The organism is Roseiflexus sp. RS-1 (assembly GCF_000016665.1).
Classification (GTDB): Bacteria; Chloroflexota; Chloroflexia; order Chloroflexales; family Roseiflexaceae; genus Roseiflexus.
The window spans coordinates 807,228-1,037,913 of record NC_009523.1 but is presented as its reverse complement, the minus strand read 5'-3'; the positions used below and the strand labels follow the sequence as shown (position 1 = coordinate 1,037,913).

The window sequence follows — 230,686 nt, the reverse complement described above, 5'->3', positions numbered from 1 at the left end:
ACCTGAACCAACCTTCCATCTTCTTCCAAATCGTGATGGAGAGTGGTTTACTTTCTTTCAACGTCAATTTGAAATAATGTGGAATGCCAGTAAGCAGTGGAAACCTGAGAAAAACGCCGCCTAACACGCGCTTGCACCTGACGCCGCTCCGCTGCGCTTCGCGGCGCAGGTGAAGCGCAGGCCGTTGGGCGGCACGGTCGCAGTAGGCGTGCCGGAGGCAACTTAACGATCTTTCACAGGAAGGAGAAGATCGATTTTGGAAAACATGATGGCATATATAAACATTGGAACTTCTGTTATGCTTTCCGTAATACTCTTCATGGCTGGCGTGGCTAAGATATCTGACCTTGTTTATACTGAACAGATTATCAGGAAGTTCGCTTTTCTGCCAAAAGAGATTGCGCCTCTCATCAAGGTTTCATTGCCAGTGGTGGAGATAACCATTGCGATAGCATTGCTTTTCCCTTTCAGCGCGGCTTATGCCACCCTCGCGTCGGCTACACTTTTTGCGATGTTCGTAATTGTGCTAACTATTGCTTTTTTCCAAGACAAAGATACTCCATGTGGTTGCTTTGGAGCATCTAGCCAAGAAAGGATCACTGGGCTAACTATTGGTCGCGCAGGATTGCTTTTTTCGGCATCGATACTTTTGCATCTAAGTTACCTTGATCCTTTATCGTGGGTAACCATTGGCAGCTTCTTGTTTGCTCTTTTGGGTTGCTGCCTCATATTATGGACGTTACTCATCTCCTCCAAAACAAATGCTATCAACACTGATACTGTTGCTAGAGGTCGCCAATTTCTGAGCAGGCGTGATGCCATCAAGATAATCGTAGCCATCATTGCAGGGGTTCTATTGCAATCTACCAAAAGCGTCAGCGCTCTTGCCTGTTGCCGATGCGAATATCAACGACATTATGATCCACCTACCAACTGCTGCACATCGAACCCGCCAAACTACACTCATAAGCATCATTACTGGCGGCGATGCTACAACATTTGTACGGGTCAAAGGGGAGGTTGGCACAAGATCCAACCCGACTCTTGCCAATGCGAGTGCGGGACTTGCTCAGATAGCACATGGGTTCAGAACGAGTGTTGTTTTGCATCTGAGTGTTGCTGCAATATGGGCATCTGTGAGTGTGGATGTCCGTGCTGAAATAGGAGGTTCTGACAAATGCGATGGAATCTTTACACAGCCCTCTATGTCCTTCTACTAGTTGGGTGCACCATAACCCCGCCAGCAACGATTTTATCTCCTAATGCCACCAGCTCTCCGCCATTGATACAGAGAGCAAGCGGCATTGCTGAATTGACGCCGACTGTTAGCGACTAGACTTCATCAAGATTCGTTTTGATTTTTGGACTGCTTTTTGCGTTTCAGCCAAATTCGGAAGTTATGCAGCCCGCAACATGTTTCCATGACCATATCCCGAAATTCGGAACAACTGAAGCGGATAATGTCGTGAATGATTCGATACCGCTTGATATCGCCGATAACATGTTCAATACGAACGCGAACGGATGAGATACGCCGGTTTTCCTCCTTTTCCTGCGGCGTGAGGGTTCCATTGCGCGGCTTCTTCTTTGGCTGCATAATCTGGACGCCAGGCAGGGTAAATCCTTGAAATCCGGCGTCTTGATAGAGAATGCTCGCGTTTGGAAGGGTGTATCCCGCTTCATCCGCAATACATTTATCGTGGACCCTTCCTTCGTAGGTGTCACTCAAAAAGTGAATAGAGCCAAACTCATCAATGATGAGAACGTTCTTAAGCGTATGTCGTTTCTTCTTACCGCTGTAATACAACTCCCGGTCGACTTTGTCGCTTGGACGGCGAATGGGACGTTCTACGCCGTCATGGATAAAAAGGGGGGCGCTTTTGTCGCATGCGACGGTTCTTCACACGACGGTTCTTCACACGACGGTTCTTCACACGACGGTTCTTCACACGACGGTTCTTCACACGACGGTTCTTCACACGACGGTTCTTCACACGACGGTTCTTCCTGCAATCGCCTCGCCAGGTCGTCGGCAGTGCGCGCAGGCAGGAGATTTTGCTGTGAAAGCGCATAGTTCAGCGCTCCGTGCAAAAGATGCACCCATTTGCTTACGTTTGATTGGCTCATTTGAAAGAGGTGTCCGTGCATCACTTGCGTTGGGTTTTGTTTTAAGTAGGTCAAAATAAAGAGCAATTTATCTTCTGTTGTCGGAAGCGGCGAGTTTGCATACGAGACGTAGCGACGACAATATCGGACGCGGCCATCAATCGTGCGACGTTTCATATACGCTTCAAATGCGGCGTGGAAGATCGGAACCAGCGCGTGGAACTCTTCAACGGTCAGTCCGGTCATAGAGCGTAATTTCTCCGGATTTTCGATAATGGATCGATACTTACACATCGTTTTTCTCCATTTTCAGATTGTACAAAAATAGTATATCACTAAATCTTGATGATGTCTACTCATCACCACAAATTACTTCAGATGAAGGAGGCAAAATGGCAGGGCAGTTTCTTTATTATGAATATGAATACTTTCAACTTGAGGGTATTCCGCCATATCCAAGTCCGTACCTGACGATCGACAGCATTGACAGGTACTGGGTTGATGTGAATGACCCCAATCGGTTCAGATACGAGCGTTACTACCGCACACGCGAAACCGAACCCAAAGAGGGCGTCGAAGTGAGCCGAGTTGGAACAGGTTTTGGTGGGGTAGTGGAAGAGTGTCAACGCTATGAGGAGAAAGTGGAATGTACTCAGCAAGCCATCACCACCACGTTAACTCACGACGAGTGGCTCAATAATACCACTCACTTGAGTCGCAAATTTCTCAACAACATCAATTCCCCGGCTACAATTGGGGGTTATGAATATAGGGGTATCGAGAGCGACGAGCTGTGGGGTGACGTTCATGTATTCGAAAGACGCGGGACGTTATCTGCTAGCGACATCTACCCCAACTTCCCGATAGTCGAAACGCTGAAATTCGATGTAGCTCTCGGTAGGACTGTTGAATGGCGACGCATCGTGATCGATGGAGACAAATCCGTTATCCACGCTATCTCTCGTCTTGTGAAATGGGAACTGCTTGATGCTTCTGCGGTATCCGCAGACTTATTCTTAACAAGAGAAGCAGCAGAAAAGTGATAGGAAAACAAAGGCCAGACCCGCGCCGTTCCGCTTCCACTGAACGCGCCGCCCAACATGCGCTTCCAGCCGACCGCTTCGCTCGCTGCGCTCGCTTCGCGGCGGCTGAAGCCCACCGTTAGCACGCTGCCCGGCAGTTTCAGATTGGTACTTCTGCACATCTTACCACTGATTCAGTTGAAAAAGACATCGGGCTGTGATACGCTATACGCAACAGTGTAGTGGATTAGGCAGGCGCATGGATTTGCAGTTTGAATGGGACGATGCGAAGGCTGCTGCGAATGTGCGCAAGCATGGTGTCAGCTTCGAAGAAGCTATCACCGTCTTCGGAGACCCCAACGCCATCACAATCTTCGACGTTGAGCATTCAGAGACAGAAGACCGCTTCATTGACATTGGGCTATCTGCAGGCGGGCGGGTTCTTGTGGTCGTCTACACAGAACGAGGCCCGCGTATTCGTATCATCAGTTGCCGGAGAGCAACCTCGGCTGAACGGAGACAGTATGAACAGGGAGTTCAAGCAACAGGCTACTGATAACGACGAGATGTTGCCTGAATACGACTTTTCTGGTGGCGTGCGTGGCAAGCACTATCAGGCGTACCGGCGGGGTTATCAGGTTATCGTTCACAAGATGGATGGGACGACTGAAGTGCGGGATTTTGCCCTGCCGGAAGGAGTCGTCATTCTCGACCCAGATGTTCGCGTGTATTTCCCGGACTCAGAGGCCGTCAATCGCACATTACGGGGGCTCATTGGCCTCATGCCACAACAGCATACACCTGGTGAAGCACCCTCGTAGGAGTGGCATTTTAGTCAAGGCAGCGTGCTAACCCGCGCACCAGCCGACCCGCTTCGCTCGCGCTTCGCGCTTGCTTCGCGGGCGGCTGGTGCGCAACTCGTTGGGCGGCAGGAAGCCCATGCACACAAGAAAGGAGCACGAGAATGTTGGAAACAGAAATCACAATCGAACGCCCTCTTGCCACCGTGTGGAAGTACTTTACAGAATGCAAGACCTGGGAAAGGTGGTGGGGTGGTGGGATGAAATCGGCGCAGTGGCACAAAGGAGGCAAACTAGTCTAGACCCTGGGTGGCTCGTCCGAAATTCTCGACATAACTCCAGGGCAAGTAGTTATCATCCGTGGCAGTTGGATAGATACCCGTTGGGAATTTGAGGCCGTTGGCCCCACAAGCACCAGGGTAAGAACAGCGAGCGCCCCGCGCGGAGGCACCTCTTTCTCTGACGGCGGAGCATCACATTTGGCTGAGATGAGAAACTCTTTGAGACGGTTAAAGCAATGCGTGGAAACCGAGACCGCTGATAGAGATCCGATTCCGTCAGATGACAAAGGAGTTTCCGCTCAAAAGAGATGGTGGGAATTCTGGAAGTAGTCTTGCCTAGAGAAACTTTGTTAGCCCGCCCAACACGCGCTTCCAGCCGACCGCTTCGCTCGCTGCGCGGCGCAGGTGAAGCGCAGGCCGTTGGGCGCAGACAGAGATAGGGGTTGGCTATGAACGTACGCGAAATCTCCCTCCAAGATGTCGATATATCTGAATTCAATACGCGCAAGAACCTCGCAGATGGTCAGTATGACAGCACCATCGAAGACCTCGCGAAAAGCATCGAAAAGCAAGGGCTTCTCAGCCCCATCACCGTGTTTCAGAAGCCAGATGGCCGTTACGCGCTTGTCGCTGGTCAACGTCGTCTGCTTGCATGCAAGCAAATCGGATGGTCAATGATTCCTGCCATCGTGCGCGACAGTATGACTGACGCTGATGCCACAGCCATATCATTAGTCGAGAACGTACACCGCGCCGATATGAACCCACGCGACAAGGCCGTTGCCTTCAAGGCCCTCCTCGATAGGTTTGGAAATTTTCAGACCGTCAGTCGCGAAACAGGGGTAGGTGTCTCCACGATACGTAAATACGTCCAACTATTGGATCTCGCTCCCCAACTCCAGGAACAATTGGTAGCGGGAGAAGCAAGAAACACAGAAGCCCTCGCCCGACTCGCCCAAAGATTTGATGCTGATAAACAGGTGGAAGTTTGGAACAAGATCAGGGGTTTCACCCAAGATGTGCAACAGGAAATCATCAAGCGTGCTGACCCTGGTCTCGAAAACCTTGATACCCTGGTAGATCAAGCTGCCGAAGGCGCTTTCAACTATTATGTGGTACGGAACTGTCCTTTCGATTGTCCCACTATCCCTGAGTCACTGAAGAAACAGGTAGCCGAGATGGTCGAAGCCTTCAAAGCACAGGGCGTCAAGCAAGAAGTTCAGAAACAATTGCGCAAGACCTCAGGCAAGCGTTCAACCAATTAAGCCACTGCGCCTAACCTGCGCTTCCAGCCGACGCCGCCTATCGGCAGCGCGGCTGAGCTCGATGCCGTTGGGCGACTTCTTCCAGGAGACAGACGTTGGGCAAAACCACGAACAGGTTACTCAAATTTGCTGGCTACATACTTGATTATGCGCCCATCATCGCCACAGTCTTGTGGTGACCCTGGCATCTCTTTCAGCCGTGCGAAAAGGAAACCATACGAACTGAACACGATGTCGAACGTCTCGCCGCGCTGAACCGCATCGTCGAGCCAGTCGTAGAGATCGGCGCGATGAAATGTCGCCGGAATGCCAGACTCAGCAGAGAGCCGACAGGCGAACGCAATCGCCTCATCACTGATATCGACGCCGGTGACCGACGCGCCGAGCCGCGCCAGGCTGAGCGTATCCTGACCGGCGTTGCATTGCAGGTGCAGCAATCGTTTGCCGCGCACCGCTCCAGGCAACTCCAGTTCCTCGGGAAAGAGCGTGCTGCCGCCCTCGCGCAGAAATCGTGCCTGATCGGCTTTGTGACTATTGTGCGCTCTTGTCGCCTCTTTCCAGGCGCGACGGTTGATTTCGTGCAGATCTTTGCGCATAGGAGCGCCTCCCTGTCCATTGTAAAACTCTCCGCGAACGGCGCCCGGCTGACCCATGCTATAATCGCGCAGTGAACAGCACAACGACACCTTCCAGAGCAATCGAGCGCGGTCACTCCGCACCTTTGCTGCGCTCGCGGTTCAAAGGAGAACATGATATGGCTACCCCTCCAGTGTACCAGAATCTGATCGGCGGGAAATTTGTCGACTCGGCGAGTGGGCGCACATTCGAGAATCGCAACCCGGCTGACACCCGTGACATCATCGGGATTTTTCAGGATAGCGACGAACGTGACGTCCAGGCGGCGGTTGAGGCGGCGAAGCGGGCATACCGTCACTGGCGGCTGGTTCCTGCACCAAAACGCGGCGAGATTCTCTTCAAAGCGGCGCAGTTGCTCGTCGAGCGCAAAGAGCAGTATGCGCGCGATATGACCCGTGAGATGGGCAAAGTGCTCAAAGAAACGCGCGGCGATGTGCAGGAAGCCATCGACATGTGCTTCTTCATGGCGGGTGAAGGGCGCCGCCTCTACGGACAAACGACCCCGTCCGAAATGCCCAACAAGTTCCAGATGTCGGTGCGCCAGCCGCTTGGCGTCTGCGGACTGATCACGCCGTGGAACTTCCCGATGGCGATCCCTTCGTGGAAGATTCTGCCAGCGCTGATCGTTGGGAACACGGTCGTTATCAAGCCCGCCTCCGACACGCCGCTCTCAGTGTACAACCTGGTGCAGTGCCTGCTCGACGCCGGCATCCCCGATGGCGTGGTCAACATCGTCACCGGCAGCGGCAGTCGGGTCGGCGAGCCACTCATCCGCCATCCCGATGTCCAGGTCATCTCGTTCACCGGTTCAACGGAAATTGGCAGCAAGGTTGCGCGGGTCGGCGCCGAGGGAATGAAGCACGTCTCACTGGAGATGGGCGGCAAAAACCCGATGATCGTGATGGACGACGCCAACCTGGATCTGGTGGTGGATGGCGCGATCTGGGGCGCATTCGGCACGACGGGGCAGCGGTGCACTGCCACGTCACGGTTGATCGCCCATCGCGCGATCGTCGGTGAACTGACCGAGCGCCTGGCAGATCGCGCTGAACGGCTGAAGATCGGCAATGGTCTTGATGAAACCGTTGAGATGGGACCGGCGATCAACCGGAGTCAACTCGAGACGGTGCAGCGATACGTCGAGATTGGGAAGAGCGAGGGGGCGCGACTAATCGTCGGCGGGCAGGCGCTGCGCGATGGCGATTATGCCTATGGGTTCTTTCACCAGCCAACGATCTTTGCCGATGTGCAGCGCACCATGCGCATTGCCCAGGAAGAGATTTTCGGTCCGGTGCTGTCGATCATCACTGTCGATAGCCTGGAAGAGGCGATCGACGTCGCCAACGACGTGCCCTACGGTCTATCATCGGCGATCTACACCCGCGACGTCAACGCTGCTTTCCGTGCCATGCGCGATCTCTACACCGGCATTGTGTATGTGAATGCGCCGACGATTGGCGCGGAGATCCATCTGCCGTTCGGCGGCACAAAGGGTACCGGCAACGGTCACCGCGAAGGCGGCATTCAGGTGCTCGACGTTTTCAGCGAGTGGAAATCGATCTACATCGATTTTTCGGGAACGCTTCAGCGGGCGCAGATCGACACCTACCAGGTGGGAATGGAGGGATGACGGCGGCGGGGTGTGACGATCCAACGCGCTCACACCCCTCATTCCTCCGGACACCCTCTCTCAACGGTGGAGTTCCTGGGAGAGATGCGCGGTTTTCTACATTCCCGTGCGCTTTTGCCCCTCATCCCCCCAACACCTTTCTCCCAGAGGGGAGAAGCTCTCAAGGGTAGATCGCTTGGGAAAGATGAGTGATTTTCTGCATTCCCGCTTTTGCCCCTCATCCCCTTGCCCCCTTCTCCCACAAGGGGAGAAGGGGGATTTTGGGTGTCCTGATGCCTGAAACGAAAGATGGCACGCAGGGGCTTCCCACAAAATCTATGTAAGGGGGAGAAGGGGGGGTGTAGTCGTGCTGAAGCCCAGAACGAGAGAAGGAACGCAGACGCCTTCTAAAAAAACCTATCCCGTAAGATTACTCCCTTCTCCTACAAGGGGAGAAGTGATGTTTTGATGACCAAATCTGGGAGGTGGAACGCAGGGGAACAGCGCTGCTGTACCCCTGCACGTCCTCGCTGCATGCGTTACGTAAGGACCCTGTCAGTTCAGCGGGGATAAGCGCAGCGACGCTGCGCTTCTACGTCAGAACGGAATATCGTCTTCCTCGATCGGTTGCGGCGTATTGCGCGCCGGAGCACGGGTTGCGCTGGCGCGTGCGGGACCGTTTGACACCGGCGCTGGCATATCAGGCGCCGAAGGGGCTGGAGCGCGACGAGGAGCGCTTCCTACCTCGCGAACGTCCGTCTCTTCCGTATCGACAGCTGGCATACGATCACCCTTTGGCGTCAGGATGATCATATCCTGCGCAACGACTTCGGTGATGTAGCGTTTCTCACCGGTGTTGCGATCATCCCAGCTGCGGGTTTGCAGGCGCCCCTCGATGTAGACGCGCGTTCCCTTCTTCAGATACTCGTTGCAGATTTCCGCCAGTTTGTCCCAGGCGACAATGCGGAACCATTCGGTGTCATCGTGTTGAACGCCATCGCCTGATTTCCAGGAACGATTGGATGCAACACGGAATGTCGTTACTGCGCTACCCTGTGGGGTGAACCTCATCTCCGGGTCCGCTCCCAGATGACCGGTCAGCATGACCTTGTTCAGATCCCGGGCCATGTTAAGCCTCCTCTTCCCGACTGTACCGATTTCGTCCCACCAGGACCTTCGTCTGACCGAAGCGCCCCGGATACCGGCGCGTTGCCGATGGGTTGAGTGTAGCATGCATGTTCCATTCTGTCAAGCACAAAATTTCTGTTTACTATCGGGGCTGGAATGTATGCGTATGTCTGGAGTGTGATAAAATGGTTTAAATCTCGTCCTTCCAGGTGCAACGCGGCACAGCGTTGCACGTCATTGTGGCATGATGCTCACCAGAGAATCGGCGTCCTGGCATCAACCCACTGCCTGGGAGCGAAGCGAAGGTTCGCCCGCTCCATTCGGTCCGACGTGGGTTCCTGCGGCTCAGGGGTACAATTTCGCGCTCTTCTCGCGGCACGCGACGAGTGTAACGCTGCTGATCTATAGCGCCGACGACGTTGTGACGCCGATCTATCGTCATCACCTCGATCCGCGTCGCAACAAAACCCAGCATGTCTGGCACTGCTGGGTTCCGGCTTCCGCCATTCCAGGCGGGCGCTACTATGCGTATCGTGTTGATGGACCGCGCGCACCCGAAGAGGGGCACCGCTTCGATCCGACGAAGATTGTCCTCGATCCATACGCACCAGAGGTCTTCTTTCCGCCGAACTACAGTCGCGAGGCGGCGATGCGTCCGGGTCCGAACGACGGGCGCGCGCCGCTCGGCGTGCTGCCCCGCCACGAAGCGCCCTACGACTGGAGCGGCGATGTGCGCCCGAATCACACCCACGATTTGATCGTCTATGAACTGCATGTGCGCGGCTTTACCGCGCGCGCCAATTCGGGGGTTACACCGGAAGAGCGCGGTACATTCATCGGCTTGACCCGGAAGATTCCTTATCTGCTGGAATTGGGGGTGACGGCAATCGAACTCTTGCCGGTTCATCAGTTCGATCCCCAGGAAGGGAACTACTGGGGGTATATGACCCTCAACTTCTTCTCACCACACAGCGACTACGCTATCGAGGATCCGCACCGCGAGTTCTGCGAGATGGTCAGAGCCATGCATGCAGCCGGTATCGAAGTCTGGCTGGATGTGGTCTACAACCATACGAGCGAGGGCGATGAGCGCGGACCGACGTACTCCTACCGGGCGATTGACAACCGGAGTTATTACCTGCTGACGCCCGACCGTCGCCAGTACATTAACACCAGCGGTTGCGGCAATACGCTGCGCTGCGCCAATCCGGTCGTGCGCACCCTGATCATCGATAGCCTCGATACCTGGATCCGGTCGATGCGCATCGATGGCTTTCGCTTCGATCTTGCATCGATCCTGGCGCGCAATAACGACGGGTCGCTTAATCACGAAGATCCGGCGCTGATCCACGAGATCAGCATGCTCGGTCAGCGCCACGGCGTGCGCCTGATCGCCGAAGCGTGGGATATCAGCGCCTACCTGCTCGGACGCGCCTTTCCGGGGATGACGTGGCGCCAGTGGAATGGCAAGTTCCGCGACGATGTGCGCGCCTTTGTGCGCGGCGATCCCGGCAAAGTCGGCGACGTGATGTGTCGCCTGTATGGCAGCGATGATCTGTTCCCCGATACGCTGGCCGACTCGTATCGCCCGACGCAGAGCGTCAATTTTGTGACCTCGCACGACGGATTTTGCCTGTACGATCTGGTGTCCTACAATCAGAAGCATAATTGGGCGAATGGACATCAGAACACCGACGGAACCGATCAGAACTTTAGCTGGAACTGCGGTTGGGAGGGAGATGAAGGGGCGCCGCCGGAGGTGCTGGCGTTGCGTCGTCGTCAGGCGCGGAATTTCTTCACGCTGCTCATGCTGGCGAACGGCACGCCGATGTTCTGCGCCGGCGATGAGTTCCTCAATACCCAACGCGGCAACAACAATCCGTACAACCAGGACAATGAGACCACCTGGCTCGACTGGGATTTGCTGGAGCGCAATCGTGATATGTTTCGCTTTGTCAAGACGCTGATCGCGTTCCGCAAAGCGCACCCTTCAATCCACCGCAGCCGTTTCTGGCGCGATGACGTGCGCTGGTACGGCGTCAATGGTCCCCCCGACACATCGTATGAGTCGCATGCGTTCGCCTACTGCCTGCACGGAGCGTCGGTCGGCGATTGCGATCTCTATGTGATGATCAACGCCTTTTGGGAAGACCTGATCTTTGCCATCCAGGAACATCCGCCAGGCGGGTGGTGGCGGGTCATCGATACAGCACGCCCTTCTCCCGATGATATTTACGAGGCAGGGCATGAGGCTCCGGTCTGTCAACCGTTCTATACGGTCGGCGCACGTTCGGTTGTGGTGTTGCGCTCGCGCACAGCGCAGGAACTCCTGCGCGCGCAGACTTTCGATGAGAAGCGGTAGGACGATCGATCTACCTTGACAACCCGCCCCTGGCGTGCTACCATTTTACACGCTCCTGGTGTCGTGCCGGTGTAGCTCAGTGGTTAGAGCGAACGACTCATAATCGTTAGGTCACTGGTTCGATCCCAGTCACCGGCACCACCTCTTTTCCCCTTCTCACCGTTCCAGCAACCCGCCATGCCCCAGATCGATAATGTCGCGTCGGGTGATGCGCTCGCCGCTCAGCAATCGCGGCAGCAACAGATCAACGATGTTGGTCGCGCGGGAGCGGACGCAGCCAGGCGCGCCGAGGATCGGTATCCCCTGCGGGGTTCCGTCGTCCAGGTATGCCAGTAAGAGCAGGTTCCCCGGTTCGACCGGCGCACCGTAGTGCTCGATATGTCCACCAGCCATCCGAATACCCTGCGGTGTTACATCATCGCGATCCATGATCGATGTTTCACCGGCAGTAATCAGCAGATCGGCGCCAGCGGCGTGGAGTGCAGCAATCCCTTCCGCCACTTCGTGCTCGTCCAGTGCAGCGTAACGTACCGCGCCCACTGTCGAGCCGAGTTCTGTCACACGGGCTTCGATGGCGGGAAGCACCAGTCGCGTGATGCGCTCGCGCGCTTCGGGGCTGACGACCAGCAGCACGCCAACCTGTCGTTGCTGCAATGGTCGTACTCCTACGACGCCGCCTGCATCGACGCCAATCCGCTCCGCCTGTTGAACCAGCGCTTCGGGCAGCGCAAATGGAATGATCTTGATCGTTGCGACGCGCCTGCGCCGACGGACCAGCGCATGGTTCGGCAGCGTGGCAATGGTCAGTCCGTCGATCGCATTGATTGCCAGGAGCGCTGCTTTTTCCACCACGACCACCCCATCCGCCTCTGCAAGCAGATTCACCCGGCTATGCACGGCGTCGGTCGCCGTCACACCCGGACGGCAGACAACCGCAGCAAGACGCCTGGCGGCTGCGTCCTCATGAACATCACCCGGCTCCAGCACTGCCACGCGCACCGAAGCAATTCCCAGCGCGCGCAGGCGCGTCACATCATCATCGGTCAGGCGCTTTCCCTTCGGCAGCGCCTTATGTCCGGCGGCATCGGCGATATTATGACGTAGAATATGACCGACCGCCTGGTCGATGGGGAGCGTCGCAAGAAACATAGCGCAACCTCATTTATACGTCGAGCAAACGGCGGGCGCGCGTATAAGCTTCAGGCGTATCGATGTCGAGCAACGGGCGCTCATCATCGAAATGGATGAGATGCACCCGCGTCGGATCGCGGGCAATCACCCCACGCGCGCCCTGATCCCCTTCGATGGTCAACAATTCTCCAAACATCGCCCGATCGAACAGCACCGGATTGCCACGCACGCCGGCGAACACCGGCGCAACGACCGGTACGCGCCGGTCGCGCCAGGCATCGATCAGCGCATTGATGATTGCAGCAGTCACGAACGGTTGATCGCCGAGCAGGATGAGCGCTGCCTCGACACCGGCGGAGAGTGCAGCAATACCGGCGCACAGCGAGGTGCTCTGACCCTCCGCTGCGCGCGGGTTGGGCACGATCCGGATCGGCAGGTCGGCGAGCGCCGCTGCAACCGCTGCATCGGCGTCGGCAGTGACGACGATGACCTCATCGAGCGCGGCGGCGAGCGCGGTTGCGGCGATCACGCGCACAAGCGGACGACCGCCCCAATCGAGGAGTTGCTTGGGCTGCCCCATGCGCGATGACGACCCGGCTGCCAGGATGATTCCTGCAATCATAATCAGCGAATGCGCGGTTGTTCGTACAATTCCATGAGCGGCACGCCATACCGTTCAATACGCACGATCGGCTGGCGACCCGCCATCCAGCGTTCGATCTTGGGATGTGCTGCAAATCCGGTCTGCCGGTAGGTAACAATCACATAATCGGCATCCGAGATGTCAGCTGGCGTACCTTCCAGCCCATACCGACTGAACAGCGACCCGGCGCCGGGTGCGAGCGCGACGCGCACATCAGGACGCAGCCGACCGATGAACTGGTAGGTGAGCAGCACATCGTGGCTCCAGTCCTCTGTCCAGACGACGGCGCCCGGCGACGCGTGGGCATTGATGTACGGCAGCGCCTGCGCATAGGTTTCGCACCAGTAGGTCGTTTCCAGCCCCAGGCGCGTCGCTCCGCGCAAGCCTCCCACCGTTTCCGAGTAGTAGGAGAGCAGGTGCGGATACATATGTGCGGCAATCGTCAGGTGTGGTGCGAACAGCACAGCGCACCCAAGCACAACCGCTGGCGTCGTGAAGCGCGCCAGCGCGCGCCGTTCGAGGGCACGGCGCAACGCACGCCCAAATCCGTCGAGCCCAATGCCAGCCAGGGCGGCAACGAAGAGAAATGACGGCATGAACAAACGCTCATTGTCATACACCATCGTGCGCCCCGTCGTCAGCGCCAGCAGCGGCACGAGTACGCCGAGCGACCAGAGCGCAATCTGTGACCCCTGATCACGCTCCGTTTGCCTGGAAGAACGGAGGGCGACAACACCGCGGATCATGCCAGCGAACGCCAGAATCAAGATTGCCAGCGGCGTCACAGCAACCAGCATTACAAACGGGAAGTGCCACGGAGGAGGCATATACGCCTCACCGAAGTACCACTGCCCAATCTCCCAGTGATCCACGGTAATGAAGCGGATGTACGCGATCAACCGTGCCACGGTGTCGTGGTACAGCCAGGGCCAGAACCCGACAAACGTCGGCAGACCGATGATCCCCGCGATGAACATGCGCCGCACCAGAAACGCCTGACGGGCGAACGCCAGCGTCCAGAGAAAGATCATCGGCAGGACGAACAATGCATTGATTTTCGTTGCCAGCGCCGCGCCCCAGGCGACGCCGAGCGCTACATCCCAGGCGACGCTGCTGCGGTGACGGGTATGCCAGAAGAGCATCGTCGCCAGGAAGAACGCGACCGCTGCCGGAACGTCGAGCGCCGCCAGATGCGCATGGAAGAAGAAACGCGGCAGACTGATCAGTGCAACCGCCGACGCAATTCCTGCCCATACGCCAAAACTGCTCGCCACAGCAGTGTACAGCGCACCGACTGCGATGGCGACCAGGATCATATTTCCCAACCGCTGGGCTGGCAGGTCATCGAGAAACTGGCGCGCCATCATCCACACCATTCCCGACCAGATTTTGTCGAGCGGGGGATGTTCGTGGTTTATTTCCCAAAAGCGCTTGATCGTCCCCGGTTGAAGCGCATCGCCGGGATCCGTCGCCAGATGCTCGAACCAGGCTGCATACGACCTCGCTGCCATCAGGTACACCGGCTCGTCCCACGTCAATCCGATCTGCGGTTCGGTGATAAGCAACAGAACGACTGTCAGTACTGCCAGGAAGAGCGCGCTCACGCCGTGTTGCACGGCGAATCGCCTGTGCGCATGGTCATCCTGATACAACCGGGGAAAAGCGGAAGGAGTGGTCGTCATACAATACATCGCAGACCACAGTCTGCGTTCCTGTCACACAAGGGCGCCATCGTCCCTGAGCAGCACTGTGCAGGGCGTTGTTCTGGATGATAGCACGCAGTGTGCGTCAGCGCAACGCGCGATGCGCAGGCGCTCAGAGAAGAACTGCGTATGCTATAATGCACCACCGATGGGCGCATGATCGTCTTTCCGCGCATACCGCTTCGGCGCACGTATGCGACAGGCATGTTCGCGTATGGGTGCACCGGACAAAGCGCCAGATTCACAGGCACACGACGCATTTCCACACGTTGCTGTGAAGCCGTTTCGCAACAGCACATTCCATCCGCAAAACGCGGAGGAGATCCAATGAAAGCATTTTTCGAGAAACTACTCGGCTTTGGTCCGGATCGCGCAATCAAGCAGATCGAACCGATCGTGCGGCGGATCAACAGCCTCGAACCATCGGTCGAGGCGCTCTCCAACGCTGAACTGCGTGCCAAAACCGACGAGTTCAAGCAGCGTCTCGCCGATGGCGAAACGCTTGACGATCTGCTTCCCGAAGCGTTTGCCGTCGTGCGGGAGGCGGCGCGCCGCACGATTGGTCAGCGCCACTACGACGTGCAGTTGATAGGCGGCATTGTGCTGCACCAGGGCAAGATCGCCGAGATGAAGACCGGCGAAGGGAAAACGCTGGTGGCGACCCTGCCGCTCTATCTGAATGCGCTGACCGGCAGGGGATGCCATCTGGTCACGGTCAACGACTATCTGGCGAAAGTCGGAGCAGGATGGATGGGACCGATCTACCATCTGCTTGGGCTGAGCGTCGCCACAATTTCGCATGAATATTCGGCGATCTACGATCCGGATTATGTCGATCCAAAGGCGAACCCCGACGATCGACGTCTGGTTCACTGGCGTCCCTGTTCGCGGCGCGAAGCCTACCTTGCGGATATTACCTATGGAACGAACAACGAGTTCGGGTTCGACTACCTGCGCGACAATATGGCGTGGGATCTTGCGCAACTGGTGCAGCGTGAACTGCACTATGCGATTGTCGATGAGGTGGACAATATTCTGATCGACGAGGCGCGCACGCCGTTGATCATTTCCGGTCCGGCGCAGGAGAGCGGCGATGAATATCGCCGGTTTGCCACGCTGGTGCGCCATCTCAAACCCAGCCCCTACACGCCCGACCAGATCAAGAAGCAGATGATCGAGGATCCGGAGGGCGATTTCGTCATCGAACCGCGCTCGAAGAGTATTCAGTTGACCGATCAGGGTGTGGCGAAGATCGAGCGATTGCTGAAGATTCCTGAAGGGGAATCGCTCTATGACCCGAAATACTACCGCCTGACCCACTATCTGGACAATGCGCTGCGGGCCGAGTTCATCTACCAGCGCGACCGGGATTACATTGTCGAACATGGCGAGGTCATCATCGTCGATGAGTTCACCGGTCGCAAGATGCCAGGGCGCCGCTGGTCCGACGGTCTGCACCAGGCGGTGGAGGCGAAGGAGGGCGTGAAGCCGCGCCAGGAGAATGTTACCCTGGCGACGATCACGTTCCAGAACTACTTCCGCATGTACCAGAAACTTGCCGGTATGACCGGTACTGCCTACACCGAACGTGAGGAGTTCGCCAAGATCTACAATCTGGAAGTCGTCGTCATTCCGACGCACCGCCCGATGATCCGCAAGGATTATGATGACCAGATCTACCGGTCTGAGAAGGCGAAGTTCGAGGCGGTGATCCGGGAGATCGAGGAAATGCACGCCATCGGGCGACCGGTGCTGGTCGGCACCACGTCGGTCGAGACTTCTGAGCGGTTGAGCGAAATGCTGAAACGGCGCGGCATCAAGCATGAAGTGCTGAACGCCAAGTACCACGAGCGCGAAGCGCGGATCGTGGCGCAGGCGGGGCGCAAGGGCGCAGTGACCATTGCCACGAATATGGCGGGGCGCGGCACCGACATTCTGCTCGGCGGCAACCCGGATGGTCTGATTGAAGAGATTCTTGCGCAACGCGGCATTAAGATCGAGCAGGCGACGCCGGAACAGATCCGGGCAGCGCAGGAAGAAGCACGGCGCATCACTGAAGCTGAGGGTAAAGAGGTGCGTGAACTGGGCGGGTTGCACATCATCGGCACCGAACGCCACGAATCGCGGCGTATCGACAACCAGCTGCGCGGGCGCGCCGGTCGTCAGGGTGATCCCGGTTCTTCGCGCTTCTATCTGTCGCTCGAAGATGACCTGCTGCGGCGCTTCGGTCCGATGGACCGTGTCAAGGGGCTGATGGAGCGGCTCGGCGTCGATGACAGCCTGCCGATCGAAGCCGGGTTGATCAATCGTACCATCGAAAGCGCTCAAACGCGCGTTGAGGGATACAACTTCGATATTCGCAAACATACCGTCGAGTTCGACGATGTGATGAACAAGCAACGCACGGTCATCTACGCCGACCGGCGCAGGATTCTGGAAGGCGAGAACATGCGCGAGCGGGTGCTCGACATGATCGCCGATGAGGTGCATGCCCTGGTTGAACGCTACCTGCCAGAAACGAAGGGGCGCGCCGACGACTTCGAGGAGTGGGATATCGAAGGATTGGTGCGCGCAGTGCGCACAATCGACCCGTTGCTCGACGAAACGAAACTGTCGCCGGAGCAGCTTGAACATCTCTCGCGCCAGGAGATCGAAGATGCGATCATGCAGGCAATCGAGGACGACTACCAGGAGCGCGAGAAAGCCATCGGCGAAGAGAACATGCGCCTCGTCGAACGGCGCATGATGCTCAGCGCTATCGACCGTCAATGGATCGATTACCTGACCGGCATGGAGGATCTGCGTCAGGAGATCGGGTTGCAGGCTGTCGCGCAGCGCGATCCGCTCATCGAGTATCAGCGGAATGCCTACGCGATGTTCGAAGAACTGAAAGCCAATATCCAGCGCGACATCGTCTACCAGATTATTCCGGTTTCCTTCCAGTACGAGCAGCATCTGCGCCAGGTGGAAGCCGAGCAGCAGCGACGCCTGCTTGCTGCGCAACAGGCGGGCGCTGCCGATGGCAATGCAAAGGGAGCGCGGACGGTTCGCCACAGTGTGCGTCTCCCCGGTCGCAACGAACCCTGCCCGTGCGGGAGCGGGAAGAAGTTCAAGGTCTGCCACTGGGGTCGTGAGGAAGAACTGATCGCTCTGCTGCAACAGCGCCAGACGGATCAGCACGCGGCGGTTGCTGCGGATACGCCAGCGCAACCGGCGCCACAAGCAACGGCAACCAGACCGCCGACGTCACAGGTTCCGCGTGGACGCGCCGCTCCGCCACCCGCGAACCCACAACCACGCAGCGGCAAATCGCCTGCCCAGGCGCCGCGCGGCAAGGGTGCATCCGCCCGAAAGAAGTGAATCGAAAGGTGAGAGACCTATGACTACCATTTCGCGACCGCGACCGGTTCTGCTGGTCATCCGCGACGGGTGGGGCGAACGTGATGAGATCGAGGGGAACGGGGTCAAACTGGCGCGCACGCCATACGATGACCGCTGGCGCGCCGAATGCCCGTTTACGCTGGTGCGCGCTGCCGGAAAGGACGTCGGCTTGCCGACCGGTCAGATGGGCAATTCTGAAGTGGGGCATCTGAACCTGGGCGCCGGGTTCATTGTGCGCCAGGATATTACGGTGATCGACGACTCGATCGCTGATGGAACGTTTTTCACCAATCCGGTGCTCTGCACCGCTTTCCGCACTGTCAGAGACCGCGGCACGGCGCTGCATCTGATGGGACTGCTCGGTCCAGGCGGTGTGCACAGTCACGTTAACCATACCAAAGCGCTGCTCGAACTGGCGAAACGCGAAGGTCTGGAGCGCGTCTATGTGCATCTCTTCACCGATGGGCGCGATACCATGCCGCAGAGCGGGATTGAATTTGCGCGTGATCTGCTCGCATTTATGGCGGAACGCCAGATCGGTCGAGTCGCTTCGGTGGTGGGGCGCTACTATGCGATGGATCGCGACAAACGCTGGGATCGCACAAAGCAGGCGTATGATCTGCTGACGAAGGGCGTCGGGCGTCCCGCCCCCGACGCGCTGACGGCGATCCAGCGCTCGTATGACGAAGGTGTGACCGATGAGTTCATCAAGCCGGCGGTGATCGTGGATGAAGCCGGTCAACCGGTGGCGACCATCGGCGATGGCGATGCGGTCGTCTGTTTCAACTTCCGCGCCGACCGGGTGCGACAGATCAGTCGCGCCTTCACCCTGCCCGACTTCGATGGCTTCGAGCGTGAGATGTTGCGCGACCTGATCTATATTGCAATGACCGAGTACGAGAAGAACATGCCGTACCAGGTCGCGTTCCAGAACGATGATGTGGCTGTGCCGCTGGCAAAAGTGATCAGCGACGCCGGGCTGCGGCAGTTCCATGCAGCGGAAACCGAGAAATATCCGCATGTCACCTTCTTCTTCAACGGCGGGCGCGAGCAACCCTTCCCCGGTGAGGACTGGCAGATCGTGCCTTCGCCGAAGGACGTGCCAACCTACGACCTCAAACCGGAAATGAGCGCCTACGGCGTGCGTGATGTCGTGCTGCACGCGATCGCGTCCGATCAGTATGATTTCATTCTGGTCAACTACGCGAACCCGGACATGGTCGGGCACACCGGCGTGATCCCGGCGGTGGTGAAAGCATGCGAAGTTGTCGATGAATGCACCGGCGCAATCGTCGATGCGGTGGTTGCACGTGGCGGCGTGGCGCTTGTCATGGCAGACCACGGCAACGCCGAACTCATGATCGACCCGGAGACCGGTGGACCGCACACCGCCCACACGACTAACCCGGTACCCACGTATCTGATCGCCGCTCCAGGTTTAGGGCTGGACAAAGGGCAGGTGGCGTTGCGCGACGGCGGACGGCTCGCCGATGTGGCGCCGACGATCCTCGACCTCCTGGGTCTCGATCCGGCGCCGCAGATGACCGGCAAGAGCCTGATCGTGCGGTGAACCGTCGCCCTCCACAGGAACAGAAGCCGGCAGGCGAAGGCAGCGCCTTTGCCTGCCAGTGTGACTGTCATACTCCTTGAGATCTTCGTCCGTGCCTGCCGTGTCGCGCGAGAGGCGCCCGCTTCCGGCGACGAGTGCAACTCCGTCTGACCAGCCTTGTGAGCGCTGCGTTCCCGCTCTCCGCGCCTTCGCGCCTAGTATAATCTAACGGGACACGGTATACCGTTCTGCGCCAGGTTCACGAGATCGCCGCGGAGTGTTGGGTAGCCGTGTCCTTCAACGCGACCAAGCCGAACAGTTATCTGGGCCCTCAAACCCGCATATGCTAGCAAGGCTGGCGCCGTTTTCCTCAGGAGGTTCTGTGTATGGCTTCCCGTGAGTCGCTCTTTATCGGCATTGATGTCTCCAAACAGACGCTGGATGTGGCGTTTGGCGCCGACCCGCACGCGCCACGCGAGACGATACCGTCTACCGACGAAGGTGTCCAGCTCCTGGTCACGCGACTCCAGCGCCTGCAGCCGACCCTGATTGTGCTGGAGGCGACCGGCGGGCTGGAGCGCATGGTGTTCGCCCAACTGCTCCAGGCTGGCTTGCCGACGGCGCGGGTGCAGCCACGCCGCGTGCGCGCCCTGGCGCACGCGGAAGGACGCCAGGCGAAGACCGACCGCCTGGATGCCCGGTTGCTCGCCCGCTTTGCCGAACGGGTGCGCCCGCCGCACCACCAAGCGACGGACGAGCAGCGCGCATCCTTGCGCGACCTGCTGGTCCGGCGGGAGCAGGTGATTCAGATGCGGACGGCTGAGATCAATCGGTTGACGGCTGCCGCGCCGAACCTCCGCCCGGGCATCCAGCAGCATATTGATTGGCTGGATCAGGAGATCCGTGCGCTTGAGCAGGAACGCGACAACGAGGCGGAGCGCACCGACGAGGTGCGCCGGAAACGGGAGCTGCGCGAAAGCGTGCCCGGCATCGGCGCGATCACCGCACTGAACCTGCTGCTCCGCCTGCCCGAACTGGGGACCATCAATCGCAAGGAAGCGGCGGCCGTTGTGGGCGTTGCGCCGTATGCCAATCAGAGCGGCGCACAGCACAAACCCCGGCATATCTCCGGCGGCAGGAGGGATGTGCGCAGCGTGTTGTACATGGCGACCCTGGCGGCCACGCGGCGCCGTCTGGTCAGGCGCGCCTTCGATCAGCGCCTGTGTCAAGCTGGCAAGCCGCGCAAGGTCGCCATCGTCGCTGCGATGCGCAAGCTGCTGACTATTCTCGGCGCAATATTGCGTCAGCAAAAGCCCTGGGATCCGGCTGTGCATACGAGCGCCCCTTGACAAGCAACACAGTTACTCCGCGTGAGCCGGTCCGATGCACACAGAGACGCGGAGCACGCGGAGAGATGTCGCGCGAGGCGTCCGCTTTCCGGCGGAGCGTTCGACCTCCTGTGAGACCTGCGATGTGCCGAAATACATTTCGGCGTACTTCTCTCGTAGACCGAAATTATGAAGATTGAGAATTTATTCCGCTATCCCGCGCTAGCCGTGGGGCTGAAGCCCTCGGCTATGCAAGGCAAAGCCCGCCTGCGCAGGCGCGACGTTGCGCGTGCGGGCTGATGGAGATTGAGAAATAAATCCGCTATCCCGCGCTAGCCGTCGGGCTAAAGCCCTCGGCTATCGAAGGCGAAGCCCGCCTGCGCGGGCGCGATGTTGCGCGTGTGGGCTGATGGAGATTGAGAAATAAATCCGGTATGCGCCTTTTGCCGTCGGGCTAAAGCCCTCGGCTATATAATGCGAAGCCCGCCTGCGCGGGCTATAGCGGATTATTTACTCAAAGACCATAAGCCCTCCCTGAGCGCGTGGAAGCCCCTGCGGGGCTGGCGTGTCGGTTATCCTTGCCATATGCCGGAGGAACCTGGATTGATCCAGCCCGTAGGGCTTGCCCGACCTCAGCCAGGGCTTCAGCCCGCCAGCGGCGAAGATGGAACGCCCCAGAAATCCGGTCAAGGGTCAACATATCTCCAGAACTGCTATAAATCCGCTATACTGCGCTAGCCGTGGGGCTAATGGAGATTGAGAAATAAATCCGGTATGCGCCCTTGCCGTGGGGCTGAAGCTCTCAGCTCAGCAACTTCCGGGTAGTCGGGGGATTCCTGTCCACTATGATCAGATGGAGTATGAAAAGGACGTTCAGACGCTGAAAGAGTCTGGTCGGCTATCACCATCACCATGATTGTTGTCTGCGATGCTTCAGCGCTGATTATAGTAGTTGTCACAAAGATTGAACCTGTTGAACGAGGTTGAACGCTCCTGGGAATTGCGCGCCCCACGCGGTGACCGAAATAAATTTCGGTCTACACTCCGCTGGACGCGGGCGTCTCGCGCGACACGGCAGACCTGGACAAGGGTCAACGTATCTGAGAACTGCTATAACCTGGTGCGCATTGGCGAACTGGATTTGCTGCAGTACGCCTGTTGAACCGCTCCGACGCCCTGTATTCACTCTGCTTGCAACCTATGCGAACATATGTTACTGTGATACTGTCTGATTTCGGATCGGCGCCAGAGCGACGATTATGGCTCGCGCAAAGCAATCATCATCAGGGCGCAAATCGGCAGGTGCGCGGCGGAAACGCACCAGTGCGGCATCGCCCCCTGCGCTGCGTCCCGAGCATCAGCGCGAATTGTTCGCGCTTGGTCTTATTGCAGTCGCAGCAGTAACGGTCGTTTTCTATGTGACTGGCACGGCTGGCGTGATCGGCGCCTCATGGGTCGAACTGACCCGCCGCCTGCTGGGGTGGGGCGCGCTGGTGGTTCCGTTGTCGCTTGGGTTGTTGGGGCTGGCAATCCTCCTCCAGGAACAGTATGAGGATGTACGTCTGACCGGCGCGACGGTGATCGGCACGGCACTGGTGCTGATGGCACTGCTGGTGCTGCTGGAGTTTTCGATCGGCGTGCGCGAGGGTCTCGATGCGCGCGTCGGCGAAGGGGGCGGCATCGCCGGATATGCCGTGCTGGCGCTTCTCTCACAGGCAATCGGACGACCGGCGGCATTTGTGGTTGTATGTCTGACAGGGCTGGCAGGTATCTTACTGACCTTCGACATTACCCTGCACGAGTTGTTCTCGTCGCTGCGCGATGGTGGTGCGCGTTTCTGGGCAACGGTATGGAATCCGGGTCGAAAACACGCTGCTGAGCCGTCTGTGCTGGCGACGCGCCAGCCGGCGCCTGACAAAAACGCAGCGACGAACGATGTTCCATCGCCGCAGTCCGGCAGCGACGATATTGTGCCCACGCCGATTGCTGAACGTCCAACGCGCGCCAGTCTGTTTCAGCGCCCTGAAACGCGCGCACGTCGCACACCGGCGCAACAACCAACCGCTGAGCCTGCACCCAAAGCCGATCCGGGAAACGCCACCCCCGGCAATACGACGCTGCTCACCAGTCTGCTGACAACACCGACGCCAGGTGCGCCTTCAGAAGTCGTGCAAAAAGCGCTCGAAGGTTTTGAGATTTCGCCGGTGCACCGCGCCTGGCCCCTGCCGTCGCTCGACGTGCTGGAACGTTACCCGGAAGGCACGATCACCGATGAAGAGAAGCGGCTGCGGTCGCGCCTGATCGAAGAGACGCTGGCGAGTTTCAAAGTCGAGGCGCAGGTCGTCGGGGTGAACACCGGTCCTGCCGTAACGCAGTTCGAGCTGCAGCCGGCGGTCGGCGTCAAGGTTTCCAAAATCACTACCCTGGAGAAAGACCTGGCGCTGGCGCTGGCGGCAACGTCCATCCGCATCGAAGCGCCCATTCCTGGCAAGAACGTGATCGGCATCGAGATCCCCAACTCCGCGATTTCAATCGTCGGTATGCGCGAAGTGATCGAGAGCGAAGAGTTCGAGCGCACAAAAGGGCGGCTGAAATGGCCCCTCGGCAAGGATGTCTCTGGAACGCCGGTGATTGCCGCGCTCGACCGGATGCCGCACGCACTGATGGCTGGTGCGACTGGCACCGGCAAGAGTGCGGGCATTAATGCGCTGGTCTGCTCGTTGCTGCTCAAACATACCCCTGACGAATTGAAGTTCATCATGGTCGACCCGAAGATGGTCGAGTTGATCGTCTACAACCGGATTCCGCATATGCTCTCGCCGGTTGTGACGGAACTCGAACGGGTGGTGCCGACGTTGAAGTGGGCGACGCGCGAGATGGAGCGCCGGTACAAAGTGTTCGCGCGGTATGGTTTTCGCAATATCGAAGGGTATAACAGCGCTGCGCGTCGCCGCGCCGATCTCGAACCGCTCCCCTACATTGTTATCATTATCGACGAACTGGCGGACCTGATGATGATGGCGCCGGACGAGGTCGAGACGTTGATCTGCCGCCTGGCGCAGATGGCGCGCGCAACCGGCATCCACCTCGTTATCGCCACACAGCGCCCATCGGTGGACGTGGTGACCGGGTTGATCAAGGCGAACTTCCCGACCCGGATCGCTTTTGCCGTCACCTCGCAGACCGACTCGCGCGTCATTCTCGATATGAACGGCGCCGAACAGTTGCTTGGGCGCGGTGATATGCTCTATATGGCGGCGGACGCGGCGCGCCCGATCCGCCTGCAGGGCACCTGGGTCTCAGAAGCGGAAGTGGAGCGGATCGTGCAGTTCTGGCGCAATGCCACGCCGCCGGAAACGGGTGATGATCAGAAGAAAACTGGCGCAGCGACGAAGGAACAGCCCGACGAACAGAGCGGCATGCAACCGCCTGGCGAGTTCCTCAGCGCAGCCGAACAGGACGAACTGCTGCCACAGGCGATCAAACTGGTGCAACAGCACTCGCGCGCATCGGCGTCGCTGCTGCAACGCCGGCTGCGTATCGGCTACAGCAAAGCGGCGCAACTCATCGATCTGCTCGAACAACAGGGGATTGTCGGTCCGGCGGAAGATGGACGCAGTCGAGAGGTGTTGAAGCGATCCGAACACGGTGATGAAGCGTAACCGTTGGGTCAACCGCCATTGCCCGATCCTGCTCCGTGTCGCTTCTGCCAGACAGTCAGACGATCTCTACATCACGCCCATACGCCTTGCGGAACAACCGCGCTCCACGGTTCGCGTCCCAGATCTCCACGGTTGCATCACCGACCGTGCGCGCCGTCATCCGGATCGTATCGCCAATCTCGACGGTAATATCCTGCACCACCTGACACTTCCGACGCTCCAGATATTCGGCGATCCGGAGCAGCGCCGCCAGTCGGGAAACGCGCGGCTCATCGTCGGGATGCAGCAGTTCGCGCAACGCCCCGAGCGACACATCTCCCTTGCGGTGGAACTGAACCAGGAGCGCGATCAGCGCAATCTCGCGGTGGGTGAACCCCTGCAACGCGCTGTTCAGCACCAGATACGCCCCGTGTTTATGATGGTCGTAATAGTTGACCGCCAATCCAATATCGTGCAGGGTTGCCGCGTAAGCGAGGAGCGTGCGTTCCCACTCGCCATAATTGTGCAGCGGGCGAAGCTGGTCGAACATCGACAATGCCAGATCGCGCACCTTGGCGGCATGCAACACCTCGTAGTTGTAGATGCGCGCCAGGTTCTGCACGCTGAAACTGCGCATATCGGCGAATAACGGCGGTTGCTCGCCAACCAGGAAGTGCTCGTAAAAAATCCCTTCGCGCAACCCCTGACCACCGACGGTCAGCGCCTCGAACCCGCCACGTCGCATCAGGTGCGCCAGGATGACAGCGCCGGGAAGGATGAGATCGGCGCGATCACGCCGCAGACCGGGAACTTCCTCACGCTGGCGCTGGTTCATGCCGCGCAGGCGTTCGATCAGCGCCTCGAGACGATCGCGTGTCAGTACGTATCCGTGAATGCGATCAAGGGGATAGGTGTGTACTTTTTGATCGATCTCCGCCAGCGTGCGGATGGTGCCGCCAATGCCGACCAGCATCGGACCCTGATCGACGCTCAACCAATCGAGCGGGGCAAAATAGTCGGCGATGCCCGCTTCGAGCGCGCGAAAATCCTTGGGGCTGATCGGGTCGGAGTGAACGAACCGTTCCATTGCGCGCAACGCACCGATAGGCTGACTGAACCAGCGCAGGAAGCCGCGCCCGCGCACCTGCGACACCTGCGTGCTACCGCCGCCAATATCGATGACGAACCCATCGCGCAGGTCGATCGAATTGACGACGCCGAGGTAACCGTAGTATGCCTCCTCGCGCGCGCTGAGCACCCGCATCGACAGACCCGCTTCGGCGGCAAGACGGGCAATGAATTCCGCCTGATTGGTCGCCTCGCGGACGGCGCTCGTCGCAACCGGAACGATCGTCTGCACATGCTCCGAGTGACTCAGCGTATGGAACAAACGCATCGTCGCAACCGCCCGATCCATCGCTGCCGGTTTCAGTCGACCGTCGGGACCGATGCCCTCCGCCAGGCGCACGCTTTCGCGCACTTCGTCGAGCAGGCGGAAGGAGTGATGTGGCGTGTACCCCATCACGATCATGCGCGTGGTGTTCGATCCCAGATCGATAATGCCGATGCGTTTTTGCATAGGCGCCGCTCCATTGCTTTTTCGCTCTGCACGTGTCTGTGGAGTTACAACGAGAGCGTCCGGCTCAATTCGTGCAGGCGCCGCTCCATCCGCACAGCTGCTTCACGGTACATCGCGCGGTGTTTTCGCACTGTCGCAAGTTCACGTTGCAATGCGAGCGTCCAGATGGCGATACCGGCGATAATGACGAGCCAGAAAATCGTGCGCATAGCAGTGTCCTCAGAGGTGCAATTGCGGAACTCTCTTCCCTCTACCATTCTACCCGATCCCAACCGGAGAAACAACCGGCAGACGACACCAGCCCATCGTGTGAGGGGAATACGAGGACCGGGAGTATGTGGTCATCAGATCGATTGCCTCGTGGTAAGATAGCCGGGATGTCGTTCGCACCCGGCGCAGCGGCAATCCGTTCGCGGGTTGAGCCTGCGCCGCATCTGACAACAGGAAGGAACACGTATGTCCACCCCTCTTCGCATTGGCGTCGTCGGCGCCGGCGCGGTCGTTGTTCACGGTCATGTTCCCTCACTCCAGGCGATACCCGGCGTCCAGGTGACGGCGATCTGCGACACGAACCTGGCGCGTGCGCAGGAGGTCGCCGCAAAGTTCCACATCCCTCACGTTTTTGCCGACTACCGTGATCTGATTGCGCTGGACGAGGTTGATGCGATCACGATTGCGGTTCCGAACGTGTTTCATGCGCCCGTCGCAATTGCGGCATTGGAAGCAGGGAAGCACGTGCTATGTGAGAAACCGCTGGCAACCAGTGTCGAGGACGGTGAGGCAATGGTTGCTGCTGCCGAAAAAGCCGGCAGGATACTCGCCGTCAACATGAGTAACCGTCCGCGACCTGAAATCCTGATGCTCCGCCAGATGGCGCAGGCAGGACGGTTTGGCAACATCACCTATGCGCTGGGGCGCATGCTGCGGCGCAACGGCATTCCCGGCTACGGCTCGTGGTTTACGCGCAAAGAACTTGCTGGCGGCGGCGCAACGATGGATATTGGCGTGCACATGCTCGACATGGTGTACTGGATCCTGGGGTTCCCGCCGGTCAGCGCAGTGCGCGGCGAGATCCAGGCAGTCCACGGACCCTACGAGCGCGGACTCGGCGGATGGGGCGCCGACCGCGTGCCGGGCGGAATATTCGATGTGGACGACCTGGCGGCGATCCATCTGCGCCTGGCAAATGGCGGGTTGGTGACGATTGAGGTCACCTGGGCGATCCACGCGCGCAACGAAGAGCGTATTCAGATTGCTGGCGATCTGGCGGGTGCGGATTACTTCCCCGATCTGTACGGCAGGGACCATCCGTTGCGGATCTACCGCGCCGAAGATGGCGTGCCAGTTGAGATCATGCCCGATATACCGAAGAAAGAATGGGCGTGGGCGGAAGGGTTCCGCCACTTTGTCGCCGCCTGTCGCGGCGAAGGCGCACCGCTCGCAACGGGCGCCGAGGGGCTGACAGTGCTGCGCCTGCTCGACGCTGCCTATCGCTCGGCAGCCGCAGGGAAAGAGGTGAAGATGGACGGTTGAACGCGACCGTAATGGTTTTCCCCTGAACCTCCATCGCAGTGCAGCCATCCTGCCCGGCACGACCGTTGAGGTCGCCACCTCGTCTGGTTGAACGTGACCTCAACGGTCCTCCACGCCCCATCGTGGTACAGTTCTTCTGACGATTGTTGAGGTCGCCAGTTCAGGTGGGCGTGTATCAGCGCCAGAAAAGGAGTGAGCGCTGTAGTTTTGGAAGATTTATGGGTATTGCCAGATTACATCGGTAAAGATATTGGCAGAAAACTATTCGAGCATGCAATCAAACAGGCACAACTATCCGGCGCTGATCATCTCGAACTGGATGCTGACCCAAACGCAACACCTTTTTATACGCGAATGGGTTGTCACGTCGTCGGAGAACGTATATCAGAATGGGTGCGGGCTGTTCCGTATATGGTCTGCGATCGTAACTGCTCAGGCATGCGGTTGAAACCGCGCCTGAGAGGACGCTTCGCGCCGGGCGACCGCCTATGCGGTCGCCGTGGCAGCGTCCACGCAGGTGGACGCCCGGCTAAAAGCCTTCCAGAGGCGATTTCAATCGCTGAACGCAAGTCAGCCTGAGTAGTTACCTGCGATCTACGAAATTCAGAAAACGACGTTTGATCGATGAACAAAGCGACCTCAACGCTGAGCGGTTGCACATCGACATTGAGCATTAAATCCGGTATACCAGACTGGCCGTGGGACTAATGAAGATTGAGCATTAAACCGGTATTCGTCCTTGCCGTGGGGTTGATGAAGATTGAGCATTAAATCCGGTATTCGTCCTTGCCGTGGGGCTGATGGAGATTGATCATTTATTCCGCTATACCGCGCTAGCCGTCGGGCTAAAGCCCTCGGCTATGCAGGGCAAAGCCCGCCTGCGCGGGCTATACCGAATTATTTCTTCAAAGACCATAAGCCCTCGGCTATGGAATGCGAAGTCCGCCTGCGCGGGTTAGCGCGGATTATTTCTTCAAAGACCATAATTTCGGTCTACACTTCACCAGAAGCGAGCGCCTTGCACGCCATGGCAGACCCAGACAACGGTCAACATATCTGAGAACTGCTACATATTCCTGATCTTCACAGCGTAGCACTCCGTCGCCTGCGCACCACCCCGCCAACGCACGATCTCCTGCAAGCCCCGTTTCCTTACCGGATTCTTACAATGCTCTTCAACAATCCTTACGCTGGCGGCATACACTGGTGTTGCAAGATTCTTTGTGAATATCGGTGCGAGGTTTTAACTATGACCGTACCAGAAACCCAAACCCAAACGCCAGTAATGACCGCCGCCACACTCTACGATGCACTTTTGCGCAATACCGCGCCATATATTCTCGACGTGCGCAACCCGGACGACTTCGCGCGCTGGCGGATCGAAGGACGCGCCGGATTGACGGTTGAGAACATTCCATACTACAACTTCATTGAAGATGAAGATGGCGCTGTTGCTCGCGTTCCTGCCGACCGCGAGGTGCTGGTGGTTTGCGCAAAGGAAGGTTCATCGCAGTTCGTCGCCGATCTGCTGCGCGCACGGGGCGTCAATGCCTCGTATCTGGCGGGCGGCATTCTGAGTTGGGGGCATCTCTACGATACGCGCGATATTGTCGTCGCTCCCTGGGGTCGAATCGTTCAGGTGGCGCGCCCGGCGCGCGGCGATGTCAGTTTTATCGTCATCAGCGACGGCGCTGCGGCAGTGATCGATCCGCTACGCCATACGGCGCCCTACCTGGAGGCGATTGCGGCGCACGGCGCGCGTCTGACGCATATCTTCGATACCCACGTGCACGCCGACCATATCAGCGGCGGACCGGCGTTGAACCGCGAGACCGGCGCGCCGTACTATGTCCACCCCTACGATGCGATCCATCCGATCGATATGCTGCCGGCGGTCATCCCATACACGGCGCTCGACGATGGACAGGTATTCCAGATCGGGCGCGTTGAACTGCGGATGATCTGGTATCCGGGGCATACACTGGGGCAGGTGAACATTCTGGCGGTTGCGCCTGATGGTTTCCGCGGCTTGTTCACCGGCGACGGCATCTTCCTGCGCTCGTTTGGTCGCCCTGATCTCGGTGGCAAGGGTGAAGCCTGGACGCCGCTCCTGTACGAGAGCATGACGCGCCGCCTGCCGCCGTATCTCGATGATGCAACCCTGATCCTGCCGGCGCACTTCTCGACACTCGATGAAGCCGACGAAGCGGGGCGGGTAGCAGCGCCGTGGGGTGTCGTCCGGCAAACGAACACATCCCTGTTGCACCTGGCGTCGGAGGAGGAGTTTCGTTCGTTTGTTCTCGGCAATTTACCAGAATTTCCGCCGCAGTATGTCGAGATCAAGCGCGTGAACATCGGTTTGCGCATCCCGTCCGAGGCGGAGGCGGAAGAACTGGAACTGGGCAAGAATGTGTGCGCGCTCGCAAAGTAGCGCCAATATATCACTGGAAAGGAGCATAATCTTGTGGAACTGACATATCATCAGACGCTCGATGTCAAGGGTGCAAAATGCCCGATGCCACTCGTCAAGAGCCGCAAGGCGATGACCGAACTGCCGGTCGGGCAGGTGCTGCGCGTCATTGCCACCGACCGCGGCTCGGTCGCCGACTTTCAGGGCTGGGTCAAAGCCGCGAAGAATATCGAACTCATCGCCCAGGAAGTCATTCACGAAGGCGGGCAGGAACTCTACGTCCACTACCTGCGGCGCACCGCTTGAGGAGAATACTGAGAACCGGTTCGTTATCATCACAGAGGGGGATGAGTATGACCGTCACAGAGACAACGACTGGACGTGAGAGTGAGACCGTTGCGCTGCTCGAACGAATCGCCGCGCTCGAGGCGCGCGTCGCCGCGCTCGAAGCGCATCCTGCACAGAGCATCGAGGATCGCCTGGCGATGGTCGTCTTTTCCGGCGACCTGGATAAAGCGATTGCCGCGCTGATCATTGCCACCGGCGCCGCTTCGGTGGGACTGGAGACGTCGATGTTCTTCACCTTCTGGGGTTTGAATGCGGTGAAGAAGCAGAAGGTGTTCGCCGGGAAGAACCTGCTGGAGCAGGGATTTGCCGCCATGCTGCCGGCGGGTCTGGGGCAGATGGGATTGTCGCAGATGAACTTCTTCGGCGCAGGCGCGCAGATCATCCGCAAATTGATGCACGATCATGGCGTGATGTCGGTTGAGGAGTTGTTCAACCTGGCAAGGGAACTGGGGGTGCGGATGGTCGTGTGCGATATGTCGCGCGAACTGCTCGGCGTGCGCGACGAGGAACTGGTCGATGGTCTGGAGCACGGCGGCGTGGCGACATTCCTGGGTGATGCGACCCGCGCCAAAGTGACGCTCTTTATCTGATAGCATTGCAGGACGACGAATTCATATGCCAAAGTGTATCAATGAGGCGGAATTGATCGCGGCGCAAAAGGCTGCGCTCATTCGCTTCGATATAGATGAACGCCTGACGCTTGCCGGACAACCGCAACCGGATGATTGGGCGGCGCTGGCGGCGGAAGGGTTTCAGGTGGTGGTCAATATGCGTTCCGACCCGGAGCGCGCCGCAGTTCAGCAGCGCAATGCCGAGGCGGTCGGGTTGCAGTATATCCATCTGCCCTTGCCGGTCTACGAGTTGGAACCGGATCATCTGGAACAGTATCACCAGGTGATGCAGTCGGTGCAGGGGCGCGTGTTTTTGCACTGCCGTTCGGCGACGCGCGTCGCTCTTATGTGGATGCTTGATCGCATCGTCTACGACGGATGGCGCCGCGAAGAAGCGGAATCTGCGCTGCGCGCAGCCGGCTATGACGATGAGGCGATGGAAACGTTCGCTTTTTGTGCCGACGATTATTTTGAGCGCGTTGCTGCCGAATCCGGTCGGTAACGCGCAATAACGGAACCAGTATGGCTGTTTCGCCGTCGCTCAAAACGCCGCTGACCGGTTCTGGTCTGCGGCGTTATCTTCCGTTTCTCAACTGGCTGCTGCATTACCGGCGCGATGACCTGCCCAGCGATCTGGTCGCCGGTCTGGTGACGGCAATCATGCTCATTCCGCAGAGCATGGCGTATGCGCAGCTCGCCGGTCTGCCGCCGCAGATCGGGTTGTACGCTTCCGTTGCGCCGCTGGCGGTCTATGCGCTGCTCGGCACCTCCGGGCAACTATCGGTCGGTCCAGTCGCCATCACATCGCTGGCGGTCTTTGCCGGCGTCAGTGCGCTCGCTGAGCCGGGCAGTCCGCGCTACCTGGAACTGGTGCTGCTGCTGGCATTCATCGTCGGGATGGTCAAACTGCTGCTGGGGGTGTTGCGTCTCGGCTTTCTGATGAACTTCGTGTCGCACCCGGTGCTGGCGGGGTTCACCTCGGCGTCGGCATTGATCATCGCTGCCGGGCAGTTGAAGTATCTCCTCGGCTACCGGATCGAGGGTGAACGCTTTCACGAGGTGGTTCTGAGCGCCATCACCGGCGCAAGCCAGACCAATCCGGCGACGCTGGCTGTCGGGTTGGGCAGTATGATCCTGCTGCTGCTGTTCCGATCATGGCTGAAGCCATTCCTGCAACAGCGCACACGCCTGCCGTCCGCCGCCGTGACCCTGATCGTCAGCGGCGCGCCGCTGCTGACCGTGGTGCTCGGCATTCTGGCGGCGTGGCTCTGGCGACTGAACGAGACTGCCGGGGTGCGGGTGGTTGGCGCGATCCCGCAGGGGTTTGCACCATTCACGCTGCCGTCGCTCAGCATCGCCGATGCGCAGGCGCTGATGCCGACTGCGCTGACGATTGTGTTCATCAGCGTCGTCGAATCGATTGCAGTCGCCAGGGCGCTGGCAAGTAAGCGGCGCAAGGCGATCGATCCGGATCAGGAACTGGTGGCGCTCGGCGCTGCGAATGTGACGGCCAGCATCACCGGCGGCTATCTGGTCACCGGCGGATTTGCCCGCTCGGTGGTGAACGACCAGGCGGGCGCCGTCACCGGTCTGGCGTCGCTGGTGACGGCAGCCAGTATCGGCGTGATCGTTCTCTGGTTCACGCCGCTGTTCTACTACCTGCCGCAGGCGGTGCTGGCGGCAACCGTCATTGTCGCGGTGCTGAGCCTGTTCAAGCCGGGCGAAGCGCTGCGCATCTGGCGCATGAACCGCACCGATGCGCTGACGTGGGGCGTAACATTCGCCGTTGTGCTCCTGTCCGGCATCGAAGCCGGCATCCTGACGGGGGTCGCGTTGTCGCTGCTTCTCTTCCTCTGGCGCACCAGTCGCCCGCACATCGCAATCGTCGGACGGGTCGGTCAGAGCGAACACTTCCGCAATGTGTTGCGACATCAGGTGCAGACCTGCCCGCACGTCGTGGCAGTGCGGGTCGATGAAAGCCTCTACTTCGCCAATACGCGCTACCTGGAAGACACATTGCTGCGGATCGTCGCCGAACGACCGGAAGTGAAGCATCTGGTGCTGATCGGTTCGGCGATCAACTTCATCGACGCCAGCGCGATGGAGACGCTGGAATCGCTGCTCCACGAGTTGCGCGCCGCCGGGGTCGAGCTGCACCTGGCGGATATCAAAGGACCGGTGATGGATCAACTGCAACGCGCCGGATTTATCGAGCACCTCGGTGCGGAACGGGTCTATCTGAGCACGCATCAGGCGATGCAGGCGCTCGGCTGCGTGTAGCGCCGCCCTGCACCCCTGGGAGCGCGAGCGTCGCGCTTGCGTGCAGCCCTGGGAGCGCGAGCGTCGCGCCCTCGAATCACGGGAGCGCGGGCGTCGCGCCCGCGTGCAGCGCATTCCTGCACCCTCTGGGGGCTTTGCCCCTCATCCCCCCAACCCCCTTCTCCCACAAGGGGAGAAGGGGGTGTTTGGGCATCCTGATGCCTGAAACAGGAGATGGCACGCAGGGGATTCCCCAAAAACCCGCACCTGTCAGGTCTCCGCCCCTGCTCCGCGCCTGCACGTTGACCGAAATTTATTTCAGTCCTGCGCTCATCAGTTTGCCATTGAGCAAGCAGTACCGATTACAATGCACAAGCTCTTGGAGAGGCTCAAGCCGCGAAACTCATCAGTTTGCCATTGAGCAAGCAGTACCGATTACAATTGCCCCAGCATCCCGCGAATGATCACGTCTACCGCCGTATCTTCGTCGAGACCACGCGCCATCAGGGTTTCGAGTTCCTTCTGGTTGACCGATCCGATTGCCGCTTCGTGGGTGACGTGCGCGCCATCGTTGCGAACAATCACCGTCGGCACATTCTTCGCCACGGCGTTGCCCCGAACGATCTCGGCGCAGTCCATATGCCCGCGTGTGCCGGGCGCATTGCCTTCGGCTGTGGTGAAGACCCGACTGTGCGCCTGGTCGCGCACGGCAATGCGCGTCTTCGCCAGTCCGCGCGCCCCGCGTCCGTTGAGACGCACCGCTTCGCGCACCTCGATATCGTCGTTCCCCGTGCCATACACCATCGACGCGAGATCGACCACGCCCGAATCATCCACATCGGCGGTATAGTCGATCAGCAATCGACCAACGCGCCCGTGGGTCAGGCTGAATGTACTGAAGTATCGCCCACCGGCAGCGACGGCGACGTCGGCGCATGCTTCAACCACCACCCCGCCATACGGTCCGTGGTAGTGCGCTTCGGTGTACCGCAGGCATGCGCCTTCACCAACGTGCACCTGCGCTTCCATCGTGTGTTGCAGATCACGCGCATTGGGGAAGGTGCAGTGCGCCAGAAACTCGACCTGCGCTCCCGCGCCGATCTCATACTCGGCAATGATCCGCTGCGTGCCGGTTTCCGGAAGCATGCCGAAGCAGAGATGCACAGGGCGGTCCAGACACGCCCCCGGCGCTGCAACAATCCGCATCTGCACGCCGTCCGACAACGGTTCGGCATCGATGGTCACTCCCGGCACGTTGATGATGCCAAGCACGCGGTTCGCATTGACGACCAGCGCCGCCACCCGACCGGCGCGCAACACGGCGGGTGATCCGCCAGCCTGTTCGTATGCTCGCAGGATCGCCTGATATTCGCGCGTCCAATCTATCGAATCACGCCCGACAGCAGCATCGAGCGGTTGTTGCATCTCCATTGTCGTCTCCTCTCCAGGCAGCGCGATTGTCCAGACCCTGCGCAGCAGCGCCTGGACTCGCGCGGTTATGGATAAGCCAGTCGCGCTTCTTCAGGGGCGCCGGTCATGACGATCTGACCGGCATGCATCACCGATGCGCGATCAGCAATTGTCGCCATCTCGTTGCGGTGCGTAATTAACAGCACGGCGCATCCCATGCGCGCCATGCGCCGCACCAGGTGCTGCACATCGCCAAAACTCAACACATCGACCCCCGAATCCGGTTCATCAAAAATCGCAAGTCGCGGACGCATGGCGTACACTGCCGCCAGTTCGATCCGTTTGCGTTCACCGCCGCTCAGGGTTCGATCCAGCGCACGCGGCAGATACGCTTCCGGCGCCAGCGCTACCGCGTGCAGCGCCTCCCACAATTCCTCACGTGTCATCGTCGGGCGTCCGAGCGTCAGGTAATCACCGATCGGCAGACCGTCGAAGCGCGCCGGTTCCTGCCAGGCAAGCGTCAGACCGAGGCGAGCGCGCTCGTAGATTGGCAGATCGTTGACAACCCGCCCGGCAAACACGATCCGTCCTGTATCGGGACGGTACTCCGCGCACCCCATGATTGCGTATGCCAGGCTCGATTTCCCGCTGCCGTTGACGCCTAACAGGGCATGGATCTCTCCCGCCAGCACCTGGAGATCGACATCGCGCAGGATGGTTCGTCCCTCACGGACGAGCGTCACCCCCTGGACATCGAGCAGAACGTCGTTGTCGTTCATATCACCCCTCTCCCCGCCGCTCCTCAGGGTGGCATCGTCTCATCGAGCCAGCGTCGCCAGGGAGCGGCGGCAGGCGGTTTCCACGGTCCATCAACCAGGCGTACCTCAGCATCCCGGATGCCGGGAACGTCGAGCGCTGCGGCGCGAACCATATGCTCCATCACGTCAACAAGCGGGCAGAACGGCGTTGTCAGCGCCAGTTCGATGATCGCGCGCCCGTCCGTGACCGCCACCGATTGCACCAGACCGAGATCGAGCAGGCTGATGCCGGGTTCTGGATCGATCACGTGCTGGAGCGCCTCCCATACTGCGATCTCCAGCGCAACATCGTGTGGACGGTCAACGCTCATGAGGCAGCCACCCCCTTTCATGGCGCGGGAGCAGCCGGGGCGTAGAAGGCATCGGCAGCGCACCAGAATTGTGAACCGTAACGTTCAATCAGCCGGGCTGCACCACTCGCTTCGAGTGTGCGCAGCGCCTCATGCACCTGATCCGGCGCCCAGCGCGTCAGTGCGCGTTCCAGTTCCGTGACACGCATCGGGTGGCGCGCGATGATGGCGAGGATCGCTTCAACCGGCGTGGCATATCCGCGCAGGTCAAAACTTCCTTCCGCCGGGTGGACCACGTGCGCGGCTGCACCGAGTATCGCCGTCGCGCGCATCAACCCGCCAGCATCGGGCGGTTCGACCCATGGTTCAGCCGGAGGACGCTCTGGCAGCGTGATGTCGATCCGGTCGGGCTGAATACGCTGCAACGCCGACGCCAGATCGCGCAACGCTGCTTCGGAGTCGTTCACCCCGCGCACCAGCATCACCTCGACCCACAATTTCCCGCGGTATTCAGCGCGGAATGCGATCAACCCTTCCAGCAGGCGCTCGAACGTCGTCTCTGGATGGGGGCGGTGCAGCGCACGATAGACCGATGCCGAGCCAGCGGACAACGTCGGCATCACCGCATCGGCGGCGCAGAGGTCTGCACGCACGTCGGGCAGGTAGAGCAGCGCGCCGTTGGTAATGACAGCGAGCGGCAACGTGGTCAGGCGCTTGATCGCGCGGATCAGTTCCCCAATCTCGCTGTGCAGCGTCGGCTCGCCCGATCCAACGATCGTGACCCAGTCGATCTCATCAGGAGCGCGGTTCGCCAGCGCCTGTTCGAGTTCGTTTAGAATGACCGGCAGCGGAACATACACGCGACGCTCGTTGGTCAGCGGGCGTGTTCGCCCCAACTGACAGTAGACGCAGTTCCAGTTGCAGGTTTTCAGCGGCACAGGATCGACCCCCAGTGAACGTCCAAGCCGCCGTGAAGGGATGGGACCGAAAACGCACGCCATCCTGCACTCCTCCGTCTGCGGAGCATCCGCTATACTGTGATGGTGTCGGTAGCATTTCCACCATCATGCCATGGTACCTTACCAGGTGGCGCATCCGAGGAGAGACTTTTACAGTAGAGGGTTGCATCCCGACAACAAAAGTGCAGCGTTAACTACTGAACGTCGGGATCGCCGGGCGAAAACACCTGAAATAATGTATCTGAGAAATGCTATAAATGCTCAATCGCCATAATCGCAGCACGACTGATGGGCACGGTTCGACGACGGCGGCAGGTCGATAGTGAACCGTTGTTTCTTCTCGTCGTTCATCACGGTCGCTCAACAATGAGAGGAGGAAGAGCACAGCCGACGTGTGGACATGACGCTAATATGCTAGCATGCTAGCACACCTCAAACCGGCGATGCTCTCCCCGCTCTTCACCCTGGCATCCTGGCACCCTCCCAGGCGGCGCGCTTATTTATAGCAGTTCTCACAAAGATTGGCCTGGTTGGACAGGGTTGCACATGCCATCGAAAGCAGACGCCTCGTGCGCCATCGCTCCGCGTGCTCCGCGTCTCCGCGTGCATCGGACCGGCTCACGCGAGGCGCGAAGGCGCGGAGAGCGGGAGCGCAGCGCTCACAAAGGCCGGTTGGACGGGGCTGCACCCGTCGCTGCAAGCGAGCGCCTCGCACTATGCGGCAGATCCGGACAAGGGTCAACGTATCTGAGAACTGCTATGATTCCGGTATGCGCCTTGCGCCATCGGGCTGATGGAGATTGAGCATTTAATCCGGTATACGCCTCGTGCCGTCGGGCTGAAGCCCTCGGCTATCAGGGCGAAGCCCGCCTGCGCGGGCTGTAGCGGATTCTTTCTTCCAAGACCATCAGCCCCCGGCTATCCAGGGCGAAGCCTGCCTGCACGGGCTATGACAGAATAATTCCTCAAAGACCATACGCCCTGGCTGAGGTCGGGCAAGCCCTGTGGGCTGGATCAACCCGGCGCCCCCCAGCATAGGGAACGGTGACGGACACGCCAGCCCCGCAGGGGCTTCCACGCGCTCAGGGAGGGCTTTAGCCCGCACGATGCGAGGCGAAGCCTCCCTGTGCGGGCAAGAGCAGAGAATTGTCCAAAGATCTGCAATGCATTTTTGCAATGAAGTCGTATCATGGCTCAAACGGCGGCATAACCGTACAACGCACACGAGTATGCTCGATCATTTCGACATTCTGGCGCCGGTGTACGACCGGCTGATCGGTTCACCCGATCCGGCGCGCCTGATAGCGCTCTTGCGTCTCCCAACCGATGGGTGGCTGCTCGATGCTGGCGGCGGCACGGGGCGCGTCGCTGCCGGATTGCGCCCATTTGTCGGCGGTCTGATCATCAGCGATCAGTCGCGTCAGATGCTGCGACGCGCCCGCGAAAAATCGACGTTGCATCCGGTGCAGGCGCAGGTGCAACGGCTCCCTTTTCGCGACGGATTCTTCGACCGCATTCTGGTCGTCGATGCGCTGCATCACTTTTTCGACCAGCAGGCGGCGGTGCGCGAACTGGCGCGTGTGCTTGCGCCTGGCGGGAGGCTGGTTATTGAAGAGCCGGACATTCATCGCCCGGCGGTTAAACTGGTCGCGCTGGCGGAACGTATGGCGCTGATGGGAAGCACATTCCTGGCGCCGGAAATCGTGCGTGACCTGCTGGCAGCGCAGGAACTGCACGCGCAGGTGGCGGAGCGCGACCGCTTTTCCGCCTGGATCGTCGCGGACAAGCCGTCTGGAGGAACCCGATGAACCGCACGACGACCTTTCCTCGCCGTTTCTATACCGGTCTGCATCCGTTTCTGGCGGATGTCGCCTGGTTGTTCCGGCATCGCGCGCAGTTGCGGCTGGCGCGCACCCTGCTCTCACCGACATTCCGCGAGCGTCTGATGCTGGCGGTCACTGCGGTCAACCGCTGCCGCTACTGCTCGTTCGCCCACACCCGGATGGCGCTGGCGGCTGGCGTATCGAACGCCGAGATCGCCCGGATTCTGAATCAGACCCTGGACGACTGCCCGCCCGACGAAGCGCCGGCGCTGGCATATGCGTACCACTGGGCGGAGACTGATGCAATGCCAGAAGCGACGGCGCGTGAACGCCTGATCTGTGAGTACGGCGTTCTCCGCGCCGGGGCAATCGAGGCAGTGTTACGGATGATCCGGGTGGGAAACCTGATGGGCAATACGTTCGACTACCTGCTCTTTCGTATTTCGGGAGGACGGCTCGGAGCGACCGCTGACGACAGACATGAACGCAACAATCCTGATCATTGAGGACGAAGCCAGCATCCGCACCGTCGCGCGCGCCTATCTCGAACAGGCGGGTTTTCGCGTGCTGCTGGCGGATAACGGACCGGAGGGGGTGGAACTGGCGCGTCGCGAGCGTCCCGATCTGGTCATTCTCGATCTCAACCTGCCGGGGATGGACGGGATGGAAGTGGCTGCACGCCTCCGTCAGGAATCGGACGTCTTCATCATCATGCTCACAGCGCGGAGCGAAGAGAGCGACCGGGTTGCAGGATTGCGCATTGGCGCCGATGATTACGTCATCAAGCCATTCAGCCCGCGCGAACTGGTTGCGCGCATCGAAGCCATTCTGCGTCGTCGTCGCTCTGCATCGCCAGTGATCGACGCCACCCTGCGCTTTGCGCACCTGCGGATCGACCCGGAGCGGCGTGAAGTCTATGTGGGCGATCAGGCAATCGACCTGACCACCACCGAGTTTGACGTATTGCTGGCGCTGGCGCGACGCCACGGCAGGGTGTTGAGTCGCGAGCAGATCCTCGATCTGGTGTGGGGCGACAACTTCTACGGCACTGATCGCGTGGTGGACGTGTATGTCGGTCAGGTGCGGCGGAAACTGGAAGCGGTCGCCGGTGTGCCGCTCATTCAGACCGTGCGTGGCGTCGGGTACAAGTTCATTGATGCTGCGGTGTAGTATGGGACTGTGGCGCCAACTCCGCTGGCGGATCATCGCAGCGCACATGCTCGTCGTGATTGTCGGCGTCCTTACCCTGATCGTGACGGCGGAAACGCTGGCGGCTCGTTCAGTTGACCCCGCATTGTTGCCGGTCTTCCAGTCGGCAGTGATCCAGGCGCTGGTTGTGGCGGCGCTGGCGGCGACGATCGCCGGTCTGGCGACGAGCATCCTGCTGGTGCGCGAAATCCTGCGACCGTTGCGACAACTGGCAGCCAGCAGTCGCCGGATCGCTGGCGGGAACTACGATGAGCGGGTAACGGCGCCGCTGACCGACGAACTCCGTGAAGTTGCGCAGAGTTTCAATCAGATGGCGGAGACGCTGGCGCAGGTCGAGCGCCAGCGGATCACCCTGATCGGCAATGTGGCGCACGAACTGCGCACGCCGCTCGCCGGTCTGGAAGGGTACCTGGAAGGATTGCTCGACGGCGTGCTGCCAGGCGACCCTGAGACGATCCATGCCATGCAACACGAAGTGCGGCGCCTCCGTAAACTGGTCGATGATCTTCAGCACCTCTCGCGTGTGGAAGCAGGGCAGGTTGCAATCCAGCCGCAACGCTTCGATGTCGTGGCGCTGGTGCACCGTATCGTTGCGCACCTTCGACCGCAACTGATCGAACAGTGCCTGCAGATTGCGATCGAAGCGCCGGAGAAAGAAGCGCTGGCATACGCCGATCCGGATCGGACGGCGCAGGTGCTGATCAACCTGATCGGCAACGCCATCCGATACACGCCGGAAGATGGATGTATCACGATCCGCGTGCGCTGCGACCCAACCCATGTGCAGGTGATCGTTGAGGACACCGGCATCGGCATCCCCGCTGAAGCGTTGCCCTATCTGTTCGAGCGTTTCTACCGCGTCGATCCGTCACGGAGTCGGGCAAGCGGCGGCAGCGGGATCGGTCTGACAATCGCGCGTCACCTGGCGCGGGCAATGGGCGGCGAGATCACCGCTGCCAGCCCCGGGATCGGCAAAGGAAGCGTGTTTACGCTCATTCTGCCGCGCGGAGAAATTGCTTCCTGATCGCAGCAAAATTTGTGCTATACTCATTCCATCCACTCTCTAAACCGCGTAAGGGAGGTGCATGCTCGGTTCGGTTGAGCACCGACGATGTTGATGGATCATTCTCCGCGTGACCATCGTTCCATCTGAAAGGCAGGGAAGCTATGCTTCCAACGAAGTGGTTGAAACTCATCAGCGCATTTGCGATCGTTACACTCGCGCTGGCAGCCTGTGGCGCGCCGTCCACCGCGCAACCGACTGCTGCCCCCGCACAGCCGACGACTGCCCCCGCGCAGACCGGCGGCGGGAAACTCGAAATCTTCAGCTGGTGGACGAACGGCGGTGAAGCGGATGGGCTGAATGCGATGTTCAGCATCTATCAGCAGAAGAATCCCGGTGTCGAAATTGTGAATGCCACGGTCGCCGGCGGCGCCGGCACGAACGCCAAGACGGTGCTGAAGACGCGCCTCCAGGGTGGTCAACCGCCGGATAGCTGGCAGGTGCACGCCGGTAAAGAACTGACCGCATATGTAGATGCCGGTCAGATGGAGCCGCTGACCCAGTTCTTCAAAGAGCAGGGTTTCGACAAGGTGATGCCGCCGAAACTGCTCGAACAGATCACCTACAACGGCGAAATCTGGTCGGTTCCGGTCAACATTCACCGCTCGAACGTGCTCTGGTACAACATCAAAATCTTCCAGGAGAATGGTCTGACCCCGCCCAAGACCATCGACGACTTCTTCATGGTCGCCGAGGCGCTCAAGGCAAAGGGGATCATCCCCCTGGCAGTCGGCGGCAAGGACAAGTTTGAGACGCCGCACCTGTTCGAGAGCGTGTTGCTGGCAGTTTTCGGACCGGACGACTACCCCAAACTGTTCCAGCCCGGCGCAGACTGGAGCGATCTGCGGGTGCGCCAGGCTGCCGAGATCGCCAAACGCATGCTGGAATACTCCAACAGTGATCGCTCCTCCCTCGGTTGGGCTGACGCAGCGCAACTGGTGCTCGACGGCAAGGCGGGCATGACGATCATGGGCGACTGGGCGCACGGCTACTTCATCAGCAAGGGCGCGAAAGTCGGCGTGGATTACGGCTATGCCGCAGCCCCCGGCAACGACGGCGTCTTTATGTGGCTGTCGGACAGTTTCGGGCTGGCGAAGGGTGCGCCGAACCCGGAGCAGGCAAAGGCATGGCTGGCGCTCTGCGGTTCGCGTGAGGGGCAGGATGCCTTCAACCCGAAGAAGGGTTCGATCCCGGCGCGCACTGACGCCGATGTGAGCCTGTATGATGAATATCTGAAGTACTCGATCAAAGCCTTCGGCAGCGAGAAACTGGTTCCCAGCGTCGTGCATGGCGCTGCCGCTCCCGAAGCGTATATGACCGAGTACGGCAATGCGCTGAATGTCTTCGCCGGCGATCTCGATGTTGATGCCGTCGTGCAGGCATTGCAGGACGCCGCGAAAGACCTGAAGTAGTCCGAGGCGCCACAAAGCGCTTGCTTCGCGCAGGGGCGACCGAATCCGGCGCGCCCCTGCGTATAGCAGGCATCAACTGCACACCGATCACCTGAAAAAGGGGCGCGGGTGATTGCCTGGATTGTCACGTCACCCGTCCCATCGCAAACGATTATCTGGAAACCTGGAAGAACTCATCTCCGCCGGGCATCTCCAGGTTGAGCGCGTGAACGCTGCACGCAGGGGATATACACCGAAATACCGTCGCCATCCTCATCAATGAGAGGCACGAATGCGACAAGCCAAAACGCTCAGTGCGCATCCCGCCCGCCGGGTGCGCTGGATGAACCGTGATCGGGCGATTGCGCTCCTCATGATCGCCCCGTCGGCGCTGGCAATCGCCGTGTTCGTTTATGGATTCATCGGCTGGACCGCCTACATCTCGATGACCGACTGGCGGGGACTGGCGATGACCACGTCGTTCGTCGGGTTCGACAATTATCTGACGATCTTCAACACCGGTCGCTTCCAGACGAATATTCGGAACCTGATTGTTTTTACAATCTTCTTTCTGGCAGCCTGTCTGATCATCGGTTTGCTGCTCGCCGTGCTGATCGACTCGCGGGTGCGCTTCGAGGGATTCTTCCGCTCGGTGTACATTTTCCCGATGGCGCTCTCGTTCATCGTCACCGGCGTGGTCTGGCAGTGGTTGTTCGCACCCGGCAACTGGCCCAACGATCCGACCGGCATCAACCTGTTGTTCAAGCAATCGGGGTTGGATTTTCTCCAGGCAGCCTGGACAACGGATACCAGTGTTGTGCCGGGATGGCGCATCGAAGGATTGCGCACCCGGATAGGGATCCCCATGGCGATGATCCCGGTGGTTGTCGCGGCGGTCTGGCAGATGTCGGGGTTTGTGATGGCAATGTATCTGGCAGGGTTGCGCGGCATTCCAGAGGAGATCAAAGAAGCGGCGCGCGTTGATGGCGCAACCGAGTGGCAGGTGTTCCGTACTATCACCCTGCCGATGCTCCAACCGATCACGCTGAGCGCTGTGATCATTCTGGGGCATATTTCGCTGAAAATCTTCGACCTGATTGTGACGATGACCGGCGGTGCGCCCGGCAACAATACTGAAGTACCGGGATTGTATATGTATGAGATCACATTCAAAGCCAACAAGTTCGCCGAGGGAGCGGCGGTTGCGATGGTGATGCTGGTGGTCGTGGCGTTGCTGGTGGTGCCGTACCTGATCTACAACCGTCGGACAGAGGTGGAGCGATGAGCAGTGTTGCCATGCCCGCGCCGAAACGGCACCACATTCACTGGTCGCGGATGGTCGTCTACGGCGTGATGATTATCTTCCTGTTGTTCTTCCTGTTGCCGGTCTATCTGCTGCTGATTACCAGTTTCAAAAGTTTCGACCAGGTCAGCCTCAGTCGCATGTGGGAGTTGCCGACCGGCTTCTCGCTGGAGAGTTTCGACCGCGCCTGGAACGGCGGCGAGGGTGTGATTGGGATGCGCGGGAGTTTCTGGAACAGTGTGCAGCTGGTGGTTCCGGCGACGGTCATCTCGTGCATCCTGGGGTCGCTCAATGGGTATGTCCTGTCGAAATGGCGCTTTCCCGGTTCGGAAACCCTGTTTACGCTGATCCTCTTCGGCATGTTCATCCCCTACCAGAGCGTGCTGGTGCCGCTGGTCGAGGTGTTGCGCGAGATCCGGCTGTATGCCACCATTCCCGGTCTGATCCTGGTGCACGTGGTCTACGGCATTCCGATCACGACGCTGATCTTCCGGAATTACTATGCGACGGTGCCGAACGAACTTGTGGAAGCCGGGAAGATCGACGGCGCCGATTTCTTCCATATCTACCGCCACGTGATGCTGCCGCTCTCCGCACCGGGGTTCGTGGTGGTGGCGATCTGGCAGTTCACCTCGATCTGGAATGAGTTCCTGTTCGGTCTGATCATCACCAACGATCCGCAACTGCGCCCGGTGACCGTTGCGCTGCAAAATCTGTCCGGCAGTCAGTTCACGCAGTGGAATGTGCAGATGGCCGGGGCGTTGATGGTTGCGTTGCCGCCGCTGCTGGTCTACATTTTCCTTGGAAAGTACTTCCTGCGCGGCTTGCTGGCGGGGTCGTTGAAGGGGTAATATCGATATGAGCGCTCATACCTTAATACCCCGTGACAGACGACGCATCCTCCAGGTGACCCATCACCGTCTGATACACCGTCGTCAGCGGCACGCCACGTTCGCGCGCGATTCGGGCGCAATCTTCGTACTCCGGCGCTGCCCCACGACGCAACCCGTTTGAGCGACCGCCTGGTCGTGCTGGTGCTCCGGATTCCCGTGCGCTTTTGCCCCTCATCCCCCCCTGCCCTCTTCTCCCACACGGGGAGCAGGGGAAGGTTGGGCGTCCTGATGCCTGAAACGGGAGATGGCACGCAGGGGCTTCCCAAAAACCCACCCCTGTGAGGAAGCCTGGATGGGGTGTGCACTCCTAAGCCTGGACGTGCGCTTCGAGGAACCAGAGGTTCTTGTCGAGCATGCGCGACACTTCGGTGAAGAGGTCAGCAGTGTCGGCATCACCCGCTTCGGCGGCGGTATCAATGGCGCTTCGCACCATCCCCGCCAGGCGCCCGAACCGTTCTGCCAGCGCTTCGATATGCTGCGGTCCGTCTGTGATGTCGAGCGGGTATTCCGCGATGCTGGACGATGCCGCCACGATTCGTACCGTTCCCAGCGCAGTACCGCCAAGCGCCGTCACCCGTTCCGCCATGTCGTCGATGGCTTCCTCCAGGTCTTCCGCCAGTTTGTCGAAGAGTTCGTGGAGCGCGATGAACTGTAACCCTTTGACATTCCAGTGTGCCTGTTTTGTCTGGCTATACAGGTCGAACGCATCGGCGAGATGCTGGTTGAGCAGATTGATCATGCGACGCCGCGTTTCCGCAGGGATGCCAACGCGCGTCGGAAATGTCCGTGCTTCAGGCATACGGGTCCTCCTTTTTTGGGTGCGCTGAAAGCCACGGTGTCATTATACCATTCACAGGGTGATAATGCCCTGGCGCGCGCCGCGGTTGACCGCTTCGGTGCGGCTCGAAACACCGAGTTTGGCGAAGAGTGACGAAAGGTGAAACTTGACGGTGTGTTCGCTGATCTGCAATTTCTGTGCGATCTGTTTGTTCGATAACCCCTGACTCACCAGTTCGAGCACGTCGCGTTCACGCGCGGTCAACGGCTCGCCGACCGGTTCTGCTACCGATAACGGGCGACGGTGCAGCAGGCGCAACGCCAGTTCCGACGCGAAGACAATCAACCCTTGTGCGACTGCCTGGATCGCAGCGGCTAACTCCGCTGCACCTGCGTCGTGCGATAGCAGCCCCCACGCGGTCAGCGGCAGGCGGCGCAATACATCCGCCTGCCGCTCGTCGTCGCTCAGCAACAGCACTGCGTACCGTGGCTCCTCTCCCAGCGCCCGATCCGCCTCGGTCAGCACACTGTCATCTGCCGCCAGGATGACATCCGTATCGGGTGGAATGCTGGCGGGTGTGGTGAGCGATACGGTTTCGCCGACGATCTCGACGTTCGCTTCGGCGACCAGGGCGCGCAACCCGGCGCGCAACGCTGGCGTTGGGGCGACGATCAGGACGCGAATCATGGTGAAAAGCCTCCGGCGGGCTGATGAAGATTGAGAAATAAATCCGCTATTCCGCGCTAGCCGTCGGGCTGATGGAGATTGAGAAATAAATCCGCTATCCCGCGCTAGCCGTCGGGCTGAAGCCCTCGGCTATCCAGGGCGAAGCCCGCCTGCGCGGGCTAGACCGGATTATTTCTTCAACGACCATAAGCCCTGGCTAAGGTCGGGCAAGCCCTGCGGGCTGGATCAACCCCGCTTCTCCCGGCATATGGCAAGGATAGCTGAAACGCCAGCCCCGCAGGGGCTTCCATGCGCTCAGGGAGGGCTTGAGCCTGCACCCGCTGAGGAGGTTCAACCTCTATGAGAAATGCTATAATCTAAAGCGCTTTCGCGCACTATGATCCCGCGCCGGGCGTCACATCGATCACGCGAATGTCGCCAGCGCGCAGCAACCGGAGACGGAGCGTTCCATCCGTGTGCTGAAGCGCTCTGTGCAGGTCCTCCGGCTGCTCCAATGATACCGTATCGGCATGGAGCAGCAGGTCGCCCACCAGAATCCCCGCCTGCTCCGCCGGACTGCCTGGCTCGAGACTGACTACCAGCAAGCCTCTCGATCGTCCGTTCAGCACGCCTTCCGGTAATGGCAGTGATTGCACACCGACGCCAAGACGTGCGCGTCGCCCCTGGCTATCGTTCAACCACCGTTCGACGACGTGACTGGCGATGGCAACCGCCAGATCGCCGCCAAACACCATTGCGTTGATCCCGATCACCCTGCCGCGTGCGTCGAGCAGCGGTCCGCCCGAGTTGCCGGGCGCGAGCCGTACATCGGAACGGATGAACGCGACACGCTGTCCGTTGCGCGTCTCCGCCTCCCCCAGCCCACTGACGATACCGGCAGTCACCACCCATGGCTGTCCCCACGGATGACCAATCGCAAAGACCAGTTCACCAACCCGCAAACGCGACGAATCGCCAACCGATGCCGGTGGAAGGTCGTCTGCCGACGTGTGGAGCAGCGCCAGGTCGAGGTCCGGGTTACGCGCTGCAACCCTCACCGGCAGATCGCGCCCATCGAGCGTTTGCATGCGCAACCTGCCGCCCGTACCAGCAACGACGTGGTCGTTGGTCAGAACAACGCCGCCAGATTGCCAGACCACGCCGGTACCAACGCCTCTGCCTGCTCCGTGCAGATGCACGACGCTCCGCCGCGCGCGTTCGGCACGATCAGCGAAACCGGCAACAATATCCGGTGCACGATAGAACACCTGAGTCATGGAAGTCATGCGCCTTTCTGGTTTTCCCTATCAAGTAAAGACGCGAATGGGAAGGACATTCCCGGCTTCGCGTCTTCCGGATGTGACGATAGATCGCACAACGCTGCGACGTCTCGGAAATCCGGTCTACGACCCTTTGCGTTGTCCGATGGTCACCGTCAGCGTCATCAGCGCTCCGCCGCGAATAATCTCCGCCGGGACAGTCGCGCCGACGCGATCGCCGCTCAAAACTGCCTGCAAATCGTCGGTATCGTTCAGAACCACGCCATCGATCCCAACCAGAATGTCGCCGATGAGCAGTCCAGCCCGACTCGCCGGGCTGTCCGGCTCGACGCGCACGATCAGCAGCCCGCGTTCCTGGTTGCGCCCGGCGCGCTGCCCCGCCGGAATCGTAACCGGTTGGCTGCTGATGCCGAGAAAGCCACGGCGAACATGCCCCTGACTCGCCAGGGTGTGGGCGATGCGCCAGGCGAGCGGCGCGGGGAGCGCCAGCGCCACGCCGCCGATCAGCCCGGTTGTGAACAGCCCCAGCACCGCCCCGGTCGCATCGATCAGGGCGCCGCCCGAAAAACCGGGGTATGGTGTGGCATCGGTCTGGATCACCTGCTCGACCATGCCTCGTCGGGTGCGTAATGGACCGCCGACCGCGCTGACAATGCCCAGGCTCGCCATTGGTCCGCCCGGAGAGGGGCGCCCGACGGCGAGCACGAACTGACCGACGCGCGCCGGATCGAGCGCCTGCGCTGCGATCTCGCCGACCAGTGCATCGACCCGCAACAGCGCCAGGTCGCTGGTCTGGTCGCGACCGACCAGGCGCGCCGCCAGGGTGCGTCCATCATCGGTCTGGATCGTCAGGTCATCGTCGCGCTCCAGGACGTGGTCCGCCGTCAGAACCTGGTCGGCGGCAATAATGATACCGCTGGCAGGCTGGCGTTGTCTGCCGTTCACCATCACCAGCGAGCGACGGATACGTTCGACGGCGTCCGCCATCTGGTGTGAAAGTGCGCTGATTGGATCGGCGCCGGATGATGCAGTCATGGTATCCTCCTTCTGTAGCCTTGCGTGAATGATACCAGTGCGCGCGCCGCGCGGCATCGCCGGAATGCGCAGGATGCCACCTGGAAAAATGGGCAGGTGTCGGCGCTATAATTGCACTATTGTTCTTGCAGATAAGGAGGGTTGCATGGCGTTCTTCGATCTCTCGTTCGATGAGTTACAACGGTACCTTCCCCCGCGCGAGGAACCGCCCGATTTCGATGCATTCTGGCAGGCGACGCTCGAAGAAGCGCGCATGTATCCGCTCGATGTGCGTTTTGAGCCATACGATGCGGGGCTTACGACGGTTGAGACGTTCGATGTGACCTTTCGCGGCTACGGCGGACAGCCGATCAAGGGATGGCTGTTGCTGCCGCGCCACGCCTCTCATCCGCTTCCTGCCGTCGTCGAGTACATCGGGTACGGCGGCGGACGCGGCTTCCCGACCGACTGGTTGCTCTGGAGCGCGGCAGGATATGCGCACCTGGTGATGGACACCCGCGGTCAGGGAAGCGCCTGGCTCAAAGGCGATACGCCCGACCCGGAACCGGAAGGATCAAATCCCCATCACCCCGGCTTCATGACGCGCGGTATCACCAGCCCATACACCTACTACTACCGCCGGGTCTTCACCGACGCAGTGCGTGCCATCGAGGCAGCCCGCGCCCATCCTGCAATCGACGCCGGGCGCATTGCTGTGACCGGCGGCAGCCAGGGGGGTGGAATCGCGCTGGCGGTCGCCGGACTGGTGCACGACATCAGGGCGACGATGCCCGACGTACCATTCCTGTGTCACTACCGTCGCGCTACCGAGATCACCGATGCCAATCCGTACTACGAAATTGCGCGCTACTGTAAGGTGCACCGTGATCGGGTCGAGGCGGTGTTCCAGACGTTGAGTTACTTCGACGGGGTCAACTTCGCCGCACGCGCCCAGGCGCCGGCGCTCTTCTCGGTGGGGTTGATGGACGATGTGTGCCCGCCATCGACGGTCTATGCCGCATACAACCACTACGATGGACCGAAGCAGATTCGCGTCTACCGGTACAACCAGCACGAAGGGGGCGGCACGTTCCAGAACCAGGAGAAGATCAGGTTTCTGCGCACAGTGCTGGGAGGGTGACGGCTTGCCCCAGGCGGAGCGGTGTGAACGAAGGAGGAAGGTTGAACTTCGACGCAGGGCGCGGGGAGAGGGCGGTGAAGCGTGATTAGAGCAGGTCTCAGATACGTTGACCCTTGTCCAGGTCTGCCGTGTCGCGCGAGACGCCTGCCGCTGGCGGAGTGTAGACCGAAATTCATTTCGGTCGCCACGTGGGGAGCGCGCTTCCGGGGATGTTCAAACCCGTCCATTGGGTTCAACCTCTATGAGAACTGCTATAATCCGGTATACCGAATGAGCCGTGGGGCTAATGGAGATTGAGAATTAAATCCGCTCTACCGCACGAGCCGTCGGGCTAATGGAGATTGAGAATTTATTCCGCTCTACCGCGCTAGCCGTGGGGCTGAAGCCCTCGGCTAGCCAAGGCGAAGCCCGCCTGCGCGGGCTGTAGCGGATTATTTACTCAAAGACCATAAGCCCTCGGCTATGCGCGGCAAAGCCCGCCTGCGCGGGCTATGGCAGAATAATTACTCAAAGACCATAAGCCCCTGGCTCTCCAGGGCAAAGCCCGCCTGCGCGGAACGCGAACTCTAACGGTGACTCTATCGACTATCGGCTATCAGCTACGATAAGCCCCCGGCTCTCCAGGGCAAAGCCCGCCTGCGCGGGCGAGAATCGTGCGCTCTACTCCAGGAGCAGGAGAGACGCCACCTCAGGTGCGCGCGCCTCCGGCGCGCACCCCGGCAGAGACGCTCCAGCCCCGCAGGGGCTTCCATGCGCTCAGGGAGGGCTTTAGCCCGCACGAGCGGAGGCGCGCCTGACGATGGACGATGGCGGATGGCTTCTCTCTGACCGCCACGCAAGGCGGTCGCCGCACGAGGAGCGTGAGCGTGACTGCGTTCGTCCGAGGAGGTTCAATCTCTATAAGAACTGCTATAATTCTCAATCTTCATCAGCCCCACAGCGGGAACGTTCGGCATACCGGACTTAACGCTCCCGTAACAGGTCACACCGCTGCATGCGGGCGAGACGCCCGCGCACCCAGGCAATGCGAGAACGCGCACCATTCCAGAGCGTCAGGAACATTGCAAAACGATCATTAGCCTGCTTCTCCGCTTTTCAGGTCGCTGTTGCGCCACGCTCACACGGAAACGCGACCGCTTCGCCCTGCACCCTGACGACAACCCGCACGCCGGGAGCAATGTCGGTCCGCGGACCGGTGCGCGCCTGGATGAGCGAACCATCGCACATGCGAATGCCGATGAGTTGATCGTGCCCGAAGAAAACGATCTCTTCGATGAGTCCGCAGCCGGTCGCATCGGGATGCAGATCGAGCGCTTCAGGGCGCACCATGACTTCCACCGGTCCATCACGCGGAGCGGCAAGCGGGACTCTGCCGAGCACACATTCGGCACACCGACCAGAAGCGCGCGCCGGAACAAAATTCGCCTCACCAACGAACATCGCCACGGCGCGCGTCGCCGGACGCAGGTAAATGTCATGCGGCACGCCGATCTGCTCAATCCTGCCCTGCCGCATCACGGCAACCATATCGGCGATACTGAACGCCTCTTCCTGATCGTGGGTGACGAACACGGCAGTCGCCCCCGACTGCCGCAGAATGCGGCGTACCTCCTCGCGCGTCGCTTTGCGCAGCACGGCGTCGAGATTGGAAAATGGCTCATCGAGCAGAATCACCTGCGGTGCGGGCGCCAGGGCGCGCGCCAGCGCGACGCGCTGCTGCTGTCCCCCTGATAACTGATGCGGATAACGATCGGCGAGATCTTCAAGACCTGCCAGCGCTAGCAGTTCGGCGACCCGCATTGCGCGCTCACGCGGCGGACGTCCGTTCAAACCAAACGCGATATTCTCACGCACTGAGAGATGCGGAAAGAGCGCATAATCCTGAAAGACCATGCCGACCCGCCGCCGCTCCGGCGGCGCCCAATCCCCACCCCCGGCGACACGCCTGCCGTCCAGGTAGATCTCGCCGGTGTCTGGCGCTTCGAGACCGGCGATCAGGCGGAGCGTGGTTGTCTTGCCGCACCCGCTCGGTCCAAGCAATGCCAGCAGCGTGCCGCGCGGCGCCCGCAGCGATACCTGCTGAACCGCCGGTGTCTCGCGGTTGAACCACTTGCTGACTGCGCGTAACTCGATGGCGTCTTCATGGATACTCATAACATGAATAAGCGTACTCTTATATTCACATTTTGTCAAGAAAAAACCGTGAAAATAAGCGAAGCCTGTTCTTATCCGCCATATCCCAATTCCGCCAGCGCGCGTCGCGCCTCCGCCGCTTCATCCCAGGGAACCGGCGTTGTCCCGTAGATGATGCTTCCCTCGTGACCCTTGCCGAGGAGCAGCACAATATCGCCAGGGCGTGCATACGCAAATGCAGTACGAATTGCCAGGGCGCGATCCGGAATACACAGACAGGTTTCGCCGATCCGTTTACCGACAGCTTCGGCGCCAGCGGCGATTTCGGCGATGATCGCGGCACGATCCTCCAGGCGAGGATCTTCGTCGGTCACAATGACCAGGTCGCAAAAGCGTCCTGCAATCTCCCCCTGCAACGGGCGTTTGGCGCGGTCGCGTTCTCCGGCGCTGCCAAAGACCGCAATCACCTGTCCTTCGGTGAGTGGACGCACAATGCGGAACAGTTTCTCGAATGCGCCGGGGGTGTGCGCATAATCAACCAGCACGGTGAACGGCTGTCCTGCCTCGATCCGTTCCATACGTCCCCGCACGCCGGGCACGCGCTCCAGCGCCGCAAGGCAGCGCTCAAGCGGCACACCCTCGGCGCAGGCGACAGTCAATGCTGCCAGTGCATTCCAGACATTGAAGTCGCCGGTGAGGCGCAATCGTGCATCCGCAGCGCCCCATGGCGTCGTCACCCGAAAGCGCAGCCCGTCGCGGGTCGAACGGACATCTTCTGCGCGCACGTCGGCATGCGCGTGAACCGCATAGGTCAGACGTTCCGCAGATACCGGCGCCGCGTCGAGGAACATGCGATGATGCGGATCATCGGCGTTCACAACCGCGATCTTGCGCTGCTTGAACGGCGCGGCAGCATCGTTGAACTCCGCCAGCATCTCGAACAGGCGCGCTTTGTCGCGGCGATACTGCTCGACCGTGCCGTGAAAATCGAGGTGCTCCTGCGTCACATTCGTGAATACAGCAATATCGAATGCACTTCCGGCGAGTCGATTCCAGCGCGCCGAGAGCGCGTGCGACGTCGCCTCGATGACCGCATAGCTGCAACCCGCTTCTGCCATATCCCGCAGCAGCGCCTGAACCTCCGGCGCTTCCGGCGTGCTCTGGCGTGAGTCGTTGGTCCACATGCGCTCACCGATCTTGAAATCGACCGTGCCCATCAAACCGGTGATGGCGCCCCCGGCTTCGAGCGCCACGCTGGTCAGGAATGTCGTGGTGGTCTTCCCGTCGGTGCCGGTCACGCCAACGATCCGCATGCGCCGACCGGGATGCCCGTAGAAGGCTGCTGCAAGCGGCGCCAGCGCGACGCGCGCATTCGGTACGCGCAACGCCGGAACCGGCACGCGACCGTCCCACGCAGGGTCTTCGTACACCACAGCCGCCGCGCCACGTTCGAGCGCCTGCGGAATGTAGGCATGCCCATCGGTATGAAAGCCGCGATACGCCACAAACAACGCCCCTGGAGTCACGGCGCGCGAGTCGTACACAACGCCGGCGATCTCCGGGTTGACAGGTGGCATATGCGCAGGTTCGCACAGATGCTTCAGTATCTCGTGGAGACGCATGGTTCGCACTCCGCGTGTTCTATTCAGCGCGCCGAAGTATAGAAGGGACGGGAAGGATTGTCAATCACACGACGTTGTGGCGACATCCTGGGAGCGCGGGCGTCCCCGCCCGCACGCAGAGACGGGAAGGATTGTCAATCACGCGACGTTGTGGCGATTGACCGGAATGCTTAACATATTCTTTACACGGGCATCACGCAACCTTCAGGTTTGTTCCATACACTCATGAAGTGCATTGCATGCAATCCATACGAGGCATGACGTTGCCGGAAATACTCCGCACGTGCAGTGCATTGTGCAGATACCCTCACATGCGAGAAGAGAGGAGAAGAGGAGAAATGAGCGTTCAACGCAACAACCGGCGCTGGTCGCGCCGGGCATTCCTGCGTGTTGCTGTCGGCGCCGGTGCAGGCGCCATCCTGGCTGCGTGCGGTCAGGCAACAACCACCGCGCCAACCGCTCCAGCAGCAACCACAGCTCCAGCTGAAGCGACGGCGCCAGCGCAACTCCCGCCACCACCGGCGCCCGGTCCGCTGACGGCTGCCGATGCTGGCGGGATGGAAAAATTGGTCGAACTGGCGCGCGCCGAAGGCAACCTCTCCACCATCGCTCTGCCGGACGATTGGGCGAACTATGGAGAGATGAAGAAGAAATTCCTCGAAAAGTACCCGTTCATCAAACACGAAGACCTCAACCCCGACGCGAGTTCGGCGCAGGAGATCGAAGCGATCAAAGCCAATGCTGGCAGCAAGGGACCGCAGGCGCCCGATGTGATCGACGTTGGCTTCACCTGGGGCAATACCGCCAAAAAAGAGGGTCTCCTCCAACCGTACAAGGTTGAGAAGTGGAACGAGATCCCGGATACGCTGAAAGATCCAGAAGGGTTCTGGTACGCCGACTATTACGGCGTGATGGCGTTCGAGGTGAATACGCAGGTGGTCAAGAATATCCCGCAGGACTGGTCGGACCTGTTGAAGCCGGAGTACAAGGGACAGATTGCGCTTGCAGGCGACCCCACCGGTTCGGGACAGGCGATCAATGCAGTCTGGGCTGCTGCGCTCGGCAATGGCGGCTCGCTCGATGATCCAATGCCTGGTCTGGAGTTCTTCAAGCAACTGAACGAAATGGGCAACCTGCTGCCGGTGGTCGCCAAGCCAGCAACCATTGCCAAAGGTGAAACGCCGATCGCGCTGCGCTGGGACTACAATGCGCTGGCGAACCGCGACCAGAATGCTGGCAATATCGACATCGCCGTGGTGGTGCCGAAGAGTGGTTCGCTGGCAGGCGTGTATGTGCAGGCGATCAGCGCCTATGCGCCGCGCCCGCATGCCGCGCGCCTGTGGATGGAATTCCTCTACTCCGACGAAGGGCAGTTGATCTGGCTCAAGGGGTATGCGACACCGGCACGGTTCGAGGCGATGCGCAAGGCGGGTCTCATCCCACAGGATCTGCTCGACAAACTGCCGAAAACCGACGCGCCGGTCGCCTTCCCGACCGGTGATCAGATCAATGCCGCGTTCGACAAGATCAAGAGTGGCTGGCCCACCATTGTCGGTGCGACGGTGCAGTAACGTGCGGAACAGAGGAGTGTGCGAGACGCCAGGAGCATCGGAGCAATCTTCGAAAGTAGAAGACGACTCGCTTGCTAATGGTCTTTGAAGAAATAATCCGCTCTAGCCCGCGCAGGCGGGCTTCGCCTCGCATAGCCGAGGGCTTATGGTCTTTGAGTAAATAATCCGCTACAGCCCGCGCAGGCGGGCTTCGCCCTGGCTAGCCGAGGGCTTCAGCCCCACGGCTAGCGTGGTATAGCGGATTAAATGCTCAATCTCCATGAGCCCGACGGCACAAAGCGCATAGCGGATTAAATGCTCAATCGCCATCAGCGTGCTTCAGGCATCATCTCAAACTGGCTCAGGACGTGTATCTTAGCGGGTGAACATACACGCATGGTTGGGACGGATCGCATTCCGTTCCAGCCATGCTGACAGACCAGAGGCGCCGGCGGTCTGGTCATCATTCCTGGAAACGGTTGCAACGAGGTGGTTCATGGCGCCCCTGACACAGACAAAAACGAACCAGCCGACCGTAACACGCCGGTCTCTTTCGTGGACATGGGTGGGGGTGGCGCCATTCTTTCTGTTTGTCGCCGCTTTTCTCATCTGGCCCACCCTGTCGATCATCGGGCAGAGTTTTCTCGACCAGGAACGCCGTCTGACGCTGCAAAACATTCTTGAATTGGGACGCCCGTTCATTGTTTCTTCGTATGTGTACAGTGTGCAACTCAGCGCGGTAACTGCTATCGGCGGCGGGTTGCTCGGCGGGTTGCTGGCGTATGCGATCACAATCGGCGGGTTGCCACGCCCGCTGCGCGATGCAGTGCTCAGTTTCTCCGGCGTCGCGTCGAACTTCGCCGGTGTGCCGCTGGCGTTTGCGTTCATCGCCACACTTGGACAGTTGGGCGTCGTGACCCAGTGGCTGCGTTCGATAGGGATCAGTCTGTACCCCGCATTCAGTCTCTACAGTTTTTGGGGGTTGTGCATCGTCTATATCTATTTTCAAATCCCGCTGATGGTCTTGATCATGGCGCCGGCATTCGAGGGGATGCGGCGCGAATGGCGGGAAGCTGCCGAAAGTCTGGGGGCGAACGGATGGCAGTACTGGCGCTATGTCGGGCTGCCGATCCTGCTTCCCTCGATCCTCGGAACGACGGTGCTGCTGTTCGGCAATGCATTTGGCGCGCATGCCACCGCCTTTCAGTTGACCGGCGGCGGTAGTCAGGGGAACGTTGTCACCATTCTGATTGGCGCGCAGATCAGCAGCGATGCGCTCGCCAACCCTGGTCTCGGCAATGCGCTCGCACTCGGCATGATCGTCATCATGGGCGTCAGTATTGGACTCTATACCTGGCTTCAGCGCCTCTCTGCGCGCTGGTTGCAGTCGTAACCCTATGCTGAAACGTTTCTGGCCCTGGTTCTGGTTTCTGGTTGGCGCAGCCTACTTTCTTGTGCCGCTGTACGCCACTTTCGACTTCTCACTGCGCGCCCGCCGCGGCGAGTTGAGTTTCGCCGCGTATACCAGCGTGTTGAACGATGTCAGGTTTGTCGAAAGTTTTATGTTCTCGCTCCAGACGGCGTTGGCGACGATTGTGATCAGCGCACTTGTGATTGTGCCGACGGCGTACTGGGTGCAACTGCGTCTGCCGCGCCTGCGCCCGGTGATCGAGTTCTTTACGCTGCTGCCGTTCGTTGTACCGGCAGTCGTGCTGGTCTTCAGCCTGGCGCGCACCTACAGCCGCACCCCGCTCACCGACAGCCGCGAAGGGTTGTGGGTGCTCCTCGTCGGCTCGTATGTCATTCTGTCGTTCCCGTATATGTATCGGGCAGTCGATACCGGATTGCGTTCGATCAACATCCACGATCTCACCGAAGCGGCGCAGAGCCTGGGCGCCGGATGGTTCACCATTCTGACGCGCGTGATCTTTCCCAATGTCTACGTTGCATTGCTCAGCGGCGCGTTCATTACTTTTGCGATTGTCATGGGCGAGTTCACCATCGCTGCGCTGCTCGCGCAACCGGCGTTTGGTCCGTATATGAACCGTCTCGCCAGCAGTAAGGTGTACGAACCGTCGGCGCTGGCGATCATCAGTTTTGCGCTGACGTGGGCGGCAATCGCTGCAATCCAGTGGTTTGGTCAGGGTACGCAGGCGCGGGTGGCCGGACCGCGCTAGTGATGCGTTCGTCAACTGGGGGAAGTATGGCATTTCTCGACATCGTTCACGTGCAGAAGAGTTTTGGAACAACCATTGCCGTTGAAGACTTCACCCTGGCAGTCGAGCAGGGTGAGTTCGTTTCGTTCCTGGGACCGTCGGGGTGCGGCAAAACGACGACGCTGCGCATGGTTGCGGGGTTTGAAAAGCCGACATCGGGGCGGATCGTCATCGACGGCGTCGATGTGACCGATATGCCGCCCAACCGGCGCAACATTGGCATGGTGTTCCAGTCGTATGCGCTCTTCCCGAATATGACTGTCGCCGACAATATCGGTTTCGGGCTGCGGATCGCGCGTCGTCCGGCGCACGAAATCCACGCGCGGGTCGAGGAACTGCTGCGCATCATTCATATGCCCGAGTTTGGGCGGCGCTATCCGTATCAGTTATCCGGCGGGCAGCAGCAGCGGGTCGCGCTGGCGCGGGCGCTGGCGATCCAGCCAAAACTGCTGTTGCTCGATGAGCCGCTCTCGGCGCTCGATGCCAAAATACGCGCCTCGCTCCGCCAGGAGATCCGTGACATTCAACGCCAACTCGGCATCACCACGATTTATGTCACCCACGATCAGGAAGAGGCGATGGCTCTGTCCGACCGGATTGTGGTGATGAGTCGCGGGAAGATCGAGCAGATCGGCACGCCCTTCGAGGTGTACAACTTTCCTGCAACCCGCTTCGTCGCGTCGTTCGTCGGCACGCTCAACCAGATCGAGGCGACCGTCGTCGATGCCGCTATCGGACTGCTGGCGGTTGAAGGTCAGCAATTCCGCATTGCCCGCCCCCTCCCGTATCGCTCAGGCGACACGGTGAACATCGCCATCCGCCCGGAGTTGATCGCGCTCGATGGGCAGTTCAACAGTGCGATGAACCGGTTGAGCGGAACGGTCGAAGATGTCACCTTTCTCGGCTCGATTGTGCGGGTGCGCCTGCGTCTGGCAGCCAACCGGCTGTCGATGGACATCTTCAACAACCCGCATCTGCGCCCGCCGCAACCGGGAGAGACAATCACTGTGCATTTTGCGCCCGAAGCCTGCCTGGCGCCGGGCGACGACACGCCGCGCGGAGCGAATGCTCAACCATTGTCGGCGAGCGCTGCGGAAGCCGCGTGATACCCGCACATGCCGTGCACTCCCGGACCCGGCGGCGTCGAGGAAGAGCAGAGATAGATGCCGCGCGCCGGGGTGCGATAAGGGGTCAAACTGAGGGTTGGTCTGGTGATCAGTTGCCGCCAGTCCGGTACCCCGCCACTGATGTCACCGCCGATCAGGTTTGGGTTCCAGGCTTCCATGTCGGCACAGTTCATGGCGCGCCGCGCCAGAATGCGATCGCAAAAACCGGGCGCAAAACGCTCGATCTGCGCTTCAACGGCTGCGGTCATATCAACCATCGATCCGTGCGGCACGTGGCAGTATGCCCAGCCAGTATGCTTCCCCGGCGGCGCGCGGGTCGGATCGAACAACGTCGGCTGCACGAACAGAACATATGGGCATAGCGCGTGTTCATTGCGATGCGGCGCCCGCTCCGATTCGGCGATCTCTTCCAGCGTTCCGCCGAGATGCAGGGTTGCGGCGCGCAGACATGCCGGATTGCGCCAGGGGACCGGTCCATCGAGCGCATAATCGAGTTTGAACACACCCGGTCCGTGGCGAAAACGTTGCAGTCGGCGGCGGTAGCCTGGCGGCAGGCGATCACCGGCAATCTGGATCAACTGACGGGGAGACACATCGAACAGATACGCCCTGGCTTTCGGCAATTCATCGATATGCTGCACATGCCATCCCGTTCGTATCTCGCCACTCCAGGCGCGCAGACACGTTGCCAGCGCATCGGCTATCGATTGCGCTCCGCCCTGGGGCAGGGGCCAGCCAACCGCGTGACCGAGCGCGCCGAGCACGAGCGCTGGCGCCGCTGTCAACGGCGCTTCCAGCGGCAGCAACGAATGCGCGCCAAGCCCGGCGAGCAATGCGGGCGCTGCTTCGTCGCGGAACAGGGCGCGCGCCAGCAGCGTAACCGGCAGCAGCGCCAGCATCCCGAAGCGTGCTGCAGCAACCGGATGGCGGGGAAACCGCAACGGGTGCAGCACCAGCGGCTGTATCCGATCCCACGAACGCACCAGCGGCGCCATCACACGCGCATAGGCAGCGCCATCGCCGCCGAGCCAGGCGGTCGTCGCGCGCACCGACCGCTCCTGGATCACAGCGCGCCCACCGTCGAGCGGATGAGCAACCGGCGCAGGCGGGTGAATCCAGCGCAACCCAAAGCGGTGCAACTCAAGCATACGGAAAACCGGCGACGCAATCCCGAACGGATGCACCGACGATCCCAGATCGTGAACGAAACCGGGCAGCGTCATCTCCCCCGACGAAACGCCACCGCCGATCGTTTCACGCGCCTCGATGATCAATACCCGCCACCCGGCGCGCGCCAGAACGCACGCCGCAGTCAGGCCGTTCGGTCCTGCGCCAACAACCACGGCATCGTACATTGCGCTCCCCATGTTCCAGATATGCACGCAACCTCTGGCGATGCGAAGGCGGCGCCTTTGTCTCGCCACCCTCTTGTTCGATTACAGCAGTTCTCAGATATATTGACCATTGTTCCTGTCTGCGACGTCGCACAAGGCGCCCGCTTCCGGCGGAGCGTTCAATCCTGTCCAGCAGGACCGATCTTCGTGAGAACTGCGCTCCATATCTCCGCGCCTAGTATAATCTAACGGGACACGGTATACCGTTCTGCGCCAGGTTCACGAGATCGCCGCGGAGTGTTGGGTAGCCGTGTCCTTCAACGCGACCAAGCCGAACAGTTATCTGGGCCCTCAAACCCGCATATGCTAGCAAGGCTGGCGCCGTTTTCCTCAGGAGGTTCTGTGTATGGCTTCCCGTGAGTCGCTCTTTATCGGCATTGATGTCTCCAAACAGACGCTGGATGTGGCGTTTGGCGCCGACCCGCACGCGCCACGCGAGACGATACCGTCTACCGACGAAGGTGTCCAGCTCCTGGTCACGCGACTCCAGCGCCTGCAGCCGACCCTGATTGTGCTGGAGGCGACCGGCGGGCTGGAGCGCATGGTGTTCGCCCAACTGCTCCAGGCTGGCGTGCCGACGGCGCGGGTGCAGCCACGCCGCGTGCGCGCCCTGGCGCACGCGGAAGGACGCCAGGCGAAGACCGACCGCCTGGATGCCCGGTTGCTCGCCCGCTTTGCCGAACGGGTGCGCCCGCCGCACCACCAAGCGACGGACGAGCAGCGCGCATCCTTGCGCGACCTGCTGGTCCGGCGGGAGCAGTTGATTCAGATGCGGACGGCTGAGATCAATCGGTTGACGGCTGCCGCGCCGAACCTCCGCCCGGGCATCCAGAAGCATATTGATTGGCTGGATCAGGAGATCCGTGCGCTTGAGCAGGAACGCGACAACGAGGCGGAGCGCACCGACGAGGTGCGCCGGAAACGGGAGCTGCGCGAAAGCGTGCCCGGCATCGGCGCGATCACCGCACTGAACCTGCTGCTCCGCCTGCCCGAACTGGGGACCATCAATCGCAAGGAAGCGGCGGCCTTTGTGGGCGTTGCGCCGTATGCCAATCAGAGCGGCGCACAGCACAAACCCCGGCATATCTCCGGCGGCAGGAGGGATGTGCGCAGCGTGTTGTACATGGCGACCCTGGCGGCCACGCGGCGCCGTCTGGTCAGGCGCGCCTTCGATCAGCGCCTGTGTCAAGCTGGCAAGCCGCGCAAGGTCGCCATCGTCGCTGCGATGCGCAAGCTGCTGACTATTCTCGGCGCAATATTGCGTCAGCAAAAGCCCTGGGATCCGGCTGTGCATACGAGCGCCCCTTGACAAGCAACACAGTTACTCCGCGTCTCCGCGTGAGCCGGCCCGATGCAGCGGAGATGCGGAGTACGCGGAGGGATACGGATCATTCCAGTCTTTCTCGGATGCGTCGACCGTCGTTCGTGTCCCCCGTGTCGCGCGAGGCGTCCGCTACACGCCCGGCGTCTCAGCGGTGAGTTCAGGAGAGTCATGAATGTGCAATGGAATGTGCGATTCGCCGGTCGCCACGCGACACGCCTGCTCCTGCGTTCTGGTACGTGCTGGTGGAAGCCCAGGGATGTGGGGCTGGATCATGTCCATCGGAAACGGCAGATCATAAGCGTGGCCGCAATGAATTCGCACCTGTTCTGCAATCATTGGTCTCCGATACTCCAGTACCATGCCCATGGGTACGTTACTATCATCATTGTTGCCACTGATACAGGAGATAGCGATCCATGAAGATCACGCAGCGTCAAGTTGTATCCCTGACTCTTGGAATTATTGTCGTCGGTGACATCATCCTGGCACTCGCGCTCACAATTCTCCAGAGGTGGGATGGCGCCGCTATCGCCGCTATATCCGCCCTTGCGACCGGCGCACTGCTCACTGCACATCTCCGTGGGTGGAAGCATGCCGCTTCCGTTTTTCTCATCTTGTCTTCAGTGCTGACAGGATCTGTCATGGATATCTTCCTCGTGGAGGGGCAGGCATCCGTACCGCTGACGCTCATTTTCCCGCCGGTGCTGGGGCTGGCGCTGGTTGGCGCACGGGGGATCATCGTGAGCGCGAGCCTGTCACTGGGAATCTATGTTGTTCGGGTGATCCTGTCCGGCTATACCGTCGATCCGGTTCTCATCGTCGCGTATGTTATGCTTGTTCTCCTTATCCTGGTGGCGCGCGCAGTGCTGAACACCGAAGTGCAGCGGGCGGAGGAAGCCCGCCAGCGCGCAGAAGCGGCGCAGGCGCGCATCGAAGAACAGGCGCATGCCCTGGAAGCCGCCAACGCCGCGCAGCAGGCGCAACTGGAAGAGCAACGCCGCCTGCTCGACCTGGTCGCCACGCTGGAAACCCCCGCCATAACGCTCGCCGAGGGCGTCCTGTTTGCGCCGGTCGTCGGTCATCTCGATAGTCGCCGTTCGGCGGCGCTGACCGCGCGCCTGCTCGAAGTGGCGCATGCTCAACGTGCGCACCATGTGATTATCGACATTTCGGGGGTATCAACGGTGGACAGCGCTGTGGCGCAGGCGCTGATCCAGACGGCTCAGGCGCTCAGGTTGCTGGGGTGTAGCGTGACGCTCAGCGGAATCTCGTCGGAAGTGGCGCTGACGTTGACTCGCCAGGATATTGCGTTGAGCGACATTGCCACGGTGCGCAGTCCGCAGGAATCCTTGCGGCGCCAGCAGATGTAGGGCGCATATGCCCCTTGCCGATGGTGAAATGTCCCTACGGAAGAGGTTTCCGCGTTCACTCTTCCCAAATTCGCAGTATGTCGTATTGGAAGAGTGACGAAGGCGCTGCCTTCGCCTGCCCGACATGCATGATCGCAGCGTCTGCCCAGGCGTGATCCTTGCGTGCTGCGCTCCACACAGAGCAGCGACGTTTCGCAAATCACCCGCGCGCCGCAGGCGGCTACTGAAGTAATGGTCTTTGAATGAATAATTCGATATAGCCCGCGCAGGCGGGCTTTGCATTCCATAACCGAGGGCTTCAGCCCCACGGCTAGCGCGGTAGAGCGGATTTAATGCTCAATCTCCATTAGCCCGACGGCTAGCGCGGTAGAGCGGACTTAATGCTCAATCTCTATAAGCCCGACAGCAAGAGGTGCATACCGGATTATAGTAGTTCTCAGATACATTGACCCCCGGTCGGGTCTGCCGTGTCGCGCGAGACGCCCGCCTCCGCTTGCTCCCCATCTCCGCGCCTCCGCGCCTCCGCGTGAGCCGGTCTGATGCACACAGAGGCGCGGAGCACGCGGAGGGATGGCGCACACGGCGTCTGCTTTCGATGGCGGGGACAACCCTGCCCGACAAGACCAGTCTTTGTGAGAACTGCTATACATGCTCAATCTTCATCAACTCCACAGACAGAAACACGTTCGCTCCTTACAGAAAGGGGTCAAAAAGGCGACAACGCATCCGGGCGCTCTGAAGGCATTCAACGCACAACCAGCGGAAGATGAAGCGTATAGACCGGAGGCGGCGCCGGCACGCCGATCCCGACAGCAAACGCGGATGTATTACCATCGGCGTCGGTGCTGGTCGCCGTGATCTGCAACGTTGCCAGTGCGCTACCGGAGAAAGCGAACGAGAAGGTTCCATCATCGCTCGACGCATCTACAGCGCCGAGAAACTCACGCCCCTGACCGTTGGGGTCGGCAAAAACTTCGACGCGACAATTGCGGCAGGCGACGCCACGCACCTCTGTCTGCTCGACCGCAAGGATCGTTGGCGCGGGGATACCGCGGTTTGCACCATTCAAGAGCACAATCCCGCTGTCTGCATTGGTTGTGATACTGTTACTCGACACCCGGTTCCGTTCACCACTGGAGATGATCACCCCTGGCGCGGCATTATCCCTGATGGTGTTGCTCCGAATCAGGGTTTGCAACGTGCCGGTCAGCACAATGCCGCCGATGAGCGAGCAATCGTCACGTTGCGCATCGAAATCGTCCCACGGTATATCCATCCCTTGATTAAGAGACACTGTATTGCTCACAATCGTCGATCCATCACCTTGAACGCATATGCCGGAGCGGGCGTTGTGATGAATGGCATTTTCGTGGACAAACGTATGATCCCCTCGGATGAGCAATCCAGACAATTGATTGAACGCAAATGTATTAGATGGTCCGACGATATTGCCATCACCGATGATCAACGCACCGTGCCGCTGATTCCCCAGCGGCGTTGCGTCGTCAGCGCCAGCGCCGATGAGGTTGGAGGCGATCCGGTTGGCAGCCCCTTCGATCGTGATGCCGCTCGATCCGTTGTAGGCCACCACATTGCCTGCGCGCCGATCATCCCCGCCGATAATGTTCGACTCTGCAAATTCGGTCAGAAAAAGACCCTGGCGCACATTCCCGCGTGGGAGTATACCGCTGGCATCCACACCGATATAGTTCCCCTTAATATGATTCAAGCGCGCAATCGGTGGCGACGCGACATAGTACTGCCCCACAAAAACGCCATACCCGTTGCCCGAAATAATATTCCGTTCCGTCTCTGCCTCGCCGCCAACCACATTCCTGCTGGCGCCATCGACCAGAAACACGCCGCCTTCACGGTTGCCGATCGGCGAAGAACCGTCGGGTGCAAGACCAATGACATTTCCGATAATCCGATTGTTATTGGCGCCCATTACCATGATCCCGTAAGTATTCCCCGAAATCACGTTGTTCTCGCCGATAACATTGTGTTGTGCTCCGCCGCTGACGACAATGCCATAGTATGCATTGGACAGCGCGCGTGTGCCGTCAGCATCGACGCCGATCCAGTTGCCCGCCACGGTGTTGCTCATCGTTGTGCTGCCATCGATCCGCACGCCAGCATAGTCATTCCCGCTGATGATGTTGCGATCAGCGGCAGTGGATCCGCCGATCAGATTGTTGCGCGCACCATGACGAATATCGACCCCGTGGTAGTTCGGTTGAGAGTTGCCATCAGGCGCCAGTACGCCGATCGCACAGCCGGTCACCACATTATTGCTGGCGTCCGCCCCCTCGATGAGCACGCCAGCATCCCAAAACAGGATCAGCGCGATTCCGCGAATAACATTTCCAGCGGACGTGATGGTCAGTCCATTCAGCCCTCTGTCGCCTTCGTACACATTCGTACCGTCGAGAAGTATCACCGGATGGGAAACCAGACTGGCGCCCGGTTGCGTCGTTCCATCAATCGAAACATTGCCGCGGGTGAGCGGCGGCAATGCCGACGGACCGGGCTGGATGCGCCAGATCGTCGAACCAGTCTCATAGCCGGGATCGGTGTCGGGGATTGCGAAATGGATAAACAGGCGCGGACCGGGAGGCATTGCATTGGCAGCCGTAATCGCCTCGCGCAGCGAAATACCTGCACCGCCCGGATTATCGATCAGGTTCTCGAATGACGACGTATCTCCATCGAGTTCGTCCTGCGTCGTGGTCACCGTGATGGTGGTTGGCGCTGCGTGCACGACGCGGACGCCCCATTCGCCGGGACGCGAACCGTCCCGTCCAGGCGTGGCAGCGCTTACGAAAAGAATGAACAGGGCTACCGCGTATCTCGTAAGACGCGCTGACAATTGGCGCGTCATAGAACTGTCTCCCATATGCCGACATCAACAATGGCAGGCGTCGGCTCAAACCTCATCCAGCCTGTTTTCGCATTCGAGGAGAAACAGATCGAAAACTGCGGGAAAAAGATATCCTCTCTGCTGTATAGACATTATAAGGAGGGGGATGGGTAAGTTCAAGTCAAAATACCGTTGATATGGCAGGTGATCAGCGGTTCTGTCGAAGCCTGCTATAATGGAGCGAAACCGCTGTTACACATCTGGAGGTCCTAAGGCTATGACAACGACGCGCAACCGTGCGCCCGAAGGAGATGCGATATCGATACGGAACGGGCGCCTGTATGTGCCAGATATGCCCATCATTCCTTATGTCGAAGGCGATGGCACCGGTCCCGATATCTGGCGGGCGAGCGTGCGCGTTTTCGATGCTGCTGTCGAACGGGCATATGGCGGGCGGCGGAAGTTGATGTGGTACGAAGTGCTGGCAGGTGAGAAAGCCTTCAATCTGACCGGCAACTGGTTGCCCGACGAAACGGTCGAAGCGTTCAGGCAGTACCTGGTCGGCATCAAAGGTCCGCTGACAACGCCGGTGGGCAGGGGGATCCGCAGCCTGAACGTCGCGCTGCGTCAGTTGCTCGATCTGTATGTCTGCCTGCGCCCGGTACGCTATTTTCAGGGCGTTCCGTCGCCGGTCAAGCGCCCTGAACTGGTGGATATGGTCATTTTCCGCGAGAACACCGAAGATATTTACGCTGGCATCGAGTATGCCGCCGGTACGCCCGAGGCGCAGAAAGTGCTCGATTTTCTGCGCACCACGTTTCCGAAGGATTTTGAGAAGATCCGCTTCGGCACTGCGGAAAAAGCGCGTGAGTTCCTCAGTCTGCTCGGCAATGGCGACGGAGAAGGCGCTGTCGAAGTCGGCATCGGCATCAAACCCGTCAGTCGGTTAGGTACGGAACGCCTGGTCGCAGCCGCCATTCAGTACGCCATTACCCACCGTCGCCGGAGCGTCACATTCGTGCATAAAGGCAACATTATGAAATTCACCGAGGGTGCATTCCGCGATTGGGGGTACGCCCTGGCGGAACGCGTCTTTGGCGAGCATGTCTACACCTGGGCGCAGTGGGAGCGTACAAAGGCGGAGAAGGGCGAAGCAGCGGCGAACGCCGAGCAGCGCGAAGCGCTGGCTGCCGGAGCGATCCTCATCAAGGATGCCATCGCAGACATCACGCTTCAGCAGGTGCTCACGCGCCCTGAAGAGTTCGATGTGATTGCGACTCTCAACCTCAACGGCGATTACCTGAGTGACGCGCTGGCGGCGCAGGTTGGGGGCATTGGCATTGCGCCTGGCGGCAACATCAACTACATCACCGGGCACGCGATTTTCGAGGCGACGCACGGCACAGCGCCAAAGTACGCCAATCTGGATCGGGTCAACCCGGGCAGCGTCATCCTGAGCGGTGATATGATGCTGCGCTACATGGGTTGGACCGAAGCGGCAGACCTGATCATCCGCGCACTGGAAAAAACGATTGCCCAGAAGATCGTCACCTACGACTTCGCCCGACTGATGACCGGCGCAAAGGAAGTCAAGACGTCACAGTTCGCCGATGCAATGATCGCCAATATGGACGAATGACGCTCCGTTGTCGTGGAGACGCTGCAGGGCAACGTCTCCACGATCAATCAATGTTACGATTATCATGCTTCAGTCGGCGGCATCGGTCCCCAGCCACGCTCTTCGACCACCTGGAAAATATCGGTATCGCTGATAATCCCGACGATCCGATCACGCTCCCGCACTGCCGCGCGACGGATGTTCCGGTCGATCATCAGTTTGCTACAGTCGCGCAGCGACATTTCCGGCGAGACGTAGACCAGCGGTCGCGATGCCAGTTCATTGACGGCGACTTCTTCCGGTGAGCGATCAGCGGCGACGATCTTCTGCAGAACGTCGCGCATGGTCATGATCCCCCACTCACCGCTTGCATCCGGTTCGACCAGCACACTGGTGATCCCATGCTTGTTCATGATATGGATGGCTTCGGCGGCAGTGGCATCGGGCGCAACGCTGATCACTTTGCGCGTCATGATCTCGCCGACGGTGAAAGGACGCGGCGCATCGGCGGAGGGTTGACCGGCGCGTAACCGTTGCTTGAGCGGACCGGCGTAGCGATCCAGTGAAAACATGGCAACACTCACCGCGCGGCGACTCTCACGTGCGGCAGCGGTCTCCAGCGGTCCTTCGAGAAAGGTGACCAGGACGAAGGTTTCTTCATCAACTGGCGGCGGTTCGAGCAATTCGATGGTTTTGCCGTCGAAGCGGCCACGCACAGTAAACATAGCACTGTCTCCTTTCGCTGCGCCATTGCGTGCAGATTGTACCACAGGCGGCGGAGTGACGCATCGCGGCAGAGTTTTCAGCCGCGCAAATCGAGGCGATTGTCGCCAGCGTTGATCATGAAGGTGGCGGTTCGTTCGAAGTAGTGTATCAGAGCAGTGCGCACATCCTCCGGAAAGCCGACCTCATCGATAGCAGCGCGCATATGATTGACCCATGCATCCCGTTCCGCCTGCCCGATGACGAACGGCAGGTGACGCGCCCGCAGCCGTGGATGTCCCCGCAGTGCGTTGTAACGCGGCGGTCCGCCGAAATACTGGGTGATAAACAGAAACTGATGCAGTTTTCCCGGTTCGAGGTCTTCGGGAAACAGCGGGCGCAGTAGCGGGTCGCGCTCGATCCGTGCGTAGAATGCATCCACCAGACGGCGAAACGGCTCATCCCCGCCGGCGCGATCGTAGATTGATGGTTCAGCGCTCATCGTTCACAAAGATTTCTTCGATGATCCGACCTTCCCACTCAGCGTGCGGCGCAATCCCCAGGACGCGCGCCAGTGTCGGCGCTGTGTCGAGCAGACTGACCGGAGCGGCAATCCGGTAGTTGCGTCTGATCGCAGGACCGGCCGCAATCCATGGAATGGTCATATCGTCCAGGCTATCCGTGCCGTGGGTCCGATCGTGCCCGCCATGGTCAGCCTGCACCACAATCGTCGCGCCTGGCGGCGCCACATCGAGCACCCGCCCCAGCCACCCATCGACGCGCTGCAACTGGTTCAGGTATTCGGGCGACATCCAGCCAGAGGCGTGACCGGCAGCATCAACCGAACCGAAGTAGAGGAAGACGAAATCGAAGGACGCGCCTTCTTCCCGCAACAACCGAACGGCTTCTGCGCCAACTGCATCATCGTAGGACTGGTCGAGCGGCGGCTCGCGGTAGTAACTGTAGGCGACCTGTTCAGGGCGGCTTATATCGCGCAGCGGCTCCCAATTGTGGATGCACGCTGCACGTTTACCAGCGCTGCGCATCTGTTCGATCAACCCCGGCAACGGGCGCGCCATAGGAATAAACATTTGGTTGTAATACCGTGTCGCGTTGGCGGCACGCTGTGGAAGATTGACATATGACAGGGAAGCGTCACCGATGGCATGACACTCTGCGCCTGCATCGTCGATGCCCCGGCTGCACACAGCGCCTCGATGGTCCGGCAGTGCACTGCATCGAGCGCATCGGGACGCATGCCGTCGATCATCACGAGAACGACCATATTCCTCCTGTGCGGGTCACACCCGACAACCGGGCGCAGGTTTCACCGGGGGCTGGCAGAAGATCATACGACACTCTGTATTATACACGAATGTCGCCGCTCGACAGGAAAAGAACATCCCCCGCCGGTTCCAGAACCGGCGAGGGATGGCGCTGCACGCCTGCGTGGCATTACGCTGCCGCCTGAACAGCACGTTCGGCGTGCTGACGCAGCAACGTCAGCGTATCGGTTGCAGCCTCGTGAACCTGGACATCATCATCCTGTGCGGCATGGGCAAGCGCTTCAAGAACATTGGGAAGCGCAGCCGGCGCCCCTATCCGCCCCAGCGCGCGTGCCGCCGCCTCCCGCGCATAGGCATCACGATCGTACAGCAATCGGCACAGATTCTGCACAACCGTCGGCTTACCGGCATAATCGCCCAACTGTCCCAGCACAAGCGCGGCTGCCGAGCGATAAAATGGGTCTTCGTGGCAGAGGTGACTTTCGATATATGTCAGCGCATCATTCGTCACAGCGCGTTCACGCAGCAAACCAAGCGCGCGGGCGGCGGCAAAGCGCGTTTCGGCGTCGGAGTCGCGCAGAGCGACCTGCAACAGACGAATAACCAGCGACATCGGCGGCGCATCAACCATAACGCCAAGCAACCGGGCGGCATATGCGCGCACCTGAGCGACTGCATCGGATAACGACGCCTCGATCAACGCCAGATCGTCGGCGCCATACCGACCATTGCATGAGCGCAGGCGGCGCAGCGATTCGATGCGGTTCTGCTCATTCAGTTCCCGTAGCAGGTTTCGGATCCGTGCAAAAGACCATGGATAGGCGTCGAGTTCGCGTTCAATCGTGCTGCGCAGCCAGGACCCTCGCCGTGCATTGAGGCGCTGGATCGCCAGCGGGATCGTCTGCAACTCAACCACAAGATGTTCGACTGTCACGCACACCTCCTGACTGGCGCGCAGATCACGGTCGATATCCATCACCGTCGGATAGCGATTGCGCAGCACACGCTGAACCAGGAGGTTGGCGCCCGCATCGTGCGTGATAGCCGCAAGCGTGATAGTGGCGTCCACCGGGTACGTGTGGAAAGCGTGAAAGAAGGGGTGCAACGTGCGCAACGCCAGGTGTGGCACAACGCCAGCGCCGCCGGATAATTGCACCTCCTGGCGCGGATGACGGGCGAACACATCCAGATAGTCGATGATCTGCCGCTGCCAGAGATGTCGATCAAACATAGGTCACCTGCTGGAATGTATCAGGAATAGGTCACCTGCTGGAATGTATCAGGAAGCGGCGCGTACTACACCGAGGCGTACCATCCTGCTGAAAGTATAGCATGACGCCCCGGCGCCGCAATCACGCTACACTTACAAATTGGTTACAGAAATCACGCAATTTTGATCTTCGTACCAGTCCTACTGATGGTACGCACAGAAGAAGCGCAACGTTGCAGTCGCAAGGAGTGGGGACTCAGCGTTTCATACGCGGGGCAAACGCCATTCCTGGTTGTGACGTCGCCTCGGCGGAGATGAAAAAGGCGACCTTGTTTCACAAGATCGCCGTAATAGGAATGGTGCCAGGGACCGGGAACGATCCGGTGACCTCGTGTTTTTCAGACACGCGCTCTACCAACTGAGCTACCCTGGCAGGCTAACACAACTTCCGCAGCAAGCACCAGCGCGCTTTCGTGGTGGGCGATGACGGACTCGAACCGCCGACATCCTCGGTGTAAGCGAGGTGCTCTGCCAGCTGAGCTAATCGCCCATGGTGCCGAGGAAGGGACTTGAACCCTTACGAACATTTCTGTTCACCAGGCCCTCAACCTGGCGCGTCTGCCAATTCCGCCACCTCGGCTTGCGCATGGCATTATAGCCCTGTTAATGCCGCTTGTCAACCGCAGTTTTGTTCTGTTTTCTGTGCTCCTGGCTTCATGCGCTGGACCTGGCTCTTCCTCCACACCGCCGGTGCATCTGCTATAATACCGTTTACTGTCGCGCCTCTGCCGCGGCGATGTGGTTACCTCAGGTGACGGGGCGGCGATGAATATTCTGGTTGTGCTCACCTACTATTACCCGCATTGGACAGGATTGACCGTTCATGCCGTGCGTGTGGCGGAGCATCTGGCAGAACGGGGGCATCGTGTGACGGTGCTTACAACCAGGCACAGCCCTGAACTCGCACGTGATGAGATGATTAACGGCGTGCGCGTTGTGCGGCTCTGGCCCCTCACGCGCTTCAGTCGCGGCATGATCACCCCTGCATTTCCCTGGGCTGCGGCACAGTTGATCGCCGAGCACGATGTGGTGCAGATCCATACGCCGCTCCCCGAAGCGCCGATCGTTGCCGCCCTCTGCCGCCTGCTCGGGCGTCCGCTTCTCATGACCCATCACGGCGATGTCGTGATGCCGGATAGCCTGACAGAGCAACTCGTCGAACGCGCTGCGTTCCATATCCTGCGCGCTGCCGCGTCTGCAGCCGATGGCATCACGTCCTACAGCGAAGATTATGCCCGTCACTCGAAGTTGCTCTGGCCCTTTCGCGATAAACTGACCTGTATCTACCCGCCGGTGGAATTTCCCGAGCCGGATGCAGCTGCCGCCGCCGCCTGGAAGCGCGACCTCGGTCTCGATGGGAAGCGACTCATCGGGTTTGCCGGGCGCTGGGTGAGCGAAAAGGGGTTCGACGATTTGCTGCGCGCATTACCGTTCATTCGCGCTGAACTTCCTGAAGCGCACCTGGTCTTCGCCGGTGAACGCAACGTTGTCTACGATGATTTTTATCATGTCTGCCAGCCGCTGATCGAAGCGCAGCAGGAACATATCACGTTCCTTGGTCTGATCCGGGATCGCCGCCGTCTCGCCAATTTCTACGCCATGCTCGATCTGTTCGTGCTGCCCAGCCATACCGATATGATGGCGCTTACACAGGTTGAGGCGATGTTGTGCGGCACGCCGGTCGTCGCAACAGATATACCCGGTGCGCGCGTGGTGGTGCGCGAAACCGGATTCGGACGCCTGGCGCCGCCGTACAATCCGCCAGAACTCGCCCGTACTATCGTCGAGACGCTGCGTGACCGTGAACGGTATCTTCCAACACCCGCCGGTGTGCGCCGCATTTTCAATACCCGTCAGACGATTGACGCATACGAGCAACTGCTTGAGCGGCTGGTGCGTACCCGGAGCCGCACCAACCTCTATGCGCGCGCGAGCCGGCGCCTGGTGCGCAGTACGCTCCACATTATTGCCGCTGCACCGGTCACTGCGACAACAACAGCAATGCTTGCACCTGCGTTGTCACACCCAACTGGAGCGCCGTCCCATGCTGCGCTCTCTGCTGATGATCGCGCAATGCTCGAACACCTGTTGCAGAATGAGGCGGATATGGCATACCGCCGCCGTGCGATAACCCTGCTGGAGTATCTCGAACTCCGCGACGGCGAGACGGTGCTTGACTGCGGGTGCGGCATGGGGGTCTATCTGATGTTTATGGGGCGTTTGCGCCGTTTGAATCTGGTAGGCGTCGATGGCGACATCGCGCGCCTGCGCTGGGCGGAACGCGAACATGTGCCTGCCAGTCTCGCCGGGGTCGATATCCATCGTCTGCCGTTTGCCGATAACAGTTTCGATAAGGTGTTGATGTCGGAGGTGCTCGAACACCTCGCCGATGATCGCGGCGCACTGCGCGAGGTTTTTCGCATTCTCAAACCGGGCGGCATCCTGGCGCTCAGCGTGCCGCACGCCAACTATCCGTTCTGGTGGGATCCGATCAACAAGACCATCGAAGCGCTGGGCGGGCGACCGATCCGGAGTCCAGGACCGATCACTGGATTGTGGAGCAATCACTGGCGGTTGTACCGTCCCGAAACGCTCCGCGACGTGGTCTCCGGCGCCGGGTTCTCCATTGAGGCGCTGGAAGAACAGACCCATTATGCGTTTCCCTTTATCCACTTTATCGTGTACAGTATCGGCAAACCGCTGATTGAGAAGAATCTCCTGCCGCGTCGCTTCCGCGACAGCGCCGACCGGTTTCGCGGCGAGCGCAACAGCGGCAGTCTGCTCAACCCGATCAATCTGGGCGTGCGGCTGTTTCGCCTGGTAGACGCACGCAATGACCATCTGCGCGGCGATGAGAAAACGTTCGTCAGCATCGTTCTTAAAGCGCGGAAACCATGCTGATCGTACCAGCGGACCTATCGCTTGCCACATATGCATTACCCGGGGGTACGGTCGGCTCGCATCAGCGCAGCGCATGCAAGGATGAATCCGCTGCAAACAGGTTATTTCACCGCAGCGGCGCAGCGTTCACCGGGGAAGATGCCAGAGCGAGTCGCTCCGACCGCACCATGCTTCGCCGCGCGTACCTTTCGTTGTTGAAGTTCTCTGCGCTCCCGGCGTCTCAGCGGTGCGTTTTTGCAGTGAAGTCATGGATGGATCGTTGCCCCGTGCTATAGTCGCCGGATAGACGCTCCCCGGCAAGGACGTGCATGAAAAGCGTCGCACCATCACAACCACCGGTTGAAGACGACGTCGTCGCATCCGACAATGGTTCGCCATCCGCTGAACCCACTCCCGACACACACGCTATCCAACGGCGCTCGTATATGGGTGTCAATCTGTTTGCGCTGCTGCTGACCATCATCGCTCTGGCGGCGGTTGGTCAGTTCTTCCTGATCAGCACGCCGCCGAATCTGCTGGCAGGCGTGGCGCTGTTGACGATTGCCGGTGGAGCATTCGTTGCGCTGCGGGCATGGATGCGTGATCCGGCGCCAAACGGCGCTCCATCGTCTCTGCCGCGATTCGCCGGAGTTCTGGAACGTCTTTCCCCATTCTATCCGCTGTCCGCACTTGCGCTGATGAGCGGCGGCATTGCATTCTGGTGCGCAGCGACGCCGACGCTGCGCCCGGGACCCGCCCTGATCGCCTGGATAATGGGCATTGGTCTCTTTCTGGCTGGCACACGGTATATCGCCGTTCCTCGTGTCGATCTGCCCGCAGAAGCACCCTGGACCCGGCGTGAGATGCTGGCGCTTGCCGCGCTGACCCTGGCAGCGCTGGCGCTGCGAGTGACGATGCTCGACGCCATCCCGCAGAACTTTGGCGGTGATGAGGGCGAAATGGGTATGGAGGCGCGCGGCGTGCTGGAGGGACGCATCACCAATCCTTTCAGCACCGGATGGCTCTCGCATCCGACGCTCTGGTTCTTTCTCCAGGCGCTCTCACTGACTATCGCTGGCAATGATGTTTTCGGGCTGCGCATGCTGTCGGCGCTGATCGGAACGCTGACCATCCCGATGCTGCATCTGCTGGCACGTCCGCTGTTCGGGCGGAATGTCGCCTTTGGCGCGGCGGCGCTGCTGGCAGCGTATCATCTCCATATCCACTTCAGTCGTCTGGGGGTCAACAACATCGCCGATCCGTTCCTGGCGCTGGCGGCATTTACCGCCTTCTTCTACGGCATGCGGCGATCGTCACCCTTCGCGTTCGGATTGACCGGCGTTGTGTGCGGCGTTGCGCAGCATTTTTACATGGGTTCGCGTTTGACGCCGCTGCTGATAGCGGCGCTGATCGCTCACCTTGCGCTGTGCGACCGGCAACGCTTTCGGGCAGTTGCGCCACGCCTTCCGTTGATCATCGTCGGGTTCGGGTTGGGGTTTGGTCCGTTGATCGCCCATTTCATCGCCCAACCTTCCGCCCTCACCGCGCGCCTGGCAATGGTCGGCGTGGTGCAGAGCGGCTGGCTGGAACAAAAACTGGCGGAAGGCGTCTCGCTTTCCACGATCCTCATTGATCAGACCCGCCAGAGTTTTGGCGCGTATACCTTCATTCCCGACCGTGCCGCCTGGTACGATCCGGGCATTGCCCTGCTCGATCCGGTATCGTCCCTGTTGTTGACGCTGGGCGTGGCGCTCGCTCTGGTCAACTGGCGCCGCTCCGAGTGGTTCCTCCTCATCGCCTGGCTGACAGGCGCTGCCGTTCTGGGCGGCATGCTGCTGGTCAACACGCCCGAAAGCCCGCGCTATGTCACCACCACGCCAGCACTCTGCCTGCTCATCGCGCTCGCCATCCAGCAGATAGCCACGATGATGCAGTGGGCATTCCGCCTGACAAAAACCAGACATGCCCTGGTGAGCGTTGCGATTCTCGCGCTTCTGGCGGGATGGAGCATCAATTTTTACTTCCGCGAGTACACGCCCCGTCGCACCTATGGCTGGACCAACACCGAAGCCGCCACCAGAGTCGCCCATCTCATCAACGACCAATCTGAGCCGGTGTACGTGTACTTCTTCGCCCCGCCGCGCATCTATCTGGGGAATGGCTCGATCCGGTTCATCGTTCGTGACCTGCAGGGGATGGACATACTTGAACCAATAACCGATCCGGAGCAGATCATGCCGCCGCCGGAAGGAAGGCGACCACTCTTCATCTTTTTGCCGGAGCGTGAAGCGGAACTGGCAGTGGTGGCGCAACGTTTCCCCGGCGGCGTGACGCTGCGCTTCCAGGGCGAACGGGAGCCAGGCACACTCTTTCTTGCATATACGCCGCCGTGATGGTTACGCTGGAGTAGAGCCGTGAGAAACGGACGTTACCACATCACCGTTGCCGGCAATATCGGCGTCGGCAAAAGCACACTGGTCGGCATCCTGGCAGAAGAGTTCGACTGGCAACCGTACTACGAACTGGTTGCCGACCATCCATATCTGGAAGATTACTATCGGGATCGCGAACGCTGGGGATTTCATTCGCAGATCTGGTTTCTGACCCAGCGTTACCAGCAGCACCTCGAGATCGCCGATACGCCGATCTCCGTGTGTCAGGATCGCAGCATCTATGAAGACTACGAGGTCTTCGTGAAAGGGTTGCTGGAACAGCGCATCCTCAGTCACCGCGATTTTCGCACCTATCGACAGTTGTTCCTGGCGCTGGTGCAGAGCATCGCTCCGCCAACCCTGCTGATCCATCTCCACGCCAGCGTACCAACGCTGATCCGGCGCATCAACGAACGCGCGCGCCCTGCCGAGCGCGCTATTCCGCCCGCGTATCTGGAACACCTCAACCGCCGCTACGACGAGTGGCTGCGACGATTCGAGTTGTGTCCGGTGCTCCGCATTGAAACCGACGACCTCGATTTTGCCCACGATGCCTCGGCGCGGCGCGAAGTGGTCGAGTTGATTGCGCAGACGCTGGGCATGCGTGGTATGGTGCAGGAACGCTTCGTACCATAACAGATCTGTTTGACTTCGCTACAAAAACGCACCGCCGAGACGCCGAGTAACTGTGTTGCTTGTCAAGGGGCGCTCGTATGCACAGCCGGATCCCAGGGCTTTTGCTGACGCAATATTGCGCCGAGAATAGTCAGCAGCTTGCGCATCGCAGCGACGATGGCGACCTTGCGCGGCTTGCCAGCTTGACACAGGCGCTGATCGAAGGCGCGCCTGACCAGACGGCGCCGCGTGGCCGCCAGGGTCGCCATGTACAACACGCTGCGCCCATCCCTCCTGCCGCCGGAGATATGCCGGGGTTTGTGCTGTGCGCCGCTCTGATTGGCATACGGCGCAACGCCCACAACGGCCGCCGCTTCCTTGCGATTGATGGTCCCCAGTTCGGGCAGGCGGAGCAGCAGGTTCAGTGCGGTGATCGCGCCGATGCCGGGCACGCTTTCGCGCAGCTCCCGTTTCCGGCGCACCTCGTCGGTGCGCTCCGCCTCGTTGTCGCGTTCCTGCTCAAGCGCACGGATCTCCTGATCCAGCCAATCAATATGCTGCTGGATGCCCGGGCGGAGGTTCGGCGCGGCAGCCGTCAACCGATTGATCTCAGCCGTCCGCATCTGAATCACCTGCTCCCGCCGGACCAGCAGGTCGCGCAAGGATGCGCGCTGCTCGTCCGTCGCCTGGTGGTGCGGCGGGCGCACCCGTTCGGCAAAGCGGGCGAGCAACCGGGCATCCAGGCGGTCGGTCTTCGCCTGGCGTCCTTCCGCGTGCGCCAGGGCGCGCACGCGGCGTGGCTGCACCCGCGCCGTCGGCAAGCCAGCCTGGAGCAGTTGGGCGAACACCATGCGCTCCAGCCCGCCGGTCGCCTCCAGCACAATCAGGGTCGGCTGCAGGCGCTGGAGTCGCGTGACCAGGAGCTGGACACCTTCGTCGGTAGACGGTATCGTCTCGCGTGGCGCGTGCGGGTCGGCGCCAAACGCCACATCCAGCGTCTGTTTGGAGACATCAATGCCGATAAAGAGCGACTCACGGGAAGCCATCCACAGAACCTCCTGAGGAAAACGGCGCCAGCCTTGCTAGCATATGCGGGTTTGAGGGCCCAGATAACTGTTCGGCTTGGTCGCGTTGAAGGACACGGCTACCCAACACTCCGCGGCGATCTCGTGAACCTGGCGCAGAACGGTATACCGTGTCCCGTTAGATTATACTAGAGCGCAGAGTCTTCCATTCATTCTCTGCGCCTCTGTTGTGAGATGAACTTGTGAGATGAGCTTTTTGCAGGAGACTCATCTGTTTGTAATCATTCCCTTATCGTGGTGCATATCGTGCTGCCGCTATAATGTACTTGTGAGTGCATACTATGCACACGACTATTGATACAAATCTCAAAGGCGACGTTCATGAAACCATACACCATCCATCTTCACTCCAGCATCATTCTTGACGCGCCTGTTGAACGTCTCTGGCCCCTGCTCTCCGATACGGATCGCACCAATCGCCTGATCGGCCTGCCCGCCTTCGAACGAACCCGCCCGGACCGCGATCTGATACAGATCGTGTACGGTCATTTTCTCGGCGTTCCAGTCAGCTGGCGCGAGCATCCCTTCGAATGGATCTTCGAGCAGCAGTTCTCGGTCGAGCGCGAGTTTGCACCGCCACTGCCGGTTGAACGCTTGCAGACGGTAACCCGTTTCACATCGCTCCCCGAAGAACGCACGAAAGTCGATGTCGAGGTGCATATCGCGCCGCGCAACCTGGTTGGCGCTATCGGCGGGCGCCTGATCATCGGTCAGCGGATGCTGCGTCAGTTACGTCACGTCTATCGACAGACGGGCGCACTGGTCGCTGCGTCGGAGCAGGCGGTTCTGCCGCCGGTCCGCAAACCGCGCGTCAATCTCCATCGTTTGCGCGTCGCCGCAGAACGTTTGCGCTCCTCTGGCATCCGCGAGTCGCTCATCGAGCGGCTGGTTTCCCATCTCATCAACGCCGATGATTCACAGGTGCTCAAGATGCGCGCCTTTGCGCTGGCTGATGCATGGGGCGAGCCACGGATGGACGTGCTGCGCATGTGTCTGTACGCGACGCGCACCGGCTTGCTCGACCTGGAATGGGATGTCCTCTGTCCCAGTTGTCGTGGCGCAAGCCAGCGGGTGCGCTCCCTCAGCGATCTCGAGCACGACGCCTACTGTCCATCGTGCGATGTGCGCTACGACACCAACTTCGATGAGTCGATCGAGGTTCGTTTCAGCGTCAACCCCGACATCCGCGATGCGGTCGATGTGCCCTACTGCATTGGTGGACCGGCGAATACGCCGCATATTGTTGCACAGATCGCATTACCCGCCCATGGAAGCCGTGAGGTGCGCCTGCGCCTGGCGCCCAACCGCTATCGCCTGCGCAGTCGTCAAATGACAGCGCGGGCAGTGTTCGATGTGAGCGATCATGCCGAATCATCAACGGCGCACATTGTGTTCGGCAATGGCGAGACGCTGATCGATCCGCCGGTGATCAGAGCGGGCTATGCAACGGTAACCATCGAAAACGCCACTGCTACGTCGGCGCTGATCGTCATCGAGCAGCGCGACTGGAGCGAACAGGCGACCAGCGCCGCGCTGGTGACGTCGCTCACCGAGTTTCGCCAGATGTTCTCGTCGGAAGCGCTTTCGCCGGGGGTTGGCATCGCCATTCGCAGCCTGACCTTTCTGTTCAGCGATCTGAAGGGGTGAACGGCCATGTATGAACAGATCGGCGATACGCCAGCCTATGCACGGGTGCGCGACCACTTTGCCGTTATGAGCGCGATCATCGGCGCACACAACGGCGCGCTTGTCAAAACCATCGGCGACGCCGTGATGGCGGTGTTCGCGTCAACCAGAAGCGCCGTAGCTGCGGCGCTGGAAATCCAGCGCGAATTCACGCTCGGCGAAAAATAGCGCGCGGCAACCCGGCGCTACGGATCAAGCTGGGGATGCACACCGGTCCATGTATCGCCGTCAATGCCAACAACCTGCTCGATTACTTTGGCTCAACGGTCAACATTGCGGCGCGGGTTCAAAATGAGAGCGTCGGCGGCGACATCGTGCTGACCGATGCGCTGATCGACGATCCTGCAGTGCGCCCATTGCTGGAACAGGAAGGGGCCATCCTGGAGCCGTTCGAACGTGAACTGCGCGGTCTGTCACAACGATTCCGGCTCACCCGCGTCTGGGTAACACCACCAGCAACGCTGGCAAAAGAATCATTGACAGAACTGCCAGACATGGCTACAATACCAGGGACTGCGGGGCGTGGCGCAGCCTGGTAGCGCACCTGAATGGGGTTCAGGAGGTCGCTGGTTCAAATCCAGTCGCCCCGACCATCCTGTGTCGCACAAGGTTCCATGACGACTTGCATCCTTGTGTTGCAGGTCGTTGTGTGCTTGATTATTGTGCGCATCCTCTTGCATCACCTTGACGCTTGCGCTATAATGCCTCTAGTTTTACGCATGAGAGGGTGCTGGTGCGCCCTGACACGTGCAGTTTCTCATCGGGGCGTAAAAGATTACACGACACTGCCGTCGCTGCAGTTCGGGCGCCAGGAGGATTGGAATGGGACATGTGAGCCTGCAGGCGGCTTTCGACCAGACCCGGCAATGGCTCGAATCCGACGATCTTGATCGCGCGATCGGGATGGTGCAGCACATCCTTGAGACGTACCCGAAGTGTCTGGAAGCCCATCAGATGCTTGGGGAAGCGTTTCTGTCCAACCGCCAGTACGAAGAGGCGCGTATCGAGTTCGAGAAGGTTCTGAGTTTCGACCCGGAGCATATCCCGGCGCTCGTTGGGCTTGGCATGACCAGTGAGCGGCTTGGTCAACTGTCCAGCGCGATCGCCGCCTTCGAACGTGCGCTTGAGATCAAGCCTGACCTGCCAGAGTTGCGCAGCCAGTTACTGCGGCTCTATACCGAGGCATGGGGCAGTGAGTATGCACATCTACGCCTCAGTCGTGTCGGTCTGGCGCGATTGTATGCGAAAGGGCACATGCTACCGCAGGCGATCTCCGAATTTCGCCAGGTCGTGGCGGATCAACCTGACCGCCTCGACGCGCGGGTGGCGCTGGCAGAGGCTCTCTGGCGTGATGAGCAGGAGGAAGAAGCGCTTGAGGTATGCCGCGCCATCCTTGTCAGCCATCCCGATGTGTTGAAGGCGAACCTGATCCTGGGGTACATCGAACTGGCTTCTGGCAATCCATCCGGTGAGCAGTACTGGAGGAAAACTCTCACCATCGACCCGTACCAGTCGATGGCGCGGATGCTGTTCGAGTCACTCCCGCCTGTTGATGTGCCAGAGCCGGTGATCCCGGAGTGGGACGAAGCGGCATGGATCAACCGGCGTGTTACTGCTCCCGTCGAACAACTCACTGCCACACGATCAATGGAGGCGACCACGCCGACCGCTGTGGCGGCGCCGCCGCCACCTCCGCAGGCGTCGCCATCCGTTTACGATGATAGCGATGATTTTCTTGCCGCGCTGCTGGCAATCGACACGGCGCCGCCCGTGACGTCGTCTCCCGTCGAGGAAGCCGCAGTTGAGATCGATGCGGATACACGCCCGTTCACGCTCGAAGAGTTGGGGTTGAGCGAAGCAGAACTTGAGCGTCTCGGCGCCTGGGATGAAGCGCGTGAGCAGGAGACGGAAACGCCTTCCTTACAGGAAGCGTCGCCGCCTGCCGAAACCGCGCCCGCCGAAGAAGCGCCGTCCGAGATTGGCGCGCTGCAACCGTTCTCGCTCGAGGAACTGGGGCTTTCGCCGGAGGAGATCGCCGCGCTCGACAGCGTTGCCACGCCGCCTGCCGAAACCGCACCCGCCGAAGAAGCGCCATCCGACATCGGCGCGATGCAACCGTTCTCGCTGGAAGAACTGGGACTTTCGCCCGATGAGATCGCCGCGCTCGACAGCGTGACCACACCGCCTGCCGAAACCGCACCCGCTGAAGAAGCGCCATCCGACATCGGCGCGATGCAACCGTTCTCACTGGAAGAACTGGGGCTTTCGCCGGAGGAGATCGCCAGTCTCGACAGTGCTGCCACGCCGCCTGCCGAAGAAGCGCCGTCCGAGATCGGGGCGCTGCAACCGTTCTCGCTCGAGGAACTGGGGCTCTCACCTGATGAGATCGCCAGTCTCGACAGTGCTGCCACGCCGCCTGCCGAAGAGGCGCCGACCGAGATCGGGGCGCTGCAACCGTTCTCGCTCGAGGAACTGGGGCTTTCGCCGGAGGAGATCGCGAGTCTGAGCGGCGAACCAATCCTTCCTCAGGCAGAAACATCGCAACCCGATGATGTTGAGATCGATATGCAGCCCTTCTCGCTCGACGATATCGATATTGAGGGGGGGGGGTATCAACCAGCAGTGAAGCCAGGCATCGGGTTCGATATCGGAGATGTTCCGCCAGACCTGCAACCATTCTCGATGGAAGAATTGGAAACCGGAGGGCTGAGCGGGCAGACGGATATAGGCGAGTTGCCGCCATCACTGCAACCATTCTCGCTCGACGAACCTCCGGCGCCGCAACGTCCGCGAATGGCGGGGTTGACGCCGGAAGAGGCGTCCGAAAGCCCGATCGAAGAGGAAGAGCCGTTCATTCCACGCGGGTTTAGCTGGCAACAACCGGCGCAACGCACTGAGCCGACATTCCTGCACACGGCATCTTCAACAGCGCCTGCGGAAACAGGCACCATTTTCGAGAAGTTGCAAAAGCAACGCGAAAGTGTGCGTCTGCCGGGTGCAGAAGAGCCGCCTACCCCTCCAATTGCACCGGATGAACATCTGGGTTTGTTCTCGCTGGACGATATATCGCTTCGCGATGACGATCAGTTTGAGGAACGAAGACTCTTATCCGTCGGGGCAGAGCAGCAGCTGCCTGCTGTGGGTGCGCCTGAACCTCCGCAGCAGGAGGAGCCGGTCAGCGCCGGTGATGCCGCGAAGCCTCACGCGGCGCATATCGAAGACGTCGAGGATATCGAAGCGGGTCTTGCCAGCGGGGTCATTCAACCATTCTCGTTTGCCGACCTTGGGCTGACCGAAGAGGAGATCGCCGCGTTGGGGTTGAACGTTGCACCTGAACAACCGGTAACGCAGGCGCCGGAGTCCCCTGCTGAAGCGCCTGCCGGGTTGACGTCGCGGGTCGCTGAGGAAGAACCTGTAGTCGCTCCGCCGCATATCGAAGAGCCAGTCGCAACCCACGAGTCGAAGCGCACGGACATCGAAGCGGAAACGCTGGAAGAAGCGCTTGCCCGCGGGGAGGTGCAACCGTTCTCGTTCGCTGACCTGGGGTTGAGCGAGGAAGAAATCGCCGCCCTTGGTCTCAGTACGCCGGAAGCATCGGCGCCGCCTGCCGAACCGGGTACACCCGCGCAACCGGCGCGTGAGGCGGAAACGCTGGAGGAGGCGCTTGCCCGTGGGGAGGTGCAACCGTTCTCGTTCGCCGATCTGGGGTTGAGCGAGGAGGAGATCGCTGCGCCTGGTCTCGGCACGCCGGAAGCATCGGCGCCGCCTGCCGCACCCGCCGAACCGGTCACACCCGCGCAACCGGCGTATGAGGCGGAAACGCTGGAAGAGGCGCTTGCCAGTGGAGAAGTGCAACCGTTCTCGTTCGCCGACCTGGGGTTGAGCGAGGAGGAGATCGCCGCGCTCGGTCTTGGTGAGCCGAAAGCGTCGACGCCGCCTGCCGAACCAGTAGCGCCGGTTCAGCCAACGACTGAGACAGATGAGTTCGAGATAGTCCAGCCTGCGGCGCCAGCCAAATCTCCCGCTTCAGCAGCGCCTGAATTGGTGGAAGAAGAAACTGGCATCGAGGATCTCCAACCGTTCTCACTTGCCGATCTTGGGCTTTCGGAGGACGAACTGGGGGAGTTCGATCTCTCAGATCTGGCAGAGGGCGGTCTGGAGTACGAAGAAGGACGCCTGGGCATCACCGAGGAAGAACTGTCTGCATTGGGAACGGGCGGCGATCTCGAATGGCTGCCGGAACCCGCGTCTGTCCACGAGCCGCCAGTCGAATCATTCGAGCTGGCTGAGACATTCCCTGGCTTTGAGAGCGTTGATGAAACGGTGGATCGTTTGATCCGGCTTGGTCACGAGCGCGGGTATGTCGATCTTGCCGACATCATAGCCACGGTAAGGGATCCCGAAGCGGAAGCCGACCGGATCGATGAAATCGGGCGCAAACTGCATGCTGCACGAATCCAGATCCGCGACGGCGATGAGATCATCGACCTTGATGCCGAATATGCGGAGGAAGAGACGCCATTGCCGGTGGAAAGCGCTCTGCAGCCCGCACTCAACGATATGCCATCAGAAGAAGACCTGATGCGGCCCTTCTCACTGGAGGAACTTGGATTATCAGACGACGAGATTGCACTGCTGGCCGCCGCAGCCGCAGGGCAGCAGGAGAACGTTCCACCGCCTGCGGAGGAACCGTCGCTCACTCCCTTCTCGCTGGAGGAGCTGGGATTATCGGACGACGAGATCGCTATGATCAGCGCTGCAGGCAGTACTGTCGAAACATCGCCTGTGGAAGGGCCGTCGCTCTCGCCGGAAGAACCGGAATCGTCGGGCGCTGAGGTGACTCAGACGACCAGATCTGCTGCAACGTCCGATGTTGCACCACCACCTTCTGCGACGAGCGAAGTAGAGGCCTTCTCATTGATCGATCTCGAACCAGTTGCTCAGCCAGAAGCGACTGTTCCACCACAACCGCCTGCGCAGGAACGCAAAGAAGCGCCTGCATCGGTTGTGCCGCCGACGGGCGCCGAAAAACAGCCGCCTCCAGCAAAGGCAGCGCCGATCGCTGCTGCCACATCGCCGCCATCGCCGCCGCCTGCCGCTCCAAAAGACCTGAGCGCCTTCCCGGAACTGCAAGAGTATGTGCGCATGCTGGATAGCGATCCGGGCAATCATATTCTTCGCCTCTCAATCGCACGGGTCGGCGGGCAGGTGGGTATGGTGGAACTTGCCATGCAGCACTACCGCAGCCTCATCAAGCAGAATGCGCTCCTTGATGAAATTGTCGATGATCTCAGCGACATGATCGCGGAGACCAGCGACATCAGCCTGCTACGCAAACTCCATCGCACCCTTGGCGATGCCTACTCGCGTCAGGGTCGCTTCCGCGATGCAATGCGCGAATACAGCTGGATACCAGGACAGGGATAATCTGCGCAATCTGTGTTGCGCCGCTATGAGTGGTAAAGAGCAATGACTGTAAACATGCGCCGGATCGTTGAAGACCTCATCCGAGTTGAGGGGGTCATCGGAAGTTTACTCGTCGGAAAGGATGGCCTGGTTGTCGCCAGTACGCTGATGGATGAGGAAGATGCCGAGATCCTGGGCGCTATGTCGGCAGCCGTGTTTGGAGAGATTGACAAAGCCACGCGACGTATCGGCGTTGGCGCGTTGATCGACTCGATCATCGACGCGGAGCAGGGTTCGATTCTGATGCTCGAAGCGCGGGAATTGATCCTGGTGGTTATTACCCAGCGCATGGTTAATCTGGGCCTGGTCAAAATGGAGATGCGCCGGGCTTCCAAGCGAATTAGCGAAGCTGTTCCGATCTGATGATCTCTCCCTGTCTGGTGCATCGTTCCCGACGTGGCGCCTACATCTGGAGCAACAGTGTTCGATGGGTTGTTTCGCGCCTGTGAGCAGTGTGCTCGGGGCGCGATGTTTGTGTCCTTGTGCAGATAAAGGAGAAGAGGAGGCATGGAGCGTTCCCTGATCATCCTGAAACCTGACGCAGTGCAGCGCGGTTTGATCGGTCCGATTCTGACGCGCATCGAACAGCGTGGATTGCGGATCGTCGGTATGAAGTTGATGCAGATCGATGAGTCGCTGGCGCGCCGACACTACGCCATTCACGAGGGTAAGGCGTTCTTCGATAGCCTCATAACCTACATCACGTCGGGTCCGGTCGTGGTGCTGGTGGTCACCGGCAAGAATATCATCGAAATTGTGCGCTCGATGGTCGGAGCGACAAACCCGGTCAAAGCAGCACCGGGGACTATCCGTGGCGATTTTGCGCTGGACATTGGACGGAATCTCATCCATGCCTCGGATTCACCGGAGAATGGTGAGATGGAGGTCAGTCTCTTCTTTCGCCCCGAAGAACTGGTCGAGATGCACCGCAGCACCGATCAGTGGATCTATGAGTAGCCGGGGAACGTACACTGCTTCGCCGGGGGGCAACGAGCACGATGACCCTTTCTGACGCCTGGCAGCGCTCCCTCAACAACGCAAGGTTTGTTCCAATCGGCAACCATCCCGCAGACCCGGCGCCTGCGGAATGGTTTTTGGGGTCTGATCTCGAAAAACACCCTGCTTACCGCCTTTGCGCCGCCGATCCTTACGCGAGTGAAGGAGTATCGTGCCTTCGACCTCTCTATGAGGGTGTGACGCCCTCGCTCCATGACAACAGCGGCAACAGAGAGCACCTTCCATTTCTGCGCGTCTCTTCGGGCAACGTCTGCGCAAATCCCGCTACGCTCTACTGTTGAATTCCTGCCACCACTCGCGGAACATGCGCACCGGGTTGCTCCAGTACCGTTCGGCATCGACAGCCGGGGGTTGCGGGCGTTTTGTGGCGGCATCACGCAAGCGCCGGGCAATATCACGCACTGCTGCGGCTGCCGGTTTCTCACGCCCCTGCGCATCGCACACGCCAATGGTTCGATACCGGCGTGTGCGATCCAGTGGCGGCGTCTGCCAGCGATCGACGGGAAAATCGGCGAAGGCTGGCAGCCAGACCCCGGCGGCGCCATCGTGATAGAGCCGCTCCAGCGCCGTGTGGATGAACTCCGCCTGTTCCCCGACTGTGCCGCGATACAGTATCATCGTCTGCCCGAAGAGATCATCCTCGAACCATCCAGCCGATTCACCTTCGGTTGTGGTGGGCATACCGACGCCGATGACGACCATCCGGCGTTCGGCAAGCCCGGCGGCAAGCATATGCAGATACGCGGCTGGATTCGTATGGCGCATCTGATTCTCGATGGGTGTTTCAGGCGGATCGACAACGACGCCAGCACATGCACAGCGCTTTGCCACATCTTCGGGTCGCGGACCGGAACGTCGTTTTAAGCCAACCGGCGAAACGACTCCCATACACACTGCGCGCGGTGCAACCTGTCGCAGTTCTTCGCCGATAGTCTCGAGCCAGCGATCTGCTGCCTGATCAGACTCAGGGCGATGGACACGCTCGAACCCCTCGCCAACCTGCCATACCCGGACTGCCGGATGATCGCCGAAGTAGCCAGCAACCTCGCGCACCAGATAGCGTTGCGCCTCGACGATCATCGGCTCACTGAACAGATCGCCGCACTGCACCGGGCGATACCTTCCGCCAGACAGGACCGGAACCAGCCCCGGCGGGCGCACGATCAGCAACGATTGCCGTCGGTGCACGCGCTGCAACACGCCAAGAATATCAGGACCGTTCGCCCATGCCGGTATCTGCAACTGACCGAGCGTGGCGACCGGAAAGAGCGCCAGCACAACCCGCAATCCGACGGTGTGGGCGACATCGAGCGCGTGCTCCAGTGAGCGCATCGCGCGACTGTTGATCCGCGTCGGACCCGGCTGGAAATCCTCCCATACCAGGCAGAGGCGCACGGTATCAAATCCAAGAGCGGCAATGTGCGCCAGTTCATCGCGCACTGCGCCACGATCATAGCGCTGCCAGAACAGCGGACCTGCCTGACGCGGCCAGTATGTCACACCAAGCGAAAAGGCATCATTGAGCGTTGTCATGGCAGATTCTGTGCATCAAGGAATGCTCCGACCTGACTGAGAAATTGTTCAAATGCAGAACGTTCGTGCTGCAACACCTCGTAGACGCGATCATAATCAATCGACATGGACTGATGCACGAGAATGTTACGAAAGCCAACCATCCTGGCAAGCCTGGCGCCAGGATCGTCGGAAATAACGCCAGCGCGGGCAACGGTTAACACTGCATCATGCCCGCTATCGGGCAATGGTAATGAGAGACCGGCGATCAACTGGTCGCATACACTGATGACAACCTCGATTGCCAGTTGAAGCGTGCGATCAACTGTTGCACGTATGCGCCAATCCTGATCGAGATCGGCGCGCGAATGTTGTTGCAACTCGCGCAACTGCGCCACATAGACCTGGAGTTGCGCAAGATGGCGAGCAATGGTCAGAGCGCCGGTCATGGACCGAGTCTCACGTTTCCTTCAGCGAACTGTTTCATGCGGGCGCGCAGCATTCGGCGGTAGCGCGGCGCCCAGTCGAACCATTCCTGCATGGTGCGCACCTCGAACGCTACTCGCTCCTCATCATTACGATTGTACAGCACATGGCGAGGGCGGAGCGCTTCGTAGCGCAGCAGCGGCGGCGCATCGTTCAAAACCGCCAGGTCGATGGCATCAGAGCGATAAGCGGCGCTCAGTCGCCCGATCAATTCGAGGCGCCAGCGCGCGCGCTCTTCCCGGGTTGTTTCTGGCGCAAACAGTACGGCGATGTCAAAATCGCTACGAGCATGCACACGTCCACCGGCGCGTGATCCGAAGAGCCACGCAACCACCACCGGCGTGTCGGCGAAGATCGTGTCGAATGATATATCAGCACCCATCTCTACCATTCCTATAGACGCTCTCAAGGGTAGAGTTCTTGGGAGAGAAATGATCGGTTTTCTGCATTCCCGTGCGCTTTCCCCCTCATCCCCCCAACCCCCCTTCTCCCACAAGGGGAGAAGGGGGACTCTGGACGTCCTGAAGCCCAGAACGAGAGAGAGAACGCAGGGGCTTCCAAAAAAACCACCCCTGTAAGCCTATGGACGCCTGGTTCCGCGCACAAAGACATCGGGCCAGGCTTTGAAGCGGGTGAAGAAGAGTTCGGGCGTCTTCTGCACCCCCTGCTCGGTGATCACCCGGTAGACCTTGATATCCATCCCGCGCCGCGCCCGATCAGTCTGACGCACGGTTCCGAAGGGCAGACCAGGATCATTCACGTACACTGCCTGCGCTGGCGGAGGCACAACGTTGGTGATCTCCGGTCCCACCACCGCCACACGTCGATCCGGTCGCGTGCCGTAGAGACGCACACTCAGCACCTGTGCGCTCGTATCGGCGACGGCTTCCATGAGCAACCAGTGTCCGGTGTCATTGATGAATCTGAGATCCTGCACTCCGGTGTAGATCGTCGCATCCATGCCAGGCGCTGCCTGGTCGGGGAAACTGAAGGCATCGTACCAGGAAATATAGAATGGGTGGGCATGGCGTTCGGTGATCGGTAAACCTGCCCAGAATGCGGCGCGAAACACTGTAGTTGACACCTGGCACACGCCGCCGCCCCACTCGAGTTGGGTGCGATTACCGATAACTGCATACCCCTGGACAAAGCCATGCTCCGCATCGACCGCGCCAAGTTGCGTGTTGAAGGAGAACTCGGCGCCGGGCGGGATGAGCACTCCGTCCATTCGTGCAGCGCCAGCCTGGATATTCGTCACACGATACCCGGCAGAACCGGCAAAACTCGATTTTCCTTCCGCCACCAACTCGACAATGCCGAGGGTTGGCAGTGTTTCTGCGGTAATCTGCGGTCGGATCGTTTCGACCGGGAGTTCGACAATGTGATCCTGTGTGCGTAGCGCCAGACGGATCGCTTCGACGGTTTCGGATTTCTTGAGGCGCAAGCCATCGCGCCCCGGCGCCACGATCTGAAGACGCCCATTGCGAAAGGCGACCCGCGGCTCGGCGCTCGCTGAGTCGACGAATTGCGCCAGACGGTCAACCGCACGTTCCAGCCGCGCCTGGTCGATATCGACGAACATGCGACCGTCGGTGACGCTGATGGTCAGCATCTCCGCAATCCGATCCGGCTCCCATATCCAGCGCCGTTCCCCCTGCTGGAGTTCGAGCGGTCGGCTCAGCAGCAATTCAGCATCGACAACCGCAGCGGCAATATCTTCATCCGCCAGCGTCGGCTCGAGGATGCGGGTACGGAGCGTGACCGTCTGTGGTTCGAGCGATTGCAATGCGCGCAAAATATCGAGCGCCGTGGCATCCGTCAGGAGTTGGCGCCCGGGTTGGGCAGCGGTCGGCAGCACCTTGCCGGCAGCAATACTGAGCGCTGCATCGCGCGGCGGGCGGTCGATCTCTCCAGCGAGACCGATCAGGTACTGCTGTACCCGCGCCGCGTCCACCTGTAGACGCGGCGCAATATCGACCCCGCCGTTCTGCCGCAGTTCCCACAGTTCTTCGATCCGACGCAGCGGATTGCCGGTGCGTCCAACGCCAAGCGCCATCGAAGCCGCCTGATCGGGATCGAATTGAACACCGAGATCGTCGAGTGAAGGTTGCCAGGATCGCCCTTCAAACACCAGCGTCAGCGGCGCTTCGATGAACGGTGCATAGTGCGATACCAGTGCGGTTCGGATCTCTTCACGCGACAGACCGCCAACCGGCATACCTCGAATGCTGACACCGGGCATGGCACGGTCGGCGGCAAGCACATCGGTGATAAATGGCTGCGCGAAAAAGAGCGCTACGCCGAGCGCAGCAATGATCAGCAGAACACCCAGCACCGGCGCACGACGGGGACGCACCGGCGGTGTGCGTCGCGGCAACCTGGGTTCTGATGGTTCAGGCGGCAACTCAGGCGGCGGCTCATCGATCAGGAGCCGCCCCTCGCCCTTGCGCCGCCGGATAGGACCATACTCCTGATAGTACTTCTCCGACATGGCGGAAACTCAGGCGACGCAACAGAAGCCGATTCTTCGTTCATAATACCGATTAAGCACGGCGACGTGTAAAGCGTATCACGTCTGCATGCGGCTGTCAAGGCTTTCCAAACCCCAACCCACGTTCGCGCATGCTGACGAATCGACCCGCCCCAATCACCAGATGATCGAGCACATCAATATCGAGCAACCGTCCGGCTTCGATGATCTGACGGGTTACGACAACATCCTCCGGCGAAGGGGTTGGGTCACCGCTTGGATGGTTGTGTACAACGATAATCGACGCTGAGTTCAACCGGATGGGTTCCTTGAAGATTTCGCCAATCCGAACCATCGATGTGTGCAGACTGCCGATATAGACCGTCTGGATTTTCTGCACGCGATTCTTGGTGTCCAGGCAGATCGCGCGTAACTGTTCCTGGTCGAGATGGCTCATTTCGATCTGCATCAGTTGCGCTGCATCGGTAGGCGAACGGATCAGGAACCGTTCGTCGCCACCTGCCAGCAGTAGCCGGCGACCGATTTCGAGCGCCGCTTTGAGTTGCGCGGTTTTTGCCTCACCCATGCCGCGACGCTGCGCCAGTTCCTCGAAGCCAGCACGCTGCAAACCATTCCATCCGCCAAACTCGACGAGCAGTTGCTGCGCAAGTTGAATGGCGTTCATTCCTTCAATGCCAACACGCAGCAGAATTGCCAGCAGTTCGGCATCGGCGAGCGCAGCAGCGCCGCTGGAGCGCAACCGCTCGCGCGGTTTGTCGGTCGGCGGAAGTTCGCGAATGCGAACATGATACTCAGTCATCGCATGCTCCTCATTGTGCCAGAATATCATAGATACTACCGATCCGTCTTCCTGGTTGATGCGACTCAGACCCGGCGCGCAGATGGGACATTCGTCCTGCTGCGCAGCAGGACGTATTAAGCAGGGAGAAGCCGACGACACGCCTCTCTAACCTGTCGTCTGGTGCAAAAGTCGTACTATACTGCTCACGTTTCCCGGAAGACGCCGCCGACTGATGGTGGTCGCCGGAAGTCTATGAACAGGTCAGAGGCATCATGTCCGTTCTGCCACGAAAAGCCGTTGTCGCCATTGTGCACACCTCGCCGGAGACAATCCACGCCGACTATCGGCGCCTGCTCGCCCTTGCCGGAATGGGCGCTGCGCCCACACCGTCGCACCATGCTCTTCTGATCCCCCGCCACGCGCGGCGTATGCCCTTTCCCGGCGCAGGCGCCCCGCCATGGCAACTTGAGATCATTATGCGCCTGTGTCGTGTGGACGGCATTGCCGCCATTGCAACGATGTTGCCTGAACCGCACAACGATTGGTACGGGTATGCTGCAATTGCGGCATCGCTCGGCAGCACTGTCCTTCGCCGCGCGCCGCCGCTCGACCGCGCGACTCTGGTTGCGGCGCTTGCTCCGGGGCGCATCGATGCGCACAACAGTCTCTTTGGCGCAACTCACGCGCTGGCGGCACTGTTCCGTACCGACGCAATCATCCGCAACACTGGTTCCGTTATCGACGCGCTGGCGCAGGTGCGATACGCAGGCGCGCCGCTGATCGCAGTAATAGACGCAACCACCATCAGCGATGGACGTGATGCCGGTGCGGAATATGCCGAGATCCGCAGCACGATCCTGGCGTCACGCGATCCCATCGCTCTCGATGCTATCGTGGCTGCGCAGTTCGGTCTCGACCCCTTGCGTGATGTCGCCTTCCTGCGCGAAGCGCACCGGCGGGGTCTGGGAACCGCCGATCTGTGCGCCATCACCTGCTGTGGCGATGTCGAGGCGCTGCAGGATCGCTGGGGACTGGGCGATCCGGCGCCGGGCGCGACGCTGGATCGCTTCAATCGCTGGACGGGCGCGGATATGCGAACGTTCGAGGGCTGGTTGTATCACACCGGCTGGGGTCGCCTGTTTCAGGCGTATCAAACGCGGTATGCCGTCCGGGTGCGCCGCTAAGGAGGGGAGTCATCTGTGTTCTACTCCAATTCGATGTGTAGCGATTGCAACCCGCGCAGCGCAAAGTTATCACGCCACACGACCTGCTCATCCAATGTGCGCATATGAGGAAAGCGGCGTACCAGCGCGCTGATGGCGACCTGTCCCTCCAGACGCGCCAGTGGCGCGCCGAGACAGTAGTGCGGACCGTGCCCAAACGACAGATGGCGCACATCACCGCGCGTCACATCCAGGCGCGCCGGGTCCTGGTACTGTGCCGGATCACGATTCGCTGCGCCGATGAACACCGTCACCGCCTGACCTTCTTCGATACGATGTCCCTGGAATTCGATGTCGGTCAGCGCCCGGCGACTCGTCACCTGAACCGGGCTATCGTAGCGCAGCAGTTCCTCGATAGCGGAAGGGGTCAACTCCGGGTGGTCGCGCAGAAGCGCGAACTGATCGGGATGACGCATCAGCGCCAGCATTCCATTGCCGATCAGGTTCGTTGTCGTCTCGTGACCGGCAAGCAGCAGCAGGATACTGTTGGCGACCAGTTCCTGTTCACTCAGTCGATCACCGCCATCCTCCGCCTGCGCGAGAGCCGAAAGGAGATCATCGCGTGGTGCGCGCCGCCGCTCCGCAACAAGCGCCAGAAAGAAATCGGTCATTTCCAGCACTGCCTTCAGCGCTGCCGGAAGCACATCGGCTTCGGGTCGCGTCGTGCCGCCAATGAACGCTGCCAGACTATCCGACCATCGGCGGAACTGATCGTGCATATTGACGGGAACGCCGAGCATATGGGCTATAACGGTCACCGGCAGTGGATACGCGAATTCACCGATCAACTCGATCGCACCGCGCGCTGCGGCTGCATCGAGCAACTGATCCACGATGCGCTGGACCAGCGGACGGTACGACTCGACGACGCGCGGCGTAAAGGCGCGGTGCACGAGCGTCCGGAGCCGGGTGTGGTCAGGCGGGTCGGCAAACAGCATCATACTATCGCGCGTCTTGAAGAGCGGTTCCAACCCGCTTGCGATCAACCATTGCGGATCAACCTGCAAACGATCCGCACCCAGGCGCGGATCGCGGAGCAGCGCCTGAGCGTCGGCATAGCGAAATATCTGCCAGTCACCGCCCGTCCAGCGGATCGGTTGCTCTGCACGCAAACGGTCGTAGATTGGATACGGATCGCTTATCGCTGCCGCACTCCAGAGTTCGGGCGGTGGTTCAGTTGGGTGGTGCATACTTCCTCTCCGACAACCTCAACGTTTTTGCTGGAGACGAAATGCGATCACATCGGCAACCAGGCATGCCGCGTTTTGTGAAACGACGGGTCCCCAAACCATGCTACGATAGAAAATAGAGCGCTGTTTTGCCTCACCAGGATGGAGCGTCTGCGATGCCGCCGATCGACCTTGCGCCAGACAACCCGTATGGCTTGCCGTTGCGAACGCCGGTGCTGACTGCTGCCGGTTGCTTCGGTTTTGGCATCGAGTACGAACGCATTGTACCGATTGAGCGCCTGGGCGCCATTGTGACCGGCAGTATCTCGCTGCGTGGCAGACACGCTCTGCCGCCGCTGCGCCTGATCGAAACGCCGGCAGGAGTGCTGAGCGTGGGTATGTGGCGCGATCCGGGGCTGGAGCGTGTTCTGCGCGAGTATGCGCCGGTGTGGAGCACGTGGAAAACACCGGTCATTCTCAGCGTCGCAGCCGATCACAGCGATGTGGCTGCGGCACTCGAAGGCGTCGAAGGGATCGCCGGACTGGAGATCACCTTCGGTGATGACTTGACTGCCGCTGCCAGAACCGTCGCCGCGGTGCGCGCGGTGACGCTGCTGCCGTTGCTGGTGAAACTCCCACTCCATGACCGACTGATAGCCGTAGCGCGCTCCATCATCGATGCTGGCGCCGATGCGCTGACGATTGCCTTTCCACCGCACGCCTGCGCGCCAGACCCGCACACCGGCGAACTCCTGCACGGTCGCCTCTCCGGTCCTGCGATTCGACCGCTGGTGCTGGCTGCGATTGCTGATGTCTGCACAACGACGCATGTGCCGGTCGTCGCCTGTGGCGGCATCGGAACCGTCGAAGATGCACGCGCGTTTCTATCGGCTGGCGCAACTGCGGTGCAGGTCGGGTCGGCGCTGCTTGCCGACCCGTTTGCGGCAGTTCGGATCGCCGACGCACTGTAGTGTGGCAGAGAAGGGCAACATCAGGCGCGCACGTGCCCATCGCCCTCGACAACCCACTTATAGGATGTCAGTTCTCGCAGCGCCATTGGTCCGCGTGCATGCAGTTTCTGTGTGCTGATAGCGATCTCGGCGCCCAACCCCAGCTGCCCGCCGTCGTTGAAGCGCGTGGACGCATTGACGAACACTGCCGACGAATCGACCGCCTGCACGAACACCTCAGCCGTTGCTGCGTCGCGGGTAATGATCGCATCGGAGTGATCGCCGAAACGCGCAATATGGTCGAGCGCCTCGTCCAGACCGGACACGACGCGGATCGAAAGGATCAGCGCCATGAACTCGACGCCGAAGTCGCTCTCCTGAGCCGGAACGATCTGCGGCGTGTCGAAACCGGCATCGCGCAGGATCGCCAGCGCCGCTTCATCGGCGCGCAGTTCGACATTGCTGGCGAGCAGATCACGGGCGACTGCGGGCAACACATCGGCAGCGACCGCGCGATGCACCAGCAATGTATCGAGCGCGTTACAGACGGATGGACGCTGCACTTTTGCGTTATGGACGATGGGAACGACCATCTCCAGATCGGCAGCCTGATCGACATAGATATGACAGACACCAATGCCGCCGGTGATGACCGGAATAGTCGCCTTTTCGCGGCAGAAGCGGTGCAACCCCGCGCCGCCGCGTGGAATAATGACATCGACGTACCGGTCGAGGCGCAGCAACTGCTCCACCAGCGCGCGATCCGGATCATCGATCACCTGAATCGCATCGGCGGGGAGTCCCGTCTGTGTGATCGCGTTCTGGATCAGGCGTGTCAGCGCCGCGCACGAACGGGTGATCTCCTTGCCGCCGCGCAGGATCGCCGCATTCCCGGATTTCAGACAGAGCGCTGCAACATCGACCGTCACATTGGGGCGCGCCTCGTAAATGACGCCGACGACACCCAGCGGAACCCGACGTTTGTGCACCCGCAGCCCATTTTCGAGCACGGTTGCATCGAACCGCTCACCAACCGGGTCGGGCAGACGTGCAACCGCACGGGTATCGGCGGCGATGGCTGCCAGGCGCTGTGGCGTCAGCGTCATCCGGTCGATCAGTGCAGGTGACAGACCGGCGTCACGTCCAGCAGCGACATCGATTGCATTGGCTGCCAGCACCTCCGCAGCATTGGCTTCATCGATCAGGGCAGTTGCAATCGCTTCGAGCGCGGCATTTTTGCGCTCAGTCGGCATCAGCGCCATGCGCCGTCCGGCGGCGCGCGCGCGTGCGCCAATCTCTTCGATATTCGTCATACGGGATCTCCTGACGGATAGTATCGTTGACTTCGCTGCAAAAACGCACCGCCGAGACGCCGGGAGCGCAGAGAACTTCAGAGACGACATGTATGCGCGGCGACGCATGATGCGTTGGAGCGACTCGCTCTGGCATCGTCCGCTGCGAACGCTGCACCGCTGCGGTGACATGCCCTTTTGGCAGTGGACTCATAGTTAAGCGTATCATAGCAGCACCATATCGTCGCGGTGCACCACCTCTGGACCATAGTCGAACCCGAGCGTTTCGGCAATCTGTGACGATCGCAATCCGCAAATACGACGAAGATCGGTAGAAGCATACTGCGTTATCCCGCGAGCAATCTCTCTGCCATCGGTGGTATAGATCCGCACCGTCTGCCCACGAGCGAAGTCGCCTTCGACGGCGACAATACCGGCGGGCAGGAGACTCTTCCCACCCTCGATCAACGCACGTGCTGCGCCCTCATCAGCCACCACGCGACTGTGGCGAACGGTTTCCGCCAGTATCCAGCGCTTCCGGCTCTCGACCTTCGTTGCCTGCGCCGGGAAACGTGTGCCGAGCGATTCGCCCGCCACGACCCGCGTGATCACATCGCGTTCGGCGCCACAGGCGATCACCACGTCCGCCCCGCTGCGCGTCGCCAGGTCAGCCGCCTGGATTTTGGTCAGCATGCCGCCGGTGCCACGGGTGTTGCTGCCACCCGCAATCGCATAGATCTGCTCCGTAATATGTGGAACGACCGCAATCCGGGTAGCGGACGGATCACGGCGCGGGTCGGCAGTGTAGAGTCCGTCGATATCGGTCAGGATCAGCAACAGATCGGCATCGACCAGGTTGGCAACCAGCGCCGACAGATTATCATTGTCGCCGACGCGGATCTCGCTAACGGCAACCACATCATTTTCGTTGACAATCGGCAGCACACTGTGCATCAGGCAGGCGAGCAGCGTATTGCGCGCATTCAGGTAGCGATGCCGGTCAGCCAGATCGCCGCGGGTCAACAGCGTTTGCGCCACCGTTATGCCGTAGAGTTCAAAAATCTGCTCATACAGATGCATCAGGCGGCTCTGACCGACTGCCGCGAGCATTTGTTTGAGCGGAATGTCGCGCCGTCGCGCAGGAAAGTGGAGACGCTCACGTCCTACGGCAATGGCGCCCGAACTCACCAGCACGATCTCGACCCCGTGGTTGCGCACCGCAGCAATCTGCTGCACCAGCGACACAATCGTAGGGCGATGCACCTTATCAGTTCCGGCGGTGAGAACGTTGGTGCCTACCTTGACAACAATGCGGTTGGGATGGGTCATACGTGCAGAAAAGAAGCATGAGACGTCGGGCGCGAGACATCAGGCAAGAGGCATCGGGCAAGAGGCAATTGAAGGTGAAAGAGCGTTGAACGTTGAACGTTCAACGCTCAACGTACTCACCCATACCCTCGACTACGGCGCCAGACGATACCCGACGCCCCATTCAGTCAGCAGCAGTTTCGGCTCACGCGGATCCTGTTCGATTTTTCGGCGCAGGTGCCAGATATACACCTTGAGGTAATCGTTATCTCTGGTGTATTCGTGCCCCCACACGCCGCGCAGCAGGGTCTCGTGGTCGAGCACGGCGCCGGCGTGCTCGGCGAGCAGGAGAAGCAGATCGTACTCGGTCGGCGTCAGATCGACCGGCTCGCCACGCACCAGAACCTCGCGCTTCTGCTTATCGATCACAATTTCACCGCCGCCTGCAACGATCGGGCGATTGGGCGAGGGCACCCGCCGTAGCAATGCGCGAATGCGTGCCGTCAACTCGTCCATATTGAACGGCTTGGTCAGGTAATCGTCGGCGCCGCTTTCCAGACCGGTGACGATATCTTTGCTCTGGGTGCGCGCAGTCAACATCAGCACCGGTATCTGTGAGAATTCGCGCAGACGACGGCAGACCTCCCATCCGTCCATTTCCGGCATCATCACATCGAGGATCATCAGATCGGGATGCTGTTCCCGCACCATTTGCAGACCCTGGGCGCCGCTTTCGGCTTCCAGCACGCTGAATCCTTCGTGCTCAAGATTGATGCGCACCAGATCGCGCAGCCCGGGTTCGTCGTCCACAATCAGGATCCGACGCTGATCATTCCCCTGCATGGCTTACCCTTGCCTCTCGCGCCACTGTGGCGCCAGTATGTGCGGATGTCCAGAAATCCTGCAACGTCCCTTGCGCAGCTTTCTGCCGTAAGCGGGCAAACAGCGTCGCCACGTCATCGGCAGTCAGCGTTCCAATGCGAACATACCGGATTGTGCCTTCTGGATCGATAAAATAACTGACCGGTATCGGTGAGATCTGGAACAGTCGCGCCGCCTCGCCTTCAACGTCCAGCGCGATCGGGTAGGTGACGCCGTACTGTCGCACGAAGTCGCGCACCGCATCATCGCCAGGCTCCTGACGACGCAGATTGACGCCGACAATCACTAACCCTTCAGACTGCAATCGCTGATATGCCACCTGCAACGCCGGGGTTTCTTCCTTGCACGGCTCACACCACGTGCCCCAGAAATTGACCAGCACAACTTTGCCGCGCAGGTCAGCCAGGCGCAGGGTGTCGCCGTCCAGCGTCGGCAACGTCAGATCCGGCGCGGGACGGTTGAGTTCACCCACGCCGGGCAGGGTTGCGTCATTCTCACGCCCGACCAGGAACCAGACCAGACCGATGAGAAGAACGCCAACAAGCGCCCCTGCCGCAGAGGTGATCAGTTCACGCCTGCTGACGCCTCTGCGCTGAGGCGGCGCCTGATTGTGAAGTGCAGTTTTTTCTTTCATGGATGTAAACGTTTATGGCGGTTATTTTAACACATTTGACGGATGCTGTATAGGGGTTTGACGATGATTTTTGTCGAACAGTATCCGGATCCGGTTATAGCGGGACGATGTGTCGTTCGCAAGGACATGCAATGGGAGTTGGTTCAGAAAGGTCGATCAGACTACACTATTTACGTGCCTGGTCGATCAGGCGCTGTGCTTCGACAGCGATGGGCGATCCGGTTGGCGCGAGGGTGATGATCCGTTTCCAGACCTCAATCGCTTCTTCGGTGCGCGGCGGTTGCGCCGATGAGAGGCACAACCCCAGGTTGAGCAGCAGGCGTGTGTCTTCAGGGCGGGCGGCGACTGCCGCTTCCAGGTCTTTCAACCCCTCGACGACGAACGTCTGATCCCCCGATCCGGCGCCGTAAAAACAGCGCGAAGCTCCCAGATCGCCGCGGGCGACAGCATTCTCAGGGTCGAGTTCGAGCACCCGCTCATACGCTTTTGCGGCTTCGATCCAGCGTGGCAGGCGCTGCTGGTAGAGCACACTCTCTGGCACCTGCTCGCGCACAATCTGAACGCTGTCGTAGAGGAGGTTGGCATAATCGAGCCACGCCTGCGCGTCATTCTCGTTCTGTTCGGCAAACTCGCGCGCGCGGGCGATCATGGTTTCGAGCGCGTCCATCATCGACGCTGTCGCAGTTGGTGCGGCAGCAATCGGCGTCCTCCCACCGCCGGTGATGATCAGACCTGAAATTACTGCCGTCAGCGCCACTGCCACAATGGCGATCACTGCCACGGCAGGACCCGCAATCTGGTCAGTGCTGAGCGGTTGCGCCAGTTTCGGACGCGGGTTGAAGTTCCGTGGGCGCTCTGTGTGCTGCGCCGGAGGAAGCGGGCGATAATCGAGCACCTCTTCCACCGGCGATGCAGCACGGCGCTGAGCATCGTACTGAGCGCGCCTTTGAGGGTCGGACAGCGCGGCGTGCGCCTCTTCGATCACCGCAAGCCGCTGCTGCGCCAGTTCAACCAGTTCTTTCGCAGCGCCGCTCAGTTTTTCCGGGTCGTACTGATCGCGCAGACGTCGATAGGCTGCACAAATCGTATCACTATCGGCGTCGGGCGAAACCTGAAGTATCTCGTAGTAATCCTGTATCGCCATGGTCAGCGCGAACTTACAAAGCGCGCCAGTTCACCAAATCCGCGCGGCAGGCGCACCCGTCGCCCTTCAAGCGCGCCACGCCCTTCGAGCGTGCGTCGCACAACGGCGATCAAGCCGCCGATCACCCCGATGATCACCCCCAGCCACACAAGCATCACTCCTGGCTTCAGGCTCAGGGTAACGACCGCTTTGGCAGGATCGACCGGCAGGTTCAACCCTTCAACCCGGATCAATACCCGTCGCTGCATCGGATCGAATGCCGCCAGCGTGACCTTGTGACCGCCGGGAAGTTCCGCCGGTACATCGACAATGCCGCCCACCGGGTCTGATGGACTGGTCACCAGTTGCACCCTGGGGGTCAGTTCAACCGACTGCCCCTCGTAGGTCACGCGCAGTTTTGCACCGACCTCGGCAGTGCCGGTCGTATGGGCATCCGGCACGTCGAACGCCAGGAAGGTAAACTCATACGGACCGACCGTCCCCGACTGCCCGATGCTCATATCCGCCATATTGCGGTCATACGGCGGTTGGTACTCTGACGGCGAGATGTACACATCGCGGAACAGTTCGCTGCGAATGGCAGGCGTCGCCATGGTGGCGCCCATCGTCTGGTTGAAGTAGAGTTGTGGCGTCGCCCGGAACGTCTCATTGCCGTGGGTCACCGTCAGGTCGAGAATGCCACGCCCCTCCGGAGTCTGCCGCCAGCCATTGAACGTCACCGTATATCCGAAGGCGCTGACGCTTTCGCCTTCCGGCACCAGCAGGCGCACCTCTTCGGTTGCGTAGATCGTCGAAGCGATGACCCCGACCAGCAGCACCATCAAGCCAACGTGCGCCAGGTAACCGCCGATCCGCAGCCAGCCGCTGCGCAGTGTACGCACAATCATGAGGACGTTTGTGCCAAACGCGAACGCACAGAGTGAGACATACGCCAGCGGCAACGGATCGCGTGCGCCGAGCACCAATCCCACGCAGGCGACGACGACGGCGCCGAGCGCCGGGAAACGCAGCGCGCGCAGCAGCGACCGTTTATTCGTATCACGCCAGCCGAGCAACGGACCGATGATCAGGAGGATCACCAGGATCAACCCAAGCGGCGGCACTGTTGTGCTGTAAAAATCGCCCACCAGACCGAAGCGCCCATCGGCGAACGGTTGTGCATTGGGGTCGAATGTGGTGCCATCATCGATCTTGAACGACCCGGCGAAGATCGACTGCAACTGGTGACCGACGCCGGGGATCGCTGAAATAAGCGGCATTGAGGTACCCAGCCCGATGACGGTCGCAATCACGAGCAGGGCGATGATTCCCAGCACGAAAAAACTATCGCGCGAGAGAAGTTTGTCAGAGAGCGGCTTACCCGGAATATCGCGCCAGCGCCACGCCAGCGCGCCAAAGCCGCCAAAGGCGAGCAGCGCCAGCGACGCGAACAGAACAGTTTTGAGTCCTTCTTCGACGAACGAATGGACCGAGAACGACGATAGCACGCCACTGCGGGTCAGGAAGGTCGAATAGAAGACCAATACATAGGTGGCAATCGCCAGTGCGAAGGTCGTGCGCCGTAACCCGTGTCCCGTCCGTTGCACCAGCATCGCGTGCAGCAGCGCGGTTGAGGTCAACCAGGGAACCAGCGATGAATTCTCGACCGGGTCCCATCCCCAGTAGCCGCCCCAACCCAACGTTTCATACGCCCAGTAGCCGCCGAGCAGCAACGCCAGACCGAGAGACACCCAGGCAGCCAGCGTCCAGGGTAGCGCGTCGTGCACCCAGCCATCATAATCACGCCGCCACAATCCGCCGATGGCAAATGCGAACGGCACAGCCATCAGCGCGAACCCGATGAATAACACCGGCGGGTGGATGAGCATCCACATATTCTGGAGGGTCGGGTTCAGCCCCTTTCCATCGGATGGCGTCAACGCTACGCCGTTCTGCATAAAGGGCACGAACGGGTTACGGATCAGCATATAGAAGAGCAACGCCGCCTGGATCGCCATGAAGATCGAAAGCACATACGGCTCTGCATGGCGGGTGCGGCGTACCAGAAATTGTGCTGCGATCACGCCCCACAACGCCCAGATCACAAACGATCCCGGCTGCCCCGCCCAGACGGCAGCCACGCGGAAAGCCGGATCGAGGTCACGCGAGGTATAGTTATAGACATAGTCAATATCGTACCGCTGCGCAATAAACAGGTAATTCAGCAGCGCAACGACTGCCAGCACTGCCACCAGCGTCATGCGGACGCCAACCCGCCCGAACGCCAGCCCTGCCAGGTGACCACGCGGCGTCAGCGCATACCCGGCGGTCGCCAGCAGGGCGGAAGCCAGCCCGGCAATAATCAGTGTCGTACCGAGAAGATACATACCGCCTCGAATCTAGTGTTATTGCGCAGCCGCCTGCATTTCCTGATACTTCGACGGGCACTTGACGAGCAGATCATCGGCGAGGAAGACGCCGCGCGACGCATCGTAATGACCAATCGCCACAATGCTCACCGCCTGCTCGAAGTTCGACGGCTTCGGTTTGGCATACACCACTGGGATCATCTTGCCGGTACTGTCCTGGAGCATGAACACGAAGTTGCCGTCGGCATCATACCTGCCCATATCCCCCAGGAATCCGGCCAGTTGCACGCTGCGACCGCTCTGTGTCGCCTCATCGATGCTCACCGTGTATGGGCGATATGAAGCGGTCAACCCATAGTAACCCAGACCGATCGCCAGCGCGATCACTGCCGCACCGAGCAGATGGAGCGGCTTGATAGCGATCGAGCGGCGAACAGGAGGAGAGAATGTAGCCATAATCGTCTCCTGATAGCGACAATCACTTCTTATCCGACATCACTGTCGTTTCACGGGCGTGGCCATTGCGCGTTTCGAGAGTCGCCTGCGGCGTGGCGGGTGGCTCAGCAGGTTCTTCCTCATCGAGACGGCGACGCAGTTCACGGGTGGCGCTGTCGATGCGCCACAGGAAGATAAAGATGCCCAACCAGACCGTCAACGCTACTGCCAGCGCGGTGTAGATTGCAACTGCCGGCTCAAGCAGGAAGTCCATACGTCACCTCCCGGCGCGCCAGGCGTTCCTGCAACAGCAGCACGTCGGCGCGGAGTCGATACAGCCAGATGAACAACCCCAGAAAACCGATATTCGCCGCCATGAATGTCCAGAACGTGCGACTGTTGCTGAGCAATCCGGTCCCCGGCGCTTCCATATTGAGCAACGCCCGTCCATTGGTCAGATCGACCCCTTCAACCGCCAGCAGGAACTGCTGACCGGGGAATTCGGGGCGATCCGCCGGCTTGCCGCTCGACAGTTCGAACGATGGCGTGAGCAGTGCAACATCGCGCAAACCGGGCATGCGCACTTCCACCTGCACAACCGCCAGGTCGCCGCGTTGCTCAATCCCCTGCAACGCCAGCACCACATCGCCGAGTTGCCCGACGCGCGTCCCATTCATCTCCAGCCAGATGCCATCGCAGTGACTGCCCTGGATGAACGCACAGTTCGGATGCAACGTGCTTTCCGCCATGCGTGGCGCAACGAACAGGAGGAACGGCATCGTGACGGCAGCAAACAGGTTGTACACCGCTGAGAGGCGCCGCCGCCGTTCGACATCATCGAGCGCGGAACGCAACGCAAAGTAGGCGGCGTAGATCAGCAACAGAATGAGGATCGTTGTCTCACGCGGGTCCCAGTTCCACGGCGTTCCCCAAACGATGTTGGCGAACCACATGCCAGAAGTAGTCGCCAGAACGCAGAACAGGAACCCTGCCTCAGCCGCAGCGACGGCGCCAGCATCGTCGGCTGTGCGGCGTTTCCACAGGTAACGAATACTGTACACGGCGGAAACAGCGAAGGCGACGGTTGTGATCCAGGCGGTGGGGACATGCAGAATGATGATGCGCCCGGCATCGCCAAGACCGACATACTGCGGCACAACCAGAAACATCGCCACGATGATCCCGGCCATCCAGACGCCAAGGAGGATCCTGGCAGCCTGATTGAGGCGAAGCCTGTCACTCATGGAGCAGCTCTTTCTAGGCATCGCACGGATGCTGATGGCGTATAATGATACTACATGTGGTGAGGTAAATCAAATAATCTTCACGATTCCCATACTGTATTGAACAGGAAAAGTGAAGCAGTAAAGAGAGCAATTGTATACCCTGCCAGCACCTGAAGCGAACCGATGCCGCTCTCCCAACCGCGCCCGACCAGCGCGTTGGCGCTCCCTTGAATGGCAACCGTCAGGAGCGGTACAAGCAGGGGAAAGGAAAGCACCGCAAACAATGCCCCCTTCACACTGGCGCGCGCAATGATCGCTGCAATCAGCGTCGTCGCCGCTACCAGACCCATGCTGCCAGCCAGTAACAGCGCCGCCAGCAACCCTGGGTTGCCAACCTGCACTCGCAGCATAATGACGAACAGCACGGTTGTGACCCCGACCAGGATCAGCAACAGCGCCAGGTTGAACAGCAGTTTACCCAGAAAGACGGCAGTCGGACGGGCGGACAGGCGCAACGCTGCCGCAGTGCGCGCCTCTTCTTCTTGTACAAATGCACGTGATAGCCCGGTGAATGCTGCGAACAGAATGGCAACCCACAGCAACGCCGCCTGGATGAGCGGCAGATCGGCGTTGCGCGACGTGGTCAGCGGACCCATCCCCATGCTGATCGCAACGACGGTGCTGACCGCAAACAACAGGATCGCGTTGAGTGCGTAGCGTGTCCGCAGTTCGCTGCGCAAGTCCTTGCGAAAGACAGCCCATGCTGCGGTCAACAGCGGCGCTGCCGGCAGCGTCGCCGGTGCGGAAGTTTCGCTTATGCCCTGGGATGAAACGTGCGGATCCATCGTCCTGTCTCTCGTGTCCAGTTCCCCGGATTGCCGGCGGTGCAGGTTACTGCCCCAATCGCAGGATATAATCGCCAAAACGTTCTTCGCGCGGATCGTTGGTGGCGATAATGGTAATGCCATGCTGGCGTTGCTGCGCCACCACCCGTTCAACCAGCGCCACGCCGCGCGCGTCGAAGGTCACGGTCGGCTCGTCGAGCGCCAGAATGCGCGGACGGTGGAGAAGCGCGTAGGCATAGCGCAGGCGCTGCGTCATTCCTGACGAATACGCCGCCAGCAGGTCATCGCCGCGCCCGTCCAGGCCAACTTCGGCAAGCAACGCCTCCAGGTCGGCGCGGGTGCAACGAATACCGCGCACAGCAGCAAAAAACGCCAGGTTCTCCAGCGCGGTCAACTCACGGTAGAGTTGCAGATCGGGCGCAACCCATCCGAGCAGGTGCAACGCCTCCACCGGGCGCAGGAGGGTATTCCCCACCTCAATTGTCACTTCACCCCGCGCCGGTCGCTGCAAACCGCAGATCACCCGCAGCAACGAACTTTTGCCGCTCCCATTGGCGCCCGCCACCACCAGAGTCTCACCGGTGCGAACCTGGAACGAAATGCCAGCAAGCACCCGTCGCGTGCCATACTCGATAGCGACGTCGGAAACGGTCAGACGCAGATTATCCGTTCCGTTTGTCACACGTGCTATGGTACCGCGAAAGGGTTGTCCCGGCAAATCGGGTTGCTTGCGATGATGAAGTGTTCAGGGTGTGACGGTATCCAGGGCAACCAGAACGCTCCCCCGTGAGCCGACCCGGCTGGCATTGTCTGAGCGGGGAGATGAAACACTCATGAGGCGAACGGGCAGAATGTGCAACTTCGCGGTACATCGGTTTATAACGCGGTGCATCAGTAATTAGTAGCCGATAAAGGATATGAGTGCGATAATCTGTGCGATGTCGGGTCCTGGCTGCACGCAACCGACATTTTCGATGGATAGAAACTATTGACATATTTTTGACCATATGCTATAGTTCTTCCACAACTTCCTATAGACCAATCCAACTCCGCGCTCTCATAGTAACACTAAAAGACTGATAGCATATATCGATACCGTGATATGTTTACGTGTGTCTTACTTCTGAGTGGAGGTTGTAAAGGCTCAGGTTCCTGATTCTGTTTCTTTTTATCTCTTTCTTGCCGCTTGAACTTCAGAACAAGAGAAAAGAACGCCTTGGTTGATGCCAGAGGCTTACGCTATTTTTGCGCACTATTCAGGATAATCAGATTATCTTCGATGCAGAAGGAAAAAATAAGAAAGGTCTACACGTAAGAAAGGAGAAACGCCAATGACGACGATGAAGGCCGCCGTTGTCCACGACTTCCATCAACCGTTGCGTATCGAGGAATTACCCAAGCCTGAGCCAGGATTCGGCGAGATTGTGGTCAAGATCGAAGCGTCAGGTCTATGTCACACCGATATCCACGCGGCGCACGGTGACTGGCCCGTGAAACCCAAACTCCCGTTTATTCCGGGGCACGAAGGGGTAGGTATTGTCGAAAGCGTCGGAGCGGGTGTCACCAACGTGAAGGAAGGCGACCGCGTGGCAATTCCCTGGTTGGGTTATGCCTGCGGCGATTGCAAATACTGCGCTTCAGGTTGGGAAACGCTCTGCGAACGTCAGTTGAATACCGGTTATTTCCTCGATGGCGCCTATGCCCAGTATGCTAAGGCCTATGCGAAGTACGTGGGCATCGTTCCTGCGGGTGTTTCTGCACTCGATGCCGCGCCGCTGACCTGCGCCGGCGTCACGACGTACAAAGCGGTGAAGGTTTCCGGGGCGCGCCCTTCGGAGTTGGTGGCCGTCTTTGGCGTCGGCGGATTGGGGCACCTGGCGTTACAGTATGCCAAAATTGCCGGGGCAACGGTGGCAGCGATCGACCTGCTCGATGAGCGGTTGCAGACGGCGCGCGAACTCGGCGCCGATATTACGATCAACGCCAGCACGCATGATCCGGTCGAAGAATTGAAGAAATGGGGCGGCGCCGATGCCGCGATCTGCGTGGCCGTCTCGCCGAAGGCGTTCGAGCAAGCCTACCGATCATTGCGACGCGGCGGGCGACTGGTGTTCGTGGCACTTCCTGCCGATAACTACATCCAGTTGCCTATCTTCGAGACGGTGCTCAACGGCATCCACGTCATCGGCTCGATTGTCGGCACCCGCGCAGACCTGGCGGAAACGTTTGCATTGCATGCCGCCGGAAAGACGCGCGTCCTCTTTGAAACGCGCGCGCTCGATCAGGTGAACGAGGCGTTCAAGGATGTCGAGCATGGACGCAACAAGGCGCCGCGGATCGTCTTCTCTGAGTTTTGACGCGGCGTGTGAAGCGGGGGACCGGTGTGCGCCGATCCCCCGCTTCTCGATCTGAAGGTTCGTTCTATCGCTGCTGCATACGTTCCTCCCGCAATTGTCCCGATGTCCTCCTCATCTCTCAACCCTCTTCTTCCCTTGCGGTTTAAGGGCAGACGGAACGTTTGAGCAACGGGGAGGCGACGTGCAGTGTTCAATCAGATTGCAGCGCGCATACACCCTCGAACGTGTAGTCACGTAGCAAGAAAACCCGCCACGAGTACTTTACGCCTTAACCTGACCGCGATAAGCTATACCGGCACAATATACGACCGTCCTGAGCAAATGCGCGTAGCTCACACGGAAAGGTGTCGTGAGGGGAGAGCAGGGCAAACACACTATCGGCTACGTCATCTTGTAGAATATCGCCGTTGACAAACACCGCTTCTACAGTGTGTATCTGGGCAGAGAGGCTATAGCCGTACACAATAGCAAAAGGCCCCGCACTGCCAGTTCCATATGCATATTGGAGCATGTGCCCTGGCGAGGGAGGATCGCTCGGGTCATCGAATCCACCGCCCCCAACGGGATGCCATCCATCAGGAAGATGCGGATCTCGCTCGATGATCTGGCACATAAACATTCGCAGGAGTTGACCCGCCAGCGGGCCAGGTGGGTGCTGTTCGGAAGTAATATGATAGATGACGATGGCCCCTCGCTCCCACTGGCGTATTCCTAAGCAGTAGACTTCATCAAGATTCGTTTTGATTTTTGGACTGCTTTTTGCGTTTCAGCCAAATTCGGAAGTTATGCAGCCCGCAACATGTTTCCATGACCATATCCCGAAATTCGGAACAACTGAAGCGGATAATGTCGTGAATGATTCGATACCGCTTGATATCGCCGATAACATGTTCAATACGAACGCGAACGGATGAGATACGCCGGTTTTCCTCCTTTTCCTGCGGCGTGAGGGTTCCATTGCGCGGCTTCTTCTTTGGCTGCATAATCTGGACGCCAGGCAGGGTAAATCCTTGAAATCCGGCGTCTTGATAGAGAATGCTCGCGTTTGGAAGGGTGTATCCCGCTTCATCCGCAATACATTTATCGTGGACCCTTCCTTCGTAGGTGTCACTCAAAAAGTGAATAGAGCCAAACTCATCAATGATGAGAACGTTCTTAAGCGTATGTCGTTTCTTCTTACCGCTGTAATACAACTCCCGGTCGACTTTGTCGCTTGGACGGCGAATGGGACGTTCTACGCCGTCATGGATAAAAAGGGGGGCGCTTTTGTCGCATGCGACGGTTCTTCACACGACGGTTCTTCACACGACGGTTCTTCACACGACGGTTCTTCACACGACGGTTCTTCACACGACGGTTCTTCACACGACGGTTCTTCACACGACGGTTCTTCCTGCAATCGCCTCGCCAGGTCGTCGGCAGTGCGCGCAGGCAGGAGATTTTGCTGTGAAAGCGCATAGTTCAGCGCTCCGTGCAAAAGATGCACCCATTTGCTTACGTTTGATTGGCTCATTTGAAAGAGGTGTCCGTGCATCACTTGCGTTGGGTTTTGTTTTAAGTAGGTCAAAATAAAGAGCAATTTATCTTCTGTTGTCGGAAGCGGCGAGTTTGCATACGAGACGTAGCGACGACAATATCGGACGCGGCCATCAATCGTGCGACGTTTCATATACGCTTCAAATGCGGCGTGGAAGATCGGAACCAGCGCGTGGAACTCTTCAACGGTCAGTCCGGTCATAGAGCGTAATTTCTCCGGATTTTCGATAATGGATCGATACTTACACATCGTTTTTCTCCATTTTCAGATTGTACAAAAATAGTATATCACTAAATCTTGATGATGTCTAGTGAAAGCTGTTCGGTACGACATCAGGGTCATCATACACTCCCTTTTCCACGAATGCTTCAGGAGATAACATTTCCGCTCCTTTCCAATCAGCACGTACTACGCCGCAACATGGTTCTCGCAACTGATGCCACGGAGTTGAGAGAACCACGCTACTGTATAAGTTTATCTGCTCGCTTACGTGGTGGCAGCAACGTATTGGACAACTTATCTCGAACAAAAGCTGCTGAGCGCCATCGTTATGGTGTCCCACGTCCTTTGTGGTCCTTGGTTCACAGTGAGACAGTTGGACTGTGTTTGGGGAACGTAGCGCCTCTGACCATCCTCGTCTACCCAACTACCACTTGTCCAGCCGTGATATATGCCAGCCCCTGCGTGAGTTGCTGTTGATCGAGCGTGACAGCCTTTCCGGTTCGTACATTTGTTATAAGCGTCGGAACCACCGACTTTCACTGATCCGCCTCCACTTAAGGGAGCCCATGTAATATAACCGGTTATTACAATCTCCTTCATGGACTTGCTGCACTGGATTTCATGATCATAGATCACAACTTTATTGGCGCTTTGATACATCGGGGTCTTCACTTTAACCCAACAGCTTCCGGTAGCGAAAGGTTGAACAGTGAATTTATTTAGAAGCACCGGTTTTGCCAAGGTTGATGCTGGAGTGACGAAGGAAGCTCCTACGAGCAAAACCATAACGAGCACGGAGCAGAAGATGCGCACGTACATGTCATTGCCTCCTTTACTGAATTTCTGAATAGACTGCTAGCAACAATGGTTACTATAGCAATATTGATTCTCCGTGTCAATTAGGGTAATACCCTGAATTCAGTCGCTTTTTTTGCGCTAACCGAAACTTTCGTCTCACTTGAGATAATCCCAGATCCCCTGCGCCCCTCGATTATGCCGCCCCGCCCTGCCACGCCGCATCGATGCGCATCGCCGTCAGCAGTGCATAGGCCAGATCGGCGCCGGTGGCGTACCAGCGCGACCAGGGACCGGTGGCGCGGATGCCCCGCATCGGGCGTCCCCGCCCGCCGCCCCGCATCGGGCGTCCACCAACGGCGCCTCGACGATTGCGCCGCGCACCTGCAACCTGCCCCACGTTCAACGTTCAACCCCGCGCCTCGCGCCGGACATGGTGCTATAATGCACGTTCTAGAGGCGGATGCCTGCTTTGCGCCGGTCAGGTACGACCTGTTGATCGATGATACGCAACCGCCACCGCCTGTTATGAGCACTGAAGACCTCGCCTGGATTGATAAGCGCCTGCGTGCCACAGGCGCGCGACCTGTATGAAATCGAGACCAACACACCGCGTTGTGGTCACCGGCATGGGTGCGATTACGCCCTATGGCATTGGCGTACCGGTCTTCTGGAACGCTCTGCTGGAGGGACGATCCGCCGTGGCGCTGGCAACACGCTACGACATCACCGACTTTCCTTACGTGATCGCTGCTGAGGTGCACGACTTCGACCCGCGCGATTTCATGGATGCAAAAGCGGCGCGACGTATGGCGCGCTTCGCGCAGTTCGCCGTTGCCGCCGCTGGCGAGGCGATCCGCGATAGCGGCTTGAACCTCGATGCCATTGATCGCACCCGCATTGCCGTCGATATTGGCACGTCGCTCGGCGGAACCGCTGAAGTGGAAGAGCAAACGCTCGCCTTCATGGCAAAAGGACGCAAACGGGTCGACGCCTTCTATATGCCGACCTTCATCTACAACATGGCGTCATGCCAGGTTGCCATCCAGTATGGATTGCACGGTCCCACCACGACGCCGGTGCTCGCGTGCGCCACCGGCGCCTATGCAATCGGCGAAGCGGCGCGGATGGTGCACTGTGGCGAGGCATTGGTCGCCATCTGTGGTGGAACCGATGCAGGTGTGACCGCGCTCAACGCCATGGCGTTCGGGGTTATTGGCGCAATTGCGCCGCCTGGTGACGACCCCGCGCGCGCCGTGCGCCCGTTCGATGCGAACCGCAAGGGAACTGCCGGTGGCGAAGGATGCGGGATTCTGGTCATCGAACAGTTGGAGCATGCACGGGCGCGCGGCGCGCGCATCTATGCCGAACTGGCTGGCTTTGGGGCGACTGAAGATGCCTACCACCTCACGGCGCCCGCGCCCGGCGGAGAGTTCGCCGCGCTTGCCATCAGTCGCGCCATCGATGATGCCGGACTGCGACCAGAGGACGTAGACCACATCAGCGCACACGGAACCGGCACGCCGCTCAACGATGCCGCCGAGACCGCCGCGATCAAGCGCGCCCTTGGCGATCACGCCTATCGTGTGACGGTGAGCGGCATCAAGTCGATGATCGGGCACACGGCGGGCGCAGCCGGTGCGCTGGCGGCAATCGGCTGCGTCAAAAGCATCGAAACCGGCATGGTTCCGCCGACGATCAATTACGAGACGCCTGATCCGGCGTGTGATCTCGATTATGTGCCCAACCAGGCGCGTCGCCAGGATGTGCGGGTCGCGCTTGCCAATGCGTTTGGATTTGGCGGGCAGAATGCAGTTGTCCTGTTTCGGCGATATGAAGACGATCACTAAGCGTCAATCACAGGCTGGGCTGACCTACTTCGAGCGCGTGCTGGAACGACGACGCGCCGCTGATCCGGTGGCGCTCGCCGCCTTTGAGCGCCATGTGCATTTCGGGGTCTGGGAAGATCCGTCGCACGCTGATGGTTCGATTGCGGATTTCGTGCGCGCCGCCGATGCGCTGACTCTGCGGATCATCGAAGCTGGTGCAGTGCGTCCTGGTCAGCGTATCCTCGACGTTGGCTGCGGTATCGGCGGCACGCTGGCAATGCTGAACGAACGTTTCGAGCAGGTCGAACTGTTGGGATTGAATATCGATCTATCGCAGATCGAACAGGCGCGGCACGTTGTTTGCTCCCGACCCGGCAACATCGTCGATTTTTCGGTTGGCGACGCTTTGCGCCTGCCCTACGCCGACGAATCGTTCGACACGGTGCTGGCGGTGGAGTGCAGTTTCCATTTTGCCAGCCGCGAGGCTTTTCTGCGTGAAGCGCATCGGGTGCTGCGCCCTGGCGGGCGTCTGGCGCTTTCCGATTTTGTGCCAACCCCGATCATGCGCCTGGCTCTCTGGATGCTTGGTGGAACGGTCGAGCGAATCATCAAGCCGAGTTTTGGTCACTTCGATCTCAGTTATACCCTGCATACCTACCGCCAGACCGCACTCCGCATCGGGCTGCGACCGGTCGTAATCGATGACGTGACCCGCGGGTTGCTGCCGACCTTCCCGGTCTGGCGGAGGTTCATTCGTTATCTGCTGCCGGATTATTATGGCATGGCAGAACTATTCACCATTTTTGGATGGTTGCACCATCTGCGGCTCATGCGCTACATGGTGCTCGCATTTGAGAAAGATTCGCAACAGAACGCGAGTGAGGCGACATGATCATCATTGGCAGCAGCAATGGCAGGGTGGGGATTGCCGCCGGATGGGCAATCCTGCAGGCGGGCGGTTCGGCGCTGGACGCCGTTGAAGCGGCGACGCGCCTGGTGGAGGACAACCCCGACGATCATTCCGTCGGGTATGGCGGGTACCCCAACCTGCTGGGAGAAGTCGAACTCGACGCCTCGATCATGGATGGAACGACGCTGCGCGCCGGGGCGGTGGGTGCGTTGAAAGGGTATCGTGCCGCCATCAGCGTAGCCCGGCGCGTGATGGAAGACCTGCCGCATGTTGTGCTGGTTGGCGACGGTGCTGCACGCTTTGCCGCTGAAATCGGCATGCCGCGCGAGAACCTGCTGACGGAACACGCCGAAAAGGTCTGGCGCGCCGGTCTGGAAGGGCGCACCCTGATTGACTGGCAGGGGGCGCCCGAACTGCTTGCCGCACTCCTGAAGCGCAGCGCGGCGCTGACGCAGGACCCCGAACACGTCACCGGCACGGTCAACTTCATCGCGCAGGATCGGCAGGGGCGCATTGCATCGGCGGTCAGCACCAGCGGGTGGGCATGGAAATATCCGGGGCGGCTTGGTGATTCGCCGATGATCGGCGGCGGCAACTATGCCGACGACCGGTATGGAGCAGCGGCATGCACCGGTTGGGGCGAAGCCGCGATCCGCGCCGTGACCGCGCGCAGTGTTGTGCTCTACCTCAAGGTTGGTTACCCGCTCGAAGAGGCATGCCGCGAGGCGTTTCGCGATCTTGCGCCACTCCTGCGCGGCACGCCCAACACCATGAGCCTGGTAGCCATTGATCGAAACGGCAATCATTGCGCCATGACCACAGCCGAAGAGCGTACCTATGTGTATCAGGCCGACGGCATGGATCATTTCGTAGAATTACCGCGGATCGTCGTGACCATCGACTGAGCAGCGCTCCGGTCGGTATGCTATAATCCGGCGGATGATGAGAGTATTGCGCCGGATCATGCGATGCCGTCTGATTGCCATTCTGCTCATTGCTGCGCTGCTCGCCGCGTGTGGGTCGAATGGCGCGCCCGGAACCTCTTCCGCTCCGACGATTGAGGCAAACTCTTCCAGTGTCGGACCGCTCCTGCTCTGGCATGGATGGTCGGGCAGCGAGCGGCAGGCGCTTGGGCGACTGGTTGAGCAGTACAACCGCCAGCAGCGTGATGGGCGCATCGTGCTGCAAGCGGTGCCGCTTGCCAGTTTCGCCGCCGAACTGCGCACGGCAGTTGCGGCCGGGAGCGGTCCGCATCTGATACTCATCCCCAACACCTGGATCGGTCCGCTCGCAGAGGCGGGCGTTATGCTCCCGCTCGATGATCTGATCCTGTCGCAGGAGACCAATACGCTTCTGCCGGTTGCGCTGGCAGGCGCCCGGCTGCGCGACGCTGCCGGGACGCAGCGACTGTATGGCGTCCCGATCCGTTTTGATACAATTGCACTCTACTACAATACCGCCAATCTAACCCAACCCCCGGCGGATACCGCAACCATGATCGCCGTTGGGCGCGGATTGAGCGATCCGGAGGCGCAACCGCCCATCTGGGGACTGGCGCTCAACCTGTCGTATGACAACACTATTGGCTATCTGTACGCTTTCGATGGGCGTGTCTTCGATGACGACGGACGGGTCGCACTTGGCAGGGAAGGGCGCGCTGGCGCCGAGCAATGGCTGGCATGGCTCACCCAGTTGCACAACGATCCGCGTATTCTGGCACGCAGCGACAGCAGCATCCTGGTTGATCGCGAATTGAAAGATGGTCGCGCGATCATGACGTTCGACTGGGCACACCAGATCGGCGTCTACCGTGAGCTTTGGGGTAATCAACTCGGTCTTGCACCGCTGCCGCGCTTGAGTGAAACCGGTCAGATGCCGCGCCCCTATGTACGCACCGATGTCCTGGCGATCAACAGCCTGGTCGGGGCAAACGAACGTGATGCAGCGGTACGTTTCCTTCGCTTCATGATCGGCGAAGAAGCTCAGGCAGCGTTGCTCCAGAGCGATATGCAACCGGCATCGCGCACCCTCGCATTGACCGGAGATTCGCCCCAGATCGCAGCTGCGCAGGTCTTTCGCGCCCAGGCGGAACAGGGGCTGCCGATGCCAAATGCAAACACACGCGCGTTCGTCGAGCAGGAAATCAGGCGCATGCAACGCCAGGCGTTGCTTGGACTCGCCACACCCGCCGATGCCGTCGCTGAAGCCGACCGTCGCCTGCGTGAACGACTCGAACCCGCGCCGTGACATATCGGTTTGCGCTGTGACGCCCTTTTTTGCATCGATGTCGCTTGCACATCCGCAATTCATCCCTATTGCCAGTTGCTCTCTGTCAAAAAGTGTAGTAGAATATCAGCGACTTGCACCATACGGGCGTCTGTCGTGAACGTCACGATATTGATCCGCCCGCGCAAGGCATAGAAAACCAGCATTCGTTCGTTCCAATTGTCCTGAGGAGGACCTGAATGGCTAGCAGAACCGAGGAGATGGTTCGGCATCTCAAGGCCTTGCAGATGAACACACCCGATATTGAGGCGTCTGCTGTCGTGAGTGTAGACGGCCTGATCATGGCCTCGGCGCTGCCGGCTGATGTAGAAGAGGATCGCGTCTCCGCGATGAGCGCCGCCATGCTGTCGCTTGGGGAACGGATCGCTAATGAATTGAAGCGCGGGCAGCTCGATCAGGTGTTCGTTCGTGGCGAAGAAGGGTACGTGGTGCTGGTCTCGATCGGTGAAGAAGCGGTGTTGACTGCGCTCGCCGCCAGCAAGGCGAAGCTCGGCCTCGTCTTCCTTGAGATGAAGCGCACCGCAAATGAGTTGCTAAGCCTGGTCTAAGCGCTTTGTTCGAGCGCAGACATCACTGGCGAGGTCGGATCGGTGATCCCTCCTCGCCACTTTTTTAGCCTGCCATGCGAAAAACGATTACTGATATTCAGCAGATGAAAGTGCGCGGTGAGCCGATCGCAATGCTGACCGCCTATGACGCGACGATTGCGGCTCTCTTCGACGCTGCTGGCGTGCCGATGCTGCTGGTCGGCGACTCGCTGGGTGATAATGTCCTTGGCTTCAGTTCGACTGTTCCCGTCACAATCGAGGACATGGTGCGCCATACTGCGGCTGTGGCGCGTGGGGCGCAATCGGCGCTGATCGTCGCAGATATGCCGTTCCTGACGTATGCAACGCTGGAAATGGCTGTCGCTGCCGCGCGGCGATTGATGCAGGAGGGCGGCGCCCAGGCGGTGAAACTCGAGGGTGGTCAGGCAATGGTTCCGATTGTCCGTCGCCTGGTTGAATGCGGCGTCCCGGTGATGGGGCATCTGGGATACACGCCGCAGTCGGTTCACCTGTTTGGCAAGGCGCGCGTTCAGGGCCGATCAGCCGCCGCTGCGCGTCGCATGATCGAAGACGCGCTGGCGCTCGAAGCAGCCGGGGCGTTCGCCCTGGTGCTCGAACTGGTTCCGGCGCAACTGGCTGCCGCGATCACCGAACGGTTGCGCATCCCGACGATCGGCATCGGTGCAGGACCGCACTGCGACGGTCAGGTTCAGGTGTTCACCGATATTCTCGGATTGCGGGACGATTTCAAACCACGCCATACGCGCCGTTTCGCGGAACTGGCGCCGCTCATTCGCTCTGCCGTCGCTGCATATGTGGCGGCTGTCGGTGAGCGCAGTTTCCCCACGGCCGAACATAGCAGTCGTATGGATGAAGCGGAACTGCGCGAGGCGCTTGAAGGCTTGTCATAGGTCGCTATGCGCGTGATTACCACGATTGCCGAGTTGCGCACCGCGCGCGCCGCTCTCCAGGGCACGACAGGTCTTGTGCCGACCATGGGGTATCTGCACGAGGGGCATCTCTCGCTGGTGCGTCGCGCCCGTGCCGAGAACGATCACGTCATCACAACAATCTTTGTCAACCCGACGCAGTTTGGTCCTTCAGAAGACCTGACGCGCTACCCGCGCGACCTTCCGCGCGATCTGGCGCTCCTGGAAGCCGAGAAGGTCGATCTGGTCTTCGCACCGGACGTTTCTGAGATGTATCCGCCGGGGTTCGGCACTTTCATCGATGTGGGACCAATCGCTGCGCCGCTGGAAGGGGCAGCGCGCCCTGGTCATTTCCGCGGCGTTGCAACCGTCGTCTGCAAATTGTTCGCCATTACGTCGCCGCACCGCGCCTATTTTGGGCAGAAAGACGCTCAACAGACGCTGGTGATCCGCCGGATGACACTCGACCTGAACCTTCCGGTCGAGATTGTTGTCTGCCCGATTGTGCGTGAGCCGGATGGCCTGGCAATGAGCAGTCGCAATGTCTACCTGAACCCGGAGGAGCGCCGCGCTGCGACGGTGTTGTTCCGTGCACTGCGTGCAGTGCAGGAACGCTTCGCCGCTGGCGAACGCAACGGCGACGCGCTCCGCGCCGCCATGCGCGCCGTGATCGACGCCGAGCCGCTGGCGCGCGCCGATTATGTCAGCGTTGCCGACCTCGACGATCTCCACGAACTGGAGACGGTGACCAACCGCGCTCTGGCGTCGCTCGCCGTGCGGATCGGGACGACGAGATTGATCGATAATTGTGTGCTTGAGGCGTGAGGTGTGAGGGGTGAGGGGTGAACGTTGAAGGTTGAAGGTTGAAGGTTGAAGGTTGAAGGTTGTAAGGTGGTGGACTGATGAAAAGAAATAGTGTGCCGTCCGCGTTAGTCAGACGAGAAAGGAAGCGAGTCATTGCGTTTGGTTGGTATGGTGGCAAGTATTCACATCTTGACTGGCTCTTACCGTTACTCCCTTTCTGCCACCACTATTGCGAGCCATTTGGCGGTTCGGCTGCTGTTCTATTCAATCGAGAGCCATCTCCAGTAGAGACATACAACGATATTGATGGTGAAGTTGTAAACTTCTTTCGGGTTTTACGAGACGATCCTGAACGTTTGGTAAGGGCTATAGGTCTTACGCCCTTTTCGCGTGAGGAATTTGCCATCGCTTGTGAAATTGATCCTGCGCTCGACCCTGTTGAGCGTGCAAGGAGATTTTATGTACGCGCTCGTCAGGTGCGCACAGGCTTAGCCCAATCTGCAACGCTTGGGCGATGGGCTAACTGCAAAAATACGAGTAGATCAGGCATGGCAGGGGCCGTATCTCGCTGGCTTGGTGCAGTTGAGGATTTGCCAGAAATAGCATTGCGACTATTGCGTGTTCAGATTGAGAACAGACCCGCCATTGAAGTGATACGTTTATACGACTCGGCTGATACGCTTTTCTATTGCGATCCACCGTATATTCATGAAACTCGTGGTGATGATAATGCCTATGCTTACGAAATGAACTATGAGGAACATTGTGAATTAGCCATGTCTTTGAACTCAGTTCGAGGTCTCGTGGCCATCTCGGGTTACGAATGTGATTTAATGAATGATCTGTATCCTTCTTCCAGATGGTATAAGAGTGTAGCTCCCTCAAAAACGATACATTCAACAAAAGACAAAAGGACCGAAATTCTGTGGACAAACTATAATCCTAGGACTATTAATCAAAAGACGATGTTTTAAGGAACTATCAATGGATGAACCCAACAAAATACTCTCAGATATTTTAGGATTCGCCTTAGAGCGTATAGATCACCCATTTATCACCGAACCTAACATTCAATCGTTAGTTGAGAGTGTATGCCGGCAAATGAGCAATCGCGCATGCACAAGACTTCTTATGGCTTGCATGTTAGCTAAAATACACCAACCACAAGTTGACCCGCGAAAGCCATATACCGCGATTCGTGGTGATGACGCTTTCTCTGGTCGTTCATATGACGAAAAATATATTACTCGCTTCATAATTGACAATCGTTTACCGCTAAATACAACGACCGCTTTTCTCACCCCTGCTTTCCGTAATTTGGATAAGCCTCTTGAGGTTGATTTGAATTTAGTAGGTAGGCCTGCTTATGTATACAAGGCGACTCTAGAGCTGCTCGACTATACATACCGAGGTAAAGTGTCTGCGAGCGATCTGCTATCTGAAATAGTGCGCGTATTACTGGTAATTCGAAAAGAGAATCAGGAAAGGATAGATTCTCTGCTTAGAGCTCTTAGACCAGAAGACACGTTACCATTATCATCTGAAGAAATCGTGATCCTGATCGATCAACATCTCAAGTGTAAAAATTCCAGTAGATTGCCGGTTTTGATCGTTGCTGCAGCTTACAATGCAATGGAAGAGATAATAGGAGAACGTATATTGCCATTACAAAGTCATAATGCTGCCGATGAACAAACAGGATCTCTCGGAGACGTTGAGGTTTGTCTTGAAAATGACGACCATATAGTAACTGTGTATGAAATGAAAATGAGACGCGTGACAATTGATGACATTAACTTTGCTCTCGAAAAGATCAAATCAGCTCATCACAAGATACACAATTATATCTTTATAACCACTGAGACGATTGATGATAACATCATGGCTTTTGCAGCAGGATGCTATGAAAGAACCGGTGGAACAGAAGTCGCTATTCTTGATTGCATAAGTTTTCTAAGACATTTTTTACATCTTTTTCACAGATCACGAACCAGGTTTTTAGATGCTTACCAAAAACTCGTACTGGAGGAACCTGAAAGTGCAGTCAGTCAGCCGCTGAAGGAAGCATTTCTGGCATTAAGGCGAGCAGCACAAGATAGAGGGGAAGATAGAGACTAGCAGATCGATATGCCTATCTGACGGCTTTGACATACTATGCCTGGTAGGTAGATGCGGTGACTCTCAGTTCTCGATTTTTGGAGGCTTCTCATGACCACCAACCTGGCCGACCTGATCCGCAACATTCCCGATTTCCCCATTCCCGGCATTCAGTTCAAGGATATCACCCCGCTGTTGCAGAACGGTGCGGCGTTCAAAGAGGTGATCGACACGCTGGCGGCGCGCTACGAAGGTCGTGCGCTCGATGCCATCGTCGGTATCGAGTCGCGTGGGTTCATCTTCAGCGCACCGCTCGCGTATCGCCTTGGGGTGGGGATGATCCCGATCCGTAAGCCGGGGAAACTGCCATGGGAGACATTTGCGGTCGAATATGATCTGGAGTACGGAACGAACAAACTTGAGATGCACCGCGATGCCCTGGCGCCGGGTGCCCGTGTCGTCGTCATCGATGATGTTCTCGCCACTGGCGGAACAGTCGCTGCGGCATGCCAGATGGTCGAAATGGCTGGCGCGGTCGTCGAAGAAGTGGCGTTCCTGATCGAACTGACGTTTCTCAAAGGGCGCGAGCGGCTGGCGAAATATCCTTTCTTTTCGATGATTCAGTATTAGTGGCGCTGCGTGGCGATGCGTACGGTCCGACTGTTCCTGGTCGCCTTCCTGCTGGCATCGTGCGCCGCGCCGCAGGTGTCGATTGCGCCACCCACACCCATCCCATCGCCTTCTGCGTCCGCCACGCCCCTTCCGTCCGCCACGCCCACCCCGACGGCCACTGTCACACCGGCGCCGACGGCGACTGCCACGCCCACGCCGACGCCCTCCCCCGCCCCCACGCCAACCCTGACCCCCACACTGCTTCCCACGCCTACACCAGCGCCGGTCCGCGCCGGTCCGCTCCAGTTCGGCGTCGCAGCGCATCTGTTCTACACCGCGCGCCGGTTGCCGTTGCAGCGCGCCAGCGAAGCTGGCTTCACCTGGATTCGCCAGCAGATCCACTGGAAAGACCTGGAAGGTCCGCCAGGTCGTTACGCCTGGGGTGAACTGCCTGCCGTTATCGACGCAGTAGATGCCGCCGGTTTCCGCCTGCTCATCACAATTGTGCGCGCACCAGCGTTCTATTCGCGCGGCACGTATGGTATGCCGGATAAACCAGAGCATCTGGGAAATTTTGTCGAAGCGCTGGTTCAGCGTTTCCCCGGCAGCATCCACGCGATCGAAATCTGGAACGAACAGAACCTGGCGCACGAAAATGGCGGGCGTGTGACGCTCGAAGATGCGGGACGGTATGTTGAACTGCTATGCGTCGCCTATTCGCGGATCAAAGCGATTGATCCGTCAATCGTTGTTCTGGCAGGCGCGCCCTCCTCAACCGGCGTCACCGATGCGCGGATCGCCGTGGACGATATGGTGTATTATTCAGCAATGTACACCTACCGGGACGGTGCCATCCGGGACTGTATGGATGCACAGGCGGTGCATCCCGGCGGCGCGGCGAACCCGCCAGACACCCTCTGGCCCATCAATCCGAGCACGGCGCGCGGCTGGACTGATCATCCCACGTTCTATTTCCGCCACGTCGAGAACGTGCGTCGCCTGATGGTCGCTCATGGTCTGGAGGACATCCCGATCTGGATCACCGAGTTCGGATGGGCGACGCGCAACACGACGCCGGGGTTCGAGTATGGCAATCAGGTGTCGTTCGAGCAACAGGCGGAATACATCGTCGGAGCGATGCGACTGACGGAGGATCAGTATCCGTGGGTCGAAGCGATGTTTCTCTGGAACCTGAACTTTGCCATCCTGCGCGCGCGCAGCGGTCAACCGTTGCACGAGCAGGCGTCGTTTGCCATTCTCAACGCCGATGGCAGCCCACGCCCTGCGTTCCTTGCGATTCAGCAGTATCTCACCGGGGAAGGACGGGGTGGACGTTGAAGGTGGGAAGGTTGAAGGTTGAAGGTTGAAGGTTGAACCCGGTTCTCAGTTCCTGGTTCTCAGTTCCTGGTTCCTGGTTCTTGGAGGCGTACCGTGTGGTCATCGGAAGAACTTGAGCGACTCAATGAACATTTTCAGAACCAACCGCCGGAGGCGCTGCTGACCTGGGCGACGCAGACATTCCACCCTCGCCTTGCGCTCACGTGCAGTTTCAGCGGACCGTCGGGGATGGTGCTGCTGGATATGGTCGCCCGATCAGAGCTTAACATAACGGTTATCTTTCTCGATACCGATCTTCTCTTCCCTGAAACATACGAACTTGCTGCGCTCGCCGAACAGCGCTACGGCATACCGATCCAGCGCCGTCGTCCCGCGTTGTCGCTCGAAGAACAGGATCGTCAGGAAGGACCGCATTTATACGCTCGTGATCCAGATCGGTGCTGTCATCTTCGCAAAGTGACGCCACTCACCGAAACACTGCGTAACTACGACGCCTGGATCAGCGGCATTCGCCGTGATCAGTCGAACACCCGTGCAACGGTTCATCTGCTGGAGTGGAACACACGCCATAACCTGGTGAAAATCAATCCACTCGCATTCTGGAGCGACCGGCAGGTCTGGACCTATATTCATACACACCGGGTTCCGTACAATCCGCTGCTCGACCAGGGGTACCCCAGTATTGGCTGTACTCCCTGCACCCGCCCTGCCAGCGCCAGCAACCCGCGCGCCGGGCGCTGGGTCGGGTTTGCCAAGACCGAGTGCGGGTTGCATACGGGGTGAAAAGGTGTGCGGGCAGAGATGCGGGTTGAAAAGGTGCGGGCAGAGGGAGGTGTGCGGGCTAAAGTGCGGGCTGATGGAGATTGAGAATTTATTCCGCTATCCCGCGCTAGCCGTGTGGCTGAAGCCCTCGGCTAGCCAAGGCGAAGCCCGCCTGCGCGGGCTGTAGCGGATTATTTACTCAAAGACCATAAGCCCTCCCTGAGGGCGTGGCAGGAAGGTGTGCGGGCTGAAGCCCTTTCTGAGAGCGTGGCCGGAAGGTGTGCGGGCTGAAGCCCTTTCTGAGGACGTGGAAGCCCCTGCGGGGCTGGGGTGTGCGTGGGTGGCGGTGGAGGCGCGGGGGTGTGCGGGCTAAAGCCCTTCCTGAGAGCGTGGCCGGAAGGTGTGCGGGCTGAAGCCCTTTCTGAGGACGTGGAAGCCCCTGCCGGGCTGGGGTGTGTGGGTGGGGGGAGGGTCAGGTGTGTGGACTGAAGCCCGTCCTGAGGGCGTGGAAGCCCCTGCGGGGCTGGGGTGTGTGGGTGGAGCGCGGGGGTGTGCGGGCTGAAGCCCTCCCTAAAGGCGTGGAAGCCCCTGCGGGGCTGGGGTGTGCGTGGGTGGGGGGAGGGTCAGGTGTGTGGACTGAAGCCCGTCCTGAGGGCGTGGAAGCCCCTGCGGGGCTGGGGTGTGTGGGTGGAGCGCGGGGGTGTGCGGGCTGAAGCCCTCCCTGAAGGCGTGGAAGCCCCTGCGGGGCTGGGGCATACGCGCGCGAAGGGGATGCAGGTCAAGGTAGACCCTGGTTATATAATTCTCGACTTATTTCCAGCACTTTATGGGCAGGCAAAGCGGGGATATCGGGCGATGGATTTTTGATAATCTCGTCCAACGTTTGAATCAGCGGAACCTCGTGCGGTGGTTGATGGTTTTGAATGGCTGTTTCGATCTCCGTGACCAGAAGATAGCTCAGATACCATATCAACACATAATCCCAGGATGTTGCCCCAAGGTCTTCAATGAAGTAGTTCAGCAACCTCTCCAGCACGGTTTTTACCTTGAAGACATCTAATGCTTCATTCTTTTCGATTTCAGCGAGAGCAAAGTGACTTATCTGACGCCAGAGTTGTTCACCAATCCGGTGAATCTGGCTTTTCCAGCGTTGAGGGACGTCGTAGATCTCTAAAAAAGCCGTCACTCTGGTATAGAAAAGGCTATTATTATTGTTATTGCGCTCTACGATGTACAAATCAGGTTTGTTTCCATCGAATATGACTGCACCATGCGACCGCACAGACTCATTGCGATAGGGTAAGAAAACTTCGCCCAGGGTGCGCCGACGTGGTGAACAACCCCGCCCTTGGAGTGGATCTTTATTGTGGTGTGCTGAATTGCATGCCTGGCAGATGGGGATCAGGTTGTAAGGATGACATGCGAGATGCGGGTACACGCTCTTGGGGAAGTAATGTTCGATGTCGCTGTGGACGTGACCGCGAATAATCGTGATCGGGCGATGTTCATCACAAATGGCACAAACCGATTGCCGGGGATTTGCTTCTTCATACGCCTTGAAGAATTGCTCACGTCCGTACCTGGAGTATTTCCTGGAGTTTGAAGCCAGGATATCAGTAGGGATACCGTTGCTCAATTGATCGTAGAATGCAAGCAGGAATTGTTTCGCCCCTTTTTGATACGCTGGCAAATGTCTGTCATCGGCAAAGCAACATTCTAATGTTTTGTTAAGCTGTCCACAATAAAGGCGTAAAACATCTTGTTGCATAGACTCAACCAGACTCCGGCGCTCACACTGGGTTCCGGTCACAAATGTTTGCAAACCCTCTCTAGTGTCTCTGTGCCTACAAATCCAATTCGCCACACGCATAGCCCGCTGCTGGGACATTTTGCATTTCAGCGCGGTTTGCAGGTCCTGCTCAGTAAAATTGAGCTGGATTTGCACTGCACAGGCTAAAACATCGATTTGCAGACAGGTTATCTGCCATAAATAGTACTTTGTTTCGTGGGCTAGGCGTACTTCGTGGATCATTGCAGAAGCAACTCAATTATGGCAGTCCGACCATTTCACGACGAATACGATATGCCCAATAGCCAGGAGAAACCTGCTTAAGCTTTTCATCCAGGAATTTCCGGCGTTCCGTTGCAGGCTTTTGGTAGGCTTCCCCCAGCCACTGTTCGATCTCGTTCACGCTGTGTTGACCCATTGCATGCGGTGCGTCGAAGACATGCACCATGATGTCGCTGGGGTCTGCGCCAAAGGTCTGGATGGATGGCATACTCATTGTATCAGTCAGCATACCGGAACGTCTTAACACTACCACATCTTCTTTGGGAACATCGCTGAGCGAAATACTGGAATGGGTGGCAATCAGGAGATGACTGCGGTGCGGCTTTCTTTTTCCCGCCAGTATCTGGTGAATCGTGTCTACGATGTGACGTTTCCAGTAGTCGTTGAAGTGTACTTCCGGTTCATCCAGCAGGATCAGCGACTCAACGTCGCCGAATAGCATGAAGAGGCACATGCGTCCGAGAAAACTGCGTTCGCCGTCACTGAGCCATTCCCAGGTGTGAAGAGGACTTGCCTGTTTTTCAGTCTTGGCGCGCTCCAGGAAAAGGTTAACTTTGGTAAGCAACGGCGATTCCTGGCTATACCAGTCGGCCAGTTGTTCAAAAAGCGCTAAGGCGCTGCCATGTTCTTTCAGCAATCTGGCAAATGTATCGGGCTGAAAAACCATCAAGACTCTGCCGCCGCTGCGAATGGCACGGCTGGCATGTTGACCAAAACGCTGCCAGATTTGATTGCGCTCGTTGACGCTGGCATAAGTCAGGTTGAATTGCAGAGAAAACCCCGCCATCCCTTGAAAGTTGACTTGCTTGAGTGCGTTTGCCAGGGGGGATTGCTGTTCTGTTTCGTGATGCAAGAGTAGTCCTGCCAGCGCTACCAGCGCCAGTTGGGCCTGCCGGATGAAGCGAAACTGTGGTGCTTTACCCTCTTGCTTCTCTGTTTGTACCCACGACCAGCCGGTCCGTTCCTGAAGGGTGCGTTCTGCGGCAGTCATTTCTAATTGAACAGGTCGGTCGGAAGCGTTTGCCTGGGGATCGGGTTGATCGTGATCGAGCCACTCGTCTTCACTCCCGGTCGTGTAGGCAATGATGCGCTCAGGTAATAGTTCTGATTCGACAACATCTTTCAGATGTTCATCGTCAGGACTTTCGACGTCGTATGGTGCATCTAACCCGCCAGCGGTGCAAACGAAGTATCTATCCAGAGATTGCATGGCGCCGTCGGGTGTGCGATGGATATTGGCGATGTAGATTTTTTTGTGCCTGTCGCCTTCGCGATAGTATTCCAGAATAAACGGCAGATCGCTTAATTCCTCAAACGAGACGGTAACGCCACGAAAGATGCGCGCCAGCAGACGCAGGACAGTGGATTTACCGGTACCGTTGACGCCAACCAGGAAATCCAGATGATATGGACGCTCTTGATTGTCTTGTGGTGCGCCAGGATCGAAGCGCACATCCAGCTTGCTCAACACTCGATAGCTGTCAATATAGAAACGTAACAGCCTCATTCGTTGCTTTTCTCCCCTGTCCAACGATCATTTGATTCTGCCAGACGATAGAGATTGAGCAGTTGCCCGCTTTCTGGATGTTTCAAAGTAATCGGAACGATTAAGCCCATAGCCTCAAACATTTCCAAAGTCAGGCGCTTCTCGATTTCGGTGCATCCATCAACAGCAATATCGGCGGCCGTGAAGGGACGGGCGGATTCACCATCTTTGAAACCCTCGATAGACTGCCAGATTTCGTACTGCTTGTCGCTCAACGCGCCAAACGGCGTTTGAACATCTACTTTGCCGGGAATGGAGTATTCCGGTGAACGTTGAGGAACCAGCCAGCCAGTCAGTCTATTCATGCGCTGGGCAAGCTCCTGCTGTCGTTGATAGATACCCAGCAAAGTGTCGTGCGGGCGTTTCAATTCGGCGCGGATTTCGGGGGGACGCAGGTAATCATCGGGCTGTAGGGTGTACTTACGCGCTTTCAGCGTCGCTCGTGGGATGGCAACGCCCATCAACTGCGGACGTTCTGTGGCAAACGTAATCATCAGACCGCCAACCGTTTGTTTTTCCGCGCTTCCCCAGCGGATGCTTTGCGCCTGGAAGACATTTGGCGGCGAGAGAGGGTCTTTCTTTTTCAAGCCCAGCCGTTCTCTGACCAACTTTTCTGCATCTTCCACTTCTTCCAGCGGCACTTCTTCCGGCACTGGCGAGGCTTGCGATGCAAACTTCCAGAATGTGCGCTTCTCCTGCTGTTGAACTTCCAGTAGAAACAGGGCAGGTTCTGCCGCCTGGGCAGACGCATCCCCATCTCGCACTTCTGTTCCCTGGGCAGACGCATCCCCATCTTGCACTTCTGTTCCCTGGGCAGACGCATCCCCCTCCAGACCAGTTGTAGCAGCTAGACCAGCCTGCACTTCTGTCCCCTGGGCAGACGCATCCCCCTCCTGCACTTCTGTCCCCTGAGCAGACGCATCCCCATCTTGCACTTCTGTTCCCTGGGCAGACGCATCCCCCTCCAGACCAGTTGTAGCAGCTAGACCAGCCTGCACTTCTGTCCCCTGGGCAGACGCATCCCCCTCCTGCACTTCTGTCCCCTGAGCAGGCAGGTAGCGAACCGAAAGCAACGACACCCCTGCTGCGGGACGGATCAGATACCCCAGCAGGGTGCCGTTTTCGCTAAGCCGCTGAACGGCCAGGGGTATTCCTTCCTGAAACGCAGGCGGTTGACGGAACGCAGTGACGGCTTGTTCCACCAGCGTCAGGTCGTTGGGCGTTTTGGGGTCGGTAGTCAGGTCACGCCCGCGCCCGCTGACGTAGCCATCATAGACCGGATGCAGGAACCAGGTGCATCCTTCCTCCACAGGCTTTTTGTTCTCAATCAGCAGCAGATGGGTAGTGAGTGTGCTATAAGGCTGGAATGCGTCTTCGGGCAGGGTGATGATCGCCTCTAGCGTCACGTCGTCTACCAGACGCTGACGCAACTTCTCTTCAGCACTGCTGTTGCTGAACAGCACACCGCCGGGCGCCAGCAGGGCGGCGCGTCCGTTAGTTGCCAGATGATTGAGTGCCAGGTTGATAAGCGCCGTTTCACTGCGTGTCCCGAAGTCACTCGCGATTTTTTCCCCAAAGGGCGGATTCATTACAATCCGCTCAAATCGCTCGTCGCTCTTGGCCACGCGCAGCGCATTACCCTCGCGGATGTCGCCCTGTTTCTCATGCAATTGCAGGTTGGCGCGGGCGATGCGCGCCCATTCGGGCGAGATGTCCACCCCGACCAAACTGCTGCCCTGACTGTGGATGAGCAAGCCGCCTGAACCACAGGCAAAATCGGCGACGACTTTCTTCGTGGTCTCAGCCAGCGCCGTCATCAGGCGAACGATGTGCCGCGGTGTAGGGTATTGACCACCAGGACGCATGTTGTCCAGGCGGAACAAGATATAACGGTCGAATAGGACGCCTGCGCCGCCAGCCTGCTGGCTGGCTTTCTCCAACTGCTGGCGGACATTGTCCTGGTCGAACTCCTGTGGTACAGAAAGAGCGGGCAGGGATGAGTCGAGTTTGACGCCTTCCTGTTCGAGCAGCAAGGCGGCAGTCTGCTCAATGATTCGCAGGTCGTCGGTGATACCTGCGCGGCGAAACGCTGCCCAGACGTTGTTCAACAACGATGCGATCGACTCTCCTGCCATCGGTCACACCTCCCCTCGAAACGCCGCTGCCAGGATGGATTGTTCTAGCACCTCTATATCACGCAGGTCCTGCGCCAGTAAATCATCCATTGCACGAATTTCTTCGGCGATGTGTTCCAGGTAGGCGACGATGCGGCGTTGTTCGGTAAGACTTGTCGTTGGAACTAAAAAATTCTTAAGTCTTCTTCCAGAAAGATTTGGAATTGCGGTTCGGCTTTCTTCACCTTGATATATTTTGAATAGTTGATAAGCTGCTTTCATCCAGTAAACATAGAATTTAGGATCGGCATCATCGCTTTTACGGCGTAAACGATGGATGTGGTTCTGGTACATGACTAACGGCAACTGGTCTTCCCAGACAGCAGCTCTACCTACATCTCCGCCCTCGCAAATGAGTAAATCGCCTTTTCTGAGCTTCAATCGTTCAATTTCATCTTCTGTAAAATCCATTACATCCACGTCGCTTGTATCTACTTCACCCCATAAGATATTTTTGGTACGAAGAAAAGGTTGTGGATTTCTCCCTTGCCTGCGGCGCGGAGACATGGACGCGCCTTGCTGCAATTCAAACAAATCATCAATAGACTTCCACCCCCACCCCTTTGGCATCTCTCCATTCGGGTTGGGGAACACCTCCGCCAGCGCGGATTCCATCACCTGCGCCAGGTCGCGGCGCATGGCCTGGATGTCTTCGCGCATAGCGCGGGTCTCGCCCAGCAACAGTTCCAGCCGTGCGACGATGCGGCGTTGTTCGGCGAGCGAGTGGGCCGGGTCGTCGGGGTAGGGAATGGGAACTTCGACACTATACAAAACATCACGGTTTAAGCCCGGAATTGCGGCAGATTGTTGTAAGCGGTCAATTTGTTGACTTCGCAAAAATTGGTAAAGAAATTGGGGGTAAAGGATTTCTGGGAATTCATCAATAAAAAATGTTGTATCAATCGGCCAACAAGCTATCTCGCTCCAATTCACTGCTCCAGCAGAACCTTTGCGACCAATCACAATCGTTTGACCTTTTGTAATTGATGTATCATGGAAGCCCACAACACCGTTTGCGCCATAAACAGGCACATTTCCGGCTTTTCGTTGTTTCTCTGATAAGCCCTTGCCATAATTTACAGTTACCAGGGTCTTAAGTCTCTTCCACCCCCACCCCTTCGGTAGTTCCCAGCGTTCCATCATTCTTCCTCCTCCCCATTGCTCACCAGAGCGTGCAGGCGTTCCATAGCGGCGCGCAGTTCACGCTGCCGTTCGAGCAGGCGGACGGTCAGCTCGGCGGGGCGCGGCAGCGTGGCGCGTTCGCCCCGATACGGGTTGCGGGCGCTCAGGTCGTAGCCACGGGCGCGCAGGTCGTCAAGGGTTTCGACCCAATACGGTCGGCTGGCCGTCTCGCCTGCGGTGCGCACCCCGACAGCCAGCGGGAAGGGCCGTTCCCCCTCACCGTCCAGCCAACGCTTCCACTGTTCCCACAGACGGCGGGCTTCGGTGAAGTGTTCATCCAGGATCGGGCTACCCTTGCTGAATTTCTTCAGCCCGGCGGGCAGGGGCAGTTCATAGTACCAGGTCTCGTTGCGCGCCAGCGGATTGCGGATATGGCTGCCCTCGGTGCGGCGGAAGAAGAGCAGGGCGGTCTTTACATCCGAATAGGGTGCAAACGCTCCCGGCGGCAGGCTGATGACAGCGAACAGGTGGAAATCGTCCAGCAGCATGCGCTTGACCTCGGCAAACGCACCGCTGCGAAAGAGCGTGCCTTCGGGAACGACCACCGCAGCGCGGGCGTTGGCGGTCGGTTTCAGTTTCTTGATAATATGCTGCAAAAAGAGCAACTCGGTTGCGTTGCCAGGGACAGGAAAGTTTTGCTGAATATGCCGGCCCTCCTTGCCGCCAAAGGGTGGGTTGGTCAGCACGATGTCAAAGCGTTCGGCGACGCCAGTCTTGACGCTCTCTTCCAGGGTGTTGGCGCGAACGATGTTCGGCGTCGTCACCCCGTGAAGGATGAGATTCATCGTCCCCAGCAGGGCGGCCAGCGCTTTCTTCTCCCGTCCGTAAAAGGTGCGCTGCTGCAACGTTTCCAGGTCTTCTAATGTATGGGCGTTTTTTTCCATCCAGAGATGCGCCTGCGCTAAGAAGCCGGCTGAACCGCACGCCGGGTCATACACCGTCTCGCCGATCTGTGGGTCGATCACCTCGACCATGAAGCGGATGATCGGGCGTGGGGTGTGAAACTCGCCAGCAATCTGATTCTCCTGCCCCATCCGTGCCAGCAGGTCTTCATAAAAGCGGGTGATCGTAAAGAAATGGTCGTCGCGCTCGAAGTCAATCGCGTTGATGATGGTCAGCACATCCTTCAGATTGTAATCCGAGGCGCAGACCGGCACATTGCGCACCACCGTCTGATCACCAATACTCTCGTCGGAAAACAGTCTGGCAATCGTGTTCGCCAGCGGCGAACCGTTCAGGCTCGCCAGTCCCGGCAGCAATCGGCCACGCACAAATGCGACGAGTTGCCCTCTACTTGAATCCCATTTCTGAAGCGCTTCCGGGCCAGCCCAGGCATCCCAGGCGAGATCGGGTGGGAGTACTGGAATGTAGGTCTCACCGCGAAAGGCAGCTTCCTGGGCGCGTTTTTTCTCTTCCTGGTCAAAAAACTTAAGGAACAGCAACCAGGCAAGATGTTCGGTGTATTGCATCACGCCGCCGACATTGTTATCGCGGCGCAAAATGTCACAGGCGCGCCACAGATCGGTGCCGAGCGTTTCGTTAAGTCCAAGACTGAGTTGCATCGATCAGGTCTCCGTTTCTGGCTTCAGGTCTGGTTTTGGTTGCGCGCGGTGCGGGCTGAAGCCCTTTCCGCGATTCTTGCAGGCGGGCTGAAGCCCTTTCTGAGGGCGTGAAAGCCCCTGCGGGGCTATGGCGTCCATCACCGTCCACCTGCTGAAAGGGCGCCTGGTTGATCCAGCCCGCAGGGCTTGCACGATGTGAGGCAGGGCTTCAGCCCGCCGATCACGACGCCCGCCGACCGATTTTGCCTTCGATCCCTGCGTGACGCCCGCGCCTCTTGTGTGCGGGCTGAAGCCCTCTCTGAGGGCACGGAAGCCCCTGCGGGGCTATGCGAGACCGGAGTTCCTGCGCGTGTGTGTGCAGGCATTGAGCGCGGAATGCATCCCCTGGCGCGTCTTCCAGAGAACCGTTCACGAATCGCGCGCTATTCTTCGTCATGGCTCTCTTCATAAGCGTCGATGGTCGTTTTGTTTGCGTGATGTTCCTTTTGCCGTGCAGCATACGCCATCACCGTTTCCAGCGACTGTTCGCCAATGCTCAATGCGCCATATCCGCTTTGCCATTTGAATTGACCATCGCTGTCCGGCATACGGTTAATAGCATACGCGCTTGCGCCTTTGAGATGACGGACACATTCCGCTACTGCTAGTTTGGGTGGGATGGATGCCACGACATGCACATGGTCTTCTACATTGCCTGCCGCATGGATTTTTACGCCCAGTTCTGCAGCCTTGCGATACAATACACCATAAAACATTTTCTCGCGCTCCCCCGTTAAGGTAGGCAGACGGTCTTGTGTTGACCAGATAAGGTGGTAGTGGAGTCGCCAATAGGTCATCGTAGATTCCCTTGTCCATCAGGTTGACTCTGCTCGTACGGGCTGACGCCCGCGCCGCGATTCGTGTGGGCGATGAGTGCGGGCTGAAGCCCTTTCTGAGGGCGTGAAAGCCCCTGCGGGGCTATGATGTCCATCACCGTCCACCTGCCGAAGGGACGCCTGGTTGATCCCAGCCCGCAGGGCTTGCACGATGTGAGGCAGGGCTTCAGCCCGCCGATCACCGCCGATCACGATCCCAGCCCGCAGGGCTTGCACGACGTGTGGCAGGGCTTATGGAGATTGAGCATTTATTCCGCTCTACCGCGCTAGCCGTGGGGCTGAAGCCCTCGGCTATGGAATGCAAAGCCCGCCTGCGCGGGCTATACCGAATTATTTCTTCAAAGACCATCAGCCCGCCGATCACCGCCGATTACGATTGCAGCCCGCAGGGCTTGCACGATGTGAGGCAGGGCTTCAGCCCGCCGGTCACGACGCCCGCCGACCGATTTTGCCGTCGATCCCTGCGTGACGCCCGCGCCGCGATTCGTGCGGGCGATGAGCGATGAGTGCGGGCTGAAGCCCTTTCTGAGGGCGTGAAAGCCCCTGCGGGGCTATGGCGTCCATCACCGTCCACCTGCCGAAGGGGCGCCTGGTTGATCCAGCCCGCAGGGCTTGCACGATGTGAGGCAGGGCTTCAGCCCGCCGGTCACGACGCCCGCCGACCGATTTTGCCGTCGATCCCTGCGTGACGCCCGCGCCGCGATTCGTGCGGGCGATGAGTGCGGGCTGAAGCCCTCTCTGAGGGCATGAAAGCCCCTGCGGGGCTATGGCGTCCATCACCGTCCACCTGCCGAAGGGGCGCCTGGTTGATCCAGCCCGCAGGGCTTGCACGATGTGAGGCAGGGCTTCAGCCCGCCGGTCACGACGCCCGCCGACCGATTTTGCCGTCGATCCCTGCGTGACGCCCGCGCCGCGATTCGTGCGGGCGATGAGTGCGGGCTGAAGCCCTTTCTGAGGGCGTGAAAGCCCCTGCGGGGCTATGGCGTCCATCACCGTCCACCTGCCGAAGGGGCGCCTGGTTGATCCAGCCCGCAGGGCTTGCACGATGTGAGGCAGGGCTTCAGCCCGCCGGTCACGACGCCCGCCGACCGATTTTGCTGTCGATCCCTGCGTAACGCCCGCGCCGCGATTCGTGCGGGCGATGAGTGCGGGCTGAAGCCCTTTCTGAGGGCATGAAAGCCCCTGCGGGGCTATGGCGTCCATCACCGTCCACCTGCCGAAGGGGCGCCTGGTTGATCCAGCCCGCAGGGCTTGCACGATGTGAGGCAGGGCTTCAGCCCGCCGATCACCGCCGATTACGATTGCAACCCGCAGGGCTTGCACGATGTGAGGCAGGGCTTCAGCCCGCCGATCACCGCCGATTACGATTGCAACCCGCAGGGCTTGCACGATGTGAGGCAGGGCTTCAGCCCGTCGATCACCGCCGATTACGATTGCAGCCCGCAGGGCTTGCACGATGTGAGGCAGGGCTTCAGCCCGCCGATAACTTTGATCCATCGATAGCGCTCAAAAATCAACCAAACGAATACAACCGCCGCTGGAGTTCCATCACCGTCTGGCGCAGTGCTTCGCCTCCGCCAAATTGCTGACTGACGCCTTTCAGCCCGCCCAGCGGTTTGAACGCAGGTAGACGAAAAACGCGCGGATTGACCATTTCCTCCACTCCACTCAGGCGGTACTGCTCTAACAGGGCTTCAATGACGCGCCGCTGCTGATCAGGAAAGGCTTTCAGCCAGTCGGCGTGCTGCTGCAAAAATGCCTGAGCACGCTGATCACGGGTAAGAATGGGGTGGCGCCCGAAAGCGATATAAGCCAGAACATCAAATGGGTCTGTTTGCCGAATGTCCAGAACTTCAGCCAGGACATCAGGGTATACGCTGACATGCTGTAACTCATCTTGCGCTTGCCGACGTTGTTTTTCCTCTCGCCAGATTTGCACCAGTTTCTCCCAACTTGAAATCAACGCCCGTGTTTTCTCGCGTGAGTAGTCCACATACTGTTCGAGTGTAAGCGGCTCGTTCAGCCCTGCGACCAGAAACGTGGCTTCCTCAGCAATCGTTACCTGCAAATTTTTGACCACTATCTCCTGCCGTCCACTCTGCTGGATTGGCGAGAGTTCAAAATCGAGCGTGACAGGCGTGCTGTCCTGCGTGTTGATATGCTTCTGCTGGCGGTTGAAGCGCGGAGCATAAACCACAATGGATATTTCGCCCACTGGCAAGTTCTCGAAACGGTATTGGCCGTTTTCATCGGTCAGGATCGGACCTCGCTGGTCGTTCGGACCGGCCATTACCGCCACACTTGCCCCTTGAATCACGTTGCTGCTCTTTGCCAGACGCACCGTTCCCTGTGCGATACCGGTCTGAGCGTTTGGGTCGGGCGCTACCTGTACTGGACGGGTTGGACAATCCCAGCGCGGATCGAGCAGGCGGGTGGCGTTGGTGTAATCAATAATGCGGAACCACAGTTTGCCGGTGGCCGGATCAAGGCGACTGCCACGCCCGATGATTTGCTTGAAAAGAATCGGCGAGGAAATTGTTTTCATAAAGACGATATTCCGGCAGGCGGGCACGTCTACGCCGGTCGAAAGCAATTCGGCAGTGGTGGCTACCACTGGTGTTTTGCGGTCACTATCCTGGAACTGGTTAAGCCAGCGCTGCGCCTGCTCGCCCTCTTCGCTGACAATGGGTACAGCGTAATCATGACCCAATCCTAAGCTGGCGAATTCGTTGTTCAGCAGACGGGCGACTTCCCGGGCATGTTCCACATCCACGCAAAATACCATTGTCTTGTGCAAGGGTCCGAACTGACGGAGCAACTTCGCCAGGTGCTTTACCAGCGTATGGGTGCGGTCAGGCAGGCGAATTTCGCGCTCGAAATTGGGGGTGTAATACTCCTCGCGCACTTTGGCGTCTTCTGGCACAATTACTTCGGCGCCCTGTTCCAGTACTCTGGATATGTGCAAACCATCTTTATCTATGCTGGTCAGCACGCGGTGGACTTTATACGTCGCCAAAAAGCCATCTTCGATACCCTGGCTCAGGCTGTAGGTGTACGCCGCCTGGTGCAATACACCTTTGGAAGGGTCTTGCGGGTCGAGCGGGATGGCTGGCTCTTCGGCACAGAAGTAAGCGTAGGTATCCACATTTTCGTCTTGCCTGGGGGTGGCAGTCATTCCCAAATGGATGGCGCTCTCGAAGTGATCGAGAATCTCTTTCCATGTGCCAAAGCCGGAGCGATGCGCCTCGTCCACAATCACCACATCGAAAAAATCGTGCGGGAACTGCTCGAACAGACGCTTCCCTCTGGGATCGGTTGCCCACAGCGTCTGATAAATGCCAAAATACAGGTCGTATTGCAAACTCAGGCGGCGTTTGCCATCCAGCATAAAGCGCGGGTCACCATGGTCGCTCGCAAAGGGGCTGAACGCATTATACGCCTGGTTGCGCAATACCTCGCGGTCTGCCAGGAACAAGATTTTACCCGCACGTCCCTTTTGTTGATGCAACCAGCCCGACTTGACCAGTTTCCAGACGATCTGCATGGCGGTAAAGGTCTTGCCAGTACCGGTGGCCATGGTCAGCAGGATGCGTTTTTGCCCGCGCATCACGCGCACCAGCGTTTCACGGATGGCGGCTTCCTGAAAGTAGCGCGGCTCACTGCCCCGCGTCAGGCTGGACGGCGCGTAAGGATGCAGCAGGGGGTTGCGCTGGCGGGCGGCGGCTACGGCAGCGTTGTACAGCGGGCGCAACTCTGCGATTGTGCGTCCTGCCGCTTTAGGCGAATGAACGCCGGTGTTCAACTCCCAGCGCCGCCACAACTCATCAGGCGACGGGAACTCTTTGAGTTCGCGTGTGGTATCGGTGAACCCATCCCACTCAATAATCTCGTGACCATTGGTGGCATAGGCGAACATCAAATTGTTCTCGCGGGCGTAGCGTTTGGCTTGCTCCAGACCGGCGACAGCGGGCAGGTCTTCGGCTTTGGCTTCTACGACGGCTATTGGGAACGCTTCGGTGTAGCGCAGGAGATAGTCCACAACGCGCGGTTTCTCACGCTCGACGCGTCCGCCGCGCAGAATAACTCGCCCTGGTGTGTATTGCCAGTCAGGACGATAATAGTGCTCACGTGTCACCTGGCTGCGCGTCCAACCGGCACGGTTGAGTAACGGATCGACTAATTGCGCACGGGTGTCGGATTCGTTGCGCGGCATAAGACGCACCGTTGAGCGAAAAGCACAAAACCACTCGACTCACCACAAAGCCCAGCCCTGCCAGTAGTCTCGCACATCACTGAACCATCACCGGGGCAGGTAATGGTGGTGATTATTATAATATCAAAACAACCCACAAAATAACAACGCGCGCCACGCCGTTCAGGTCGGTTGTGACGCCGGGGGAACGTATTGCCTGGCATTGATTACCAGCAAGTCGAAAAGCAGGCGCAGTCGCCACCTATTTGGCATACCCGCACAAGTCTGGTACCATGCGCAGCATGGTATGGAGCATCTCAGACCTGCATCTTTCCTTCGCCCGACCCAAGCCGATGGACATTTTCGGCAGTCGCTGGAAGGACCACCCGGAGCGCATCGCCGCCGCCTGGCGTGCGCGGGTCAAGCCCGATGACGTTGTGCTGCTCGCTGGCGACACCTCGTGGGCAATGAAGCTTCAGGACGCGCTGGTCGATCTCCAGTGGATCGCGGCGCTGCCGGGGCGCAAGATCATCTCGCGCGGCAACCACGACTACTGGTGGAGTTCGGAACGCACCAACCGGGTGCGGCGTTCACTCCCTCCGGGCATCGATATTCTCGAAGCGAGCGCGATTGACATTGGCGAAGCGGTGGTGTGCGCCACACGCGGCTGGAATACGCCGGAAACCCCCGGATTTCAAGAGTCGACCGACCGCCCGTACTACGAGCGCGAATTGATGCGGCTCGACACGGCGCTGGCGGCGGCGCAACATCTGGCGTCCGGCAAACGCCCCATCATTGTCATGATCCACTTCCCGCCGTTCGCGGGGCGCCGCCCGACCGAATTCGCGCGCCGGATTGCGGCTGCAAAGGCGGCCGCCTGCGTGTATGGGCATCTGCACCGCCCCGAAGATTGGGCGGTAGCAACACAGGGGCTGGTCGATGGCGTCTACTACCAGTTGACGTCGTGTGACTACCTGGGGTTTGGACCAGTGGCGGTGCGCGGACTACGTCCCGTCGTGGAGTAGAACAAAGGTTTGAAAATTCTGGACAAACACACGACTTAACGGTATACTACACCTGGAACAGATGCAGGCAGAGCGTTATCCGGCGGCTTTCATGCCGCCGTTGATCATGTTCAGGAGATCGTATGGAAATCGGGATCGTTCGACCGCGCAACATTACCGACGAGATGCGCAGCGCGTACCTCGACTATGCGATGAGCGTGATCGTCTCGCGCGCGCTCCCCGATGCGCGCGACGGTCTCAAACCGGTTCAGACGCGCATCCTCTATGGTATGTGGGACATGGGGATACGGGCGAATCAGCCGTTCAAGAAGTGCGCGCGTATCGTTGGCGAAATCCTGGGCAAGATGCACCCTCACGGCGATAGTGCCGTGTACGATGCGCTGGTGCGTCTGGCGCAACCCTGGAATATGCGCTACCCACTCGTCGAGGGGCAGGGGAATTTTGGCAGCATCGACGGCGACCCGCCAGCGGCGATGCGTTATACCGAGGCGCGTCTTACGCCGATCGCCGAAGAAATGCTCGCCGACATCGAAAAGAATACTGTCGATTTCCGCGACAACTTCGATGGGCTGTACCGTGAACCGGTCGTTCTGCCTGCGCGTATTCCCAATCTGCTGCTGAACGGCGCCGCTGGCATCGCCGTCGGTATGGCGACCAACATCCCGCCGCATAATCTGAACGAGGTGTGCGACGCGATCACGCATCTGATCGATAACCCTGATGCAACGATTGAAGACCTGGCCAGAATCATGCCCGGTCCCGACTTCCCCACTGCGGGTATGATCCTGGGAACGGAAGGCATCATGAATGCCTACAGCACCGGGCGCGGGCACATTACTATTCGCGCAAAAGCGCATATCGAAGAGGCGGCGCGGGGAGCATTCCACATTGTTGTGACCGAACTTCCCTATCAGGTCAATAAGGCGCGCCTTCAGGAGCGTATCGCCGAACTGGCGCGTGATCGCAAGATCGAAGGCATTCGCGATGTGCGTGATGAATCCGACCGTAGCGGCATGCGGCTGGTTATTATTCTGAAGCAGGACGCGCAGCCCAAAAAGGTGTTGAATGCGCTCTACAAACACACGCAAATGCAGACGACGTTCGGCGTCAACATGCTGGCGCTGGTCGAAGGGGGGCGGCAGCCACGTCTGTTGACGCTCAAACGCCTGTTGCAGGAGTACATCGACCATCGCCGCGAGGTCATCCGTCGTCGGACTGAGTTCGATCTCGATAAGGCGCGCGCACGCGCCCACATCCTCGAAGGTCTCAAAATTGCGATCGATAATCTCGACGCGGTGATTGCAACGATCCGCAATTCACGCTCGCGCGACCATGCGCGCACCAACCTGATGAATGGATTTGCGCTCAGTGAGGCGCAGGCAAACGCAATTCTGGAGATGCAACTGGGGCGACTCGCCGCGCTCGAACGGCAGCGGATCGAAGAGGAGTACCGTGAGGTCATCCAGTTGATCGGCGAACTCGAGGATATCCTGGCAAACCCGCGCAAGATTCTGCACCTGATCAAGCAGGACCTCGCCGACCTGAAGGCGAAGTACGGCGATCCGCGTCGCACGCGCATCATCCCCGATGCGGATGGCGAAGTGAGCGACGAGGATCTGATCCCGGACGTTCGGGTGCTGATCACGCTTACCGATCGCGGGTATGTCAAACGCCAGTCGCCCGACATCTACCGGACGCAGCGACGCGGCGGGCGCGGCATCCGTGGCGCGACCATTCGTGAGCAGGATGTGGTGCGGCACATTCTGGCCGCCAGTACCATGGACGACCTGCTTTTCTTCACCGATCGCGGCAAGGTGTATCAGATCAAAGCGCACGAACTCCCCGACGCCAGCCGAACCGCCAAGGGGCTGCCGCTGGTCAACCTGATTGCGCTCGAACCGGGCGAACAGGTCACATCGGTGCTGGCAGTCCCCGATTTCGAGAAGGCGGAATACCTGATTATGGCGACGGTGCGCGGCAAGATCAAGCGCACGTCCATCAAAGAGTACAGTCAGGTGCGTTCCAATGGATTGATTGCCATTGGTCTCGAAGATGGCGATGAATTGGGCTGGGTGGCGATGACCCAGGGGCACGAGGATGTGCTGCTTACCACTGCCCGTGGGCAGACCATCCGGTTCCGCCAGGAAGAGGTGCGCCCAATGGGGCGACCGGCCACCGGTGTCATCGGTATCGCGCTCGCCGAAGGGGATCGAGTGGTCTCGATGGACCTGGCGCGCGAAAACGCGGCGCTGCTGGTGGTAACCGCCAATGGCTATGGGAAGCGCACCGCGCTGGAAGAATACCCGGTCAAGGGGCGCGCCACCGGCGGAGTCATCACGATCCGGCTCCGCCCCGGCGATGAGGTTGCCGTCGCCCATGTTGTGCATGAGCATTCGCTGCTGACGTTTATCACCGAGAGCGGCATGGTGATGCGCACCGAAGCCGACGGTATTTCAATGTTCGGGCGCAATACGCAGGGTGTGACGATTGTCAACCTGGCGCCGAACGACCGCGTGGCGGCGCTGTGCGTCGAGGAGCCGGACGAGAGCGAAGAACGCAGTGATCGTGTGTTGATCGACCCGACCAGGGGGTAAAAGAATCGTTAACCGCACGTGAGGAACCGCTATGACGCACACGACGACCCCCGCATCTGCGCCGGGCGCACCGCCTGCCGACGACCGTTTCGTTACGGCTGGCGCCTCGTGCCGCGTCCCACCCCCGACAATCCGCATCATCTGGAACAGGTTCCGCTGACCCTGGAGGATGTCCTGCACCCGGAAGTGGGAGATTTCATCGTGCACAGCGACCGCCACGCGATCGACCGGATGTACCTGACGGCAGTGCTGCGCACCCGCCTGGAGGAATCCGGCGCGGCGATTGTGCTCAGCGATGTGCGCATTGCGTGGGATGTGCCCGACCTGCGCCCGCACGGACCGGATGTGATGGTCATTCCCGGCATCGTCGAACGCCAGGACTGGAGCACGTTCGACGTGGCGGTCGAAGGGGCGCGTCCGGCGATGATCATTGAAATCACCTCGCCGGAGACGCGCGAGAACGATCTGGAGATCAAGGTTGACCATTACGCGCGGGCAGGGGTGCCGCAGTACGTGATTGTGGACAATCAGAGTCGCAGGGGAGCGCGCCGCCTGCGACTGCTCGACTATCGGCTGGCCGACGGGGTGTATCGACTGCACCCGCCGGACGCGGCAGAGCGGGTGCATCTGGTGATTGCCGACCTGTGGCTGAGAATTGAAGGCGATCACGTCGTCTGCTACGACGAGCACGGTGCGGCGTTCGGCGACTATGCGACCGTGGTGCGGCGGGCGAAGGAAGCAGAGCGGCAGACGCGGCGGGAAGCGGAACGGGCACGGCGCGAAGCAGCAGCGCGGGAAGCCGAAGCGCGCCTGCGCACCGCCGCCGAGGAGCAGGCGCGGCGAGAAGCGGAACGGGCGCAGCAGGAAGCAGCGGCACGGGAAGCCGAAGCGCGCCTGCGCGCCGCTGCCGAGGAGCAGGCGCGGCGAGAAGCGGAACGGGCGCAGCAGGAAGCAGCGGCACGGGAAGCCGAAGCGCGCCTGCGCGCCGCTGCCGAAGCGCGCCTGCGTGCTCTTGAGGAAGAACTGCGCCGGTTGCGCGGCGAAGGGTGACGTTTCTGGCTGCGCCCTTCGTCGCGCCAGGCGCAGCCAGGAAGAGGCGATGACGCGCCTTTACATCTCCAGGCGCGATCCATCGAAATGCCGCAACCATCCCCTCGCGTCTGAACGCCGTAATCCCCGCGCGTAGGGGAACAAGGGGAACAGACCGTCGCCCCTTAACGCCGGCTGACGCCGATGATGAGCGTGCGCCCCCCATCGAGTTCCAGCGTTGTGGTGTGTACGTGATCCGGCGGCGCACAGAGGCGCAGGTCGTCCGCCAGCGTCTCTTCACGCACATAGTCGCCCCAGGCGCGCAGCATGGCTTCTACCTCAGCGTCGCCGTCGGCGCCGCCCAGATAGACGATGATCCGGTCGCTGATAGCAAACCCGGCATCTTTGCGCGCATCCTGAATATTGCGCACCAGTTCGCGCGCCAGCCCTTCCATCGTCAATTCCGGCGTCAGGGTGGTGTCGAGCGCAACCAGAACGCCGCCATCCTCGGCGACCGCGTACCCCTGCGGAGAACTGCTTTCGACCAGCACCTCTTCCGGCAGAAGTTCGATGGTCTGCCCTTCAATGGAGAGGGTGATGTTCCGCCCCTCTTCGACCGCCTGCGCCGCCGCGCGCGCTGCATCGCCCGTCAGGTCGCGGAGCGCCTCAGTGAGCGCTGGCACCAGTTTGCCGTATTTGCGACCGACCAGGCGCAGGTTGGGTTTGAAGCGGTACTCGACCAGGCTGGTTGCGCTGTCGAGGTAGCGCACTGCTTTGACGTTGAGTTCTTCGCGCAGTTCCGCCTCAAAGCGACGCAACCCTTCAAGCGCGGCGGGGGTTGGGGCGCGCACCCACATCTCGCGCAGCGGTTGACGCACTTTGATGCCCGCTGCGCGCCGCGCTGCGCGACCGACCGAAACGGCTTTCAACAGCACTTCTGTATCGTCCACCAGGCGGTCATCGAGGAGCGCCTCGTTGACGACGGGCCATGCCGCGAGGTGAACGCTCTCCGGCGTATCGGGGGAGGCTTCCTGTGCCTCCAGCCCAACCAGGTTGCGGTAGATCGCATCTGCCACGAACGGAATGAATGGCGCCACCAGTTTTGCGACGGTGAGCAGACAGGTGTAGAGCGTTGCATATGCTGCCTGCTTGTCACGGTCGTGCTCGCTCTTCCAGAAGCGGCGCCGGTTGCGCCGCACGTACCAGTTCGACAGTTCATCAACGAAATCCTCGATGGCGCGTCCCGCCGTCGTGACATCATAGGCTTCAAAGGCGGCGGTCACATCGCGCACCAGACTGTTCAGCCGCGCCAGCGCCCAGCGATCGATCGGAGTGAGCGTCGCCGGATCGAGGTGTTCCGCAACGCCATTGTTCCCCGGACTCCAGCCATCCAGGTTGGCGTAGGTCACAAAGAACGCATAGGTATTCCACAGCGTCAGCAGGAACTTGCGTAAACTCTCAGCGACCAGCCCTGCCGAAAAGCGTCGCGGACTGCCGGGGGGCGCAGCGGTGAACAGATACCAGCGCAGCGCGTCGGCGCCATGCTCGTTCATCACCATCCAGGGATCGACGACATTGCCGCGCGACTTGCTCATCTTCTGCCCTTCGGCGTCGAGAATGTGCCCCAGGCAGATGACATTCTTGAACGCCGGGCGGTCGAACAGCAGGGTTGAGAGCGCGTGCAGCGTGTAGAACCATCCACGGGTCTGATCCACCGCTTCGCAGATGTAATCCGCCTGCTTTGCCAGTTCGTAGATCTCGGCGTTCTCCATCGGATAGTGCCACTGCGCCACCGGCATCGCACCTGAGTCGAACCAGCAATCAGCAACGTCGGGGATGCGCCGCATCAGACCGTGCTGCGGATCGACCCAGGTGAGTTCATCGACATAGGGACGGTGCAGATCGAGGTCTTTCAGGCTGCGCCCCACTTTTTGCTCCAGTTCTGCCAGCGAGCCGATGCACTCGGCGTAGCCGTCTTCCGCTACCCAGATTGGGATCGGCGTCCCCCAGTAGCGCTCACGACTCACCGCCCAGTCGATGTTGTTTTCCAGCCAGTTACCGAACCGTCCTTCGCGAATGTGCTCCGGCACCCAGTTGATCAACCGGTTGTTCGCCACCAGACGATCCTTCATTGCGGTGGTGCGGATGTACCACGAGCGTTTGGCGTAGTAGAGGAGCGGCGTGTCGCAACGCCAGCAGAAGGGGTACGAGTGCTTGACGCGCCCGCTCTTCAGCAACAAACCACGCGTCCTCAGGTTGCGCGTGATATCCGGGTCTGCCTGTTTGAAGAACTTGCCAGCAAAGCCGAGCGATGCAAACTCTGGCAGCACATTGCCTGACAGGTCAACCGAGAAGAGGGTCGGCAAGCCGTACTTCCTGCCGATCTCAAGGTCGCCATAGGCAGGTGCGATGTGCACAATGCCGGTGCCATCCTCCAGCGACACAAAATCATCGGCGACAACGGTATAGGCGCGCGACCAGTCGACCGTGTCGCCGGGAGCGGGTACGCCATCAAACAGGTTTTCGTAGCGTGTTCCCACCAGATCGGCGCCACGGAATGTCTGCTCAATCGTCACGCCATCGCCCAGCACCGTGTGGACCAGCGCCTCCGCCAGCACCAGACGCTCGCCGTCGAACGAGGCGAGCACATAGGTTGCATCAGGCTTGACCGCCAGCGCCACGTTCGCTGGCAACGTCCAGGGCGTCGTCGTCCACGCCAGGAATGCCGCGCCGCGCAGCGCCTCCTGGTTCGTCTCGCGCACACGGAACTTTACCCACACACTCGGATCATCAACGTCGTCCCTGAAACCGAGCGATACCTCGTGATCCGAGAGAGATGTTCCACAGCGCGGGCAGTGCATCGATACCTTGTAGTCGCGGAAGAGTAATCCACGATCCCATAACTGACGGAAGATCCACCAGAGCGACTCGATATAGTCATTCTCATATGTGATATAGGCATCGTCACTGACCCAGTACGCAATGCGGCGGGTGAACTGCCGCCAGTCCTGAATATACTCCCAGACGCTCTTGCGGCACTGTGCGTTGAACTCCGCCACGCCGTACTTCTCGATATCGGGCTTGCCGCTGAAACCGAGTTTCTTTTCAACCTCGATCTCCACCGGCAGACCGTGGGTATCCCATCCTTCGCGTCGTCCGATGATCCGGTAGCCCTGCATTGCCCGGTAGCGACAGATGACATCCTTGAAAATGCGCGAGATTGCGTGGTGGATGCCGGGACGACCATTCGCCGTCGGCGGACCCTCGTAAAAGACAAACGGTTTATCGCCAGACTCCAGGCTTCGCTCGACGATCCGCCTGGTTTGCCACAGGTCGAGCACCTGCTCTTCGAGTCGTGGAAAGTTGACCCTGGTATCGACGGGCTGAAACGCCATGCGCAACCTCCTTACCAACAAAAAATCCCCGCCCCCAACAGGGACGAGGTAGAAAACCCCGCGGTACCACCCTGATTCAGCCGATACACCGTCGGCTGCACTCATCGAGGCGCCAGCACACCTCCGCCGGGATAACGGTCGGCGCAACCGGGGCAGGCTACTGACGCGCTGATTGTCCGCCTGGCGCGTTCACCTCCCGGCTCAGGAGTGATATTCGGCGACCGAACTCTGGCGCGCCTCTCACCACCCGCGCGCTCGCTGACCGGTTCACTGCCGCCTACTCGTCTCCGTCACAGCCTTTGCAGGGTATTATATCACATGCTGCGGGGCGTGCAGGATCACGCGACCAGTCGCTCCAGGAGCCTTCGTAGAGCAGGACGTTCTTCCAGCCAGCGCGTTCGAGCGCCAGGATGGTATGTGCAGCCGTAACGCCAGAACCGCAGTAACACACAATGGTTTCGGCGCGGTCGGCGCCAAGCGCGGCATAACGCGCCCGCAGCGCGTCTGCCGGCAATAACCGTCCATTGGTATCGATGGCATCGGCGTAAGGTGCGGAAACTGCGCCTGGAATATGTCCGGCGCGCGGATCGAGGGGTTCGGCAATCCCCTGGTAGCGCTCTGGCGCACGCACATCGATGATCAGTGCGCGTGGATTGTGGCGCAGTGTCTCCACAGCATCTGCATCGACAACCATCAAGCGGTTGGGGCGTGGGACGAATACTGTCGGTTGTGGCGCCACATCACCTGTTTCGACCGGGAAACCGGCAGCCGTCCATGCAGGCCATCCCCCGTCGAGCAGTGAGACCCGTTCGTGCCCGAAATAGCGCAACAGCCACCAGAGACGCGCAGCATAGGCGCCGCCAACGCTGTCGTAGGCGATAACGTGGGTTGTGGGCGCAATCCCCGCGCGTGAGGCGGTTGCTGCGAATGCTTCGGGTGACGGAATGGGATGGCGACCCGGTCCCTGAAACGGCGGCGCCGCCAGGTCAGTGTCGATGTCGAGATATACGGTGCCGGGGATGTGCGCTTCCAGATACTCAATGCGTCCCCGACCGGGTTCGAGGAGATACCAGCGCAGATCGGCGATGCGGATGTCTGGATCGTTCAGGTGCTCCAGGAGCCATGCAGGATCTACGAGATGGTCGATGGTCATACCGGTGTACTTTCTTCTGCTTATCGCAAATCACCGCGGATCTCGCGAGCGCTACGCAGATACCAGCGGTTGACATTCACAAAACGCCCCTCGCGCCCGATCAGCAGATGGGGCGAAGCGGCGGCATCCGGCGGGACGGCAATCGTGTCGCCGAGGTCGGCAACTGTGGCGTGGAACAGGATCGGTTGATAGAGAATGATCCCCGGCGCCAGTTCGACCCAGCGTTCCTGAAATTCACGGTAGAGTTCGGCACGATCCGTGATGTCGTAGATTTTGCGCGCGCTGGAGAGAATCTCGTCGATAGTGGCATCTGCGAGACCTGCGTAATTGCGTCCGCGCTCCGCCTGACTCGAATGCCAGAGTTCGAAGACATCGGGATCGGAACCGAGCCGCTGCCATCCGTGCAGTGCGATGGTGAATTCATGCGTTTCCAGCCGGCGTTGCATTTCGGTCGGTTCGACCGGTTCGATAACGATCTGCACCCCGATGGCGCTCCACTGACGGGCAATCTCTTCTGCAACCGCACGCCGCGTTGGAGAGTTATCGGTCAGCAGCGAAAAGACGAGTGGTTGACCGTCCCGAACACGGACGCCATCGGCGCCCGGGACGTACCCCAGCGTGTCAAGTTGCGCCATTGCGCGGGCAACGTCTGGCTCATACCACGACACATCGGACGTTTCCGCCCACCATCCATGCAGAATCGGCGTATCGAGCCGCATCACCTTCCCCGCAAGCGCACTGGCGATCAGGGCATCCTTGTCGAGTGCAGTCGCCAGTGCGCGTCGCACGCCGAGATCGGTGAGCAGACCGTCGCGCAGGTTGAAGGAGAGCGCCGTGTATCCATCCAGCAGCGCCTGACGTCGCACAATGCCGCGTGGCAGGTTGACATCCGCCAGGGCGCTGGCGCCGGTGAATGCCAGACCCTGAATCTCGCTGCGGGTCAGCGCAGCGAATGCTTCCTGTTCAGTGCGAAAAAAGCGCAGTTCAATCGTTTCGATGAACGGGGTTGCGCCGAAATAACGCGGGTTGGCGCGTAGCAGCGCACGCTGTTCATCGAGTTCCACCAGGCGGTACGGACCGGCGCCGACCGGCAAGCGGTTGAATGGATGCGCCTCCCACTGTTCCGGCGGAACGTTACGCAGCAGGTGCGCGGGGAGGATCGGGAAACCGGTCAACCGCAGAAATGGCGCAAATGGCGCTTCCAAGCGGAAACTGACGCTGCGTTCTCCGACGCGATCAACCAGGACAGTACGCCAGAAAGCGGCAACGTTCTGATCACCGGCGAACGCCGGACCCTGCACAGCGCGCAGCGTGAACAGCACGTCATCGACCGTCACCGGCGCACCATCGTGCCACGACGCGCCGCTTCGCAGTGTAAAGGTGTAGACTGTCCCGCTCTCATCAACCGCCCACGACTCGGCGAGTGCCGGCATGGGTAGACCGTCGGGACCGGGGCGGGTCAACCCTTCGAAGACCAGGCGCTGGATGTCGGCGGCGACCGGATCGGAGGCTGGATCAGCGACCAGGGGATTGAGATGCACCGGCGCGCCGACAACCCCTTCGATATAATCGCCTCCTGCCAGCGGGCGCGCCACCGATGCGCGTGTGAGCGCCAGGTAACTCATCAGGAGCAGCACCGTCAGAGCACTGATCGACGCAATCAGGATTTGCCAGCGGATGCGACGTGCCATAGATGTATCAGCGTGGAATGCGCAAACGTCGCTTTACTCCTGTGAAGCGGCGCCTGCTGCATTCAATACGCCGTTTACCAGATTGGCAGGCTGGCGATCAGCGCCAGCAGGAGGAATACAACCGCCAGCACGATTGTTGCCTGGTGCATCGTCTTCTCGATGCCACGCTTCGTGCGGTAGATGGTGTCGCGCTGTTGCAGACCGGCAGTGCGCCCCTGCACGACGACCAGAAAGGTCAGCGCTACGCTGACAATGATAAGTGCGCTGTAAAGTGCGATTTTCACCCGTCGATCCTGTCTGTACGAACCTGAATCACGGAGCGGTATTATAGCATCAGCGCGGCTGAATGCCAACCTCAATATTTTGGCACGCTCGGATCGACCTCATCGGACCAGCGCAAGATCCCGCCTGCCATGTTCTTTACTTTGCGGAACCCTGCCTGGCGCAGCAATTCGACGGCGCGGGCGCTGCGAACACCGCTGCGACAGTAGACGACCATTTCGACCGCACTATCGAGTTCGTTCATGCGCTCTGCCAGTTCGTTGACCGAGATCCGCACGGCGCCGGGGATATGGCAGATTTCCCACTCGTTTGGTTCGCGCACATCGAGCAGGAAGGGCGGGTTGTCGCTGTGCAGCCAGTCGGCGACTTCGGCGGGAGTTATCTCGATGGTCGCGTCACGGTGCGCCTCTTCGGGCGAAATACCGCAGAACTGCTGATAATCGATCAGTTCGGTGACTGTCGGATGATCGCCGCACACTGGACAATCGGGGTTGCGCCGCAGTTTCAGTTCGCGGAAGCGCATCGCCAGCGCATCGTAGAGCAGCAGACGACCAATCAGCGGCTCGCCGATGCCGGTGAGCAGTTTGATCGCCTCGGTTGCCTGGATCGTCCCGATCACGCCGGGGAGCACGCCGAGCACGCCACCCTCGGCGCAACTCGGCACCAGACCGGGCGGCGGCGGCTCCGGGTACAGACAACGGTAGCACGGTCCGCCATGTTTCGGCGAAAAAACCGTCGCCTGCCCCTCGAAGCGGAAGATCGAGCCGTACACGTTAGGTTTGCCCAGCATCACACAGGCGTCGTTCGTCAGATAGCGGGTGGGAAAATTATCGGTGCCATCGACGATCACATCGTATGGTCGGATCAGGTCGAATGCGTTGTCCGACGTGATCTGAACGTCATAGGTAGCGATGTCGATATGCGGATTGAGATCGCGCAGGCGCATTTTTGCCGATTCGGTTTTGCGAATGCCCAGCGTGGATGTGCCGTGAATAATCTGGCGCTGCAGGTTGCTTTCGTCAACGATGTCGAAATCAACCAGTCCGATGTGCCCCACGCCCGCAGCGGCGAGATACAGCGCCAGCGGCGATCCAAGCCCGCCGGTTCCGATCAGCAACACGCTGCCCTGCTTGAGTTTACGCTGCCCCTCCATACCGAACTCGGGCAGGATCAGATGCCGTGAGTAGCGGCGGATTTCTTCATTTGACAGAGAAGGTAGAACCATATGATACCCCACAACTTCTGCACTACGGAAGAGACCAGGCACACCTCACCTGCTGATGCGCGCCCCGACATTTGTGCCGCGCGCCATTGCGCAGGCGACAAACTTCGGTGGGTCAGACGCCGCCTGCAATCGCCGGAATGATGCTCACGGTCTCGCCGTCGGGAACTGGCGTCTCGATCCCCTGCAGGTGACGGATATCTTCATCGCCGACATAGATATTGACGAAACTGCGTAGAGCGCCCTGTTCGTTGTAGAGATGCCTGCCCAGTTGCGGGTACTGCTCGCTCAATGCTGCCAGTATTTGACCCACAGAACCGGCTGCAAGCGAGACGCTGGCATTGCCGCCGACGTACTGGCGGAGTGCGGTTGGAATGGTAACGGTGACTGCCATAGGTGTGACCTCTTTTGAGAACCAAGAACCAGGAACCAGGAACCAGGAACCAGGAACTGAGAACCAAGAACCAAGAACCAGGAACCGAGAACAACGTGCAACCTTCAACCCGCTCACCTCATCCCCTCTTACCCCATCCCCTCTCTCCATGACCCCCCCGCTGCCAGTACGGGCGCGGCGCCGCTGCGCCCCTACGTCGCCCCGCCGCTGCGCCCCTACGTCGCCCCGCCGCCCTGCCTCCTCCTCGCCTCTCGCCTCTCGCCTCGACTCAGCACACAACAACTATCTCCTCCGCCACGAAACGCGCAGCAGATTCATCCAGCGTCCAGGCGGTCAGTTCGGCGGCGCGACCGTCGATCACACTCTGAATGAGAAACACGAACTGCGAACCGCCGCCAACCCCCTGAGCACCGGTCAGATCACGCGGCGACGGCGTCGCCGGATGGTCGGGATGCGAATGGTAACACCCGACGACATCGAGATGGCGGGCGCGTGCGGCGCGATCGGCGCGCAGATAGTCGCGCGGATCGAGATAGAACCGGTCGCGCTGCGAGTGTTCCGCATCGGTCGGCGTCAATCCGGTTTCGACCGTCCAGCGGTTTGGCGTCGGAAAAATATCTTCCACTGCAATGCGCGACTCATCGATCCGCCCGATCAGCAACCCGACGCACTCATTGGGATAGGTCGCTTCAGCGTGCTGCACGATAGCATAACGAACGTGGTCGGAAAGAATGATCATCATTCAGGCATGTTCCTGTCAGAAAGATCTCAAGGGTCAGAAACGTTCCTCCGTTCCCCGGCGTCTGCAACGTTCAACGTTCAACGTTCAATGTTCAACCTGGAACCTGCAACGTCCAACGCTCAACGTCCAACGCTCAACGTTCAACCCCCAACGTTCAACCCTCAACCTTCAACCTTCAACCCTCAGATCCCTTCGCCATCACGTCCATCGCCATCTTCCCAGAAGCGATCACTGAGATACTTGGCAGCGCCGTCGCACAGGATCGTCACCACCACCCCCTCGCGCAGGTCACGAGCGACCCGCAGTGCAGCAGCGACGTTGGCTGCGGCTGAGACGCCGACCATCAATCCTTCGGTACGCGCCAGACGACGCGCCATTGCGAAGGCTTCTTCACTCCGAATCTCGATGGTGGCATCCGCAAGCGTCGGATCATAAATACCGGGAACCAGCGTCGTCGATGCCATATGCTTGACGCCCTCCAGCGCGTGGTAGGGTCCGTCGGGTTGGACGGCGATCAGGCGCACGGCAGGATTGCGTGTACGCAGAAAGCGCCCGATGCCCATGAACGTGCCGCTGGTGCCCAACGCTGCCACGAAGTGCGTCACGCGACCGCCGGTTTGCGCCCAGATTTCGGGGCCGGTGCTCTCCTCGTGGGCGCGCGGGTTGGCAGGGTTGTTGTACTGATCCGGGTAGAAGTAGCGTTCCGGGTGTTCCTGCACCAGCGCACGGATCTTACGTATCGCTGCATCCATGCCCTCCAATGGATCGGTGAGCACCAGTTCTGCGCCGAGAGAACGGAGAATCCGCCGCCGTTCAGGACTGGCATTGGCGGGCAGCGCCAGCGTCACCTGATAGCCGAGCGCCGCACCAAGCGTCGCATAGGCGATGCCGGTGTTGCCGCTGGTTGCATCGGCGATCCGCATGCCGGGACGCAACAAACCGCGTCGTTCGCCATCGCGGATCATCCACAATGCCGGACGATCCTTGACCGAACCGCCGGGGTTGTACCACTCCGCCTTGGCATAGACAGCAACGCCAGGCGGCAGATCGGGATCGATCCGCGCCAGGCGCAGCAGCGGCGTGTTGCCGACCAGATCGATCAGCGTGCTGCGGCGGTCTATCCGTTCCTCAAATACGCGCAGACTCACGACATCTTTCCCATCCGGCAGGTTGAGATCGCTGCCTTCAATATCCGCAGTGCCAGCGTTGCACAACGCGGTCGCGTTCCGACCACTTCACGTTCCAGGAGATCGATCATCTCGTCCGGCGTCATCGTCTCAACTGCTGCAAATGTCGCACCGGCAGCGAGTTCGGTCAGTATCGAAGCCGCCGCCTGCGAAATTGTGCACCCGCGCCCCTCAAAGGAGACTGCTGTGATGCGATCCGGCGGTTCAACCTTCAGATAGATGGTGATGACGTCGCCGCATTCAGGATGACCGCCGGTCAGTGTCACATCCGCATCGACAAGGGGACCGCGATGGCGTGGATGTTCATAATGGTTCAGCAGACGCGCAATGAGCGCCGCGCGATCCATCACCCGTTCCGTTTCGCCAGTTCCCGTGTGGCGAGCCGCTTCAGATACGCCAGCAGATAACTGATACCGTTCAGTCGCTGTGGCGAAAGCACCTGGTGCAACCCCATTGCGTAGAAGAAATCGCCTGGAATGGCGAGCACCTCTTCCGGCGTCGCACCTTCAAGACCGTCGCGCAGCAGCGCCGCATAGCCGCGCACCGTCGGCGACTCTTCGGGAACATCGATGTGAAACGTCAACCGCTCGTCGTGTGACTCTACCGCCGCATACACCGGAGTGGCGCATTCGTGTACCTGCTCCATTGCAGCACGATTGTTGCGCAGATGATCCGGCAGCGGCGGCAGTCGGTCTGAATATTCGAGCAGCAGTTCCAGTTTTTCCGCCCGGTCCGCCGCCTGAAACTCCTCGACGATAGCACGCAGGCGCGGCGGCAGACCGGCAGGGATGTCAGACATAGTCGTGCTGGTTACTTCTCAATCGGCAGACCAACCGCGTTGCCCCACTCGGTCCAGCTGCCGTCATAATTGCGGACTTTCGGATAGCCAAGCAGGTACTTCAGCACGAACCAGGTATGGCTGGATCGCTCACCGATGCGGCAGTAGGCAATCACATCCTTGTCTGGCGTGATGCCTTTGCTGGCGTACAGTTCACGCAGTTCGTCGGCGCTCTTGAAGGTACTATCCTCGCGCACGGCGCTCGCCCATGGGATGTTCACCGCTGTGGGAATGTGACCGCCGCGCAGTGCGCCTTCCTGCGGATACTCCGGCATGTGCAGACGCTCGCCGGTGTACTCCTGCGGGCTGCGTACATCGACCAGCGCCGTGCCGCTCTGCCGGATATGCGCCAGCACCTGATCGCGGAATGCGCGAATGGCGGCATCATTGCGCTCCGGCGCATGGTACTCGCCCGGCGGGTAGGAAGGAACCTCGCGCGTCAACGGGCGCCCTTCGGCAATCCATTTGGCGCGCCCGCCATTCATAATCCGTGCGTCGGCATGTCCAAAGAGTTTGAAGACCCACAGTGCGTAGGTTGCCCACCAGTTGTGCTTATCGCCGTAGAAAACCACCGTCGTATCGTTGCTGATCCCCTTCGAGACCATCAACTGCTCGAACCGTTCGCGATCCAGATAGTCGCGGATGATCGGGTCGTTGAGTTCACCGACCCAGTCGATCTTCACCGCACCGGGGATATGCCCCTGATCATAGAGCAGAATGTCCTCATCGCACTCCACGATCCGCACCTTCGGATCGTTCAAATGATCGGCAACCCATGCGGTGTCAACCAGCGCCTCAGGGTGAGCATAACCATTCATCACAACCTCCCCCGATAATTCTGAAGTAGACCGCTTAATTTAATCAACTATATTGTACTGCCGGGGGAAGCAAGAGTCAAGCAATGCCTGCATCAGGCAACGCGCACGAGCACATCGTCTCCCTGCACCTGCACCTCGAACACCTCAATCGGCGCGAACGCGGGCAATGTCAGCGGGCGCCCGGTGCGCACATCGAAGCGTGAGCCGTGCAGCGGGCATTCCACCGTACCGTCATCGGGATCGAAGAACCCATCGCTCAACTCTGCATATGCATGGGAACAGATATCATCGGTAGCATAGATCGTCTCGCCAGCGCGAAACAGGGCGATCCGCCGACCGTTGTACTCCACAGCCCGCATACCGCCGTCTGGCAGATCATGGATCGTTGCAAGTTTGACGAACTCAGCCATTGCGCTCAACCTCATCCGTGCATCAAGGAACAACAAAACGCGCGGCATCACACGATGCTGCGCGCCAGAGACCCAACCCGGCGCCCATCCTACGGGCGACCGTTCGGCGAAACGAGGGGGGATCGCATTGAAAGACCGAGCGCTTCAAGCAGCGCCAGCGGCTCATTCTCCAGCCATCCGGTTCCCGCGTCGCGCCCGCTGGCAACCAGCACCGATCCGATCGGCGGTACGAAAATAATATCAACCGTACCCTCTCCCGTCACCAGACCAATGCGGTCCAGTTTGCCCGAACGCACCTTGACCCATAATTTGAGCGACATGATGCCGATCCGGGCAATGGAAGGCGCAGCGCGCTCGAATGCCGGATCGCTGGCCCACAAGACCTGACCGTTCAGCGCGCACAGCGCCGCCGCATCGATGCCGGGATTGCGACGCAGCGCGGCCGCGATATGTTTACCTGCGCGAGCGACAAGTTCCGGGGTTAAGGCTATGGGTTGCATCGGCGCAGCACCTCCAACGAGCGACGACCGGTCGTACAAGCAGTACTATTGTACCATGTCGGTTCCTCGTTTGGAGCACCAATTTTAGCGGGGAGGGGGTCAGGCTCCTGTTTCGGAGGGCTAACTCACCCGACTGAGCAGCGCCGCACGCTGGACGTGTTGGTGGGTGCGATTGTGGTTTCATGCTTGCCACGTCTCGTCTGAAGGTCGCGTATGCTATCATATACCTGGCACGAAGCGAATGCGCAGGCTGTTGCGTGATGGATGTTGTCTATCGACTCCAGGGTGTCGAATTTGAGTGGGATGACCAGAAGTCCCGACTCAACATCGTCAACCACGGCGTAACCTTTGAGGAAGCTGCCGAGGTCTTTTTTGATCCATTCTATCAATATGGAGATGCTACTCCAAACGATGTCAACGAGCAGCGCAATTTTGTCCTGGGCTACCCGGTCGCGCAACGCTTATTGCTGGTTGTCTACACCGAGCGACGCGAGCGAACGCGGATTATCTCTGCACGATTGGCAACGCGCGCAGAAAGGAAACTCTATGAGTCAGCCTGAGTTCCCAACCGAGCTCCATCTTCGTCCTCGCCCGACAATCACGATTACTCTAAACTTGCCAACCGATACCTTCGCAATGGTACAGGAAGTTGCTGCAAGTCGTGATATGTCGGCTGAAGCTTTGTTGAAACTCTATATCGGGCAGGGATTACGGCACGATATTGCACAACGGTTTGCAGACAGGGTGTTAGATCTCACAGCGCAGGTATTGGCACGGCATGGACAATCGCCGGAGCAGGTTGATGCGATCTTGCGGGACATCCGGAGCGCGACCGGCGCCTGAGCGACACTTCTTCATCAAAGGTTGAACACTCTTACAAAGACACAAGGCGCAAAGGATTGTACGTTCGCCACGGAACGCGCAATTCCTTTGCGCCTTCAACCTTCCCGTCTGCCACGTTCAATGTGGAACGCGCACGACCTTCCTGTTGCTTGCCGCTCGCCTCTTATCCCACCGACCCTTCCATCTCGAGTTGAATGAGACGGTTGAGTTCAACGGCGTACTCCATCGGCAGTTCGCGCGTGAACGGCTCCATAAAACCGAGCACGATCATCGACAGCGCGTCAGCCTCGCTGATGCCGCGGCTCATCAGATAGAACAGTTGCTCCTCGCCGATACGCCCCACCGTCGCCTCGTGCGCCAGGGTGCAGCGGTCTTCCTCAATCTCGATGTACGGGATCGTATCGGATGCCGACTTCTCATCCAGGATGAGCGCGTCACAGTTCACATTGATCTTCGCCCCGGTTGCGCCCGGCGCCACCTTCGCCAGACCGCGGTACGTCGTCTTGCCGCCATTCTTCGAGACCGACTTGTTGGTGATGCGGCTCGTCGTATCTGGCGCGATATGCACCATTTTGGCGCCGGCGTCCTGGTGCTGCCCCTTGCCGGCATACGCCACCGAGAGCACCTCGCCGCGCGCGCCGCGCCCCATCAGGTAGACCGACGGGTACTTCATCGTCAGGCGCGAACCGATGTTGCCATCGACCCACTCCATGCTCGCCTCTTCATAGGCGATAGCGCGCTTGGTCACCAGGTTGAAGATATTGTTCGCCCAGTTCTGGATCGTGGTATAGCGGCACTTGCCGCCCTTCATCACGATGATCTCGACCACCGCCGAGTGCAGCGAGTTAGTGCTGTAGATCGGCGCGGTGCATCCCTCGATATAGTGCACCGACGCACCTTCCTCGACGATAATCAGGGTGCGCTCGAACTGACCCATGTTCTCCGCATTGATGCGGAAGTACGCCTGAAGCGGAATATCGACGTGCACCCCCTTCGGCACGTAGACGAACGACCCGCCCGACCAGACCGCTGTGTTCAGCGCAGCGTACTTGTTATCCGCCGCCGGCACGACCGTACCGAAGTATTGCTTGAAGATCTCCGGGTACTCCTTCAACCCGGTATCGGTGTCGAGGAAAATCACCCCCTGCTTCGCCCACTCTTCGCGCAGCGAGTGATAGACGACTTCCGACTCGTACTGCGCGCCGACGCCTGCCAGGAACTTGCGCTCCGCTTCAGGGATGCCCAACCGCTCAAAGGTGTTCTTGATCTCCGGCGGCACGGCGTCCCAATCGGTCTGCGGGCGCTCGCCAGCACGCACGAAATAGTGAATATCGTCATAGTTCAATTCTGCCAGTTCAGGGTTCGCCCACATGCCGGTCAGCGGCGTCGGCTTTTTGCGGAAGATTTCGAGCGCCTGCAACCGACGCTTCAACATCCACTCCGGCTCACCCTTCATCCCTGACAGTTCACGCACGACTTTTTCGTTCAAGCCCTTTTCAGACTTGAAAATATATCGTTCCTCGTTGCGGAACGCGTACTTCGAGTAATCGAAATCCAGATTCGTCGCTGTCACAGCCATTGGATGCACTCCTCTCCCAGAATTAATCACATCTCATCATCATCGGGCGCATGACCCACGCCATACAACCCGACCTTGAGTGTTTTGAGCGGAAGCAAGGCGCACTTGATGCGCACCGGATTATGGTTCAACGGAATGCCGATCAGCGCAAGCATCTGATCCTTGCTGAACTGCTTTGCCTGTTCAACCGGCATCCCGACAATTTCCTCGGTCAACATCGATGCCGACGCCTGACTGATGGCGCATCCGCGCCCATCGAAGCGCGCATCGGTGATGATGCCATTCTCGATCCGCAGGTCGATCCGCACTCGATCGCCGCACAGCGGATTATGCTCCTCAGCGCTGACGTCGGGATGGTCGATGCGACCGCGACGACGCGGATGCTTGTAGTGTTCGAGGATAAGTTCGCGGTACAGATCATCCATCCCAATCACCCGAACAGCGTGCGCACTTTGTGCAGCGCGGCGACCAGTCGATCAATCTCTTCCGGTATGTTGTACAGATAGAATGATGCGCGTGTGGTGGCAGGAATGTCGTAGTGCGCATGTAGCGGCTGCGCGCAGTGGTGCCCGGCGCGCACCGCAATCCCCTCGCCGTCGAGCACCGCAGCGACATCGTGCGGATGCACCCCGTCGAGCGTAAAACTCACCGCACCGCCGCGCATTTCGGTCGTTGTCGGACCGTACACCCGCAACCCTTCAACTTCGGTCAGGCGTTCGAGCGCATACCCCAGCAGTTCGCGCTCGTGGGCATAGATCCGATCCATCCCGATCTCCTGAAGAAAATCGACCGCTTCGCCAAGCGCGATGGCTTCGGCGATTGCCGGTGTGCCCGCTTCGAAGCGCGCCGGAACATCAGCGTAGGTCGATTCGTGCAGCCCTACCACCTTGATCATCGATCCACCACCGAGAAATGGCGGCATCTGTTCCAGGATCGCGCGCCGACCCCACAGCACCCCGATCCCGGTCGGACCACACATCTTATGACCGCTGAACGCCAGGAAATCGATATCGAGCGCCTGAACATCCACCGGCATGTGCGGTACGCTCTGCGCGCCGTCCACCAGCACCAGCGCACCGACGGCATGGGCGCGTTGCGCGATCTCCGCCACCGGATTGATCGTCCCCAGCACATTCGACTGTTGCGTGATCGCCACCAGACGCACCCCTTCGAGTTGCACTTCCAGGTTGTCGAGCGCCAGGCGACCTTCGCCGTCGATCGGCAGAAACTCCAGTTTCGCGCCGGTGCGCTGTGCCAGCATTTGCCAGGGCACCAGGTTCGAATGGTGCTCCATGATGCTGAGCAGAATGCGATCCCCTTCGCGCAGGTTGGCATCGCCCCAACTCCGCGCCACCAGGTTGATTGCCTCGGTCGTATTCCGCACGAACACGATCTCGCGCTGACTGCGAGCGTTGATGAAGCGCGCCACCTTGCCACGCGCCCGCTCGAAGGCGAACGTCGCTTCCTCGCTCAGCCGATAAATGCCGCGATGGACATTCGCATTATAGCGCCGGTAATAATCTTCCAGGCAATCGATGACACGGCGCGGTTTCTGCGACGATGCTGCACTGTCGAGGAACGCCAGCGTTTTCCCATGCACCGCCTGATTGAGGATCGGGAACTCACGCCGCAGCGTCACAATATCGAACAGAGTCAGGCTGGCGTTGATAGTCATCGGCGCACCTTCATTATATCTTTGCTTCGATCATCTCCGCGATCCGCTGACGCAGCGCATCGTTGGGAATACGATCAAGCACCGGCTCGAAGAAGCCCATCACGATCAGATGGATGGCTTCGTCACGCGGAATGCCGCGTGAGCGCATATAGAACAACTGCTCCTCATCCACCTCGCCGCTGGTCGACGCATGCCCCGCCCTGGCGACATCGTTGGTGTCGATCATCAGTCCGGGGATGGAGTCGCTGCGGGCTTTGGGCGAAAGATGGAGCGCATGCTCCTCGAGCCGCGAGACAGTTGCGCGACTCTGATGCTCGATCTTGATCATGCCGTCGAAGGTGGTGTAACTCTGATCCTTCACGACGGTCTTGAAGTCCATATGCGCTTCCGTCTTTGCGCCGATATGCCGGAGCCAGGGCGCCGTCAGCAGGTTCTGGTGATCGGCGGCAAAGGTGGCTGCCACCCACTCAACGCGTGAGCCGTCGCCTTCGAGGGCGGTTTCCGCTTCGATGTGCTGTACCCGTGCGCCCAGATTCACTGCCGCCCACTCGACCGATGCGCCACGTCCAGCGCGCACCTTTTGCGCGCCGATGTGGTATACATCCTCACCCCACGTCTGCACGGCAACGAAGCGCAACGTTGCGTCATTGCCGAGGAACATCTCTGTCACCGGCGCGGCAAACGCCTGATCCGACGCGGCGACCGAGTGGTACTCCTCAACGAACGTGACACTGGCGCCGTCGTCCAGGATGATCAGGTTGCGTGGCGCAATCGCGCCGCCGGGGATGGGCATCGAGAACATCGCCGTCAACGGCAGTTCGACATTGACATGCTTCGGCACATACAGAAAGACGCCATCCTGCCAGAGCGCCGCATTAAGCGCCAGAAATTTGTGACGCTTCGACTCAATGGCGGCGCCGAGATGCCGCCGGATGAGATCGCTGTGCGAATGGATCGCCTGCGCAAGGGTTGTAAACACCACCCCCTGATCCGTCAGGTCTTCTTCCTGATACAGGCTGGTGGCAGCAGTATCGGCAGCAGCAATCACCTGTTCCGGCTTGAACTTCGACAGATCGGTGCGACGCCAGTACGGCGGTTCGGCGGAGGCGAAGAACCGCCACGCATCCACGCGCTGCTCCGTGAGCCACTCCGGTTCACCGGCTGCGCGCGATCGCTCGATCACCAGGGCGTCGCTGATTTCGGCAAGCGGAGGAAACGTTTTCATAGTCACGCGCTTGCGACCTCCTCGCGGAGGAAGTCATACCCCTTCTCTTCGAGTTCGAGCGCCAGTTCGGGTCCCCCCTCGCGCACTATCCGACCGTCCATCAGCACTGACACAAAATGCGGCTTGATGTAGTTCAACAGGCGCTGGTAGTGCGTAATCACCAGCACGCCCATCTCCGGATGCCGCTCATAGAGCGTATTGACACCCTGCGCCACAATTTTCAGCGCGTCGATGTCCAGCCCTGAGTCAGTCTCGTCCATGATCGCCATGCTGGGTTCCAGCATCGCCATCTGCAAAATCTCGATCCGCTTCTTTTCACCGCCAGAGAACCCCTCGTTCAGGTAGCGGCGAGCAAAACTCTCATCAATCCCGAGCGCTGTCATTTGTTCGCGCAACTGTTTGCGAAACTGCGCCATGGGAATCGCCGTCTCCTTAGGGTCCTTCCCCTCCTCGGCGCGATGAGCGTTGATCGCAGCGCGCAGGAAATTCGCCACCGTCACCCCCGGAATGGCGACCGGATACTGAAAGGCGAGAAACAGCCCGAGTTTTGAGCGCTCATCCGGCTCAAGTTCAAGAATGTTCTGACCACGGTACCATGCCTCGCCGCCGGTGACGATGTAACCGGGATGCCCCATCAGCGTATATGCCAGGGTGCTCTTGCCGCTGCCATTAGGACCCATGATCGCATGGATCGTCCCGGCTCTGACAGTGAGATTGACTCCCTTGAGGATTTCTTTCTCCTCAACGCTGACATGTAAATCCTTGATAACCAGATCGCTGTTCAATGCAGGAACTCCTGTGTACTATTCAATGGGTTGAACAATTGCACTGCTATTCGGAAGCCCGCGCAATCTGAAAGTGGCAGCAGCGCCGACCCTCACGGATCGTCCCTTCGATCTGCACCGGCTCGCCCAGCACCTGTTCGAACATCCGTCGCTCCATCGAACAGACGCTGGCGTGTTCCTGAGCGACGTCGTGGTACGGGCACGCCAGAACCTGGAGCGTACCGCCTGACTGTACCTCGACCGGGATGCCGCGTGCTTCGAGCGTGGCGCGCAAATGAGCCAACCGCTCCTCCAGATCGGCGCCGCTCACCTGACTGCGATACTCCTCAGCCAGGCGTCGCCCAACGGCATCGAGCAACGCATCGAGGCGCTCTTCACCCTCACGACTGGCGATCTCACGGAGGAGCAGCGTCACCAGTGTGTCGTACTCCTTCGGGAAAAGATCTTCAGCGCGCGGGGTGAGCGAATAGACCAGCCTGGGACGACCGGGACCGCCGCGCGCCTGTCGCGTCGTAAGCAACCCTTTCGCCTCCAGGTGCGCCAGATGCTCACGCACTGCTGTCGTGCTGATACCCAGCAACTCTTCCAGGTCTCTGATCGTCGCTTCGCCATTGCGCCGCAGGTAGGTCAGAATCTTCCCCGCAGGCGAATCTTCAGTATACTGCGCCAGTGCCATCGTTTGTCCCTCCACACTCATGGTGCAGTATACCAGACGACCCGGCTATTGTCAATAAAAACAGAAGAAAGTGTGAATATTGGGTGCACAGACCTACAGCCGCCCCGCAGTGTGACCGATCACCAGCTCTTCAACGGCGACGTGCGGCGGGCAGGCTGCCAGGCTGGCGATAGACGCAGCAACATCTGCCGGCTGGAGCATCGCTGCGCGGTTCCAGACGCCTGGAATATCGTTCCACAAGCCGGTATCGGTCGCCGCTGGCAGCAACGCGGTCACCCGCACGCCATACGGGCGCAGTTCTTCGCGCACCGCGCCGAGCAGCCCCAGCGCGCCATGCTTGGCTGCGCAGTAGGCGGACCAGCCGGGAAAGACCTGACGCGCCGCCACTGAAGCGACGTACACCAGCAGCCCACCGTTGTGCATCAGCGGCGTTGCGTGCTTGCAGACGAGAAAAAGGCTGGTGAGGTGAATGCGCACCTGTTCGTCCCAATCGGCGTGGGCAATCTGCGTCACCGGCGCCACCAGAGCGCCGCCGACGCTGTGCACGAACAGATCGATTCGCCCCGTGGCGTCCGCCGCCTGGGCTGTCAGGCGTTGCACCTCTTCTTCGATGGTCACGTCGCACGGGGCGATCACCGCAGTTGATCCGGCAGCGCGGACTGCTGCCGCCACCTCTTCCAGCAGATCGACCGAGCGGGCTGCCAGCGTCAATACCGCACCGGGCGCGGCGAGCGCCAGCGCCGTCGCTCGACCGATGCCGCGACTCGCGCCGGTGATGACAATACTTTTCAGCACGCTTGAAGTCATATGACGTTCGTTCAATCCCTGATTGCCGATGGGTGTGTTTCGCTCTGCTGTTGGGACAGGTCATCCCTGTTCTAACGGAAGTCGTGCCGGGGTGGACATGGCGCCGCCTGCGCCACGTCCATCACCTCACGATCAGGCGCGCTCGATATGCGCCATGAATTCGCTGCGCGTCTTGGGATCGTCGCGGAACACGCCGCGCATTGCCGACGTGACCATGGTGGCGCCGGCTTTTTTCACGCCGCGCATAACAGCGCACATATGCACACCTTCAGCGACGACCGCCACGCCAAGCGGTTCGAGCCGCTGATTGATAAAATCGGCGATCTGCACCGTCATGCGCTCCTGCACCTGCAGGCGACGCGCGAACATCTCAACGATGCGCGGGATCTTGCTCAACCCCACAACTTTGCCGTTGGGAATGTACGCGACGTGCACCCGCCCCATGAAGGGCAGCATATGATGTTCGCACAGGCTGGCGAACTCGATGTTCTTGACCAGCACCATTTCGTCGTAACTGACGCTGAAGATCGCGTCGTTGATCAGCGCGTCGGGATCGATATGGTAGCCGGCAGTCAGTTCGGCGTACATTTTGGCGACGCGCGACGGCGTTTTCAGCAGCCCTTCACGTTCGGGGTTTTCGCCGATCTGTTTCAGAATAACGCGCACTGCGTCTTCGATTGCCGGGTCGGATTGGTAACTCACGCCCTCGAGTTTGCCGCGCCCCTGAACGATGAGCGTTTCGTATTCCTGCCCATCGTCGTCTGCGAGCGCGTGGTCGGTATGATAACCATTCGTGCTATTACGGAATGCCATGAATCCAGGTCTCCATTCTCTTCAACAGCGACTCGTGATAACGCGCGATGGGTGGTGTTGCGATCAAGCCACGTCGTTGCAAGATTGCTTCGCTGCGATTGGCGTCGCGCACCGACAGCATCCGCGCGTATCCCGAATGCGCGTTGTCGCCTGCTTCCCCAACGGAAGCAGGCATAGTCATCCATGATGGCGGGCGTCAGGACCGGCGTACTCGAACACATTCTTGCGCGTTTCCCACAACGTGAGATGGCGCAACCGCCCTTCAAAGCGCGGCGCAAGTTCATCCCACAGGTAGATCACGATATTCTCCGCCGTGGAGGGTTTCGTGGCGAATGCGGCAATTTCGCGGTCAAGATGCCGGTAGTCGATCCGGTCGAGAACACTGCGCACGGTGCGATCCATCGTTGCCAGGTCGATCACCATGCCCGTATCGGGATCGACCGGACCGGCGACGCTCACCTCAAGCGTATACGTATGACCGTGCCCGTTCGGATTGTTGCACTTGCCGTAGATCGCCAGATTCTCTTCATCGGAGAGGAGCGGCGAGTGCAATCGATGCGCTGCCGAGAATGTGTAGACCCGCGCAAAGGTCGTCTCATCGGCGCCGTCGTATTCAGCCCACAGGTCACCGGTCTCATACAGGCGCAGACGCACCAGGCGCGCCGCAACCGGCAAACGAGCCGCGATCAACCGCCACAGCACCCGCACAATGTTCTCGGTCGTTGGAAGTTGGTCGCGGAAGTAGGGCGTATCTTCGTTCAGATGCTTATGGTCGAATTCATTCAGCACCTCCGACACCAGTGATTTGAGTTCGGTCATGTTCATCACCATGCCGGTGCGCGGGTCGAGTTCGCCGGTAATGGTGACGTCAAGCGTGTAGTTGTGCCCATGACCATACGGATAGGCGCATGGTCCGAAGACGCGCTCGTTCTCCTCGGCGCTCCAGTCGGGGCGCCAGTAGCGATGCGCAGCAGAAAACTCGAATCGACGGGTTGCGTATACCATATCTGGATGTCTCCTCTTCAACATGATGTCTGGCGCACAGACGCACGCTTCGCGCGGTGGGCGAAGCGCGCCGACAAATGTGCTTCTCGTTCGGGGAGAGTGTTGGGACAGGGAGGGACTGATGCAGTTCCTCTTGTTCAGGCGCCTGTATAACAATACACGTTTGATACAGGCTCTGTCAAGGAAAAAGGAGGACCGAAATGTATTTCGGTCGACTCCTGTACCAGATGAGATTCTGTCAGTTCCTGTCCATCCGCTCCAGCGCCGCCTTCATTCGCTCGAGTCCTTCCAGCAGCAGCGAACGCGGGCACCCGAAGTTGAGCCGCACGAACCCCTCGCCGCCAGCGCCGAACGGTATCCCGTCGTTCAGCGCCACCTTCGCCTCACGTCGGAAAAACTCATACGGATTGCCCGCGATGCCAGCGTTGCGACAGTCAAACCACGCCAGGTACGTCGCCTGTGGAACCGTCGTTCTAACCCACGGCAACTGGTTCGTCACGAACTCTGTTACGACGGTGCGATTCGCAGTAAGGTAGGCGAGAAGTTCATTCAGCCAGTCGTCGCAATCGCGATAGGCGACGTCCATTGCTGCCAGCGCAAACGAGTTGAGCCAGGGAACAATGCCCTCCATCGCCGTCATCAGACGCTTGCGCAGCGCAGGGTTGGTGACAATGGCAAAACTGGCTTTCAAGCCGGGGATGTTGAATGTTTTGCTCGGCGCCATCAGTGTGATGGTCCGTTCGGCAATGTCGGGCGCCAGCGTGGCGATCGGGATGTGGCGCGTATCGCCGAGCAACAGGTCGCAGTGGATCTCATCGGAACAGATGATCAGGTCGTGCCGCTCACAGAACTCTGCCATCCGCATCAACTCCTGGCGGCTGTACGCTTCGCCGGTCGGATTATGCGGGTTGCACAGAATGAACAGGCGCGTGCGGTCGGTCACTGCCGCATTCATGCGATCATAGTCGACGCGATACCCGAACGTGCGCCCGTTGGGAACTGCCTCCAGTTCCGCCATCTGCACCACGCGCCCCTGATTCGCGGGCGCCGTGAGGAACGGCGGGTAGACTGGCGTTTGCACCAGCACCCCGTCGCCCGGTTCGCCGATTGCCCGGCAGACCGCGTTGAGACCGGTGACCAGACTGGGGATGTACACAATCTGATCCGGCGTCACGCTCCAGGTGTAGCGGCGGTGCAGGCGCTCGCAGATGCGTTCACCCAGCGCGGGGGAGGGTAGTTCATACCCGAAATCCCCAATCTCGACGCGGGCGTGGAGCGCTGCAAGGATCGGCGGCGGCGGCGGAAAGTCCATATCCGCCACCCACATAGGCAGCACGTCGTCGCCATAGAATTTCCACTTGATGCTTCCGGTGCGGCGGCGATCGAAGACCTGATCGAAGTTGTACCGCATGGTGGTTCCTGCTTCCTTTCACAGCAGAATCTTTCGGGCAATCTCTCACGATTATTCTAATAGAACAATCTGTGTGGCGCAGCGAATGTTTGCGATCCAGCACACCAGAGTGCTGTGATGAAACTGTCATGCTCAACCAGTGCGCCATCCGACAGCAGAACTGAAAATGTATTGTACTATACAGTCTGGTACAGCAGGACTTCTCCTCCATACATCGGGTGCGAGCCGCCGCATAGACGCGGCGCGAAGCTCTGCCGCTAGAAGGAGCGAACAGTGGCGGCAAAAATCCTGATAGCAGATGATAATCAGGCAATGCGTGAAGCAATTATTCGCTTTGTCGAAGCCGAGGGATACACCGCGCTGGCAGCGCGCAATGGGCGTGAGGCATTAGCCCTGGCGCTGGAGAAACAGCCGGACCTGGTGCTGCTCGATGTAACCATGCCGGACATTGATGGCTTCGAGGTTTGCCGCCGGTTGAAAAACGATCCGCGCACGGCGTTGATCCCGATCACCATGCTGACCGTCCTCGATTCTCCGGATCATCGCCGGTACGGCATTGAAGCCGGCGCCGACGACTTTCTGACCAAACCGTTCGATGAGCGCCTGCTCCGCGCCCGCATTCAGTCGCAACTCCGCACCAAACGCCTGACCGACCAACTCGAGCGGACTGAGAGCGTCATTGTTGCGCTGGCGCTGGCAGTTGAGGCAAAAGATATGTACACCGAGGGGCACCTGTGGCGCCTGGCGCACTATGGCGAACAACTCGCCATCGCCGCCGGTCTGAGCGCCGAAGCCAGCCGCGCGGTATGGCAGGGCGGGTTGTTGCACGACATCGGCAAAATCGGTGTGGCGGACGGCATTTTGCAAAAGCCGGCGCCGTTGACGCCGGAGGAGTATGCGCAGGTCAAGCAACATCCTGAGTACGGTGCGCGCATTATTGCACCCCTGCGCTTCGCGCGCGATGTCGCGCCGATTGTGCGCGGGCACCACGAACACTGGGACGGCAGCGGCTATCCGTATGGCTTGCGCGGCGAGGAGATCCCGGTTGGCGCGCGCATCATCGCCATTGTTGACGCCTACGACGCAATGACCACCGATCGCCCGTACCGTCGCGCATTGACTCCCGAACGGGCTGTGCAGCGCCTCCGCGCGCGGAGCGGCGTTCAGTGGGATCCGGAGTTGACCGCACTGTTCATCTCACTGATCGAACACAAACGATTACTTGCGCCAGGCGATGTCAGCATCGCACACTATGCCTCTGTAGCGTGACGAATGCATGCACCGGCGAAGCAACGAATAGAGGCGCGTCTCGTGTGAAGTATGTCGCGCGGCAGAGTGACGCAGAGGATACAAAGCCACCGAGGGGAACATTTCTTTCGCTGCGTTCCTGATGGAGAAGTTGCAACGCAACGTCTCGACGCCTCATGCCCGCCTGCAACCTGAAACGTTCAACGCTGAACATGTCCTTCGTGCATCCGCCAGATCACCCACAACCCCGCAAGTCCTGCGAGCATCACAATGACTTCCGGGATCAGGATCGCAGCCGTTCCCTGCAACGCAAGTGCTGGCGCTATGCCCACGGCGATCAGGTTCACCAGCGTATGCATCGCAATTGCAAGCCAGAGCCACCACATCTGCCCGCGCCGAAAGACCTGCAACACCATCACTGAGAGCGCCACGTGGACCGGCAGCGTCCAGAGACGCTCCCACGCCCCTGCCAGCGGCAGCCAGTCGGGTTGGGCGGCGACCGCCGCCAGTTGCTGCCGCGCCATTTCCCGCTGCTCATCGGTCAACGGCAGCGTCGCCAGATCAACACTGCTCAACGCCAGCAGATTGATCAACCCCAGCAGCGTCAGCCCGCCGACCAGCACGATTGACTCAAAACCACCGTGCCCCAGCCCGTACATAACGGCGCGCGACCAGGTTTTTTCTTCACGAAACAGCCAGCGATACCCGATGTAACGCCCGATCTCCTCCGCAAGCCCGGCGGTCAGCGCCAGCGCGACCAGCCAGCCGAACATCACTGTGCGCGACGCCTGCACATGGGGCGTCACCACCCCCTGAAGCGCCATCACCAGCGGAACACGGGTAATCAACTGGAAGATCAGAAAGATCACGGCGCCGTAAGCGAAGTAGCGCCAGGAAACCCGCAGCCTGCGCCCGACGAACCATGCTACTGCGAGCGGAAAGAGCGTCTCAAACAGGATTGCGGCGACTGTAGCGGCAACCCGTCCTGCGCTTATCTGGAAAGAAGGCGCCATCAACGGAAGGTCACATAAACGCTTGCCAGCACCAGAGCGCCGCCAACTGCGCCATACTCCCAGATCACCCGTCTGGTCAACGTTCCTTCCAGATAACTCTGGAGGATGCCGGTAACCACATAGAACAGCGCCAGCAGCAACGCACCGCCGATCAAAAACGACGCCGCCCAATAGTTGAGCGCCCAGGTCGCCTCTGCCAGGGTTAATCCGACCAGCAACGATAGCGTGAACAGATTGCGCGTCGGCGTCTGGGAGAGCAGCGCATACGCCAGCAGTGCGGCGCTGGCGCCGATCAGCGCTGCCGAATAGAGCGTGCGCATACGAGCGTAATATATGGCGCTAAACACCCCAAACGCCAGCAGCAGCGTCATCGCCTGAAGCGCCAGGCGCGCTCCCTGGCGCACGGAGGCGCGGCGGTCGAGCGAATAGTGCTGGGCGACGAGCGAACCAAACAGAAATCCGCCAGCTGCGATCAGCGCCAGCACGAATGCCAGCGTTTCGAGGCTGGCGCTGAACAGGCGGAAGAACGCAAACGAGGCAATGATCGCAAACGAGGGCAGAATCCAGAATGCTGGCGCGAGTTCGATCTGCACGAATCCGAGATTCACCGTGGGCAGTGATCGTGTCTGCATATGAGGGTGAAGGCGGATAAACACGTCCGCTCCGGTGCTGCTGATCACCACCAGCGATGCGATCAGCAGCCACGAAACGGTAATGCTCGGAAAGTCGCCGCCGAAGCGGGCGCGCAAAATATTCGGGTTGATGTCGATCAGGAAGACGACCGCCAGCCCGAGGAGCACCAGCAGCACCAGCGATACGATCCGATCATAGCGAGGAGGAGGATTCATCTCTCATTCACCAAATGGTTGCGATCACTCCGTCCAATTGCGCAGCGCCTGAACTAACAGGCGCACGCCGACGCCGGTAGCGCCCTTCGGTTGATACGCCTTGGGTTTCGAGTCGGTCCAGGCAGTGCTGGCAATATCGAGATGCGCCCATGGATAGTCACCGACGAAGGCGTTGAGGAAGGCGGCAGCTGTAATCGCGCCGCCCTGGCGCCCGGCAGCATTGCGCACATCGGCGATCTCGCTCTTCACCATCTCCCGGTAGGGTTGCCACAACGGCAGTTGCCAGGCGCGTTCCCCGGCTGCCTCACCGGCGCGCAACAGGCGCTGCGCCAGGGTGTCGTCGTTTGCAAACAGCCCGATCGCGTGCGGTCCAAGCGCCACGCCGATAGCGCCGGTCAGAGTTGCCAGATCGATGATCGCCGCCGGGTTGTAGCGTTGCGCATAGGTCAGGGCGTCCGCCAGCACGATCCGCCCTTCGGCATCAGTATTCAGCACCTCGATGGTCTTACCGCTGAGAGTCTTCAGGATGTCGCCAGGGCGGTACGCCGACGCGCCGGGCATATTTTCCGCTGCGCCGATCAGCGCCACAACGTGCAACGGCAGCCGCAATTCGGCGATGGCGTGCAGCGCGCCGAGCACCGCAGCCGCGCCGCTCATATCCATCTTCATGGCGTCCATATTCTCGGCAGGCTTGATCGAAATCCCGCCCGAATCGAACGTCATCCCTTTTCCCACCAGGCAGATTGTGGGCGCATCGGTATCGTGCGCGCCATACTCAATCACAATGAAGCGCGGTTCATTCGCTGAACCCTGACCGACGGCGAGGATGCCGCCAAAACCCTGTTCGCGCATTTCTGCCGGACCAAGAATGGTGACAGGCAGATCGAACGCAATGGCAAGTTCGCGCGCGCGCTCTGCCAGTTGCGCTGGCGTCAGCACATTGGGTGGAAGATTCGCCAGGTCGCGCGCCAGGTTCACGCCACGTGCAATGGCGCCGCCGCGTGCAACGCCGCGCATTGCTTCCTCCGCAGCGTCTGGGAGTGTGATCAGCGTCAGCTCATCGATGTCACGACGCTCTTCCGGTTTTATATCGGTCTTGTATTCCAGAAAGCGATAGTTGCCGAGCAGACTGCCCTCGGTCAGCGCGGCGGCAACCGTTTCAGAGGTATGCTCTGGTACAACGGGCAGTGCACATGCGAACCGCTCAACCTTCACATCGCGCGCGCGCTGGGTCGCAATTGCAGCAACCTCGCGCAGAAGGTCGATATCGGGCGAGGAACGCTTACCAAGACCGATGAGCAGCACCCGCCGCGCCGGTATGACGCCGCGCGGATAGATGAGCAGGGTCTGTTTTGCTTTCCCCGACCAGTCGCCCGGTTCGATAAGGTCTGCCACAGGCGGCGCAGGCGGTTCTTCTTCCCACAAGCCAAGCACAAGCAGGTCGGCTTCAGCAGTCAATGGATCGCCAGCAGTGACTGTCACGCGCATAGGAAACTCCATGAACTCCGCAATCGCCAGTTCCCGACACTGTAGAGAATTGCGCGATTGTCCAATCAGGTTGTGCAAACGTTCGTTTCAAGAATGACGGCTATTATATCACGACGCGCCTTTGCTGCGCGCTGCGCCCGCCGGTTGACACAGAGCAACAGGGATTATATACTGCGCTGCGTAAGCAGACGGAGGAACGTATGATCAGCGATCTCTTTCACGTGCCCGGCATATCCTGCCAGCATTGCGTCAACGCCATTACGAAAGCGGTCAGCGCGCTGCCGGGAGTTCAGCAGGTGGTCGTTAATCTGAGCGACAAAAGCGTGCGCGTTGATCACGACCAGCGGGTCGCGGTTGATGACCTGATCCGCGCGATCAACGACGCCGGTTACGATGAAGTGGCTGTCCTCGTGTGATCGTGAGGGCGGAGGGGAAGCAGGTCAACGCTCCCCTCGCCGGTCTCACCGCCGCTCATAGTTGGGCGCTTCTTTGGTGATCGTCACATCGTGGGGATGGCTCTCGATCAAGCCTGCCATCGAAATGCGGATGAAACGCGCATCGCGCCGCATCGATTCGATATCTTTCGCGCCGACGTACCCCATGCCAGAGCGCAAGCCGCCAACCAGTTGAAAGATCGTATCGCTCAGCGGACCTTTATACGGCACCCGCCCTTCGATCCCTTCCGCCACAAGTTTGCGCCCTGTGCCACCCTGGAAGTAGCGGTCGCCACTGCCCTGCTGCATCGCCCCGATCGAACCCATGCCGCGATAACTCTTGTAACTGCGTCCTTCGTACAGGATCGTCTCACCGGGACTCTCCTCGGTGCCGGCGAGGAGCGAACCGATCATCACGGAATGCGCCCCGGCTGCGATTGCCTTGGCGATGTCGCCGCTGTAGCGAATGCCGCCATCGGCAATGATCGGAACGCCGAACCGCGCTGCTACCCGCGCGCACTCGGTGATCGCCGTAATCTGCGGCATCCCTGCGCCGGTCACCACCCGCGTCGTGCAGATGCTGCCCGGTCCCTGCCCGACTTTCACTGCATCGACGCCGCGCTCGCACAGCGCCGCAGTTGCTGCGCCGGTCGACACATTTCCGGCAACCAGTTGCACGTCCGGGTAACGTTCACGCAGCCGTACCACCGCATCGAGCACCCCTTTCGCGTGACCGTGCGCCGTGTCGATTGCCAGCACATCCACGCCAACCCGCACCAGCGCATCGGCGCGCTCCAGATAATCGCCAGACGCCCCGATCGCTGCGCCGACCCGCAATCGTCCCTGCGCGTCTTTGCAGGCGTTTGGATACTCGATCTGCTTCATAATGTCTTTGACGGTGATCATGCCCGACAGTTTGCCACGGCGGTCGACCACCAGCAGTTTTTCGATCCGATGGGCGTGCAAAATCTCTTTCGCCTGCTCGAGTGTCGTGCCTTCCGGCACAGTGATGAGATTGCGGGTGGTCATCAGGTCGCGGATCGGGCGACTGCGATCCGTCTCGAAGCGCAGATCGCGGTTGGTGACGATGCCGATCAGGTCGCCGTCCGGCGTCGTGATCGGAATGCCGGAGATGCGATACTCCGCCATCAGATCGAGCGCATCGCCAACGGTTTTGTCCGGTCCCATGGTGATCGGGTCGGTGATCATGCCGCTCTCGGAGCGTTTCACCTTGCGCACCATTTCCGCCTGCGCCTCGATGGACATATTCTTGTGAATAAACCCAACGCCTCCTTCGCGCGCCAGTGCAATCGCCAGGCGATGTTCTGTAACAGTGTCCATGGCGGCGCTGGTGATGGGAATGTTGATGCGGATGGAGCGGGTCAGTTGCGTGGTTACATCGACATCGCCCGGCAAAACATGCGATTCGGCGGGGATCAGGAGTACATCGTCGAACGTCAGCCCCTCGCGGGCGTACTTGTCGTCCCAGTCAATTGTCACAATGCCCTCCTTACGGTATAGGGAATAAAAGACCCTCTGCGCAGCGCAGAGGGCAGTATGGCATTCGCCCGACTGTCATGTGCATGAGGTGGGCGAAGTGTATGGCGGTAACGTTGTATGTCGATACCATGGGGAGTAGTATACTCACCGGGTGGGGGATCGTCAAACGTCGAGAGTAGTGGAATGTTCACATTGCGCTGACACGACGAATGCGAAATATCCCTGGCATGATAACGGCAAAGGAACGTGGAAGTTCTATCAAATGCTCCTTAATTGCCAGAGCCACAATCTCCGCTTTGCGAGCGGGAGTCAAGCCTGCCAGACGACGCAGCGCCACTCCATGCATGTGGAGACGCTGACGAATCACCATCTCCCCAAAGTCCTTGTCTGCTGTCAGCAACAGCGCTGTCTCCTGATTCGCCAGGTTCAAGACAGCCTCATCGAGCATCCCTGGCTCCAGTTCAGCCACATACGAAACCTGATACCCCTCTCGCCGCAAACGTTCGACAATAAGACGGTCAACGCTCTCGTCAGCTACAAAGTTCATGCCGGCGTCTCAACCAAGGGGTACACAACATCAGCACGTAGAGCCTCTTTGGCAAAGGCCAATGCCGCCAGGACGGCCTCACGAGTCAGGTGTGGATGCGCCTCAAGAATCTGCTCGATCGTTTCGCCTGCTGCCAGTTTCTCCAGGATGAGTTCAACGGTAATGCGTGTTCCTGTGATGACAGGTTTACCCATCATCACCTTCGGATTTGATACGATCCATTGCTTTTGCATGTTTTCATCTCTATCTTTCATTTGCTGCACTACGTCTGATTATACAGACTCCGCTTTTCTCCCCTCCAGGGCGTCTTATACAGATTCCATATCATACCACCATGGAGTTGCATTTGCGGAAATCATCCTGCATCATTAGCGACTGCGGTGCTACTCTATACGCATAGCCCACTCGCTATGCATAACACAAGAATCGCTATCTGTCAAGGTGATTGTTCAATATTCCAGGGCTTTTCAGGGTTTTCATCTTTTGGTATCGTGAGCGCCGCTTCGCTGCAACGATCAGGAGGGACGTGACGATGCATGTCATCCAGGCGCTCAAGGCGATCCCCGACCCGCGCCGTCGCCACGGACGCCGCTGTCCGCTCGTCAGCCTCCTTGCCATCGTGCTGCGCGCGGCCATGCCCCTCGTCCGCAGGTGCAGGGGTTACCCGTGCATGTCGTCGGCGATTGGGTTGACGTGAATGGGTTCTTGTTGCGCGTGCTCGTCCATCCGGCGGACATTTCAGATGCAGAAGGCGCCGGGTGGCTTTTCGCCGCGCATCATCAATCATTTCCCCGGATGCGCGAGATTCGCGTGGATGAGGGGTAAAAAAAGAGTGAGATGCATGGCTGCAACAGAACACGGCGATACGCCTGAATGTCATTGAAAAACCGCCTGGACAAACGGGATGTGCCGTCATTCCGAAGCGATGGGTGGTGGAACGCTCGATTGCATGGGCAGGACGCAATCGCTGGGAGCGGCGAATAATTATTCGCCGCAACAACCGCAACCCAGAATCAAGCGAAGCCTTCCTTTATCTCGGTTCTATCGCAATGCTCCTGAATCGGCTCTATCCGAGGTGTTCGTTTTTGATCACGCTCTATAAAACGCCCTGGGGTTGCATGGACGGAAATTGTCCTGTATACCCTCGGTTCGCTTGTTTTCATGCAAGGCTTCCTGATGCCATAGAACGGGGGCGTTCTCGCAGCCAGGTTGTTATTTGTCAAGTTGCGGATCGCATCAGGAAGCCATCCGTCAGAAAAATGAGCGAACGGTAGGGTATAGTCTCGGGGTTTGAAAAAGGCAGCTATGTATGTAAAGAAAGGGTTGGTACGGGAGACGGGAATCGAACCCGTGACTTGAGCTTGGAAGGCTCTCGCGTTACCACTACGCCACTCCCGCACTGCGCTTTGATTCTAATCATGTCTGGTAGAATCGTCAAGAGGAACTCGTGGTAGTAAGTGTTCACATTTCTCCTGGAGGCGAGAGCATCTCACCCTCATAGACTCGACGAGAGCGAGATGCCCTCGCTTCCAGGCTCGTGTGTTACCCCAAATACGAACAGGAACCTCATGTTACTCACAGTCACTCCCAACCCTGCCATCGACCGCGTTCTGATCGTTCCCGGATTTCGCCACGCAGATGTCTGTCGCGTCATCACACGGATCGACTCGGCTGGCGGCAAGGGGTTCAATGTCACACGGGTGGCGCGCACCCTGAGTCTGCCGGTGCGCGCCTGCGCGCTGCTCGGCGGTGAGAACGGCAGGCGGATAGCGCGGCTGGCTGAAGATGAAGGCATCGATGGCGCGTGGAGCTGGATTGCGCAGGGCGAATCGCGCATCTGCCTGCTGATCACCGACCCCGAAGCGCGCGACCATCTGACGATCAACGAGACCGGTCCGACGGTCAACGCCAGCGACTGGCACGGATTCATGGAACTGGTCTGGCAGCAGGCGCGCGCTGCAACGTTCGTCGCTGTTTCTGGCAGCGTTCCGCCCGGCGTCGCGCCGCAGCAGTATGTGGAACTGATTCGCGGTCTGCCTTTGGACGCCTTCGTGTGCATCGATACGAGCGGACCGACGCTGGCGGCAGCGCTTGATCTGCCGCTCGACCTGCTGAAGATCAACATGCACGAACTGAGCGCCGCGCTTGGACAGCCGATCACAACCCCCGATCAGGCGCGCGCCGCTGCCGTCGCTGTGCTGCAACGCGGTCCGCGGCGGGTGGTGGTCACGCTTGGCGCTCAGGGCGCCGTCGCTGTTGATGCACACGGCGCATGGAGAGCACGCACGCCGCCGGTTGAACCGATCAGTCCGGTGGGCAGCGGCGATGCTGCTCTGGCAGGAATCATCGTCGTACTGCACAACGGCGGCGCGCTCGCCGACGCGCTGCGCATGGGGGTTGCGTGCGGCGGCGCCAATACGCTGACGGTCGGCGCCGGGCGTCTGCACCTCGATGATGTGACGCGGTTGCACGCAGCGACTGAACTGGAAGTTATCTCATAGGCAGGGGTGGTTGAAGGGGGCGCCTTCGCCCGCTCATCTCAAGGGGAGAGTTCAAAGATAAGCGGTTTTCTGCATTCCCATGCGCTTTTGCCCCTCATCCCCCCGACCCCCTTCTCCCACACGGGGAGAAGGGGGAGTCTGGGCGTCCCGATGCCTGAAACGGGAGAAGGAACGCAGGGGCTTGCCAAAACATCTACCCCTGAGAGATCCCCCTGACCCCCTTCTCGCACAAGGGGAGAAGGGAGAGTCTGGGTGTCCTGATGCCTGAAACGAGAGAAGGAACGCGGGGACTTCAAAAAATCTGCCCCTGTACGTTCGCCCACTTCCGGGCAGCGTGGTATACTACCGGAGGGTGAACATTTGTACAGGAATGCCGGAATGGACGACATCAAAGCCACGATTGAACGCATCGCCGCCAATGTCGAGCGGGTTATCGTCGGGAAGCGGCATGCCGTCGAGCAGGTGCTCACTGCTCTGTTGTGCAAAGGGCACGTACTCCTCGAAGACGTGCCGGGCACAGGCAAAACCATGCTCGCAAAAGCTATCGCGCGTTCGATCGGATGCAGTTTCAAGCGCATCCAGTTCACCCCCGACCTGCTGCCATCGGATGTGACCGGCATCTCGATCTTCAACCAGCGCACCCATGAGTTCGAGTTCCGCCCCGGTCCGGTCATCGCGCAGATCGTCCTGGCGGATGAGATCAACCGCGCAACACCCAAAACCCAGAGTGCGCTCCTCGAAGCGATGGAAGAACGCCAGATCACGGTGGACGGCGTCACCTACCCGCTGCCGACGCCGTTTCTGGTGCTGGCGACGCAGAACCCGATCGAGTACGAAGGAACATTTCCCCTGCCTGAAGCGCAACTTGATCGCTTCTTTATGCGCGTGCACCTGGGTTACCCGGCGAGAAACGATGAGATCGCCATCCTGCGTCGCCAGCGCGAGGCGCACCCAATCGACACCCTGACGCAGGTTGCCGCAGCCGAAGAACTGGTCGATCTGCAGGAACGCATCAAATCGGTGTATGTCGATGAACTGATCGAGGAGTATATCGTCTCCATCGTGACGGCGACCCGCAACCACGAAGATGTGTATCTCGGCGCCAGCACGCGCGGATCACTGGCGCTCTACCGGGCGGCGCAGGCGCTCGCAGCCATCACCGGGCGCGACTATGTCATCCCCGATGATGTCAAGGCGCTGGCGGCGCCGGTGCTGGCGCATCGCCTGATTATCAGCCCTTCGGCGCGCATTCGGAACATCAGTGCGGCAGAAGTCATCGCGGATGTGTTGAAGGCAGTGGCGGTGCCGGGGGCGCGCGCCGGACGTCGATTCGAGCGTGTTGCTCGCTAACGCTACCTGAATCGCTGCTGACGCGCCACATCCGGGAGCGTTCCGTCCGATGCATGGCGGAGAAACAGCAACCCCGCTTCCATGCGGTTGCTCACCTTCAGTTTCGCCAGAATGTTGCTCACATGCTTCATCGCCGTGTTGTAGGTGATGTCGAGCCGCGCAGCGATCTCGCGATTCCCCAGCCCCTCGGCGATCAGTTGCAGAATCTCCAGTTCGCGTGATGTCAGTTCGCTCAAACTCGCCACCGGTCCGCTGATCGATGGCGGTCGAGCGGCCCGACGCAACACCTCTGCCGGAAAGAGCAGTTGCCCCTCCTGGAGACGCCGGATTGCATTCAGGTAGGCGATTGCCGGCAATTCTTTCGACATGCACCCCGACGCGCCTGCCAGGAACGCCTGCCCCTGCAAACCGGACGCTTCGTGTTCGTATGCCACCAGCAGCAGGACGGCAGTTTGCGGTTGTAGCGTGTTGAGCATGTGAATGTATTCGAAGACATCGCCGCCGGGAAGATACCGATCCAGCATGATGATTTCCGGTTCGGTATCGATCAGGCAACGGTCAAGACCGTCGAGCGAGTCCGCCTCGCCGACGACGGCATGCCCTCCGCTGCGAAGGTGTTGCACCAGGCTCTGTCGAAACAGATGCTGCTGGTCGGCAAGCACAATCCGCGCGCGCCGCGAAGCCATGGTGCGTCCTCAACGTCTTCAACAGTGCCGCCCGTCACCGTGCTCGATACACCAGGCAGAGACTCTTCACTGGACTCGGGTAGATCGATCTACCCTCCCCAGCGTACTCGCGCCTGCATGATCGTACCGGTATTCCCTAAAGAGAAATAGCACACCATCCCCCTTACCGTCACCCCTCGATCTCTCAGTTTCCGGGTACCTGAAATCAGTAATGCCCATCTTCCCTGTTTCTGGAAGAAAAAATACACAAATCCATCATAGCACACCGAACCGCAGGCGTGCTATGGTGCATACGCAGGTTTTAACGAGATTTCAACGCAATGACAGGCGCAATCAATACGTCGATTCGCTCTCCCAACTACGGATCGCGCAATGGGCGATCAATTTCGATGATCGTGATCCATGCCACAGCAGGAACAGTGCGCAGCGCACTGGCATGGCTGACCAATCCGGCATCGCGGGTGTCGGCGCATTACCTGATCGACAAAGCCGGTCAGATCTACCGGCTGGTGCCGGATGAATACGCCGCCTGGCATGCCGGTCGGGCAGCGTGGCGCGGTGAGACGGCAATTAACGACATATCGCTAGGCATCGAACTCGAGAACGCCAATAATGGACGTGATCCCTACCCGGCGACGCAGATGGAATCGCTCGTTCAACTCACCCGCGACAAGGTTGCACAGTACCGCATTGCCCCCGATATGGTCGTGCGCCACCTGGATATCGCCATTCCTCGCGGGCGCAAGAGCGATCCAGCCGGTTTTCCGTGGAACGATTTCCTGCGCCAGGTTTTCGCAGAGCCGATCGACGCGCTGCCGGAGCATCCCATTCCGCCGGTCAGGTATGCCACACTCAGCCAGATGCTGCTGCACGAAGCGTACCGTCAGGTCGGCGCAGTCGAATGGTCCGACTGGACGATGTTTCGCACTGCGCGTGCAGCCGGGCTGGGTTTGCCAGTTGCACCCTCGTTCGAGGTGACGGTCGCCGGGCGCAGTTATATCGGGCAGTCGTTTGGTCGTGAGACGCTGGTCAGCCCCATCGCCGAGTGGAAACGGGTTGATCGGCTGAGTATGCTGACAGCGCCGGAACATCAACCGCTACGTGAGGCGCTCCTGCGCGCAATCTATGCGCAGGCGGGCGAGACGTATCGCCCGGATTGGGCATTTCATCAGTATGCGCAGCATACGCCGATCGGTCCGCCGCTGAGTCCAGGTTTCCGCATCCGCATCGATGACGACGAGTGGGTGGCGGCAATCTATGCACTCGATGTCATCTATTGCCCGGTCAATCGCTGGAGGGCGATCAGTCGCCTCAGCGACCTGATCGCGTCGCAGGGCGAGCGTGATCCGCTGGCGATGGCGTTGATCGAACGTCTGTATGAACACGCTGGCAGCCAGTGGCGCCCAAACTGGTCGCTGCACCAACACGCACTTCGCTGCCAGCCCGGAGCGCCGCTTGGTCGCAGTTTTCGCGTGTCGTTCGATGGACGCGACTATGTGGCAGAGGCGTTTGCTCTTGATGTGCTCTTTTGCGCTATCGGGGAGTGGGACAATGTCCAGCGTTTGAGCGAGATTGTGTAACGACAGGAACCTGTATCAACCGGACCAGCCGACGGAGGAGCGCGATGTTCATTCCAGTTCCCCACAATCAGGCAGAGACCATCCCATCCCCAGACCTGCGTGTGCTGCGTCGGGCGCGCGACGCCACGATGGACACGCGCATCCATCGCATCGGCGATTACGGGGCGGTCGTTTTTCGTGCAGTGCTGCTGCTGATCTGCGGGATCGAAATGCTTGCATCTCAAACGACGCCGCTCGAACAACCGTTTCTGATGGTTGCACTGGTCATAGCGTCTGGTGCGCTGATCGCAGGGGGAACATTCGCCATGCCGGCGTGGATGCTCCTGGTCGCCGACGGCGCTGCGGTTGGCGCACTCATTCTGGCGACGGGCAGCTCTGCAAGCCCCCTGCTGCTGCTCGTTCCGGCGCTGGTGGTTCAGGGAAGTCTGTTTGCCGAAGAACGGGATGCGCTTGTCGGCGCCGGTATCGGCATCACGCTGCTGTTGCTCGTTGCGGTGCTTGATCCGGTGCGCACGACCAACCTGCTGACCGAAATCGTGGCAGTGCATGTGATCGTGAGCATCGCTGCGCTCTGGGGATCGCGCCAGATTCGCCTGACGCTGACCCGTCTGCGGGAAGACATCGCGAAGCGTGCGCAGGCGGATCAGGAGCGTGTTGAGTTGCGCCGCGCCCTGGAGTGGCAGCGTCAGAATCTGAAGGCGTTTGGCGCATGCGATTCGTTCGATGAACTCAGGCGTTGTGCCGTTGAGCGCGCCGCACTGATCGTCGATGCCCCCGTGTCGCTGGACGACGCAACCATGCCTGGGGCGCCCGCATGCCATACCCTTACCATCGCGGGTGTGGGGCGTCTGGTCATTCGTCGCGCTTCCGCAGAACTCAGCCGATCGCAGCGCGACTCGCTCGACCATCTGATCGAGATCGCGTCGCAACGGGCTGCCGCGTTACGGTCGATCACGGTGCTACACCGTCACCACCAGGCGCTGACAGCGCTCTGGGAAGGGGCGGGACTGCTGCGCGCCACTCTCGATCTGCGCGCCACACTGTCGGATGTCTGTCAACGGATCGCCGCCGCGCTCGATCTGGAGTGGCTGGCGCTGATCGGTCTCGACGAACGCCAGATGCCGGCGCCATTCCTGTTCGCACGCGGGAACGGGCAGGGACCATCGCTCCGGTTGCAACCTGTACATATCCGCCTGGCAGCCGAAGCGCTACGTGGCGGGAGAGCGCTGGTGCGCATCGAGCAGGGGCAGACACTGGCATTTCTGCCGGTGCGTGTGGCGGGTGAAACGTCGCTTGTGCTGGCAGCGCGGGGCGCCGTTGATGATGCCGCGCTGCAAGCGCTGCTCTTATTGTTCGGCGACCTGGTTGCCGAGCGGTTGGCACGTGTCGAATGTTGACAGTGAGAACGAACGCAACAGTCGCACCAGTGCATCAAACAGCGAGAATGACATGGAGTCGATGACCGCAACCATTCAGACCGGCATGGCGATCACCCTGTTCATCACCGGCATCGGGATGCTGATCTGCGGACTGGTGATCATCATGACCCGTGAGTACCAGGAGGCGATGCGCTCACTGGCGGGGCAATCATCGCGGCTGAGCAGCAAAGCGCTGGCGGACATCGGCGTGCAGGCGACGCTCGAAGGCGCTGCCCACCTGCTCGAAGCCATCACCCGCCTGGTGCAGACGGCAATCGGCACCGGCGCATTTCTCTGTGTGCTGGGAACGATCATTTGCGGACTTGCGTTCTGGATGATGCTGCTGATCGGCGACCGGGGCACACCCTGACCCGTACGGGCGCAGCGGCGCTGCGCTCCCCTGGCGCCAGCGCATTTCTCTGCGTGCTGGGAACGATCATTTGCGGACTTGCGTTCTGGATGATGCTGCTGATCGGCGACCGGGGCACACCCTGATCACATCTGGAACGGTATGCCGCCGCCTTCGGATGGGGCGGCGAAGGACGAAAGCGTATGGCAGCACAACTGGCTGGTTGGGCGCATCGGTATCTTGAGGCGCTTTGCGCGCAGCCCCATTTCAGTGCAGCGCGGACGGTCGCACCACTCTGGCTGGCGACCGACTCCGGTCTTCCTGCGGAACCCGGAGCGCCCATCGCTGCGCCGTTGACCATTCAGATGGCGGCGGAGATTTTTCCCCGTCTGGCGCTGATCGGTCCGGCGGGCGCCGGCAAAACGACGACGCTGCGCGCCCTGGCGATCGGGCTGGCAGAAGCATTCCTTTCCGGGAATAGTCGCGCGGCATGGGGGAACGCGAACGCGCCGCTGCCGTTGTACATCGAACTGGCGCGGTTTCAGGGGAGTGTCGAGGCAACCCTGGCAACTGAGTTTGGCGTCGGCGATCCACCGCCGCTCGAAGAACTTGCGCGCGAGCGCCCGCTCCTTTTTCTGCTCGACGGACTGGACGAACTGCCGCCTGCGACCCAACTCGCCAGCCTGGCTGCGCTGTCCCACGCTCTGGTCGCAACCGGCGCCCAGACCCGCTGGATCAGCACGTGTCGCAGCGAGTTTCTGGGGTTGTTCCGTCCGTGGTTGAACGGCGCCGAAGTGCGCACGCTGCAACCGCTCCGTCCACGCGATGTCATCGCGCAGGTGCAACGTCAGGCAGGCGACGTGGCTGCCGCCTGGATCCAGCGCAACGACGATATCGTGCACCTGGCGACCCGTCCACGCTGGCTCACGGCGCTGATCGAAGCGCGCGACGTCCTGAATGCGCCGATCCAGAGTCGCGGGCAGCTGCTGGCAACCTGGATTCCGGCAGTGGCAGCGGCTGCACTGCTGGCGCATCCCCGGATGATCTCGTCGACCCAGGCAGTGCATGCGCTGATCGAGATCGCGCGCATGCTCGATCAACAGACCCAGGAGACTCTCGCCATCGACGCTGCCATCGCCGCCATCGAAGTCAGCGCTTACGTCCCTGATGCTCACCTCACGACTCGTATGGCGCATCAATCGGCGCCTGTGAACGGGCGAACGTTGCGTGCAACGACAGGTGAAGCGGCTCTTCAGACGTTAATCGATGCCGGTATTCTCGTCTTCGACGCCGAGCGACGCACGGTCAGCTTCCGGCATCCCATTCTGCGCTCCTTCGCGCAGGCAATGTTGCTGGCGCGCACCAACCCGGATCAGTGGTCTCCCGCAACTCTGAGTCGCGCCTGGATGGATGCGGTCATCTTCGCCTACAGCCTGTCCGATGATCGTGAAGCTGTGTTGCGGCGCCTGCTGGCGGTCGGCGCGGTCGGATTGACGGCGCGCTGCCTGATCGATGCAGAAGCGCCCGTCCATTACGATGAACTGCTCGAACGCAGCGGCACACTGACGCCGCCGCTGCGTGTGATGATTGCCGACGCATTCGCCGCCGAAGGGCTGGAACGCGCCGCGCTCGAGCAGCTGGAGCGCGCTGGCGCCGAAGGGTACGACGAAGCAGGGCTGTTCGGTCGCCTGGGTGATCTCTACAGTCGCTCCGGTCAGTGGCGCTTGGCGCGCATCGCCTACGAACAGGCGCTGGCGCGGGAAGCCGATGACCTGCGCTACCGCCAGCAACTCGGCGTCGTGTGCAGCCGAATGGGAGAACTGGATCAGGCGGCAGCGGCGCTGGAAGCGGTGCTCGACACGCAGCAAAAGCGTCTGGCAGCGGCAGCCCACGAACTGGGACATGTGTATCTGCAACAGGGGCGCTTCGTCCACGCGCTGGAAGCGTACCGACACGCGGCGCAACAGCAACCCGGCGACCCGGCATACCGGCGCAGCGTGGCAACAGCGCTGCGTCGTCTGAAACGCATCGATGAGGCGGAAGCGCAGTTACGCAGCCTGATCGCCGAGTCTGGCGGCGACGCGGCGACATATGCGGAACTCGGCGAGGTGTACGCTGATGCCGGGCGTTGCGTTGAAGCGATCGAGAGTTATGCGCGCGCCGTCGCCCTGCGCTCCGACGATCCATCGCTGTATGCGCGGTTGGGACAGTTACGCCACAGCGCTGGCGATCTGCCCGGTGCGCGCGCCGCGCTGCAACGCGCCGTCGAACTCGATCCCTCGGATGCCGGGCTGCACGATGAGTTGGGACAGATCTTCGAGGCGTGCGGCGAAACCGGCAATGCGCTGGCAGCCTACCGCGCTGCGGTCTCGCTCGACCCGCAGTGCGACGCTTACCACCGTCGTCTCGGCGCACTGTTGCGCGATTGTGGCGATGACGACGGCGCAGCGGCAGCATTGCGCACCGCGCTCGAACTGCGCCCCGATAGCGCCGAGACCTATGGTGAACTGGCGGAACTGCTCTGGCGATCCGGCGAGAGCGAGAAGGCGCTCGACGCCTGCCGACGCGCGTATGCGCTGGCGCCCACGTCCCCCGATCACGCGCGCGCGCTGGGACTGGCATACCACCGGGTCGGACGGGCGCGCGACGCCGAACGCACCCTGCGCGATGCGCTTGCGCTTGCGCCTGATCGCGCCGATCTGCACTTCGACTATGGCATGGTGGCTGAAAGCATCGAACAGTGGGACGCTGCACTCGCCGCCTATGAACGGGCGGCGATGCTCGCTCCGCAGCGCGCCGACTATGCCCGTGCTGCTGGCGCACTGCTCCTGCGCCGCGGCGAACTCAAACGCGCGCGGACACTGCTGGCTGGAGCGCTGCGCCGCGCGCGTCGTGACCCCGAAACCCTGTTTCAGACCGGTTTGTTGCACGTCGCCGCTGGCGCGTGGCATCTGGCGGCGCGATCCTTTCAGCGCGCCGTGCGGTTGAGCGGCGGAGCGCGGTACGAAAGCGCACTGGGCAGGGCATACCTGCGCCTCGGCAGGGCGGAAGACGCATGCGCCGCACTCGAACGCGCGCTCCATACGAATCCTGATGATGTCGAGACGCTCGACACCTACCGGGAAGCGCTGGAGGCGTGCGGTCGTCTCGAAGCGGCGTACACCGTCGGGCGGCGCGTCGCTCGTCTGGCGCCGGGGAATGCCGTGATCCAGCAGCGTGCCGGGAGTATCGCGCTGCGACTGGGGCGTGTGAACGAGGCGCTGGAACTGCTCGACCACGCCGTGGCGCTCGACTCACGGCTCGTGCCAGCGCATAGTGAGCGAAGCCGGGCGCTCCTGGCTTCCGGGCGCGCCGGGGCTGCGCTGGCTGCCGCGAATCAGGCGCATGCCCTCGCCCCCGATCTGCCAGAACCGCTGGCGCTGGCAGCCGAAGCTCTGATAGCACTGCAACGTGATGACGAAGCGCGCCCGTTGCTGGAACAGGCGCTGGCGCTCGATGCGACATTGCTCCCCGCCTGCGTTGCGCTGCGCGATCTCCTGGCGCGCACCGGCGACCTTGCCGCTGCCGTCACGTGGGCGCAGCGTGCGGTTGCGCTCGCTCCCGACGATGTGGCGCATCTTGTCCGGCTCGGTGAACTGTCGCTGGCGACGGATGATCTGATACAGGCGGAGCAGGCGCTGCACCATGCTCTTCGCCTGAGCGATCGCGCCAATGCCGGGGAACAGTCAGACCGCGCTGTTGCCCACATCTACGCATTGCTCAGTCGTGTGCGCGCTCGCGCTGCCGATTGGGAACAGGCTATCACGTATGCGCGCGCCAGTATTGATCGTGCACCTGGAAACAGCGAATATCGTGCCCTGCTCGCCGATGCACTGGAAGGGAAGGGCGATCTGGCGGCGGCGATTGCAGAACTGGAAGGCGCTGCGGCTGCTGAGCCGGAACGCATCGACTGGCAGCAGCGTTTGGGGCGTTTCTTCTACCGCACTGGCAACTATGCAGCGGCGCTGAATGCGTTGCGCCGTGCAGCGGCGGGGTCTGGCGCCGCCGATGATTATCACGCGCTTGGTCTGTGCCTGCGCGCGCTCGACAATCTGCCCGCCGCCGCCGAGGCGCTCGAACATGCGCTGCATCTGCGACCCGATGCAGCCGCCTGGCGGATCGACCTGGCGCTGGTGCATCTGGCGCGCGGCTGGCACGGTGAAGCGCTCGCCGAACTCAACCAGGTGATCGCAACCACGCCGGATCTTCCGGGTGCGTGGCGCGCGCGCGCCCACGCATTGCTGGCGATCGGTCAGCACGAGAAGGCGCGCGCCGATCTGGTTGAAGCGCTGCGCCGCGACCCGCGCGACGCCGAAAGTTACACACTGCTCGCCGAAACCCTGCTTCATCTGGGACATGCGACGCATGCGCTGGAGAGCGCCCAACGCGCGGTTGCCCTGCAACCCGCTGAACCGCAGCACCGACGTCTGCTGGCGCGTGCGTTGCGCGCCATCGGTCAACGTGCCGAAGCTATCGAACAGCTCAGCAGCGTGGTGAACGATACCAGCCCGGCGGAGTGGTGGGCGGAACTTGCCGATGATCATCTGGCGCTCAATCATCTCGCCGCAGCGCGCGCCGCACTTGAACGTGCAGTCGCCGCCGCGCCGGACAATGCCGTCGTTCGCTTCCGGCTCGGTAACGTGCTCATGCGGATCGGTGAGCCGGATGCCGCCGCTGCCGAATTGCGCGTCGCTATTGCACGCCGCCCCGATTACGCTGCCGCACACGCCCGCCTGGCAGAGGCGCTGATCGCCTGCAACGATGGTTGTAGGGAGAATCTTGAGTCCGCTGTCGAAGCAGCGCGACTCGCCGTGGCGCTGGAGGGGCAGTGCGCCGATCACTGGCGCGTCCTCGGCATGGTGCTGCGCGCACAGGGGGCGCATGCAGAAGCGGTCGATGCACTGCGCCGCGCCCACGAACTCGATCCAGAGTCGGCGCCGGTCGCTTTTCTGCTCGGACTGACCCTGCTCGAACAGGGACAGGCGACTGCAGCGGTTGCGCCGCTTACCGCCGCTGCCGCCGCCGCGCCGGAGGAAGCCGCGCATCACGGGTATCTCGGCATTGCGCATCGCATGACGGTTGCGCTGATCACCGAGCCGGATGAACTGCGCGCCGCGTCTGCCAGCCGGCGCGCAACGTTGACGGTTGCCCGGCGATCATTGCACCGGGCGATCACCATCGATCCACACTGCGCACTCTGGTGGTATGAACTCGGTCTCGCCATCCAGCAATCGGCAAGCCATGCCGCCGCCGTCGAGGCGTTTGATCGGGCGTTCACCTGCGCTGGCAGCGAAACTGCTGGTTGTGCGCCCGGCATCTACCCGCCGCCCAAAACCATCGATCAAACGGCGATCCGGCGCAGTCGTGCACGCTCACTCTACCTGATTGATCGTCTCAACGATGCGCGCGCCGATCTTGAAGCCCTGATTGCACACGAGGCGGCGCTTCCCGCCGATCACTACCTGCTGGGGCGCATCCTTCTCGATCAGGGCGAAACGGCTGCCGCACGCGCGGAACTGACCGCCGCACTGGTCGATCCTGCGCATGTCCAGGCGCGACTGTTCCTCGGACGCGCCTGCCTGGCGCTAAATGAGCCGCACCCAGCAATCGAAGCCCTCGAACAGGCTGTCGAACTGCGCCCCGATCACGCGCCGACCGCTGCCGCACTCAGTCTGGCGTATGCTGCTGCCGGTCGGCGTGAACGTGCGATCGCCGCTGCGCAACGCGCCGTTCGGCTCGATTCCTCGGTCGGCGCGCATCATCAGGTGCTGGCGACGCTCTACGCCGCCAGCGGACGGTTCCAGGAAGCGCGCGCCGCACTGATCAACGCACTGACCCTGCAACCCGATGTCGCCGCCTGGCATGCGCAAATGGGCGAGATCTGTCAGCAGATGGGACTGATCGATGCTGCACGTAGCGCGTATGCGCGCGCAATCCAGCTGGCGCCTGACAACGCCGACTATCGCCATGCCCAGGCGCGTCTGCTGATCCGGCAGGGGCGTACCGCCGAGGCGCGTCAGGTCTTCGAGGAAGCGGTGAAACGCGAACCGCACCAGGGCGCCTGGCGCTATGAACTGGCGGAACTACTCCGTCAGCAGGGTGATCTCACCGCGATCGAACACTACGCCGCCGCCGTGCAACTGGCGCCCGACGAGCCACGTCACTGGCTGGGGCTGGTGGAAGGGTTGATCGCGCGTCATGAACGCGACGCTGCCCGCGAAACCGTCGAGCGGGCGCTGCTGCGTTTCGGCGATAATCCGGCGCTGCACAGCGCCGCAGGTGCGATCTACGAAGCGCAGGGCGACATCGAGCGCGCGGCGTGGCACTACGGGCGCGCATTCGAGCGTGACCCGCAGAACGCCGGGAATTGCTGGCGGTTCGGACGCGCCCAACTCGAACTGGGCAGGCTGGATGCCGCGCGTGAGTTGCTCGAACGCGCGCTGGCGCTTGACCCCGATTCGGCAGACGCGCACGCGGCAATAGCGCGCTTCTTCGCACACACCAACGATAGCCGCGCTGCGCTGATCCACAGCCAGCGCGCTGCCGAACTGCGTCCCGATGAACCGGCGTTCCAGATACAACTCGCAGAGGCGCTCACACATCTCCGGCGCTTCGACGAAGCGCGGCAGGCGCTTGAACGCGCATTGCAACGCATTCCCGACAACCCGGAATTGCTGGCGCGCTACGGCGAGATGGCATTGACAGTCGGTTTGTACCACGAAGCGCTCAGCGCATTTGAGCGCGCTATCGCCCAACGACCCGATGAGCCGCGCTACCACTTCCTGGCAGGGCGGGTACATCGTCGATTGAAGCAGTACAGTCGGGCGATCGAACGGTTCCGCCGCGCGGTCAAACTGCGTCCTGGCTACAGCGAGGCGGTTATTGAACTGAGCACCCTCGGACCGCTGGCATTCGTTGCTCAACACTTGCGTGGCGAGAGCGACGCTGCTTGAACACCGCAGAAAGGAGAGACAAATATGCAAACGCACATCCACGACGTCCCATTTCCCAATCCGCATCCCCCCGATCCCGAACCCGACCCGCCGCCGGATTGGAACATCTGACCATACGGTGAAAGGACTCGTTCTACAATGACCGATCACCCGTTTTCGCAGGACATGATCGAGATGCACCATCTTGTGCGCGCCATCGAGCTGGCGCTGCGCCTGGGCGACTCCGGCGCAGCCTGGCGTGCAGCGCACGCGCTGTGGCGCGCCTTTCCGGCAGCGATCATGCCGCAGGTCTGGCTGGGGCAGGCGTTGCTCGATGCCGGTAATGCCATGGTCGCCATCGATTATTTTCGTCGCGCACTCCGCATCAATCCGCTCGATGCCGCTGCCTGGGCGGGTCTGGCAGGCGCGCTGGCGCGCACCGGGCAGGAAGGGGCGGCTGCGGCAGCATTGAGCCGCGCTGCGCTCCACGATCCGCTGGGCGCCAGCGCCCTCACCCCTGGTATCGCTCCCGAACCGTCTTCTGCCGGGAAGGGCATCGAGTATCTCCGGCGTGGACTCGCCGAACTGGCTGCCGATGAACTGGCGACTGCCCTGGCGCGGCATCCCCGCCGCACCGACCTGCGCCTCTACTATGTCGAGGCGCTGCGGCGCAGTGGCGATCTTGCCAGCGCGCGGCGCATCTTTGCTCAGTGCAACGCCGATCATCTACCGGCGCTCCTTGCGCGTGCAGCGCTCTACACGCATGATCAGGCTGCGCGAATGCGTTGCGCAGAGTACGACCCGGACGGGCGCCTGACCCGGCGCTTTTTCGCGCCAGAAGCGCCACCCTGGACGCTGCCGCCTGCCCCCGTGGTCGGCTGGAATGAAGAGTTCGAGCCGCTGTTGCCCTATCTTGAGACTTCCGTGCAACAACTCGTCCAGCCAGCAACGAACGGTCATGCAACGCAACCTCTGCCGGCGGTAAAACGTTTCCCGGATCGCAGCGATCAGCAGGAGGCACAGGTTGAGGCTGCGAACGGCTCATCATCCCTGCCGGTTGCTGATGATCACAGCGCGATCCGATCAGAGCCGACCACCGATCCGGAAGTCAAAAATCTCATCGCCACGGCGGAGCGTGTGCGTCAGCGCCTGACCACGATCGGCGTGGCTCCGCGTCCGCTCCTCCCGTATGCCGATGGGCGGACATTCACTCAGGTTGTGCTGTCGTCGCGTGAGGCGCTCCGGCGACGCTTCGGCGCGGACGGATTCGCAGCCGTGGATCGACGATTGCAGCAGTACGCCGCCGCGCTGCGGCGACGCGGCGTGGCAGCGCATGTCTGCTACTGCGATGACCCCGCAACGCTGCAACTCGACGATGGCATTGCTGCTGCGCCGGTTGCTGCCGGGGCGGATGCATTGCGCGATATGCTGCGCACCCTTTCCGGCGCATTGTCCGATCACGGGCGCGAGTTGGGCGCGGTGCTCCTGGTCGGCGGTGATGAGATTGTGCCGTTCCATCGTCTGCCCAATCCCCTCCCCGACGACGATATGACCGTGCTCTCCGATAATCCGTATGCCACTGACGATCCGGCATACATAGCGCCGCAACGCATGGTTGCGCGGCTGCCCGACGGCAATACCAACGATCCCTCGCTCCTGTTCACGCAACTCGACCGACTGACAGCGTACCACTACGGTAGTCGTCCGCACTCGCGCAGGATGCCGCGTACATCGGGACGACGCCAGGAGCGCGACGAGATCGACCTGAGTGCGTTGAGTGCGGGGTACTGTGCCGAAATCTGGAAAGACGCCTCACGCGCCGTTCTCGATGCGCTGGCGTCTGGCGTGCCGCTGAACACATGCCCGCCGCATCTCGCCGAACGCCTCGATCTGAGGGTGTTCCGCGACAGACGGTTGCTCTACTTCAACCTCCACGGTGCATCGGGACTGCCCAATTTCTACGGTCAACCGGATGCCGTCTGGCCCGGTGCAGCAACGCGCCTGCCGGTGGCGCTGCGTCCCGATCAGGTGGACGCCAGTATGGCGGATGGCGCGCTGCTCCTCAGCGAGGCATGCTATGGCGCTGAGCTTGTCGGGCGAACCGTGGACAACTCTATTCCGTTGCGCGCACTGGCGCATGGTGCGCTGGCAGTGGTTGGCGCAACTGTCAACGCATATGGTAGCCTGACCGATCAGGTGATCGGCGCCGATCTCCTCTTTCAGCGGATGATGGCGCACCTGGCGCGCGGTGAACCGATCGGTCGCGCGCTGCATCAGGCGCGGCTGGATTTCGCGCAAGACATGTACCGCCGTCAGGGGTTTCTCGATGATGTTGACATCAAAACGCTCATCGGGTTTGTGCTGCTGGGCGATCCATGGGGCGCACTCTACGATGCAGACATTGCGCCGAAACCCTGGCATGCTGACCGGACGATTGCAGCGCTGGAACGCATGCCAAAGCCACGCGCGCGTGTGGTGCTCAACGAAGCGGAAGCGCCGCGCGATGCACTCCAGCGTGCGCGCGACGTACTGCGACGGGTGTTTCCCCGTGGCGGCGCCCTGCCATTGCGAATCACGGCGCAACTCAATCCACGTCGTCAGCGCAAAAGCGATCCTGAGCGCGACCTGGTCTTCAGCGCACGCGAGAACCTGCCCACCGTCGATGGATGCTCCCTGGCGCACACGGCACATATCACCATCAGCGGTCAGGCGGTGGTGAAAGTTGCACTGACACGATAGCGAAGGCAGGAGGGATGAGGGGCAAAAGCGCATCGAAACGCAGAAAGAAACCAGAGAAAGAGATTGCGCTAACGTGCATCGAAGATCTGATCGACACGAACCGTCAAACCGTCGAGCAGTTTCGAGCGCGCTTCGTCGCCACGCCGGAAGACGCCATATTCCACGTAGGACCCGGCGCTCAGGGTGAGCACCGTCACCGTTTCATCCAGCGGGTTGACGATCCAGTACTCAGGAATGCCAGCTTCGGCGTAGTCGCGCGGTTTTTCCTCCAGGTCGCGCGCCGGATTGTCGGGACTGACGATTTCCACCACCAGATCTGCACCGCGCCAGTAGTCATTCTGTCGCCGCGGATCGTCGCTTCGCGTGAGGATCAACAGATCGGGTTCGCGGAACTTCCCGGGACGAATTTCGAGACGCAACGGCGCATAGAATGCCACACCGCCGCGTGGTCGCACAAATGCCAGGAAACAGAGCAACAGGAATAGCGAAATGGACTGATGCTTATCGGTTGGTATCGGTAAGACCTCGATCACGCCATCGGTGTACTCAAGCAGGCGATTCGTCTGCGCCGTCAGCGCAAGGTACTGTTCAACGCTCCACATTCCTTGCAGAACGGCGAGATCGATATCGGTTATTTCATCTGCCAGGGCGATCCGCATCGGATGGCTGTATGCCGTCACTGTCATAGGCGTTCCTTCCATATGCCGCTCATACGGGCTGTGCACGGTATGCCTGCGCTGGAAAGGAAAGGGAATTGATCGGCATCCGCCAGCCGCAGAACCGGGTTACTGCGCATCAAAGATCGCATCGACGCGTACTGCAAAGCCGTCGAGCAGTTTCGAGCGCGCTTCGTCGCCCCGCCGGAAGACGCCATATTCCACGTAGGACCCATCGGTCAGGGTGAGCACCGTCACCGTTTCATCCAGCGGGTTGACGATCCAGTACTCAGGAATGCCAGCTTCGGCGTAGTCGATCCGCTTGATCTGCGTATCCCGCTCAGGGTCGTCTTCACTGACCACTTCGGCGACCAGATCGGCGCCGCGCCAGAAGCGGTCCTGGCGGCGGGGATCACGCGCGTCGCGCAACAGAAGGATATCCGGTTCACGAAACTTCCCATCGCGCACAAGCAGACGCAGCGGTGCAAAGCGCACTTTCCCGCCATGACTGTCCGCATATGCACGAAAGAAGAGAAACAAACACTCGAGTATTGCCTGATGTCGTTCGGTTGGCATGGGCAGGATCTCAATCCATCCATCCGAATACTCGATGAGACGGTTCGTGTGATCGGTCAGGCGCACATACTGTTCAACGCTCCACATCCCCTGGATCACGCTCAGGTCGATATCGGTCATTTCCCCCGCGATCACCAGGCGCATTGGAGGCGTGTATGCGGCTACGGTCATGAGCTTCTTCTCCAGCGTATCGGCAATCCGACGTCGATGTACGTGATTCTGGCAGGTCTGTCAAAATAGTGTAGCACAGGTTGCGTTAAGGAACCATTCCTGTCTCGTGCATGGCGCGCGCGACCGTTGCGAGAACGTCGCGGTCGTCCTCGGTCAACCCCAGTTCCGCCAGCGCCCCGGCGACAGTCTGCACCGGCGACGACGGCGTGGATGCAGACGCCGGTTGCTGCACCGGCGGATGATCGGCGAACCGATGAGAAGCGGACCGATCGCCAGTGCGCACTTCGGCGACGTGGCGCGCTTCCACGTCCCACAGCGGCGTCGCGCGCAACGGGCGCACATCGCCCCACCCGCACTGATGCGCCAGAAACATCGCATATCCGCGTGCTGCGCCTTCGAGCGTATGGTAGCGCGCCACATACGCGCGCGCCGCAGCGCCCATCGCTGCGGCAATATCCGGTCGTTCCGCCAGCAGGCGACAGTACGCCAGGATCAGGTCACTCTCCGATTCATCCGGATCGACCTGCGCCGCGACCCCTGGCGGCAATTCGGTGAAGGCGCCGGTAGCGGTCACCAGGGTGGGTCGTCCGGCGCCGAGCAACCGCAGCAGGCTGGCAGACGTTTCGCCTGCCGTCGGGTGGCGCAGGTTCAGGCAGATGTCGGCGGCAGCAACATAATCCTCGAATGCGGTCCGTGACACATAGCCGGTGATAGTAACGGCTTCGGTCAACCCCAGACGTTCCACAACGCTCCGCGCATCGTAGTTCGGCGAGATGCTGCCGACCAGCAGATAGCGCACGTCCGGGCGGATGTCACGCAGGTCGCGCAACGCGCGCAGCGCCGGTTCCAGCCGTTTATACGGGTTGATATGCCCGAACGACGCCAGAATGAGATCATCGTGCGGCAGACCGAGCCGCGCGCGCGCTTCGTTGCGTGGGATGAACGGCGGCAACGGAATCCCCATCGACACGAGAACGGTCGGCAGCCCCGGCTTGAGTGCCGCAACTCGATCCAGCACATACCGGCTATGCGCCAGAACGCCCATGGCGCGTTCCAGCACATCTTCGCAGAACGGGAAATCGAACGCTGCGGCAGGAAAGCGCCCACGCAGCATCAGTTCCGCCACGTGCGCCCCCTCTACACCGTACCGTCGCCGCATTTCCGCGCGGTAGCGATCGATCTGCCCGCGCAACGCCACCATCTCCTGAAGCATAAAATGGTGCAGCACAAAATCGTGCAGGACGACAAAGCCAGGGGTGCGCTGCAATGCGCGCCAGATACCGACATGCGCCGGGCTGTTGCCCATGTGATACACGATTGCATCAAACGGACGGCGACGATGGTCGCGTTCCAGGCGGCTGACCGGGCGGATCTCGATATGCCGGGCAAGGTGTGGGTTTGTCGGGCGCAGCCCATCCTCGACATAGAGCGTGATGTCAACATACATGCCGAGGTACGGCAGCAACTCTTCGCTGTAATCGGAAATGCCCGACGGTGCGGGATTGACCGGCGAAGCGTAAGCGAGACGTTTCATCGTTTAATCGAACATCGCCTCAGTATGCCCGGCAAACGCATCGCGCAGCATACGCACATAGCGCGGCATCAACGGCGGCAACCGGTCAGGCGGGTAATAGTCGAGCGACACAAATTCGGCGTGGTCTGGTTGCAGCATGCCGCCAACGACGCGGCATGCGAAGAAGGCGCTGACGATCTGCGCCTGATCGCCGTTGGGATAGGTCCACTCAAAATCGCGCCCGGTATACAACCCGATCAGGCGCTCAACGACAATGTGCAAGCCGGTTTCTTCCAGCACTTCGCGCACCAGCGTGCGCGCCGGCGTTTCCCCCAGTTGCACCACGCCCGACGGCGGCGCCCAGAGCATCACGTCAGAACGTTGCCCAAGCAGCACGTACCCTCGATCATTTCGAATAAACGCGCTCGCAGCAAGTTGCAACAGGCGTTGATGACCAACATAACTGCGCAGCCAGGCGGTGTAATTGATCGTCATACCTCTCCCTCACCTTACGACGCCCGCTGTTTGGTACGGAGACAATAACGCAAAATAACCAGGATGCCATTATAGCACCGGCACAAACGGCACATTTTATGCTACAATCCCAGCCAACCGGATGAGACGAATGAGCAGGAGGTTGCCATGGAGACTGTCGTCTACATTGTGAAGTATGGCTTCATTGCCGCGCTGGTCGTCGAGCTGGCGCTGATCGCGCGTGCGATTATCAATGTGGCGCTGGAAAAAGCGCGCGCTGCACAGACCGCTCCTGCAAAAGAGTAACGTTCCGTGCGATCCGTCCTGATGCACATCTCCGACCTGCATGCCGGGCGAACGTTTCATCCGCAGGTAGCGGAGCAACTTGCCCGCGAAGCACACGACCTGCGTCCCGATCTGGTGATCGTTTCCGGCGATCTGGTGCAGCGCGCCGATTTTACGTCGCAGTGGGAGCAGATCGTTCAGTACCTCCAACGTCTGCCTGAGCCGCGCCTGATCATTCCCGGCAACCATGATGTACCCCTGTTTCACCTCTTCGAGCGCTTCTTCCGCCCGCTCGACCGGTACCGGCGGTACATTTCATCCGATCTCAATCCGGTGTTCGAGCGCCCCGGTCTGGTAGTTGTCGGCGGCAACAGCGCCTACGGCTGGACCATCGACGGAGGATACGTCGATCCAGACCAACAGCAGGCGATGGAGCGCCGGTTTGCCCGTTACCCTGACGATGTCTGCAAGATCGCTGTGCTGCACCATGGTGTGGTGCGCCCGCCGGGGTGCGAGCAGCGCAGTATCGTTCGCAACGCCGACGAGGTGACGCAGATGCTTGAGCGCAGCGGGGTGGACGTATTACTCTGCGGGCATCATCATGTCGCGTATGTCGATGTCGCCGGCACTGCCAGGAAATTCATCGTCTGTCAGAGCGGCACAAGCGCGTCACGGCGCATTCGGGAAGGTACGCGAGGAAAGAACGCTTACAACGTTCTTATCATCGAGGACTCGACCATTCACATCAGTCAACGCGGTTATGTCGAGGCAACCGGCAGGTTTGAGCCGTTCGCCAGGTATGAGTTTCAGCGGCGCGGCGAGCGCTTACCCGCTCGTCAGTGCAGCAATGACCCCTCTGCCGTATGACCCAGGAACAAACATCATCCCAGAAAGTTGATACCGGTCCGCTGCCGCCGCTGCCGCCCCTGCCGGAGCCGCCGCCGCCGCGTCGCCGTGCACCGCAGTGGAATGTCATTGCACTCGGAGCGGTTGCGCTGGTTGTGACGGGGCTTGCGATCTGGTGGTTGACCCGTCCGCCTGACCCGATGAGCGACCCGCGACCGGTGCAGGTAGTGCAGAACTTTGTTGCTGCCCTTGAAGCGCGCGATGTATCGCGGATGCTCTCCTACATCGAGCCAACCGATATCAAACGACAGATCAGCCCGGAACTGCGCTCGTACATGGAGTACATCACCGACCTTCAATTCGATGATGAGACCTATACGCTGCTTGACAATAACGGCTCGATTGCGCACGTCCGGTTGACCGGTACTGTGCGCTACACCGTTGATTACGGTACGGTGTATTCGGGTGAACGTCCTTTTGATACCGTTTTCGAACTGGTGTTGCTGGAGGGGGCGTGGTATCTGCGCAGCCTGCAACTGCCGGCAACGGAACAGCAATAGATCATGTCGCTTCGCATTCTGCTTGCCCTGGCGATCATCCTGCTCGCCGCCCCATCTGCTCCCAACGATCCGAGTTTCGACAGGCAGTGGGCGCTGAGAAAAGTCGGCGCACTCTGCGCCTGGGATCGCACGACCGGAAGCGCGGAGGTGATTGTCGCCGTTGTGGATAGCGGGGTTGATCCGACACACCCCGATCTGGTGGATCGACTGCGCACAGATGGCTACGATTTTGTCGATAATGACAGCGACCCGCGTGATGAACACGGGCACGGAACGCACGTCGCGGGTATTGTTGCCGCCGTTCTCAACAACAATGAAGGTGTGGCGGGACTGGCGCCAGGGGTGACCATTCTGCCAGTGCGCGTGATGGATGCACGTGGTCGAGGTTCGGATCGCGCGATTGCCCGTGGTATCCGCTTTTCCGCCGATAAAGGCGCAAAAGTGATCAATCTCAGCCTGGGCGCGACCCTTACCCTCAACGCCGATGAACCGTCGGCGCTTGTTAATGACGCCATCATCTATGCGCAGCAGCAAGGGGCGCTGGTAGTTGTTGCGGCAGGGAATGATGCTGTGCCTCTGCCGAACGCAATTGCGGTCGATAACCCGGACGTGCTGGTGGTTGCTGCGACCGATGAGCGTGACCGCAAGGCGCCCTTCTCCAACTCCGGTCCGTGGGTGGCGGTCAGCGCGCCGGGGGTCTATATCCTCTCCACCATGCCAACCTACGAGGTGTTTCTGACCAGCGATCGGTTGCCGCCTGATGAACGTTTTCAGCGTAACTACGACTATATGAGCGGCACCTCGCAGGCAACGCCGTATGTGGCGGCGCTGGCGGCGCTCCTCTTTTCGGCGAATCCCGATTGGAGCCCAGCGCAGGTTGCCGAAACCATCCGCTCAAACGCTACGAACATCCGCGACCTGAATCCTCGATTTGAACTGGGGACGGGACGGATCGATGCCTGCAAGTCGTTTGGCGGTCCGCCAGCGGAATCCGCGCCGCAGCCAGCGCCATCTCCATCAACGGTGCGCAGCGAGTCGATCCTTGGTCTTCTGGCGCTCTGCATATGTGGCATTGTGCTGGCATTGGTGATAATGACACTCACGTTTATCCGGGGGGGGCGGCGACGTGCGCCGACTCCTGCTCCGGTGCCGGCGTCTGTGCCGGTCTATACGCCGCCGCCTGCGCCCACGCCGCCGCAACCCTACCGACCGCCGCCCGTTGCTGCACCGCAACCGCCAACCGGCGCCTGGGGAACACTCATGGTGATCGCGGGCGCTGCGCAACCGCGCACCTATTCGCTTGCCGGCGCAGAGATGCTGATCGGGCGCAGCGAAGAGTGTCAGATCGTGCTGATCGGCGACGGCAGCGTTTCGCGGCGCCACGCCATCGTGCGCAACGATGGACGCCAGGTAACGGTGGCGGACGCCGGCAGCAGTCACGGTACGTACCTCAACGGCGTTCGCATCACCCAACCAACACCGGTGCGTCGCGGTGATGTGCTCCAGGTTGGTCAGACGCAATTGCGGTTTGGGTGATGCCGGAGCATGACCCCCTCGTGGCTTCCAATGGATGCGTCAGGGGATCAGCCGACTTCCACACGCAGGAGATGGCGCACATGCGCACCCAACCACCAGACCCAGAGCGAGTCACGCTGCGCGGCGGGCTGCCGGGAACGGCGACGTTTCTGTACACCGGGGCAGACGGCAGCCTGATCATCGAACTGTACGACCACAGCCCGCAGGCGGAGAAACATTTCGGGAACGAGGTCGCATTCCTGCTGCACGTCGCACCGGAACACAAGGCGCAGATGCTGACGCTCCTCCGCGATCCCGCAGCCACCCACGGCGACGGTGGCAACGCCGAACTGCTGGCGCTTCTGCGCGACCGGTTCCGCGATTACCACGATGTGCAGCGCTGGCTCGACGCAAACGACATTCCGTATCGGAAGACGTTCGATAGCCGGGCGTAGCGCGGGATACACGCTCCTCGCCGTCTGTATCGGTCTGCTGCAACATTGACCATCGTTCCTATCCGCCGTGTCGCGTGCGGCGCCCGTTTCCGGCGGAGCGTAGACCAAAATTTATTTCGGTCACCGCGTGGGGCGCGCGATTCTTCTTGTAGACCGAAATTGATTTCAGTCGCCGCTCGTAGACCGAAATTCATTTCGGTCGCCGTAGAGTGTGCAACCTTGTCCATTGGGTTCAACCTTTGTGAGAACCGCTATAACACCCTCACGGCGCATGGTCATTTCCCCATCTCCATGCCTCCGCGTCTCCGCATGAGCCGGTCTGATGCACGCGGAGACGCGGAGCATGCGGAGGGATGTTGCACGAGGCGTCTGCTTCCAGCAGAGATCGTGCGGGCTGAAGCCCTCCCTGAGCACGTGAAAGCCCCTGCGGGGCTATTGTGTCCGTCGCCTGCCTGGGAGATCGTGCGGGCTAAAGCCCTCCCTGAGCACGTGGAAGCCCCTGCGGGGCTATCGTGTCCGTCGCCTGCCTGGGAGATCGTGCGGGCTAAAGCCCTCCCTGAGCACGTGGAAGCCCCTGCGGGGCTATTGTGTCCGTCGCTCGCCTGGGAGATCGTGCGGGCTAAAGCCCTCCCTGAGCACGTGGAAGCCCCTGCGGGGCTATTGTGTCCGTCGCCTGCCGGTGTACCGAACGAGCCGTGGGGCTGAAGCCCTCGGCTATCTAAGAGGGCGATCAGAAACCCGGATTTGTGGTATCATAACAGCGAACATGGCGTTTTGATGGGGAGTAATCTGTCATGCCGAAACGTGAGCGTCGATTCTCTCCAACAAATGATGCGACCGATCTGACCGATGCGCACTGAGACGCCATCGCGCCGCTCGTCACCGTCACGTCGCCAAAGGGTGGACGTCCGACCGACATCGATCTGCGAGCAATCGTCAACGCACTGCTGTACAAACATCGCAGGGGCTGCCAATGGCGCCTGCTTCCGGCTGATTTTCCGCCGATGAGTTCCGTTCGCTCCTATTTCGACCCATGGAATCGTGACGGAACATTCGTCAACATCAATGATACGTTGCGGAAACTGGCGCGACAAGCGCTGGATCGCGACCCGGAGCCATCCATCAGCGTCCTGGACTTCCAATCAGTCAAAACGACCGAAGCAGGCGGAGAGCACGGCGACGATGGGGGAAAAAAGGTCAACGGGCGCAAACGGCAATTCTGGGTTGATACGAATGGGTTCTTGCTGCGCGTGCTCGTGCATCCAGCAGACATCTCGGATGACGAAGGCGCGGAATGGCTTTTGGCCGCGCATCATCACTCATTTCCTCGGATGCACGAGATTCGTGTGGATGAAGGGTAGAAACAAGGATGAGATGAATGGATGCAAAAGAACACGGCGATACGCCTGAATGTCATTGAAAAACCGCCCGGACAAAAGGTATGTGCCGTTATTCCGAAGCGATGGGTGGTGGAACGCTCGATTGCGTGGGCGGGACGCAATCGGTTGTTGCGGCGAATAATTATTCGCCGCAACAACCGCAACCCAGAATCAAGCGAGGCCTTCCTTTATCTCGATTCTATCGCAATGCTCCTGAATCGGCTCTATCCGAGATGTTCGTTTGTGATCACGCTCTTAGAGTTCTATGATCTCCCCTTGTCTGATAACTGACAATGCGTCTTTTACTTGCGGGGCTAAAGTCTTGACAACACTCAACCTATTCGAAGGAAATACGATGATGGCAAGCGCAAGACCACTCAAATTCTGCTGATAACGCAAATTCTTGTCGGCGGTGAGTAGCACATCAAAGTTGGACTCGGCTTTTGCCAACAATTCGCTGTTTCTGATGCCTGCCCAACCCATTTCTTGTACGGTGAAGGCGGAATGTTCCGCCAGTACCTGTTTCAAGTAGCGAGGCAAACTCTCGTCAATGAGAATCCTCACGATTGCACCGCTCCGACACGAAGATACTGTGTGGCTTGTTCAAGAATTTGAATCGCGTCTTCACGTTTGACCGTGGGAAAATTATCGAGAAATTCCTCAAGCGTGTATCCATCTGCGAGGTAGTCGAACAAGGTCTGAACAGGAACACGCGTACCCCGAAAAACAGGGGTGCCGCTTACAATGTTTGGATCAACTGTAATTGGCAAATTCTTGTCAAGTGTTGGGATATGCATAGCGCCTCCTTAACTATAGTCAAATCTTTCTTCTCAATGGCGCTCACGCTGTGATGCGCCTAACTATTGGTTATACGGATTCCGCTTTCCTCCTCTCCAATGTGTCTTATACAGATTCCGTATCATCCGCCCCCGGGGTTGCATGTGGGGAGATGTATCATAACCCTGTCAACCGCTCTGCTCCTCTCTACGCACAACCGCCGCCTTATTGTAACACGAGAATTGTGATGGAACCAAAACCCAAGAAACTGCAAGACCAGGTTCAGGATACGCTGCGCCTCAAACACTATTCCATCCGCACCGAGAACACTTACGTGGACTGGATCCGACACCCCATCCTGTTCCACTACAAACGCCACCGCGCCGATATAGGCGCAGCCGGGGGCGAAGCCTTCCTCACCCGTCTGGCTGTGGAAGAGCGGGTTGCCGTCTCTACCCGGACTCAGACTCTCTCCGCCCTCCTCTTTCTCTATTGTGAGGCGCTCTGCCAGGACCTGAGCTCCATTGACGCCCTGCGCGCCCAACAACCCAAACGCCTTCACGGTTCTGATTCGGGACGAGGTGCAACGTGTTGTCGTTCAGATGTCGGGTATATACCAGCTGATGGCCAGACTCCTCTATGGCAGCGGCCTGCAGCTGATGGAATGCCTCCGCCAGCGTGTTGAGGATGTGGATTTCGCCAGCGCACTATCACCGTGCACAATGGCAAAAGAGAACAAGACCGGGTGACCGTACTACCCGACAGCCTCATTCCGCCACTCTGGAAACACCTATACCGGATGAAAGCTCTGCCCGATCAGGATCTGGCCCGCGACTACGGCGCCATCTACCTGCCTGACGCCCTAAAGCAAAAATATCCCAATGTCAGCAGGGAATGGGGCTGGCACTATCTCTAGCCCCCGCCTGTGCGAGCTATGGCGGAGTAATTGCTCAACAACCATCATTTCGGCATAAGACTCATCAGCGAGAGGCAGACCGGTTGCCCGCCATTCGTGTCCATCCGTACCATCCGTTCCCATCCGTGGTTTATTCTTCAGGGCATCCGAGCGGGACGCTCACGCTCCCAGGCTCAGGGCGTGCGGCGGGACGCCCGCGCTCGCAGGTGCCGGGCATGCGGGTGGGACGCCCGCGCTCCCAGGAGGCGCGTGGTGCACTCATGCTGCCCGGCGTCATGCTGCCCGGCGCTCGATGCCCAAGCCCCGTAGGGGCTTCCAGGCGCTCAGCGAGGGCTTCCGCTCGCCGTCTCCGCATGCGGGCGAGACGCCCGCGCCCCATTCAAGTTCATAGGTGCGCGCGCCTCCGGCGCGCATGCGGGCGGGGACGCCCGCGCACCCAGGACTCTACGCCCTGGCCCCGCCGGGGCTTCCAGGCGCTCAGCGAGGGCTTCCGCCCGCAGTCTCCGCACGCAGGCGAGACGCCCGCGCCCCATTCAAGTTCATAGGTGCGCGCGCCTCCGGCGCGCATGCGGGCGGGGACGCCCGCGCACCCAGGACTCTACGCCCTGGCCCCGCCGGGGCTTCCAGGCGCTCAGCGAGGGCTTCCGCTCGCCGTCTCCGCATGCGGGCGAGACGCCCGCGCCCCATTCAAGTTCATAGGTGCGCGCGCCTCCGGCGCGCATGCGGGCGGGGGCGCCCGCGCACCCAGGACTCTACGCCCTGGCCCCGCTGGGGCTTCCAGGCGCTCAGCGAGGGCTTATGGTCTTTGAGTAAATAATCCGCTATAGCCCGCGCAGGCGGGCTTCGCCCTGGCTAGCCGAGGGCTTCAGCCCCACGGCTAGCGCGGTAGAGCGGAATACATTCTCAATCTCCATCAGGCCGCAGTCTTTTCTACCATGAGCACCTGCTGCAAGCGGAGTTTGAGCCGGGCGAAGGCGGGGTCGGCAACGACTGCATACGACCGGGGGCGCGGGAGATCGACCGCCACTTCGAGCGCAATTCGCGCCGGGCGCGGCGTCAGCGCGTATACGCGGTCTGCCAGCAGCAGCGCTTCATCAATGTCGTGAGTCACCAGCAGGATCGTCCGGTCGAGCCGGTGCCACAGGCCGAGCAGCCACTGCTGGAGTTGGGCGCGGGTCAGGGCGTCGAGTGCGCCAAAGGGTTCATCGAGCAGCATGATCGGGCGATGCCAGAGGACAGTGCGCAGCAGGGCGGCGCGTTGCCGCATGCCGCCGGAGAGCATTGCAGGGCGGGCATCGCCCCATCCTGTCAGTCCAAAGTCGTCGAGCAGCGCGCGTGCTTCGCGGGTGGCGGCGGCCACATCGCCGCGCTGCACAATCGTCGCCAGCACCGCGTTCTCGATCACGCTGCGCCATGGGAGGAGCGCGTCGCGCTGCGGCATGTACGCCACCTGCCCACGCCGCCCGGTGACATCGACGCCGTCGATGATCACGGCGCCTGAATCGGGCATTTCCAGCCCGGCGATGATGTTGAACAGGGTGCTCTTGCCGCTGCCGCTTGGACCGATGATCGCAACGAATTCACCGGCGTTTGCCTGCATGCTCAACCGCTCGATCACCATCACCGCGCCGTCGGCGCCGCGAAACGATTTGTTGATGCTGCGCAGTTCAAGTGTTGCCATACCCGTCCTTCGCCCATCCGCCAGACCGCACCTACGGCAGGAACTGGTTTGTAAAGGCTTTCTCCGGCTCGATCATCCTGGCGATCAGCCCGCGATCCGCCATCCACTGCGCATAATCGCGCCAGACATCGAGTTTCTGCTCGCCCCAGCGCGGCGCTTCCGCCTGGTACTGCCCGGCAAGGTACTGCTGGCTGCGTTTGACCAGGGTTGCATCGAGTTCAGGCGCCGCCTTCAGCAGAATGTCGGCAGCTGCGTCGGGGTTCTCGATGGCAAAGCGATACCCCGCACTGGTGGCAGTCAGGAACTGGCGCACCAGATCGGGTTTTTCGGCGATCATCTTCTCGCTGGTGATCAACACGGGGGTGTAGTAATCCGGGATGCACTTGAGGTCGTTCATCATCAGGATCGTGAGCGGCGTCCCGCGCACCTCCGCCTCGATACCGGTCCAGCCCTTGAAAATCCAGACAAAATCGACATCGCCGCGCTCGGTGGCGACAAAGAAATCGGTGCTGCCGATATCGACGAATTCGACCTCGTTGAAGCGATCACCGGCGCCATCGCACTCCATCAACCCCTTGATCGTCGCCTGCTCGATGGGGGAGCCGAAGGCGCCGTATTTCTTGCCCGCGAAATCGCGCGGTCGCGTAATCCCCTCGTCGGCGCGACTGGCGAAGCCGCTGGTGTTGTGCTGAATGATCGCCGCAATCGACACGACCGGCACGCCTTCGACGCGCGCGTGGGTCACCGCTTCCTGGAACGAAATGCCAAAGTCGAGTTTGCCGGTCGCCACAAGTTGCTCAACCGTGCCCCCCTCCTGCGCGCCGAGGATCTCGACATCCAGCCCCTGTTCCTGGTAGTACCCCTTGTCGCGTGCAACGTACAATCCGGTATGGTTGGTATTCGGCGTCCAGTCCAGCCCCACGCGCACGGGGGTCAACTCCTTCGTCGGACTCGCCGGCGCCGCGCTGCACGCCGCCAGCACCAGCGCCGCCAGCACCACGATCCCTGTTCGTTTCATGGTTCGTCCCTCCACGATACTATCCAGCGCTCCAGCAGCGTCACCAGGGCGAACAGGACTATCGTCAGCAGCGATGTCACGAGTGCCGCGACGAAGACCTGATCGGTGCGAAAAGCGCGCAGCGAACGCGCGATGTAGACGCCAAGCCCGGCGCTCGCACCGATCCATTCAGCCAGCACCGCCCCAATAACGCTGTAGGTGATAGCGACTTTGATACCGGTGAAAATCGACGGCAGGGCGGCCGGCAGGCGCAACAGACGCAACAATTGCCAGTAATTCGCGCCCATTGCCTCCAGCAATCGCCGCTGATCGCGATCTGCCGCCTGAAGCCCATCGGCAGTGTTAACCACGATCGGAAAGAAGGTCACCAGCGCGACGACCAGCACCTTGGGGAGCATGCCGAACCCGAACCCTACCACCAGGAGCGGCGCAATCGCCACGATCGGCACCGTCTGCGATGTGACCAGCAGTGGATAGACGGCGCGCCGCAGCAGTGGCGAAGCATCGATCAGCACTCCCAGCGCAAAGCCGGTCACCAGCGCCAGCCCAAAGCCGGGAATGGTGACAGTCAGCGTCGCCGCGACGTGCTCACCCAGGATCGGCAGATTGCTGAACAGGGTGGTCAGGATGCGCGATGGCGGCGGCAGCAACCAGGCTGGCAGCGCCAGTTGCCATACGATGAGTTCCCATGCCGCTACCAGCGCGCTCAGCAGAACGAACGGCGGGAACGCCTGCGCCAGGCGTCGCCGCACCTCGCCGACGCGCCGCCCGATCGCCGTTTCCGGCGCGATCCGTTGCGCCTGCTCACTCCTCATACTTCGCCAGTTTCTCAGCGATTGTCGAACCGCGCGGGTCGTAATCCACCTTGATCAGTGTGAACACCCGTGTTGCGCCGGCAGCCAGCACCGCCTCCTGTGCGCGCTTGATCACCGTCATAATGTCGTCGTACTCTCCCTCGATGGTCGTCTCCATCGGACCCACCCGGTACGTCAGACCGCTTTCGGCAACCACCGCGATGGCTGCGTCCACTGCCGCATAGGTTGCGGCTTTATCCGGCAATCCGCCCGGCAACACCTCGAAACTGACGGTTATCGTCGCCACTGTCGCCTCCCTGTGAGCGTTCAATCCATCTTCGTCCTCTTGTGAGCGAAGAGAAGAGCGCTGCCCCCTGATGCAAAAACCGCCGCCCCCAGAAGTAGGGAGCGGCGGTTCATCAGTACACCGGTTGCATTCCCTACGCTGGTATGACCCAGGTCAGGTTCAAAGGGTCAGCGGCATTGTGGGGGCCGCACTCTCAGCCAGGCTCTCCTGGCTCCCCTAGCTGCGCCGTGCGCGGCGCTATCGATTGTTAAGCATAATGGTACGATAATCTGCGGGTCGTGTCAAATAGAACGTCAAAAAGGCTCTTGCATCCATGTTAAGTTTGTGCTAACATTCTGTTATCTCCTTCTCCTCTCTTCTCTCATCGAGGGCGTTCGACACGGTCGGGCGCCTTCGATGATTCATGGCGGAGGGCGCGGTCGTACAGCGGCAGGGTCAGGGCAATAAAACGATCAGCGGTGCGCCAGGTATGATCGCCATCCAGAATCACCGGGTCTTCCAACGCATTGGCAAGACCACGCGCGCGCAGGCATGCCAGCAGATGCTCACCGCGATAGTAGTTCGACTGCCATGGCTCCTGTGATTCCGGACCATATGCCACCACCCAGACGACGCGCGCGAGGGCGGCGGCATCACCGCGCAGGATCAGATTGGCGGCGTTGTGTTGGGCGATGAATGTCAGATCGCGCGGCACACCGTAGGCGGCGTCGAACATCGGATTGGCGATCACCCGGTCACGGCGACGCACACGCCGCCCCCGGTCGCAGGCGTACAGGAATGTGCCATCATACGCGCCAGCGCAGGCAAACAGATCGGGTCGCCGCGCCGCAACCGACAGCGCCATAGCGCCGCCGAGCGAAAAGCCGACGATGCCCCGCGCCCTTCCTTCGGGAATGACCGGGAAGTGTCGATCCACATACGGGATCAGATCATCGAAGAAGAAATCGGCGAAGCGCCCGCTGCCGATGCCGGTCGCGCCGTTCGCCAGGTGCGGCGCGCGCATGTTGACCAGCATGCCGGGGATGCGGTTATCATCGCTGGAGGTTCCGGGAAAGACAAGCGCCAACGGACCAACGCGCCCCGCGGCGCGCAGGTCTTCATAGACATCGATCACATTCCTGCCGTCGCGGGATCGATCCTCGAAAGGGTTGATCCATTCGCGCTCATGCCCGCGGAGCAGATAGATCGCCGGCGCCGGACAGCGTTCATCGACATCGGGCGGAATGTAGATGAAGAAACTGCGCGAAATACCGAGCGCCGGGCTGAAGAACGTGACATGACGGGCGCGAGGATCATAGGTGACGGGCAGCGAAGCGTATGGCACGGCGATTCCCGAATAACGTGCAGTTCACTGCCCCAGGCGTTCCAGTTCCTGTTGTGCGAAACTGTTTCCTTTTTCGACAGCGGTGCGATATGCCTGCTTCGCCTCCTCCACACGCCCCAACTGTTCGAGCGTCAATCCGAGCCAGTAGTAATTGCTGCCATCGAGTGGCTGAATCTCGATGGCGCGACGAAAACTGCTCTCGGCATCGGTGAAGCGCCCCATGTTGTAGTACGTCCAGCCAATGCCAAAATGCGCATCTCCCTGGTCTTCCTTAATCGCCAGCGACCGCTGAAGCGTGTCGAGCGCCTGATCGTACTGCCCCAACGCCGACTGCGCCCATCCAAGACCGGTAATCGCGTTGACGAAACGATCATTGCGGTCCAGCGCTTCGCGGAAACGATCCTCTGCGCGCTGAAAGAGCGCCGTCTGCGCTGCGCTGCCGCTTTCTGCTGCGAACGCCTTGCTCAGATGCGTCCATCCAAGGCGCGCGAAGAGTTCAGGGACATACGGCGCCACAGTGGTCGCCTGCTCCAGGGTGGCGATAGCGCCGTCGAAGTCGGGCGGCGAGAGTCCCAGCAGCGCGTAACTCTTGCCAATATGTGCATCGGTATCCTGCGGGTTCAGTTCGATCGCTTTATCGAACTCTGCCACAGCGCCGGTATAATCCTCCAAAAAATAGAGGTTCCAGCCAAGCCCGGCGTGCGCATGCCCATTGACCGGATCGATATCCTGGGCACGCTCGAACTGTTGCCGCGCCAGATCGAGCAGCGACACGGCTTCCTGACGGTTGCCGCGCTGCAGCGCACTCGCGCCCTGGTCGTTGTAGAAGTAGCCGAGGTTAGAGTGGAAGACAGCGATCTGCCCCTGGAGACCGATAGCGCGATTAAATTCATCGCCGCCGCGTGCAACCATCGCTGCATCGTTACTGAACAGATACTGATACCAGTAGACAACGCCGCGTGCATTGTGCGCCAGCGCCTGGATCAGATTGTCCCGTCCGGCTGCTTTTTCGAGCGCGATTTCGGCATCATCGATCGCTTCGGCGAGCATGGTCGCATCGGCGTCGTCGAGGGCGCGGGCTGCCTTGATAATGGCGCGTGATCCATACCCTGTCGGATGGTCGGGATCAGCGGCAACCGCGCGATCAGCCGCGTCGAGCGCCTCGTTGTACCTGCCCTGGCTATGCAGCGACTCAGCGAGTACGGCGTGCGCCAGAATCGCACGGTTATCGGCATCGATTGCGGCGCGCGCTTCCGCTTCGGCATCGCTATAGCGCGCGCGCATCTGATAGATCAACGCCAGGCGCGTGCGCGCTTCGGCATTGGCGCTATCGATCCTGAGCACTTCCTGATAGGCTTCGATAGCCTGATCCAGTTTCCCGCGCTGGTTGAACAGTTCGTGAGCCTGAGCGAGGGCAGCGTCGACCTGTCGGTTCTGTCCATCCGTCGCAGGGCGAAGCGCGAACAGGGCAACCAGCGCCAGCAGCACGACTGCCGCGATCCCGCCGACGATCAACCCCATACCGCCGCTTTTCTTCGGCTTCGCCGGCGCTTGCGGCACAGACGGCGCGGCAGGCTGCGGCGGCAGGGTTCCAGGAGGCATCGCCTGCATTGTCGGCGCGCCAGCAGGGGGTTGTGCCGGAGTTCCATACGAAGGCGACGTGGCATGCATCGTCGGAGCGCCGGACGGCGGTGAAGCCTGTTGTGTCGGCAGCCCGTAGACCGGGGAAACAGGAGATTCGGGCGGGCGGGGTGCTGTCGTTCCGGCAGGAGGCGACGGCGGTACGGTGCGCACGTAGGGCAGCGGCGTTCCGGCTGGCGGCGAAACGGGCGGCGAGGCGCTATGCATCGGACCTGTGCCGAAACCGGCAGCCTGCTTCAGCGCAGCAACCAGTTCACCGGCGCTCTGATAGCGCGCCTCCGGTTTGCGCGCCAGCGCGCGCATGATAACATCCTCGACCGGCAGCGGCAGATCGCTACGGAAATCGCGCGGCGGAATGGGCGCGTGCTGGAGACGCGCAACCAGCATCGCCATCGGCGTATCGGCTTTGAACGGCATGCGACCGGTGAGCATCTCGTAGACCACTACGCCGAGCGCGTAGATGTCGGTCGGCGGTCCAACGTTCGGCAACCCCTGCGCCTGTTCAGGCGACATATATTCCGGCGTTCCCATCACCGTTCCGGCGATGGTCAACCCGCCGCCTCCACCCGTGCCGCGTGCCAGTCCAAAGTCGGTCAGGTAGACCCAGCCGTTGCGATCAAGCATCATATTGGAAGGTTTGATGTCGCGGTGGATGACGCCCCGGCTGTGGGCATAGTCGAGAGCGCTGGCAACCTGTTCGACCAGCCTGATCGTCTCATCGAGAGGCAGCGAGCCGCGTTCGTGGATGATCTCCTTCAGCGTGCGTCCATCGATGAATTTCATCGCAATATAGTGCAGACCCTCAGCCTCGTCCACCACATAGATTGGAACGATGTTGGGATGCTCGAGAGCGGCTGCACTGTCAGCTTCCTGGCGAAAGCGAGCAATGTAGGTACGGTCGAGACTCAACTCCGGCGGCAGCACCTTGAGCGCAACGATTCGATTGGGCGACGTCTGGCGCGCCTTGTAGACCACAGCCATGCCGCCGCGTCCCAGTTCGCTGAGGATCTCAAAGCGTCCTATCGTTCGACCGATCAGATTCAACTCGGGCATGGATGTCTCTTTCGCTCACAGATCATCTGGCAACCAGAGAGGGTCTCTGGAAGAGATACGCTTGCGTCGTCCCTAACGTTTCTGTGTGTTCGCTTCTCCTGCTGCGGACTTCCTGAACTGTGCCGCCGGGAAGCGTTGCTCCCATGTTCCTGCCTTGGCTGACAGGCGGCGAAGGCGGCGGAGGCCCGTCGCCCCTGCACCGTAGTCCGACAACAATGCTTCTATCAGGAAGAACGCAATCACATCGCTGATTGCGCATCCTTTATGTATGATACCACGGGATTGTGCCCTATAATGTGCGGGTATCGTCCTGTCGATGGATCGGACTCTCCCCATGACTATTCGCTCCTCGCTTCGCGCTTACGCGACACACTTCCTGATCGCGCCGAAAGTGTTCTACTTCTTCTGGTTTGTGGCGCTTGGCTCATTCATGCCGTTCATTACGCTGCACTATCGGAATATCGGGCTGGACCTGGCGCAGATCGGGGTGCTGCTGTCGCTGGCGGGAATCTTACAGATTGCCAGCCCGTTGTGGGGGTTGCTTGCCGACGCCCTGCGAATACGGCGTGTGCTGCTCCCCATCGTCATTGTCGGTGCAATCCTTCCGGCCATCGTGCTCGGCCGCGTGACCGATTTCTGGTTCATCTTCGCCCTGGTGGTGATCATGAGCCTGTTTGCGGCGCCGGTTGCGCCGCTGGCGGATAGCGCAACTCTGGCAGCGCTCGGCAATGCGCGCGAACGCTATGGATCACAGCGGGTCTGGGGAGCGGTCGGTTGGGGTCTCAGCACCGTCACGTTCGGCTGGATGGTGCAGCAGGTGGGGCGGAACGGCGGCACCGTCAGATGCTGGCAATCCGCTTGCGTCTGATTACGGTTTCCACCCTTTCAGTCGCGCCAGTTCGTTGCCGAGCAGCCCGAAGAGCACCCCATCCGGTCCGTGATCCTCGAAGCGCGCGCGCTCGAACCACTGCACCAGAATCAGACGCCCATCCGGCAGCGTCTCGACCTGCGGTTCCGAAATCGGCATGCCGAACAGCGCCAGGTTCTCCGCCTCCGACTTGCCGCGTCGTCGGTCGAACTCCAGTCCGCTGGATCGCCAGGCGCTCAGGAACGGTTCGCACAGGCTGTGACCGGTTTCGGGAAAATAGCGGCATCCGGGTTGTGGCGCGCCTTTCGGCAAGGTGAACCAATCGACCCCGCGCGCGCGCAGGATCACATCGCCCAGACGGGTCAACTGAACGTTGTAGGGCGGGCGATTCTCAGGGCGCAACTCGAAGCGGTGCCGCTCGAAATACTGAACCAGCGCCTCGCGCCCGTCGTCGCTGCGTTCGATGAACTCCTCGCTGATCGGGTAGCCGAACACCGGCAATCCGCCGTGGGCGCGCCAGTACGACAGGAACACGCCGCGCAGGGTGTGCCCCGTTTCGGGGAAGTAGACCGCCCCGCGCTGCGGTTGAACTGGCGTAAATGCGGTGCTGATCGCCGCCTGACGGTCGAGAGCAAAATCGATGCGCGCCACGCTCAGCGCGGTTCCGGTGAGCGAAACCTGTTGCTGCAATGACTCACCCGATGGACTGCGCACAATGACGGTGTACTGACCGGGTGGAAGATTGTCGAAACGGAAGAAACCGGTCGCGTCGGGGCGGGTTTCCTGCCCGATGTTCAACGCCACCGTCGTCTGGACAGGATCGACGCTGTGCACCACGCCCTCGATGCGCGAACGCGCTAGAAGATTGGGATCCAGCGCAACCTGCAACGCGCGCAGCAGGTTCAACCGACCGTAGCCGTATGCCGGGTCCTTTCCCGGCGTACCGCGATCATCGGCGCCAAGCATCAGCACCTCCGCGACCTGGCGGGCGGATAACTCCGGTCGCACCGTCCATACCAGCGCGGCGGCGCCAGCAACGTGCGGGCAGGCTGCTGATGTTCCATCGGCAAATCCATACGTATCACCCGTTGTGCGCCGCCACAATGTGCTCCAGACACCGGCGCCCGGTGCAGCAAGATCAACAAAATCGCCGGTCGTCGAGAAACTGGTGATCGCATCGTCCGGTCCGGTCGCCGAGACGGCGAGAACGCCGGGATACGCAGCAGGGTAATTCGGAACATTGCCCTCCGCCTGACCATTGCCCGATGCCGCGACGAGCAAAACATTGCGTTCCAGCGCATATGTCACCGCTTCCCGCAAAACACGCGAGTCATCCGGTCCGCCGAAACTCATCGTAATAATTCGTGCACCGCGATCAACGGCGAAGCGGATGCCGGCGGCGATGGCGGCATCGTTCCCGCGACCGCGCCGGTTGAGCACTTTTACCGGAAGAATGCGACACTGCCAGCACATCCCGGCTGCGCCAATCCCATTGTTGCCCTCGGCGGCAGCGACGCCGGCAGTAAATGTTCCGTGCCCGTCATCGTCGCGGGGATCGTCATCGTTGTTCACGAAATCAAAACCGGGAAGCACCCGTCCGCGTAGTTCTGGATGTGTCGGCGAAACGCCGGTGTCGAGTACGGCAATCACGATGTCGCTGCCGGTTGTGATCGACCATGCATCGAATGCCTGAAGAACGGTTAGCGACCACTGACGGTCGATGCCTTCATCGTTGGGAACAAGAAACGACCGACGCTCATAGTTTGGCTCGGCATACACAACACCGGGCACGTCGGAGAGACGCGCGCTCAGAACGCGCGGGTCGAGCGGGCGGACGAGTTTCAGCAGATACGCATCACCGCCAAGCGCGTATGCCCGCTGAGCGCCAGCCTGCGCCAGCGCTGCATCGAGACGTGCGGCATTCGGACCGTGAATGCGCGCCCTGGTGGTCAGCGACCAACCTCCGGCGAGGTGCAGAACGATTTCATCGGCAACCTGGCTGGCGGAAACAGGGGCGGGAAACAGCGTTGCCAGCGCCAGAACGAAGAGAATGAACAAACAGCGATGCATGCGATTCGTGCCTCTCTAGACGCAGAATGCATTATACCCGCTGAGATGGCGGATGGGGGTGTGTGCCGCCGTTAATTCTTCGTGAGAGAAAGTGGTATAATTTGCCTTCCGTTCTGAGAACTGAGAACCGAGAACCGAGAACTGGACTATGTCGGTACGGGATACTCATACACTGACTGCCTGGGGTATTGACTCGCGCTGGTTGCGCAGCAACGATGCTGATCGGCGTCTGCTCTTCGTCTATGCTCATCCAGATGACGAAAGTTTTGGGAATGCGGGGACGATCCTGCGCTACAGCAGCGATGGCGTGGCCGTCCACTACGCATGCGCAACGCGTGGCGAAGCGGGAGATGTTTCGCCCGAACTGCTGGCAGGGTATGCCGATGTCGGTGCACTGCGAACCGTGGAGCAGATGCGGGCAGCCGAAGTGCTCGGGCTGACAGGCGTGCACTTTCTGGGGCACCGCGACTCGGGCATGCCCGGCTCGCCGGATAACCAGCATCCTGACGCGCTTATCCGGCAACCGCCAGCACTCGTCGCAGGGCAGATCGTTGCCCTGATCCGCGCCATACGCCCACAGGTCGTCGTCACATTCGGACCGTACGGCGGCTACGGGCACCCTGATCACGTGTTCTGTCACCAGGTGACGACGGCGGCATTCGAAGCGGCTGGCAATCCGACCCTCTATCCTGAACAGATCGCCGATGGTCTGGCGCCGTGGCAACCGCAGCGTCTCTACTACTCGACGTTTGGAACCCGCTTTTTATCGACAGTCGTATTCATGATGCGTCTGCTGGGGAAAGACCCGAGTCGTTTCGGGCGAAACGGCGATGTCGATCTGGTCCGTGCTGCGCGTGAAGCGACGCCAGCAACGACAAAAATCGACACGGCTGCATATTTCGAGCAGGCGATCCGGGCGCGGGAATGTCACCACAGTCAGGGTGGCGGCATCGGCTGGATCCGTCGCCTGCCGAAACCGCTCCAGCGTCGCCTCAATGCGGTCGAACGCTTTACCCGCGTCGCGCCGCCCTGGAATGGGGAAGTGATCGAACGCGATCTGTTCCCTCCCAATCACTGATTCGTCCTCCCTGAACCTTCAAATCCCCCTTGACGTAGCAAGCATGTTCTGGTATCATGCCTGTAACAGTAGCACATACGTTTTTATTTAAGTCATGGGTCGCTGCAAAAAGGTTATTTCGACGCAGAGGCGCAGCGTTCGCAGAGGAAGATTCCATAGCGAGTCGCTCAAACGCATGCCGTGCTACGCATAGAATCGTGCTTCGTTTTTGGAGTTCTCTGTGCTCTCGGCGTCTCGGCGGTGCGTTTTTGCAGGAACGTCGGTCATGAAAAACGCCCACAGCGGCGCGAGGTGTCAGTTCTGAAATCAAGGGGGCGAACGATGGCTGTCACAAGTAAGGATCTGCGGAACAATACTCGCCTGTCGTCCGGTCGCCCGTTACCGGTTCCACCGCGGGTGGGCGTCAACAGTATGATGTACCTGATCACCGGGCTTCTGGCGCTGCTGGCGCTGTATGCGGTCATGGGGAACGTCGTGAGTTGGGGGCGGGAACGTCTTGACGACCTGCGGTACGGTACAACGCGCACCTTCCACGCCCAGGCGGTCGTCGGGAGCGACGACAGTCCGGTGACGCCAAGTCGCTTCGTGGCGATGAACCTCAACCGTCAGGTGGTTATTTTTCACATCCCCGGCGGCGACAGCGCCAAAACGCGCGTGATCACCGGTCCGTATCTTTTCGGCGCCGGTGAGGACAAGACGCCAGTGTTGCTCGATTTCGTCGATCTCAACAACGACGGCGCCCTCGATATGCGGGTGATGATTAAGAATGAAGCGATCGTCTATCTGAATCGCGGCGGGAACTTCGAGCCGATCTCAGCTGAAGAGTATGTGCAGTTGATGCTGAAGCGGTGAGGAAGAGTCGCTACCCTGCCCGCCTCACCGTTCCTACCCGTTTTTCCAGGTCATACTCGATCATCCGCGTGCTATCATGAGATCGGGATCGCCTTCGGACGCGCCTGGCGCTTCGCCGGGCGCGTTGCTGTCTCGATGAGGATGACGATGCTGGAAGTTTCTGGAGGACGACGGGGGCGCCGTCCGTTCGAGCCTGAACCTGCCCGGACGTGGTCTGAACGCCTGGCGCAGGTGCGTACTGCGTTCGGCAACATTCCCGGAGCGTTTCGTCTGGTATGGCGCGCCGACCGGCGATCAACGCTGGTGATGGCGGCGCTGACGCTGGTTGCCGCTGCACTGCCTGCGGCGCAGGCATGGGCTGGCGCTTTGATTGTCGACACGGTCGTCGATTCGTTTACTGCGCGCGTCGATCCACTGGCGGGGCTGGAGCGCACTCTGCCATACCTGGGATTTGAACTGGCACTGCTGCTGATCGGCGCTGCTGCGGCTCAGATGCGCATGTTCTACGAGCACGTGCTCAACGCCCGTCTGGGGCACGCGATCAATGTTGATATTATCCGAAAAGCGCTCTCGCTCGATCTCTCCTACTTCGAGGATGCCAGTTTCTACGATAAGTTGCAGAATGCGCGGCGTGAAGCCGATTTCCGCGCGCTCGGCATTATCAATGGTTCGTATAGCGTGGTACAGAACCTCCTGACCCTCCTCTCATTTGCGGTGCTGCTGCTGGCATTCAATCCGTGGATCACGCTGGTGCTGTTCGGGGCGACGATCCCGGCATTTGTGGCGCAGGGACGGTACAGCCATCTCTACTTTCGCTTGCTGACCTGGCACGCGCCGGAGTTTCGCCGGATGCAGTACCTCGAACATGTGCTGACCGTCGATAGCAGCGTCAAAGAAGTGAAACTGTTCGGCCTGGGTGAGCCGCTGTTGAAGCGCTACAGCGATACCTTTCAGGTCTTCTTTTGCGAGGATGTCGATCTGGCGCGGCGTCGTTCGCTCATCAGCGTCGGATGGGGAGTGATCGCCAACCTCAGTTACTACGGCGCATACGCCTGGATTGTGTTCGTGACCATTGCCGGCACGATCACGCTGGGAAGCATGACCCTCTACCTGACCCTCTTCCGGCAGAGTCAGAGCGCCTTTCAGAGTCTGTTCAGCAACGTCACCAGGCTGTATGAAAACGGTCTGTTCATGGATAACCTGTTCAGTTTTCTGAGTCTTCAACCGCATATGAGCCGCGCCACGCAACCGGTCGCTGTTCCTCCCCGCCTGCAACGCGGTCTTGAGTTTCGTAACGTATCGTTCCGTTATCCTGGACGCGATGATTGGGCGCTGCGCAACATCAACCTGACGATTGCACCCGGCGAAAAACTGGCGCTCGTCGGACCGAACGGCGCCGGTAAGACAACGCTGATCAAACTCCTCACCCGCCTCTACGATCCAACCGAAGGGGAGATTCTGCTCGACGGCGTGGATCTGCGCGATTATGACATCGACGAGGTGCGTCGTCGCATTGGGGTGATTTTCCAGGATTTCGTGAAGTACCAGTTGAGTGCGCGCGAGAATATCGGCTTCGGTCAGATCGATCGTCTCGACGATGAGTCACGGGTCCGTGAGGCGGCGCAACGCGGCGGCGCCGACGACATTATCGCCGAACTGCCCGCCGGGATGGAGACGATGTTGGGGCGCTGGTTCGAGAACGGGTTTGAGTTGTCGGGCGGGCAGTGGCAGAAAATTGCGCTGAGCCGCGCCTTTATGCGCGAGGGCGAGGTGCTCGTGCTCGATGAACCGACCGCAGCGCTCGATGCTGAACGGGAGTATGAGATCTTCCAGCGCTTCCGTGAATTGACCGCCGGCAAGATTGCGGTGTTGATCTCGCATCGCTTCTCAACAGTGCGCATGGCAGACCGGATCGCGGTGATTGAGAACGGGTGCATTACCGAGATCGGTTCGCACGCTGAATTGCTGCGGCAGGGCGGAACGTATGCCCGCCTGTTCGAGATGCAGGCGGAAGGGTATCGCTGAACCTATGACGTTCTGACGCGGTAGATGGTCACTTCCTCATTCTGGAAGACAACTTCGCCCAACTCCGGCAATTTCGCCAGCCCTTCCGCCGGGTAGGTCTGGCGTTCGGTTTCACCGAGGTAGATGTAATCCACGCCGTAGGTCGCCAGCAACGCGCGCGCCTGCGCGACATCGGTTGTGCTGTAGATCGTTGCCACATCGGCGGCGCGCGGCGCAATCTCTGCAAGCAACGTCGGGTCGCCGCCGCGCCACTGCTGTTGATGCCCTTCCCATCCCATCACCGTTGACCGCCCGGTGCTCGATGAAACGCCGCCGTACCCCATGCCGGCGGTATCGTAGGACGGTCCGACGGCTTCGAGAATGACGGCATCACCAGGGGTATTGGCGCGAATCCAGGCAATCGCTTCAGCACCAGCCGACGTGCGTTCCCGTGGCGTGCGCCCCTCCAGCCCGACGTGCCTGCCTTCGGTGAATGCTTTCCCCGCTGTCAGCCACGGGTAGGTCAGTCCGCTCGCCAGCAACACGAGTGCGATCACCGGCGCCACCAGACCTCCGATCAACCTGAGCGGTTGCGTTCGCTGCAACGTCACCGCACGCTGCACCAACCGCCAGGCGGCATATCCTCCGGTCACTCCCCAGATCAACCAGATCTGGTAGTAGAACTTGAACACCGTATTCATCCGATTCTCGAAGACATCACGGATGTACACCACCTCGACGCCGAGACAGATCGCGCATCCCAGGGCGAACATGACGAACACAAACGCATCCGCCGGATGGTCGGAATGTCGCCGGGCGATCAGGACTGCCGCCAGACCGAGCGGGAGCAGCGCCGCCAGCGGGAAGCCGATGAACGCCCCCACCACGACTGCAATGCCGGATCCGATGAGAAGGGTGCGCTCCATGTCGCGCGCCAGCGCAACCGTCAGACCGATAAGCGGCGTCAGAAAGACGCCGAAGATGATCAGGAAACTGTGCAGGTCTGTCCTGTCGGTGACGAACCCCAGGAAGCGGGTGATCCCGCCAATCAGCGGGAGATCGATGAGCGGCGCGCGCCCGCCAACCAGCGAGGTGAATGTCAGCAGAAATGGCGCGATCAGCAGAACGCTCGCCACAATGATGAGCAGCGCATTCGCCAGGTAACTGCGCCAGGGCGGTGTCAGGCGGGTGATGAGCGGCATGTTGGAGAATGCTGCGCCTGCAAGAGCCATGTCGGGCTGTGTGGCAGTCTTGAACGCCAGCGCTCCCAGGAAGATCAGCAGATACGTCGGCAAATCCCAACTGTTGATCATGTACAGACTGCCGAGAACGATGCCAGCGAGGATCAATGTGACCCGACTGCGCCACAAATGCAACGGCGTCGGGCGCGCAACGATGTTCAGCGCCAGCGCCAGCGCCAGCACGCCGAATGGCAGCGCCATAACGTGCGGATGCATATCGCCGAGCCAGAACGAGAAGAAGGGAAACTCGGTGATCGCGTAGCCGCGTACCTTCTCGATCTGCTGTGTTGCCGGATTCCAGCCGGGGCGTTCGTCCCACACGACGCGCGAGGGCCACCACCAGTTAAAATCGGCAATCCGGTCGCTCCGCTTCAGGGTCGTTATCTCGCCGAAATCACCGGCGCCGGTGCGCGCAGGATAGGGGAGTGTGATCGTTTCCGCACCGCTCAGCGCCTGCGCAATCGCCGCGCTCAGTTGCACCCCGTCAAGCGCCACAATGCGTTCATCACCAACGATGATTTGCAATGTGCCAGCCTGATTCCCCGCCAGCAGCACCGCAACCACGGTGAGCAGCGCAGCGATCCAGACCTGCCAGGGCATCCGGCGCCGCGCATCTGGCGAAGCATCAGGGATCTGTGGTTGTTCACGATCCGCATCGGTTTCCGTTGACACGTCTTCCGCTGCTACTTCGGGCGGCGACTGAAGTGGATTCGTGACCAGCGCACTGCGTTGCATGCGCATAATGTTCAGGTGACGGTGCACAACGGCGGCATGCGCCACTCCGCCGGAAGCAGGGTGGATCGCCGGCGCCGGGCGCAGCATCGCCACAGCAGCGTCACCCTCGTAGTCTGGCGCTCGAATGCGCGTTGCATCAGCACCAGCATCGGAGACGGCAGACGAACGCGAGTCACTCAACCGCTCCGCCATCGCCGCCAGGTTGCACACCATGCCTGCCACGCCGAGCGCCGTGAGCGCAAAGATCAGCGCCAGCGACAGGTTGTACCCGACTGCCGGATGCACCCCGGTGACCAGCGACACTGCCGCCATGAGCAGATAGCCAAAGTAGTAATAATTGATGCTGTAGCCCGACATCCAGGGATCGTGCGGTGGAAAGACGGTGCTGGCGCGGATCGCATTGAAGAAAGCGTAATCCATCGGTCGCTCGGTACCCCAGGGGTGCGGACCGACGAAGCCATACTCTTGCGCGCGCAGCAACGCCAGAAAGACGAGCGCAGCCGCGAACAGCGCCTCGTAAAAGATGACAACGCGCCAGTTGGTGCGCATCCAGCCGAACAACTGCGCCGGTTCAGTTGCGTCTGAATGGCGTAGCGCCAGCATACCGCCGATGAATACCGCACCCCCCGCCGCCACGATCAGTGGTGCGCCGAATGGCGCCAGCCCGAACATGGCCGCCAGCCACGCCACATATCCGGTCAGCAGCAGACCCAGCGATCTGGCAAAAGCGTAGCCGCGATCTGGCAGCGCACCCAGCAACAGGCGCGCCGCGGGCAGCCCGACAATGCCGAGCGCCTGAGCTGCTAACCAGTATGTGAGGATGTCGGTGAGCATGATTGAGAACTGAGAACTGAGAACCGAGAACCGAGAACCGAGAACCAGGAACCGAGAACCACGAACTGAGAACCGAGAACCACGAACTGAGAACCGAGAACCAGGAACCAGGAACCGAGAACCACGAACTGAGAACCGAGAACCAGGAACCAGGAACCGAGAACCAGGAACCGGGTTCAACCTTCAACCTTCAACCCTCTCGCCTTCTGAGCAGCTCACGGTGACGCTCCGAGCCGCTCCAGCGCCTCGCGCGCCAGGGGCGCAAGGTAACCGTCGGGCGCCAGATCGAGATACGCGCGGTACCGCTCGATTGCCTGGCGCTCGTCGCCGAGTTGCTCGTAGAGCGTTCCCAGACGGAAGTACGGCTCAGGGAGCGTCGGATCGATCTGGATCGCCTGCAAAAATGCCTGCTCGGCATCTCCCGGTCGTCCAATCGTCAACAAGCCGACCCCCAGTTTGTTGTAGTTGCCCGCCACCGGGCTGGCGCGAACGGCGGCGCGATACGCCTCGATGGCTTCGTCGAAGCGCCCTGCATCGATCAGAATATCACCAAACAGATGATGCAGTGCGACATCGTTCGGGTTGGCGCGCGCTGCGGGTCGGAGCACCTCTACCGCCTCTTCAAACCGCCCCAGCGCCCGGTACCGCTCCGCGAGCGCATATGCCGGACCGGCATCGCCGGGATTTTCCTGATGCTGCCGCTCCAGCGCCTCGATCACGGCGGGATTTCGCAGGTCATTGTCTGGCGGCGCCACAGGCGCAACCGGTTCTGGTTCACCGGCATCCTCTTCTGGCACGGGCAGCGGCGCAACCGGCGCCGGCGCCGGTCGGTCGAGCGGCGGAAGCATGGGCAGGGTATGAACCGTGTCGTTCACCTTATAAATCGTCACCTGATCGTTGCGGAACACCACATCCAGGAACGAGCCGGTCATCTGCTGAAACTTGAACAACCCTGCCTCGCCATAAACGGCGCGTTCGATCGGACCGACATACACATACCCGACACGGTAGCGTGAGAGAAGGCGCAGCGCCTCCCGGGTGTCGGTCGTGCGGTAGATCTGCGCAACGTCCAGATCGCGCCGGTAAACGTCCTGCGGATTGCGCTGTTCGCTCTCGTGCAATGGACTGACAATCGTGGGGAAGCCGGTGTTGGCAGCGATACGCACCCCATAGGCGCGGTAAAACTCAAGGCTCGATTGCAACACGACCGGCGTTCCGTGGATGTTCTGTTCGAGCCAGCGAATCGCCTCGTAGTCGTAGCGCAGCACAATCGTCGTCGGCGGTGCGCCGGACGGTTGCAGATACGCAGGAAGCGGGAACGACTCGCGTTCCATGAATGCCAGCCCATCGAGCGTTGGACCGGTCGTATTACCGGGGAAGCGGTACGCCGTGCGGCTTACCGTACCGACCAGCGGGTAGACGGATGCCAGCGCGAAGAGAACGATCAGCACAGCAAGCCCGATCGTCTGCACGACAGCGCTGCGCCGCTGGAGCGAACGGAGCAACGACGGCAGCAGAAGCGTCGTTGCAATCGCCAGCAACACCCACGCCTGCAGACCGAACTTGAAAACCGTGTTCATGCGGTACCATTCACCGCCGTCGAGATGGTCGCGCACATAGATGATTTCGCAGATCAGTGTGACGATCAGCGCCACACCGGTCGTCCAGAACGCAAACCAGGTTTCCGGACGCAGACTGCGCACCAGCAGCGTTCCCACCGTAATGGTCAACAGGGTTGCGAGCCAGATGCGCAATGTGAACGGCGCAAGGGCTTCTGACGGAGTCTGAAGGAGCGTTGCAGCACCGTCGAGATTGAGCGCCAGCAAAAGGTTCGGCAGCATCGCCAGCGCGCCGGTCAGCGCCACGACAATTGCCAGGAGCGCCAGCGACACACGCCCTGCACCGGGCATCCCCGATATTCCTGCCACAAAACCGGTCGCTTCCGGCGATGTGCTGGCGGTCGAGAGGTTGAAATGGTACGTTCGACGCCCAACCATACGGAGCGTGCGCCACGCTGCTCCGAACAGCGCCACGATCAGCGGCGTCAGAAAAACGCCATAGAGCAGCAGGTAGTCGCTCAAATGCGTGGCATCGCGCACCAGACCCACGCCGCCGACCATTGCCTGAAAGTTCTGGAAGAACGGCAGATAGAGCGCCAGTGCTGCGCCGCCGAGCGCCGCGCCGCCAAGCGCTGCACCGATCAGACTCATCGCCAGATGCCGATCAATGCGCCGCATCGTGCGCCAGGCGCGCCCCAGCAGCGCACCACCCAGCAGCAATCCATAGGTTGGGAAGTCCCACGAGTTGGTGACCGCCAGTGCGCCGAGCGTCAACGCTGTCACCCCCCAGCGCGCCGCACGATCCGTCCACCCGGTCGGGCGCGCAACGAACGCCTCGAAGACCAGCGCAATCATCAGCACCGTCAGCGGCAGCGCAATCGTGTGGGGATGCAGGTCGGCAAAGAGAAAACTGAAGTACGGGAACTCGTTGATGGTCGATGGAATCACCCGTGTCGGACCGACGAACCAGTCGCCGAGGCGTTCGCCAAAACCGGCAAGACCTTCGTTCAGCGCACTGAAGACCGGTGCGAGACCGCGCGCCCAGTTCGCCGGGAAGACGGCAGCCAGATTCCCGACCACGCCGACCAGGAGCGCGCCAACCACCCCCCACTGCCATGAACCGCGAATGCGAACAATCAGCGCAAACACGGCAGACAGCATCAGCGCGAACAGCGTGGGCACGATCAGATTGTAGGCGACCGACGGCGGGATGCCGGTCAGGCGCACCGGGATCGACATCAGGAAGAAGCCGTAGTAGTAGTAGTTGATGATGCCATCACTGAAGAACGGGTTGTACGGCGGCAGCACGGGGGTGCGGATCAGGGCGTTGAGGAAGCCGAACTCGAACGGTTTTTCACCGCCCCAGATCGGTTGCCACAGATCAGGGTTCAACCAGCGCAGCGTCAACAGGAACGCAAACGCTGCCAGGAATAGCGCCTCGCCGCCGACGATCCAGCGCCAGCGTTCATGCAGCATCGCGCGCAGCGCCAGGAAGCCCTGGTGCAATTCAAACGCCAGCGTTGCGTGATGCGCCGTTTCACCATCGGCAGCGATACGCCGTCTGCCATGCGCAACCAGCGCCGCTGCGCTGAGCGCCAGGGTCAGCATCAGACCGGCGATCATACCCCACCCATCGTACTGCCACAGGCGTGCGCTGACCGGCAACCAGATTGCGTAGCCGAACGCGATCAATCCGATCATGCGCGCCCAGAGCCATCCGCCGTCCAGTGCGCGCGCGCTGAAGACCAGCGCTGCCAGCGGCAGCCCGATCAGCGCCAGTGCGTACCATACCAGCAACCAGAGCGCCACGGCAATGCCCGGATTCTCCGCCAGCCGATTCCAGCCGTGCATGTCCACCGGCGGAAGATCGCCAACCCGTATCGGCAGCATCAGGTCTTTGCGCGGAACTGGCGCCGGCGCGCGCACTGGCAGCGAGGTGGTGAGCACGGCGGGCGGATGGTCTGCTGGCGGCACACGGTAGATGCGCGTTGCGCCTGTGGTGAAGACCGTCTCGATCTGACCGGCAGCGGCAAGCGCATCGAACTTCGCCAGCCCTGCCGGATCGTAGAGGGCGCGTTCAAGTTGCCCGACGACAACATACTCAACGCCATAGAGACGCAGCAAGCGGAGCGCTTCGCGGGCATTCGGATCGTTGTAGAGGTCGCGGATCAGCGCCTGGCGCGCATCGCGCACCGGACCGACATCGGCGACGCTGCGCTGCTGGGTCATGTGCCAGGGCCAGCCGAGCAACGTTGGCAGCCCGGTGTAGACCGATATGCGTCCCCCCCAGCGGTACGCTTCCAGATGCGCCTCCAGCACAATTGGCGTGCCGCCGACATTGGCGCGCAACCAGGCGATAGCGTCCGCGTCTTCGGCGAAGGTGAAGGAGCGGTCGTTTTCCGCCCAACCACTGCGTGGCGAGCGCATAAACGCCATGCCGTCAAGGGTCGGTCCAATCGTCGAATCGTAGCGGTCGGCGAGGCGGGCTGGCGTGGCAGTGAGCGGATAGACCAGGGCAGCGGCGATCAGCAGCACGGCAGCGCCGCGCCAGACCGGACGCAGTGCGCCTGCGCGCAGTCTGGCAGTCACCGACCACATCCAGGTCAGCGCAACACCGCTCACCACTGCGAAGAGCAACCAGACCTGCATGCCGAACTTGAACACACTGTTCATCCGACCAATGTCGCCCTTCGCCACCACGATTTCGATCAGCAGCGTGATACCCAACGCGGCGAGACCCCAGACCAGCGTGAGCAGGGTTGTCGAACCGATCCCAGGCGGCGTTGCATCCCGTCGCTGCGACGGTGGATCATCGGCAATGCCGGGAAGCATCAGTTGCACCGGTCCGACAGGTTCGGAGGGGGCTGTGGCGGCGCGTGGCGCGACAACCACGCCGCGTCGGATCAGATCGATGAACAGGAGGCTGCCACCCGCCAGCAACAATCCCTGGAGCGGCAGCGCCGGAATGCCCAACAGCGCCAGCAGGAGCGCCGCAACGATCACCCCGCCGCCGACGGCTGCCGCCCATCGTGCGCTGAGGCGTCCGGTGCGGTGCGCCAGGAGCAACGCGCCGCTCATCGCCAGGAACAGCCAGAGACCGTGGATCTGCAAAAACTCGGACGTGGGTGTGCGCGACCCGTTCCACAGTTCGAAGCCAGCATAGTCGGTGGCGAACTTCTGGATAAATGGCAGGAAGAGGAGGCGTGTCAGCGCCACCAGCGCAACCGATGTCCCGATCCATAGCAGCACCGCCTGGTTCAGCGGCAAACCGCGCCGGTAGCGCGTCCAGGCACACGCCGCCAGTCCCAGCGCTCCCAATCCTGCTGCAGTTGGATAATCCCAGGTGTTGGTCGCATAGAGCGCGCCAATGACCAGCGCCAGCGGAACCAGCGCCGCCAGCAGCGCCGGCGAAATCGACGAACGGATCGTCTGCGCCTGCCCGCCTCGGAGGCGCGCTATCGCCACGATCAGGTTCAGCGCTGCCAGGATGAGCGGCAGCGCAATCATATGCGCGTGCAGGTCGGCGAACAGGAAGGTGAAAAAGGGAAATTCGTTGATCGTCCCGTCTCCCAGCGTCATCCCCACCAGCCGGGTCGCGTCCCAGAACGCCCATTCCGCCCGTCCGCGACACTCCTGCTGCGCGGCGTAACTCGTCAGCGCGCGGCACGTCTCCGGGAGACCGGGATCCTGCGCGGTGCCGGTACCTGGCAGGAACCAGACTGCCTGCGCCAGATTGCCGATCAGCGTCGCAAAGATTGCTGCCGCAACCCCGGCGACAAGCGCCTGTCGCTCATACCGTCGCCAGGTGGCGGAACGCACAGGAACGGCGGCGAACACGCGCCGCCAGAAGGCGCCCGATAGTGGCGCCTCTTCCGGGGGAGGCGCACCTTTGCTGGTTCGCAGCGCCACCAGGTTGTACGCCGCGCCCCATGCGCCGAGCGCCGTCAGCGCAGCAAGTGTCGGCACAGCCAGATTGTACGCCGTCGTTGGAACGATGCCGGTCAGATGGATGAGCGTGGCCACCAGCACGAAGCCGAAGTAGTAGTAGTTCAGGTACCCGCCAGCGAACCACGGATCGTAGGGCGGAAAAGCCGGACTTTTGACAATAGCGGTAAGGAACGCCAGATCCATCGGTTTTTCGCCGCCGCGCGCCGGATGCCAGAGATCCGGGTTTATTGCCCGCAGCAGCACAAATCCGAAGAAAAACGCCAGGAAGATTCCCTCGGCGGTCAGGAGCGCGGTGCGCCGTTGCTGCCAGAAGGCGCCGAGCGCCGCACGGTTCCAGCGCATTGCCAGCACGCCCGCGCCAACCAGCAAAATTGCGCATATGAAGACACTGATTTTACCGAAGGGAACCAGCGGCGAGCGCAACGTTCCGTGGAGACCAGCCGGACCGACGGATGCCAGCAGCCATGCCACGTATGACACAATCAGCAATCCCAGGATTTTCGACAGCGCATACCCCCGATCCGGCAGCGCCGGCAGCGCGCGGAACAGCAGCGCAAAACAGGACAGACCGAGCGCTTCGAGCGCCAGCAACCAGAAGAGCCAGGGAACCGCATTCGCCACATCTGCCGGATTGAACATCCGCGCCCAGTCGCCTGCCGCCCGGTAGAGGGGCCACTGCTCATCGGTCAGGCGCAGCGCCGTTGGCGCCTTGTTGACCCGCAGCGTCGTCACTTTGAAGACTTCGCCCCACGCCACGCCGCCAAGGATCAACTGCTCCGCCCTGGCGCGCGAATAGTCGGATGTTTTGCGGAAGATCAGGATGCGCGGGTGATCGTAGACACTAAAGGCTTCCTCCGCCAGAATTGGCGTCGGTATTTCGATGCCGAACAGTTTCGGGAACGAGTGGATGTCGGCAACCAGTTCAAAGCCCAGATCACCCTCGAACAGATGGTAGTAGTAACGGGTCAACGCCGGGTAGCGCGCTGGCAGGCGCGTCGCCGAGTCGTACACCCGATTGCTGCTGAAGATCAGGTAATCAGCGCGATCCAGTTGATCCAGCAATCCCTCGACCGCCGAACCGTCGCTGGCGACATACCCATAGTACTTGAGCGGCTCATCCTCGCCATACGGTTCGGTAGGGATGCCGATGTACTGTCCGGGATTCTGCCCATCGATCGGCAGCGGCAATGGATCGTCCCAGCGTTCGAAGGTGATCACTGCGCCAGGGGGAATGTTCTGGTAGATCCAGCGTGACGCCTGAATGCGCGAATGAGGTTCCGTGTAGATGCGGGTGAATGCGAACGCCCACAGCGCCGTTCCCGCTACGACGACAATCAGCGGCGCGCGCCAGGCGATCCGTCGCCAGCGCAATGCGCCCGGTTGCCGCGCACGATCCCACAGCGCCAGCAACCCGCCGGCTGCCAGGACGATCAGCAGACCATAGAGCAGCGCATAGTAGCGCATGGTCATCACGAACTGACCGCCCTGCCAGGCAAAATAGAAGGCGATCCACGTCCACGGCACAAGCAGGCGCACATCACCGCGACGCAGGATGCGCCACCCGGCGAAGCCCCACGCGACCCACGCCGCGATGCCGAGCTGCAACCCCATCCCCCACAGAACCATGTTTTGCAATGAGAAGAGAAACGGGGTGCGCTGCGCCCACTGTTGCGATGGTGGAAAGTCCGCCTCGCCGCTGATCAGCCGTCCGACCGACGAGATATTGTCGAGAAAGCGCGGTTCTGGACGCACGTCGAACAACGACGGACCGGTGAAGGCATCGGGTTGCAACACGCGAAACGCGATCACGGTCACGACACCGGCAAGCGCAACGCGCCAGGCGACGGCAAACAGGAGGCTCGCAGGCGCCATCAGGATGCGCGCCAGGATGCCCGGCGGTTCAGCGTCCGTATACTGACGTCTGGTTTCTTCCGCCAGGCGCGCCAGCGCACCAACCACCACCGCCAGACCAAGGGTTGCCATAGTGACGCGACACGCCATTGCCGCACCGATACTGACGCCAGCGGCGATTGCGCTGCCCGCGCCGCCGTCCTGCGCGAGCCGCACCGCCCAGTAGATCGAGAGGGTGGTGAAGAAAACCGTTGCCGCATCGACCGTGAAGAAATGCGACAACTGGATCGGAAACGCTGCCGTTGCATACAGCAGCGCCGCAAGCAGCCCGGCGCGCTGATCGTACAATCGCCGCCCGATCAGGAAGACCATCAAGATCGTTCCCAGGTCGTACAGCATCGACAGCGTGCGCCCGGTATCGCGGACCATTTCCGGCGAAATCCGGTTGGGGCGACCATCCAGGTTCGCCTGGAGTTCCACCGCCAGGCGTGTGACGGTGGTTGGCAGGGTGCCGTACACGAAGAACCGCGACCAGTTGTAATTCCGCGGGTTGAGAGTGTTGCATCCACTGTCGCGGGTCGGCTCCTGCTGGTTCAGCGGCAGCGGGTTGCCGGCGCCATCGGTCGTGGCGCGCGCCGCAGGGATTCGCCCGTTGACCGCGCAATCGCTGCGCAGGTAATCGCTGAAACTGCGCGGTACCTGGAGATTGTAGGCGGTGAAGATAATAAACCGCTCATCGGGGTGAAGGTATGACGTGCCGTCCCAGGTTGTCAGCGCCATCGAGCGGAAGAATGCGCCGATCAGCAGAATCATTGCCAGCCAGCCCCAGGAAGACCGGAAGAGGCGATGCGCAACCGGCGCAGGCGAGTTATTGGCAGTGGACGGGGCGGAGGTTGAGTTCATGCGACATTATGCCTGTCGAAGCGTTATCGTGCGGGCTGCATTGGCACGCCGCGCGCATTCATTATAGAATCGTTCAATCAACTGCGTTGCGTGCTGCATTGCTATTCTCGTGAAGATTGAGAACTTAATCCGGTATGCACCTCTTGCCGTCGGGCTGATGGAGATTGAGAACTTAATCCGCTATCCCGCGCTAGCCGTCGGGCTGATGGAGATTGAGAATTTAATCCGTTATACCGCACGAGCCGTCGGGCTAAAGCCCCCGGCTATGCGAGGCGAAGCCCGCCTGCGCGGGCTATACCGGATTATTTCTTCAAAGTCCATACGCCCTCGGCTAGCCAGGGCGAAGCCCGCCTGCGCGGGCTGTAGCGGATTATTTACTCAAAGACCATAAGCCCTCGGCTAGCCAGGGCGAAGCCCGCCTGCGCGGGCTATACCGGAGTAATTACTCACCAGCCATCAGAATGGTGCGTTGTGCGTTACCAGATTCTGCACAACCCTTGAACATTTGCGTTGTGCATCACTGGCGTTCTGCACAACCCGTGAGCATTATAGACATTCTTCCGGCGAACGTCCAACGATTGACAACGATGTGTATCTCCGGATGTGGAACGTCGGTCACGGCAGACCCTGAACGGGCCATCCTGCAACCGAGTCTCCCAGATGCAACGACAAACCGCGTGCATCGAGCGGCACCTCGAAGATCACCGGAACGCTTACCTGACCGATCCCGGTAGGGATTGCTTCACCGAGACTGAAATCGCCATAGACGCCACGTCCAAACGTTTCGAGGTAGAGTGTCGAGAGCGCTGGTTCGGGCAGATAACGGTTGCCGCGATGGTCAACCAGGGCGAACAGCGTCTCCGGTGCGACCGCTTCGGTTGCACCGCCGTTCCCGACCGCAACCAGCGCCAGGATGAAGCGCCCATTTGGCTGGCGCGACCCGATCGGACCATTCAGCACAACGGCATGGTCTGGTCGCAGCAGGGTGAGGGTCCAGACATCGCGCAGGATAACGGTTCCTGGTGGAAGGGTTGGCGCCGGTGTCGATGTCGGCGGTAGCGAAACGGTTGGTGTGACAGGTGCGCCAGTTGGCGCCAGTGTCGATGCTGGCGGTGGCGGAAAAGTCGGTGCCAGTGTCGATGCTGGCAGGGAGGGAACGATTGGTGTGACAGGTGCGCCGGTCGGCGCCACCGTTACCGGGGATGGTGCAACCGGCGTTGCAGCAGCGACGACGGGTGAGGGAGGCGGAACGTCGGGCGATGGCGCAGCCGATGCCGCATCACCGGTCGCTTCCAGCGTCGCCAGCGGCGGGGTCGGTTCAGGGCGAACATTCGTGGCCAGAAAGCGCGCATTCGCCAGCAACCCCGCAACGATCAGCAGCGCCGCGCCGGTTATGGCTATTCCGATCCAGGCATACCGCCTGGGAAAAGGCAGTGCTGTCCGCTCCGGTCGCACCGTTGACGTCTGATCAACCGGAGCGGAAGGAACAGATTGAGATGCTGCAGGCGACGGCGCAGCGGCGGCAGGTGGCAGGGGAGGCGGCGCAACCGCTGACTGCACGTGGGGATCAACAGCGGATGATGGCGGCGAACCGGACGATGGCGCTGCAGCGGCGGGTGGCGGGGACGGCGTGACCGGGGGAGGCGTTGCGGGCGGAGCAGCGGCAGATGGCGACGATCCCGCAGGCGGAGGCGCGCTCGATGCGCGCACCAGCAGAACCACGCGGCGCAGCGCCGCGCGTCGTTCTTCCTCACTCTCTGCGACATCGGCAAGCGCGCGCCACACCCGCGGATCGTCGGGGCGCTGCGCAACCAGCGCGCGCAGAAGAACCTGCGCGCGCTGGATGTCGCCTTGTTGACGCAAACGCGCCGCCGCGGTCAACAACGAACGCACGGCGGCTGCGGAGAGCGGATTGCGTTGAGTATCGGTCATAGAACCGGGGGACTTCAGCGCACTGCACCGATCACCAGGAAGCCCTGATCCGGCTTGTTCCGCGCAAACAGCATCAGGTCGGTCGCGTCGGGAGCGACATCGAATACCAGGTAGACGCTGGTTGTCAACCCATTTGCCGGAATAGCCGTTTCGTGCCCGACGTCCGCATTCACGCTGGGGCGCACTGCCGCACTCGACACCTCCGGTCGTGCCTGGTACACCCGCCCTTGCGCATCCTTGAGGACGAAGAAATCGCGCGGCAACGGCTGGGCTGTTCCGGTATTGTTGGCAACAAACACCAGCACGTGCAGGAACGCGCCTTTCTCGGCGGTAAAGTTGGCGACACTCGGACCGAGCGCCAGGGCATACAACTGGTTCGGGTAGGTGTAGTTCCAGCCATCCGCCTGGAGAACCGTCCCGATCGGAACCGGCGCCGGTTGCGCCTGTTCTGGAGGAATGACCGGCGCTGGAACCGGAGTCGGTTGATCCGCAGGCGGTGCAGCGGTCGGTTGCTCACCCGGCGTTGATTCCGGCGTTGCATCGCCGGGTTGCGGCGTCGCCTCAGCAGCCGGCGGCGTCGTCTCGACCGCAGGAGTTGGCGCTGTGACCGGCTCGGTTGGTTGTTCGACGACCTGTGTCGGCGACACAGGCGCGGGCGCACCTGGCGGGAAGAAGAGTTGAATCACAAGGAACACGATCAGCACCAGCGCAATGATGCCCAGCAGAACCCAGAGCAGTGGACTGGGACCCCGACGCGGCGGCTCTTCTTCGTCATCGTCAGCGCGAGTGGCGGAAGACCGTGGTGAAGATGACGCAGCGCGCGGCGGGACAGGCGAGGCGCGCGGCGGCATTGGCGGCAGTTTGCCGGCTTCTTCGGGCGGTTGTTCGGCGCGTGGCGGCGGCGCGGCGCGCGGCAGCGCATCGTAATCCTCGAACGCAGCATCGAGTTCTGCGGCGAACTGCTCTTCATCGCTCATTGCTGCCGCAGGCTTTGCCGGGGCTTCCGGCGCTGGCGGCGCGGCAGGAGCGGGAGTTGGCGGCGGCGCGGCGGGCGCGCGTTCGTTGCCGCGTTTTGGCAGCGGCACGCCCATCGCCTGTAGCCCCTTGATCGCCATCTCGTTGTTCGGATCGAGTTCGATCACCCGTTCAAGGGCAGCACGGCGCTGTTCCGGTCCTTCGGCGACACCGGCAAGCCAGAGCCACGCCTGGACATTGTCCGGCTCCTGGCGGGTGAGCAGACTGAACAAATTGCGCGCTTCCTCACGGTTCCCTTCGCGCGCCGCGTCGATCCCTAGCTGCAGAAGAGTTTCTGGCTCCGCCATGGGTATTCCTTCCTGCTGAGCAGCGGGTGTTGTGCATGTGCCCGTGGTGGTTGGGAGAACATGTTTGCATCGTTACCCCTCAATCGGCGCTATTCTACCATACGCATGAAAAAAGTCAACACCTTTTTTGAGATATAACGCACTAACAAGGCAAAGAGGGCATTCATGCAAGCAAAAAGTGTAATTGCTTACGCCCGAAACCGCCTTCGTATTTTCCACAGCGGTTCTCACAAAGGTTGAATCTATTGGACGAGGCTGAACACTCCTGGAAATGGCGCGCCCCACGCGATGACCGAAATAATGGAGATTGAAAATTAAATCCGCTATACTGCGCTAGCCGTGGGGCTGAAGCCCTCGGCTAACCAGGGCAAAGCCCGCCTGCGCGGGCTATACCGGATTATTTCTTCAAAGACCATCATTTCGGTCTACACTTTGCTGGAAGCAGGCGCCTCGCGCGACACGGCAGGCCTGGACGGGACAATGTATCTGAGAATTGCAATAACACCAGACGCCCAATATTGGAACTGGTCACCAACCAGCGGCGTTAGATTCAGTGTGGATGCATCGCAAAACCAACGATGAAAGGATCGCTTTCGTGGACACACTGCAACCACCCTCACATCGAACGCGCCACATCCTGCTCAATCTCCTGTTTGCTACGGTCATCGTCTACCTTCTCTTTCTTGTCGTCTGGCTGATCACGAGGACACTCTTCGGTGATCGCTGGTGGTGGCTGTTCCTCCTGAACGCCGTCACGCCGTACCTGCTCATGCCGCTTCCGCTGCTCATTCTGCCGGCGATCATCGCCCGTCGTTGGTTCGCCGTCGCCCTCAGCATCCCCCTGTTCGTCATCAGCGCACCACTGCTGATCGATCCCTGGTTTCAGCTCAGCACCGCGCGCTACGGTTTCAGCTCCCAAGGGGCGCCGTTCAGGGTCATGACCTTCAACATCAACGGCGGCAATGAGCGCACGGATCGCGTGCTTGCAGCAATTCGCGCCGCGCAACCCGACATTATCGCCCTTCAGGAACTCAACCCCTCGATTGCTGCCGCACTCGAGCGCGATCTGAAGAACGAATACCCCTATCAGCTCCTCGATCCGCAGTGGGGCGTCACCGGCATGGGGATTATCAGTCGCTTCCCGCTCCGCCCGCTCGCCGCACGCCTGCCGGGTGATCGCTGGATCGGCGCACCGCAGGCGGTCGAGATCGACACTCCGGGGCAGACCATCACCCTGCTCAACTTCCACGCTATCCCGCCGGTCGGACCGTCCGAGTATATGACCGCAGCAATCGGTGAACGTGAGCGTCAGGCGGAAGCGATCAACGCCTTCGTCCAGGCGCAGCGCACACCGGTGGTCGTCGCCGGTGATATGAACGCGACCCCGTTTCATCGCGCCTACCACATCCTCGAACATGGCGCACTGTCGGATGTCTGGAGGGAATGCGGCAGCGGCGCTGGCTTCACATGGCCCGGCAATCGCACAATCGGGGGAGTTCCGGTCCTACCCTGGTTCGTGCGTATCGACCATCTCTTCACCACAAACGGGATCGTCTGCCTGGATGCCTCGGTCGGACCGTGGGACGGCGTTTCGGACCACCGCGCCGTGGTGGCGACGCTGGCGGCGGGGTGGAGGAATTGAGGGTGCGGGGAATGCGCCAGTCTAGGGACGTCGATGCTTGTGCGATGATAAAACGGACTTGCGAACAGAAGCGCGCTGCGCCGTTGGCGCAGGATGAAGCATTGATCGAGTCGTTCCTGGCGTGGGAGGAATAGACCGAACGACCGAATCTGACGCAGATCGAGGATACGACTCTGGACGTGTATGAGCGGTTTAGCCGCGCGCTGGCGGCGAGCGCGATGGAAGATCAAGAAGCGCAGCAACCCGCAGCGGCGCCAGTGTGTCCAAACAGTGGCGCGCCAATGAGATGGAAAGAGCGGAACGGGGTGAATGTCACACGTCGGATAGGGTAGAAAGAGAACGCGGATACTCCTGCTGCGCTGGCTGCCGCAGCAGTTTTTTTCCCTGGACGCGCAGCTTGAGGTGCGGTCGGGGCGCTGGAGCGCAGAAAGCGGCACGATTCGGCATACGCTTCTTCTCCTCATCAGAAAGCCATGTTCAATATCAATGCCACACATCCGGGTTTTTGATCACGCTTCAAACACTGCCCCTGTTTGAAGACCGCCTCACACAATAACCCGACCGCCACAAGCGTGCCGGTTGTGCTATCATACAGCCAGTGCGTGAAAGGACGGCATTATGGTTCAGCCAAATCTGATTATCCGGGATCACGAGATTCTCGGTGGAACGCCGGTGTTTGCTGGCACACGGGTACCGGTGCAGACGCTGTTCGACTATCTCGAAGGCGGTTATTCCCTCCAGGAGTTCCTCGACGACTTTCCGACCGTGCATCGTGATCAGGCGGTCGGAGTTCTGGAACAACTCAAGCAGATGTTGTTAACGCAACCTGTATGAAGATCTTGCTTGATGAATGCCTGCCGCGTAAGCTCAAATATGAACTGCCGGACCACGACGTCTTGACTGTCTCTGAGATGGGCTGGGCAGGCGCTAAAAACGGCGAGTTGCTGCGTTTAGCCGAGACTGCCTTCGATGTCTTTATTACTGCTGATCAGAATATGACATATCAACAGAACCTGCGTTCAACAACGTTAGGAATTATTGTTATCGTGGCGGCTAACAATCGATTCGAGACACTGCGCTTGCTTATGCCGAATGTTGTGCAGGCATTGTCAGCAATTCAACCGGGTGATCTCCTGCGAATTCCTGTGTGAGCCTATAGCCTGGATCGTCTCCTTCCTACAACACTACTATTCCAAATGATCGCACCGGTCGCCTTCATCAGCCCCACGGCGGAATAGAACACGGATCAGCACGGATACGACGGATCGGCACGGATGACGTTCTGTCTGCAATAGCCTGCCGCTGGCTGGCTTCGCCCTGGATAGCCGAGGGCGTATGGTCTTTGAAGAAATATAGCAGTTCTCAGAAACATTAAACCTGGTCGGTCTCCATGTGGAAGCCGCAGCAATCGGTGAACGTGAGCGTCAGGCGGAAGCGATCAACGCCTTCGTCCAGGCGCAGCGCACACCGGTGGTCGTCGCCGGTGATCTGAACGCCACCCCGTTTCATCGCGCCTACCACATCCTCCAACACGGCGCACTGTCGGATGTCTGGCAGGAATGCGGCAGCGGCGCCGGCTTCACATGGCCCGGCAATCGCACAATCGGGGGAGTTCCGGTCCTACCCTGGTTCGTGCGTATCGACCATCTCTTCACCACAAACGGGATCGTCTGCCTGGATGCCTCGGTCGGACCGTGGGACGGCGTTTCGGACCACCGCGCCGTGGTGGCGACGCTGGCGGCGGGGTGGAGGAATTGAGGGTGCGGGAAGCCTTCTGCTGCTTTACCGTTCACCAAACCGCATGATCTCCGGCATTTCCCTCAAAATATTCCTGTGATCACAAAAAAACCGCACACTATGCGGTGATCGCATGGTACCCTGATTCCAGAGACAACTGGAAAGGCGCAGGCATGTCAAAGACGGAAACCCGCTACGAAAGGCTCGACGGCATCGAGCGTTATCTCGCCAGGCATCAAAAAAGAGGATGTACTACTTCTGAGCTGGCACGTGAATTCGGGGTCGATCCCGATACAATCCGGCGCGATCTTGATCTGCTTGAGGCACGTGGAACAGGTCTCATCAAGGAAGGGCGCCGCTACCATCTTGACCACCGACGGATCATTCACACAATGAAGATTTCCAACGACGAAGCGCTGGCGCTGTATATGGCTGCTCGCCTGTTGTCCCGGCATAGTGACGAACATAACCCGCATGTTGTAAGCGCCCTCGACAAACTGAGCGACGCACTGCGCAGCAAATCTCCGCTGATCGCCGACCATATCGCGCGTGCTGCGGCAGCCGTGCGTGAGCGACCGGTTCGGCGTGAATACGTCGAGGCGCTTGAAGTACTGACGCAGGGTTGGGCGACCGGGCGCAAGGTGCGGCTGTCCTACCACTCCTACAGTAAAGACGAAATGACCGAGCGTCTCTTCGCACCTTACTTTATCGAGCCTTCCGGCATCGGCTACGCATGCTACGTCATCGGCTTTGATGACCTGCGCAGCGAATTGCGGACCCTCAAAGTTGAGCGCATACGCACGATACGCCTGACTGATGAGCAGTTTGCCATCCCTGAAGAGTTCGATCCGATCCGTTTGCTTGCTTCGGCCTGGGGCGTCATCTGGCGTGATGAAGGAACCATCGAAGTAATCCTGCGGTTTGCGCCCCAGGTGGTACGACGCCTCAAAGAAAGCGTCTGGCACGTCAGTCAGCGTCTGGAGGATTGCCCTGACGGTTCATGCCTGTTTAGCGTGCGAGTAGGGAGC

General features: G+C 60.2%; 192 protein-coding genes, 6 tRNA genes, 3 pseudogenes, 1 riboswitch and 1 other annotated feature (2 of these 203 only partly in view). Of the genes and pseudogenes, 93 read left to right on the top strand and 108 right to left on the bottom strand.

The window, feature by feature from the left end; genetic code table 11:
• Together ROSERS_RS04335 and ROSERS_RS27305 are read left to right on the top strand one after the other, a co-directional pair.
• On the top strand, positions 1-124 hold the end of the coding sequence (locus ROSERS_RS04335; protein WP_011955603.1) for a hypothetical protein. It extends 671 nt beyond the left edge of the window; 124 of the gene's 795 nt are visible here — the last part of the coding sequence; its start codon lies beyond the left edge, outside the window; its stop codon occupies positions 122-124.
• A 141-nt stretch (positions 125-265) separates the two neighbouring features.
• Positions 266-1,159, top strand: coding sequence for a MauE/DoxX family redox-associated membrane protein (locus ROSERS_RS27305; protein WP_011955602.1), 894 nt, complete (start codon positions 266-268; stop codon positions 1,157-1,159).
• Between the two features lie 183 nt (positions 1,160-1,342).
• Here ROSERS_RS27305 and ROSERS_RS24715 read toward each other — a convergent pair.
• Positions 1,343-2,400 (bottom strand): IS5-like element ISRfsp3 family transposase gene (locus tag ROSERS_RS24715; protein WP_085979421.1). Its coding sequence is split into 2 segments (ribosomal slippage): positions 1,343-1,869 and positions 1,869-2,400, totalling 1,059 coding nucleotides; the frame shifts between segments, so codons are not numbered across the junction.
• 98 nt (positions 2,401-2,498) lie between these two features.
• Here ROSERS_RS24715 and ROSERS_RS04320 point away from each other — a divergent pair.
• The 4 genes from ROSERS_RS04320 to ROSERS_RS04310 all read left to right on the top strand — a co-directional run bounded on the left by ROSERS_RS04320 (position 2,499) and on the right by ROSERS_RS04310 (position 5,474).
• Positions 2,499-3,149, top strand: coding sequence for a hypothetical protein (locus ROSERS_RS04320; protein ID WP_011955601.1), 651 nt, complete (start codon positions 2,499-2,501; stop codon positions 3,147-3,149).
• A 238-nt stretch (positions 3,150-3,387) separates the two neighbouring features.
• Positions 3,388-3,684 carry a BrnT family toxin gene (locus ROSERS_RS24710; protein ID WP_011955600.1) on the top strand — a complete coding sequence of 99 codons (297 nt, stop codon included), beginning with the start codon at positions 3,388-3,390 and terminating at the stop codon, positions 3,682-3,684.
• Complete coding sequence (locus tag ROSERS_RS04315) at positions 3,653-3,949, top strand: hypothetical protein (RefSeq protein ID WP_041332994.1); 297 nt, start codon at positions 3,653-3,655, stop codon at positions 3,947-3,949. The genes ROSERS_RS24710 and ROSERS_RS04315 overlap by 32 nt, the downstream gene beginning before the upstream one ends.
• Positions 3,950-4,658: 709 nt before the next feature.
• Entirely contained in the window at positions 4,659-5,474 is an 816-nt protein-coding gene (locus ROSERS_RS04310) for a ParB/RepB/Spo0J family partition protein (protein WP_041332991.1), read from the top strand.
• Positions 5,475-5,686: 212 nt separating this feature from the next.
• On the opposite strand, the pseudogene ROSERS_RS04305 reads toward ROSERS_RS04310, so the two are convergent.
• Positions 5,687-6,070: pseudogene (locus tag ROSERS_RS04305) on the bottom strand (class I SAM-dependent methyltransferase); the annotation flags it as partial.
• A 158-nt stretch (positions 6,071-6,228) separates the two neighbouring features.
• Here ROSERS_RS04305 and ROSERS_RS04300 point away from each other — a divergent pair.
• Entirely contained in the window at positions 6,229-7,740 is a 1,512-nt protein-coding gene (locus ROSERS_RS04300) for an aldehyde dehydrogenase family protein (RefSeq protein ID WP_011955597.1), read from the top strand.
• A 576-nt stretch (positions 7,741-8,316) separates the two neighbouring features.
• Here the strand turns inward: ROSERS_RS04300 and ROSERS_RS04295 are convergent.
• Positions 8,317-8,847 carry a single-stranded DNA-binding protein gene (locus ROSERS_RS04295; protein ID WP_011955596.1) on the bottom strand — a complete coding sequence of 177 codons (531 nt, stop codon included), beginning with the start codon at positions 8,845-8,847 and terminating at the stop codon, positions 8,317-8,319.
• 244 nt (positions 8,848-9,091) lie between these two features.
• Between ROSERS_RS04295 and ROSERS_RS04290 the strand changes: the two genes are divergently transcribed.
• Positions 9,092-11,209: a glycogen debranching protein gene (locus ROSERS_RS04290; protein ID WP_011955595.1), complete on the top strand. Its 2,118-nt coding sequence runs from the start codon at positions 9,092-9,094 to the stop codon at positions 11,207-11,209.
• Between the two features lie 65 nt (positions 11,210-11,274).
• Positions 11,275-11,350: transfer RNA gene (locus ROSERS_RS04285), tRNA-Met, on the top strand.
• A 15-nt stretch (positions 11,351-11,365) separates the two neighbouring features.
• Here the strand turns inward: ROSERS_RS04285 and ROSERS_RS04280 are convergent.
• Genes ROSERS_RS04280 through ROSERS_RS04270 form a run of 3 tightly spaced genes read right to left on the bottom strand, consistent with a single transcriptional unit; the run spans position 11,366 to position 14,665 of the window.
• Positions 11,366-12,358: a molybdopterin-binding protein gene (locus ROSERS_RS04280; protein WP_011955594.1), complete on the bottom strand. Its 993-nt coding sequence runs from the start codon at positions 12,356-12,358 to the stop codon at positions 11,366-11,368.
• A gap of 13 nt (positions 12,359-12,371) precedes the next feature.
• On the bottom strand, positions 12,372-12,962 hold the full coding sequence (locus tag ROSERS_RS04275; protein WP_011955593.1) for a nucleotidyltransferase family protein: 591 nt from the start codon (positions 12,960-12,962) through the stop codon (positions 12,372-12,374).
• 2 nt (positions 12,963-12,964) lie between these two features.
• Positions 12,965-14,665, bottom strand: a complete 1,701-nt coding sequence (locus ROSERS_RS04270; protein WP_157040966.1) for an ArnT family glycosyltransferase — start codon at positions 14,663-14,665, stop codon at positions 12,965-12,967.
• A gap of 348 nt (positions 14,666-15,013) precedes the next feature.
• Here ROSERS_RS04270 and secA point away from each other — a divergent pair, with 348 nt between their 5' ends.
• From secA to ROSERS_RS04245, 4 genes are all read left to right on the top strand, one after another.
• Entirely contained in the window at positions 15,014-18,046 is a 3,033-nt protein-coding gene (secA, locus tag ROSERS_RS04265) for a preprotein translocase subunit SecA (protein ID WP_011955591.1), read from the top strand.
• Between the two features lie 28 nt (positions 18,047-18,074).
• Complete coding sequence (gene gpmI, locus ROSERS_RS04260; protein ID WP_041334762.1) at positions 18,075-19,637, top strand: 2,3-bisphosphoglycerate-independent phosphoglycerate mutase; 1,563 nt, start codon at positions 18,075-18,077, stop codon at positions 19,635-19,637.
• Between the two features lie 365 nt (positions 19,638-20,002).
• On the top strand, positions 20,003-20,965 hold the full coding sequence (locus ROSERS_RS04255; RefSeq protein WP_011955589.1) for an IS110-like element ISRfsp2 family transposase: 963 nt from the start codon (positions 20,003-20,005) through the stop codon (positions 20,963-20,965).
• A 1,238-nt stretch (positions 20,966-22,203) separates the two neighbouring features.
• Entirely contained in the window at positions 22,204-24,606 is a 2,403-nt protein-coding gene (locus tag ROSERS_RS04245) for a DNA translocase FtsK (protein ID WP_011955588.1), read from the top strand.
• Between the two features lie 55 nt (positions 24,607-24,661).
• On the opposite strand, the gene ROSERS_RS04240 is transcribed toward ROSERS_RS04245, so the two are convergent.
• Both ROSERS_RS04240 and ROSERS_RS25815 read right to left on the bottom strand, forming a co-directional pair.
• On the bottom strand, positions 24,662-26,164 hold the full coding sequence (locus ROSERS_RS04240; RefSeq protein ID WP_011955587.1) for a Ppx/GppA phosphatase family protein: 1,503 nt from the start codon (positions 26,162-26,164) through the stop codon (positions 24,662-24,664).
• A gap of 44 nt (positions 26,165-26,208) precedes the next feature.
• Positions 26,209-26,373 carry a hypothetical protein gene (locus ROSERS_RS25815; protein WP_157040965.1) on the bottom strand — a complete coding sequence of 55 codons (165 nt, stop codon included), beginning with the start codon at positions 26,371-26,373 and terminating at the stop codon, positions 26,209-26,211.
• Positions 26,374-26,620: 247 nt separating this feature from the next.
• On the opposite strand from ROSERS_RS25815, the gene ROSERS_RS04235 reads away from it, so the two are divergent.
• From ROSERS_RS04235 to ROSERS_RS04210, 7 genes are all read left to right on the top strand, one after another.
• Entirely contained in the window at positions 26,621-27,697 is a 1,077-nt protein-coding gene (locus ROSERS_RS04235; protein ID WP_011955585.1) for a Gfo/Idh/MocA family protein, read from the top strand.
• A gap of 207 nt (positions 27,698-27,904) precedes the next feature.
• On the top strand, positions 27,905-28,276 hold the full coding sequence (locus tag ROSERS_RS24705) for a GNAT family N-acetyltransferase (protein ID WP_198136355.1): 372 nt from the start codon (positions 27,905-27,907) through the stop codon (positions 28,274-28,276).
• A 670-nt stretch (positions 28,277-28,946) separates the two neighbouring features.
• Positions 28,947-30,128 (top strand): MBL fold metallo-hydrolase, encoded by a 1,182-nt coding sequence (locus tag ROSERS_RS04230; protein ID WP_011955584.1) that lies wholly within the window; start codon positions 28,947-28,949, stop codon positions 30,126-30,128.
• Positions 30,129-30,161: 33 nt separating this feature from the next.
• Positions 30,162-30,413, top strand: a complete 252-nt coding sequence (locus tag ROSERS_RS04225; protein WP_011955583.1) for a sulfurtransferase TusA family protein — start codon at positions 30,162-30,164, stop codon at positions 30,411-30,413.
• Between the two features lie 41 nt (positions 30,414-30,454).
• Positions 30,455-31,045, top strand: coding sequence for a DsrE/DsrF/DrsH-like family protein (locus tag ROSERS_RS04220; protein ID WP_011955582.1), 591 nt, complete (start codon positions 30,455-30,457; stop codon positions 31,043-31,045).
• A 25-nt stretch (positions 31,046-31,070) separates the two neighbouring features.
• Positions 31,071-31,568 carry a beta-lactamase hydrolase domain-containing protein gene (locus tag ROSERS_RS04215; protein ID WP_011955581.1) on the top strand — a complete coding sequence of 166 codons (498 nt, stop codon included), beginning with the start codon at positions 31,071-31,073 and terminating at the stop codon, positions 31,566-31,568.
• A 20-nt stretch (positions 31,569-31,588) separates the two neighbouring features.
• Positions 31,589-33,346 (top strand): SulP family inorganic anion transporter, encoded by a 1,758-nt coding sequence (locus ROSERS_RS04210; RefSeq protein WP_011955580.1) that lies wholly within the window; start codon positions 31,589-31,591, stop codon positions 33,344-33,346.
• A 414-nt stretch (positions 33,347-33,760) separates the two neighbouring features.
• On the opposite strand, the gene ROSERS_RS04205 is transcribed toward ROSERS_RS04210, so the two are convergent.
• From ROSERS_RS04205 to ROSERS_RS04190, 4 genes are all read right to left on the bottom strand, one after another.
• On the bottom strand, positions 33,761-34,756 hold the full coding sequence (locus ROSERS_RS04205) for a SufB/SufD family protein (protein WP_011955579.1): 996 nt from the start codon (positions 34,754-34,756) through the stop codon (positions 33,761-33,763).
• Between the two features lie 65 nt (positions 34,757-34,821).
• Positions 34,822-35,514 carry an ATP-binding cassette domain-containing protein gene (locus ROSERS_RS04200; protein WP_011955578.1) on the bottom strand — a complete coding sequence of 231 codons (693 nt, stop codon included), beginning with the start codon at positions 35,512-35,514 and terminating at the stop codon, positions 34,822-34,824.
• 23 nt (positions 35,515-35,537) lie between these two features.
• The gene (locus ROSERS_RS04195) at positions 35,538-35,864 is read right to left on the bottom strand and encodes a metal-sulfur cluster assembly factor (RefSeq protein WP_011955577.1); all 327 of its coding nucleotides are present in this window, start codon (positions 35,862-35,864) and stop codon (positions 35,538-35,540) included.
• A gap of 17 nt (positions 35,865-35,881) precedes the next feature.
• Positions 35,882-36,844: a radical SAM protein gene (locus ROSERS_RS04190; RefSeq protein WP_011955576.1), complete on the bottom strand. Its 963-nt coding sequence runs from the start codon at positions 36,842-36,844 to the stop codon at positions 35,882-35,884.
• Positions 36,845-38,031: 1,187 nt separating this feature from the next.
• Between ROSERS_RS04190 and ROSERS_RS04185 the strand changes: the two genes are divergently transcribed.
• From ROSERS_RS04185 to ROSERS_RS04155, 7 genes are all read left to right on the top strand, one after another.
• Positions 38,032-38,610, top strand: coding sequence for a class I SAM-dependent methyltransferase (locus tag ROSERS_RS04185; protein ID WP_049767463.1), 579 nt, complete (start codon positions 38,032-38,034; stop codon positions 38,608-38,610).
• The gene (locus tag ROSERS_RS04180; protein WP_011955574.1) at positions 38,607-39,131 is read left to right on the top strand and encodes a carboxymuconolactone decarboxylase family protein; all 525 of its coding nucleotides are present in this window, start codon (positions 38,607-38,609) and stop codon (positions 39,129-39,131) included. Before ROSERS_RS04185 ends, ROSERS_RS04180 begins: the two co-directional genes overlap by 4 nt.
• Positions 39,106-39,795 (top strand): response regulator transcription factor, encoded by a 690-nt coding sequence (locus ROSERS_RS04175; protein WP_011955573.1) that lies wholly within the window; start codon positions 39,106-39,108, stop codon positions 39,793-39,795. The genes ROSERS_RS04180 and ROSERS_RS04175 overlap by 26 nt, the downstream gene beginning before the upstream one ends.
• 1 nt (position 39,796) lies before the next feature.
• Positions 39,797-40,858, top strand: a complete 1,062-nt coding sequence (locus tag ROSERS_RS04170) for a sensor histidine kinase (RefSeq protein ID WP_041332981.1) — start codon at positions 39,797-39,799, stop codon at positions 40,856-40,858.
• 143 nt (positions 40,859-41,001) lie between these two features.
• Positions 41,002-42,309: an ABC transporter substrate-binding protein gene (locus ROSERS_RS04165; RefSeq protein ID WP_011955571.1), complete on the top strand. Its 1,308-nt coding sequence runs from the start codon at positions 41,002-41,004 to the stop codon at positions 42,307-42,309.
• Positions 42,310-42,580: 271 nt separating this feature from the next.
• Complete coding sequence (locus ROSERS_RS04160) at positions 42,581-43,573, top strand: carbohydrate ABC transporter permease (protein ID WP_011955570.1); 993 nt, start codon at positions 42,581-42,583, stop codon at positions 43,571-43,573.
• Positions 43,570-44,442, top strand: a complete 873-nt coding sequence (locus tag ROSERS_RS04155) for a carbohydrate ABC transporter permease (protein ID WP_011955569.1) — start codon at positions 43,570-43,572, stop codon at positions 44,440-44,442. Before ROSERS_RS04160 ends, ROSERS_RS04155 begins: the two co-directional genes overlap by 4 nt.
• A gap of 349 nt (positions 44,443-44,791) precedes the next feature.
• Here the strand turns inward: ROSERS_RS04155 and dps are convergent, their stop codons facing one another.
• The 4 genes from dps to ROSERS_RS04135 all read right to left on the bottom strand — a co-directional run bounded on the left by dps (position 44,792) and on the right by ROSERS_RS04135 (position 48,243).
• Positions 44,792-45,283, bottom strand: coding sequence for a DNA starvation/stationary phase protection protein Dps (gene dps, locus ROSERS_RS04150; RefSeq protein ID WP_011955568.1), 492 nt, complete (start codon positions 45,281-45,283; stop codon positions 44,792-44,794).
• A gap of 51 nt (positions 45,284-45,334) precedes the next feature.
• Positions 45,335-45,949, bottom strand: a complete 615-nt coding sequence (locus tag ROSERS_RS04145) for a response regulator transcription factor (RefSeq protein WP_011955567.1) — start codon at positions 45,947-45,949, stop codon at positions 45,335-45,337.
• A 374-nt stretch (positions 45,950-46,323) separates the two neighbouring features.
• Positions 46,324-47,214 (bottom strand): S1C family serine protease, encoded by an 891-nt coding sequence (locus tag ROSERS_RS04140; RefSeq protein WP_011955566.1) that lies wholly within the window; start codon positions 47,212-47,214, stop codon positions 46,324-46,326.
• Between the two features lie 117 nt (positions 47,215-47,331).
• Complete coding sequence (locus ROSERS_RS04135) at positions 47,332-48,243, bottom strand: S1C family serine protease (RefSeq protein ID WP_011955565.1); 912 nt, start codon at positions 48,241-48,243, stop codon at positions 47,332-47,334.
• Between the two features lie 145 nt (positions 48,244-48,388).
• Here ROSERS_RS04135 and ROSERS_RS04130 point away from each other — a divergent pair, with 145 nt between their 5' ends.
• The gene (locus ROSERS_RS04130; protein ID WP_011955564.1) at positions 48,389-49,363 is read left to right on the top strand and encodes an acetylxylan esterase; all 975 of its coding nucleotides are present in this window, start codon (positions 48,389-48,391) and stop codon (positions 49,361-49,363) included.
• 1,095 nt (positions 49,364-50,458) lie between these two features.
• Here ROSERS_RS04130 and ROSERS_RS04125 read toward each other — a convergent pair.
• The gene (locus tag ROSERS_RS04125) at positions 50,459-51,517 is read right to left on the bottom strand and encodes an ABC transporter ATP-binding protein (protein ID WP_011955563.1); all 1,059 of its coding nucleotides are present in this window, start codon (positions 51,515-51,517) and stop codon (positions 50,459-50,461) included.
• A gap of 71 nt (positions 51,518-51,588) precedes the next feature.
• A complete protein-coding gene (locus ROSERS_RS04120) occupies positions 51,589-53,118 on the bottom strand; it encodes a UDP-N-acetylmuramoyl-L-alanyl-D-glutamate--2,6-diaminopimelate ligase (RefSeq protein WP_011955562.1) in 1,530 nt (509 codons plus the stop codon).
• 338 nt (positions 53,119-53,456) lie between these two features.
• Between ROSERS_RS04120 and ROSERS_RS04115 the strand changes: the two genes are divergently transcribed.
• Positions 53,457-54,689, top strand: coding sequence for an ABC transporter substrate-binding protein (locus ROSERS_RS04115; RefSeq protein ID WP_011955561.1), 1,233 nt, complete (start codon positions 53,457-53,459; stop codon positions 54,687-54,689).
• A 168-nt stretch (positions 54,690-54,857) separates the two neighbouring features.
• Here the strand turns inward: ROSERS_RS04115 and ROSERS_RS26385 are convergent, their stop codons facing one another.
• Positions 54,858-54,998 (bottom strand): hypothetical protein, encoded by a 141-nt coding sequence (locus ROSERS_RS26385; protein WP_198136354.1) that lies wholly within the window; start codon positions 54,996-54,998, stop codon positions 54,858-54,860.
• Positions 54,999-55,164: 166 nt separating this feature from the next.
• Here ROSERS_RS26385 and ROSERS_RS04110 point away from each other — a divergent pair, with 166 nt between their 5' ends.
• The 3 genes from ROSERS_RS04110 to ROSERS_RS04100 are packed head-to-tail and all read left to right on the top strand — an operon-like array spanning position 55,165 to position 57,990.
• Positions 55,165-56,061 (top strand): ABC transporter permease, encoded by an 897-nt coding sequence (locus tag ROSERS_RS04110; protein WP_011955560.1) that lies wholly within the window; start codon positions 55,165-55,167, stop codon positions 56,059-56,061.
• A 4-nt stretch (positions 56,062-56,065) separates the two neighbouring features.
• The gene (locus ROSERS_RS04105; RefSeq protein ID WP_011955559.1) at positions 56,066-56,845 is read left to right on the top strand and encodes an ABC transporter permease; all 780 of its coding nucleotides are present in this window, start codon (positions 56,066-56,068) and stop codon (positions 56,843-56,845) included.
• Between the two features lie 26 nt (positions 56,846-56,871).
• A complete protein-coding gene (locus tag ROSERS_RS04100; protein ID WP_011955558.1) occupies positions 56,872-57,990 on the top strand; it encodes an ABC transporter ATP-binding protein in 1,119 nt (372 codons plus the stop codon).
• Here the strand turns inward: ROSERS_RS04100 and ROSERS_RS04095 are convergent.
• A complete protein-coding gene (locus tag ROSERS_RS04095; RefSeq protein ID WP_011955557.1) occupies positions 57,954-59,366 on the bottom strand; it encodes a phytoene desaturase family protein in 1,413 nt (470 codons plus the stop codon). The genes ROSERS_RS04100 and ROSERS_RS04095 overlap by 37 nt on opposite strands.
• Before the next feature lie 385 nt (positions 59,367-59,751).
• Between ROSERS_RS04095 and ROSERS_RS04090 the strand changes: the two genes are divergently transcribed.
• The gene (locus tag ROSERS_RS04090) at positions 59,752-60,714 is read left to right on the top strand and encodes an IS110-like element ISRfsp2 family transposase (RefSeq protein WP_011955556.1); all 963 of its coding nucleotides are present in this window, start codon (positions 59,752-59,754) and stop codon (positions 60,712-60,714) included.
• A gap of 656 nt (positions 60,715-61,370) precedes the next feature.
• Positions 61,371-62,099 (top strand): STAS domain-containing protein, encoded by a 729-nt coding sequence (locus ROSERS_RS04080; protein WP_232282756.1) that lies wholly within the window; start codon positions 61,371-61,373, stop codon positions 62,097-62,099.
• Positions 62,100-62,844: 745 nt separating this feature from the next.
• On the opposite strand, the gene ROSERS_RS23935 is transcribed toward ROSERS_RS04080, so the two are convergent.
• Entirely contained in the window at positions 62,845-64,980 is a 2,136-nt protein-coding gene (locus ROSERS_RS23935) for a right-handed parallel beta-helix repeat-containing protein (protein ID WP_011955554.1), read from the bottom strand.
• A 256-nt stretch (positions 64,981-65,236) separates the two neighbouring features.
• Here ROSERS_RS23935 and icd point away from each other — a divergent pair, with 256 nt between their 5' ends.
• On the top strand, positions 65,237-66,598 hold the full coding sequence (icd, locus tag ROSERS_RS04070) for an NADP-dependent isocitrate dehydrogenase (protein ID WP_011955553.1): 1,362 nt from the start codon (positions 65,237-65,239) through the stop codon (positions 66,596-66,598).
• Positions 66,599-66,660: 62 nt separating this feature from the next.
• Here the strand turns inward: icd and ROSERS_RS04065 are convergent, their stop codons facing one another.
• The 8 genes from ROSERS_RS04065 to ROSERS_RS04030 all read right to left on the bottom strand — a co-directional run bounded on the left by ROSERS_RS04065 (position 66,661) and on the right by ROSERS_RS04030 (position 70,415).
• Positions 66,661-67,302 (bottom strand): CBS domain-containing protein, encoded by a 642-nt coding sequence (locus ROSERS_RS04065; protein WP_011955552.1) that lies wholly within the window; start codon positions 67,300-67,302, stop codon positions 66,661-66,663.
• Positions 67,303-67,379: 77 nt separating this feature from the next.
• Positions 67,380-67,781, bottom strand: a complete 402-nt coding sequence (locus ROSERS_RS04060) for a globin domain-containing protein (RefSeq protein WP_011955551.1) — start codon at positions 67,779-67,781, stop codon at positions 67,380-67,382.
• Positions 67,771-68,358: an alkaline phosphatase family protein gene (locus ROSERS_RS04055; protein ID WP_041332972.1), complete on the bottom strand. Its 588-nt coding sequence runs from the start codon at positions 68,356-68,358 to the stop codon at positions 67,771-67,773. Before ROSERS_RS04055 ends, ROSERS_RS04060 begins: the two co-directional genes overlap by 11 nt.
• Positions 68,334-68,564, bottom strand: coding sequence for an alkaline phosphatase family protein (locus tag ROSERS_RS27125; RefSeq protein WP_041332970.1), 231 nt, complete (start codon positions 68,562-68,564; stop codon positions 68,334-68,336). Before ROSERS_RS27125 ends, ROSERS_RS04055 begins: the two co-directional genes overlap by 25 nt.
• A 170-nt stretch (positions 68,565-68,734) precedes the next feature.
• The gene (locus tag ROSERS_RS04045) at positions 68,735-69,796 is read right to left on the bottom strand and encodes a HEAT repeat domain-containing protein (RefSeq protein ID WP_011955550.1); all 1,062 of its coding nucleotides are present in this window, start codon (positions 69,794-69,796) and stop codon (positions 68,735-68,737) included.
• A 336-nt stretch (positions 69,797-70,132) separates the two neighbouring features.
• Positions 70,133-70,208: transfer RNA gene (locus tag ROSERS_RS04040), tRNA-Phe, on the bottom strand.
• A gap of 41 nt (positions 70,209-70,249) precedes the next feature.
• Positions 70,250-70,325: transfer RNA gene (locus ROSERS_RS04035), tRNA-Val, on the bottom strand.
• Position 70,326: 1 nt separating this feature from the next.
• Positions 70,327-70,415: transfer RNA gene (locus ROSERS_RS04030), tRNA-Leu, on the bottom strand.
• Between the two features lie 185 nt (positions 70,416-70,600).
• Between ROSERS_RS04030 and ROSERS_RS04025 the strand changes: the two genes are divergently transcribed.
• From ROSERS_RS04025 to ROSERS_RS04015, 3 genes are all read left to right on the top strand, one after another.
• The gene (locus tag ROSERS_RS04025; protein WP_011955549.1) at positions 70,601-72,736 is read left to right on the top strand and encodes a glycosyltransferase; all 2,136 of its coding nucleotides are present in this window, start codon (positions 70,601-70,603) and stop codon (positions 72,734-72,736) included.
• Positions 72,737-73,044: 308 nt separating this feature from the next.
• A complete protein-coding gene (locus ROSERS_RS04020; RefSeq protein WP_011955548.1) occupies positions 73,045-75,108 on the top strand; it encodes a glycosyltransferase family 39 protein in 2,064 nt (687 codons plus the stop codon).
• A gap of 21 nt (positions 75,109-75,129) precedes the next feature.
• Positions 75,130-75,783 (top strand): deoxynucleoside kinase, encoded by a 654-nt coding sequence (locus ROSERS_RS04015; RefSeq protein WP_011955547.1) that lies wholly within the window; start codon positions 75,130-75,132, stop codon positions 75,781-75,783.
• 62 nt (positions 75,784-75,845) lie between these two features.
• On the opposite strand, the gene ROSERS_RS04010 is transcribed toward ROSERS_RS04015, so the two are convergent.
• Positions 75,846-76,808, bottom strand: coding sequence for an IS110-like element ISRfsp2 family transposase (locus ROSERS_RS04010; protein WP_011955546.1), 963 nt, complete (start codon positions 76,806-76,808; stop codon positions 75,846-75,848).
• A 360-nt stretch (positions 76,809-77,168) separates the two neighbouring features.
• Here ROSERS_RS04010 and ROSERS_RS04005 point away from each other — a divergent pair, with 360 nt between their 5' ends.
• The 7 genes from ROSERS_RS04005 (at position 77,169) to ndk (ending at position 84,956) form a co-directional block, all read left to right on the top strand.
• Positions 77,169-78,494: a DUF5939 domain-containing protein gene (locus tag ROSERS_RS04005; RefSeq protein WP_011955545.1), complete on the top strand. Its 1,326-nt coding sequence runs from the start codon at positions 77,169-77,171 to the stop codon at positions 78,492-78,494.
• A gap of 6 nt (positions 78,495-78,500) precedes the next feature.
• Positions 78,501-78,701, top strand: coding sequence for an adenylate/guanylate cyclase domain-containing protein (locus ROSERS_RS27120; protein WP_041332966.1), 201 nt, complete (start codon positions 78,501-78,503; stop codon positions 78,699-78,701).
• Positions 78,680-79,072: an adenylate/guanylate cyclase domain-containing protein gene (locus ROSERS_RS24700; protein WP_332249095.1), complete on the top strand. Its 393-nt coding sequence runs from the start codon at positions 78,680-78,682 to the stop codon at positions 79,070-79,072. The genes ROSERS_RS27120 and ROSERS_RS24700 overlap by 22 nt, the downstream gene beginning before the upstream one ends.
• Positions 79,050-79,126, top strand: a tRNA-Pro gene (locus ROSERS_RS03995). Before ROSERS_RS24700 ends, ROSERS_RS03995 begins: the two co-directional genes overlap by 23 nt.
• Positions 79,127-79,355: 229 nt before the next feature.
• The gene (locus ROSERS_RS03990) at positions 79,356-83,960 is read left to right on the top strand and encodes a tetratricopeptide repeat protein (protein ID WP_011955544.1); all 4,605 of its coding nucleotides are present in this window, start codon (positions 79,356-79,358) and stop codon (positions 83,958-83,960) included.
• A gap of 54 nt (positions 83,961-84,014) precedes the next feature.
• On the top strand, positions 84,015-84,362 hold the full coding sequence (locus ROSERS_RS03985) for a roadblock/LC7 domain-containing protein (RefSeq protein ID WP_085979092.1): 348 nt from the start codon (positions 84,015-84,017) through the stop codon (positions 84,360-84,362).
• Between the two features lie 144 nt (positions 84,363-84,506).
• Positions 84,507-84,956 (top strand): nucleoside-diphosphate kinase, encoded by a 450-nt coding sequence (gene ndk, locus ROSERS_RS03980; RefSeq protein ID WP_011955542.1) that lies wholly within the window; start codon positions 84,507-84,509, stop codon positions 84,954-84,956.
• A gap of 324 nt (positions 84,957-85,280) precedes the next feature.
• Here ndk and ROSERS_RS03975 read toward each other — a convergent pair whose 3' ends face one another.
• From ROSERS_RS03975 to radC, 5 genes are all read right to left on the bottom strand, one after another.
• Positions 85,281-86,549 (bottom strand): glycoside hydrolase 5 family protein, encoded by a 1,269-nt coding sequence (locus ROSERS_RS03975; protein ID WP_011955541.1) that lies wholly within the window; start codon positions 86,547-86,549, stop codon positions 85,281-85,283.
• A complete protein-coding gene (gene hepT / locus ROSERS_RS03970; RefSeq protein ID WP_011955540.1) occupies positions 86,546-86,977 on the bottom strand; it encodes a type VII toxin-antitoxin system HepT family RNase toxin in 432 nt (143 codons plus the stop codon). The genes ROSERS_RS03975 and hepT overlap by 4 nt, the downstream gene beginning before the upstream one ends.
• Positions 86,974-87,396: a type VII toxin-antitoxin system MntA family adenylyltransferase antitoxin gene (mntA, locus tag ROSERS_RS03965; RefSeq protein ID WP_011955539.1), complete on the bottom strand. Its 423-nt coding sequence runs from the start codon at positions 87,394-87,396 to the stop codon at positions 86,974-86,976. Before mntA ends, hepT begins: the two co-directional genes overlap by 4 nt.
• 198 nt (positions 87,397-87,594) lie before the next feature.
• Positions 87,595-89,505, bottom strand: coding sequence for a VanW family protein (locus ROSERS_RS03960; protein WP_011955538.1), 1,911 nt, complete (start codon positions 89,503-89,505; stop codon positions 87,595-87,597).
• Positions 89,506-89,602: 97 nt separating this feature from the next.
• Positions 89,603-90,304 carry a RadC family protein gene (gene radC, locus ROSERS_RS03955; protein ID WP_011955537.1) on the bottom strand — a complete coding sequence of 234 codons (702 nt, stop codon included), beginning with the start codon at positions 90,302-90,304 and terminating at the stop codon, positions 89,603-89,605.
• 254 nt (positions 90,305-90,558) lie between these two features.
• Here radC and ROSERS_RS03950 point away from each other — a divergent pair, with 254 nt between their 5' ends.
• On the top strand, positions 90,559-91,470 hold the full coding sequence (locus tag ROSERS_RS03950; RefSeq protein ID WP_011955536.1) for a hypothetical protein: 912 nt from the start codon (positions 90,559-90,561) through the stop codon (positions 91,468-91,470).
• Between the two features lie 20 nt (positions 91,471-91,490).
• Here the strand turns inward: ROSERS_RS03950 and ROSERS_RS03945 are convergent, their stop codons facing one another.
• A complete protein-coding gene (locus ROSERS_RS03945) occupies positions 91,491-92,699 on the bottom strand; it encodes a cytochrome P450 (protein ID WP_011955535.1) in 1,209 nt (402 codons plus the stop codon).
• A 155-nt stretch (positions 92,700-92,854) separates the two neighbouring features.
• On the opposite strand from ROSERS_RS03945, the gene ROSERS_RS03940 reads away from it, so the two are divergent.
• Positions 92,855-93,649: a nitronate monooxygenase gene (locus tag ROSERS_RS03940; protein ID WP_011955534.1), complete on the top strand. Its 795-nt coding sequence runs from the start codon at positions 92,855-92,857 to the stop codon at positions 93,647-93,649.
• 20 nt (positions 93,650-93,669) lie between these two features.
• Here ROSERS_RS03940 and ROSERS_RS03935 read toward each other — a convergent pair whose 3' ends face one another.
• The 12 genes from ROSERS_RS03935 to ROSERS_RS03885 form a co-directional block, all read right to left on the bottom strand.
• A complete protein-coding gene (locus ROSERS_RS03935; protein ID WP_011955533.1) occupies positions 93,670-94,941 on the bottom strand; it encodes a glutamate-5-semialdehyde dehydrogenase in 1,272 nt (423 codons plus the stop codon).
• A complete protein-coding gene (locus ROSERS_RS25810; RefSeq protein ID WP_157040964.1) occupies positions 94,871-95,149 on the bottom strand; it encodes a hypothetical protein in 279 nt (92 codons plus the stop codon). Before ROSERS_RS25810 ends, ROSERS_RS03935 begins: the two co-directional genes overlap by 71 nt.
• Positions 95,146-96,249: a glutamate 5-kinase gene (gene proB, locus ROSERS_RS03930; RefSeq protein WP_011955532.1), complete on the bottom strand. Its 1,104-nt coding sequence runs from the start codon at positions 96,247-96,249 to the stop codon at positions 95,146-95,148. The genes ROSERS_RS25810 and proB overlap by 4 nt, the downstream gene beginning before the upstream one ends.
• Before the next feature lie 132 nt (positions 96,250-96,381).
• Positions 96,382-97,071: a response regulator transcription factor gene (locus ROSERS_RS03925; protein ID WP_011955531.1), complete on the bottom strand. Its 690-nt coding sequence runs from the start codon at positions 97,069-97,071 to the stop codon at positions 96,382-96,384.
• On the bottom strand, positions 97,058-97,744 hold the full coding sequence (locus tag ROSERS_RS03920; RefSeq protein WP_011955530.1) for a TlpA disulfide reductase family protein: 687 nt from the start codon (positions 97,742-97,744) through the stop codon (positions 97,058-97,060). The genes ROSERS_RS03925 and ROSERS_RS03920 overlap by 14 nt, the downstream gene beginning before the upstream one ends.
• Before the next feature lie 166 nt (positions 97,745-97,910).
• Positions 97,911-98,888 (bottom strand): tetratricopeptide repeat protein, encoded by a 978-nt coding sequence (locus ROSERS_RS03915; protein ID WP_011955529.1) that lies wholly within the window; start codon positions 98,886-98,888, stop codon positions 97,911-97,913.
• A 2-nt stretch (positions 98,889-98,890) separates the two neighbouring features.
• Positions 98,891-101,254: a cytochrome c biogenesis protein CcsA gene (gene ccsA, locus ROSERS_RS03910; protein ID WP_011955528.1), complete on the bottom strand. Its 2,364-nt coding sequence runs from the start codon at positions 101,252-101,254 to the stop codon at positions 98,891-98,893.
• Positions 101,255-101,272: 18 nt separating this feature from the next.
• Positions 101,273-101,692 (bottom strand): cytochrome c maturation protein CcmE domain-containing protein, encoded by a 420-nt coding sequence (locus tag ROSERS_RS03905; protein ID WP_011955527.1) that lies wholly within the window; start codon positions 101,690-101,692, stop codon positions 101,273-101,275.
• Between the two features lie 22 nt (positions 101,693-101,714).
• A complete protein-coding gene (locus tag ROSERS_RS03900; protein ID WP_011955526.1) occupies positions 101,715-101,945 on the bottom strand; it encodes a hypothetical protein in 231 nt (76 codons plus the stop codon).
• Entirely contained in the window at positions 101,929-102,945 is a 1,017-nt protein-coding gene (locus tag ROSERS_RS03895) for a cytochrome c biogenesis protein (RefSeq protein ID WP_269628312.1), read from the bottom strand. The genes ROSERS_RS03900 and ROSERS_RS03895 overlap by 17 nt, the downstream gene beginning before the upstream one ends.
• A 50-nt stretch (positions 102,946-102,995) precedes the next feature.
• On the bottom strand, positions 102,996-103,742 hold the full coding sequence (locus ROSERS_RS03890) for a heme exporter protein CcmB (RefSeq protein WP_011955524.1): 747 nt from the start codon (positions 103,740-103,742) through the stop codon (positions 102,996-102,998).
• Between the two features lie 46 nt (positions 103,743-103,788).
• Entirely contained in the window at positions 103,789-104,424 is a 636-nt protein-coding gene (locus ROSERS_RS03885; RefSeq protein ID WP_011955523.1) for an ABC transporter ATP-binding protein, read from the bottom strand.
• Between the two features lie 649 nt (positions 104,425-105,073).
• Between ROSERS_RS03885 and ROSERS_RS03880 the strand changes: the two genes are divergently transcribed.
• A complete protein-coding gene (locus ROSERS_RS03880; protein WP_011955522.1) occupies positions 105,074-106,099 on the top strand; it encodes a zinc-dependent alcohol dehydrogenase in 1,026 nt (341 codons plus the stop codon).
• 728 nt (positions 106,100-106,827) lie between these two features.
• Here the strand turns inward: ROSERS_RS03880 and ROSERS_RS24695 are convergent.
• A protein-coding gene (locus ROSERS_RS24695; protein WP_085979421.1) for an IS5-like element ISRfsp3 family transposase occupies positions 106,828-107,885 on the bottom strand; the annotation gives its coding sequence in 2 pieces (ribosomal slippage) (positions 106,828-107,354 and positions 107,354-107,885; 1,059 coding nt in all).
• A gap of 964 nt (positions 107,886-108,849) precedes the next feature.
• Entirely contained in the window at positions 108,850-109,053 is a 204-nt protein-coding gene (locus ROSERS_RS25805; RefSeq protein WP_157040963.1) for a hypothetical protein, read from the bottom strand.
• 44 nt (positions 109,054-109,097) lie between these two features.
• Here ROSERS_RS25805 and ROSERS_RS25800 point away from each other — a divergent pair, with 44 nt between their 5' ends.
• The 13 genes from ROSERS_RS25800 (at position 109,098) to ROSERS_RS03820 (ending at position 120,789) form a co-directional block, all read left to right on the top strand.
• On the top strand, positions 109,098-109,247 hold the full coding sequence (locus tag ROSERS_RS25800) for a hypothetical protein (protein WP_157040962.1): 150 nt from the start codon (positions 109,098-109,100) through the stop codon (positions 109,245-109,247).
• Positions 109,244-110,503, top strand: a complete 1,260-nt coding sequence (gene fabF, locus ROSERS_RS03865) for a beta-ketoacyl-ACP synthase II (protein WP_011955521.1) — start codon at positions 109,244-109,246, stop codon at positions 110,501-110,503. The genes ROSERS_RS25800 and fabF overlap by 4 nt, the downstream gene beginning before the upstream one ends.
• A complete protein-coding gene (locus ROSERS_RS03860; protein WP_011955520.1) occupies positions 110,487-111,374 on the top strand; it encodes a class I SAM-dependent methyltransferase in 888 nt (295 codons plus the stop codon). The genes fabF and ROSERS_RS03860 overlap by 17 nt, the downstream gene beginning before the upstream one ends.
• Positions 111,371-112,297, top strand: coding sequence for a N(4)-(beta-N-acetylglucosaminyl)-L-asparaginase (locus ROSERS_RS03855; RefSeq protein ID WP_011955519.1), 927 nt, complete (start codon positions 111,371-111,373; stop codon positions 112,295-112,297). Before ROSERS_RS03860 ends, ROSERS_RS03855 begins: the two co-directional genes overlap by 4 nt.
• Before the next feature lie 58 nt (positions 112,298-112,355).
• Complete coding sequence (locus ROSERS_RS03850; protein WP_041332956.1) at positions 112,356-113,639, top strand: sugar ABC transporter substrate-binding protein; 1,284 nt, start codon at positions 112,356-112,358, stop codon at positions 113,637-113,639.
• A gap of 218 nt (positions 113,640-113,857) precedes the next feature.
• Positions 113,858-114,226 carry a roadblock/LC7 domain-containing protein gene (locus tag ROSERS_RS03845; protein ID WP_011955517.1) on the top strand — a complete coding sequence of 123 codons (369 nt, stop codon included), beginning with the start codon at positions 113,858-113,860 and terminating at the stop codon, positions 114,224-114,226.
• 74 nt (positions 114,227-114,300) lie between these two features.
• Positions 114,301-115,137, top strand: coding sequence for a 3-methyl-2-oxobutanoate hydroxymethyltransferase (gene panB, locus ROSERS_RS03840; protein WP_011955516.1), 837 nt, complete (start codon positions 114,301-114,303; stop codon positions 115,135-115,137).
• A gap of 6 nt (positions 115,138-115,143) precedes the next feature.
• Positions 115,144-115,980, top strand: a complete 837-nt coding sequence (gene panC / locus ROSERS_RS03835; protein ID WP_011955515.1) for a pantoate--beta-alanine ligase — start codon at positions 115,144-115,146, stop codon at positions 115,978-115,980.
• Positions 115,981-116,057: 77 nt separating this feature from the next.
• Positions 116,058-116,933: a DNA adenine methylase gene (locus tag ROSERS_RS24690; RefSeq protein WP_011955514.1), complete on the top strand. Its 876-nt coding sequence runs from the start codon at positions 116,058-116,060 to the stop codon at positions 116,931-116,933.
• 10 nt (positions 116,934-116,943) lie between these two features.
• Entirely contained in the window at positions 116,944-118,077 is a 1,134-nt protein-coding gene (locus tag ROSERS_RS24685) for a hypothetical protein (RefSeq protein ID WP_011955513.1), read from the top strand.
• Positions 118,078-118,167: 90 nt separating this feature from the next.
• Complete coding sequence (locus ROSERS_RS03830) at positions 118,168-118,686, top strand: adenine phosphoribosyltransferase (protein ID WP_011955512.1); 519 nt, start codon at positions 118,168-118,170, stop codon at positions 118,684-118,686.
• A 15-nt stretch (positions 118,687-118,701) separates the two neighbouring features.
• Positions 118,702-120,006, top strand: coding sequence for a hypothetical protein (locus ROSERS_RS03825; protein WP_011955511.1), 1,305 nt, complete (start codon positions 118,702-118,704; stop codon positions 120,004-120,006).
• 93 nt (positions 120,007-120,099) lie between these two features.
• Complete coding sequence (locus ROSERS_RS03820) at positions 120,100-120,789, top strand: phosphoadenylyl-sulfate reductase (RefSeq protein ID WP_011955510.1); 690 nt, start codon at positions 120,100-120,102, stop codon at positions 120,787-120,789.
• A gap of 757 nt (positions 120,790-121,546) precedes the next feature.
• Here ROSERS_RS03820 and ROSERS_RS03815 read toward each other — a convergent pair.
• The 7 genes from ROSERS_RS03815 to ROSERS_RS03775 all read right to left on the bottom strand — a co-directional run bounded on the left by ROSERS_RS03815 (position 121,547) and on the right by ROSERS_RS03775 (position 131,381).
• Positions 121,547-122,800, bottom strand: a complete 1,254-nt coding sequence (locus ROSERS_RS03815) for a hypothetical protein (protein ID WP_041332953.1) — start codon at positions 122,798-122,800, stop codon at positions 121,547-121,549.
• Positions 122,801-122,816: 16 nt separating this feature from the next.
• Complete coding sequence (locus ROSERS_RS03810; RefSeq protein ID WP_011955508.1) at positions 122,817-124,346, bottom strand: AAA family ATPase; 1,530 nt, start codon at positions 124,344-124,346, stop codon at positions 122,817-122,819.
• Complete coding sequence (locus tag ROSERS_RS27300) at positions 124,343-126,520, bottom strand: HsdM family class I SAM-dependent methyltransferase (protein ID WP_011955507.1); 2,178 nt, start codon at positions 126,518-126,520, stop codon at positions 124,343-124,345. The genes ROSERS_RS03810 and ROSERS_RS27300 overlap by 4 nt, the downstream gene beginning before the upstream one ends.
• Positions 126,521-126,523: 3 nt before the next feature.
• On the bottom strand, positions 126,524-127,702 hold the full coding sequence (locus ROSERS_RS23925) for a restriction endonuclease subunit S (RefSeq protein WP_011955506.1): 1,179 nt from the start codon (positions 127,700-127,702) through the stop codon (positions 126,524-126,526).
• The gene (locus ROSERS_RS03785) at positions 127,699-129,303 is read right to left on the bottom strand and encodes a type I restriction-modification system subunit M (protein WP_011955505.1); all 1,605 of its coding nucleotides are present in this window, start codon (positions 129,301-129,303) and stop codon (positions 127,699-127,701) included. Before ROSERS_RS03785 ends, ROSERS_RS23925 begins: the two co-directional genes overlap by 4 nt.
• A gap of 422 nt (positions 129,304-129,725) precedes the next feature.
• Positions 129,726-130,139 carry an IS200/IS605 family transposase gene (gene tnpA, locus ROSERS_RS03780; RefSeq protein ID WP_011955504.1) on the bottom strand — a complete coding sequence of 138 codons (414 nt, stop codon included), beginning with the start codon at positions 130,137-130,139 and terminating at the stop codon, positions 129,726-129,728.
• 465 nt (positions 130,140-130,604) lie between these two features.
• Complete coding sequence (locus tag ROSERS_RS03775) at positions 130,605-131,381, bottom strand: hypothetical protein (RefSeq protein ID WP_157040960.1); 777 nt, start codon at positions 131,379-131,381, stop codon at positions 130,605-130,607.
• A gap of 57 nt (positions 131,382-131,438) precedes the next feature.
• Between ROSERS_RS03775 and ROSERS_RS25795 the strand changes: the two genes are divergently transcribed.
• Entirely contained in the window at positions 131,439-131,681 is a 243-nt protein-coding gene (locus tag ROSERS_RS25795) for a hypothetical protein (protein ID WP_157040959.1), read from the top strand.
• Between the two features lie 10 nt (positions 131,682-131,691).
• Here ROSERS_RS25795 and hsdR read toward each other — a convergent pair whose 3' ends face one another.
• Complete coding sequence (gene hsdR, locus ROSERS_RS03770; RefSeq protein WP_011955502.1) at positions 131,692-134,391, bottom strand: EcoAI/FtnUII family type I restriction enzme subunit R; 2,700 nt, start codon at positions 134,389-134,391, stop codon at positions 131,692-131,694.
• A gap of 272 nt (positions 134,392-134,663) precedes the next feature.
• On the opposite strand from hsdR, the gene ROSERS_RS03765 reads away from it, so the two are divergent.
• The 3 genes and pseudogenes from ROSERS_RS03765 (at position 134,664) to ROSERS_RS03755 (ending at position 139,039) form a co-directional block, all read left to right on the top strand.
• Positions 134,664-135,395 carry a metallophosphoesterase gene (locus tag ROSERS_RS03765; protein WP_011955501.1) on the top strand — a complete coding sequence of 244 codons (732 nt, stop codon included), beginning with the start codon at positions 134,664-134,666 and terminating at the stop codon, positions 135,393-135,395.
• A 122-nt stretch (positions 135,396-135,517) separates the two neighbouring features.
• Positions 135,518-137,989 (top strand): DNA gyrase subunit A, encoded by a 2,472-nt coding sequence (gene gyrA / locus ROSERS_RS03760; RefSeq protein ID WP_011955500.1) that lies wholly within the window; start codon positions 135,518-135,520, stop codon positions 137,987-137,989.
• Positions 137,990-138,020: 31 nt separating this feature from the next.
• Positions 138,021-139,039 (top strand): annotated as a pseudogene (locus ROSERS_RS03755) (Uma2 family endonuclease).
• Positions 139,040-139,203: 164 nt separating this feature from the next.
• Here the strand turns inward: ROSERS_RS03755 and ileS are convergent.
• The 13 genes from ileS to ROSERS_RS03690 all read right to left on the bottom strand — a co-directional run bounded on the left by ileS (position 139,204) and on the right by ROSERS_RS03690 (position 151,650).
• On the bottom strand, positions 139,204-142,413 hold the full coding sequence (gene ileS, locus ROSERS_RS03750; protein ID WP_011955498.1) for an isoleucine--tRNA ligase: 3,210 nt from the start codon (positions 142,411-142,413) through the stop codon (positions 139,204-139,206).
• 36 nt (positions 142,414-142,449) lie between these two features.
• Positions 142,450-142,716 (bottom strand) — a binding site (T-box leader).
• Positions 142,691-143,566, bottom strand: a complete 876-nt coding sequence (locus tag ROSERS_RS03745) for a sulfurtransferase (protein WP_011955497.1) — start codon at positions 143,564-143,566, stop codon at positions 142,691-142,693. (Overlaps the previous feature by 26 nt.)
• 20 nt (positions 143,567-143,586) lie before the next feature.
• Positions 143,587-145,257 carry a peptide ABC transporter substrate-binding protein gene (locus ROSERS_RS03740; protein WP_011955496.1) on the bottom strand — a complete coding sequence of 557 codons (1,671 nt, stop codon included), beginning with the start codon at positions 145,255-145,257 and terminating at the stop codon, positions 143,587-143,589.
• A 74-nt stretch (positions 145,258-145,331) separates the two neighbouring features.
• Positions 145,332-145,541, bottom strand: coding sequence for a preprotein translocase subunit SecG (secG, locus tag ROSERS_RS03735; RefSeq protein ID WP_011955495.1), 210 nt, complete (start codon positions 145,539-145,541; stop codon positions 145,332-145,334).
• 71 nt (positions 145,542-145,612) lie between these two features.
• Positions 145,613-146,764, bottom strand: coding sequence for a molybdopterin-synthase adenylyltransferase MoeB (moeB, locus tag ROSERS_RS03730; RefSeq protein WP_011955494.1), 1,152 nt, complete (start codon positions 146,762-146,764; stop codon positions 145,613-145,615).
• A 112-nt stretch (positions 146,765-146,876) separates the two neighbouring features.
• Positions 146,877-147,155, bottom strand: coding sequence for a MoaD/ThiS family protein (locus ROSERS_RS03725; RefSeq protein WP_011955493.1), 279 nt, complete (start codon positions 147,153-147,155; stop codon positions 146,877-146,879).
• A 268-nt stretch (positions 147,156-147,423) separates the two neighbouring features.
• Positions 147,424-147,897: a M67 family metallopeptidase gene (locus ROSERS_RS03720; protein ID WP_011955492.1), complete on the bottom strand. Its 474-nt coding sequence runs from the start codon at positions 147,895-147,897 to the stop codon at positions 147,424-147,426.
• Between the two features lie 182 nt (positions 147,898-148,079).
• Complete coding sequence (locus ROSERS_RS03715) at positions 148,080-149,045, bottom strand: PLP-dependent cysteine synthase family protein (RefSeq protein ID WP_011955491.1); 966 nt, start codon at positions 149,043-149,045, stop codon at positions 148,080-148,082.
• Positions 149,042-149,431 (bottom strand): iron-sulfur cluster assembly scaffold protein, encoded by a 390-nt coding sequence (locus tag ROSERS_RS03710; RefSeq protein ID WP_011955490.1) that lies wholly within the window; start codon positions 149,429-149,431, stop codon positions 149,042-149,044. The genes ROSERS_RS03715 and ROSERS_RS03710 overlap by 4 nt, the downstream gene beginning before the upstream one ends.
• The gene (locus tag ROSERS_RS03705; RefSeq protein ID WP_011955489.1) at positions 149,431-149,883 is read right to left on the bottom strand and encodes a SufE family protein; all 453 of its coding nucleotides are present in this window, start codon (positions 149,881-149,883) and stop codon (positions 149,431-149,433) included. The genes ROSERS_RS03710 and ROSERS_RS03705 overlap by 1 nt, the downstream gene beginning before the upstream one ends.
• A gap of 11 nt (positions 149,884-149,894) precedes the next feature.
• Positions 149,895-150,740 carry a sulfurtransferase gene (locus ROSERS_RS03700; RefSeq protein WP_011955488.1) on the bottom strand — a complete coding sequence of 282 codons (846 nt, stop codon included), beginning with the start codon at positions 150,738-150,740 and terminating at the stop codon, positions 149,895-149,897.
• Between the two features lie 92 nt (positions 150,741-150,832).
• The gene (locus ROSERS_RS03695) at positions 150,833-151,150 is read right to left on the bottom strand and encodes a non-heme iron oxygenase ferredoxin subunit (protein WP_011955487.1); all 318 of its coding nucleotides are present in this window, start codon (positions 151,148-151,150) and stop codon (positions 150,833-150,835) included.
• An 89-nt stretch (positions 151,151-151,239) separates the two neighbouring features.
• The gene (locus ROSERS_RS03690; RefSeq protein ID WP_011955486.1) at positions 151,240-151,650 is read right to left on the bottom strand and encodes a hypothetical protein; all 411 of its coding nucleotides are present in this window, start codon (positions 151,648-151,650) and stop codon (positions 151,240-151,242) included.
• Positions 151,651-151,910: 260 nt separating this feature from the next.
• Here ROSERS_RS03690 and ROSERS_RS03685 point away from each other — a divergent pair, with 260 nt between their 5' ends.
• A complete protein-coding gene (locus ROSERS_RS03685) occupies positions 151,911-152,210 on the top strand; it encodes a BrnT family toxin (RefSeq protein WP_041332939.1) in 300 nt (99 codons plus the stop codon).
• The gene (locus ROSERS_RS03680) at positions 152,197-152,493 is read left to right on the top strand and encodes a hypothetical protein (RefSeq protein WP_011955484.1); all 297 of its coding nucleotides are present in this window, start codon (positions 152,197-152,199) and stop codon (positions 152,491-152,493) included. The genes ROSERS_RS03685 and ROSERS_RS03680 overlap by 14 nt, the downstream gene beginning before the upstream one ends.
• Before the next feature lie 163 nt (positions 152,494-152,656).
• On the opposite strand, the gene sufB is transcribed toward ROSERS_RS03680, so the two are convergent.
• From sufB to ROSERS_RS03625, 11 genes are all read right to left on the bottom strand, one after another.
• On the bottom strand, positions 152,657-154,072 hold the full coding sequence (sufB, locus tag ROSERS_RS03675) for a Fe-S cluster assembly protein SufB (RefSeq protein ID WP_011955483.1): 1,416 nt from the start codon (positions 154,070-154,072) through the stop codon (positions 152,657-152,659).
• Between the two features lie 26 nt (positions 154,073-154,098).
• Positions 154,099-154,497: a Fe-S cluster assembly sulfur transfer protein SufU gene (gene sufU / locus ROSERS_RS03670; protein WP_011955482.1), complete on the bottom strand. Its 399-nt coding sequence runs from the start codon at positions 154,495-154,497 to the stop codon at positions 154,099-154,101.
• A gap of 5 nt (positions 154,498-154,502) precedes the next feature.
• On the bottom strand, positions 154,503-155,747 hold the full coding sequence (locus tag ROSERS_RS03665; RefSeq protein WP_011955481.1) for a cysteine desulfurase: 1,245 nt from the start codon (positions 155,745-155,747) through the stop codon (positions 154,503-154,505).
• A gap of 13 nt (positions 155,748-155,760) precedes the next feature.
• Positions 155,761-156,972, bottom strand: a complete 1,212-nt coding sequence (sufD, locus tag ROSERS_RS03660; protein WP_232282753.1) for a Fe-S cluster assembly protein SufD — start codon at positions 156,970-156,972, stop codon at positions 155,761-155,763.
• A gap of 2 nt (positions 156,973-156,974) precedes the next feature.
• The gene (gene sufC / locus ROSERS_RS03655) at positions 156,975-157,757 is read right to left on the bottom strand and encodes a Fe-S cluster assembly ATPase SufC (RefSeq protein WP_011955479.1); all 783 of its coding nucleotides are present in this window, start codon (positions 157,755-157,757) and stop codon (positions 156,975-156,977) included.
• A gap of 46 nt (positions 157,758-157,803) precedes the next feature.
• Entirely contained in the window at positions 157,804-158,433 is a 630-nt protein-coding gene (locus tag ROSERS_RS03650; protein ID WP_011955478.1) for a helix-turn-helix transcriptional regulator, read from the bottom strand.
• Positions 158,434-158,526: 93 nt separating this feature from the next.
• Positions 158,527-159,240 (bottom strand): SDR family oxidoreductase, encoded by a 714-nt coding sequence (locus tag ROSERS_RS03645; RefSeq protein ID WP_011955477.1) that lies wholly within the window; start codon positions 159,238-159,240, stop codon positions 158,527-158,529.
• 132 nt (positions 159,241-159,372) lie between these two features.
• The gene (folE, locus tag ROSERS_RS03640; protein WP_011955476.1) at positions 159,373-160,053 is read right to left on the bottom strand and encodes a GTP cyclohydrolase I FolE; all 681 of its coding nucleotides are present in this window, start codon (positions 160,051-160,053) and stop codon (positions 159,373-159,375) included.
• Positions 160,040-160,228: a hypothetical protein gene (locus tag ROSERS_RS03635; RefSeq protein ID WP_041332935.1), complete on the bottom strand. Its 189-nt coding sequence runs from the start codon at positions 160,226-160,228 to the stop codon at positions 160,040-160,042. Before ROSERS_RS03635 ends, folE begins: the two co-directional genes overlap by 14 nt.
• Before the next feature lie 2 nt (positions 160,229-160,230).
• On the bottom strand, positions 160,231-161,058 hold the full coding sequence (locus ROSERS_RS03630) for a 6-carboxytetrahydropterin synthase (RefSeq protein ID WP_011955475.1): 828 nt from the start codon (positions 161,056-161,058) through the stop codon (positions 160,231-160,233).
• Positions 161,059-161,296: 238 nt separating this feature from the next.
• Positions 161,297-162,469: a MalY/PatB family protein gene (locus ROSERS_RS03625; RefSeq protein WP_011955474.1), complete on the bottom strand. Its 1,173-nt coding sequence runs from the start codon at positions 162,467-162,469 to the stop codon at positions 161,297-161,299.
• 273 nt (positions 162,470-162,742) lie between these two features.
• Between ROSERS_RS03625 and ROSERS_RS03620 the strand changes: the two genes are divergently transcribed.
• Positions 162,743-163,738: an HD-GYP domain-containing protein gene (locus tag ROSERS_RS03620; protein ID WP_011955473.1), complete on the top strand. Its 996-nt coding sequence runs from the start codon at positions 162,743-162,745 to the stop codon at positions 163,736-163,738.
• Positions 163,739-163,917: 179 nt separating this feature from the next.
• Here the strand turns inward: ROSERS_RS03620 and ROSERS_RS03615 are convergent, their stop codons facing one another.
• The 3 genes from ROSERS_RS03615 to ROSERS_RS03605 are packed head-to-tail and all read right to left on the bottom strand — an operon-like array spanning position 163,918 to position 167,066.
• Positions 163,918-164,730 (bottom strand): YhfC family intramembrane metalloprotease, encoded by an 813-nt coding sequence (locus ROSERS_RS03615; RefSeq protein ID WP_011955472.1) that lies wholly within the window; start codon positions 164,728-164,730, stop codon positions 163,918-163,920.
• On the bottom strand, positions 164,730-165,578 hold the full coding sequence (locus ROSERS_RS03610; protein ID WP_011955471.1) for a DUF5656 family protein: 849 nt from the start codon (positions 165,576-165,578) through the stop codon (positions 164,730-164,732). Before ROSERS_RS03610 ends, ROSERS_RS03615 begins: the two co-directional genes overlap by 1 nt.
• A 24-nt stretch (positions 165,579-165,602) precedes the next feature.
• On the bottom strand, positions 165,603-167,066 hold the full coding sequence (locus ROSERS_RS03605; protein WP_011955470.1) for a leucyl aminopeptidase: 1,464 nt from the start codon (positions 167,064-167,066) through the stop codon (positions 165,603-165,605).
• Between the two features lie 200 nt (positions 167,067-167,266).
• On the opposite strand from ROSERS_RS03605, the gene ROSERS_RS03600 reads away from it, so the two are divergent.
• The gene (locus ROSERS_RS03600) at positions 167,267-167,482 is read left to right on the top strand and encodes a heavy-metal-associated domain-containing protein (protein ID WP_011955469.1); all 216 of its coding nucleotides are present in this window, start codon (positions 167,267-167,269) and stop codon (positions 167,480-167,482) included.
• 45 nt (positions 167,483-167,527) lie between these two features.
• Here the strand turns inward: ROSERS_RS03600 and guaB are convergent, their stop codons facing one another.
• From guaB to ROSERS_RS03585, 3 genes are all read right to left on the bottom strand, one after another.
• Positions 167,528-169,000 carry an IMP dehydrogenase gene (guaB, locus tag ROSERS_RS03595; RefSeq protein ID WP_011955468.1) on the bottom strand — a complete coding sequence of 491 codons (1,473 nt, stop codon included), beginning with the start codon at positions 168,998-169,000 and terminating at the stop codon, positions 167,528-167,530.
• A gap of 187 nt (positions 169,001-169,187) precedes the next feature.
• Complete coding sequence (locus ROSERS_RS03590; protein ID WP_011955467.1) at positions 169,188-169,547, bottom strand: DUF5615 family PIN-like protein; 360 nt, start codon at positions 169,545-169,547, stop codon at positions 169,188-169,190.
• Positions 169,544-169,780, bottom strand: coding sequence for a DUF433 domain-containing protein (locus ROSERS_RS03585; protein WP_041332931.1), 237 nt, complete (start codon positions 169,778-169,780; stop codon positions 169,544-169,546). Before ROSERS_RS03585 ends, ROSERS_RS03590 begins: the two co-directional genes overlap by 4 nt.
• A gap of 451 nt (positions 169,781-170,231) precedes the next feature.
• Here ROSERS_RS03585 and ROSERS_RS27295 point away from each other — a divergent pair.
• Positions 170,232-170,626: pseudogene (locus tag ROSERS_RS27295) on the top strand (IS5 family transposase); the annotation flags it as partial.
• A 245-nt stretch (positions 170,627-170,871) separates the two neighbouring features.
• Here ROSERS_RS27295 and ROSERS_RS03580 read toward each other — a convergent pair.
• Positions 170,872-170,945, bottom strand: a tRNA-Gly gene (locus ROSERS_RS03580).
• A 170-nt stretch (positions 170,946-171,115) separates the two neighbouring features.
• Between ROSERS_RS03580 and ROSERS_RS03575 the strand changes: the two genes are divergently transcribed.
• Positions 171,116-172,048: a 1-phosphofructokinase family hexose kinase gene (locus ROSERS_RS03575; protein ID WP_011955465.1), complete on the top strand. Its 933-nt coding sequence runs from the start codon at positions 171,116-171,118 to the stop codon at positions 172,046-172,048.
• 378 nt (positions 172,049-172,426) lie between these two features.
• Entirely contained in the window at positions 172,427-173,398 is a 972-nt protein-coding gene (locus tag ROSERS_RS03570) for an AAA family ATPase (protein WP_011955464.1), read from the top strand.
• Between the two features lie 2 nt (positions 173,399-173,400).
• On the opposite strand, the gene ROSERS_RS03565 is transcribed toward ROSERS_RS03570, so the two are convergent.
• On the bottom strand, positions 173,401-174,084 hold the full coding sequence (locus ROSERS_RS03565; RefSeq protein ID WP_011955463.1) for a response regulator transcription factor: 684 nt from the start codon (positions 174,082-174,084) through the stop codon (positions 173,401-173,403).
• A 320-nt stretch (positions 174,085-174,404) separates the two neighbouring features.
• On the opposite strand from ROSERS_RS03565, the gene ROSERS_RS03560 reads away from it, so the two are divergent.
• The 5 genes from ROSERS_RS03560 to ROSERS_RS03540 all read left to right on the top strand — a co-directional run bounded on the left by ROSERS_RS03560 (position 174,405) and on the right by ROSERS_RS03540 (position 187,141).
• Positions 174,405-175,664 (top strand): N-acetylmuramoyl-L-alanine amidase, encoded by a 1,260-nt coding sequence (locus tag ROSERS_RS03560; RefSeq protein WP_011955462.1) that lies wholly within the window; start codon positions 174,405-174,407, stop codon positions 175,662-175,664.
• A gap of 44 nt (positions 175,665-175,708) precedes the next feature.
• Positions 175,709-177,061, top strand: a complete 1,353-nt coding sequence (locus tag ROSERS_RS03555) for a hypothetical protein (protein ID WP_011955461.1) — start codon at positions 175,709-175,711, stop codon at positions 177,059-177,061.
• A 52-nt stretch (positions 177,062-177,113) separates the two neighbouring features.
• Positions 177,114-177,452 (top strand): hypothetical protein, encoded by a 339-nt coding sequence (locus tag ROSERS_RS03550; protein WP_011955460.1) that lies wholly within the window; start codon positions 177,114-177,116, stop codon positions 177,450-177,452.
• A 182-nt stretch (positions 177,453-177,634) separates the two neighbouring features.
• Complete coding sequence (locus ROSERS_RS03545; protein ID WP_011955459.1) at positions 177,635-184,423, top strand: tetratricopeptide repeat protein; 6,789 nt, start codon at positions 177,635-177,637, stop codon at positions 184,421-184,423.
• 138 nt (positions 184,424-184,561) lie between these two features.
• Positions 184,562-187,141 carry a hypothetical protein gene (locus tag ROSERS_RS03540; RefSeq protein WP_011955458.1) on the top strand — a complete coding sequence of 860 codons (2,580 nt, stop codon included), beginning with the start codon at positions 184,562-184,564 and terminating at the stop codon, positions 187,139-187,141.
• Positions 187,142-187,209: 68 nt separating this feature from the next.
• Here ROSERS_RS03540 and ROSERS_RS03535 read toward each other — a convergent pair whose 3' ends face one another.
• The 4 genes from ROSERS_RS03535 to ROSERS_RS03520 all read right to left on the bottom strand — a co-directional run bounded on the left by ROSERS_RS03535 (position 187,210) and on the right by ROSERS_RS03520 (position 190,552).
• Entirely contained in the window at positions 187,210-187,827 is a 618-nt protein-coding gene (locus ROSERS_RS03535) for a Uma2 family endonuclease (protein WP_011955457.1), read from the bottom strand.
• 99 nt (positions 187,828-187,926) lie between these two features.
• On the bottom strand, positions 187,927-188,544 hold the full coding sequence (locus ROSERS_RS03530; protein WP_011955456.1) for a Uma2 family endonuclease: 618 nt from the start codon (positions 188,542-188,544) through the stop codon (positions 187,927-187,929).
• Positions 188,545-188,629: 85 nt separating this feature from the next.
• Positions 188,630-190,078: a glycosyltransferase gene (locus ROSERS_RS03525; RefSeq protein WP_011955455.1), complete on the bottom strand. Its 1,449-nt coding sequence runs from the start codon at positions 190,076-190,078 to the stop codon at positions 188,630-188,632.
• A 3-nt stretch (positions 190,079-190,081) separates the two neighbouring features.
• Positions 190,082-190,552, bottom strand: coding sequence for an NUDIX domain-containing protein (locus ROSERS_RS03520; RefSeq protein ID WP_011955454.1), 471 nt, complete (start codon positions 190,550-190,552; stop codon positions 190,082-190,084).
• A 147-nt stretch (positions 190,553-190,699) separates the two neighbouring features.
• Between ROSERS_RS03520 and ROSERS_RS26375 the strand changes: the two genes are divergently transcribed.
• From ROSERS_RS26375 to ROSERS_RS26660, 6 genes are all read left to right on the top strand, one after another.
• Positions 190,700-190,837, top strand: coding sequence for a hypothetical protein (locus tag ROSERS_RS26375; protein WP_011955453.1), 138 nt, complete (start codon positions 190,700-190,702; stop codon positions 190,835-190,837).
• A 6-nt stretch (positions 190,838-190,843) separates the two neighbouring features.
• Entirely contained in the window at positions 190,844-191,683 is an 840-nt protein-coding gene (locus tag ROSERS_RS03515; protein WP_157040958.1) for a metallophosphoesterase family protein, read from the top strand.
• A complete protein-coding gene (locus tag ROSERS_RS03510; protein ID WP_011955451.1) occupies positions 191,680-192,222 on the top strand; it encodes a hypothetical protein in 543 nt (180 codons plus the stop codon). Before ROSERS_RS03515 ends, ROSERS_RS03510 begins: the two co-directional genes overlap by 4 nt.
• Positions 192,223-192,225: 3 nt before the next feature.
• Entirely contained in the window at positions 192,226-193,758 is a 1,533-nt protein-coding gene (locus ROSERS_RS03505) for a S8 family serine peptidase (protein WP_011955450.1), read from the top strand.
• 80 nt (positions 193,759-193,838) lie between these two features.
• Positions 193,839-194,192 (top strand): hypothetical protein, encoded by a 354-nt coding sequence (locus ROSERS_RS03500; protein ID WP_011955449.1) that lies wholly within the window; start codon positions 193,839-193,841, stop codon positions 194,190-194,192.
• 866 nt (positions 194,193-195,058) lie between these two features.
• Entirely contained in the window at positions 195,059-195,553 is a 495-nt protein-coding gene (locus ROSERS_RS26660) for an IS5 family transposase (RefSeq protein WP_269628310.1), read from the top strand.
• 273 nt (positions 195,554-195,826) lie between these two features.
• Here the strand turns inward: ROSERS_RS26660 and ROSERS_RS03490 are convergent, their stop codons facing one another.
• Both ROSERS_RS03490 and ROSERS_RS03485 read right to left on the bottom strand, forming a co-directional pair.
• On the bottom strand, positions 195,827-196,135 hold the full coding sequence (locus tag ROSERS_RS03490) for a DUF5615 family PIN-like protein (RefSeq protein WP_011955447.1): 309 nt from the start codon (positions 196,133-196,135) through the stop codon (positions 195,827-195,829).
• Positions 196,132-196,368, bottom strand: coding sequence for a DUF433 domain-containing protein (locus tag ROSERS_RS03485; protein WP_011955446.1), 237 nt, complete (start codon positions 196,366-196,368; stop codon positions 196,132-196,134). The genes ROSERS_RS03490 and ROSERS_RS03485 overlap by 4 nt, the downstream gene beginning before the upstream one ends.
• Before the next feature lie 53 nt (positions 196,369-196,421).
• Here ROSERS_RS03485 and ROSERS_RS27290 point away from each other — a divergent pair, with 53 nt between their 5' ends.
• Positions 196,422-197,033 carry a phage integrase N-terminal SAM-like domain-containing protein gene (locus ROSERS_RS27290; protein ID WP_083763251.1) on the top strand — a complete coding sequence of 204 codons (612 nt, stop codon included), beginning with the start codon at positions 196,422-196,424 and terminating at the stop codon, positions 197,031-197,033.
• Positions 197,034-198,177: 1,144 nt separating this feature from the next.
• On the opposite strand, the gene ROSERS_RS03475 is transcribed toward ROSERS_RS27290, so the two are convergent.
• From ROSERS_RS03475 to ROSERS_RS03450, 6 genes are all read right to left on the bottom strand, one after another.
• Positions 198,178-198,945: an ABC transporter ATP-binding protein gene (locus ROSERS_RS03475; RefSeq protein ID WP_011955445.1), complete on the bottom strand. Its 768-nt coding sequence runs from the start codon at positions 198,943-198,945 to the stop codon at positions 198,178-198,180.
• A 31-nt stretch (positions 198,946-198,976) separates the two neighbouring features.
• A complete protein-coding gene (locus ROSERS_RS03470; RefSeq protein ID WP_011955444.1) occupies positions 198,977-199,963 on the bottom strand; it encodes an ABC transporter substrate-binding protein in 987 nt (328 codons plus the stop codon).
• Positions 199,960-200,778, bottom strand: a complete 819-nt coding sequence (locus ROSERS_RS03465; RefSeq protein ID WP_011955443.1) for an ABC transporter permease — start codon at positions 200,776-200,778, stop codon at positions 199,960-199,962. Before ROSERS_RS03465 ends, ROSERS_RS03470 begins: the two co-directional genes overlap by 4 nt.
• On the bottom strand, positions 200,768-201,064 hold the full coding sequence (locus ROSERS_RS03460) for a thiamine-binding protein (protein ID WP_011955442.1): 297 nt from the start codon (positions 201,062-201,064) through the stop codon (positions 200,768-200,770). The genes ROSERS_RS03465 and ROSERS_RS03460 overlap by 11 nt, the downstream gene beginning before the upstream one ends.
• A 112-nt stretch (positions 201,065-201,176) precedes the next feature.
• Positions 201,177-201,292, bottom strand: a riboswitch (TPP riboswitch).
• 133 nt (positions 201,293-201,425) lie between these two features.
• A complete protein-coding gene (locus tag ROSERS_RS03455) occupies positions 201,426-202,388 on the bottom strand; it encodes an alpha/beta hydrolase (RefSeq protein WP_011955441.1) in 963 nt (320 codons plus the stop codon).
• A gap of 24 nt (positions 202,389-202,412) precedes the next feature.
• On the bottom strand, positions 202,413-205,082 hold the full coding sequence (locus ROSERS_RS03450) for a protein kinase domain-containing protein (RefSeq protein WP_011955440.1): 2,670 nt from the start codon (positions 205,080-205,082) through the stop codon (positions 202,413-202,415).
• 334 nt (positions 205,083-205,416) lie between these two features.
• On the opposite strand from ROSERS_RS03450, the gene ROSERS_RS03440 reads away from it, so the two are divergent.
• Positions 205,417-205,950: an MFS transporter gene (locus tag ROSERS_RS03440; protein ID WP_041332925.1), complete on the top strand. Its 534-nt coding sequence runs from the start codon at positions 205,417-205,419 to the stop codon at positions 205,948-205,950.
• Here ROSERS_RS03440 and ROSERS_RS03435 read toward each other — a convergent pair whose 3' ends face one another.
• Complete coding sequence (locus ROSERS_RS03435; protein ID WP_011955438.1) at positions 205,951-208,020, bottom strand: S8 family serine peptidase; 2,070 nt, start codon at positions 208,018-208,020, stop codon at positions 205,951-205,953.
• 148 nt (positions 208,021-208,168) lie between these two features.
• Between ROSERS_RS03435 and ROSERS_RS03430 the strand changes: the two genes are divergently transcribed.
• The 3 genes from ROSERS_RS03430 to ROSERS_RS03420 all read left to right on the top strand — a co-directional run bounded on the left by ROSERS_RS03430 (position 208,169) and on the right by ROSERS_RS03420 (position 211,975).
• Complete coding sequence (locus ROSERS_RS03430) at positions 208,169-209,098, top strand: PIG-L family deacetylase (RefSeq protein WP_011955437.1); 930 nt, start codon at positions 208,169-208,171, stop codon at positions 209,096-209,098.
• 321 nt (positions 209,099-209,419) lie between these two features.
• Positions 209,420-209,950 carry a hypothetical protein gene (locus tag ROSERS_RS03425; protein ID WP_011955436.1) on the top strand — a complete coding sequence of 177 codons (531 nt, stop codon included), beginning with the start codon at positions 209,420-209,422 and terminating at the stop codon, positions 209,948-209,950.
• A gap of 147 nt (positions 209,951-210,097) precedes the next feature.
• Positions 210,098-211,975, top strand: coding sequence for an ABC transporter ATP-binding protein (locus tag ROSERS_RS03420; RefSeq protein ID WP_011955435.1), 1,878 nt, complete (start codon positions 210,098-210,100; stop codon positions 211,973-211,975).
• 2 nt (positions 211,976-211,977) lie between these two features.
• On the opposite strand, the gene ROSERS_RS03415 is transcribed toward ROSERS_RS03420, so the two are convergent.
• The 4 genes from ROSERS_RS03415 to ROSERS_RS03400 form a co-directional block, all read right to left on the bottom strand.
• Positions 211,978-214,764 (bottom strand): DUF2298 domain-containing protein, encoded by a 2,787-nt coding sequence (locus ROSERS_RS03415; protein WP_011955434.1) that lies wholly within the window; start codon positions 214,762-214,764, stop codon positions 211,978-211,980.
• A 215-nt stretch (positions 214,765-214,979) separates the two neighbouring features.
• Complete coding sequence (locus tag ROSERS_RS03410; protein WP_049767460.1) at positions 214,980-223,025, bottom strand: DUF2298 domain-containing protein; 8,046 nt, start codon at positions 223,023-223,025, stop codon at positions 214,980-214,982.
• Between the two features lie 615 nt (positions 223,026-223,640).
• The gene (locus ROSERS_RS03405; RefSeq protein WP_011955432.1) at positions 223,641-224,957 is read right to left on the bottom strand and encodes a tetratricopeptide repeat protein; all 1,317 of its coding nucleotides are present in this window, start codon (positions 224,955-224,957) and stop codon (positions 223,641-223,643) included.
• Positions 224,958-224,971: 14 nt separating this feature from the next.
• A complete protein-coding gene (locus tag ROSERS_RS03400; RefSeq protein ID WP_011955431.1) occupies positions 224,972-226,279 on the bottom strand; it encodes a tetratricopeptide repeat protein in 1,308 nt (435 codons plus the stop codon).
• A gap of 595 nt (positions 226,280-226,874) precedes the next feature.
• On the opposite strand from ROSERS_RS03400, the gene ROSERS_RS03395 reads away from it, so the two are divergent.
• The gene (locus ROSERS_RS03395) at positions 226,875-227,921 is read left to right on the top strand and encodes an endonuclease/exonuclease/phosphatase family protein (protein ID WP_011955430.1); all 1,047 of its coding nucleotides are present in this window, start codon (positions 226,875-226,877) and stop codon (positions 227,919-227,921) included.
• 312 nt (positions 227,922-228,233) lie between these two features.
• Here ROSERS_RS03395 and ROSERS_RS27115 read toward each other — a convergent pair whose 3' ends face one another.
• The gene (locus ROSERS_RS27115) at positions 228,234-228,368 is read right to left on the bottom strand and encodes a hypothetical protein (protein ID WP_269627269.1); all 135 of its coding nucleotides are present in this window, start codon (positions 228,366-228,368) and stop codon (positions 228,234-228,236) included.
• Positions 228,369-228,539: 171 nt separating this feature from the next.
• On the opposite strand from ROSERS_RS27115, the gene ROSERS_RS03390 reads away from it, so the two are divergent.
• From ROSERS_RS03390 to ROSERS_RS03375, 4 genes are all read left to right on the top strand, one after another.
• Positions 228,540-228,755, top strand: coding sequence for a DUF433 domain-containing protein (locus ROSERS_RS03390; protein WP_011955429.1), 216 nt, complete (start codon positions 228,540-228,542; stop codon positions 228,753-228,755).
• A complete protein-coding gene (locus ROSERS_RS03385; protein ID WP_011955428.1) occupies positions 228,752-229,072 on the top strand; it encodes a DUF5615 family PIN-like protein in 321 nt (106 codons plus the stop codon). The genes ROSERS_RS03390 and ROSERS_RS03385 overlap by 4 nt, the downstream gene beginning before the upstream one ends.
• Positions 229,073-229,313: 241 nt before the next feature.
• The gene (locus ROSERS_RS03380) at positions 229,314-229,679 is read left to right on the top strand and encodes an endonuclease/exonuclease/phosphatase family protein (RefSeq protein WP_041332923.1); all 366 of its coding nucleotides are present in this window, start codon (positions 229,314-229,316) and stop codon (positions 229,677-229,679) included.
• 152 nt (positions 229,680-229,831) lie between these two features.
• A protein-coding gene (locus ROSERS_RS03375; RefSeq protein ID WP_011955427.1) for a helix-turn-helix transcriptional regulator crosses the window boundary here: on the top strand, positions 229,832-230,686 show its 5' portion. 144 nt of this gene lie beyond the right edge of the window; the window shows 855 of its 999 coding nt (coding positions 1-855); the start codon lies at positions 229,832-229,834; the stop codon falls past the right edge of the window.

What these genes read in the sequence shown, in the direction of transcription:
- ROSERS_RS04230 (WP_011955584.1), top strand. Translation starts at nt 28,947, where the DNA reads ATGACCGTACCAGAAACCCAAACCCAAACGCCAGTAATGACCGCCGCC.
- ccsA (WP_011955528.1), bottom strand. Translation starts at nt 101,254, where the DNA reads ATGTATCTTCTCGGTACGACACTGATTATTGCCGGGCTGGCTTCCGCC.
- ROSERS_RS03430 (WP_011955437.1), top strand. Translation starts at nt 208,169, where the DNA reads ATGTCGGTACGGGATACTCATACACTGACTGCCTGGGGTATTGACTCG.
- ROSERS_RS27125 (WP_041332970.1), bottom strand. Translation starts at nt 68,564, where the DNA reads ATGGTCGTTCTCGTGATGATCGACGGCATGCGTCCCGATGCGCTCGAT.
- ROSERS_RS24690 (WP_011955514.1), top strand. Translation starts at nt 116,058, where the DNA reads ATGAAAAGAAATAGTGTGCCGTCCGCGTTAGTCAGACGAGAAAGGAAG.
- ROSERS_RS04215 (WP_011955581.1), top strand. Translation starts at nt 31,071, where the DNA reads ATGCCAAAGTGTATCAATGAGGCGGAATTGATCGCGGCGCAAAAGGCT.
- ROSERS_RS25810 (WP_157040964.1), bottom strand. Translation starts at nt 95,149, where the DNA reads ATGATACGCTTAACTATGAGTCCACTGCCAAAAGGGCATGTCACCGCA.
- ROSERS_RS03705 (WP_011955489.1), bottom strand. Translation starts at nt 149,883, where the DNA reads ATGTCTGACATCCCTGCCGGTCTGCCGCCGCGCCTGCGTGCTATCGTC.
- icd (WP_011955553.1), top strand. Translation starts at nt 65,237, where the DNA reads ATGACAACGACGCGCAACCGTGCGCCCGAAGGAGATGCGATATCGATA.
- sufD (WP_232282753.1), bottom strand. Translation starts at nt 156,972, where the DNA reads ATGAAAACGTTTCCTCCGCTTGCCGAAATCAGCGACGCCCTGGTGATC.
- ROSERS_RS03785 (WP_011955505.1), bottom strand. Translation starts at nt 129,303, where the DNA reads ATGCAACTCAGTCTTGGACTTAACGAAACGCTCGGCACCGATCTGTGG.
- ROSERS_RS03500 (WP_011955449.1), top strand. Translation starts at nt 193,839, where the DNA reads ATGCGCACCCAACCACCAGACCCAGAGCGAGTCACGCTGCGCGGCGGG.
- ROSERS_RS04115 (WP_011955561.1), top strand. Translation starts at nt 53,457, where the DNA reads ATGAGCGTTCAACGCAACAACCGGCGCTGGTCGCGCCGGGCATTCCTG.
- ROSERS_RS03830 (WP_011955512.1), top strand. Translation starts at nt 118,168, where the DNA reads ATGACCACCAACCTGGCCGACCTGATCCGCAACATTCCCGATTTCCCC.
- ROSERS_RS03600 (WP_011955469.1), top strand. Translation starts at nt 167,267, where the DNA reads ATGATCAGCGATCTCTTTCACGTGCCCGGCATATCCTGCCAGCATTGC.
- ROSERS_RS04290 (WP_011955595.1), top strand. Translation starts at nt 9,092, where the DNA reads ATGATGCTCACCAGAGAATCGGCGTCCTGGCATCAACCCACTGCCTGG.
- ROSERS_RS03550 (WP_011955460.1), top strand. Translation starts at nt 177,114, where the DNA reads ATGGAGTCGATGACCGCAACCATTCAGACCGGCATGGCGATCACCCTG.
- ROSERS_RS04020 (WP_011955548.1), top strand. Translation starts at nt 73,045, where the DNA reads ATGAAAAGCGTCGCACCATCACAACCACCGGTTGAAGACGACGTCGTC.
- ROSERS_RS03385 (WP_011955428.1), top strand. Translation starts at nt 228,752, where the DNA reads ATGAAGATCTTGCTTGATGAATGCCTGCCGCGTAAGCTCAAATATGAA.
- ROSERS_RS04280 (WP_011955594.1), bottom strand. Translation starts at nt 12,358, where the DNA reads ATGTTTCTTGCGACGCTCCCCATCGACCAGGCGGTCGGTCATATTCTA.
- ROSERS_RS04045 (WP_011955550.1), bottom strand. Translation starts at nt 69,796, where the DNA reads ATGTTTGATCGACATCTCTGGCAGCGGCAGATCATCGACTATCTGGAT.
- ROSERS_RS03475 (WP_011955445.1), bottom strand. Translation starts at nt 198,945, where the DNA reads ATGGCAACACTTGAACTGCGCAGCATCAACAAATCGTTTCGCGGCGCC.
- ROSERS_RS03950 (WP_011955536.1), top strand. Translation starts at nt 90,559, where the DNA reads ATGTCCGTTCTGCCACGAAAAGCCGTTGTCGCCATTGTGCACACCTCG.
- ROSERS_RS04145 (WP_011955567.1), bottom strand. Translation starts at nt 45,949, where the DNA reads ATGATTCGCGTCCTGATCGTCGCCCCAACGCCAGCGTTGCGCGCCGGG.
- ROSERS_RS03680 (WP_011955484.1), top strand. Translation starts at nt 152,197, where the DNA reads ATGAGTCAGCCTGAGTTCCCAACCGAGCTCCATCTTCGTCCTCGCCCG.
- ROSERS_RS03545 (WP_011955459.1), top strand. Translation starts at nt 177,635, where the DNA reads ATGGCAGCACAACTGGCTGGTTGGGCGCATCGGTATCTTGAGGCGCTT.
- ROSERS_RS03410 (WP_049767460.1), bottom strand. Translation starts at nt 223,025, where the DNA reads ATGAACTCAACCTCCGCCCCGTCCACTGCCAATAACTCGCCTGCGCCG.
- ROSERS_RS03710 (WP_011955490.1), bottom strand. Translation starts at nt 149,431, where the DNA reads ATGGATCGCGCGGCGCTCATTGCGCGTCTGCTGAACCATTATGAACAT.
- ROSERS_RS04175 (WP_011955573.1), top strand. Translation starts at nt 39,106, where the DNA reads ATGAACGCAACAATCCTGATCATTGAGGACGAAGCCAGCATCCGCACC.
- secA (WP_011955591.1), top strand. Translation starts at nt 15,014, where the DNA reads ATGAAAGCATTTTTCGAGAAACTACTCGGCTTTGGTCCGGATCGCGCA.
- panB (WP_011955516.1), top strand. Translation starts at nt 114,301, where the DNA reads ATGCGAAAAACGATTACTGATATTCAGCAGATGAAAGTGCGCGGTGAG.
- ndk (WP_011955542.1), top strand. Translation starts at nt 84,507, where the DNA reads ATGGAGCGTTCCCTGATCATCCTGAAACCTGACGCAGTGCAGCGCGGT.
- ROSERS_RS03900 (WP_011955526.1), bottom strand. Translation starts at nt 101,945, where the DNA reads ATGGACTTCCTGCTTGAGCCGGCAGTTGCAATCTACACCGCGCTGGCA.
- ROSERS_RS04090 (WP_011955556.1), top strand. Translation starts at nt 59,752, where the DNA reads ATGGCTTCCCGTGAGTCGCTCTTTATCGGCATTGATGTCTCCAAACAG.
- ROSERS_RS03905 (WP_011955527.1), bottom strand. Translation starts at nt 101,692, where the DNA reads ATGGCTACATTCTCTCCTCCTGTTCGCCGCTCGATCGCTATCAAGCCG.
- ROSERS_RS03525 (WP_011955455.1), bottom strand. Translation starts at nt 190,078, where the DNA reads ATGAAACGTCTCGCTTACGCTTCGCCGGTCAATCCCGCACCGTCGGGC.
- ROSERS_RS03935 (WP_011955533.1), bottom strand. Translation starts at nt 94,941, where the DNA reads ATGACGAATATCGAAGAGATTGGCGCACGCGCGCGCGCCGCCGGACGG.
- ROSERS_RS03720 (WP_011955492.1), bottom strand. Translation starts at nt 147,897, where the DNA reads ATGATGATCATTCTTTCCGACCACGTTCGTTATGCTATCGTGCAGCAC.
- ROSERS_RS04120 (WP_011955562.1), bottom strand. Translation starts at nt 53,118, where the DNA reads ATGCGTCTCCACGAGATACTGAAGCATCTGTGCGAACCTGCGCATATG.
- gyrA (WP_011955500.1), top strand. Translation starts at nt 135,518, where the DNA reads ATGGAAATCGGGATCGTTCGACCGCGCAACATTACCGACGAGATGCGC.
- ROSERS_RS03630 (WP_011955475.1), bottom strand. Translation starts at nt 161,058, where the DNA reads ATGGTATACGCAACCCGTCGATTCGAGTTTTCTGCTGCGCATCGCTAC.
- ROSERS_RS04235 (WP_011955585.1), top strand. Translation starts at nt 26,621, where the DNA reads ATGTCCACCCCTCTTCGCATTGGCGTCGTCGGCGCCGGCGCGGTCGTT.
- ROSERS_RS04180 (WP_011955574.1), top strand. Translation starts at nt 38,607, where the DNA reads ATGAACCGCACGACGACCTTTCCTCGCCGTTTCTATACCGGTCTGCAT.
- ileS (WP_011955498.1), bottom strand. Translation starts at nt 142,413, where the DNA reads ATGGCGTTTCAGCCCGTCGATACCAGGGTCAACTTTCCACGACTCGAA.
- ROSERS_RS03485 (WP_011955446.1), bottom strand. Translation starts at nt 196,368, where the DNA reads ATGCATATCCCAACACTTGACAAGAATTTGCCAATTACAGTTGATCCA.
- ROSERS_RS03560 (WP_011955462.1), top strand. Translation starts at nt 174,405, where the DNA reads ATGACAGGCGCAATCAATACGTCGATTCGCTCTCCCAACTACGGATCG.
- ROSERS_RS04210 (WP_011955580.1), top strand. Translation starts at nt 31,589, where the DNA reads ATGGCTGTTTCGCCGTCGCTCAAAACGCCGCTGACCGGTTCTGGTCTG.
- ROSERS_RS04270 (WP_157040966.1), bottom strand. Translation starts at nt 14,665, where the DNA reads ATGACGACCACTCCTTCCGCTTTTCCCCGGTTGTATCAGGATGACCAT.
- ROSERS_RS04095 (WP_011955557.1), bottom strand. Translation starts at nt 59,366, where the DNA reads ATGTACGATGCCGTGGTTGTTGGCGCAGGACCGAACGGCCTGACTGCG.
- ROSERS_RS03940 (WP_011955534.1), top strand. Translation starts at nt 92,855, where the DNA reads ATGCCGCCGATCGACCTTGCGCCAGACAACCCGTATGGCTTGCCGTTG.
- ROSERS_RS03890 (WP_011955524.1), bottom strand. Translation starts at nt 103,742, where the DNA reads ATGGATCCGCACGTTTCATCCCAGGGCATAAGCGAAACTTCCGCACCG.
- ROSERS_RS04010 (WP_011955546.1), bottom strand. Translation starts at nt 76,808, where the DNA reads ATGGCTTCCCGTGAGTCGCTCTTTATCGGCATTGATGTCTCCAAACAG.
- ROSERS_RS04130 (WP_011955564.1), top strand. Translation starts at nt 48,389, where the DNA reads ATGGCGTTCTTCGATCTCTCGTTCGATGAGTTACAACGGTACCTTCCC.
- ROSERS_RS03575 (WP_011955465.1), top strand. Translation starts at nt 171,116, where the DNA reads ATGTTACTCACAGTCACTCCCAACCCTGCCATCGACCGCGTTCTGATC.
- ROSERS_RS03590 (WP_011955467.1), bottom strand. Translation starts at nt 169,547, where the DNA reads ATGAACTTTGTAGCTGACGAGAGCGTTGACCGTCTTATTGTCGAACGT.
- ROSERS_RS27300 (WP_011955507.1), bottom strand. Translation starts at nt 126,520, where the DNA reads ATGGCAGGAGAGTCGATCGCATCGTTGTTGAACAACGTCTGGGCAGCG.
- ROSERS_RS03465 (WP_011955443.1), bottom strand. Translation starts at nt 200,778, where the DNA reads ATGAGGAGTGAGCAGGCGCAACGGATCGCGCCGGAAACGGCGATCGGG.
- folE (WP_011955476.1), bottom strand. Translation starts at nt 160,053, where the DNA reads ATGGCATTCCGTAATAGCACGAATGGTTATCATACCGACCACGCGCTC.
- ROSERS_RS03420 (WP_011955435.1), top strand. Translation starts at nt 210,098, where the DNA reads ATGCTGGAAGTTTCTGGAGGACGACGGGGGCGCCGTCCGTTCGAGCCT.
- ROSERS_RS23925 (WP_011955506.1), bottom strand. Translation starts at nt 127,702, where the DNA reads ATGATGGAACGCTGGGAACTACCGAAGGGGTGGGGGTGGAAGAGACTT.
- ROSERS_RS03695 (WP_011955487.1), bottom strand. Translation starts at nt 151,150, where the DNA reads ATGGCTGAGTTCGTCAAACTTGCAACGATCCATGATCTGCCAGACGGC.
- ROSERS_RS04185 (WP_049767463.1), top strand. Translation starts at nt 38,032, where the DNA reads ATGCTCGATCATTTCGACATTCTGGCGCCGGTGTACGACCGGCTGATC.
- ROSERS_RS03540 (WP_011955458.1), top strand. Translation starts at nt 184,562, where the DNA reads ATGACCGATCACCCGTTTTCGCAGGACATGATCGAGATGCACCATCTT.
- ROSERS_RS03635 (WP_041332935.1), bottom strand. Translation starts at nt 160,228, where the DNA reads ATGCCTGCTTCCGTTGGGGAAGCAGGCGACAACGCGCATTCGGGATAC.
- ROSERS_RS04275 (WP_011955593.1), bottom strand. Translation starts at nt 12,962, where the DNA reads ATGATTGCAGGAATCATCCTGGCAGCCGGGTCGTCATCGCGCATGGGG.
- ROSERS_RS04255 (WP_011955589.1), top strand. Translation starts at nt 20,003, where the DNA reads ATGGCTTCCCGTGAGTCGCTCTTTATCGGCATTGATGTCTCCAAACAG.
- ROSERS_RS03610 (WP_011955471.1), bottom strand. Translation starts at nt 165,578, where the DNA reads ATGAATCCTCCTCCTCGCTATGATCGGATCGTATCGCTGGTGCTGCTG.
- ROSERS_RS04135 (WP_011955565.1), bottom strand. Translation starts at nt 48,243, where the DNA reads ATGACTGCATCATCCGGCGCCGATCCAATCAGCGCACTTTCACACCAG.
- ROSERS_RS03520 (WP_011955454.1), bottom strand. Translation starts at nt 190,552, where the DNA reads ATGACGATCAATTACACCGCCTGGCTGCGCAGTTATGTTGGTCATCAA.
- ROSERS_RS03815 (WP_041332953.1), bottom strand. Translation starts at nt 122,800, where the DNA reads ATGATCCACGAAGTACGCCTAGCCCACGAAACAAAGTACTATTTATGG.
- ROSERS_RS24710 (WP_011955600.1), top strand. Translation starts at nt 3,388, where the DNA reads ATGGATTTGCAGTTTGAATGGGACGATGCGAAGGCTGCTGCGAATGTG.
- moeB (WP_011955494.1), bottom strand. Translation starts at nt 146,764, where the DNA reads ATGGTTCTACCTTCTCTGTCAAATGAAGAAATCCGCCGCTACTCACGG.
- ROSERS_RS03535 (WP_011955457.1), bottom strand. Translation starts at nt 187,827, where the DNA reads ATGACAGTGACGGCATACAGCCATCCGATGCGGATCGCCCTGGCAGAT.
- ROSERS_RS03665 (WP_011955481.1), bottom strand. Translation starts at nt 155,747, where the DNA reads ATGACTATCAACGCCAGCCTGACTCTGTTCGATATTGTGACGCTGCGG.
- ROSERS_RS25800 (WP_157040962.1), top strand. Translation starts at nt 109,098, where the DNA reads ATGCACGTTCTAGAGGCGGATGCCTGCTTTGCGCCGGTCAGGTACGAC.
- ROSERS_RS03390 (WP_011955429.1), top strand. Translation starts at nt 228,540, where the DNA reads ATGGTTCAGCCAAATCTGATTATCCGGGATCACGAGATTCTCGGTGGA.
- ROSERS_RS03915 (WP_011955529.1), bottom strand. Translation starts at nt 98,888, where the DNA reads ATGGCGATACAGGATTACTACGAGATACTTCAGGTTTCGCCCGACGCC.
- ROSERS_RS04170 (WP_041332981.1), top strand. Translation starts at nt 39,797, where the DNA reads ATGGGACTGTGGCGCCAACTCCGCTGGCGGATCATCGCAGCGCACATG.
- ROSERS_RS04245 (WP_011955588.1), top strand. Translation starts at nt 22,204, where the DNA reads ATGGCTCGCGCAAAGCAATCATCATCAGGGCGCAAATCGGCAGGTGCG.
- ROSERS_RS03645 (WP_011955477.1), bottom strand. Translation starts at nt 159,240, where the DNA reads ATGACTTCAAGCGTGCTGAAAAGTATTGTCATCACCGGCGCGAGTCGC.
- ROSERS_RS03440 (WP_041332925.1), top strand. Translation starts at nt 205,417, where the DNA reads ATGACTATTCGCTCCTCGCTTCGCGCTTACGCGACACACTTCCTGATC.
- ROSERS_RS03405 (WP_011955432.1), bottom strand. Translation starts at nt 224,957, where the DNA reads ATGACCGATACTCAACGCAATCCGCTCTCCGCAGCCGCCGTGCGTTCG.
- ROSERS_RS04300 (WP_011955597.1), top strand. Translation starts at nt 6,229, where the DNA reads ATGGCTACCCCTCCAGTGTACCAGAATCTGATCGGCGGGAAATTTGTC.
- ROSERS_RS03880 (WP_011955522.1), top strand. Translation starts at nt 105,074, where the DNA reads ATGACGACGATGAAGGCCGCCGTTGTCCACGACTTCCATCAACCGTTG.
- ROSERS_RS04165 (WP_011955571.1), top strand. Translation starts at nt 41,002, where the DNA reads ATGCTTCCAACGAAGTGGTTGAAACTCATCAGCGCATTTGCGATCGTT.
- ROSERS_RS03565 (WP_011955463.1), bottom strand. Translation starts at nt 174,084, where the DNA reads ATGGCTTCGCGGCGCGCGCGGATTGTGCTTGCCGACCAGCAGCATCTG.
- ROSERS_RS03700 (WP_011955488.1), bottom strand. Translation starts at nt 150,740, where the DNA reads ATGAATGGTTATGCTCACCCTGAGGCGCTGGTTGACACCGCATGGGTT.
- ROSERS_RS04055 (WP_041332972.1), bottom strand. Translation starts at nt 68,358, where the DNA reads ATGGCGCGCCCGTTGCCGGGGTTGATCGAACAGATGCGCAGCGCTGGT.
- ROSERS_RS04080 (WP_232282756.1), top strand. Translation starts at nt 61,371, where the DNA reads ATGGATATCTTCCTCGTGGAGGGGCAGGCATCCGTACCGCTGACGCTC.
- ROSERS_RS03690 (WP_011955486.1), bottom strand. Translation starts at nt 151,650, where the DNA reads ATGCAACCCATAGCCTTAACCCCGGAACTTGTCGCTCGCGCAGGTAAA.
- ROSERS_RS03570 (WP_011955464.1), top strand. Translation starts at nt 172,427, where the DNA reads ATGGACGACATCAAAGCCACGATTGAACGCATCGCCGCCAATGTCGAG.
- ROSERS_RS27290 (WP_083763251.1), top strand. Translation starts at nt 196,422, where the DNA reads ATGCGCCTAACTATTGGTTATACGGATTCCGCTTTCCTCCTCTCCAAT.
- ROSERS_RS03505 (WP_011955450.1), top strand. Translation starts at nt 192,226, where the DNA reads ATGTCGCTTCGCATTCTGCTTGCCCTGGCGATCATCCTGCTCGCCGCC.
- ROSERS_RS03745 (WP_011955497.1), bottom strand. Translation starts at nt 143,566, where the DNA reads ATGACCATCGACCATCTCGTAGATCCTGCATGGCTCCTGGAGCACCTG.
- radC (WP_011955537.1), bottom strand. Translation starts at nt 90,304, where the DNA reads ATGACTGAGTATCATGTTCGCATTCGCGAACTTCCGCCGACCGACAAA.
- ROSERS_RS03510 (WP_011955451.1), top strand. Translation starts at nt 191,680, where the DNA reads ATGACCCAGGAACAAACATCATCCCAGAAAGTTGATACCGGTCCGCTG.
- ROSERS_RS04205 (WP_011955579.1), bottom strand. Translation starts at nt 34,756, where the DNA reads ATGGAGATGCAACAACCGCTCGATGCTGCTGTCGGGCGTGATTCGATA.
- ROSERS_RS04190 (WP_011955576.1), bottom strand. Translation starts at nt 36,844, where the DNA reads ATGGCGTGCGTTTTCGGTCCCATCCCTTCACGGCGGCTTGGACGTTCA.
- ROSERS_RS03960 (WP_011955538.1), bottom strand. Translation starts at nt 89,505, where the DNA reads ATGTCGGAGAAGTACTATCAGGAGTATGGTCCTATCCGGCGGCGCAAG.
- ROSERS_RS04025 (WP_011955549.1), top strand. Translation starts at nt 70,601, where the DNA reads ATGAATATTCTGGTTGTGCTCACCTACTATTACCCGCATTGGACAGGA.
- ROSERS_RS03775 (WP_157040960.1), bottom strand. Translation starts at nt 131,381, where the DNA reads ATGGACGCCATAGCCCCGCAGGGGCTTTCATGCCCTCAGAAAGGGCTT.
- hsdR (WP_011955502.1), bottom strand. Translation starts at nt 134,391, where the DNA reads ATGCCGCGCAACGAATCCGACACCCGTGCGCAATTAGTCGATCCGTTA.
- ROSERS_RS03400 (WP_011955431.1), bottom strand. Translation starts at nt 226,279, where the DNA reads ATGGCGGAGCCAGAAACTCTTCTGCAGCTAGGGATCGACGCGGCGCGC.
- ROSERS_RS03435 (WP_011955438.1), bottom strand. Translation starts at nt 208,020, where the DNA reads ATGCATCGCTGTTTGTTCATTCTCTTCGTTCTGGCGCTGGCAACGCTG.
- ROSERS_RS03450 (WP_011955440.1), bottom strand. Translation starts at nt 205,082, where the DNA reads ATGCCCGAGTTGAATCTGATCGGTCGAACGATAGGACGCTTTGAGATC.
- ROSERS_RS04240 (WP_011955587.1), bottom strand. Translation starts at nt 26,164, where the DNA reads ATGCAAAAACGCATCGGCATTATCGATCTGGGATCGAACACCACGCGC.
- ROSERS_RS03615 (WP_011955472.1), bottom strand. Translation starts at nt 164,730, where the DNA reads ATGGCGCCTTCTTTCCAGATAAGCGCAGGACGGGTTGCCGCTACAGTC.
- panC (WP_011955515.1), top strand. Translation starts at nt 115,144, where the DNA reads ATGCGCGTGATTACCACGATTGCCGAGTTGCGCACCGCGCGCGCCGCT.
- sufB (WP_011955483.1), bottom strand. Translation starts at nt 154,072, where the DNA reads ATGGCTGTGACAGCGACGAATCTGGATTTCGATTACTCGAAGTACGCG.
- ROSERS_RS03850 (WP_041332956.1), top strand. Translation starts at nt 112,356, where the DNA reads ATGCGATGCCGTCTGATTGCCATTCTGCTCATTGCTGCGCTGCTCGCC.
- ROSERS_RS03945 (WP_011955535.1), bottom strand. Translation starts at nt 92,699, where the DNA reads ATGCACCACCCAACTGAACCACCGCCCGAACTCTGGAGTGCGGCAGCG.
- ROSERS_RS03925 (WP_011955531.1), bottom strand. Translation starts at nt 97,071, where the DNA reads ATGCAGGGGAATGATCAGCGTCGGATCCTGATTGTGGACGACGAACCC.
- ROSERS_RS04315 (WP_041332994.1), top strand. Translation starts at nt 3,653, where the DNA reads ATGAACAGGGAGTTCAAGCAACAGGCTACTGATAACGACGAGATGTTG.
- ROSERS_RS26375 (WP_011955453.1), top strand. Translation starts at nt 190,700, where the DNA reads ATGGAGACTGTCGTCTACATTGTGAAGTATGGCTTCATTGCCGCGCTG.
- ROSERS_RS03530 (WP_011955456.1), bottom strand. Translation starts at nt 188,544, where the DNA reads ATGACCGTAGCCGCATACACGCCTCCAATGCGCCTGGTGATCGCGGGG.
- ROSERS_RS03845 (WP_011955517.1), top strand. Translation starts at nt 113,858, where the DNA reads ATGGCTAGCAGAACCGAGGAGATGGTTCGGCATCTCAAGGCCTTGCAG.
- ROSERS_RS04060 (WP_011955551.1), bottom strand. Translation starts at nt 67,781, where the DNA reads ATGAGCGCTGAACCATCAATCTACGATCGCGCCGGCGGGGATGAGCCG.
- ROSERS_RS03555 (WP_011955461.1), top strand. Translation starts at nt 175,709, where the DNA reads ATGTTCATTCCAGTTCCCCACAATCAGGCAGAGACCATCCCATCCCCA.
- ROSERS_RS03585 (WP_041332931.1), bottom strand. Translation starts at nt 169,780, where the DNA reads ATGCAAAAGCAATGGATCGTATCAAATCCGAAGGTGATGATGGGTAAA.
- ROSERS_RS04160 (WP_011955570.1), top strand. Translation starts at nt 42,581, where the DNA reads ATGCGACAAGCCAAAACGCTCAGTGCGCATCCCGCCCGCCGGGTGCGC.
- ROSERS_RS04065 (WP_011955552.1), bottom strand. Translation starts at nt 67,302, where the DNA reads ATGTTTACTGTGCGTGGCCGCTTCGACGGCAAAACCATCGAATTGCTC.
- ROSERS_RS03860 (WP_011955520.1), top strand. Translation starts at nt 110,487, where the DNA reads ATGAAGACGATCACTAAGCGTCAATCACAGGCTGGGCTGACCTACTTC.
- ROSERS_RS03975 (WP_011955541.1), bottom strand. Translation starts at nt 86,549, where the DNA reads ATGACAACGCTCAATGATGCCTTTTCGCTTGGTGTGACATACTGGCCG.
- ROSERS_RS03650 (WP_011955478.1), bottom strand. Translation starts at nt 158,433, where the DNA reads ATGGCACTGGCGCAGTATACTGAAGATTCGCCTGCGGGGAAGATTCTG.
- ROSERS_RS03855 (WP_011955519.1), top strand. Translation starts at nt 111,371, where the DNA reads ATGATCATCATTGGCAGCAGCAATGGCAGGGTGGGGATTGCCGCCGGA.
- ROSERS_RS25815 (WP_157040965.1), bottom strand. Translation starts at nt 26,373, where the DNA reads ATGCGCACGATTTTCTGGCTCGTCATTATCGCCGGTATCGCCATCTGG.
- ROSERS_RS26385 (WP_198136354.1), bottom strand. Translation starts at nt 54,998, where the DNA reads ATGGCGATTGAGCATTTAATCCGCTATGCGCTTTGTGCCGTCGGGCTC.
- ROSERS_RS27115 (WP_269627269.1), bottom strand. Translation starts at nt 228,368, where the DNA reads ATGCCGAATCGTGCCGCTTTCTGCGCTCCAGCGCCCCGACCGCACCTC.
- ROSERS_RS04105 (WP_011955559.1), top strand. Translation starts at nt 56,066, where the DNA reads ATGCTGAAACGTTTCTGGCCCTGGTTCTGGTTTCTGGTTGGCGCAGCC.
- ROSERS_RS04200 (WP_011955578.1), bottom strand. Translation starts at nt 35,514, where the DNA reads ATGAACGACAACGACGTTCTGCTCGATGTCCAGGGGGTGACGCTCGTC.
- ROSERS_RS27305 (WP_011955602.1), top strand. Translation starts at nt 266, where the DNA reads ATGATGGCATATATAAACATTGGAACTTCTGTTATGCTTTCCGTAATA.
- ROSERS_RS03825 (WP_011955511.1), top strand. Translation starts at nt 118,702, where the DNA reads ATGCGTACGGTCCGACTGTTCCTGGTCGCCTTCCTGCTGGCATCGTGC.
- sufU (WP_011955482.1), bottom strand. Translation starts at nt 154,497, where the DNA reads ATGGATGATCTGTACCGCGAACTTATCCTCGAACACTACAAGCATCCG.
- ROSERS_RS03425 (WP_011955436.1), top strand. Translation starts at nt 209,420, where the DNA reads ATGGCTGTCACAAGTAAGGATCTGCGGAACAATACTCGCCTGTCGTCC.
- ROSERS_RS03985 (WP_085979092.1), top strand. Translation starts at nt 84,015, where the DNA reads ATGCGCCGGATCGTTGAAGACCTCATCCGAGTTGAGGGGGTCATCGGA.
- ROSERS_RS27120 (WP_041332966.1), top strand. Translation starts at nt 78,501, where the DNA reads ATGTATGAACAGATCGGCGATACGCCAGCCTATGCACGGGTGCGCGAC.
- ROSERS_RS03685 (WP_041332939.1), top strand. Translation starts at nt 151,911, where the DNA reads ATGGATGTTGTCTATCGACTCCAGGGTGTCGAATTTGAGTGGGATGAC.
- ROSERS_RS04320 (WP_011955601.1), top strand. Translation starts at nt 2,499, where the DNA reads ATGGCAGGGCAGTTTCTTTATTATGAATATGAATACTTTCAACTTGAG.
- ROSERS_RS04140 (WP_011955566.1), bottom strand. Translation starts at nt 47,214, where the DNA reads ATGACTTCCATGACTCAGGTGTTCTATCGTGCACCGGATATTGTTGCC.
- ROSERS_RS04005 (WP_011955545.1), top strand. Translation starts at nt 77,169, where the DNA reads ATGAAACCATACACCATCCATCTTCACTCCAGCATCATTCTTGACGCG.
- tnpA (WP_011955504.1), bottom strand. Translation starts at nt 130,139, where the DNA reads ATGACCTATTGGCGACTCCACTACCACCTTATCTGGTCAACACAAGAC.
- ROSERS_RS04100 (WP_011955558.1), top strand. Translation starts at nt 56,872, where the DNA reads ATGGCATTTCTCGACATCGTTCACGTGCAGAAGAGTTTTGGAACAACC.
- mntA (WP_011955539.1), bottom strand. Translation starts at nt 87,396, where the DNA reads ATGGGTGCTGATATATCATTCGACACGATCTTCGCCGACACGCCGGTG.
- ROSERS_RS04125 (WP_011955563.1), bottom strand. Translation starts at nt 51,517, where the DNA reads ATGAGTATCCATGAAGACGCCATCGAGTTACGCGCAGTCAGCAAGTGG.
- ROSERS_RS24685 (WP_011955513.1), top strand. Translation starts at nt 116,944, where the DNA reads ATGGATGAACCCAACAAAATACTCTCAGATATTTTAGGATTCGCCTTA.
- ROSERS_RS03740 (WP_011955496.1), bottom strand. Translation starts at nt 145,257, where the DNA reads ATGGCACGTCGCATCCGCTGGCAAATCCTGATTGCGTCGATCAGTGCT.
- ROSERS_RS04310 (WP_041332991.1), top strand. Translation starts at nt 4,659, where the DNA reads ATGAACGTACGCGAAATCTCCCTCCAAGATGTCGATATATCTGAATTC.
- ROSERS_RS04195 (WP_011955577.1), bottom strand. Translation starts at nt 35,864, where the DNA reads ATGAGCGTTGACCGTCCACACGATGTTGCGCTGGAGATCGCAGTATGG.
- ROSERS_RS04155 (WP_011955569.1), top strand. Translation starts at nt 43,570, where the DNA reads ATGAGCAGTGTTGCCATGCCCGCGCCGAAACGGCACCACATTCACTGG.
- ROSERS_RS03920 (WP_011955530.1), bottom strand. Translation starts at nt 97,744, where the DNA reads ATGAAAGAAAAAACTGCACTTCACAATCAGGCGCCGCCTCAGCGCAGA.
- hepT (WP_011955540.1), bottom strand. Translation starts at nt 86,977, where the DNA reads ATGACCGGCGCTCTGACCATTGCTCGCCATCTTGCGCAACTCCAGGTC.
- ROSERS_RS03990 (WP_011955544.1), top strand. Translation starts at nt 79,356, where the DNA reads ATGGGACATGTGAGCCTGCAGGCGGCTTTCGACCAGACCCGGCAATGG.
- proB (WP_011955532.1), bottom strand. Translation starts at nt 96,249, where the DNA reads ATGACCCATCCCAACCGCATTGTTGTCAAGGTAGGCACCAACGTTCTC.
- dps (WP_011955568.1), bottom strand. Translation starts at nt 45,283, where the DNA reads ATGCCTGAAGCACGGACATTTCCGACGCGCGTTGGCATCCCTGCGGAA.
- ROSERS_RS03765 (WP_011955501.1), top strand. Translation starts at nt 134,664, where the DNA reads ATGCGCAGCATGGTATGGAGCATCTCAGACCTGCATCTTTCCTTCGCC.
- ROSERS_RS03470 (WP_011955444.1), bottom strand. Translation starts at nt 199,963, where the DNA reads ATGAAACGAACAGGGATCGTGGTGCTGGCGGCGCTGGTGCTGGCGGCG.
- ROSERS_RS03810 (WP_011955508.1), bottom strand. Translation starts at nt 124,346, where the DNA reads ATGAGGCTGTTACGTTTCTATATTGACAGCTATCGAGTGTTGAGCAAG.
- ROSERS_RS03625 (WP_011955474.1), bottom strand. Translation starts at nt 162,469, where the DNA reads ATGCGGTACAACTTCGATCAGGTCTTCGATCGCCGCCGCACCGGAAGC.
- ROSERS_RS04110 (WP_011955560.1), top strand. Translation starts at nt 55,165, where the DNA reads ATGGCGCCCCTGACACAGACAAAAACGAACCAGCCGACCGTAACACGC.
- ROSERS_RS03415 (WP_011955434.1), bottom strand. Translation starts at nt 214,764, where the DNA reads ATGCTCACCGACATCCTCACATACTGGTTAGCAGCTCAGGCGCTCGGC.
- fabF (WP_011955521.1), top strand. Translation starts at nt 109,244, where the DNA reads ATGAAATCGAGACCAACACACCGCGTTGTGGTCACCGGCATGGGTGCG.
- ROSERS_RS03725 (WP_011955493.1), bottom strand. Translation starts at nt 147,155, where the DNA reads ATGGCAGTCACCGTTACCATTCCAACCGCACTCCGCCAGTACGTCGGC.
- ROSERS_RS23935 (WP_011955554.1), bottom strand. Translation starts at nt 64,980, where the DNA reads ATGACGCGCCAATTGTCAGCGCGTCTTACGAGATACGCGGTAGCCCTG.
- ROSERS_RS04220 (WP_011955582.1), top strand. Translation starts at nt 30,455, where the DNA reads ATGAGTATGACCGTCACAGAGACAACGACTGGACGTGAGAGTGAGACC.
- ROSERS_RS04295 (WP_011955596.1), bottom strand. Translation starts at nt 8,847, where the DNA reads ATGGCCCGGGATCTGAACAAGGTCATGCTGACCGGTCATCTGGGAGCG.
- ROSERS_RS03605 (WP_011955470.1), bottom strand. Translation starts at nt 167,066, where the DNA reads ATGCGCGTGACAGTCACTGCTGGCGATCCATTGACTGCTGAAGCCGAC.